The organism is Calothrix sp. NIES-2100 (genome assembly GCF_963875285.1).
GTDB lineage: Bacteria > Cyanobacteriota > Cyanobacteriia > Cyanobacteriales > Nostocaceae > Aulosira.
This window is the reverse complement of sequence record NZ_CAWNLA010000001.1, coordinates 2,294,979-2,525,664: the sequence shown is the minus strand read 5'-3', so window position 1 is coordinate 2,525,664 and position 230,686 is coordinate 2,294,979. Positions and strand designations below refer to the sequence as shown.

215 protein-coding genes and 5 pseudogenes (2 of these 220 only partly in view) are annotated in these 230,686 nt (G+C 41.3%); 97 read left to right on the top strand and 123 right to left on the bottom strand.

The features are described 5' to 3' along the window. The 3 genes from AACU32_RS10940 to AACU32_RS10930 all read left to right on the top strand — a co-directional run. On the top strand, nucleotides 1-437 hold the 3' portion of the coding sequence (locus AACU32_RS10940) for a HetP family heterocyst commitment protein (protein WP_339377762.1). 4 nt of this gene lie to the left of the window's left edge; only the last 437 of its 441 coding nucleotides appear in the window; its start codon lies beyond the left edge, outside the window; the stop codon is at nucleotides 435-437. Nucleotides 438-835: 398 nt separating this feature from the next. Then, nucleotides 836-1,018 (top strand): hypothetical protein, encoded by a 183-nt coding sequence (locus AACU32_RS10935; protein ID WP_339377761.1) that lies wholly within the window; start codon nucleotides 836-838, stop codon nucleotides 1,016-1,018. Between the two features lie 115 nt (nucleotides 1,019-1,133). Continuing rightward, on the top strand, nucleotides 1,134-1,865 hold the full coding sequence (locus tag AACU32_RS10930; RefSeq protein ID WP_096607949.1) for a peptidylprolyl isomerase: 732 nt from the start codon (nucleotides 1,134-1,136) through the stop codon (nucleotides 1,863-1,865). Between the two features lie 642 nt (nucleotides 1,866-2,507). Here the strand turns inward: AACU32_RS10930 and AACU32_RS10925 are convergent. Continuing rightward, a complete protein-coding gene (locus tag AACU32_RS10925; RefSeq protein WP_096599590.1) occupies nucleotides 2,508-3,167 on the bottom strand; it encodes a hypothetical protein in 660 nt (219 codons plus the stop codon). A gap of 174 nt (nucleotides 3,168-3,341) precedes the next feature. After that, nucleotides 3,342-4,406, bottom strand: a complete 1,065-nt coding sequence (locus AACU32_RS10920) for a D-alanine--D-alanine ligase (protein ID WP_096599589.1) — start codon at nucleotides 4,404-4,406, stop codon at nucleotides 3,342-3,344. A 343-nt stretch (nucleotides 4,407-4,749) separates the two neighbouring features. Here AACU32_RS10920 and AACU32_RS10915 point away from each other — a divergent pair, with 343 nt between their 5' ends. Then, nucleotides 4,750-5,595 (top strand): lysophospholipid acyltransferase family protein, encoded by an 846-nt coding sequence (locus AACU32_RS10915; RefSeq protein ID WP_096599587.1) that lies wholly within the window; start codon nucleotides 4,750-4,752, stop codon nucleotides 5,593-5,595. Between the two features lie 721 nt (nucleotides 5,596-6,316). Beyond that, on the top strand, nucleotides 6,317-7,357 hold the full coding sequence (locus tag AACU32_RS10910; RefSeq protein ID WP_096599585.1) for a J domain-containing protein: 1,041 nt from the start codon (nucleotides 6,317-6,319) through the stop codon (nucleotides 7,355-7,357). A gap of 65 nt (nucleotides 7,358-7,422) precedes the next feature. On the opposite strand, the gene AACU32_RS10905 is transcribed toward AACU32_RS10910, so the two are convergent. The 4 genes from AACU32_RS10905 to AACU32_RS10890 form a co-directional block, all read right to left on the bottom strand. Beyond that, entirely contained in the window at nucleotides 7,423-13,011 is a 5,589-nt protein-coding gene (locus AACU32_RS10905) for a trifunctional serine/threonine-protein kinase/ATP-binding protein/sensor histidine kinase (protein WP_096599584.1), read from the bottom strand. A 255-nt stretch (nucleotides 13,012-13,266) separates the two neighbouring features. Next, entirely contained in the window at nucleotides 13,267-14,043 is a 777-nt protein-coding gene (locus AACU32_RS10900; RefSeq protein ID WP_096599583.1) for an ABC transporter ATP-binding protein, read from the bottom strand. A 91-nt stretch (nucleotides 14,044-14,134) separates the two neighbouring features. Next, nucleotides 14,135-15,127, bottom strand: coding sequence for a FecCD family ABC transporter permease (locus AACU32_RS10895; RefSeq protein ID WP_339377760.1), 993 nt, complete (start codon nucleotides 15,125-15,127; stop codon nucleotides 14,135-14,137). 163 nt (nucleotides 15,128-15,290) lie between these two features. Continuing rightward, complete coding sequence (locus AACU32_RS10890) at nucleotides 15,291-15,980, bottom strand: pentapeptide repeat-containing protein (protein WP_096599581.1); 690 nt, start codon at nucleotides 15,978-15,980, stop codon at nucleotides 15,291-15,293. A 981-nt stretch (nucleotides 15,981-16,961) separates the two neighbouring features. Between AACU32_RS10890 and AACU32_RS10885 the strand changes: the two genes are divergently transcribed. Continuing rightward, on the top strand, nucleotides 16,962-17,462 hold the full coding sequence (locus AACU32_RS10885; protein ID WP_096599580.1) for a hypothetical protein: 501 nt from the start codon (nucleotides 16,962-16,964) through the stop codon (nucleotides 17,460-17,462). A 299-nt stretch (nucleotides 17,463-17,761) separates the two neighbouring features. Here the strand turns inward: AACU32_RS10885 and AACU32_RS10880 are convergent, their stop codons facing one another. The 3 genes from AACU32_RS10880 to AACU32_RS10870 all read right to left on the bottom strand — a co-directional run bounded on the left by AACU32_RS10880 (nucleotide 17,762) and on the right by AACU32_RS10870 (nucleotide 19,232). Beyond that, nucleotides 17,762-18,331 (bottom strand): Rieske 2Fe-2S domain-containing protein, encoded by a 570-nt coding sequence (locus AACU32_RS10880; RefSeq protein ID WP_096599579.1) that lies wholly within the window; start codon nucleotides 18,329-18,331, stop codon nucleotides 17,762-17,764. A gap of 258 nt (nucleotides 18,332-18,589) precedes the next feature. After that, nucleotides 18,590-18,748 carry a YqaE/Pmp3 family membrane protein gene (locus tag AACU32_RS10875; protein ID WP_096599578.1) on the bottom strand — a complete coding sequence of 53 codons (159 nt, stop codon included), beginning with the start codon at nucleotides 18,746-18,748 and terminating at the stop codon, nucleotides 18,590-18,592. 136 nt (nucleotides 18,749-18,884) lie between these two features. Beyond that, on the bottom strand, nucleotides 18,885-19,232 hold the full coding sequence (locus AACU32_RS10870) for a translation initiation factor (protein ID WP_096599577.1): 348 nt from the start codon (nucleotides 19,230-19,232) through the stop codon (nucleotides 18,885-18,887). Between the two features lie 236 nt (nucleotides 19,233-19,468). Here AACU32_RS10870 and trpB point away from each other — a divergent pair, with 236 nt between their 5' ends. The 3 genes from trpB (at nucleotide 19,469) to AACU32_RS10855 (ending at nucleotide 23,005) form a co-directional block, all read left to right on the top strand. Then, a complete protein-coding gene (gene trpB, locus AACU32_RS10865) occupies nucleotides 19,469-20,710 on the top strand; it encodes a tryptophan synthase subunit beta (RefSeq protein WP_096599576.1) in 1,242 nt (413 codons plus the stop codon). Between the two features lie 933 nt (nucleotides 20,711-21,643). After that, entirely contained in the window at nucleotides 21,644-22,192 is a 549-nt protein-coding gene (locus tag AACU32_RS10860; RefSeq protein WP_096599575.1) for a CAP domain-containing protein, read from the top strand. A gap of 183 nt (nucleotides 22,193-22,375) precedes the next feature. Next, entirely contained in the window at nucleotides 22,376-23,005 is a 630-nt protein-coding gene (locus AACU32_RS10855) for a ribonuclease H-like domain-containing protein (protein ID WP_096599574.1), read from the top strand. Nucleotides 23,006-23,090: 85 nt separating this feature from the next. Here AACU32_RS10855 and AACU32_RS10850 read toward each other — a convergent pair whose 3' ends face one another. Continuing rightward, nucleotides 23,091-23,546 carry a rhodanese-like domain-containing protein gene (locus AACU32_RS10850; protein ID WP_096599573.1) on the bottom strand — a complete coding sequence of 152 codons (456 nt, stop codon included), beginning with the start codon at nucleotides 23,544-23,546 and terminating at the stop codon, nucleotides 23,091-23,093. 858 nt (nucleotides 23,547-24,404) lie between these two features. Between AACU32_RS10850 and AACU32_RS10845 the strand changes: the two genes are divergently transcribed. The 4 genes and pseudogenes from AACU32_RS10845 to AACU32_RS10830 all read left to right on the top strand — a co-directional run. Further along, nucleotides 24,405-24,590, top strand: a complete 186-nt coding sequence (locus AACU32_RS10845) for a hypothetical protein (protein WP_339377759.1) — start codon at nucleotides 24,405-24,407, stop codon at nucleotides 24,588-24,590. Further along, nucleotides 24,568-25,281 (top strand): response regulator transcription factor, encoded by a 714-nt coding sequence (locus AACU32_RS10840; RefSeq protein ID WP_096599572.1) that lies wholly within the window; start codon nucleotides 24,568-24,570, stop codon nucleotides 25,279-25,281. Before AACU32_RS10845 ends, AACU32_RS10840 begins: the two co-directional genes overlap by 23 nt. A gap of 200 nt (nucleotides 25,282-25,481) precedes the next feature. Beyond that, on the top strand, nucleotides 25,482-26,549 hold the full coding sequence (locus AACU32_RS10835; RefSeq protein WP_096599571.1) for a DMT family transporter: 1,068 nt from the start codon (nucleotides 25,482-25,484) through the stop codon (nucleotides 26,547-26,549). A 162-nt stretch (nucleotides 26,550-26,711) separates the two neighbouring features. Further along, nucleotides 26,712-27,206: pseudogene (locus AACU32_RS10830) on the top strand (Rpn family recombination-promoting nuclease/putative transposase); the annotation flags it as partial. A 13-nt stretch (nucleotides 27,207-27,219) separates the two neighbouring features. Here AACU32_RS10830 and AACU32_RS10825 read toward each other — a convergent pair. From AACU32_RS10825 to AACU32_RS10780, 10 genes are all read right to left on the bottom strand, one after another. Beyond that, entirely contained in the window at nucleotides 27,220-27,486 is a 267-nt protein-coding gene (locus AACU32_RS10825; protein ID WP_096599570.1) for a hypothetical protein, read from the bottom strand. Beyond that, nucleotides 27,483-27,977: a hypothetical protein gene (locus AACU32_RS10820; RefSeq protein ID WP_096599569.1), complete on the bottom strand. Its 495-nt coding sequence runs from the start codon at nucleotides 27,975-27,977 to the stop codon at nucleotides 27,483-27,485. Before AACU32_RS10820 ends, AACU32_RS10825 begins: the two co-directional genes overlap by 4 nt. Then, nucleotides 27,974-28,213 carry a hypothetical protein gene (locus tag AACU32_RS10815; RefSeq protein WP_096599568.1) on the bottom strand — a complete coding sequence of 80 codons (240 nt, stop codon included), beginning with the start codon at nucleotides 28,211-28,213 and terminating at the stop codon, nucleotides 27,974-27,976. Before AACU32_RS10815 ends, AACU32_RS10820 begins: the two co-directional genes overlap by 4 nt. A 2-nt stretch (nucleotides 28,214-28,215) precedes the next feature. Further along, the gene (locus tag AACU32_RS10810) at nucleotides 28,216-28,803 is read right to left on the bottom strand and encodes a hypothetical protein (RefSeq protein WP_096599567.1); all 588 of its coding nucleotides are present in this window, start codon (nucleotides 28,801-28,803) and stop codon (nucleotides 28,216-28,218) included. A gap of 109 nt (nucleotides 28,804-28,912) precedes the next feature. Next, the gene (locus AACU32_RS10805) at nucleotides 28,913-29,737 is read right to left on the bottom strand and encodes a hypothetical protein (protein WP_339377758.1); all 825 of its coding nucleotides are present in this window, start codon (nucleotides 29,735-29,737) and stop codon (nucleotides 28,913-28,915) included. Beyond that, the gene (locus tag AACU32_RS10800; protein WP_096599566.1) at nucleotides 29,737-32,265 is read right to left on the bottom strand and encodes a hypothetical protein; all 2,529 of its coding nucleotides are present in this window, start codon (nucleotides 32,263-32,265) and stop codon (nucleotides 29,737-29,739) included. The genes AACU32_RS10805 and AACU32_RS10800 overlap by 1 nt, the downstream gene beginning before the upstream one ends. Further along, complete coding sequence (locus AACU32_RS10795) at nucleotides 32,258-32,848, bottom strand: hypothetical protein (RefSeq protein WP_096599565.1); 591 nt, start codon at nucleotides 32,846-32,848, stop codon at nucleotides 32,258-32,260. The genes AACU32_RS10800 and AACU32_RS10795 overlap by 8 nt, the downstream gene beginning before the upstream one ends. A gap of 2 nt (nucleotides 32,849-32,850) precedes the next feature. Further along, nucleotides 32,851-33,663: a LamG-like jellyroll fold domain-containing protein gene (locus AACU32_RS10790; RefSeq protein ID WP_096599564.1), complete on the bottom strand. Its 813-nt coding sequence runs from the start codon at nucleotides 33,661-33,663 to the stop codon at nucleotides 32,851-32,853. After that, nucleotides 33,660-34,019 carry a hypothetical protein gene (locus AACU32_RS10785; protein WP_096599563.1) on the bottom strand — a complete coding sequence of 120 codons (360 nt, stop codon included), beginning with the start codon at nucleotides 34,017-34,019 and terminating at the stop codon, nucleotides 33,660-33,662. The genes AACU32_RS10790 and AACU32_RS10785 overlap by 4 nt, the downstream gene beginning before the upstream one ends. Nucleotides 34,020-34,021: 2 nt before the next feature. Continuing rightward, nucleotides 34,022-34,351 carry a hypothetical protein gene (locus AACU32_RS10780; RefSeq protein ID WP_096599562.1) on the bottom strand — a complete coding sequence of 110 codons (330 nt, stop codon included), beginning with the start codon at nucleotides 34,349-34,351 and terminating at the stop codon, nucleotides 34,022-34,024. 221 nt (nucleotides 34,352-34,572) lie between these two features. Here AACU32_RS10780 and AACU32_RS10775 point away from each other — a divergent pair, with 221 nt between their 5' ends. The 3 genes from AACU32_RS10775 (at nucleotide 34,573) to AACU32_RS10765 (ending at nucleotide 36,028) form a co-directional block, all read left to right on the top strand. Further along, nucleotides 34,573-35,154, top strand: coding sequence for a tyrosine-type recombinase/integrase (locus AACU32_RS10775; protein ID WP_096599561.1), 582 nt, complete (start codon nucleotides 34,573-34,575; stop codon nucleotides 35,152-35,154). Continuing rightward, a complete protein-coding gene (locus tag AACU32_RS10770; protein WP_339377757.1) occupies nucleotides 35,151-35,318 on the top strand; it encodes a hypothetical protein in 168 nt (55 codons plus the stop codon). The genes AACU32_RS10775 and AACU32_RS10770 overlap by 4 nt, the downstream gene beginning before the upstream one ends. A 374-nt stretch (nucleotides 35,319-35,692) precedes the next feature. Then, nucleotides 35,693-36,028 (top strand): hypothetical protein, encoded by a 336-nt coding sequence (locus AACU32_RS10765; protein WP_096599560.1) that lies wholly within the window; start codon nucleotides 35,693-35,695, stop codon nucleotides 36,026-36,028. Here AACU32_RS10765 and AACU32_RS10760 read toward each other — a convergent pair. The 6 genes from AACU32_RS10760 to AACU32_RS10735 form a co-directional block, all read right to left on the bottom strand. Further along, a complete protein-coding gene (locus AACU32_RS10760) occupies nucleotides 36,025-36,267 on the bottom strand; it encodes a hypothetical protein (RefSeq protein WP_339377756.1) in 243 nt (80 codons plus the stop codon). The genes AACU32_RS10765 and AACU32_RS10760 overlap by 4 nt on opposite strands. Next, nucleotides 36,255-36,749 carry a hypothetical protein gene (locus AACU32_RS10755; RefSeq protein WP_096599558.1) on the bottom strand — a complete coding sequence of 165 codons (495 nt, stop codon included), beginning with the start codon at nucleotides 36,747-36,749 and terminating at the stop codon, nucleotides 36,255-36,257. The genes AACU32_RS10760 and AACU32_RS10755 overlap by 13 nt, the downstream gene beginning before the upstream one ends. After that, nucleotides 36,746-36,940: a hypothetical protein gene (locus AACU32_RS10750; protein WP_096599557.1), complete on the bottom strand. Its 195-nt coding sequence runs from the start codon at nucleotides 36,938-36,940 to the stop codon at nucleotides 36,746-36,748. The genes AACU32_RS10755 and AACU32_RS10750 overlap by 4 nt, the downstream gene beginning before the upstream one ends. Before the next feature lie 64 nt (nucleotides 36,941-37,004). Then, on the bottom strand, nucleotides 37,005-37,913 hold the full coding sequence (locus tag AACU32_RS10745; protein ID WP_096599556.1) for a hypothetical protein: 909 nt from the start codon (nucleotides 37,911-37,913) through the stop codon (nucleotides 37,005-37,007). Between the two features lie 88 nt (nucleotides 37,914-38,001). Then, on the bottom strand, nucleotides 38,002-38,208 hold the full coding sequence (locus tag AACU32_RS10740) for a hypothetical protein (protein ID WP_096599555.1): 207 nt from the start codon (nucleotides 38,206-38,208) through the stop codon (nucleotides 38,002-38,004). Between the two features lie 102 nt (nucleotides 38,209-38,310). Next, nucleotides 38,311-38,721, bottom strand: a complete 411-nt coding sequence (locus AACU32_RS10735) for a hypothetical protein (protein ID WP_096599554.1) — start codon at nucleotides 38,719-38,721, stop codon at nucleotides 38,311-38,313. A gap of 530 nt (nucleotides 38,722-39,251) precedes the next feature. Here AACU32_RS10735 and AACU32_RS10730 point away from each other — a divergent pair. The 7 genes and pseudogenes from AACU32_RS10730 to AACU32_RS10700 all read left to right on the top strand — a co-directional run. Then, nucleotides 39,252-39,443, top strand: a complete 192-nt coding sequence (locus AACU32_RS10730) for a hypothetical protein (RefSeq protein ID WP_096599553.1) — start codon at nucleotides 39,252-39,254, stop codon at nucleotides 39,441-39,443. A 95-nt stretch (nucleotides 39,444-39,538) separates the two neighbouring features. After that, complete coding sequence (locus AACU32_RS10725) at nucleotides 39,539-39,910, top strand: hypothetical protein (protein ID WP_096599552.1); 372 nt, start codon at nucleotides 39,539-39,541, stop codon at nucleotides 39,908-39,910. A 79-nt stretch (nucleotides 39,911-39,989) separates the two neighbouring features. Then, nucleotides 39,990-40,229, top strand: coding sequence for a hypothetical protein (locus tag AACU32_RS10720; protein ID WP_096599551.1), 240 nt, complete (start codon nucleotides 39,990-39,992; stop codon nucleotides 40,227-40,229). After that, on the top strand, nucleotides 40,226-40,897 hold the full coding sequence (locus AACU32_RS10715; RefSeq protein WP_096599550.1) for a hypothetical protein: 672 nt from the start codon (nucleotides 40,226-40,228) through the stop codon (nucleotides 40,895-40,897). The genes AACU32_RS10720 and AACU32_RS10715 overlap by 4 nt, the downstream gene beginning before the upstream one ends. Beyond that, a complete protein-coding gene (locus AACU32_RS10710) occupies nucleotides 40,894-41,157 on the top strand; it encodes a hypothetical protein (protein WP_096599549.1) in 264 nt (87 codons plus the stop codon). Before AACU32_RS10715 ends, AACU32_RS10710 begins: the two co-directional genes overlap by 4 nt. Before the next feature lie 551 nt (nucleotides 41,158-41,708). Further along, entirely contained in the window at nucleotides 41,709-43,079 is a 1,371-nt protein-coding gene (locus AACU32_RS10705) for an IS110 family transposase (RefSeq protein WP_096599548.1), read from the top strand. 59 nt (nucleotides 43,080-43,138) lie between these two features. Beyond that, nucleotides 43,139-43,495, top strand: a pseudogene (locus AACU32_RS10700) (DUF4351 domain-containing protein); the annotation flags it as partial. Nucleotides 43,496-43,544: 49 nt separating this feature from the next. On the opposite strand, the gene AACU32_RS10695 reads toward AACU32_RS10700, so the two are convergent. The 5 genes from AACU32_RS10695 to AACU32_RS10675 are packed head-to-tail and all read right to left on the bottom strand — an operon-like array spanning nucleotide 43,545 to nucleotide 47,234. Further along, complete coding sequence (locus AACU32_RS10695) at nucleotides 43,545-44,351, bottom strand: phosphate ABC transporter ATP-binding protein (protein WP_096599546.1); 807 nt, start codon at nucleotides 44,349-44,351, stop codon at nucleotides 43,545-43,547. After that, the gene (pstA, locus tag AACU32_RS10690) at nucleotides 44,351-45,229 is read right to left on the bottom strand and encodes a phosphate ABC transporter permease PstA (protein WP_096599545.1); all 879 of its coding nucleotides are present in this window, start codon (nucleotides 45,227-45,229) and stop codon (nucleotides 44,351-44,353) included. Before pstA ends, AACU32_RS10695 begins: the two co-directional genes overlap by 1 nt. Next, nucleotides 45,222-46,079, bottom strand: a complete 858-nt coding sequence (pstC, locus tag AACU32_RS10685; protein WP_339377754.1) for a phosphate ABC transporter permease subunit PstC — start codon at nucleotides 46,077-46,079, stop codon at nucleotides 45,222-45,224. Before pstC ends, pstA begins: the two co-directional genes overlap by 8 nt. Next, nucleotides 46,060-46,914 carry a phosphate ABC transporter substrate-binding protein gene (locus AACU32_RS10680; RefSeq protein ID WP_339377753.1) on the bottom strand — a complete coding sequence of 285 codons (855 nt, stop codon included), beginning with the start codon at nucleotides 46,912-46,914 and terminating at the stop codon, nucleotides 46,060-46,062. Before AACU32_RS10680 ends, pstC begins: the two co-directional genes overlap by 20 nt. 23 nt (nucleotides 46,915-46,937) lie before the next feature. Continuing rightward, the gene (locus AACU32_RS10675; RefSeq protein ID WP_096607947.1) at nucleotides 46,938-47,234 is read right to left on the bottom strand and encodes an ArsR/SmtB family transcription factor; all 297 of its coding nucleotides are present in this window, start codon (nucleotides 47,232-47,234) and stop codon (nucleotides 46,938-46,940) included. A 404-nt stretch (nucleotides 47,235-47,638) separates the two neighbouring features. Here AACU32_RS10675 and AACU32_RS10670 point away from each other — a divergent pair, with 404 nt between their 5' ends. After that, a complete protein-coding gene (locus tag AACU32_RS10670; protein WP_339377752.1) occupies nucleotides 47,639-48,691 on the top strand; it encodes a peptidoglycan-binding protein in 1,053 nt (350 codons plus the stop codon). Nucleotides 48,692-48,919: 228 nt separating this feature from the next. Here the strand turns inward: AACU32_RS10670 and AACU32_RS10665 are convergent, their stop codons facing one another. Beyond that, nucleotides 48,920-49,375, bottom strand: coding sequence for a DUF2141 domain-containing protein (locus tag AACU32_RS10665; protein WP_096599541.1), 456 nt, complete (start codon nucleotides 49,373-49,375; stop codon nucleotides 48,920-48,922). Nucleotides 49,376-49,415: 40 nt separating this feature from the next. On the opposite strand from AACU32_RS10665, the gene AACU32_RS10660 reads away from it, so the two are divergent. Further along, the gene (locus AACU32_RS10660) at nucleotides 49,416-50,309 is read left to right on the top strand and encodes a S66 peptidase family protein (protein ID WP_096599540.1); all 894 of its coding nucleotides are present in this window, start codon (nucleotides 49,416-49,418) and stop codon (nucleotides 50,307-50,309) included. A 55-nt stretch (nucleotides 50,310-50,364) separates the two neighbouring features. On the opposite strand, the gene AACU32_RS10655 is transcribed toward AACU32_RS10660, so the two are convergent. From AACU32_RS10655 to tyrS, 3 genes are all read right to left on the bottom strand, one after another. Further along, complete coding sequence (locus AACU32_RS10655) at nucleotides 50,365-50,967, bottom strand: hypothetical protein (protein WP_339377751.1); 603 nt, start codon at nucleotides 50,965-50,967, stop codon at nucleotides 50,365-50,367. 112 nt (nucleotides 50,968-51,079) lie between these two features. Further along, nucleotides 51,080-51,799 (bottom strand): orotidine-5'-phosphate decarboxylase, encoded by a 720-nt coding sequence (gene pyrF, locus AACU32_RS10650; RefSeq protein ID WP_096599539.1) that lies wholly within the window; start codon nucleotides 51,797-51,799, stop codon nucleotides 51,080-51,082. After that, a complete protein-coding gene (gene tyrS, locus AACU32_RS10645) occupies nucleotides 51,796-52,992 on the bottom strand; it encodes a tyrosine--tRNA ligase (RefSeq protein WP_339378677.1) in 1,197 nt (398 codons plus the stop codon). Before tyrS ends, pyrF begins: the two co-directional genes overlap by 4 nt. 173 nt (nucleotides 52,993-53,165) lie before the next feature. Between tyrS and AACU32_RS10640 the strand changes: the two genes are divergently transcribed. After that, nucleotides 53,166-55,097 carry a transglycosylase domain-containing protein gene (locus tag AACU32_RS10640; protein WP_096599537.1) on the top strand — a complete coding sequence of 644 codons (1,932 nt, stop codon included), beginning with the start codon at nucleotides 53,166-53,168 and terminating at the stop codon, nucleotides 55,095-55,097. A gap of 355 nt (nucleotides 55,098-55,452) precedes the next feature. On the opposite strand, the gene AACU32_RS10635 is transcribed toward AACU32_RS10640, so the two are convergent. Then, nucleotides 55,453-55,776, bottom strand: a complete 324-nt coding sequence (locus AACU32_RS10635; protein WP_096599536.1) for a DUF1825 family protein — start codon at nucleotides 55,774-55,776, stop codon at nucleotides 55,453-55,455. A 137-nt stretch (nucleotides 55,777-55,913) separates the two neighbouring features. Next, nucleotides 55,914-56,297, bottom strand: a complete 384-nt coding sequence (locus tag AACU32_RS10630; protein ID WP_339377749.1) for a tetratricopeptide repeat protein — start codon at nucleotides 56,295-56,297, stop codon at nucleotides 55,914-55,916. Between the two features lie 936 nt (nucleotides 56,298-57,233). On the opposite strand from AACU32_RS10630, the gene AACU32_RS10625 reads away from it, so the two are divergent. Further along, a complete protein-coding gene (locus AACU32_RS10625) occupies nucleotides 57,234-57,608 on the top strand; it encodes an NINE protein (RefSeq protein ID WP_096607945.1) in 375 nt (124 codons plus the stop codon). Nucleotides 57,609-57,623: 15 nt separating this feature from the next. After that, entirely contained in the window at nucleotides 57,624-58,157 is a 534-nt protein-coding gene (locus AACU32_RS10620; RefSeq protein ID WP_096599534.1) for a helix-hairpin-helix domain-containing protein, read from the top strand. 166 nt (nucleotides 58,158-58,323) lie between these two features. On the opposite strand, the pseudogene AACU32_RS10615 reads toward AACU32_RS10620, so the two are convergent. Then, nucleotides 58,324-59,265: pseudogene (locus AACU32_RS10615) on the bottom strand (DUF4255 domain-containing protein). A gap of 599 nt (nucleotides 59,266-59,864) precedes the next feature. Between AACU32_RS10615 and AACU32_RS10610 the strand changes: the two are divergent. Continuing rightward, on the top strand, nucleotides 59,865-61,844 hold the full coding sequence (locus AACU32_RS10610) for a serine/threonine protein kinase (protein WP_096599533.1): 1,980 nt from the start codon (nucleotides 59,865-59,867) through the stop codon (nucleotides 61,842-61,844). Between the two features lie 208 nt (nucleotides 61,845-62,052). Continuing rightward, nucleotides 62,053-62,448 (top strand): DUF4112 domain-containing protein, encoded by a 396-nt coding sequence (locus AACU32_RS10605; protein WP_096599532.1) that lies wholly within the window; start codon nucleotides 62,053-62,055, stop codon nucleotides 62,446-62,448. A 586-nt stretch (nucleotides 62,449-63,034) separates the two neighbouring features. On the opposite strand, the gene AACU32_RS10600 is transcribed toward AACU32_RS10605, so the two are convergent. After that, nucleotides 63,035-64,267 carry a hypothetical protein gene (locus AACU32_RS10600; RefSeq protein ID WP_096599531.1) on the bottom strand — a complete coding sequence of 411 codons (1,233 nt, stop codon included), beginning with the start codon at nucleotides 64,265-64,267 and terminating at the stop codon, nucleotides 63,035-63,037. Nucleotides 64,268-64,373: 106 nt separating this feature from the next. Here AACU32_RS10600 and AACU32_RS10595 point away from each other — a divergent pair, with 106 nt between their 5' ends. Then, nucleotides 64,374-64,763 carry a pentapeptide repeat-containing protein gene (locus AACU32_RS10595; RefSeq protein ID WP_096599530.1) on the top strand — a complete coding sequence of 130 codons (390 nt, stop codon included), beginning with the start codon at nucleotides 64,374-64,376 and terminating at the stop codon, nucleotides 64,761-64,763. Nucleotides 64,764-64,886: 123 nt separating this feature from the next. On the opposite strand, the gene egtD is transcribed toward AACU32_RS10595, so the two are convergent. The 3 genes from egtD to AACU32_RS10580 form a co-directional block, all read right to left on the bottom strand. After that, nucleotides 64,887-65,903 carry an L-histidine N(alpha)-methyltransferase gene (gene egtD, locus AACU32_RS10590; protein WP_096599529.1) on the bottom strand — a complete coding sequence of 339 codons (1,017 nt, stop codon included), beginning with the start codon at nucleotides 65,901-65,903 and terminating at the stop codon, nucleotides 64,887-64,889. A gap of 136 nt (nucleotides 65,904-66,039) precedes the next feature. Beyond that, on the bottom strand, nucleotides 66,040-68,748 hold the full coding sequence (locus AACU32_RS10585; protein WP_096599528.1) for an MGH1-like glycoside hydrolase domain-containing protein: 2,709 nt from the start codon (nucleotides 68,746-68,748) through the stop codon (nucleotides 66,040-66,042). Between the two features lie 704 nt (nucleotides 68,749-69,452). Further along, a complete protein-coding gene (locus AACU32_RS10580; protein WP_339377747.1) occupies nucleotides 69,453-69,668 on the bottom strand; it encodes a hypothetical protein in 216 nt (71 codons plus the stop codon). A 353-nt stretch (nucleotides 69,669-70,021) separates the two neighbouring features. Between AACU32_RS10580 and AACU32_RS10575 the strand changes: the two genes are divergently transcribed. Next, entirely contained in the window at nucleotides 70,022-72,817 is a 2,796-nt protein-coding gene (locus tag AACU32_RS10575) for a CHAT domain-containing protein (RefSeq protein WP_096599527.1), read from the top strand. Between the two features lie 71 nt (nucleotides 72,818-72,888). Here the strand turns inward: AACU32_RS10575 and AACU32_RS10570 are convergent, their stop codons facing one another. The 7 genes and pseudogenes from AACU32_RS10570 to AACU32_RS10540 form a co-directional block, all read right to left on the bottom strand. Then, nucleotides 72,889-73,227 carry a hypothetical protein gene (locus tag AACU32_RS10570; protein WP_339377746.1) on the bottom strand — a complete coding sequence of 113 codons (339 nt, stop codon included), beginning with the start codon at nucleotides 73,225-73,227 and terminating at the stop codon, nucleotides 72,889-72,891. Nucleotides 73,228-73,387: 160 nt separating this feature from the next. Then, entirely contained in the window at nucleotides 73,388-74,143 is a 756-nt protein-coding gene (locus tag AACU32_RS10565) for a HEAT repeat domain-containing protein (protein WP_096599525.1), read from the bottom strand. 97 nt (nucleotides 74,144-74,240) lie between these two features. Beyond that, complete coding sequence (locus tag AACU32_RS10560) at nucleotides 74,241-74,804, bottom strand: GNAT family N-acetyltransferase (RefSeq protein ID WP_096599524.1); 564 nt, start codon at nucleotides 74,802-74,804, stop codon at nucleotides 74,241-74,243. Beyond that, nucleotides 74,797-74,976, bottom strand: a complete 180-nt coding sequence (locus AACU32_RS10555; protein ID WP_096599523.1) for a hypothetical protein — start codon at nucleotides 74,974-74,976, stop codon at nucleotides 74,797-74,799. Before AACU32_RS10555 ends, AACU32_RS10560 begins: the two co-directional genes overlap by 8 nt. Before the next feature lie 88 nt (nucleotides 74,977-75,064). Continuing rightward, nucleotides 75,065-75,472, bottom strand: a complete 408-nt coding sequence (locus AACU32_RS10550) for an ABC transporter permease (RefSeq protein ID WP_096599522.1) — start codon at nucleotides 75,470-75,472, stop codon at nucleotides 75,065-75,067. Beyond that, nucleotides 75,457-76,746: an AmpG family muropeptide MFS transporter gene (locus tag AACU32_RS10545; RefSeq protein WP_339377745.1), complete on the bottom strand. Its 1,290-nt coding sequence runs from the start codon at nucleotides 76,744-76,746 to the stop codon at nucleotides 75,457-75,459. The genes AACU32_RS10550 and AACU32_RS10545 overlap by 16 nt, the downstream gene beginning before the upstream one ends. A gap of 111 nt (nucleotides 76,747-76,857) precedes the next feature. Continuing rightward, nucleotides 76,858-77,052: pseudogene (locus tag AACU32_RS10540) on the bottom strand (MarC family protein); the annotation flags it as partial. A 285-nt stretch (nucleotides 77,053-77,337) separates the two neighbouring features. On the opposite strand from AACU32_RS10540, the gene AACU32_RS10535 reads away from it, so the two are divergent. Continuing rightward, nucleotides 77,338-78,153 carry a carbon-nitrogen hydrolase family protein gene (locus AACU32_RS10535; RefSeq protein ID WP_096599520.1) on the top strand — a complete coding sequence of 272 codons (816 nt, stop codon included), beginning with the start codon at nucleotides 77,338-77,340 and terminating at the stop codon, nucleotides 78,151-78,153. 121 nt (nucleotides 78,154-78,274) lie between these two features. On the opposite strand, the gene AACU32_RS10530 is transcribed toward AACU32_RS10535, so the two are convergent. Together AACU32_RS10530 and AACU32_RS10525 are read right to left on the bottom strand one after the other, a co-directional pair. Further along, the gene (locus tag AACU32_RS10530; protein ID WP_096599519.1) at nucleotides 78,275-79,252 is read right to left on the bottom strand and encodes a M4 family metallopeptidase; all 978 of its coding nucleotides are present in this window, start codon (nucleotides 79,250-79,252) and stop codon (nucleotides 78,275-78,277) included. 37 nt (nucleotides 79,253-79,289) lie between these two features. Beyond that, a complete protein-coding gene (locus AACU32_RS10525; RefSeq protein WP_339377743.1) occupies nucleotides 79,290-79,994 on the bottom strand; it encodes a hypothetical protein in 705 nt (234 codons plus the stop codon). Between the two features lie 427 nt (nucleotides 79,995-80,421). Between AACU32_RS10525 and AACU32_RS10520 the strand changes: the two genes are divergently transcribed. Beyond that, nucleotides 80,422-83,670, top strand: coding sequence for a HypX (modular protein) (locus AACU32_RS10520; RefSeq protein ID WP_096599517.1), 3,249 nt, complete (start codon nucleotides 80,422-80,424; stop codon nucleotides 83,668-83,670). A 258-nt stretch (nucleotides 83,671-83,928) separates the two neighbouring features. Here the strand turns inward: AACU32_RS10520 and dhaL are convergent, their stop codons facing one another. Beyond that, nucleotides 83,929-84,555, bottom strand: a complete 627-nt coding sequence (gene dhaL, locus AACU32_RS10515) for a dihydroxyacetone kinase subunit DhaL (protein ID WP_096599516.1) — start codon at nucleotides 84,553-84,555, stop codon at nucleotides 83,929-83,931. A 128-nt stretch (nucleotides 84,556-84,683) separates the two neighbouring features. On the opposite strand from dhaL, the gene AACU32_RS10510 reads away from it, so the two are divergent. Further along, nucleotides 84,684-86,675: a glycosyl hydrolase family 28-related protein gene (locus tag AACU32_RS10510; protein ID WP_096599515.1), complete on the top strand. Its 1,992-nt coding sequence runs from the start codon at nucleotides 84,684-84,686 to the stop codon at nucleotides 86,673-86,675. Between the two features lie 356 nt (nucleotides 86,676-87,031). Here the strand turns inward: AACU32_RS10510 and AACU32_RS10505 are convergent, their stop codons facing one another. The 3 genes from AACU32_RS10505 to AACU32_RS10495 form a co-directional block, all read right to left on the bottom strand. Then, nucleotides 87,032-88,057, bottom strand: a complete 1,026-nt coding sequence (locus AACU32_RS10505; RefSeq protein ID WP_096599514.1) for a tRNA-dihydrouridine synthase family protein — start codon at nucleotides 88,055-88,057, stop codon at nucleotides 87,032-87,034. A 177-nt stretch (nucleotides 88,058-88,234) separates the two neighbouring features. Beyond that, on the bottom strand, nucleotides 88,235-89,308 hold the full coding sequence (gene dhaK / locus AACU32_RS10500) for a dihydroxyacetone kinase subunit DhaK (RefSeq protein WP_096599513.1): 1,074 nt from the start codon (nucleotides 89,306-89,308) through the stop codon (nucleotides 88,235-88,237). A 524-nt stretch (nucleotides 89,309-89,832) separates the two neighbouring features. Further along, nucleotides 89,833-90,030, bottom strand: a complete 198-nt coding sequence (locus tag AACU32_RS10495) for a hypothetical protein (protein WP_096599512.1) — start codon at nucleotides 90,028-90,030, stop codon at nucleotides 89,833-89,835. Between the two features lie 338 nt (nucleotides 90,031-90,368). On the opposite strand from AACU32_RS10495, the gene AACU32_RS10490 reads away from it, so the two are divergent. After that, entirely contained in the window at nucleotides 90,369-91,541 is a 1,173-nt protein-coding gene (locus tag AACU32_RS10490; RefSeq protein ID WP_096599511.1) for an acyl-CoA dehydrogenase family protein, read from the top strand. A 50-nt stretch (nucleotides 91,542-91,591) separates the two neighbouring features. On the opposite strand, the gene AACU32_RS10485 is transcribed toward AACU32_RS10490, so the two are convergent. From AACU32_RS10485 to AACU32_RS10460, 6 genes are all read right to left on the bottom strand, one after another. Further along, nucleotides 91,592-92,272 (bottom strand): uracil-DNA glycosylase, encoded by a 681-nt coding sequence (locus tag AACU32_RS10485; protein ID WP_096599510.1) that lies wholly within the window; start codon nucleotides 92,270-92,272, stop codon nucleotides 91,592-91,594. 199 nt (nucleotides 92,273-92,471) lie between these two features. Beyond that, on the bottom strand, nucleotides 92,472-93,563 hold the full coding sequence (locus AACU32_RS10480; RefSeq protein ID WP_096599509.1) for a tetratricopeptide repeat protein: 1,092 nt from the start codon (nucleotides 93,561-93,563) through the stop codon (nucleotides 92,472-92,474). A 128-nt stretch (nucleotides 93,564-93,691) separates the two neighbouring features. Beyond that, nucleotides 93,692-94,123 carry an NADAR family protein gene (locus AACU32_RS10475; protein ID WP_096599508.1) on the bottom strand — a complete coding sequence of 144 codons (432 nt, stop codon included), beginning with the start codon at nucleotides 94,121-94,123 and terminating at the stop codon, nucleotides 93,692-93,694. A gap of 426 nt (nucleotides 94,124-94,549) precedes the next feature. After that, nucleotides 94,550-94,900, bottom strand: coding sequence for a DUF6464 family protein (locus AACU32_RS10470; RefSeq protein WP_096599507.1), 351 nt, complete (start codon nucleotides 94,898-94,900; stop codon nucleotides 94,550-94,552). Between the two features lie 536 nt (nucleotides 94,901-95,436). Beyond that, nucleotides 95,437-95,979 carry a hypothetical protein gene (locus AACU32_RS10465; RefSeq protein ID WP_096599506.1) on the bottom strand — a complete coding sequence of 181 codons (543 nt, stop codon included), beginning with the start codon at nucleotides 95,977-95,979 and terminating at the stop codon, nucleotides 95,437-95,439. 231 nt (nucleotides 95,980-96,210) lie between these two features. Then, nucleotides 96,211-97,560, bottom strand: coding sequence for a helix-hairpin-helix domain-containing protein (locus AACU32_RS10460; RefSeq protein WP_096607943.1), 1,350 nt, complete (start codon nucleotides 97,558-97,560; stop codon nucleotides 96,211-96,213). Between the two features lie 269 nt (nucleotides 97,561-97,829). Here AACU32_RS10460 and gatA point away from each other — a divergent pair, with 269 nt between their 5' ends. The 4 genes from gatA to AACU32_RS10440 all read left to right on the top strand — a co-directional run bounded on the left by gatA (nucleotide 97,830) and on the right by AACU32_RS10440 (nucleotide 103,072). After that, entirely contained in the window at nucleotides 97,830-99,290 is a 1,461-nt protein-coding gene (gene gatA, locus AACU32_RS10455; RefSeq protein WP_096599505.1) for an Asp-tRNA(Asn)/Glu-tRNA(Gln) amidotransferase subunit GatA, read from the top strand. Between the two features lie 278 nt (nucleotides 99,291-99,568). Continuing rightward, a complete protein-coding gene (locus AACU32_RS10450) occupies nucleotides 99,569-100,462 on the top strand; it encodes an alpha/beta hydrolase (protein WP_096599504.1) in 894 nt (297 codons plus the stop codon). Nucleotides 100,463-100,624: 162 nt separating this feature from the next. Further along, entirely contained in the window at nucleotides 100,625-101,692 is a 1,068-nt protein-coding gene (locus AACU32_RS10445; protein ID WP_096599503.1) for a helix-turn-helix domain-containing protein, read from the top strand. Between the two features lie 687 nt (nucleotides 101,693-102,379). After that, nucleotides 102,380-103,072, top strand: a complete 693-nt coding sequence (locus tag AACU32_RS10440; protein ID WP_096599502.1) for a PEP-CTERM sorting domain-containing protein — start codon at nucleotides 102,380-102,382, stop codon at nucleotides 103,070-103,072. A gap of 140 nt (nucleotides 103,073-103,212) precedes the next feature. Here AACU32_RS10440 and AACU32_RS10435 read toward each other — a convergent pair whose 3' ends face one another. Further along, nucleotides 103,213-103,470, bottom strand: coding sequence for a hypothetical protein (locus tag AACU32_RS10435; RefSeq protein WP_096599501.1), 258 nt, complete (start codon nucleotides 103,468-103,470; stop codon nucleotides 103,213-103,215). A gap of 306 nt (nucleotides 103,471-103,776) precedes the next feature. Here AACU32_RS10435 and AACU32_RS10430 point away from each other — a divergent pair, with 306 nt between their 5' ends. The 3 genes from AACU32_RS10430 to fdhD all read left to right on the top strand — a co-directional run bounded on the left by AACU32_RS10430 (nucleotide 103,777) and on the right by fdhD (nucleotide 107,818). After that, entirely contained in the window at nucleotides 103,777-105,999 is a 2,223-nt protein-coding gene (locus AACU32_RS10430; protein ID WP_096599500.1) for an FdhF/YdeP family oxidoreductase, read from the top strand. 133 nt (nucleotides 106,000-106,132) lie between these two features. Next, complete coding sequence (locus AACU32_RS10425; RefSeq protein WP_096599499.1) at nucleotides 106,133-106,936, top strand: Uma2 family endonuclease; 804 nt, start codon at nucleotides 106,133-106,135, stop codon at nucleotides 106,934-106,936. A gap of 42 nt (nucleotides 106,937-106,978) precedes the next feature. After that, on the top strand, nucleotides 106,979-107,818 hold the full coding sequence (gene fdhD, locus AACU32_RS10420; protein WP_096599498.1) for a formate dehydrogenase accessory sulfurtransferase FdhD: 840 nt from the start codon (nucleotides 106,979-106,981) through the stop codon (nucleotides 107,816-107,818). Nucleotides 107,819-107,824: 6 nt separating this feature from the next. Here fdhD and AACU32_RS10415 read toward each other — a convergent pair whose 3' ends face one another. From AACU32_RS10415 to rimI, 5 genes are all read right to left on the bottom strand, one after another. Continuing rightward, a complete protein-coding gene (locus tag AACU32_RS10415; protein ID WP_096599497.1) occupies nucleotides 107,825-108,439 on the bottom strand; it encodes a hypothetical protein in 615 nt (204 codons plus the stop codon). Between the two features lie 24 nt (nucleotides 108,440-108,463). Next, on the bottom strand, nucleotides 108,464-108,640 hold the full coding sequence (locus AACU32_RS10410; RefSeq protein ID WP_339377740.1) for a hypothetical protein: 177 nt from the start codon (nucleotides 108,638-108,640) through the stop codon (nucleotides 108,464-108,466). 403 nt (nucleotides 108,641-109,043) lie between these two features. After that, nucleotides 109,044-110,279 (bottom strand): restriction endonuclease, encoded by a 1,236-nt coding sequence (locus AACU32_RS10405; protein WP_096599496.1) that lies wholly within the window; start codon nucleotides 110,277-110,279, stop codon nucleotides 109,044-109,046. A gap of 310 nt (nucleotides 110,280-110,589) precedes the next feature. Continuing rightward, nucleotides 110,590-113,058: an ATP-dependent Clp protease ATP-binding subunit gene (locus AACU32_RS10400; protein WP_096599495.1), complete on the bottom strand. Its 2,469-nt coding sequence runs from the start codon at nucleotides 113,056-113,058 to the stop codon at nucleotides 110,590-110,592. A gap of 498 nt (nucleotides 113,059-113,556) precedes the next feature. Next, the gene (gene rimI / locus AACU32_RS10395) at nucleotides 113,557-114,108 is read right to left on the bottom strand and encodes a ribosomal protein S18-alanine N-acetyltransferase (protein ID WP_096599494.1); all 552 of its coding nucleotides are present in this window, start codon (nucleotides 114,106-114,108) and stop codon (nucleotides 113,557-113,559) included. 92 nt (nucleotides 114,109-114,200) lie between these two features. On the opposite strand from rimI, the gene lysA reads away from it, so the two are divergent. The 3 genes from lysA (at nucleotide 114,201) to uppS (ending at nucleotide 117,561) form a co-directional block, all read left to right on the top strand. Further along, nucleotides 114,201-115,604, top strand: coding sequence for a diaminopimelate decarboxylase (gene lysA, locus AACU32_RS10390; protein WP_096599493.1), 1,404 nt, complete (start codon nucleotides 114,201-114,203; stop codon nucleotides 115,602-115,604). A gap of 287 nt (nucleotides 115,605-115,891) precedes the next feature. After that, nucleotides 115,892-116,815 (top strand): diadenylate cyclase CdaA, encoded by a 924-nt coding sequence (gene cdaA / locus AACU32_RS10385; protein WP_096599492.1) that lies wholly within the window; start codon nucleotides 115,892-115,894, stop codon nucleotides 116,813-116,815. Beyond that, the gene (uppS, locus tag AACU32_RS10380) at nucleotides 116,812-117,561 is read left to right on the top strand and encodes a polyprenyl diphosphate synthase (protein WP_096599491.1); all 750 of its coding nucleotides are present in this window, start codon (nucleotides 116,812-116,814) and stop codon (nucleotides 117,559-117,561) included. The genes cdaA and uppS overlap by 4 nt, the downstream gene beginning before the upstream one ends. A gap of 95 nt (nucleotides 117,562-117,656) precedes the next feature. Here the strand turns inward: uppS and AACU32_RS10375 are convergent, their stop codons facing one another. Both AACU32_RS10375 and AACU32_RS10370 read right to left on the bottom strand, forming a co-directional pair. Beyond that, nucleotides 117,657-117,929, bottom strand: coding sequence for a DUF3143 domain-containing protein (locus AACU32_RS10375; protein WP_096599490.1), 273 nt, complete (start codon nucleotides 117,927-117,929; stop codon nucleotides 117,657-117,659). Between the two features lie 19 nt (nucleotides 117,930-117,948). Beyond that, nucleotides 117,949-118,482, bottom strand: a complete 534-nt coding sequence (locus AACU32_RS10370; RefSeq protein WP_096607941.1) for a DnaJ domain-containing protein — start codon at nucleotides 118,480-118,482, stop codon at nucleotides 117,949-117,951. Nucleotides 118,483-118,556: 74 nt separating this feature from the next. Here AACU32_RS10370 and AACU32_RS10365 point away from each other — a divergent pair, with 74 nt between their 5' ends. Beyond that, entirely contained in the window at nucleotides 118,557-118,955 is a 399-nt protein-coding gene (locus AACU32_RS10365) for a COG3650 family protein (RefSeq protein WP_096599489.1), read from the top strand. Nucleotides 118,956-119,035: 80 nt separating this feature from the next. On the opposite strand, the gene AACU32_RS10360 is transcribed toward AACU32_RS10365, so the two are convergent. From AACU32_RS10360 to ppsA, 3 genes are all read right to left on the bottom strand, one after another. Then, nucleotides 119,036-119,764, bottom strand: a complete 729-nt coding sequence (locus tag AACU32_RS10360; RefSeq protein WP_096599488.1) for a hypothetical protein — start codon at nucleotides 119,762-119,764, stop codon at nucleotides 119,036-119,038. 334 nt (nucleotides 119,765-120,098) lie between these two features. Beyond that, the gene (locus AACU32_RS10355; RefSeq protein ID WP_096599487.1) at nucleotides 120,099-120,617 is read right to left on the bottom strand and encodes a universal stress protein; all 519 of its coding nucleotides are present in this window, start codon (nucleotides 120,615-120,617) and stop codon (nucleotides 120,099-120,101) included. Nucleotides 120,618-120,718: 101 nt separating this feature from the next. Further along, the gene (gene ppsA / locus AACU32_RS10350) at nucleotides 120,719-123,175 is read right to left on the bottom strand and encodes a phosphoenolpyruvate synthase (RefSeq protein ID WP_096599486.1); all 2,457 of its coding nucleotides are present in this window, start codon (nucleotides 123,173-123,175) and stop codon (nucleotides 120,719-120,721) included. A 484-nt stretch (nucleotides 123,176-123,659) separates the two neighbouring features. Here ppsA and AACU32_RS10345 point away from each other — a divergent pair, with 484 nt between their 5' ends. Continuing rightward, the gene (locus AACU32_RS10345) at nucleotides 123,660-123,911 is read left to right on the top strand and encodes a hypothetical protein (protein ID WP_096599485.1); all 252 of its coding nucleotides are present in this window, start codon (nucleotides 123,660-123,662) and stop codon (nucleotides 123,909-123,911) included. A gap of 304 nt (nucleotides 123,912-124,215) precedes the next feature. Here the strand turns inward: AACU32_RS10345 and AACU32_RS10340 are convergent, their stop codons facing one another. Both AACU32_RS10340 and AACU32_RS10335 read right to left on the bottom strand, forming a co-directional pair. Continuing rightward, complete coding sequence (locus tag AACU32_RS10340; RefSeq protein WP_096599484.1) at nucleotides 124,216-125,085, bottom strand: polyphosphate kinase 2 family protein; 870 nt, start codon at nucleotides 125,083-125,085, stop codon at nucleotides 124,216-124,218. Between the two features lie 69 nt (nucleotides 125,086-125,154). Beyond that, entirely contained in the window at nucleotides 125,155-125,637 is a 483-nt protein-coding gene (locus AACU32_RS10335) for a hypothetical protein (RefSeq protein ID WP_096599483.1), read from the bottom strand. Nucleotides 125,638-125,983: 346 nt separating this feature from the next. Here AACU32_RS10335 and AACU32_RS10330 point away from each other — a divergent pair, with 346 nt between their 5' ends. Continuing rightward, the gene (locus tag AACU32_RS10330) at nucleotides 125,984-126,229 is read left to right on the top strand and encodes a hypothetical protein (protein WP_339377739.1); all 246 of its coding nucleotides are present in this window, start codon (nucleotides 125,984-125,986) and stop codon (nucleotides 126,227-126,229) included. A gap of 592 nt (nucleotides 126,230-126,821) precedes the next feature. Here the strand turns inward: AACU32_RS10330 and AACU32_RS10325 are convergent. Next, nucleotides 126,822-126,944: a hypothetical protein gene (locus AACU32_RS10325; RefSeq protein WP_339377738.1), complete on the bottom strand. Its 123-nt coding sequence runs from the start codon at nucleotides 126,942-126,944 to the stop codon at nucleotides 126,822-126,824. Nucleotides 126,945-127,199: 255 nt separating this feature from the next. Between AACU32_RS10325 and ndhL the strand changes: the two genes are divergently transcribed. The 5 genes from ndhL to AACU32_RS10300 all read left to right on the top strand — a co-directional run bounded on the left by ndhL (nucleotide 127,200) and on the right by AACU32_RS10300 (nucleotide 130,420). Further along, nucleotides 127,200-127,412: an NAD(P)H-quinone oxidoreductase subunit L gene (ndhL, locus tag AACU32_RS10320; RefSeq protein WP_096599482.1), complete on the top strand. Its 213-nt coding sequence runs from the start codon at nucleotides 127,200-127,202 to the stop codon at nucleotides 127,410-127,412. A 24-nt stretch (nucleotides 127,413-127,436) separates the two neighbouring features. Further along, nucleotides 127,437-127,748, top strand: a complete 312-nt coding sequence (locus AACU32_RS10315) for a DUF3007 family protein (protein WP_096599481.1) — start codon at nucleotides 127,437-127,439, stop codon at nucleotides 127,746-127,748. Nucleotides 127,749-127,820: 72 nt separating this feature from the next. Next, on the top strand, nucleotides 127,821-128,621 hold the full coding sequence (gene trpA / locus AACU32_RS10310) for a tryptophan synthase subunit alpha (protein ID WP_096599480.1): 801 nt from the start codon (nucleotides 127,821-127,823) through the stop codon (nucleotides 128,619-128,621). Nucleotides 128,622-128,888: 267 nt separating this feature from the next. Continuing rightward, nucleotides 128,889-129,530, top strand: coding sequence for a heterocyst differentiation related protein (locus AACU32_RS10305; RefSeq protein ID WP_096599479.1), 642 nt, complete (start codon nucleotides 128,889-128,891; stop codon nucleotides 129,528-129,530). A 461-nt stretch (nucleotides 129,531-129,991) separates the two neighbouring features. Next, the gene (locus AACU32_RS10300; protein ID WP_096599478.1) at nucleotides 129,992-130,420 is read left to right on the top strand and encodes a hypothetical protein; all 429 of its coding nucleotides are present in this window, start codon (nucleotides 129,992-129,994) and stop codon (nucleotides 130,418-130,420) included. Between the two features lie 224 nt (nucleotides 130,421-130,644). Here AACU32_RS10300 and AACU32_RS10295 read toward each other — a convergent pair whose 3' ends face one another. The 6 genes from AACU32_RS10295 to AACU32_RS10270 all read right to left on the bottom strand — a co-directional run bounded on the left by AACU32_RS10295 (nucleotide 130,645) and on the right by AACU32_RS10270 (nucleotide 135,434). Next, the gene (locus AACU32_RS10295; protein ID WP_096599477.1) at nucleotides 130,645-131,682 is read right to left on the bottom strand and encodes an aldo/keto reductase; all 1,038 of its coding nucleotides are present in this window, start codon (nucleotides 131,680-131,682) and stop codon (nucleotides 130,645-130,647) included. Nucleotides 131,683-132,062: 380 nt separating this feature from the next. Next, nucleotides 132,063-133,505, bottom strand: a complete 1,443-nt coding sequence (gene cls, locus AACU32_RS10290; RefSeq protein ID WP_096599476.1) for a cardiolipin synthase — start codon at nucleotides 133,503-133,505, stop codon at nucleotides 132,063-132,065. Nucleotides 133,506-133,665: 160 nt separating this feature from the next. Next, nucleotides 133,666-134,502, bottom strand: coding sequence for an endonuclease/exonuclease/phosphatase family protein (locus tag AACU32_RS10285; RefSeq protein WP_096599475.1), 837 nt, complete (start codon nucleotides 134,500-134,502; stop codon nucleotides 133,666-133,668). Beyond that, nucleotides 134,495-134,797: a hypothetical protein gene (locus tag AACU32_RS10280; protein ID WP_096599474.1), complete on the bottom strand. Its 303-nt coding sequence runs from the start codon at nucleotides 134,795-134,797 to the stop codon at nucleotides 134,495-134,497. The genes AACU32_RS10285 and AACU32_RS10280 overlap by 8 nt, the downstream gene beginning before the upstream one ends. Next, on the bottom strand, nucleotides 134,794-135,201 hold the full coding sequence (locus AACU32_RS10275; RefSeq protein WP_096599473.1) for a type II toxin-antitoxin system VapC family toxin: 408 nt from the start codon (nucleotides 135,199-135,201) through the stop codon (nucleotides 134,794-134,796). Before AACU32_RS10275 ends, AACU32_RS10280 begins: the two co-directional genes overlap by 4 nt. A 2-nt stretch (nucleotides 135,202-135,203) precedes the next feature. Next, complete coding sequence (locus AACU32_RS10270) at nucleotides 135,204-135,434, bottom strand: type II toxin-antitoxin system Phd/YefM family antitoxin (protein WP_096599472.1); 231 nt, start codon at nucleotides 135,432-135,434, stop codon at nucleotides 135,204-135,206. Between the two features lie 570 nt (nucleotides 135,435-136,004). Here AACU32_RS10270 and AACU32_RS10265 point away from each other — a divergent pair. Continuing rightward, nucleotides 136,005-136,724, top strand: coding sequence for a transposase (locus AACU32_RS10265; protein WP_096599470.1), 720 nt, complete (start codon nucleotides 136,005-136,007; stop codon nucleotides 136,722-136,724). Nucleotides 136,725-136,783: 59 nt separating this feature from the next. Here AACU32_RS10265 and AACU32_RS10260 read toward each other — a convergent pair whose 3' ends face one another. The 4 genes from AACU32_RS10260 to AACU32_RS10245 form a co-directional block, all read right to left on the bottom strand. Beyond that, nucleotides 136,784-137,953: a GUN4 domain-containing protein gene (locus tag AACU32_RS10260; protein WP_339377736.1), complete on the bottom strand. Its 1,170-nt coding sequence runs from the start codon at nucleotides 137,951-137,953 to the stop codon at nucleotides 136,784-136,786. Nucleotides 137,954-139,034: 1,081 nt separating this feature from the next. Further along, nucleotides 139,035-140,126 carry a glycosyltransferase family 4 protein gene (locus AACU32_RS10255; protein ID WP_096599468.1) on the bottom strand — a complete coding sequence of 364 codons (1,092 nt, stop codon included), beginning with the start codon at nucleotides 140,124-140,126 and terminating at the stop codon, nucleotides 139,035-139,037. A gap of 286 nt (nucleotides 140,127-140,412) precedes the next feature. Next, the gene (gene speB / locus AACU32_RS10250) at nucleotides 140,413-141,450 is read right to left on the bottom strand and encodes an agmatinase SpeB (RefSeq protein ID WP_096599467.1); all 1,038 of its coding nucleotides are present in this window, start codon (nucleotides 141,448-141,450) and stop codon (nucleotides 140,413-140,415) included. Between the two features lie 36 nt (nucleotides 141,451-141,486). Beyond that, nucleotides 141,487-141,636 (bottom strand): hypothetical protein, encoded by a 150-nt coding sequence (locus AACU32_RS10245; protein ID WP_339377735.1) that lies wholly within the window; start codon nucleotides 141,634-141,636, stop codon nucleotides 141,487-141,489. Nucleotides 141,637-141,726: 90 nt separating this feature from the next. Between AACU32_RS10245 and AACU32_RS10240 the strand changes: the two genes are divergently transcribed. Together AACU32_RS10240 and AACU32_RS10235 are read left to right on the top strand one after the other, a co-directional pair. Further along, nucleotides 141,727-141,999, top strand: coding sequence for a hypothetical protein (locus AACU32_RS10240; protein WP_096599466.1), 273 nt, complete (start codon nucleotides 141,727-141,729; stop codon nucleotides 141,997-141,999). Continuing rightward, a complete protein-coding gene (locus tag AACU32_RS10235) occupies nucleotides 141,996-142,364 on the top strand; it encodes a clan AA aspartic protease (RefSeq protein WP_096599465.1) in 369 nt (122 codons plus the stop codon). Before AACU32_RS10240 ends, AACU32_RS10235 begins: the two co-directional genes overlap by 4 nt. A 3-nt stretch (nucleotides 142,365-142,367) precedes the next feature. On the opposite strand, the gene AACU32_RS10230 is transcribed toward AACU32_RS10235, so the two are convergent. Genes AACU32_RS10230 through AACU32_RS10220 form a run of 3 tightly spaced genes read right to left on the bottom strand, consistent with a single transcriptional unit; the run spans nucleotide 142,368 to nucleotide 144,942 of the window. Then, nucleotides 142,368-143,402, bottom strand: a complete 1,035-nt coding sequence (locus tag AACU32_RS10230) for a DUF6745 domain-containing protein (protein ID WP_096599464.1) — start codon at nucleotides 143,400-143,402, stop codon at nucleotides 142,368-142,370. Then, nucleotides 143,395-143,841: a hypothetical protein gene (locus AACU32_RS10225; RefSeq protein ID WP_096599463.1), complete on the bottom strand. Its 447-nt coding sequence runs from the start codon at nucleotides 143,839-143,841 to the stop codon at nucleotides 143,395-143,397. The genes AACU32_RS10230 and AACU32_RS10225 overlap by 8 nt, the downstream gene beginning before the upstream one ends. A 30-nt stretch (nucleotides 143,842-143,871) precedes the next feature. After that, nucleotides 143,872-144,942 (bottom strand): WGR domain-containing protein, encoded by a 1,071-nt coding sequence (locus AACU32_RS10220; protein WP_096599462.1) that lies wholly within the window; start codon nucleotides 144,940-144,942, stop codon nucleotides 143,872-143,874. A 166-nt stretch (nucleotides 144,943-145,108) separates the two neighbouring features. Between AACU32_RS10220 and AACU32_RS10215 the strand changes: the two genes are divergently transcribed. Next, entirely contained in the window at nucleotides 145,109-146,320 is a 1,212-nt protein-coding gene (locus AACU32_RS10215; RefSeq protein WP_096599461.1) for a WD40 repeat domain-containing protein, read from the top strand. A 36-nt stretch (nucleotides 146,321-146,356) separates the two neighbouring features. Here AACU32_RS10215 and AACU32_RS10210 read toward each other — a convergent pair whose 3' ends face one another. Together AACU32_RS10210 and AACU32_RS10205 are read right to left on the bottom strand one after the other, a co-directional pair. After that, nucleotides 146,357-148,186 carry an ATP-binding protein gene (locus AACU32_RS10210; RefSeq protein WP_096599460.1) on the bottom strand — a complete coding sequence of 610 codons (1,830 nt, stop codon included), beginning with the start codon at nucleotides 148,184-148,186 and terminating at the stop codon, nucleotides 146,357-146,359. A 323-nt stretch (nucleotides 148,187-148,509) separates the two neighbouring features. Next, a complete protein-coding gene (locus AACU32_RS10205) occupies nucleotides 148,510-150,291 on the bottom strand; it encodes a M61 family metallopeptidase (protein ID WP_096599459.1) in 1,782 nt (593 codons plus the stop codon). 575 nt (nucleotides 150,292-150,866) lie between these two features. On the opposite strand from AACU32_RS10205, the gene AACU32_RS10200 reads away from it, so the two are divergent. The 11 genes from AACU32_RS10200 to AACU32_RS10150 all read left to right on the top strand — a co-directional run bounded on the left by AACU32_RS10200 (nucleotide 150,867) and on the right by AACU32_RS10150 (nucleotide 163,500). After that, complete coding sequence (locus AACU32_RS10200; protein WP_096599458.1) at nucleotides 150,867-151,658, top strand: RNA ligase family protein; 792 nt, start codon at nucleotides 150,867-150,869, stop codon at nucleotides 151,656-151,658. A 255-nt stretch (nucleotides 151,659-151,913) separates the two neighbouring features. Beyond that, nucleotides 151,914-153,044 (top strand): AAA family ATPase, encoded by a 1,131-nt coding sequence (locus AACU32_RS10195; protein WP_096599457.1) that lies wholly within the window; start codon nucleotides 151,914-151,916, stop codon nucleotides 153,042-153,044. Nucleotides 153,045-153,460: 416 nt separating this feature from the next. Further along, nucleotides 153,461-154,186 (top strand): hypothetical protein, encoded by a 726-nt coding sequence (locus tag AACU32_RS10190; protein WP_339377734.1) that lies wholly within the window; start codon nucleotides 153,461-153,463, stop codon nucleotides 154,184-154,186. Between the two features lie 85 nt (nucleotides 154,187-154,271). Further along, nucleotides 154,272-154,943: a response regulator transcription factor gene (locus tag AACU32_RS10185; RefSeq protein WP_096599455.1), complete on the top strand. Its 672-nt coding sequence runs from the start codon at nucleotides 154,272-154,274 to the stop codon at nucleotides 154,941-154,943. Nucleotides 154,944-155,116: 173 nt separating this feature from the next. Then, the gene (locus tag AACU32_RS10180) at nucleotides 155,117-157,012 is read left to right on the top strand and encodes a CHASE2 domain-containing protein (protein ID WP_096599454.1); all 1,896 of its coding nucleotides are present in this window, start codon (nucleotides 155,117-155,119) and stop codon (nucleotides 157,010-157,012) included. Continuing rightward, complete coding sequence (locus AACU32_RS10175; protein ID WP_096599453.1) at nucleotides 156,997-157,254, top strand: hypothetical protein; 258 nt, start codon at nucleotides 156,997-156,999, stop codon at nucleotides 157,252-157,254. The genes AACU32_RS10180 and AACU32_RS10175 overlap by 16 nt, the downstream gene beginning before the upstream one ends. Nucleotides 157,255-157,448: 194 nt before the next feature. Beyond that, complete coding sequence (locus AACU32_RS10170) at nucleotides 157,449-160,688, top strand: hypothetical protein (protein WP_339377733.1); 3,240 nt, start codon at nucleotides 157,449-157,451, stop codon at nucleotides 160,686-160,688. 336 nt (nucleotides 160,689-161,024) lie between these two features. Then, nucleotides 161,025-161,339, top strand: coding sequence for a hypothetical protein (locus AACU32_RS10165; RefSeq protein WP_096599452.1), 315 nt, complete (start codon nucleotides 161,025-161,027; stop codon nucleotides 161,337-161,339). A 31-nt stretch (nucleotides 161,340-161,370) separates the two neighbouring features. Then, nucleotides 161,371-161,802, top strand: a complete 432-nt coding sequence (locus tag AACU32_RS10160) for a DUF2752 domain-containing protein (protein ID WP_339377732.1) — start codon at nucleotides 161,371-161,373, stop codon at nucleotides 161,800-161,802. 33 nt (nucleotides 161,803-161,835) lie between these two features. Then, a complete protein-coding gene (locus tag AACU32_RS10155; RefSeq protein WP_096599450.1) occupies nucleotides 161,836-162,525 on the top strand; it encodes a hypothetical protein in 690 nt (229 codons plus the stop codon). Between the two features lie 192 nt (nucleotides 162,526-162,717). After that, the gene (locus tag AACU32_RS10150; RefSeq protein WP_096599448.1) at nucleotides 162,718-163,500 is read left to right on the top strand and encodes a DUF928 domain-containing protein; all 783 of its coding nucleotides are present in this window, start codon (nucleotides 162,718-162,720) and stop codon (nucleotides 163,498-163,500) included. A gap of 117 nt (nucleotides 163,501-163,617) precedes the next feature. Here the strand turns inward: AACU32_RS10150 and AACU32_RS10145 are convergent, their stop codons facing one another. After that, a complete protein-coding gene (locus AACU32_RS10145) occupies nucleotides 163,618-166,266 on the bottom strand; it encodes a CHAT domain-containing protein (protein ID WP_096599447.1) in 2,649 nt (882 codons plus the stop codon). A 424-nt stretch (nucleotides 166,267-166,690) separates the two neighbouring features. On the opposite strand from AACU32_RS10145, the gene AACU32_RS10140 reads away from it, so the two are divergent. The 5 genes from AACU32_RS10140 (at nucleotide 166,691) to msrA (ending at nucleotide 174,420) form a co-directional block, all read left to right on the top strand. Next, nucleotides 166,691-169,468: a two-partner secretion domain-containing protein gene (locus AACU32_RS10140; protein WP_339377731.1), complete on the top strand. Its 2,778-nt coding sequence runs from the start codon at nucleotides 166,691-166,693 to the stop codon at nucleotides 169,466-169,468. A gap of 76 nt (nucleotides 169,469-169,544) precedes the next feature. Then, nucleotides 169,545-169,904, top strand: a complete 360-nt coding sequence (locus AACU32_RS10135; protein ID WP_096599445.1) for a VOC family protein — start codon at nucleotides 169,545-169,547, stop codon at nucleotides 169,902-169,904. A 57-nt stretch (nucleotides 169,905-169,961) separates the two neighbouring features. Further along, nucleotides 169,962-171,278, top strand: coding sequence for a recombinase family protein (locus tag AACU32_RS10130; RefSeq protein WP_096599444.1), 1,317 nt, complete (start codon nucleotides 169,962-169,964; stop codon nucleotides 171,276-171,278). A 757-nt stretch (nucleotides 171,279-172,035) separates the two neighbouring features. Further along, the gene (locus AACU32_RS10125) at nucleotides 172,036-173,655 is read left to right on the top strand and encodes an ArnT family glycosyltransferase (protein WP_096599443.1); all 1,620 of its coding nucleotides are present in this window, start codon (nucleotides 172,036-172,038) and stop codon (nucleotides 173,653-173,655) included. 96 nt (nucleotides 173,656-173,751) lie between these two features. Next, nucleotides 173,752-174,420 carry a peptide-methionine (S)-S-oxide reductase MsrA gene (gene msrA, locus AACU32_RS10120; protein WP_096599442.1) on the top strand — a complete coding sequence of 223 codons (669 nt, stop codon included), beginning with the start codon at nucleotides 173,752-173,754 and terminating at the stop codon, nucleotides 174,418-174,420. A 195-nt stretch (nucleotides 174,421-174,615) separates the two neighbouring features. Here msrA and AACU32_RS40685 read toward each other — a convergent pair. Further along, a pseudogene (locus AACU32_RS40685) lies at nucleotides 174,616-174,732 on the bottom strand (transposase); the annotation flags it as partial. A gap of 121 nt (nucleotides 174,733-174,853) precedes the next feature. Continuing rightward, complete coding sequence (locus AACU32_RS10110; RefSeq protein WP_339377728.1) at nucleotides 174,854-175,723, bottom strand: NB-ARC domain-containing protein; 870 nt, start codon at nucleotides 175,721-175,723, stop codon at nucleotides 174,854-174,856. Between the two features lie 323 nt (nucleotides 175,724-176,046). Here AACU32_RS10110 and AACU32_RS10105 point away from each other — a divergent pair, with 323 nt between their 5' ends. Further along, nucleotides 176,047-182,529 carry a putative Ig domain-containing protein gene (locus AACU32_RS10105; RefSeq protein WP_339377727.1) on the top strand — a complete coding sequence of 2,161 codons (6,483 nt, stop codon included), beginning with the start codon at nucleotides 176,047-176,049 and terminating at the stop codon, nucleotides 182,527-182,529. 112 nt (nucleotides 182,530-182,641) lie between these two features. On the opposite strand, the gene ftsH is transcribed toward AACU32_RS10105, so the two are convergent. After that, a complete protein-coding gene (ftsH, locus tag AACU32_RS10100; RefSeq protein ID WP_096599441.1) occupies nucleotides 182,642-184,525 on the bottom strand; it encodes an ATP-dependent zinc metalloprotease FtsH in 1,884 nt (627 codons plus the stop codon). 517 nt (nucleotides 184,526-185,042) lie between these two features. Between ftsH and AACU32_RS10095 the strand changes: the two genes are divergently transcribed. Next, nucleotides 185,043-185,588 carry an NADPH-dependent FMN reductase gene (locus AACU32_RS10095; RefSeq protein WP_096599440.1) on the top strand — a complete coding sequence of 182 codons (546 nt, stop codon included), beginning with the start codon at nucleotides 185,043-185,045 and terminating at the stop codon, nucleotides 185,586-185,588. Nucleotides 185,589-185,726: 138 nt separating this feature from the next. Here the strand turns inward: AACU32_RS10095 and AACU32_RS10090 are convergent, their stop codons facing one another. Continuing rightward, nucleotides 185,727-185,891, bottom strand: a complete 165-nt coding sequence (locus AACU32_RS10090) for a hypothetical protein (protein WP_339377725.1) — start codon at nucleotides 185,889-185,891, stop codon at nucleotides 185,727-185,729. A gap of 241 nt (nucleotides 185,892-186,132) precedes the next feature. On the opposite strand from AACU32_RS10090, the gene AACU32_RS10085 reads away from it, so the two are divergent. Next, nucleotides 186,133-187,059, top strand: coding sequence for a cation diffusion facilitator family transporter (locus tag AACU32_RS10085; protein WP_096599439.1), 927 nt, complete (start codon nucleotides 186,133-186,135; stop codon nucleotides 187,057-187,059). A gap of 80 nt (nucleotides 187,060-187,139) precedes the next feature. Here the strand turns inward: AACU32_RS10085 and AACU32_RS10080 are convergent, their stop codons facing one another. Continuing rightward, the gene (locus AACU32_RS10080; RefSeq protein WP_096599438.1) at nucleotides 187,140-187,928 is read right to left on the bottom strand and encodes an SDR family oxidoreductase; all 789 of its coding nucleotides are present in this window, start codon (nucleotides 187,926-187,928) and stop codon (nucleotides 187,140-187,142) included. A 26-nt stretch (nucleotides 187,929-187,954) separates the two neighbouring features. Next, nucleotides 187,955-189,214 carry a proton extrusion protein PcxA gene (locus AACU32_RS10075; RefSeq protein ID WP_096599437.1) on the bottom strand — a complete coding sequence of 420 codons (1,260 nt, stop codon included), beginning with the start codon at nucleotides 189,212-189,214 and terminating at the stop codon, nucleotides 187,955-187,957. Nucleotides 189,215-190,366: 1,152 nt separating this feature from the next. On the opposite strand from AACU32_RS10075, the gene AACU32_RS10070 reads away from it, so the two are divergent. Then, nucleotides 190,367-190,939 (top strand): pentapeptide repeat-containing protein, encoded by a 573-nt coding sequence (locus AACU32_RS10070; RefSeq protein WP_445223170.1) that lies wholly within the window; start codon nucleotides 190,367-190,369, stop codon nucleotides 190,937-190,939. A gap of 479 nt (nucleotides 190,940-191,418) precedes the next feature. Here the strand turns inward: AACU32_RS10070 and AACU32_RS10065 are convergent, their stop codons facing one another. Beyond that, the gene (locus AACU32_RS10065) at nucleotides 191,419-191,910 is read right to left on the bottom strand and encodes a TerB family tellurite resistance protein (RefSeq protein ID WP_096599436.1); all 492 of its coding nucleotides are present in this window, start codon (nucleotides 191,908-191,910) and stop codon (nucleotides 191,419-191,421) included. Between the two features lie 576 nt (nucleotides 191,911-192,486). Here AACU32_RS10065 and AACU32_RS10060 point away from each other — a divergent pair. Next, a complete protein-coding gene (locus AACU32_RS10060; RefSeq protein WP_096599435.1) occupies nucleotides 192,487-192,867 on the top strand; it encodes a calcium-binding protein in 381 nt (126 codons plus the stop codon). Between the two features lie 7 nt (nucleotides 192,868-192,874). On the opposite strand, the gene AACU32_RS10055 is transcribed toward AACU32_RS10060, so the two are convergent. The 3 genes from AACU32_RS10055 to folB form a co-directional block, all read right to left on the bottom strand. Beyond that, nucleotides 192,875-193,435, bottom strand: coding sequence for a sugar O-acetyltransferase (locus tag AACU32_RS10055; protein ID WP_096599434.1), 561 nt, complete (start codon nucleotides 193,433-193,435; stop codon nucleotides 192,875-192,877). Nucleotides 193,436-193,769: 334 nt separating this feature from the next. Continuing rightward, on the bottom strand, nucleotides 193,770-195,062 hold the full coding sequence (locus AACU32_RS10050; protein ID WP_096599433.1) for a GGDEF domain-containing response regulator: 1,293 nt from the start codon (nucleotides 195,060-195,062) through the stop codon (nucleotides 193,770-193,772). Nucleotides 195,063-196,024: 962 nt separating this feature from the next. Beyond that, on the bottom strand, nucleotides 196,025-196,393 hold the full coding sequence (gene folB, locus AACU32_RS10045) for a dihydroneopterin aldolase (protein ID WP_096599432.1): 369 nt from the start codon (nucleotides 196,391-196,393) through the stop codon (nucleotides 196,025-196,027). Nucleotides 196,394-196,498: 105 nt separating this feature from the next. On the opposite strand from folB, the gene menD reads away from it, so the two are divergent. Together menD and AACU32_RS10035 are read left to right on the top strand one after the other, a co-directional pair. After that, the gene (gene menD, locus AACU32_RS10040; protein WP_096599431.1) at nucleotides 196,499-198,313 is read left to right on the top strand and encodes a 2-succinyl-5-enolpyruvyl-6-hydroxy-3-cyclohexene-1-carboxylic-acid synthase; all 1,815 of its coding nucleotides are present in this window, start codon (nucleotides 196,499-196,501) and stop codon (nucleotides 198,311-198,313) included. A 97-nt stretch (nucleotides 198,314-198,410) separates the two neighbouring features. Next, a complete protein-coding gene (locus AACU32_RS10035) occupies nucleotides 198,411-199,055 on the top strand; it encodes a tachylectin-related carbohydrate-binding protein (RefSeq protein WP_096599430.1) in 645 nt (214 codons plus the stop codon). Here AACU32_RS10035 and AACU32_RS10030 read toward each other — a convergent pair. The 3 genes from AACU32_RS10030 to AACU32_RS10020 form a co-directional block, all read right to left on the bottom strand. Then, a complete protein-coding gene (locus AACU32_RS10030) occupies nucleotides 199,052-199,294 on the bottom strand; it encodes a hypothetical protein (protein WP_096599429.1) in 243 nt (80 codons plus the stop codon). The genes AACU32_RS10035 and AACU32_RS10030 overlap by 4 nt on opposite strands. 124 nt (nucleotides 199,295-199,418) lie before the next feature. Continuing rightward, nucleotides 199,419-199,664, bottom strand: a complete 246-nt coding sequence (locus AACU32_RS10025; RefSeq protein WP_096599428.1) for a hypothetical protein — start codon at nucleotides 199,662-199,664, stop codon at nucleotides 199,419-199,421. A gap of 469 nt (nucleotides 199,665-200,133) precedes the next feature. Then, nucleotides 200,134-202,686 (bottom strand): NACHT domain-containing protein, encoded by a 2,553-nt coding sequence (locus AACU32_RS10020; protein ID WP_096599427.1) that lies wholly within the window; start codon nucleotides 202,684-202,686, stop codon nucleotides 200,134-200,136. Nucleotides 202,687-203,260: 574 nt separating this feature from the next. Between AACU32_RS10020 and AACU32_RS10015 the strand changes: the two genes are divergently transcribed. From AACU32_RS10015 to AACU32_RS09990, 6 genes are all read left to right on the top strand, one after another. Next, a complete protein-coding gene (locus AACU32_RS10015) occupies nucleotides 203,261-203,710 on the top strand; it encodes a hypothetical protein (RefSeq protein WP_096599426.1) in 450 nt (149 codons plus the stop codon). Nucleotides 203,711-204,030: 320 nt separating this feature from the next. Beyond that, the gene (locus AACU32_RS10010) at nucleotides 204,031-204,243 is read left to right on the top strand and encodes a hypothetical protein (RefSeq protein WP_339377724.1); all 213 of its coding nucleotides are present in this window, start codon (nucleotides 204,031-204,033) and stop codon (nucleotides 204,241-204,243) included. A gap of 157 nt (nucleotides 204,244-204,400) precedes the next feature. After that, nucleotides 204,401-206,515, top strand: coding sequence for a M3 family metallopeptidase (locus tag AACU32_RS10005; protein WP_096599424.1), 2,115 nt, complete (start codon nucleotides 204,401-204,403; stop codon nucleotides 206,513-206,515). A 209-nt stretch (nucleotides 206,516-206,724) separates the two neighbouring features. After that, a complete protein-coding gene (locus AACU32_RS10000; RefSeq protein ID WP_096599423.1) occupies nucleotides 206,725-206,964 on the top strand; it encodes a hypothetical protein in 240 nt (79 codons plus the stop codon). Further along, nucleotides 206,952-207,149 carry a hypothetical protein gene (locus AACU32_RS09995; RefSeq protein ID WP_339377723.1) on the top strand — a complete coding sequence of 66 codons (198 nt, stop codon included), beginning with the start codon at nucleotides 206,952-206,954 and terminating at the stop codon, nucleotides 207,147-207,149. The genes AACU32_RS10000 and AACU32_RS09995 overlap by 13 nt, the downstream gene beginning before the upstream one ends. 46 nt (nucleotides 207,150-207,195) lie before the next feature. Next, nucleotides 207,196-207,396 (top strand): type II toxin-antitoxin system VapC family toxin, encoded by a 201-nt coding sequence (locus AACU32_RS09990; protein ID WP_339377722.1) that lies wholly within the window; start codon nucleotides 207,196-207,198, stop codon nucleotides 207,394-207,396. Between the two features lie 59 nt (nucleotides 207,397-207,455). On the opposite strand, the gene AACU32_RS09985 is transcribed toward AACU32_RS09990, so the two are convergent. The 4 genes from AACU32_RS09985 to glyA form a co-directional block, all read right to left on the bottom strand. Further along, nucleotides 207,456-208,286, bottom strand: coding sequence for a hypothetical protein (locus AACU32_RS09985; protein ID WP_096599422.1), 831 nt, complete (start codon nucleotides 208,284-208,286; stop codon nucleotides 207,456-207,458). Between the two features lie 219 nt (nucleotides 208,287-208,505). Beyond that, nucleotides 208,506-209,759: a competence/damage-inducible protein A gene (locus AACU32_RS09980; protein ID WP_096599421.1), complete on the bottom strand. Its 1,254-nt coding sequence runs from the start codon at nucleotides 209,757-209,759 to the stop codon at nucleotides 208,506-208,508. A gap of 420 nt (nucleotides 209,760-210,179) precedes the next feature. Next, complete coding sequence (locus AACU32_RS09975; RefSeq protein WP_096599420.1) at nucleotides 210,180-211,220, bottom strand: glycosyltransferase family 4 protein; 1,041 nt, start codon at nucleotides 211,218-211,220, stop codon at nucleotides 210,180-210,182. A 133-nt stretch (nucleotides 211,221-211,353) separates the two neighbouring features. Then, a complete protein-coding gene (glyA, locus tag AACU32_RS09970; RefSeq protein ID WP_096607938.1) occupies nucleotides 211,354-212,637 on the bottom strand; it encodes a serine hydroxymethyltransferase in 1,284 nt (427 codons plus the stop codon). 448 nt (nucleotides 212,638-213,085) lie between these two features. Between glyA and AACU32_RS09965 the strand changes: the two genes are divergently transcribed. Then, nucleotides 213,086-213,283, top strand: a complete 198-nt coding sequence (locus AACU32_RS09965) for a hypothetical protein (protein WP_096599419.1) — start codon at nucleotides 213,086-213,088, stop codon at nucleotides 213,281-213,283. Between the two features lie 81 nt (nucleotides 213,284-213,364). After that, complete coding sequence (locus AACU32_RS09960; RefSeq protein ID WP_096599418.1) at nucleotides 213,365-213,844, top strand: Tic20 family protein; 480 nt, start codon at nucleotides 213,365-213,367, stop codon at nucleotides 213,842-213,844. Nucleotides 213,845-213,847: 3 nt separating this feature from the next. Here AACU32_RS09960 and AACU32_RS09955 read toward each other — a convergent pair whose 3' ends face one another. Next, complete coding sequence (locus tag AACU32_RS09955; protein WP_096599417.1) at nucleotides 213,848-214,621, bottom strand: fumarylacetoacetate hydrolase family protein; 774 nt, start codon at nucleotides 214,619-214,621, stop codon at nucleotides 213,848-213,850. A 428-nt stretch (nucleotides 214,622-215,049) separates the two neighbouring features. Here AACU32_RS09955 and rpsF point away from each other — a divergent pair, with 428 nt between their 5' ends. Next, entirely contained in the window at nucleotides 215,050-215,376 is a 327-nt protein-coding gene (rpsF, locus tag AACU32_RS09950; protein WP_096599416.1) for a 30S ribosomal protein S6, read from the top strand. A 278-nt stretch (nucleotides 215,377-215,654) separates the two neighbouring features. Next, entirely contained in the window at nucleotides 215,655-216,215 is a 561-nt protein-coding gene (locus tag AACU32_RS09945; RefSeq protein WP_096599415.1) for an Npun_F5560 family protein, read from the top strand. Nucleotides 216,216-216,519: 304 nt separating this feature from the next. On the opposite strand, the gene AACU32_RS09940 is transcribed toward AACU32_RS09945, so the two are convergent. Continuing rightward, nucleotides 216,520-216,873 carry an STAS domain-containing protein gene (locus AACU32_RS09940; protein ID WP_096599414.1) on the bottom strand — a complete coding sequence of 118 codons (354 nt, stop codon included), beginning with the start codon at nucleotides 216,871-216,873 and terminating at the stop codon, nucleotides 216,520-216,522. A 460-nt stretch (nucleotides 216,874-217,333) separates the two neighbouring features. Between AACU32_RS09940 and AACU32_RS09935 the strand changes: the two genes are divergently transcribed. Continuing rightward, the gene (locus AACU32_RS09935; RefSeq protein WP_096599413.1) at nucleotides 217,334-217,963 is read left to right on the top strand and encodes a DedA family protein; all 630 of its coding nucleotides are present in this window, start codon (nucleotides 217,334-217,336) and stop codon (nucleotides 217,961-217,963) included. A 145-nt stretch (nucleotides 217,964-218,108) separates the two neighbouring features. Here AACU32_RS09935 and AACU32_RS09930 read toward each other — a convergent pair whose 3' ends face one another. The 3 genes from AACU32_RS09930 to AACU32_RS09920 form a co-directional block, all read right to left on the bottom strand. Continuing rightward, on the bottom strand, nucleotides 218,109-219,311 hold the full coding sequence (locus tag AACU32_RS09930) for an argininosuccinate synthase (RefSeq protein ID WP_096599412.1): 1,203 nt from the start codon (nucleotides 219,309-219,311) through the stop codon (nucleotides 218,109-218,111). Nucleotides 219,312-219,818: 507 nt separating this feature from the next. Continuing rightward, the gene (locus AACU32_RS09925; RefSeq protein ID WP_445223169.1) at nucleotides 219,819-220,433 is read right to left on the bottom strand and encodes a nitroreductase family protein; all 615 of its coding nucleotides are present in this window, start codon (nucleotides 220,431-220,433) and stop codon (nucleotides 219,819-219,821) included. 103 nt (nucleotides 220,434-220,536) lie between these two features. Beyond that, the gene (locus AACU32_RS09920) at nucleotides 220,537-221,394 is read right to left on the bottom strand and encodes an SDR family oxidoreductase (RefSeq protein ID WP_096599411.1); all 858 of its coding nucleotides are present in this window, start codon (nucleotides 221,392-221,394) and stop codon (nucleotides 220,537-220,539) included. A gap of 557 nt (nucleotides 221,395-221,951) precedes the next feature. On the opposite strand from AACU32_RS09920, the gene AACU32_RS09915 reads away from it, so the two are divergent. Next, nucleotides 221,952-222,449, top strand: a complete 498-nt coding sequence (locus AACU32_RS09915) for a DUF6174 domain-containing protein (RefSeq protein WP_096599410.1) — start codon at nucleotides 221,952-221,954, stop codon at nucleotides 222,447-222,449. A gap of 236 nt (nucleotides 222,450-222,685) precedes the next feature. Here the strand turns inward: AACU32_RS09915 and AACU32_RS09910 are convergent, their stop codons facing one another. Both AACU32_RS09910 and AACU32_RS09905 read right to left on the bottom strand, forming a co-directional pair. Continuing rightward, nucleotides 222,686-222,880, bottom strand: coding sequence for a heavy-metal-associated domain-containing protein (locus AACU32_RS09910; protein WP_096607936.1), 195 nt, complete (start codon nucleotides 222,878-222,880; stop codon nucleotides 222,686-222,688). 29 nt (nucleotides 222,881-222,909) lie between these two features. Next, a complete protein-coding gene (locus AACU32_RS09905) occupies nucleotides 222,910-223,539 on the bottom strand; it encodes a DUF305 domain-containing protein (RefSeq protein WP_096599409.1) in 630 nt (209 codons plus the stop codon). A 373-nt stretch (nucleotides 223,540-223,912) separates the two neighbouring features. On the opposite strand from AACU32_RS09905, the gene AACU32_RS09900 reads away from it, so the two are divergent. Together AACU32_RS09900 and AACU32_RS09895 are read left to right on the top strand one after the other, a co-directional pair. Further along, the gene (locus AACU32_RS09900) at nucleotides 223,913-225,376 is read left to right on the top strand and encodes an RtcB family protein (RefSeq protein ID WP_096599408.1); all 1,464 of its coding nucleotides are present in this window, start codon (nucleotides 223,913-223,915) and stop codon (nucleotides 225,374-225,376) included. A 289-nt stretch (nucleotides 225,377-225,665) separates the two neighbouring features. Then, nucleotides 225,666-226,013 carry a hypothetical protein gene (locus AACU32_RS09895; RefSeq protein ID WP_339377721.1) on the top strand — a complete coding sequence of 116 codons (348 nt, stop codon included), beginning with the start codon at nucleotides 225,666-225,668 and terminating at the stop codon, nucleotides 226,011-226,013. A gap of 3 nt (nucleotides 226,014-226,016) precedes the next feature. On the opposite strand, the gene AACU32_RS09890 is transcribed toward AACU32_RS09895, so the two are convergent. Beyond that, complete coding sequence (locus AACU32_RS09890) at nucleotides 226,017-226,148, bottom strand: hypothetical protein (protein WP_339377719.1); 132 nt, start codon at nucleotides 226,146-226,148, stop codon at nucleotides 226,017-226,019. An 86-nt stretch (nucleotides 226,149-226,234) separates the two neighbouring features. Continuing rightward, nucleotides 226,235-226,390, bottom strand: a complete 156-nt coding sequence (locus tag AACU32_RS09885) for a metal ABC transporter solute-binding protein, Zn/Mn family (protein ID WP_445223221.1) — start codon at nucleotides 226,388-226,390, stop codon at nucleotides 226,235-226,237. A 105-nt stretch (nucleotides 226,391-226,495) separates the two neighbouring features. Here AACU32_RS09885 and AACU32_RS09880 point away from each other — a divergent pair, with 105 nt between their 5' ends. Then, a complete protein-coding gene (locus AACU32_RS09880) occupies nucleotides 226,496-227,338 on the top strand; it encodes an Rpn family recombination-promoting nuclease/putative transposase (RefSeq protein ID WP_096599406.1) in 843 nt (280 codons plus the stop codon). Nucleotides 227,339-227,375: 37 nt separating this feature from the next. Here the strand turns inward: AACU32_RS09880 and AACU32_RS09875 are convergent, their stop codons facing one another. Both AACU32_RS09875 and AACU32_RS09870 read right to left on the bottom strand, forming a co-directional pair. Continuing rightward, nucleotides 227,376-227,768, bottom strand: coding sequence for an MAPEG family protein (locus tag AACU32_RS09875; protein WP_096599405.1), 393 nt, complete (start codon nucleotides 227,766-227,768; stop codon nucleotides 227,376-227,378). Nucleotides 227,769-228,039: 271 nt separating this feature from the next. Next, nucleotides 228,040-228,603, bottom strand: a complete 564-nt coding sequence (locus AACU32_RS09870) for a Uma2 family endonuclease (protein ID WP_096599404.1) — start codon at nucleotides 228,601-228,603, stop codon at nucleotides 228,040-228,042. 442 nt (nucleotides 228,604-229,045) lie between these two features. Here AACU32_RS09870 and AACU32_RS09865 point away from each other — a divergent pair, with 442 nt between their 5' ends. After that, nucleotides 229,046-229,312 carry a hypothetical protein gene (locus AACU32_RS09865; protein ID WP_339377718.1) on the top strand — a complete coding sequence of 89 codons (267 nt, stop codon included), beginning with the start codon at nucleotides 229,046-229,048 and terminating at the stop codon, nucleotides 229,310-229,312. Nucleotides 229,313-229,425: 113 nt separating this feature from the next. Here AACU32_RS09865 and AACU32_RS09860 read toward each other — a convergent pair whose 3' ends face one another. The 4 genes from AACU32_RS09860 to AACU32_RS09845 all read right to left on the bottom strand — a co-directional run. Continuing rightward, nucleotides 229,426-229,776 carry a DUF5615 family PIN-like protein gene (locus AACU32_RS09860; protein ID WP_339377717.1) on the bottom strand — a complete coding sequence of 117 codons (351 nt, stop codon included), beginning with the start codon at nucleotides 229,774-229,776 and terminating at the stop codon, nucleotides 229,426-229,428. Continuing rightward, the gene (locus AACU32_RS09855) at nucleotides 229,773-230,102 is read right to left on the bottom strand and encodes a DUF433 domain-containing protein (protein ID WP_096599401.1); all 330 of its coding nucleotides are present in this window, start codon (nucleotides 230,100-230,102) and stop codon (nucleotides 229,773-229,775) included. Before AACU32_RS09855 ends, AACU32_RS09860 begins: the two co-directional genes overlap by 4 nt. Nucleotides 230,103-230,201: 99 nt before the next feature. Further along, entirely contained in the window at nucleotides 230,202-230,477 is a 276-nt protein-coding gene (locus AACU32_RS09850) for a BrnA antitoxin family protein (RefSeq protein WP_096599400.1), read from the bottom strand. After that, nucleotides 230,440-230,686, bottom strand: the 3' portion of a protein-coding gene (locus tag AACU32_RS09845; protein WP_096599399.1) for a BrnT family toxin. It continues 29 nt past the right edge of the window; only the last 247 of its 276 coding nucleotides appear in the window; the start codon falls outside the window, past its right edge; the stop codon is at nucleotides 230,440-230,442. The genes AACU32_RS09850 and AACU32_RS09845 overlap by 38 nt, the downstream gene beginning before the upstream one ends.

Below are 230,686 nucleotides of genomic sequence, written 5' to 3'. Positions count from 1 at the left end.
GCTACCAAATTTCTTCTCCTCAAAAAAACTATCAAAAAGCTATTAGTCCTGAACAATTAAATCAAGTAATTGAGGCTATTACGGAAGGTAGATATTCTTGGGCTTGTGTGCTAATTCTGCGTTTTGTGGGTTACAACCCACTTCACTTTATTCCCCAGCGGACTTACAGCCGTCTCATCAAAGAAAATAGCCAACCTCAAACTACACTCGTATCTACTACTAGTAGAAACCTATCAGCCAGCCTGCAATCTTCCATGAATAGCTCTAACCAACGGGCTTCCACTCAGGTCTTAAATAAAATCAATGACCTAGATTATATGGAAACATCCGACAAAAAACAGACTAGTCTAAATGGCGGCAGTAATTTATTAGTTGGTCCAGAAGCAGTTAGTAACAATAATATATTCCACAAGTTATTTAATCCAGGCAAAAACTAGTACCGCCAGCCAGTAAGTTCTGCAAAAATTTTAAATAGTTGCTCTTGACGCGCCTGCTGTATTGGTAAAGTGGGCGCTTAAATTAACCGCCATCCTGACAGGTAATTAGGAATTACGAATTCCTTGCCACCCCCACAAAATCAGGATTGGCGATTTTATGTCCAGGGCACAGTCCCAAACTTGAGAACAATAAATAGCATAAGTCTATGCTAAAACAATAAAAAAAATTTTTCGCCAAAATGACCACATTTCTGGCCAATAATTTTCTAATCTATAAATATCAATTAATCAGCTTTGAGCAAGCTAAATGCTAGCCCATTTAGTCATATCTTGCACCAGTTACCTTATGGCAATTTTTGTAGGGTGGCTACTGGTTACCTTTTGTTTAAACCTTGAAAATGGTGCCAGATATCAGTTTAGCTCACCTAGTAGAACAAAAAACAGCAGTTCTACTGTTGATTAATAGGGTTAAAACAATATTAAAAATCGCCATCCACGGATCGGAGATTTTGTCAGTGCTGGGAGGAAAGCGTAATGCTAAACCTGTACTAGTCAGTAGTCAGAGGCTTTCGATATATTGATATAGCCCATAAATCAGGAATTAAACGAGACGAAAAACAACTGACCGATGACACCCGCAACATCGTAAATACCAACATTATTCAAGATTTAGAAAAAATGACTACTCAGACAAAAATGATTGACTTCAAAGGCCATATTATTTTTCCAGAAGATATTACTACCCATCTGAAAAAGACGTTGCAGATAAAAGAATTGTGTAATAACATTTTATATCAAAAAATTATTGATAAAGCTGCTGAAGAAAGAGGGCTAAAACTGACTTCAGAAGAAATTCAGGCTGAGGCAGATCGGCTACGCTATGAACATCGTTTAGTAAAAGCAAGTGACACTTTAGCATGGCTAACAGATCAGCTGATTGTTGCGGATGATTGGGAAGCAGGAATTCGCGATACTTTGTTAACTAAAAAATTGTCCGAGATTTTATTTAACAAAGATGTCGAAAAGTATTTTTCCGAGAATCAGCTTGATTACGATCAAGTTCTCCTCTATCAAATAGTTGTCCCACATGTACAGTTAGCTCAAGAAATCTGCTATCAAATAGAAGAAGGGGAACTCAGTTTTTATGAGGCTGCTCACATTTATGACATTGATGAGAAACGCCGCATCAACTGTGGTTATGAAGGCAAATTTTATCGTTGGAATCTCAAGCCAGATATAGCAGCCGTTGTGTTTAGCACTAGACCAGGAGATATATTAGGCCCACTAATTATAGACCAATCAAGTTACATTTTAATGGTAGAAGAATTTATTCCTGCTGAGTTAACACCAGCAAGACATCAAGAAATTTTGGATAAAATGTTTAAAGAATGGCTAGCGGCGGAACTCAATTATCTTTTGAATGCCTAAATAGATAACAGATATCGTTAATAATTTTTCCAAATGCAACTAGTACGGCTGCCTTGGAAGTCACGCATTCAAAAGTCTTATATTCTCGGCTTTTGCGCCATTTGGAATAGTATGTTTATTTACCCGCCCGGTGTACTAGATAATATGGGAAATATCTCAAACCATTGCAACCAGGTTATTATAAATTATGCGTAGCAATATTTTGTGCTGTGAAAAATTCCGAATATCACAGCTTGTACGAAAGAAATTAAATAGCTAGGTAGACCCTGATAACTATACCCTTGAAGTCGTTTATCTTCTTTTAGTTTAATTTTAACAAATTTAAGTGGGTTGCCAAGTTGGCATTTTAATTTTTTAATGGAGCAAATTCCCCAGAATCCACACGTCAGCTGCCCCACCCACTCTTGGGTTGGGGTTTTACGCGCGATCATTAAATAGGGGGATCACCCATCAATTTAACTCTATCTAACTGGAAAATAGGGGCGCTGAGGCTAGGGATGAGGGATTTTCATACCCTGGTTGCGGGCGATCGCGTCGATGGAGACAGATACCTATATGTTAAACATAATAAGGATATGGTAATTCCATATCCTTACTGACAAAATAATTAAGTTGACAGATTGTTGTTTGACAACGATATTATTAGTTGCGTAAGATAGCAGACAAAGAACTCTGTTTACGAAGATCCATCAAATCTGCCAAAGACTCTTTGCTTTTTTCCACACGATAGCTGTGTTCTGGGGGTAGAACAGTCATCAGTGGTTTGGTTCTAGATTGCATTGAGGCTAGGGGCATGAGTGATGGAGATGGGACAAAGACTTGGTGATTTTTGACTGGCTGTGATTCTACTTTGTGCGCTTGGCTTGCTACTGAGCGTGTGGGATAGCGTTTAACTTGTTTGTGGGCTTTTTGACCCTTTGCTGGACGGTTGAGGATGCGCAAAATGATTAAGCAACCACTAGCACAGCTCAGAGCGATCGCTGCAACCATCCATAAGGGTGTAGGATTGTTACTCGCAGAGGGCGTATTGATTACTGCTTCAGCTACAGTTGCTACATCTTGGTTTTTATCTGGTTCTTCTGGCTGTTGGACATTCCCTACAGAACCTAAATTATATAAAGCAAGCACAGCACTGGCAAAAAATATTCCTGATAACCCAATCAACAACAGCCAAGGATGGCGTGCGAATAGATGTATCAAAACATTTGAGCTACTGATTGCTTTCGATTTACTGTTTGTCAGCTCTGGAGTGACCCCAGTAGGTTGGGTTGGCTCATGCTGTACACTCTGACTATTTTCCATAGATTACTTTCAGATTTGTACCCCTCTTGATCCAAGATCATACTGGAGGATTCAAGTCTCAGGTATCCGTAGCCAAATTTGGCAATTAAGTAACTTTTGTGTGCAGTTTTAGCTACCGATGAAGGATAAAGGATGAAGCATGAAATAGATTTGCTGCTACCAATTTCTTTTTTTTCATCTTTGGACAGTGGAATCTCTATCTATAGCTAGTTGAATTAATTTGTCTACTAATTCAGGGAAAGGTCTGCCACTATATGCCCAAAGTTGGGGATACATACTAGTTGCAGTGAAACCAGGTAAGGTATTGATTTCATTGATCAACACTTCACCTGTAGCTTCTACATAGAAAAAGTCTACTCTTGCCAGCCCCGCAGCATCAACAGCGGCAAAAGCTTGTAAGGCCATGTCTTTAATTTGACTAGCGATCGCCTCTGGCAAATTCGCTGGTATCAGTAAATCTGCCCTACTTTCAGTATATTTTGTTTCATAATCATAAAAATCGCTATTATAAGTAATTTCGCCAACAACAGAGGATTGGGGTTGATCGTTGCCTAAAACCGCACATTCTACTTCTCTAGCGACAACTCCCGCTTCCACAATGATCCGGCGATCATAACTAGCAGCATTATCTAAAGCCGCTTCTAATTCAGGGCGCGATCGCACTTTGGCAATTCCTACCGATGAACCTAAATTTGCCGGCTTGACAAAACAAGGGTAGCCCAGAGTAGCCTCAATTTCATCACACAATTTCGGAAATACACAAGGATTTGACCAAACTTGCGCTCTAGTTACCGCCTTGTACTTAACTTGGGGTAGTCCAGCTCCAGCAAAGGCGACTTTCATGCCAATTTTATCCATCCCCGTTGCTGAACCCAACACCCCAGAACCGACAAACGGAACTTGCATCAAGCTGAGTAAACCTTGAATTGTGCCATCTTCACCGTTAGGACCGTGGAGAATCGGAAACCACAGATCCACCTCTTGTGTCTGTGGTGGGAATTGCCAAAGATTAGGAGTAGCAGCTGGATTTTGGATAGCCACACCAGAAGCTAAAACTTGTTGTGCAACTGACCCAGCTTGCCAAAAACCATCTTTTTGAATATAAAAAGGCAGTATTTCGTACTTAATAGCATTTTGCTCCGCACTCAAAGCCTTAGCGATCGCCCGTGCTGAACTAATCGAAACTTCATGTTCCCCAGAACGACCGCCAAACAGCAAACCCACCCGCAGTTTAGTCATCTTCAGTACCTTATAGCTTCGTCTCGCAGATAGTATCACAACCTGGTCAGTTGTCATTAGTCATTTGTCAGTTGTCATTGGTCATTTTTCATCTGTAAAGACGGGGTTTCCCCAACCTTGATGACGATTTATGACAAACAATCATTGATTGAATCGATATATGCTTGAAATTTTAGTTTCAAAGGTGCAACATTCAAGTTCAAAGGCGCAACATTCAAGTTCAAAGGCGCAACATTCAAGCTCAAAGGCTCAACATTCAACCCCCTCATCCCCCATGCCCCATGCCCTAGAATCTCAACAGTAGTGATTGTCTGAGCTTGATGAATTCTGTTAAGATTTCTGGATGTCAGAAACACAACATCACCTCCAGAAAAAACTTGGTTGGTCTTTGGATGAACGAGATCCAAGATTCATTGAATCACTCATGCCACTCATGGGGTGGTTCTATGACCACTATTTTCGAGTGCAAACTAGTGGTTGGGAGCATGTCTCACCCCAAGAGAAAGTTTTATTTGTCGGTTCCCACAATGGGGGACTAGCTTCTCCTGATATGGTGATGATGATGTATGACTGGTTTTGCCGATTTGGTGTAGACAGGCCAATCTACGGTTTGATGCATCCCACCGTTTGGGAGGTAGCTCCGCCAATCGCCCAACTAGTAGCAAAAGTGGGAGCAATCATCGCTCATCCCAAAATGGCTTATACTGCTTTGCGCTCCGGAGCTAGTGTACTGGTATATCCTGGTGGGGCGGAAGATGTCTTTAGACCTTATGCTTTACGTAACAAAATCTATTTTGCCGGACGACAAGGGTTTATCAAGCTAGCGCTGCGAGAGCAAGTCCCGATTGTACCTGTAATTTCCACCGGTGCCCACGATACGTTGATTGTACTGACTGATTGCTATAACATTGTGCAGCAACTGCACAAATTAGGAATGCCTTGGTTATTTGGGATTGATCCGTTAGTATTTCCGATTTATCTAGGCTTACCTTGGGGATTATCTATGGGGCCTTTGCCCAATATCCCATTTCCTGTAACTATTCACACACGGGTCTGTCCACCGATTAAGTTTGAACATTATGGCAGAGAGGCGGCGAGCGATCGCCAGTATGTTAATGAATGTTATGAATTAGTTGTTAGTCAGATGCAGCAAGAGTTAGACCAATTGGTCAAGCTGAGTGGTAAATGAACTCTAGCACTCGTTATCAAGAAATAAGCTATAAGGCCAAAATAAAGCCTCGATTAAACAGCCCAATTTTGAGACTACATTTGCAGCCCAAACAATAGGAAAATTAGTGTATTCCTCAAATTCCTGAAATTTATTGCTCAGTTGTAGCCATTGGATAATGACTCCCAAAAGATAAGAAAATATTGCCACCAATAGCCAAATTGACATATGAATATTCTTTCCTCATGTACTGTAAATAAATAGGGCAATATAAGAAATTTTATGTAACCAGTTCAACTGTTCAACTTTTTGACTTAGGCAGCCTTGGTCAAATTGCTGTCATCAGATTTGGTATTACTACCAATAGCACGCGCCACCTATCACACGTCACCTCCTGTAGAATTATCCAATCGGGTGTATTTATATTTCGTCAGATGGTACTTGATTTTCAAAGGATCTACAATATCTACTCAGCTCATTCTGGAATCGTCAGTAGAGAGCAATCCTAAAATTTTTGTAAAATTCTTTCTGGCGGTGGTAGTCGGCGATCGCATTAAAAATGTCAATCATTTATCAAAATTCTTAGTTCCTACTTCTCTACAGGCCTATTGGGAGCAATCTCACAGAAAAAAGTATTCCGGCATTCCTGTATCATCAAAAGGATATCTGCTGTAAATATTGAGCCGCAGACTTAACAGTTCTGTTGTGAAAATTTTAACCCTTGAACTTGGCTATATTTTTTATGCCCCGAACCACCTCATCGAAACCTCAATCACTCAAATCAACACCACTGGCTCTCTCCGAATTACATATCCGCTTAGCAACTCTAGAAAAAGAACATCAATCGCTACTGAAAAAAATTAAACGTAAGCGGACTGAACTGAAAAACTTTGTTGAAAAAATGCGTTCTTTAGCAACAGAAATATTTCATCGAGCCAGTCCCAGCTTACAAAAAATGGCAGATATTGATCGGGAAATTCATGCTTTATTTGATGAAATTTTTACTAAAAGAAAATTGGGTAAACAAACCGAGAAAAATATCAAAGCAGTTTATCGTAATCTCCAGGTAGCGGGAATCATCAGTCCAAAAATCCCTCGCCCAGCAGAAGATTCAGAGTTAGATGAACTATTTGAAGATTTTCAGCAAGATCATGATTTCTCCCCTGGTGCTAAACACCAAGAACAACATTTAACAACTGAGCCGAACAACAGAAAAGAGGAATCTCGAAAAGTTCGGCAGATATTTCTGAAGTTAGCGGAAATATTTCATCCTGATAAGGTAACAGACAGCGAGACGCAAATGTACCATACAGAAATCATGAAGGAAATTAATAAAGCTTACCAAGAAGGTGATTTAGCAAGGCTGTTGGAAATCGAAAAACAACATGATTTGGGAGAATATATTGATAATAATAGTCAAGATGATTTAACACGAAAATGTCAGATACTAGAACAGCAAAATCAAATTCTCACAAATCAATATGATAATTTGAAACGGGAACTGCATCAGGCGAAAAATACTCCTGAAGGGGCGATGGTATCCGATCACCGTAAAGCGGCGAAACAAGGTATTGACTCTATTGACAAGATGTTAGAAACAATAGAAGCGCAAATGACTATAGTTACTCAAATTCGGGATTTTGTTCAAGATTTTCAACAACAAAAAATCACTATCAAAGAATTTATGGCAGGACCAACAGTTTTAAATTCTTTGAACCAGGATATGATGGAAGAACTTCTAGAAGAAATGTTGTTAGAGTTAGAAAGGACAGGAATTTTCTAAAAAAATATCTTCTACTACACCAAAAGTTAATTACGAATGACCAATGACCAATGACCAATGACAAATTACGAATTAGTAATTCGCCGTATTGGTAGAGTAATGATAAACTCTGCACCTTCACCTGGTATTGACTGACACTCTAACTGTCCTTGGTGCTTGTCTACAATAATTTGGTAACTAATGGATAATCCTAAACCTGTACCTTGTCCAACTTGTTTGGTAGTAAAAAAGGGGTCAAATACATAAGGCTTGTGACTGTCACTAATGCCCATACCATTATCAGCAATGGCAATTTTAATCTGTTCTGAATCGCAGATTTGTGTGCGGATATAAATTTGGAGTTGAGCCAAAATTTTCCCCCTTCTAATCGATTCTTCCAAAGCATCAATTGCATTCATCAGTAAGTTTAAAAACACTTGATTTAGTTGTCCAGCATAACATTTAATAGCTGGGAGTTGACTGTATTCTTTAATCACACAAATTTCTGGACGTTCTGGGTTTGCTAGCAGGCGATTTTGCAAAATCATCAACGCGCTATCAATTCCTTCATGAATATCAACGGCTTTAATTTCAGCTTCATCGAGACGCGAGAAATTTCGCAATGACATGACAATATCTCGAATTCTCTCAGCACCTACTTGCATAGAGTTGAGGATTTTGGGCAAGTCTTTGGTGATGAAATCGAGTTCAATATGGGCAATTTGCGCTTGAAGTTGTGGTGTCGGATGAGGGTAGTGTTGGCGATAGGATTGCAACACAAACATTAAATCATCAATATATTCATTAGCTGGGGTGAGATTACCGTAGATAAAGCTGATGGGATTATTGATTTCATGGGCAATTCCTGCTACTAATTGTCCCAGAGAAGACATTTTTTCATTCTGAATTAGTTGTGCTTGCGCAGTTTGTAAGTTTTTAAATGCTTCTTCTAATTGCGCTGTACGTTCGGCAACTTTTGCTTCCAGAGTGTGCGAATATTCTGCTAATTGGGAGTTGGCTTGCTTGAGTGAAGCTGTTGTTGTTGATAAATCCGTGTAGAGTTGAGCATTTTTTAAAGAGATGGCGGCTTGTGCTGTCAATAGTTGCACAACTTCTAGGCGATCGCGTGTGAAAACTCCTGATGTTAGTTGATTTTCTAAATACAGCAAACCAATCAACTCACCTTGATTGATAATTGGAGTACACAACACGCTTCTCGGTTGATTTTTGATAATGTAGGGATCGTGGATAAATCGAGATTGGGTGACAATGTCATCAATTACTAAAGGTTCTAAGGTGCGCTTAACGTAGTTGATCACTGTCAGTGGGATATCTTGGCTTTCTTCTGGTTGTATGGCTGAAACATTTGTGTGCGAGAAAATTTTTCCTTCATCCAAACCGGCGATGGCGGCGTAGGCTAACTGGTTATTTTTGCACAATAAAAGTACAGATTTTTTCGCCCCAGCATTTTCCAGCATGACTTGCATCAAAATTGACAGGAGTTGATCGAGTTGAATTTCTCCTGCGATCGCTTGTGAAGCTTTTAAAAATGCAGCCAAGTCTAATTGGGCTGAGAAATTGATGTTACTGGTAGAGATAGTCGATTGTTGATCGTATTCTAATTCCTTCGGCGATAAAGCTTTATGTGGCGGCAACAGTTCGGGATAATGTGCTTGTAAATATTTAACTTGTGCTGTGGCTCCCCACTGAGTATAAGCACTCACCGCCCCAGTTAAATAGAGTTGGGCAATGTTGGTTTTATTTTTTCCTAGCCAAAACTTAACGGCTAATTCATTAGCTAGGGCGAGATTTTGCGTAAACCCATTAGCTTTGGCGGAAGCGATCGCGCGATCGTAAAGATCCATCGCCTCGAATTCTTGTTTGCTAATTCGAGCCATCTCAGCTTGAATTAATAAATATTGATGCTCAAAGTTTTCTGGACAATTTTTAGCCCAGATTTGCAACTGGTTTTGATGGGTAATTAGACTTTGCCAATATTGTTCTTGGGTTGACGGTGGAACTTGGGGATAAAGAGCAGCTAAAATCAAAGCATGATAAAAGGGATAACTAGCCGAAGTTGTAAAACCTAAAATTGCTGGGAGATAAGCTTCGGCTTGGATGATGTACTGCAAAGCTAGCTGATACTGTGCTTGCAAATAAGCTAATTGGGCTTGCAAAATATGAGCGATCGCCAGCGCCATTGGTGTCTGACTAACATGACGGCATTCTACAGAATCTTGATAATTACAATAGCCCATTAAACTATCTATCACCTTTTGCACTTCCAGTAACATTTCAGTTAATAGCGTGTTTTGTGTTTGGTGTGCAAAGGGCAGAAATTTACAGATATCCAAGCGAATATTATTGAGGTTAATTCCCTGGAAATATTGATTACATATATTACCAAAAAGATTATAGCCCGCAAATTGTAACTCTCCAGATTCCAGTCCTGCTTGATATCCAGCATTGTTGATCGGTATGGCTAAATGAGTGGGTTTTATCCAATTATGTAACCAACTACCTAACAACAAATCAACTTGACATTTTTGACCTTTGTGGTGAAATTTTTCAGCTAGTTGAGTAGCCACAACTCCAAATTCATACCCTGTTTGGTAATCTCCAAAAACAGAACCTAAAAGAAAACCATAATTAACATAGGCTTTAGCAGATTCAGCAACATTTCCATATTGAATCGACAGATTGACAGCCTTGAGTGTAACCAAGATATATAAATCAATTGCCGAAGTAATATAAGTAGGTGGGTCTAAATCAATCAGTAACTGAATTGCGTAACGATAAATAGGATTGGGATTTTCAGGTAACTCTAAAATTGCCGATATTTTTTGATTTTCTAGACTGGCTTTAATTGCCTTAATTTCAGCATCAATCACAGACTTGATATTTTCTTCAGGTAAATTAATACCTAACAGTGATAAAGCTTGTTTACCAACTTGAATAGCTACTGCATAATCTGCTTGCAGTGTGTGCTGTACAATCAATAATTTATATAATGCTGCTTTTTCTACTGCTGATTGTGCCTGTGTTAATGCTTTTTGAATCAGGATATATGACTGCTCAAAATTGCTGTTGAGATATTCAACTTCTGAACGTTCTTTGTAAATGTCAAAAGTTAATTTATACTGTTGTAGCCAGCTATCTTCAGCCAACAACTGCATAGCGATCGCTAAATATTGTGATGCTGTAGCATAAGCTGTAGAAGCTTTAGCTTTACGTCCCGCCTGTAGATTTAATTGCGCAACTTTTTCTCGTTCCTGGGGTGCAGTTAACAACTGTAATCCCATATTTAGGTGATTAACAATCTCAAAAATCTGCTCCTCTTGTTCTGCAATCGGGATGTTTTGCAGCAGCAATTTGCCAATCTGCAAGTGAGTGATTTGTTTTTGGGCTTCGTCAATTAAAAAATAAGCTGCTTGTTGGACGCGATCGTGAAGGAATTCATATATATAATCTTGAGAAGGAAAATGGTTATCTTCAGCAGGATATGCAGACCAATGTTGAAGGTGAGCTACAAAATGAACTTCAGTTTCAGTTAAATATAAGCTGGAGTCTTCAGCAGCAAGTTCATCCTCTGGCTTTATTTGCTCATTTTTTTGTTGAAAAAGCTTATATGTCTGACTCGTGGGCATAATTAACCCTTCAGCTAAAGCCGACCATAAATCACTTGCAGTTTGTGTGAGAGATTTTTCATAAACAATTGCTAGTGTTGCTAAGTCAAAGGTATTACCAATACAAGCAGCTAACTTTAAAACATCTTGCGTCGCCTTTGGTAACTTCTGCAATTGCAGAATCATAAACTCCACAACATTATCTGTCAGGTTTAAAGTTTGTACTTGATTCAAGTCATATTGCCAACTACCAATCTCCGATGCAAAATTAATATGTCCATCTGTATGAAGTGTTTTCAAAATTTGAATTGTAAAAAAAGGATTTCCCTGGGTTTTTGGGTAAATTATTTGTGTGAGTGGCAATGCTTCCTCTAGTTTACAACTCAAGGTATCTGTAAACAGATGATTTATATCTGTAGCAGTGAGGGGAGCCAAATTAATAGTCGTGATTGCCTTTGGATGTTGAGAAGTCCGAATTTGTTCTAAGGTCAGCATTAAGGGATGGGTATGAGAAACTTCGTTATTTCTGTAGGCTCCAATTAATAACAAATGCCTAATCTGCCTTTCACTCATCAGCATTTGGACTAACTTAAGTGATGCCGTATCTGCCCATTGTAAATCATCCAAAAATATCACTAATGGATGTTCTGGAGTTGTAAATACCTGAATAAATTTGCGAAAAAAACGATTAAATCGTTTCTGGGCTGCATTCCCAACAAGTTCTGTTACTGGTGGTTGTGTCCCAATAATTTTTTTGAGTTCAGGAATTACATCAATAATTACTTGAGCATTATCTCCTAACGCCGCCAGAATTTTCTGCTGCCATTGAGTAATTTGGGCATCACTTTCGGTGAGAATTTGTGCCATTAAATCTTGCAATGCCTGTACAAACGCAGAGAAGGGAATGTTACGTTGAAACTGATCAAACTTACCGGTAATAAAATAACCCCTTTGCCGGACAATGGGCTTTTGAACTTCATTAACCACCGCAGTTTTACCAATACCAGAAAAACCTGTTATGAGAATCAGTTCGCTTCGATTTAATAGTTCAGAGGGTTGATTTATCTGTTCTTTATTACCAGCAACACGGTCAAATACTGTCAGTAAAGTCTCTACTTCTTTTTGACGACCATAGAGTTTTTCTGGAATTAAAAAGCGATCGCTGATGTCTTTTTGCGCAAGTTGGAAGGGTAGAATCGCTCTTTGTTCTTGCCATTCACAAAAACACAGCTCTAAATCAGACTTTAAACCAGCAGCACTCTGATAGCGGTCTTCTGCATTTTTCGCCATCAATTTCAACACTATGTCACCTAATACTTGAGGAATATTTTGACTGTTGACTTGATTTGGTTGTTTAGCAATATGACAGTAAACTAACTCGATTGGATCTGATGATTCAAAGGGTAACTTTCCAGTTAATAACTCGTAAAAAGTCACACCCAGAGAATAAAAATCTGTACGATAATCAATCCCCCGATTCATTCTGCCAGTTTGTTCAGGAGAAATATAAGCAAGAGTCCCTTCTAGAACATGAGGATTTTGCAATTGTTGGGTTTCTCGTGGTAACAGTGAGGCGATAGAAAAGTCAATTAGTTTAACTTGCTTGGTTTGCGGATGAATCAAAATATTAGCAGGTTTAACATCTTTATAAATAATGCGTTTTCGGTGGAGTTCACCAAGTGTCGCCGTAATTGCAATGGCTATCGGGAAAAATTCGTCTAGGGTAAATTTACCGGAATTAGTATATTGATTTAGATAACTAGATAAAGAAGTACCGCCATAATCTTCCATTACCAAAACATAGCCATTTCCATATTCTTCAAGGCTATAGGCTTGGACGATACCGGGAATATCGAGATTTTTCGAGATAGTATACTGGTTGCGAAACTGAATCAATTCGCTAAAAGTTGGAGAGTTATTCCGCATCATTTTCAGAATTACAGGCTGTAAGTCTTGTTCTCTGATTCCCCGGTAGACAACAGTTCTATTTCCTGCGTAGATTTGTTCATCAATTCGGTATCCGGTAATTTTCAATAATGCAGTCGGCATATCTACACAAATTACTGTCAATAATGTTTCCGTTATTAACTAGTATTCCCAGAAGTTTTTATTGTGTAACATAGAATAGTTTGTTAATTTGAATTCGCTGCTTATCTAGTTGATGATTCTATCTATTTATTCAAAGTAATTAGCAATTATCGCTATTAACTTAGCATGAGGAAAATACGAGTACTAAGCAAATTTAACGTGATATAGCAATTCTATTTGATTTGACTTGTAAAAATATACGTGTAAGCAGGGAATCTAGACAGCCGCGATCGCACAAACTTGTAATCCCACAGGTGTACGGATAATTACCGATTCCACCCCAAATACTTGGGCGATGGTATCGGGAGTAAGAACAGCTTCCGGTGTACCAACATCCCACAGATGACCTTGTTTTAATAAAGCAATTCGGGAACTATAACGTGCAGCTAAATTCAATTCATGTAACACAGTGACAATAGTTAAATTCTGTTGCTGATTCAGGTCTTTGAGTAATTCTAAGAGTTGTAATTGATAGTTAATATCTAAATAAGTGGTGGGTTCATCTAACAATAAAACTTGCGGTTCTTGCGCCAATGCTAAAGCTAAAAAAGCGCGTTGTCTCTCACCGCCTGAGAGTTGTTCAACGAGGCGATCGCTTAATTTTTCTAGTTGGGTTTTGGCGATCGCTGCTTCTACTTGTTGCCTATCTTTGGCTGTTAATTCCCATTGCCACCAAGGTTGGTGTGGTGTACGTCCTAAACTGACTAATTGTCGCACCGTTAAACCCACAGGAACAGTTTGTTGTTGAGGTAACAATGCTAATTTTTGGGCAACTAAATTCGGTGGTTGCGAGTGAATTGCTTGACCATCGAGTAGCACTGTTCCCTGTTGTGGCGAGAGAATGCGACTGAGCAATTTGAGTAATGTAGACTTACCAGAACCATTCGCACCAACTAAACTTAACCATTCCCCTGTTTGCAAGGAGAGGTTAATATTTTGGATAATTGGCGTGGTGTTGTAACCGCCTGTCAGGTTTTGTAATTCTAGTGGCATTTTTTGTCAATGGTCAATGGTCATTTGTCATTGGTCATTGGTCAAGAAGGCAACACAGTCAACAGTCAACAGTCAACAGTCAACAGTCTCCTCATCCCCCACTTCCAGCAGAACGGCGATAAAGTAACCAGATAAATAACGGTGAACCAAGCAAGGCGGTGACGGAACCTACTGGTAATTCTATGGCTCCGAGTCGAGAGAGTAAATCGGCAAAGATGAGTAACCATGCACCTGCTAGTGCTGAAAGTGGTAAAACGAAGCGATGATCTGTACCAACAATCAGGCGGACACCGTGGGGAACGACAAGACCGACAAAGCCAATTAAGCCGCTGATGCTGACTGCACCTGCGGCGAGTAAAGTGGCGACACCACCAATTAATAGACGCGATCGCGTTAATGATACCCCCAAACCTAAAGCTAAATCATCTCCCAAAGCCAACACGTTAAGCGATCGCGCCAGCAAACATCCCGCCAGCAATGCCAAGATAATGTAGGGGCCAGCAGTGGTGATTTCTTTCCAACCCCTTCCATTCAAACTACCCACCAGCCAGTTAAGTGCAATTTGAATTTGACCGTCTTCGGCTAATAACAGTAATGTACTTTGCACTGCACCAAATAAAGAACTGATTGCGACTCCGCCTAAAATCAACCTCTCAACTGCAATTCCTGAACCCGCACGACCGAGAAAAATCACTATCACCGAAGTTAAAATTGCTCCTAGCCAAGCCGCCAAGGGAATAGCCGCCGGGAAGATTTGCAACACTACCATAACTATGACAATTAGCCCTGCACCTGCGGAAATACCTAAAATAAACGGATCGGCTAGACTATTGCGTAACATTCCTTGCAGCAGTGCGCCGGACATTCCCAAAGCTGCACCCACAATCAAAGCGGCGACAATGCGCGGGAGTCGCAAATCCCAGAGAATTGTCTGCTTAATCGGATCGCCTTGGTGAATAATTGCTTGCCATAATTCCCTCCCACTCAAAGGTACTGCACCTTGAGACAGGGAAAGCCCTAGCGTCATTACCAGTGCTGTAACTAATAGTAAAACCGCCCAGAGTAGACGGTGTTTGCTAAACATTGTCTGTAAGAATTTAATCATCTCAACAATTAAGCATCAGTCTAGCGTCCATTAGTGTGATAACTTTTGTAATGCAGACATCACCAGGCATTCACGCTTGAGTTTTGGTACAACCAAGCATGAAAATCTTAACCCAATGACAACCGACAACCGACAAATCAAATTATTGGTGAATTGCACCATCAGGCATAATGGCTCCAGCTAAGTTAGCGCCGATCAGTTTCACCAAAAGGCGATCGCCAGAGCGAATCCGCGCACCTGTCAAATCGGCTCCCCGTAAGTCAGCACCACTGAGATCTGCGCCAATTAAATTAGCAGAGCGCAAATTTGCTTCTCGCATATCGGCTAAAAGTAGATTGGCTCTAAATAAATTTGCTTCTGATAAATTTGCACCTCTCAAATTAACTTTGTGCATAAAAGTATCGCTGAGATTCGCACCACTCAAATTCGCAAAACTCAAGTTTCTTCCCGATAAATCTTTGTTACTCAAATTTGCCCGACTAAAGTCTTGACCACTCAAATCATGATTTTTCTGTGTTGATTGATGGTTTGTTGGTGGTGGCTGTTTCGGTTGCGGAGGTGATGGTGGTGAGTAAGGCGTTGAGTAAGGCGGTGTGTAAGGCTGTGAGTAAGTTGCTCCTTGATGCTTAACTTTGAGAGAACGCAATTTATCACGCGCTTCATTAATTGCTTTAATTTTTTCTTGTGCCTTTTGTTGTAAACGGTGATTGTCTTGGGGTATGCGATCGGGATGCCATACAAAAACCAAATCTTTATAAGCCTGGTTCACTTCATCAAGTGTGGCACCAGGCTCTAATTCCAAGATTCTATAATACCGTTCCAACTCGCTCATAAGATGTTTTGGTGGACAATCAAGTTAATTATGAGTAATGCATCCCTCTTTCGGCTTAATTCTTTATTAAATTTCTATTTACTGGTACTATTTAATATCATATATAATTTGATATTTTTTAGTTTCAGCGAAAAGAGTTTTAGCCACTTGACTAGCTCAATATATTATTTGAGCAGCAGTAGCTTTCAGCTAAAAAAAAATCTATATTAACATGCTAACTGATGCAGTACGGCAATTTTATCAGGAGTGCAGTCCAACAGCAGAAAACGTTTACAAGTTATTATACAAGCCAGTAGTGACGAACTAAGTCCATCAATAACCTTTTTGTTGGCACACCACTTTTAGCATCTAGCATAATTCAGCTTTTGCGGAATTATCCAATGTCTACTGCCAAATCATTTGACTTCGCCACTTTAGCCGATAAATCACGCTCAGCGACAATTATAGATAAAACTCACGCAATCCACGCCATAAATAAAGGTTAGGGTTGTCAACTGTCCATAGTCAATAGTCCATTGTCCAGAATTGAGAAATTCTTGACCCAGCTTCAACTAGGAATCCATAACACGCAGCTTTAACCCTACCTAGTAGTCTGCCAACCCAAAATTGTTAGGTGAGGGCTGGGGAAAGGGGAAAGGGAAAAGGGTAAGGGATTTAAAACCTTTCCCCCTTACCCCTTACCCTTTTCCCCGCCAAGTTTCCTTGGCGAACTACTAGGTATATTTCCATTCATCAGATAGGAATCTGATCTTATATCGGTCATGAACAGGTAGGGAGATTGAAACCTAACTACAAAGGAGGCTTTCTCAGTGCAGACTAGACACAGATGAAAAATAAATACAAGTAGCTATGTAGGCAAAAATCGTGGCTTCATGTCCACAATCGCCTTCAAGCTAAGTTTTACTGCTAATAGTAAAATTATTACAAAATGTAAATACGTAGTATGCTACATCTTGGTCTTTAAAAATTAAGTCCAAAGTCATGAGGAAAAACTTCATAGGATTACTACTTGGTGGAGTGGTTGTCAGCCTAGGACTGTCGCCATTATTAGTGCAAGCACAACAGCCGATTTCCGATGCTCAAGTTGGGGCGATGGTAGAGGCGCTGCGATTGGCTGCACCCCAAACAGGCTCTCAAAACGATGGACTTTACAGTCAATGGCAAGTCAAACCAGAAACCCTCAAAGGGTGGTCAAAATATTGTCTGAAAAAAGAGCTAACACCGACACAGTTTGAAAACAGCCCCACGACAGCACGGGAAGTTGTCTCTTGCATCACACGCCGGGAGTTAAACCAGCAATTTCGCGCTAGCAACAATAACGAAACGGCGGCGGTGAATGGCGTAGCTTGTTGGTGGATGACTGGTAATTATACAGGCTGTAACAGCGGCTTCACTGCTACCTATGTCCAAAAAGTTGTCAAACTTTACCAGCAGGAACGTGCAAAACCAACCGAGAGTCCATCAAAAGTTCTAACTAAATAGTTAAAACTATAGGGGCATAGCATTGCTCATTGGTGTCAACTTAAGTCAAAACGCTTATTCCACAGGCATTTTACCCCACCCCTCAATCCCTGCCCCTAATCCCCAGAGGGGGCCCCGAGTTCCCCGCAAGCGGGGAGGGGACGTTTTGCGTCAGCAAAACTGGGGTGGGGTAGCGCGGATATTGGTGGTACGTGATTTTGTATCAAATCACATCTTGGCAAGGGTTTCGCGTTAAGTTGACACGTATGAGCATTGCTGTGCCCTGATTTTCATAAGTTTTGGAAAAAACATTGAGAAAATTAACGCGGATCGATCGCAGGTTTGGTTTCAACCAAACGAACTTGATTCTGCTTGACTACTACTGTGATCAGAGGTAAAGAACGCTTAGCCGGGCCGTGAACAACTCTACCCAAAGAATCGTATTGAGACCCGTGACAAGGACAAATAAAGTGATTTTTCTCGAGATGCCACTCAACTGTACATCCTAAATGAGTACAAATCGGATTGATGGCATACTCGGCAATTTGCGGGCCGTCTTTAATAATGAGATAATCGACGCTATCATTTGGCAATCCCTTAACAGCAATGGGAATTCCCGGGGTGGCGATCGCTAATAGTGTATCAGCCTGAATTATCTTGCCGTCGGTATCTTGCGCTTTAACTCCAGGAAGATAATTTTGACAACGCGAATTTTGCGGGTATAAGGAACAAAGTGTTTCTAAATCTACCTCACGACTCTGGCTAGGTTTGGGAAATAGATATGCGATCGCTACTGTGGTTAAACTACTACCGACGGCATAGATTAAAAAATCCCGTCGCGTTCTTTTTCCCGCTGGAATTTTTTTATTACCAAGGGAAAATTCTTTCATGATTTTTGAAACGAAGATTTCAAATAGGTTTACATATATTCTGTTCAATCGCACAGAGAGAAAACCACTTGTATCATGAAATCGACATAAATATTCATGCTGAAACTTCGTCTGTTTCAGATCCCCGACAACTTTTACGAAGTCGGGGAGCTAACTTATCAATCATATTTATAAATAAATTGTAATAATTCTTATTTTATGTGCGATCGCTAATTAAACAAAATAGCGATCGCAGACCCAATCTCACTTGATGAAGAATTATTTCCTAGCAATTACCCATATGGCGTGAATAATTCCCGGAAGATAGCCGAAAAAGGTCAAGATGATATTAATCCAAAAATCTTTACCAATACCTACTTGCAAAAATACCCCTAAAGGTGGCAGAAAAATGGCAGCCAGAATCCGAATTAAATCCATGTAAACCTCCTGCAAATTTTATACTGAGCAGACTTGTATTTAACCGAGTCGCAACTGCCCAGTTATCTTTTAACATCTCAAAGATAACATTAGCCGATTGGCTCAGTAGCTGTGGTAGTTCCAGACAATATCCTGACTAACCACCACTGATTTTGGCTTTATAACCAAGCTTAGTTAAAATTTCGACAATTTTCTGTTTATGATCGCCTTGAATTTCAATTTCATTTTCTTTAAGTGTGCCACCAGTACCGCATTGAGTTTTTAATTGTTTGACCAAATCAGCTAAGGTTTCCGGTTTGGACTGAAAACCACTAATGACTGTAACAGTTTTACCTTTACGCCCTTTGCGGGTAGCTTGCACTTTGAGATTTTGCTGTTGCGGTGGGAGTTCGACAGTGGGTCGTTCTAAAGCAGGCGAGTTATCGTGACCATTACCAAATTCGCGATAGACAAAGCGTTTGTCAGAAGAATTGTCAGAAGGCATAAATTTTAATCAAAAGTCAAAGTTAGAACTATAAAATTACTTTACCCAGAAAAAGATGGGATTTTAGGATCAATGCTTTGTATAGCCAGCTAAACATACAGCGACATTCAAAATATACAAAAATCCTCAGTGAGAAGCTTTTGAAATGTTGATTTTTGTAGAGCGATCGCACATTGTATCCTAAGCATCTCAGATTTTTCTATAATTGGAGTTCGTACCATCGTAGAGATCAGTCCGTGACTACCACACCCATATCTCCGAGTTACCCATCTACTGCTTCTGTTCCCGATACACAAGGACGCTTTGGACGCTTTGGCGGTAAGTACGTCCCGGAAACATTGATGCCTGCGCTTGCTCAACTAGAAGCAGCTTATCAGCAATATCGCCATGACCCTGATTTTCTCACAGAACTGCAACAACTGCTGCGAGACTATGTAGGACGTGCCACGCCTTTATATTTTGCGGAACGTCTCACTGCTCATTATGCTCGCCCAGATGGAACAGGCGCACAAATTTATTTAAAGCGAGAAGACTTAAACCACACTGGCGCGCACAAAATTAATAATGCCCTAGGTCAAGTGTTGTTGGCAAAGCGCATGGGCAAGCAACGGATTATTGCCGAAACTGGTGCAGGACAACATGGAGTGGCGACAGCAACGGTTTGCGCTCGTTTTGGGCTGGAATGCATCATTTATATGGGCGTTCACGATATGGAACGCCAAGCTTTAAATGTGTTCCGGATGAAATTAATGGGTGCCCAAGTCCGTCCGGTGGCTGCGGGAACAGGAACACTTAAGGATGCAACTTCTGAGGCGATTCGGGATTGGGTGACAAATGTGGAAACTACTCACTACATCCTCGGTTCGGTAGCAGGCCCCCATCCTTACCCCATGATGGTACGTGATTTCCATGCCGTGATTGGACAAGAAACTCGCGCCCAAGCCCAAGAAAAGTGGGGTGGTTTGCCGGATATTCTCATGGCTTGTGTGGGCGGTGGTTCCAATGCAATGGGGCTATTCTATGAGTTTATTAATGAACCTTCTGTAAGGTTAATTGGCGTTGAAGCGGCGGGAGAAGGTGTTGATACTAATAAACACGCTGCTACCTTGACAAAAGGACAAATTGGTGTGTTGCACGGAGCCATGAGCTATCTGCTGCAAGATCAGGATGGGCAAGTAATTGAAGCCCACTCAATTAGTGCCGGGTTAGATTATCCCGGAGTGGGGCCGGAACATAGCTATTTGAAAGATCAGGCGCGCGCTGAATATTACAGTGTGACAGATGCAGAGGCTTTAGCAGCGTTCCAAAAATTATCGCGGCTAGAAGGAATTATCCCAGCATTGGAAACATCCCATGCGATCGCCTACCTAGAAACTCTCTGTCCTCAACTATCTGGTAGTCCGCGAATTGTGATTAACTGCTCCGGACGTGGTGATAAGGATGTGCAAACTGTCGCTAAGTTCTTAAATCCTGCGTAGGGCATGGGGCATTGGGAAAAGATAGGGCAATACGGTTCGGTTAAGGGGGAAAGGGAAAAGGGCCCATTCAAACCTTTCCCCCTTAACCTTTTCCCAAACCAAAAGGGAGATGAAAATTGCTTATCCGAACCGTATTGAGAGATGGGGAAGAAAACTCCCCACACTCCCTGATATCCCTTGCCTTCCCTCATAGACAGGGTTGCAACGTAGCCTTAGAAAGCTGCCGCTTTCTGTGGCTGTTGTCTGTGCTAATATGTTGCATTTTTAAATGTTGAGTAATAACCGAAGACTACTTAATTAAAATTATTAAAAAAACATAAAGAAAACTTCACCCACAGATCGGAGTTTTTGTCAGTAGGGGCGGGTTTATTTGGATCTTTGTTAATGAATTAGGATATCTGTGAACCCGCCCGTACAGTAGTCAGTGGCAAAGATGTTTTCAAACCGCCCATCAAGGGACGGGGTATTAAACTTTTATCAAAACAACACTTCGTGAGCTTCAGTGCATCGCTGACAACTAACAACGGACAAATGACACGCGCAGCGCAATAAAGTTAATCTTTTTTGTATCAAAGTCTCTACAACACTGACTGCCTAGCAAATAATGCGAGCTAACACAACTTGGGATAATATCACAGGCATATACATTTATTTATTTAATTAAAAATGTAGTGACAGTGACATTTGTCTAGGGGAGACTACATTATCTTTTTTAAAGATTCAAATAATTTTCATATAGTAGAGGAAGCTAAAACATCTGAAGCATGATTAGCGCTGTTTAATTGTTTAATTTTGGAGGTGATTTGATATATTTAATTTAAAGTAATTGCAAACTTTTTAAAGTTCATAAATCCTTTATATTATCCTAGTATTTCTGCTAGGAATAATAAGTTAGAGTAGAAGTCTTATCACTCTAGGCATTCAGTAATTTCCATGTTTCGACAAACTGCTTTTGGCATAGCTTTAAGTACGCTTGTCCTTGCTAGTGGATTAACAACTGCTCCTATTGCAGGTCACAGTTCCACAAACAAACCTACTGATAATAAACCTTTATCGATTTCTTTAAATCAAGGTGCAGCATCAACTACTGCTTTTAACACTACCGCTTTAGAAAAATCAGTATTTGATAAAATTAATCGATATCGTGTTTCTCAAGGTTTGGCAAAGTTGAGCCTCAATGCAAGTATCACTCGGCAAGCAAGAATTCATAGTCAAAATATGGCTAGTGGTAAAGTTCCATTTAGCCATCAGGGATTTAAAGAGCGAGTAACAGTTCTCCCCATTATCTACAAAAGTGCCGGAGAAAATGTCGCTTTTAACCAAGGATATAGCGATCCCGCATCACAAGCTATGATTGGTTGGCTGAACAGTCCGGGTCATCTGAAAAACATCCAAGGTAAGTATAATCTCACAGGAATTGGTGTGGCGACCAATTCCCAAGGTGAAGTCTATCTCACGCAAATTTTCTTGCGAACAAACTAAATTGATAGCGATGATTATTTGGATGAAATAGGCGGTAAAGTCGCAAAAACCTGGGGCTTTCAGCAAAAATCTGGATTCTGTCCCTTAAAAATGGCTAGAATTTCTGATTTATTTGCACAATAATAATGTAGTGTCTAATAGAACCTGCTTCTGTGGGACACTGCATTTATTCTTGAGTGATTCATGACATTACAAGATTTTCAGGTAAGCGATCGCGACCTTAGTGACGCTGCACTGTCCCAGTATTTAAAATCAGAGGCGATCGCTGTTGATACAGAAACAATGGGATTGTTACCACAGCGCGATCGGCTTTGTCTCGTCCAACTGTGCAACGGTGAGGGTCAAGTAACAGCAATTCGGATCGCTAAAGGGCAAACCACAGCACCAAACTTAAAAAAACTTTTGGAAGCAGTTAATGTCCTCAAAGTCTTTCACTTTGCACGCTTTGACATTGCTACCTTGCGTTACAACCTAGGAATTACCGTACAGCCTGTTTTTTGTACCAAGATAGCTAGTAAGTTAGCTCGCACCTATACCAATCGTCACGGATTGAAGGATGTCGTGCAAGAGTTGGAAAAAGTAGAGCTGGATAAAAGCGCTCAAAGTTCTGATTGGGGTAATGCTGATAATTTATCTGTGGAACAACTCAGTTATGCCGCTAACGATGTTCGCTATTTACTCAGCGTACAACAAAAACTTATTGCCATGCTAAAAAGAGAAGAACGTTGGCAGATTGCTCAAGAATGTTTTCAAGCTCTGCCAACGATTGTATCCTTAGATTTATTGCAATTTAAGGATATATTTGAACACTAATTATTCTCGCTAAAACAGAGTCATTAGTCATTGTAATAACTAATAACTAATGACTAATGACTAATGACTAATGACTCATATTTAGCTACACTTCTTTTTTCTGAGTGTCTACGTGTTCTTGCATCCGAGATACAACATTATAGTCACCAGCGCTGGGAGGAGTTAGTGCTTCAATACTGCCTTCTGTTGGGCCACCAATTGCTTTCCAAGCTGCTAAACCACCTTTGAGGAGAGATACATGTTCAAACCCCGCAGAACGAAGTGATTGTACAGCTTTAGCACTTTCCTCTTCGGTAGCACCGTAAATATAAATATCACGGCTTTTATCTAAAGATGATGTTGCTCGGTTTACCAATTCGTCACTGGGCATTGGCATTGCGCCCATAATGTGACCTTCATTATAGGTGTTGCGATCGCGCACATCTAATATTGTCAGCGCTGGTTCACCCCATTCTAAACGAGCTTTCAGTACATGAGCATCAGATTGTGGTTCTATGGGTGGCTGTTGAGGAATGATATTATCTACTAAATTGTGAGCCATAACTATCTCTTGCTGATTACATTAACAGCAATTTATCTAAAAATATACTTTCATTTGCTCTTTCTCTGGTATGAAGATTATCAGCTTCTGTCTTCAGATAGACTGATTTGCGATCGTTATTCGCGAATCTTGCGGCTTTAAAAATATTATCAACTCAATTCGGTATCCCCAATAAATACAGAGAATAGCACCACGAGCGAAGCTTAGCGGTCTGGCTTCCAAGCAAAGACACTATAACAAGTAAAAAGTAAAAACACAGAATAAAGTAATATTTCTGTTTACTTTGCTACGCATGTTATAACAATTCACAAATATATTTTTCCCCTGGGACAGCAGAACTACCTTTGTTTGATCAGTTCTTGGATCTGGTTTGATTCCCTCTGCCGTTGGCGGCGAACTGCATCGTTACTTGCTAGGAACGACAGTCAAACGAAAACTCACAAACCTTGATGCACAAAGGGATGAGGATGTTTAAATATCCAAATAGCAGGTGCATACATTGGTTAAGGGAAAGTAAAGTATATTAGTATTTTTAATACATAGGCTTAGTTGATAATTTAGCTTCTCAAGTTTCACCAGATAGACAAATCTGGTGAGAAAACTAATACTTGTTATTCAGAGAAATTTCCAGTGATGACTAATCATCAATTACCAAGCAATACCAGAACTGTGTTGCCTGGAATTATCAAAGGCAAAATTTATTTTGTTGTATAATCGTGATACAAATATAAAACTACCAAATCGTCAGAAAAATCATAGTTGGGAAACAAATATAAGAGCTAAAGCTTCCAGAAACTTCACGACTCAAGTAAGTGTAGCTGAGTTATACAGAGGCTATGTCTGGCGAGCAGTAGCGATTTGAGAATAATCATCGAGTTTTATCTATCAGCAGCCGAGGTAAAGTTGGAAAACTTCTCCCAGAAGAAAAAATGTGAAAGCATAGATAGAAGCTGTCAAGATAGCTTCGTGCAGATTAGCGATCGCATAGCGAATCGCCATATAAATAAAGGGCTAGAAACTTATGGTGATGGTTACTGCTACTAATCCCAAGATTCTTGTTGTCGATGACGACTATGGCGTTCGGAATCTTATATATCGCTTTTTAAGCCGAAAATATCATATAGAGTCGGCGGCAGATGGCAAGACGGCGCTGACTTTATTTGAGCAATTAAACCCAGATTTAGTGATTTTGGATTGGAATTTGCCAGATACGACTGGCTATAACCTCTGTCAAGAAATGCAGCGGCGCACTAATGTGTTAGTCATGATACTGACTAGCCGCACTGACGAAGCCGACAAAATTAAGATCCTGTCCGCTGGTGCTGATGACTTTATGACTAAACCCTTTAGTTTAGCGGAAGTAGAAGTTCGTGTCCAAGCCTTGTTGCGGCGCGTCCGCATCATCAACCCCTCATCACCACAACGCCTCGTTTTCCACAAGCTAGCAATTAACCCAGATGGCCGAGAGGTGACACTTAACGACAAACCTTTATCATTAACTGCTTTAGAATTTAATATTTTACATTTTTTAGCCAGCCATCCTGGTCAAGCCTGGAGTCGCTCCCAGCTGATTCAGAAAATTTGGGGTTGTGAGTATGTTGGCGATGGACGAGTAGTTGATGTGCATATTGGTCAACTACGCAAAAAGATGGAAGTAGATACCAATGTGCCAGAGTATATTAAAACTGTTCGCGGTTACGGTTACAAGTTTGAGCCACCGGAGACTGAGGAATAGGGGCAGGGGGGCAGGGGGGCTGGAGGACAAGGAGGACAAGGAGACACGGGGACGCACAGAAATAACTAATGACTAATGACTATTGACTATTGAGTATCTTTAATTACAGTTAAGTATGATTTCCTTCACAAAAAGACATATTTAGGTAAAATTAGGTAAAGCAATTTTTGCACCTAATAACCTAAGGCATCAGCAAACCCATGCAGCTGAAAATCAGTGCATCTCATCTTCCCATAGCTCCCCTACTACTAATCGCCCCGTTTTTCTTGTGGGGTACAGCAATGGTAGCAATGAAAGGAGTGATACCCCACACTACGCCACTATTTATGGCAGGAGTGCGTTTGCTACCAGCAGGGGTGTTAATTTTGATAGCAGCCGCATTAATGGGTAGACCCCAACCTAAGGGATGGGATGCATGGCTATGGATTGGCTTATTTGCCTTAGTAGATGGAACACTTTTTCAAGGCTTTTTGGCAGAAGGATTAGTGAGAACTAGCGCCGGGTTGGGATCTGTGATGATTGATTCTCAACCCTTGGCTGTAGCTTTGATGTCGTTGTGGCTATTTCAAGAACGGATTGGTTTTTGGGGATGGCTAGGACTAGGATTAGGGGTTTCTGGTATCAGTTTAATTGGATTGCCCGATGAGTGGATTTTTCATGTTCTCGGTTCTGGTGTAGATATTAGCATCGGCAACTGGGAACAGTTATTTGCTAGCGGTGAGTGGTTAATGCTGTTAGCAGCGCTGTCAATGGCTGTAGGAACAGTCTTGATTAGGTTTGTTTGTCGATACGCCGATCCGGTCGTAGCTACAGGATGGCATATGATTATCGGTGGATTGCCATTATGGGGAATGTCATCAGCTTTAGAATCCCAGCAATGGCAGAATCTTGTCCCATCTGATTGGCTGGCGTTGGGTTATGCCACAATATTTGGCAGTGCGATCGCCTACGGTTTATTTTTCTATTTTGCTTCTAGCGGTAATCTCACTAGTCTCAGTTCTCTCACCTTTCTCACACCAGTTTTTGCCCTACTATTTGGCAATATCTTCCTTTCAGAAGTTCTCAGTCCCTTGCAATGGATGGGAGTTTGTCTAACTTTAGTTAGTATCTATCTCATCAATCAGCGCGATAACTTGTCAGCAAACAAAACAGTTAATGTGAGTGACACAACTACACATCAGCAACCTATTTTAGAAGCATCTACTGCCAAGAAAGTAAATCCTATCACCCTAGCTGTGAGAGAATCAGAGCCAGAAATTTTACCTTAACCATAGTGCAAATTGAGAAAAATTCAGTCTGGTTAATTTACGGGATATAGTTTGTTGATAAATTTAATGATGATCTGAGAAGGTATGTTGATTGTATACAGTGAGTTTTTATTATGATCAAATATATCTCTGATCTAAAAAATAAATTAAGTCAAATCCTTCATGCGTCGAGACTCTATTTTTTACAAACTGTTTCAACAATCTCCTACTTTACTATTTGAATTCTTGACAAATCGTCCGATAAATGCAAATGCCTATCGATTCGATTCGGTAGCTGTCAAGGAACCCAAATTTGAAATTGATGGAGTGTTTCTACCACCAGAGAATGAAGGTGCTGGAGTTGTCTATTTCTGCGAAGTCCAATTTCAAAAAGATGAACAGCTTTACGAAAGAGTATTTGCAGAATCTTCACTGTATTTCTACCGTAACCGTGCTAGATTTAGCGATTGGCAGATAGTCATAATTTATCCTTCGCGTAGTATAGAACAAAGTGATATTCATCCTCATCGAACGCTACTCAATGGAAACCAAGTGCATAGGGTGTATTTAGATGAATTAGGAGATATTCGCTCCTTACCTTTATGGGTAGCGCTGATGGTACTGACTACGGTAGAAGAAGAACAAGCACCAGAAGCAGCAAAGTATTTGTTAACCAGAATCCCCACAAGAGTTAATCGCGCTCTTTGAAGTTGCGCATAAACCAGACTTTGATTTCCAGCAGGTCACGGGCGATCGCGTCGAGCTTGTCCTCAATCTCGTCAAACCCGTGAGCGATGCCATCAGAAATGTTCTGCTGGTTGTTCCGCAAGTGGTTGAAGTCCCTCTCTGCTGCCAGCTTGCGCTTCTCTGAGTTCCCGTAGGTGAAGAAAAGCCAGGTGATATTTCCCCCTAGGGCCAGGAGAAAAGCAGCCAATGCTATTGAGGTTTGAATATTCATAAAGATAAAGCATCAACCTTGGCTTCCAGCCTAGGAATGTCTACATTTTTAATTTGGTTAACTAATTCTTCTGTTGAATCAGTGTCAATTCCCGTATATCGCCAAATTGCAATACCAGCATTTTCAAACCAATCAGGTAATTTAATAGAAATACTGTAATCGGTGGATATTTGCGGGAAAATAATCAAATTTATTTTGTCTAAAAACAGAGAATATCGTCTGTTAAAACTAGCATCTGCGGAAGTGAAAGCAGCGATTCCTGTTGTTACATTCTGCTTAAGAAATCCCGCAAATCTCCAAGTTCTTCCTTCTGGAACAACTGTTGCAATCCGAACCGCTACAACAAAAACATCTAATGCAGCTGCAATAGATATCTCAGGTATAGGGACGGCTTTATAACCGCCCCCTTGTTTGGGAAGAAATACCGCCGAAATATTTTCATTGTGTATCAGTTCCCAATTTGCAGAATTGCCTAATTGCAATTGCCTCATAGCCAAAGTCGCTCAGTAATGAATCCTTGAGCTAATTGTTCAACCGGATGCACAAATGCAAATGGATCTAAGCCAAAGTGATCGAGCGTATCAAAGTAAGTCCCTGTGTCTAAGGAGCCAGACAGCCAATCGGTAGAAGCTTGATTAATGGCGATCATCCCGTGAAAATCTCGCAAGTCACCAACCGATACCATTAATAAATCGCGGTAATCCTCAGGTAAGCACAGGATACCCATAATTAGAGTACCTCTGGCGTAAACGAAACGCGGTTACCTTCACTTGCTAAAAAGGTTTTAATTGGCTGTTGATCAGAAATAGCTGCAACAGCCTCAGCGTAAGTTTCAGTCCCGTCTGCTTCTGCACCAAAAGGAGAAGAAACGCTTTTTGTAGCATAGCGCTTGTATGCTGTGTCAGTAATCCGTGATTTGGCTTGCTCTCCTGTTATTTCTGATCCACGGTCTGTCAAAGAAAGTTTAGCCGCTTTATAACCATTTAATCCGTCGAGAAGCACGCTACCAGTAGGAGCAGTAAAACCATTATCACGAGTTCTACTACTGGTTGATACTGCGGTGCGAACTATGCCGATTAAAGTTGTATCTGTCGATTGAGTGCCTGATAGCAGTTTAACTGGGAGAAAAATTCTTCCTACCAAACCAAATGATTCCACGTAACCTTTAACGCGGTTAGGCTTGACTCTTGTCGCATTACTGCGTTGTGCTTTATACAAAGTCTGCTTTGCAGTTCTAGATAAGTCTTCCCATGCACGTAACTTGGTAAGAGCTGCATTGAGTTCTACACCGCGACGAATGTCTGAATATTTTCCCATCTGGTTTTAATTTATTTGATTTAGTAAAATCTTCAAACCCAAGCTAACACTGCATTTTAGGAAGAATTGAACCAGTGAGAAGTTAACTTCTCGAAAAAGGATTGTAGCGTTACGCCGAAGTGACATTTTGGATAACGCTTCTCAGTCGTCCATTGACAGACACTAAATTTACAGGTTTTACCTGTCCGGGGATAATTAACTGTGCATGGGTAAATTTCACATCAGCAGTAGGGCGTTGTCTAAATTTTTTGACTGTTCTGCCATATACGCGATGTGTTCCTGGGTTAACGGGGAACTCTTTGGTATTTTCTATGAATTGAAAATTATTATCACTGTAAGTTTTATCTAAGATTCTTAAAACTGATTGCACTGTAGACTGACCTTCAGTTTTAGAAACGCATAACAGACGTAAATCAAAACCATTATCTAAATCTAAATATGTGCATTTGTATTTACCTTTCTTCCAAACTAATGGAGGTGTAGCAAATTCATTTTTAATTTCAAGTGCGTATTCCTCAGCGTCGGTTCGTGATATCGTATCAGCCGTTTTATTCATGATTCTAAATCCAATTTCACCTCGTACTTGTTCAGTTCCATCGCCGTGTTTTTCAAAGTCGTATGGTTCTTTAAAGTACAGTTTTATTTGTGGTCTAAACTTTGAATCTCTTTGGTATTCCTGTACAGGAATGCCATAAATAGGAGTTTGAATGCTTTGGGCATGACCCACTGTGATTTCAAACAACCACAAACGAAGTTGAGTCATAGATACAGTATCAGCATCATCTATTAAACAAGCTTGTTTTAAAGCCCGCTTAGGAGTTGAAATATCATCGTCTGGCTGATTTTTAAAATATGACTTTACCAACTTATTGTGATAAAGCCGAAGCATATCTTGTAAGTGTTCCCAATGGTTAAAATCTGGAGGTAATGTCATTAGTCGTCAGCCTCCAAATGAATATCAAATAATTCCAATCCTTGAGATGCAATTCTGGCTGTTGCTTTATCTTCAGCCAATTTTTGGGGCTGCTCTACAGTTGGGGCTTTATTTTCTGGTTTGTCATCTTCCTTGAGTGCCTTTAGAAATTCTGTATTAGCTGTTTGTAGTTCAGTTACTGCATTAATCGTATCTAGGGGGACTTGGGTAACTTGCTGAATAGTAGAAGCCCCATTTTGTAATCCTTCTAAAAAGGTAGTAATTCGATTCATCTTGGGCTGTGGATTCATCCATTGATAGGCTGATTCCAACACCTCACCACTAGCTCTTAAAGCATTGCCGATTTTCCCAGTTTGACCAGCAACTAACTCTAATCCATTGAGGACGGTAGAAGTTAAATTTTGGAATGTATTAAGAATGTTAGTTGTTGCCTGGTAAATTCTATTAGCCTTAGCCCAACCCTCGGTTAGCGTGGTGTAATTATTTTCACCAATCGTTCCCTTAATAGCATTTTCAATAGTGCTACCAATAACTGCACCTACGTTAATGGGATTATTATCTTTGTCCTTGGGCAATATTAAACTCAAAACATTGTTAATTGCACCCATCAAGGTTTGCACAATGTCGTTACTGAGCATAGCGGCATTGTGAACCGTTGCCGCGAAGGTCAGAATATTTAAAATTCGGTCGAGGTGTGCCCATTCATAAAATTTACCCAAACTACCAGATATACCACCGACAACCTCAGCCCCTAATTTAGTGTTGATAGTATTAAGAAGTCCAAGTTGTGCTGCATTAGCTCCAGTATTAGCAACATCAAGCCCATTGATTTTATCGTTGAAATTTTGGTTAATACTATTTGTTGCATCATCAATCTTTTTACCACTACAGCCACCATTCATGCTCCTACACATTGCCGTTCCTGTGGCATTTTCGATTTGGGGAAGTGTAGGAATGCTGGGTTTGATTGCATTAGCCGTTAGGGCAGGAATAAATGGTAATTTACTAAGTATCTCATCTGTTTTTTTAAGTCCTTCTTGATTCACCTTGTCCGCTTCTCCCAACTTTCGCTTAATCTCTTCAAACTCTTGCCTTGTAACCTGTTTGGTATTGATTCCTCCAGTCTGTTGAATCTGCTCCTTGATTTGACCGATTTCTCTGTCAGTATTTCCTTGTCTCTGTTTAAGTCTGTCAATTTCAACTGGTGTAGCGTTAATGATTTCAGGACTAGTTACTACACCATCTTTGATTGTGCTAATCTGCTGCTTGAGTTGTCCTATTTGTTGACCTATTTCAGCTTTAAAGCTGCCGATAGGAATAGCGATTGCGTTTTGAATCTCAGGACTAGTTACTACACCATTTTTAATTTGACTAATCCTGTTTAATGCGTTGTCAGCCTTGTTATCAGCATTGTTTGCAGTGTTATCAATATTCCCAATCTGTCCTTGTAGAATAGATAATCCTTGAGCAGTATTGGCGGCTGTTGTTAAGGCAATTCCTCCTAATTGCAAAGCTGCTTGTGCTGCTTGCTTGGCTTGCTGAATTTCTGAATCCTGGCTCTTGTCACTTTGTTCTAAAGTGTTAACCTTGGCTCGTAATTTTAAAATATCAACTTGCGCTACTTGTGCTTTAACATCAGCAACGGTTGCAATATCTTCTGCTTCTCTGGCTTTATTGAAAGCACTCTGCGCAGTGTTTTTTACTCCTGATATTTCACCAAGAGCATTAGAAATTTTATTATCAAGAATTGGCAGCCTAGAATTAATATCGTTGATTTGTCCTGCTTGATAATCAACGTCAATTCTTAGCTGATAACTTTGATTAGTTAAACTGTTAATTTCTCCAGTGTGTTGAATCGTAACCTCATTGACAAGCTCAAGCAAAGGCTCAACATTGTCAAGTCTGTCATTAGCTCTATTCGCTCGATTGATTCCAATATTTGCAATTTCCGCCGCCCTATCTGCAAAGTCTTTAGCTCTATTCGCAAGTCTGACTCCTTCATTTGCGGTTGTTTGAGCATTACGTGCTAATACCTTAGCTTCCTGAATTTCAACACTTTGTCTTAATATTGATTCAGTGTTGGCTTTTACACCTTCATTGGCTTTTTCAGCTTTGGCATCTGCTCTTTCAATTGCATATTTATTGAGTTGAATTAACCGATAAATCTTGCTGTCTGCATTTTCTAATACATCGATTCTATGAGAAAGAGCATCAAAATTGGTATTGCTAGCTAACAAAGCTAATATTCCAGTCACCAGCCCGGCAAGCTGCAATAATAGACTAACTACTGGCGCTAAAGGAGCCAGTTTTTTAAGTAGCTCTTGAAGTGGTCTTAAAAGTGCCTTAATTGCCTCAAATTTACTTGTAACCTCTTTTGCAATTATTAGCCCTAGTATTGGTACTAATACTAACTTTGCTTTATCAACAGATTTATCAATAATAGAATTTTCATCAACAGGTTTTAACTTGGCAACCTCAGCCCTAAGCGCGGCTAACTCTGCCTTTACCTCGTCACAACAATCAGCCATGATTTAACCTTTTTACCAATTCAGTAATTGCCCGAATATTCCCCTTGACTTCATTACAAGGTAAACAACAATATCCGGGATAGTGATCACATTCACATCTACAAGTCCCCGGTGGGCAATCACTGCAAGCTACTCTAAATTTACCTGGTCTGTCGCCAACTGCTGTAAATATATCTGTTGTGCTACCTGATTTTCTAATATGCAATCTTGCTTTGAGTCTCTCAGGTTTTGACGTCGAACAAACAATAGCCGGATTTACACCAAATTGGTTAATGTCAATATTGCCAAATTCAAACATTTCAGCATCACCACACCTCATTGCATAAAGAACATATCTATAAACACCGTTACCGCTTCCAGTGTCCACAATTTGATAATCTCTAACTGTTAAAGCTAGAGGTACACCGTTATTTGTTGAATACCATTCAATACGGTATCCAGTAGGACTATAATTTTCGGTGTCTAAAGAGAAATTTTCAATACTCACATCAATGGGTGATTCATTTGATTGATAAATTTCCTCTTTACCGTTACCAAACTGAAAATACACTTTTGGTTTATCACCAATATTGCAATAGGACATGATTAACTCCATGCAGCAGTAGGCGGGGTGAAATTTGCAGTTCTGTGAGTAGTGAGTGACACACTAAACTCATCAATGTAACCTTGCATTGGCGAGACGTTGTAAGCCCCATAGGTTGCTTGATTATAAGGACTTACGCCTAAAGCTAGAGTAGGATTCTTTATGCTTAAAGCATTGGTGTTACTTCCTTGCAATGCACCGTCAATAAAAAATCTATTTGTCCCATCTACCCGACTTAAACAAAGGTGATGCCATTGTTCAAGGCTCGGAATTGACACCGATTCAATGTAACTATCAGAATCAAAATCACCTACCAAACAATTCCATTTTTTAGCCCAAGTGGTAGCACCACCTGAACGATTATGAACAAAAGTAATACCCTTGTCAGCTACAGCTAATTCAGCAAAGTAACCATATTGATTATTGCTGTTGAAGACAACGTTCAACCATACCCAAAACTCAATGGTAATGTTACTGTCTGCTGGGATAATTAAGTTAGCTGTGGCTTTATCACTTCCTCCGGTAAAGTTGGCGGATTTAGTACCAAATTTTTTTTGTGTGTCTAACAGCGAAGCACTACCATAAGTGCTGATAACATTTCCTTTCTCATCTGTGAAGCTTGAGCCATCAAAATGAGCAAGAAATATAAAATTCCCTAGCGAACTACTACCACCACTACCGCCACTTGATAAACCAGCTAGAAAGTTAGCAACAGTAATTTTATAAGTCTCGTTTGTCTCAGGATTTTGGAGGATTAAATAGTCACCATTGCTAGTCGCTGTCTTTGTGATAACTACATCTTTGATTTGCGTCATGTCTCACCGTCCCAAATCTCAAAAGTACTGAAAACTAACTGGTAGTTTTTATAGTTAATGCCATTGCTTTGTGTATAGTTAATCCTCCAATAAAATAAATTGAATGCATTCACAAAATCACCTTGGTTGTAAGTGATTGGTAAGCCAAAAACATCTGTAATTGTGTTGCCATTTTCATCAGTGATTGAGCCTTCAAAATTCTCCAAAATCTTTAATAAAATACCTACCACCAATTCTTCAGCAGTGTTAATGGCAGTAGGTGTTAATCCTGGTAAATCTGATTTGTAAATTACTAATGAGTTTGAATTTTGCAATGAATTCTTACCAAAGCATTGAGCCAAGCTCAAATTGTTCATAATTAAAAATCGTCTGGATCAATTGTTGATGTGGTGTCCTCAATTTGCAAGTTAACAGTCTTTGAAAACTGTCGATACTGGGTATTATTCCTTGTCACAATTTGCTGATAACTATCCTCAATGGTTACTTGCTGTTCTGGGTTTGAATCTTGGCGTGTAGTAGTTGCGGTGGATTGCCACATTTTCAGCAATGCTACTAACAATTCTTCTCCGGTATTACTACCGCTTGCGGTCAAACCAGTGACGGCTAAATCGGTCTTACTGATGGTCACACTTGTGCTACTTTGGGCTGCATTCGCTCCGAAGAGATCTGTTAAGGATGGTTTAACCATAAAACTGATTTTTAGCTGATGTGAATAAATCAGTTTTATTCGCATCGTAAAAAATAGTAAATCTTCTTCTTTTATGTAAAACAAGAATAATCACTGAGGACGTAGAAGTATTACACGGTCTACGATTGAGCGAGTTATTACTAATAACTAATTTTTTAAATATTCCAGTTTTACCTATGCAACAGGTAAAACCGGAAGTGTGAATACGTCAATTATTGTCAATGAAAAATAACCGTGAGGGACAATCGGCTGTGATCACTGACACGGATTATTCTAAGATCCGCAAGCAGATTAGAAGCCGTAAGTACAAATTACTTTTAGATTTAGCTTGGTACACCGGTGAGCGCTGGGGGGCACTGGTGCAACTGCAAATTAATGATGTTTTTGATGATGAAGATAAACCTAGGGAGTTTATTAATTTCCGTGCCCGAACTCGTAAGCGAAGCCCGGACGGGAAGCGCAAAGCCCGACAAGTGCCTGTACATCCGGTACTCAAAGAGGCTTTGGCTAGTTACAAGCCTGAGAGTGATTCTATTTGGCTGTTTCCTGACCGCTCAGGTGATGGGCCAATTACTTTGCGCTGGGCTGATATGATTTTGCGATCAGCTGTGGATAAGGCGGGTTTGTCGGCTAAGGGCATCAGCACTCACACTACCCGCCGGACTTTTATCACCAAGCTGGCAAAGCGCGGAGTCGGTTTGGCGACTATCAAAAAAATTACAGGACACACAGATTTAAAGGTTTTATCGCGTTACATCGAAATTTCGGACGATGACGCTATGGAGGCGATCGCAACTCTATGAACGCCAAACTACTATTTCTCCAAATTGAGATTTTCTTCAGTCGGCTCCAGGCAGGAATTTACGATCATCCTTATGACTTGGCGAAAGCTTTGCAGAATTTGGCCGACATGGCCTGGGACGAAATCGACGAACTTTATCAGCCATCGCTTAGAATCGACCCGTAGAGTCAGGGTTGTATCTAGCTCATTGTTGTTTGCTTGCCGCGATCGCGTTTGATGATGCACCCCATCTCCCAAGAGAACGCGATCGCATTCCCTTAATGCAATAAACTGGCAATAATAATTTTGCTTTTAAGCACTTTGTCAGAAAATAATCACGAAAAATCAACGCTTTCACCCCTACGGGCGGGCCTCTAAAAATGGCGATCGCCTCAAACTACCTTATTGAGAATGCTTGACACTATGGGAGCAGGGGGACAAGGGGGATAAACATCGATGTCGGTTGGCAAACCTCAACTTGCTAGGTAATGCTCGGAGCTAGCTAGCTAATGTTCGGAGCTATTGATAAAATTGCCGTGTGACACGGCACTTGAGGCGATATGGCAAGGAATAAAACAACTTGGGACAGTGGCAGCAGTTGGCGACATGGGAAAACTAAAACCATTCGCGTACCCATCACGCTAGAAAATCCAGTGATGGCGTATGCTAGAAAGATTGATGAATTTCATAACATTTCTGTGGATATCTCTCAGCGAGCGGGGGATATTTTTTTAGTCTTGGAAGTAATCGAAAAGTACATTGAATACAAACGTACTCGTTACCACTCAAACCAGCACTCTAGGGAATTAGATATTAAAACCCGTGCCTGGGATGAGTTGCGGAAGCTTCAGAAGCTGCTGCAAGAGAACCCAGACTTACTGTTTGGTGAGGACTAGCTACAGTCTTCAATAAACTTACGCATTGCAGCAACCGTGCCTAGCTTACCGACAATGAACAGTTGAGTACCAAGTTCTATGGCCGCGTGAGTTCTAAGTTCGGAATGTTTCATCAAGTCATTAGACAAAGAGATAAGTGCTTGTGAGGGGCTGCCGTAATATTCAAGTACCTGCAGCGCTCTTTGTTTAGCCCATTGCAGATGCTGTTCTCGACTTGTTTCCATTGTTAGTTGCTCCATGATTTGATTAAAATTTGAATTTCGCCGGGTGTTTGACCATCCGCGATCGCACTTTCAACTTCCGATTTTCGATTTTTTGCGATCGCACTTTGGGAATTTCCCCCTGGTATATGAACGTGGTGCAGCTTGCGACCGGACATCCACAAATAGCGGTAGTAATAATGCTCTTTGCCGTGGCGGGTGACTGTATACTTTTCTACCCAATGACACTGTTCTGGAGCAGATTGCCTTGTAACTGATTTTGCTTGCTCCAGAACAGAAAAATCAAGGTTTGAGCTTTGTTCGGTATCTGGTGTAACTTGCTCCAGAACAGTATCAGAAAAATTCTCCTGAGACGATGGACACTCAGGAGAAGTACGGGAATTATCAAACCCGTTACTGGCAATTTGAGTATCAACTTTATCATCCCAAGCCGGATCGTAAATAGCCGGGGGTGGCGGTGGCGCGATCGCACTCAAGTCAAATAAATCTAACTGCCTCATGACTCACCACCGCGACGGCGAAACGGGACTATCTCATAGCGAACGGATTCTGACATTTCCTTCAATGCTTCTGACCAGGCAAGTGCCACTGCTACTGGCATCTGTTGGAAATCAGCTTCGGTGATAAAGCGACGGCGTATCCAGTTTTTAAAAATTTGGACTTGCTGACGGTCGAAGAGTAAATCTGACATAATTTTCCTTTGATAGGTAGATGTAGATGGGCCGCTGTTGCGGCTATTTTTTCTTTCTTGAGTTTTAGGAGTAATCTCTTGGGATGTTCTTTGGTAGGAAATTACTCAAGATGTCAAAAAAGTCTTGGACTTTATCGGGCCAGATATAATACCAACCTTCCCGTAAGCACTTAATCAACCAACCTTGAGGATTAGAGATAATTGGTTTACCATTGCCACGTTTCTCAAATCCACCCTTTTTAATAAAGTGCTTGAGTGCTAATTCAACATTCTCAATGGATGATTCAAATAATTCTTGAGTACCAGTCGTCTGAGGATTGTAATAAATTCCATAATCAGCACAAAGTTTTAGAATGTCGTAGCGCCTTTCTAATTCCTCATACTGCTGTGATGACCATTGCTCTAAGTTGGCTTTGATTTGAGCAATAGAAGGATTGAGTGGTAATTTCTTTACAACAAGTGGGTCATAACCGTATTGCTCGCAAAGTTTGACAACCTCAAGTACCTTACGTAACTCATCACGTTCGCTTTCAGATATCTTATTAATATGAGTGTTGTTGTTGTTCACCCCGTCCCCGACAGATTGCTCGTTTGAGGTGTCTAAATCGCAAGTTGAGTTGCAATTTTGCAAGTGTTTTTGCGAGTTTTTTTTACGTGGTTTTAACCAGTCAAAAGGTCTTAAAATTACTCTGTATGCTGTATTGCTAAATTCTTTAACGATGTGAACTATGCGGTTGTTAACTAGCCAGTGAAATTTCTTTTTCATCCACCACCGAGCAAATTTACTACCTCTATGCTTGTCGGTGAATTTCTCAAAGTCTTCTAGGTCAATCTCGATTTGAGTGCCTATCTTTCCCTGTATTGCTATCCATTCCCACAATGCTTGAGTCAGAGGAATGGTATTATATTCAAGGAAAAATGCCAGTTCTTTTTCTGTCCTAGGTGACAGAGTTTTTGGGGATTTTAATGTCATAATTTAGTCAGGTTTTGTAGTTTGCCTCCTAGCGGTTGTAGCTGCTAGGAAGCACATTTTTAAGCATTTGAAATCAGGTTGTTAGCTGTTAATAAGACTTGAGATAAAAAACACCACTACCGCCGCAATCATCACAGCAGTCTCGGTAAGTGTTTCCTTCCCACTCCTCTACTACTTCGCCACCACCGCCACAGGTAGGGCATTCTATTTCTTCAAATTCCAGTCCAATTTGGTATTCTTCAACCTGTCCGGTGTTGAAGACCTCGGTCTTTTTCTTGGGTTTGTTGTTGGTCATTGGTCATTGGTCATTGGTCATTGGACAACCGCGATCGCACTTTGTAGTGAGGAGTGCGATCGCGCATTAAAAATCCGTCCTCACCTCACGGGCGGGACGGTTTTATTGCTGGTCTGGGATATTTTTCTCAGACATCAATTCGTATATTTGTGCCTCAAGCTCTTGTATGGCTTTTCTGAAGTCGCTTTCACTTTCTTTGCTTTCGTCAAGTCTAGTGATCAGACGCTGCTGGTGCGATTTGACATAAGAAAGGTGCTTTTCCTCAAGTAACTTGACGGCCTCTAGAATTTTCCCAAGATCTGAGCTTCTGGGGTAGCCAGGCTTATGCCCACTTCCCCCGCTGCTAGTCCCCTGATCATCTGAGATGTATCTTTGTACCCCAGAGACTTGGCTTTGTTTAGTAGAGCTTCCCTTTGTTCCAGGGAAAGCCGTACTGACAGCCTTGCCTCTTGTTCCGGGAGTATCTTTGGTCTTCCGGGCTTTTGTGGCGTTGTCATCGCTGCTATTACTCATAACCTTTTCTCTATTTTAATTTTGTCTGCACAAAAAGTTTTGTGTTCACGCTTGACTGATACTTTTGGGTGTACGATTATGTTAAATTAGTTTTGTTTTCACAAAACTAATTTAGCTCCCCCCTCACCCTTGCCCCCGTGCCTGTGAGGGTAAATTCAGGAGCAAGCACCCGCACCACTTGGCATAGTCCCCCGGCGCGGAAACACCCTCAACTCACTAGGTAATGTTCGGAGCTGGCTAGCTAATGTTCGGAGCTAGCGAGCTAATGTTCGCAGTTCATAAAAGTCATAAAGCGCGATCGCACTTCATTCGAGCGCTCTCAAGTTTGCTGTGTCAATTAGGAGGTATAAATTTAGACGCTAAACTCTCTAATCGTTTACTTCACTTACTATGATTCGCCAGCGTCACACCTGGCGCTTTCCTCCTCTAGGAAATTGAGTTTCTGTTGGTTAAACGTTTTATGAAAACACCAGCGTTACAGCTTGGTGGGGCTTGACGCTGGACTTTTTTAGAAATTGGAACCGTAAATTATGAATTACCGCGATGACCTTAGACCGTGGGCTGTTTTCCGCTGCTCATCAGACGTTCAAAATATCTGCGTTGCTCGCTTTCGCTCTCGCTCTGATGCTGAAGCTTACATGAGCATTTTGCGTGGGCTGAGTCCTTTAAGCACTAAATTTCAGGTGGTCTTTGACCAAAAGCCGGCTGAAGTTCAAAGATAACTCATGCCAAAACGCGATCGCACTTTTTTGAGGAGTGCGATCGCGCTTGTGACTCAAAGACTTGAAACGTTTACAGAGTAACTATCACACAAAAAATGCAAATCAAAACAATTTCGTGCGAACGAGTAATTAACCTGGGAAATTATGAATCCCGGCGATTGCAGCTTGGGGCGGAAATTTCCCCTGATGAAGATGTAGAAACAGCAATCACATCTTTGATGGAACTGGTAGAGCGCAAGTCTAGAGAGAGTTTCGAGTTAATGTTTGATGTCCGAGAATTGAAGCGAGAACGCCGACAGCTGACGGAGGAAGTCGCGAAACTCAAAACCGAAAAAGACAAGCTAACCGGGGAAGAAAAGCCTAACTCAGAAGAACCCGACATCAATGACATCCCTTTTGATGCTGGGGAAGCATCCACCACTAACGATGCTTCCCTTACCAGTGAACAGATAGCGGAGTATTTCTAATTTTTTTTGCGATCGCGGTCTTTGAAGGAAGGCGATCGCAAAAATTCAAACCACTACTGAGCGGATTGAAGCTTTAACCATGCATATCATATCAGTTCCTACAGTGTTTACTTGCAAAACCCCTAGTGCCGGGTGGGTCAACTTGGCCCAAGTCCGGCAAGTTATGGAAGATACTACCGAACCAAAAACAGTAATTATTGTGGTTTGGCACAACGGCGATACTCAAGTTTTTTACAGTGAGAACGCCGATGCCATTATCGCCGCCCTACAACAAGCAGAACAGCGATGTAAATGTTACCCAAAAAATGAGGAGTCATGAACCAAGATGAGCTATTAGCAAAATTTAGTAACGATTTCAAACAGCTATCAAATGAGCCAATTATCAAGCTAAGTATTTCACCATTGATGGCTTGGCAGATAATTTCTCAACTGCAATTAGCCTTAAGACATCCTGAAAATACAGGAGTATCTAGCAAATCAGTTAGAAGTTTTATTGACACAATTGTGTCACGAATGCCCATGACTGACTCACTCAAAGAGTTATTTAACATGGGATGGAACCCCGAACACGATCAGAAAGTTGAGCCTGTTCCAAAAAAACAAGTAACCGAAGTTCATAACGCTGTAGCCATCTACGGTGTAAATGATGATGGCACATTAGCAGATACCCCAATTGTCGAATTTTCTCGCCCTCAAGATTGGGGGAATAAACAACGCTGGCATTATGAATTTTTCCGGCTCGAATGGCACACAGAAACAGTACTTTATATCAACAATTGTTACTGCTGGACTGATATAAAAGACCCCGATTGTGGATATGCTGAATTATTTTCTCGCTGCATAACCATGATTTTAATGCCTGGTGAAAAACCACAATTATGTGGGCGTGACTACTTGGATGAGGATGATTTTTGGCATCCATCATGGGGTGAAATGCCCCCTTATTATTTGGGTGATGATGAAGATGAGGAAGATATTTATTTATGAGTGATAAAAATTTAGAAACTCACCAGCCAGATCCAGCATGGGATTATTATTTGGCTTGGCACTCATTGCAATACGTCAAATCCAAAATTGAGCAATGCTTAACCCTGATGTCCAAACAAAATTTTGGGAGCGCATCAGCCGATGAGGAAATGATAGCTTTACTCGAATCAGCAAGGAACAAAACAGGAGAAATTATTACCAGCGAATTAATTTTTACAGATGACGACGATGAACTTGATGAAGATGACGATACCGCCTGATGAGGCTACCTGACGAGGATTAGGAAGATATTTATTTATGAATGATGAAAATTTACCACAACCAGATCCAGCTTAGGATTATTACACAATTTGGCACGAATTAATTCACGCTAAAGCCAAAATTGATTTGGCTTTAAAGCTAATGGAAAATAGCACAGATCTAGAGAATGACTTAGAAGAAATTTTTCGGCATATATCTATCAGATTCTCCAGACTTGCTAAAGAAGTCACTGGAGATTTTGGCAGCAGATAACCGCCTGATGATGGCTACTTTGACACAGTAGCCGAAACTCTGGCATCTGCCAGAGTCGCGGATTGTGTCCAAAGCAATCTGTCAGTTGATAAAAGAAAGTGCGGCGTTTAACCAGAATTGCGCTACAAAATTGCGGCGTTTACTAGTTCATGCGCAGCCTTCTTTATCAATTCCCCGAATTGCGTTTACTCCTGAATCGCGCCCCTCAAGTGTGGGGCGTTAGGGTGATTCGTGCGCTGTTTAGTTCGGGTTAATCAAGGATGCCAGTCCTACACCTTCACCTTGTCGCAACAGAACCATGACAATTGAATTAACTATTCTGGGAATTGATGTTAGTAAATCAAGTGTAACTTGCCATATTTTAACACAATACCCCAAGGGCGGATTGCAGGCTTATTGGCATAAAACCAGGAATAAAGCATCAAGTTTATATCCGGCTTTTTACTCTAATCCTGATGCTAGAAAAAAGCAAAAATCAGCTTTTGATTTTGCTGATTACTTAACAGAAGTTAAACCTGATTATGCGATTCTAGAACCGACAGGAAACCACTACTCAAAACTGTGGGCATCCATTCTTAAAAAGCTAGAAATCAAAATTTTGTGGGTGGGTCATGTAGAGTTGAGGCGTTACCGAGGTGGTAAAAATCTCCCTAATAAAAGCGATGCTGCTGATGCTTTGGCAATGGCCGCTTACGGTCACGACCCAGACCACCAAACAGAAATTGGGGAAATCAACATGAGATATTTCCTCATGCACCGCCCCGAACCGATTGATGAACTCCGGGATTTGTGCCAACAACTAGAACATCTCAACCGGGTGCAGTCGCCAATCGCCAATTACAGCAGGCAACTTTTATCTTGGCAGTTCCCCGAAGTCGCTCACACCAAGAGCATTTCCACTAGGTCAGGTTTATTACCACCGCTTTGGGGATGGCTAGCTAACAGAAAGAGTGAAATTTCACCCGCCGGAAAAACTCGGCTTGATAATCTCTACAAAAAATCCATTGCTCATGAGTATGGAATTGAGATTGACCCAATTCTAGAATTGCATTCTGATTGGATGTGTGACATCTCACTTTATGAGCAGCGCCTAGAAGCAAGAATCAGTGAAATGCTTTTACAGCAAGCTTTTGAGCCTTACATGAACGTGTTTGATCAGTTCGGTTTTGGGCTGAGAGTGCGATCGCGTCTCCTCACCAGGATTTACCCATTCGAGTCATTCTTGGGAGTCAATGGTAAACCAGTAATTGAGTATGAAGTCCGTGAGGTGAAAAAGACTCAACGCGATCGCCTTCGCGGTGAAACCATTATCAGGCGAACTGCTGGTGAAACCAAACGCATCAAACGCCATCGCAGCCGGGACATTTTCAAGATGCGCTTGGGGATGGGTACAGTTTTAGAGCAGTCCGGAGACGGACTAATTGAAAAGGCCAGCGGCTCATCACTTTGTCGGCGTAGCCTCTGGCAATATGTTCTCACCGGGGTAGAAACTGGCAGACTACCCAAGAGTGAACTGACTCAACAGTTACTTGACTACCGTGACTCACTTAAGTCAAACGTCAGTGAACAAGGTGAGAAACTGCTAGCAGGTAAGCACATCCAGGGAAAGCTAATGAGCAAAGTGGTTAACTTGCTGTTTGATGAATTGTGTAAAATTACTTTGACCTGATGATTTAACCCTTCACCTATGAAGGGTTATAAATTGACCCAAACTTTCAATTACCCTGAACTAGTCAAGAAGTAACTGAACCAGCGAGTCGCGTCATAATAGAGATGATTACGACAATTATGGTGTACAAGTTTGAACAATTAAGCAGAAGGGAGGTAGAGTCAATGTTAGACATAACACTTAAGCAAACGAGAGTTTATCGAGAAATCAAGGAAGAAGGGCGAGAAGAAGGACGAGAAGTAATGGCTAATGCGATTTCCCGACAATTGACTAAGCGCCTAGGAGAACTATCTGAGGAAATGCAATCCAAAATTTCTGGTTTATCTTTACCTGTTTTGGCAGATTTGAGTGAAGCACTGTTAGATTTTACTAGCTTGACAGATTTATCATCTTGGCTAGAAGCACGAATTAATTAAACTACCAATTTTTACTTGTTTCTCAGGAAGAATTGTGATTGTTGATATTTTATCCTCTCGCACCTGTGACATAAGCAGCCGTTAGAGGATGTTGGGGAGATTCAAAGATTTGGGCTACTGTCCCCGATTCAATTAGTTGACCAACGCCATCCTGAACCCAAAATAAGGCGACTCTATCGGCAATGCGCTTGGCTTGTGCGAGGTTATGAGTGACAATTAGCAAGGTATAACGCCCCCGCAGGCTGGTAATTAAATCTTCAACTACACCACTAGAAATCGGATCGAGGGCGCTACAAGGTTCATCTAATAGTAAAACCTCTGGTTGCAAACCTAAAGCCCTCGCTATACACAAGCGTTGCTGTTGTCCGCCAGAAAGGGCTAAAGCGGAAGTATGCAATCGGTCTTTGACTTCATCCCACAATCCCACATCAGTGAGGGTTGTCTCGACGATCGCATCAATTTGTTCGCGGTTATTGATACCATGTTCTCGCAGAGGTAATTCCAGATTCTTCCAGATAGATAAAGGAAAAGGATTTGGCTTTTGGAAGATCATGCCAACTTTACGCCGGAGTGCGATCGCATCTATCTTGGGATGGAGTACATCTAAATTCCCGATTTGAATTCTCCCCTTTACCCGACACTGGGGAATCATATCACTCAAGCGATTGAGACAACAAAGAAAGCTGGTTTTTCCACAACCGGAAGGGCCAACTAAAGCCAGAATTTCCCCAGCATTGATGCTGAGATTGACGTTTGCAAAGGCTGTTTTTTGCCCATATTGCAGCGTTAAATTCTCAGTTTGAATCAATGGTTGAAAGGTTTCCGTAGTGGTGGGAGAGAATTCTGGTTTTGTCATCAGTTAATAATTCTCCTGTGCAACCAAGTTTCGGCAATCCATGCAGCTGTACCATTAATCAACAGCAGCAAGAACAGTAAAATCAATGCTGAGGCGTAAGCACTGCTATCTCCACCAGAGACATTCATCGATAAATCAAAAATATGAATTGAAAGCGCCCGTCCCGAATCTAACAGTGATTCTGGCATTCTATCGACATAGCCACTAGTAAATATTAAAGCAGCCGTTTCGGCGATCGCTCTCCCAATCCCCAGCACCAATCCCACCACTAAACCGGGGACAGCGGCGGGTAATAATATTTCCCATAGGGTAGTTGTCCGGGAAAAACCAAGACTTGCAGCGCCTAATCTATACTCCTGGGGAACCGCCCGCAATCCTTCTTCTGTGGAACGAATCAGGATTGGTAATACCATACAAGCTAAAGTCAGCCCTCCCGACAGGATAGAAAATCCCAATCCGAGAATTTTGCAAAAGAAGACATTCCCAAACAACCCAAAGACTATTGAAGGTACACCAGCTAAAACATCTAAACTACGCCGCACCAATCCGCCAAACATACTATCAGTTGGGGTAAATTCTGCCAGAAAAACTGCTGTTCCTACACCAATGGGGATGGAAACTGCCATACACACCGCCATAATTAAGAGGGTGGAAACTAAAATCGGTGCAATTCCCCCTTCTCTACCAGCGTTTACAGGTTCCGTGGTGATAAACTGCCAAGATAAATGGCCGATACCATGCCAGAAAATATCATTGAGTATCCACAAGAATATGGCAGTTACCAGCACAGCATTTAGCCAAACAATCATTGTTGGTAGCCAATCTCTGGGATTTGGGCATTGGATATTAGTTATTTTCCCCTTTCGTCCTTCAGTCATAAATCTTTCCCTGACTCATCACTTCAGCAACAGCAACTAACAGTACAATCAACCCCATCAACACTAAACCGCTAACAAAGAGTGCAGAACGGTGATCGCCGGTAGCGTAAGCCATTTCTAAGGCAATGTTAGCTGTAAGGGTACGAATCGGATCAAATAGCGATCGCGGAATTTGCACGACATTACCGCACACCATCAAAATTGCCATTGTTTCGCCAATCGCACGACCGGTTTCTAAAATCATGCCGGTGAATAATCCCGATTTGGCAGCCGGAAACACTACTTTAGAAATAGTCGCCCATCGGGATAATCCTAAGGCGGCTGCACCCTGGAGGTAAGATACAGGGACTTTCGCTAAACTGGCATCGGCTACCAGGGCGATTGTCGGTAAAATCATGATTGTGAGAATGGCAATGCCAGCTAATAGGCTAGGCCCTGGTGGATGTATCCTGCCAATTAAGGGAACTAGCACCACTAATCCCCAGAAGCCATAGACGACAGAAGGAATTCCCGCTAGCAATTCAATCAGGCGGCGATAGATTTGTGCCACTGCGGTTGGGGCGTAAAATTGACAAAAGACTGCGGAAAGAATGCCGATAGGAGTAGCTATTAACACTGAGCCAAACATTGCTAGCAGTGTTCCCCAAAACATTGGTATTAGGTTATAAAAGCCGGCGGTGGGGTTCCAAGAGGCATCGGTAAAAAAGCGAGTTAATCCAACGTGTTGCAGGACTGGTAAAGATTCTAGAATCAAAAAGAAAATAATTAACAGTGCGATCGCCCCCGCGATCGCCGCAAAAAATCGCAGTATCCAAATTAACCACCAGTCTTTATTTAGAGACGAGGACAAAGTTTTGCTGTTTAACAATGTCACTTACCTGCTGCGATCGTGCGAAATCAATAAATTCTTTGGCTAATCCCTGGGGTTGGGTTTTCGTTACCAGGTTCAACGGGCGAGAAATAGGAAAGCTACTATTCTGCACATTTGCAGTTGTTGCTGCTATACCGTTTACTGGTAGCAGCTTGATCGGTACTTTATTGTTGGCACTGTTTTCTGCCGAACCAATAGAAACATAGCCGATGGCGTTAGGGTTGCCGGCTACAGTCTTGATTCCTTGCTCATTGTCACCAATGACTACTTGTGCTTTGATATCCGTATTCTTCAGCTTGAAGTAGTGGGTAAACAATTCCAGAGTAGAACGACCTTCGGCTTTATTCACAACAGTAATCGTTCCATCTTTACCCCCCACCTGCTTCCAGTTGGTGACTTTGCCAGTATAAATATCTATAACCTGCTTGTCAGTTAAAGATTTTACAGGATTATCTTTGTACAGAATCACCGTCACCCCATCACGGGCAATAGTAAATGCTGTTAAATCTTTTTCCTCTGGCTTTAAGGCGCGGGAAACCATACCCACATCTACCACACCTTGACGAGTATCAGTAATACCACGGGAAGAACCTCCAGATTGGACATCAATTCGTACACCTGGATGGCTAGATTCAAACCGTTTACCCATTTCTGCTGCTAATGGTGCAATGGTACTGGAGCCGGTTAGTACTAGTTTTCCTTGAGGTTTACCTGCACTGTTATTTCCAGTTTGCTGAGATGAAGAACAACCTTGCAACCACAAGCAACTTGCCAAGCCTACAGCCAGAGGAAGCATAATTTGTGAATTTTTCACTTACTACCTCGATTTCAATCTTATTAATTAAACGAGAGGATGCAACAGCCAAGATTCAAAGCTTCAGCTGTAGTTATTTCCACCTCTGGCGCTAGGCGGTAGAGGAATGCTTTACCATTGCGTTCTCGAACCACAAATTTAGCCTCTCGCAAAACTTGCAAATGATGAGAAAGCAGACTTTGTTCTATAACCAGAATCTTGTTTATCTCCCCCACCTGCATGGGACTATGCATCAGAATTTTTAACACAGTCAGACGGGTTTCATCTGCCAGTACTTTCAGCTTGTCTACACAGTCAAACTGCTGATTTGTGTTGACCATTTCACATTTATGGATATTCATTCATATGAATAAAAATTCATATGAAGCGTCATGATTATCACATCATGCGCAGAAATTTAACTTGTTTGTAACTAAAAATTAATATATCTGTGTATTCAGGTAGACCCATCATGAGAAAATTGACTCAAGCAATGCCGGCGGCAACTCAGAAGGCGATGCCAACGGCAACCCCTGTGGGGAACTCAATGTTTTGTCAAAATAAAAGTTAGATTTTAGACTAGTTAAAGTTATCGTGGTATCGAATAATTCAAAAATACCCGTTGTCCAAAACTAGTAATATGAGGCCATGCCACTCCTCAGTCCCTATCTTGACTTGTTTTCTATCCCTGGGTTTGTACCAGACACCTGCGAATCCAGCGATACCTAACTTAACCCCAAAAATCTTGATACTGGCACAAACCAGTACCACTAAAATTGTCCCAGAAACTACTCTCAGCGCCGATAGTACAGGATCGGATGTAGAAACTCTGCAAACCCAATTAAAACAGTTGGGATATTACAACGATGTGGCAGATGGACAGTACAAAGAAACTACAAAAACTGCTGTAGCTAAATTTCAAAAAGCACAGGGTTTGGTAGCAGACGGCATTTTTGGCAACACAACTAGGAAAAGTCTGCAATCAGCAATTGCTGCCAAAACATCATTTACCGCCTCGCCTGTACCTACTTCCAAGCCCAGTGCGCAAAAGCATTCGACTAAGCATAATTTTGTTTGGTGGTCATTCTTAGGCTTGGGGATGCTAGGAACTATTGGTGCAATCCTTTACTTTGTGAGCAGGTTCACTCAGTCCCAAAAATCGCCACAGTCAGAAACTATAGATACTGAAACAAAAACTGAAGCTGACAAAGACTCAACCATACCACTGTTACCAGAGTCAAACGCCAGTCCATCTCAGCATGAGGATGATGCAGCGGCGAGCAATTCCCCAGCAGTTACAGCATCTATGACCCCAAAATTGTTACCTCCCGCCAACACTTCCCGTCTAGCCAAAGTTAATATAGTTGATGAATTGATTAACGACTTATATAGTCCCGACCCCGCAAAACGACACAAAGCTATTTGGGATTTAGGTCAGCAAGGAGATTCACGGGCGATTCAACCGTTGCTAGACCTGATGGTAAATGCAGATTCGCAACAACACAGCCTAATTTTGGCAGCTTTAAGCGAAATCAGTATGCGCACCCTCAAACCCATGAACCGTGCATTAGCAATCTCAATCCAAAATGAAAGCCCCCAAGTGCGACAAAATGCCATCCGCGATTTAACTCGCGTTTATGACATGATGTCCCAAGTAAGCCAGATATTACGCCATGCTGTAGAAGATCCAGATGTAGAAGTGCAGTCAACAGCGAGGTATGCTTTGAATCAGATTCATCGCATCCGTGTTTTATCGGATCAAGAAAGTTCGCCGGAACAGCAGGAGAATGATCAATAAGGGGCAGAGGGGGACAGGCTTCTCTGCGAGACGCTGCACGAACGACTTCGCTCAGCCTTCGGAGGACAAGGAGAGAAGTCTGAGCGCCGGACGCCGGCGCTCAGAATTTCGGAGGGACAAGGAAGACAAGAAATTTTAGATTTTAGATTTTGGATTTTAGATTGAAATATAATCTAAAATCGTAAATCCAAAATCCAAGATTCTTTTCAATGCCCAATGCCCATTAACTCAAAAATATTTCAAATGTACTTGGATGTTGGTATTTGGCCCTGCTAACACAATAGCTGCTTCGCTAAATTTGGGCGCACTGGTACGAACTTCGGGATTTTTGGAAAATCCAAAGCCTTCGATGGGCATACCTAGGCTATTGCGATTGAGTTTTAAGTCTCCATTGCTATCGTGCATTACAGCAACAGCATAGCTACCTGCTGGCAAATTCTCAAAGGTAAGTTTTACAGGAATGTCGGTAATCTTGGTACACTGCCTTTGGACTACGCGATCGCGCTCATTAGGAAAACCTTGACTCTTAGCAAAGATACTGGCGCAGACTTGCCCTTGTTTATTTTTAAATCCATCAATTTCTACGGTAAGGTTGCCTTTAAAATTTGCCTTGGCACTAGAGTACCATGCCAAATTTCCTAAAACTGCTAGCAGTACCAGACTGACTCTCATTCCTTGGCGCATAAAATTTCTACTGAATTCAAAAAATAAATGTAATTAATTTATGCCATCTACAATCTTACCCCCACCTCTCAAACCTGGTGATTTACTGCGAGTCATTGCCCCTAGTGGTGCTTTGCGAGAATTTGACACTTTTTATCAGAGTATCGAAATTTGGCGATCGCGTGGTTATCAAGTAGATGTTCCCCCGACAATCACAGATAAATACGGATATCTAGCCGGATCAGACCAAAATCGTCGCGATCAACTTAAAGCCGCGTGGGAAGATCCCAATTGCCGGGGTATCCTCTGCGCTAGAGGTGGTTTCGGTAGCACCCGCATCCTCGAACATTGGCAACCTGAATCATCCTCAATCCCAAATCCCAAGTGGCTGATAGGTTTTTCTGATATTACAGCTTTGTTGTGGAGCCTTTATAATGTGGGGATTTCTAGCGTTCACGGCCCTGTGTTAACTACACTCGCCAATGAGCCAGATTGGTCATGTGAGCGATTATTTAATTTAGTCGAAGGTCGTACCCTGGAACCGCTTCAAGGTAATGGTTGGGGTGGCGGTGTAGTCACTGGCGTACTATTACCAGGTAATCTCACAGTAGCAACCCATCTTTTAGCTACACCATTTAAACCAGATTTTGCTGGTGTAATTTTAGCCTTTGAGGATGTATCAGAAGCACCCTACAGAATTGATAGAATGCTGACCCAGTGGCGTTTAAGCGGTGCTTTGTCTAAAGTAAGGGGAATTGCTTTAGGTGGATTTACTGGATGTGAACCGCCAGTAAATGTGCCTAGCTTTACAGCCGAAGAAGTTTTGCGCGATCGCCTGAGTGATTTAGGTATTCCTGTTGTAGCTGATTTACCTTTTGGTCACGATAAATGTAATGCAGCCTTACCAGTAGGTCAGGAAGTCACTTTAGATGCAAACCAGGGAATTTTAAAATAATTAGTAGTTCCGTCTGTTAATGCCCAATGCCCCATGCCCCATGCCCAATTACGAATTAATTCCTCATCCTGACACTTCCCGCCTGACAATCCCCCAACCAAATATTAATTGCTTGTGCGATCGCGCTGCTGCTACTATCCCGTGGCGGAGATAGCGGTTCTTGCTTCCCAGATGACCCCGTTTGGGTAAACATCATCACCAAACGCCAACCGCTTTGAGTTTTTGTCAACAACAGCCAGTGGAATTGTTGTAATTCCACCGCTTTTCCCCCTATATACTGCCGTTCTAAAGTAGTAAAGAAAACCTGCTCTACTCCTGATGCTGCACTTTTATCATTATCTGTGTTGTCAATCCCAGGATTTAGGGGCAAGGGTGTAAACTCCGGCCTCCCTGCTAATAGCACATAGCTATAAACTTCACTGCTTCTGCTACGACGGCGGGCCCGTTGCGTCACACGATTGGTGTAACTAGGTAAATCCCGCAACAGATAGGTAGTTAAAGTAGTGATATTTTGCTCAACGCAAGCCGACCCCACTTTATCCTTTGACACAGAGAGGTTCTGGGAAAAGGCTAGGTTATCAATGCTGTTAACTACTAAAAAGCAGCCACAAACCATCAGCCAGAAGTTCAAGGGCAGTCTTAATGAGAAAACGTTCATCACCATGCATGAAAGGGGACAGGAAGCAGGGGGGCTGGGGGGACAAGGAGGACAAGGGAGACAAGGGAGATAAATAATCAATGCCCAATGCCCAATGCCCAATGCCCATTGACTATTGACTATTGACCAACTCCTGTGAAATTCTCTTCCAAGCTAACTCAGGGTCAGCAGCGGTGGTAATGGGACGCCCAATGACTAGGTAATCTGCGCCGGCTTGGATTGCTTGGGCGGGGGTGAGCGATCGCTTTTGATCGCCTTTCTCTGCCCATGTCGGACGCACGCCGGGACAAACTAACAGAAAATCATCCCCACAAGTTTGTCGTAGCTGTGCCACTTCTTGAGGTGAACACACTGCCCCATCCAATCCGGTTTCTTGAGCGAGTAGCGCCATTGACAGAGCGTATTCTGGCAATTCCAAGGGAATCTTTAAATCAAACGCCAACTGTCTGCTGGAAATGCTCGTTAGCAAGGTAATAGCAATTAATTTGGGCGGTTTCACACCCGCAAGTGCTGCCCCTGTTTGTACTGCTGCCGTTGCTGCTTTTAGAGCATCTATACCAGCACTTGCGTGAATTGTCAATAAATCCACCCCATAACCAGCCGCTGCCTGACAAGCACCAGCCACAGTGTTAGGAATATCATGAAACTTTAAATCCAGAAAAATCTGCTTTTGTCGGGATTTGAGCAGTTCGAGAATACTTGGCCCTGTGCTGGTAAACAACTCCAAGCCAACTTTCCAGAAACTGACTTGTGGTAGCCGTTCTACAAGGGCGATCGCACTGGCTTGATCGGGTACATCCAAAGGTACAATAATTCGCTGTTCGGTGTTCATGGTACTAAGCGCACAAACTTGTTTTTCCCGACTTGCAGAACTCTAGCAGCTAATTCATCAGGTGTTTCAAAAGTGGTATCAACATTAGTAATGCGATCGCCATCTAGGTAAACTCCACCCTCTTGAATTTTCCGCTTGCCTTCGCCGCTGCTTTTGCACAAGCCACTAGCATTGAGCAGAAAAGCCAACTTTACGGGAAATTGCGATATCCCAGCCAAAGAAAATTCTGGGATTGCACCTTTTTTCCCACCGCTATCGGCGGCTTCCTTAGCTTGATTTGCTGCTGCTTCGCCATGATACTGCCTGACTATTTCCCATGCTAAAAGTAATTGGCGATCGCGTGGGTTTTCTGGTAGTTTATCCAAAGCTAAATTTGTCAGTAGCTCAAAATACTGTTGTAATAGTTGATCGGGAACACCCTGCAATTTTTGATATTTCTCAGATGGATGTGCCGATAAGGCCACATAATTACCTAGAGACTTAGACATTTTTTGCACACCATCTGTACCAATTAAGATTGGCAACAGTAACCCAAACTGGGGTTTAATCGCAAAATGACGTTGTAAATCTCGCCCCACAGCGATGTTAAATTTCTGATCAGTTCCTCCTAATTCTACATCTGCCTCCACTGCCACCGAATCGTAACCCTGCATCAACGGATAAAGGAACTCATGGAGGAAAATCGGATTCTCTTTTTTATAACGTTCTGCAAATCCCTCCTTAGCTAACATCTGCCCCACCGTCATCGTCGAGAGTAACTCTAAAATTTTCCCTAAATCCAGGCGGGAGAGCCATTCTGAGTTGTAGCGTACCTCTAACCTTCCAGGTGTGTCAAAATCCAATATAGGACGTACTTGCTCAAGATAAGTCTGGGCGTTTTGCGCTACCTCTGTCTCTGTCAGCTGGCGACGCACCTCAGATTTACCAGTCGGATCGCCAATGCGAGCCGTAAAATCACCAATAATTAGAACTGCTGTATGACCAGCATCTTGAAAAGCTCGCAGTTTTCTTACCGGTATGCTATGACCAAGATGAATATCAGCACCAGTTGGATCAATGCCCAATTTGACCCTTAAAGGTCGATTTGTAGTTGCCAAACGCTTTTCTAAACTTTCAATTTCGCTGTCAGCATCAGTAGGTTGTGGGAAAATTTCCACAACCCCACGACGCAACCAATTCATATCTTGCGCCATACTAGGAGATTCGCTATTAATTAAATTTTGACCGAGAGAAGTTAAGTTGGTTGTATTCACTGGCAATTTGTCCGTTGTCTTACCTGCCAAACTACTATAATTGCAAAAAATTAACCGCCTTGCTTCGGCAAATCAATTACAGTTATATTTACAAGTGAGGAAGTGAAATCGCCGTGTCGTCTAGGACTTTTGAAGACAAAGAAGCCCAAAATAAGGCTTCATCAGGTTTTGAGTTTTTGAAAGGAGTAGGTCAGGTAGCTGGCGGAACTCTACTATCAATCACAATGCTGACAAGCTCAATTGTAGCGGGCGGATTGGTGGGCTTGGCTGTTAGTTTCCGTAATTTGCCGGATGTCAGGCAATTACGTAACTTCTTTCCTTCAGAAACTACTTATATTTATGATATAAAAGGAAAACTCTTAACAAGTGTACATGGAGAAGCAAACCGAGAAGTTGTACCTCTAGATAAAATTTCTCCCAATCTCAAAAGAGCAGTATTAGCCAGCGAAGATGGTCATTTTTACAACCATCATGGTATCAATCCAACAGGTGTAGGCCGTGCCATAGTTGTTAACTCAATAGCTGGTGGAGTCAAAGAAGGTGGCTCCACCATCACCATGCAGTTGGTCAAAAACTTGTTTTTGTCTCAAAAGCGTGCTTTTACCCGTAAGATAGCGGAAGCAGTACTGGCAATTCGCTTAGAACAAATTCTCTCTAAAGACCAAATCTTGGAGATGTACCTCAATCAAGTTTATTGGGGTCATAACAACTATGGTGTGCAAACAGCAGCACGTAGTTACTTTAACAAGTCAGCGGAATATTTAACCTTGGGTGAATCGGCGATGATGGCCGGTTTAATTCAAGCGCCAGAAGAATTCAGCCCCTTTGTCAGCATGAAGCTGGCAAAACAAAAACAAAAAGAAGTTTTAGGGCGGATGGTGGACTTGAATTGGATCACCAAACAAGAGTACGACGATGCCCTCAAGCAAGAAATCAAACTGGGTAAAATTCGCTCATTCCAAGGTAGTGCATTACCCTATGTGACGAATACAGTCGCCCAAGAATTGGCGAAGAAGTTCGGGCGTGACGCACTACTCAAAGGTGGTATGCGAGTCCAAACTACTGTGGATGCCGATTTCCAAAAAATGGCTGAGCAAACAGTTGTTAAGTGGCATAACACACTTCTGGAACAGGGGTTATCCAAGAATCAAATGGCCTTGGTGGCAATTGACCCCCGCACACATTTCGTCAAAGCTTTGGTAGGGGGCGTAGATCCCAAAACTAGCGAATTTAACCGCGCCACCCAAGCTCAACGTCAGCCAGGATCTTCTTTTAAGCCCTTTGTTTACTACACTGGCTTTGCTTCTGGCAAGTTTGCACCAGATTCAACAGTCGTAGACGCACCAGTTGGCTATCGAGATGGTGATGGTTGGTACTATCCGAAAAACTATGATGGTGGTTTTTCGGGAGCGATGTCAATTCGTACTGCCCTAGCTCAGTCGCGCAACATCCCTGTAATTAAAGTTGGTAAGGCTGTAGGGATGAATAAAGTCATCGAAACCTGCCGCACCTTGGGGATTATGAGTCCGATGGAGCCAGTGACTTCTTTACCTCTAGGAGCAATTGGTGTTACACCACTGGAAATGGCTAGTGCTTATGCCACCTTTGCTAATTATGGTTGGCAGTCACCAGCTACAGTCATTGCCCGGATTACCGATAGTAGCGGTAACGTGTTATTAGATAACACACCAAAACCCCAATTAGTTCTTGACCCTTGGGCATCGGCAGCAATTATTAATGTTATGCAATCGGTAATTAGTGAGGGGACTGGTAAAAATGCTGCTATCGGTCGCCCCGCCGCAGGCAAGACGGGCACAACATCCTCAGAAAAGGATATTTGGTTTGTGGGTACAGTGCCTCAGTTAACAACTGCCGTTTGGGTAGGTAGGGACGATAACAGACAATTGGCTAGCGGTGCTACTGGTGGCGTGATGGTAGCTCCCATCTGGCGCGACTTTATGCAGAAAGCGCTCAAAGATGTACCAGTGCAGAGTTTTAAATCGCCATCTCAATTTACTCGCCCCAAAGCGAATGAGAAGGAATAGGGGCTAGGGGCTAGGGGGGAGTGTGGGTAGTTTTCTTTCTCATGTCCAATACCCAATGACGCCACTTGCTTCTCACTCGGGGAGACGCTGCGCGAACAAGCCGGGAAACCCTTTCGGCAGTTCCTCCTGGGGGAAACCAAGCCACTTGCTCCACTTGGGGAAACCCCAAGTGGAGCAAGTGGCTCCCCAAGATCGGACTGCCTCACCAACGCAGTGGCTCCCCAATGCCCTTCGCCAAAAGGACTTAGACGGCGGCACAGCAACTCTTGGGGAGGGAGTTTCCCTGAGCTTTCAATGAAAAAGCTTTTGGCTTGCGCTTAACAGCAAAAGCCCTAGTTTCCCTAACCCCTAACCTCTATGCTTGTTTTTCCAGATCGGTTTTCATCCTCTGGAGGGTAAGGTGCATTTGGTCAAACATTTGTTGGGGGGTAACCCCAAATTGACCTAGCTGCGTTTTCATTTGCTCCATAGTCATCTGCGCCATGAAATCTTCTGAAAGCTCGAAGCGCTTCATAAAGATGCGATACCGATCCATCATGGCTTCCATCTGCTCAATAAACAGCTTTTTGCCTTCACGGTCAAATTTACCGTAGTTATTACCAAGCTTGATTAGAGCTTGATAATCATCAAATAGCTGCTTTGCTTCTTGCTGAACTATTTCAGAATCAAAGAATCCCATTTTGTTTAATATTCAACTGAGCGCTAACACTCAGTAAATTATGGTTTTGCTTATATTTTCATTCTAGTCTAGGGCAATCATCAAGGGAACAAGCTACGGTTGGATTACGGTTATTTAGCGAAATTTCACCACTTGACTCAAGATCCTAAGCGGGATGCAAACATGCTTAAGACATTAGCAATGCTTAAAGACATAGGCACTGACTTAGGATTCGTGTTTTGACATTCATTAATGTTCAACTTGGCAACGTATTTCAAAGCTACGGGGTGTTGGGGATTTAATTTTAATGCTTGCCGAATATAAACCGTTGCCATTCCCATAAAATTTTGTTGAAAATAGGCAACACCTAGTAGTGCATGATAGTCACTATTTTTGGGTTCTAGCTTGATAGCCTCTCGTAGTTCTTGCACACAACTTGTCCAGTTGTTTTGCTTGGCATACTGAGTAGCTCGCTGATAGTGACGGTCAGCGTATTTTTGTACACCGTCTTGAATATTATTTTCCTCTAATCTCTGTTCCACTGGTTTGACTCTTAGTTTCAGCATTATGGGGGTCAGTGCTTTTAGTAACAACAGGTAAAGATTTTGCAACAATTGAGTAAACTTAAAACTGAGAAGTTGATTTTTTTGCTAAACCTAACTGGACTCAGAATTGTGGCTCAAGATTGTTGCGGGCTGAGGAATTCTCTCAAATGTGAGTAGTTTACTATACTCTATTACATAGAGATTCTCAATGAATTCTAAACAAATATAAAGAACTTGAGCACTTCCTATGTGTATCGGTTCTTTGAATATAGCCTACTTATTTCAAATTGATAGCCTGTAGCAGAAATCAATACAATAGATTCATATTAAGTCTGCCACTAGGATTTACGGATTGTCAAAAAGTTGTTTATTTTTACCAAGTCTGAGCTTTGGCTGTAGCAGTTTTCGGATACATGAATTTGCCTTGATTGAAACCTTTATATTAAGAGTATGTATAAAAAGTGAGGAAAATCTGAGGATGGTTGCAATTTCTATTGACAAAAACCTGGCTTTGTTACTGACTAGTAAATGTATAAGCTGTCACGCATTTAAGTTGCACGTTTTTTCGTGTTGGCTGTTAACTGTTGACGGTTGACAGTTAATCGTCAGCGGTCAACGAACTTCATGAGCGACTGTGCAATTTAAAAGCCTAATAGCTTATCATGCTCTATTTTTACAGTGCGTAAGTCTTAGTCAGTATAAGTATTTGCTGTAGAACTCAGGCAGCCCCTATAAAAAATTTTACCTCTATGCAAAAAAATTAGCATTGGGTATAAAGATTAGGGGAGCAGGCAAAAAATAAGACTAACGAGACAAAAGGGATGAGGAAATTGCGTACCGTTAAAAGTGTTAGCCTGCTGAGGGAAGGGGGACAAGGAGAAATAATAAATGACAAATGACAAATGACAAATGACAAATGCTAAATTGGGGAATATGTTGACCAAGCGAAAAAGTCGCAGCGTAGCAGCTATTTTAGCTTTTTCTGGCACGCTGACCATTTCAGGATTACATAAGTTTTATTTGGGACAGCCTTTCTGGGGACTGTTGTATGTTTTGCTTTCCTGGACACCGATCCCCAAAGTCGCTAGTGCTATTGAGGGGGTTTGGTACTTGGCTCAGGATGAAGAAGCTTTTGATCGGAATTTTAATTTTGGTAAGTCAGCAATCAAGAACTCACAGCAAGTCAGCAATAATGTAAGCGCACTTGCGGAAGCTTTGCGTGAGTTAGATGCGCTGCGCCAAGATGGATTGATTTCGGAGTACGAATTTGAGCAAAAGCGTCGCCAGCTGCTAGACCAAATTTCTTGAAAGAAAGCACAAATTATGAAAAACTGGCTCCCTTTAAATCTCAGGTTGCAAAAACTCCGTACCAAGCTCCTCAATGACCCATACTACAGATTACAATCTGGGGAAGAACTTCAGCTAGCGGTACAACTGGGTATTCAGATTGATGCCAATCAAGCAACTGTAGATGATTGGTTACGTTTACCTGGTTTATCTATTCACCAAGCGCGATCGCTTGTGGAACTTTCACGTTCTGGTGTTAAATTTTACTGTATTGAAGATATTGCCGCAGCTTTAGCCATTCCTGTACAGCGACTACAGCCAATCAAACCACTGCTGAATTTTATTTACTATGACGAAGAATCTCTCGATTGTCTCGCGCCCTTAGTTAATCCAAATACAGCTACAGTAGAGAATCTGGCAAAAATACCTTTTATCGATTTATCTCTAGCGCAAGCAGTGGTGCAAAATCGTCTATCAGCAGGGCCTTACCGCAATCTTGTTGATTTTCAGCAACGCTTGGCGCTGCCACCAGATGCGATCGCTCAGTTAATGTATTATCTCAGGTTTTGAACTGCTGTTAGTTGTCATTTATCCTCCTTGTCCTCTTTGTCCTCCTTGTCCCCTCATCTCCATTCGCCAATTTCTGCTTCTGTCAACCGCTTCTCTAACTTGCTATATTCTGTCTGCGCCGCCCTGAGTATATGCTTCATCTGCATGGCTTCTCCTGCATCAGCAGCTATAATAAACAGCCATTTGTGCGTTCGATGAAATGGGCGATCGCGGCTGTGATTTGGGGATGGAGTACAAAAGCTGCCACATTTGATTCAATTTGCTGCTTTTGTCCTTGGTGATCCATTGTCAGATGTATGACTTGCAATCCCTGTACACCTGCGGATAAATCCGGCGGTATGGGCAAACTGATTTGCGTTTCTCTTACAACTTTAGGTACTAGTAATTTCTCGTAATTGCCCAAGCGAATTCTGGTAATTTCACCGCGTAACCGCTTACCGCGAATTACTAATGTACTATTGACAACGATTAATTGTGTAGTTTCCCCTGAGGCGATCGCTTGTTCAATAGTTGGTTGGGACAATGACATCAAAGATAAATCCGCCGATGGATGAGCGTCATTGCTCTCAATTAACACCATTGATGCTTGATAGCTAGCTGATGGACGATAGTGAGTTTGTAACGCCGACCATAGCTTAGAAGTATCTTCCATGTTAAAAAATTCTGGAGAGAGTTTAATCTGTCCAATCTGCTCAGCTCAATCAAAGACAGATACACCAGCTAAAGCTTGGGAAAACACATTATTCTGATTTCGTGTAGAGGCGTTTTTTAAAGCATTCGCGATCGCAGGTGTTCTATGGAAAAGTTGCATAGCATAGCCTAGTAACAGCTCTGCTTGAAAATCTTTGGCACCATAAGCTGTCAGTAAATAATGCAAGTCTAAAGCTAGTGGCGGATGAGAGCGGGAGTTTTTATTTATACGTAAATTTTTGCTGCGAAATTCTGGAGATACCCAATCAACATTGCGATTTTGTGTGACTTGATAGAGAAATAAATTCAGTTGCGCACGCTCGTCAATTCCCACTGTAATCAGATCTGGTGGTAGAGCAGTCACAATCACATCCCCAACACTAACAGTAATCGAGTCACTGACTAGACCATTCTCCAACAAGTCTTTCAGTACTGCTGTGACAGCGGCTATCGAGGTGCATTACTCATCTGGATACCTGCTACATACGACTCAAGATTCAACAAAATCCGATCATACTGAGTAATAAAAATACTAATTCCCTGTTTTTAGCCCTTCGCGTAACAATTCGTAATCACGTAGCTATTTGTAGAAGTCGCTTGCGACTCAAAGATGAATTACGAATTAAGTAGGTCGGCGCAATTAAAGACAACTGGCGAGGTCTGTCATTTGTCATTTGTCATTGGTCATTGGTAAGGGTTTCAAGCATGTTTACATTGCGCAACATAGTTTGGTTTATTCCCGCCGACTTACTTAGTAATTATTGTTGAGTAGATTAAATTTAATATGAGGAACAAATTGGCACTACCATCAGTCCTGGCTTTAAGGTTTTATTAAGAATTGAGATAAAATGTCCAGTATAGGTGGAACTGATTAATATGCTAAGCTGAAATTAGAGCCAGAAATAAACAAGAGTAATAAAAAATACTAGTATTTGGCAAACAAAACTTGCTGTGTGAATAATACTTATTTTTGTAACCTATTAAAACTTGTAAAGTAACTAGCATGGGTTCTATCAGATGACATCCCCACTACCATCGTCAAATTCTTGGAATGGGCGCTTTATTGGTGACAACCAACGATACCGTTTAGACAAACGGTTAGCGGGTGGTGGCATGGGAGAAGTATTCCTGGCAATGGATACCCGTGTTGGTCAGCAGGTAGCGTTAAAGTTACTCAAAGATACCCTAGTGGCATCACAAGAGATGCGCAAGCGCTTTGAGCGTGAGATAGCAGTCTGTGCAGCGCTGCAAAGTGACCACATTGTCAAGATTAGTGATTGTGGTGTGACAACAGAAGGTTATCCGTTTTATGTAATGGAGTATCTGCGGGGGCAAACACTGCGACAATTACTGCTGCGGGAAAAGCGGTTATCTGTAAAGCGAACTGTCAGTATTATCGCGCAAGTTTGTAAAGGTCTACAGCTAGCCCATGCGGGAGTAAATTTACAACGGGATGGGGGTAAAAGCACTGAGCATATTAAAGTCATCCATCGCGACCTCAAACCAGACAATATATTTTTAGTGCCCACAGATTTGGGCGAGTGGGTGAAGATTTTGGATTTTGGGGTGGCAAAAATCCGTAATGAATCTTCAGAACAAACGAATATCACGAATACATTTATTGGGACATTTCGCTACGCCGCACCGGAACAGCTGCAAAGCGATAAAAACCTAGACTCCAGGGCAGATATTTACAGCTTGGGACTGATCCTCTATGAAATGCTGGGTGGAGGAGATCCGTTTGGTTTAAGCGTCAAAGCGAATAATATCAGCGAAGCTTCTTGGGTATTAGCTCATGCTTATGAACCACCGAAGCCCCTGCGGGAGCAACCAGGGTGTGAGCATTTGTCAGTGGAAATAGAAGCAGTAGTACTGAAATGTCTGCAAAAAAATCCCCAGAACCGCTTCGCCAGTGTAGCAGAACTGGATCAAGCTTTGCAAGCGGCGGCTAAATATGTAGAGTCTGACGAGGCGATAGCACTTCATCCCACTGTACCCAGACCAGCTAACAATTCCGAAACCATACCCCGACCGCTAATACCTGAACAGAGTAAACTTGCAGAAACTATACCTCCCGCCTATGATGGCGAAACTATACTGCGACCGCTAAAACCAGTTGAGGAAAACCTTGGGCAAGATGAAACAATTATTCGCCCACAACCAAACTATCATCAAGATGTAGACAACCAAACCATACCGCGATCGCGCATAGAAATTGAGCCTAGCCCTGGGGAAAATGAAACCGTTCCTCGCCCCCAACCTAAGGAAGGTCAAAGTTCAGATCAAGAAACCATCAACCGACCCCTGACACCGATGGCGCAAAGCCTTCCAGAGGGGACAATTTTTCAACCCCGTCCAGGGGAAAATCAAAGTTCAGATCGGGAAACCATATCCCGATCTTTGCAACCATTTGCCCAAAACCAAGGACAGGAAGACACCATTCCTCGCCCTCAAGCTTTGCCAAATCAAGATTTAGAGCCAGAAACCGTTTCGCGACCTCTGCAAGCATTTGCCCAAAACCAGCCAGAGGGGACAATTTTTCAACCCCGTCCTACACCACATCCAGATCATCATCAAAATTCAGCTGCGGCTTCAGCTGTAAATCATCCTGAAGTCAGCAAACCAGAGGGGACAATTTTTCAACCACGCCCCGTACCCCAACCAGCAACCGAGGGGACAATCTATCAACCACGCCCCGTACCCCAACCAGCAACCGAGGGGACAATCTATCAACCGCGCCCCGTACCCCAACCAGCAACCGAGGGGACAATCTATCAACCGCGCCCCGTACCCCAACCAGCAACCGAGGGGACAATTTTTCAACCCAGGACACACCAACAAACACCTGAGAAACTTCCTAGTAATTTCTGGCGAATTCTGGGTGTAGTATTAGTGATTGGAGTAGCTTTAGCGGCATTCTTATACATCAATCCTCAGATGCCATCTGGTAAAAACGACAATCAGAAAACTTGGCAGAAATTTAACCACGTATGGTGAGCAGTGTCGTTGATGCTCTTTCTTGAATAAAGAATTTTACCCAACAGACCAGCACCCATGAAAATCTCTCTTTCCTCGCCCCTATTTTCAAGTTAGGATTTTCGATTCTTTCTTGGGATAAATTCGCTGGCTCTGATACTCTTGCTAACGGTACAAGACAAGCAATCCAAAGTGGTGCAACCTAATAATAGTGTAAATATCGTAAATTATGGACGCTGCTAAACGCCTTGCTACTCTCAACCGCATCCGCAAACTCAGCCGCCTCATGGATACATCTATACGCATTCCTGGGATTGGTTTTCGCATAGGAATCGACCCGATAATTGGCTTAGTTCCTGGTGCAGGTGATTTAATTAGTACCGCGTTTTCTGCATATATCATATTTTTAGCCACACGCTTCGGTATACCGCACCAAGATTTAGCCAAAATGATTTTCAATGTGGGTTTGGAAGCGGTTGTTGGTACTGTGCCTTTAGTAGGTGATTTATTTGATGCTTTTTACAAATCAAATATTCGCAATTTAGAAATTTTAGAGCAACATTTAACAGCCGTTGAACCGGAAATCACGGAAGTACCTATGGAAGTTTACGCCACGAAAAGATAAAAAGCTGCCCATAGTTCAGCACATACACTCACCTTAATTGGACACATTGCAAACTGGCTGATGGTAATGTCTGAGGTAATAACGATTACGGTACTCTAAAATACAAGAAGGTTAGAAGAAGTCCTAGCTCCTGCCTCTACTTACAAAAAGCTGAACCTAAAGATATCAAGCAACCTCACATAAATGTGGGGTTATTCTTTTGATCAGGTAAATATATAAATCGAACTCGTACCGATTCAAATAATGTTTGCGACACTTAAATTATTCGGAAGGGCACAACATTGTAGTGCTACTAACCATCTTTTGCATTCTGTTTTCCAATTGGTATTAAGTTAAACTTATACAGCGTATTTCAGGTAAATGAGGTACGCGGGTAGGGGCACGGCAGTGCCGTGCCCTTACAATTATCTGTACTTTTACGTTGCAGGCGATCGTGGCTATTTAATTGTAAATAAAGTTCAAGGAGTGTGATTTTTTAAGGTGGGAAATGCCCACCCTAAGAAATTTTTTTGTTAACTTTGTGGCAGAGGGAAAATAAATTCTTCCCTTCTGCTTTTCTTTGGCCAATTTGAATTATTATTCGGCATCAAGCAGGAACTAATCTACTATTTTTAAGTGGAATGTTCACCGCTGGATCTGGATAAATTTCCGCTTTGAGAGGTCGATAAATCAACTCATACCAAGAATGACCAACTCGCGCATCAAATCCTTGTGGTTGACCACGCATAAATAGGTGCAAGCATTTTGCAGATTTACCAGGTAATAATTGCCAGGAAAAACAACTTTTATTACCTTCATGGGGGTGTGTTACCGATTCAATATGCAAGTTATTTGCTAAACCATAAGCTGCATAAGGTTCTGTTGTTGAACCAACGGCGAACCAATCGGGGACAGGAAAGACTTGTTCAATGTCCTGGGTTTGTCCCAAATTCATGTGCGCAAAATATTGCAAGCCAAAGTCAAGATTGACTATTTCTGCACCTTCTACCCTGTCTTCAGGGGCTTTGGGTTTTCCTTTGACGAATGATTCCTCAATCAAATAATCTGCGCCAGCATATAAGCTAATGACGCGATACAGTTCACATACTAAATGACGGTTATGACCGGTAACCGGATCTGTCCCCATATAATCGAAGGGTTCGGAAGCTATGGTAATTGTGGCACGTACAGGGCCAGTTGATTGAGATACCAGTCGATAAGAATGATTGAACAAAGAGACTTGATAGTGCGGTGATTTAGGATAGGAAAGTCCCGGTAACTGGAGTTTACTCACCTGCATACAACGCTTTTCTGGATCTTGTCCTAGCCATTCCCCCATCGCAGCTGGGAATGGATCGAGCATTTCTTGGCGATCTAGTTGGACGCTGCTAGCTGAACCAGAAAACCAGTTGCGTTGATTATCTTCGGGTGCAGGTATTAAATTAAACCAGACAATCAGGCGGTTATTCACAAATCTAACTCCCCGTTCTCGTCTATCGTCACCGGAGACTACTTCTAAGTATGGTTCACCGCTTCCTGGTTGTATTGCTTTACCTCGGTCTATGCGGATAAAGGTTGAGGCTAAGACATCATCTTCCGTTCCTGGGGGAATGGGCTGGGGTAGATGGAAAACCAGGGTGTCACGTCCGGGGTCTTCTGGGTCAATTCGGTCAATTTGGGCACTTAGCGGTTGATGTGAAAGGTCGCGCAAATCGCTTAAAATGAGTTCCTCTGGTGAAATTTGAAATTGTTGAGCGATCGCTTGCCAGGGTATAGTACAAATACCGCTTCGCCAATAATTTGAGGGATTAAAAACAGTTAACAAATTAAGGGATGGCATGAGTTAGCCCTCCTTCCTTGTTTTTGATGAAACTGGTTTTTGATGAAACTGTGGTGATGGCTATAGCTTTGAAACTAGGAAAAAAATTTGAGGAACTCGTGAGGAAATGACAGAAACAAATGCTCAACAGCCCATTAATACTGTAGCTAATATCCTGGAGAGCTACACATCGGGAAAACGAAACTTTAGCAAAGCGGAACTGGGTGATGCTAATTTACAAGGTGTTGACCTCAAAGGCTCTGACTTGAGCGAGGCTGACTTAAGTCAAGCTGACTTGAGTGGTGCTAATCTTCGAGGCTGTGACTTAAGCTTTGCAGATCTCAGTGGCGCTAATCTCAAAGATGCTGATTTGCGGGGTGCTTTGTTATTTTCCGCGAATCTGCGTTTAGCTAATTTAACAGGCGCAAAGTTAGATAAAGCAGATTGCGATCGCAATACCCATTTTCCCGAAGATTTTGACCCAGAAAAGGCGGGTGTGCAAATTAAGGAAGGGTAGGAAGGGGCATTGGGCATGGGCAGGGGGGGAGATGAGGGAGAGGGGGGAGACAGGGAAGTATTTTCTTCCTCATCCCCAACACTCCCCACACTCCCCACACTCCCCACACTCCCCTCATCCCCCTCAAGGACACTCAGTATTTATACACTGACGTTGGCAAAGTATCAAGCCAAACCATGCTTTGGGATCTGTCCATACCTGTAATGCTTGCAATGAATGGCTTTCTAGCACTGAGATTAACGTAGGTATGTGGAATTTACGGGATATTTCCGTGCGAATTGTTTCTCCCGCTTGGAGAGAGATTTCCAAATCTAAAGCTTCTAGAACGACGGTTTGCTGTGTTAAACTCCGCAGATGCATTTCGATTTGATTGTCTATTTGATTGTAGAATGCCCAGTGGGCAAAATTGTTCAGGAAAAAATTACCTTGGAATTTTTGATTGAGGTGGTTGAGAATATTGAGGTTAAAAGCTGCGGTGATTCCTTGGGAATCGTTGTAAGCTGCTTCGATAATTTCTATCGGCTTTTGCAAATCTACCCCTAAAAGAAAAAATTCTCCTGGTTTTAAAGCTTGTTGAACTTGGGTGAAGAATTTGTTACATTGTTCGTCATTCAAATTACCTAAGGTACTTCCTAAGAAAATCAACAGCCGATTTTCTAATTCTGCTGGGGGAAGTTGGGCTAATGCTTGTTCGTAAGTTCCCGCTACACCACAAAGTTTTAATTTGGGGTATTGACGTAGCAAATCCAAAGCAGTTGTTTTCAGGATACCGCTACTAACATCAATTGGGTAATATTCTAGTTCTTGAACTATCTCGCTGTATGCTTCTAGCAACAGGCGAGTTTTCCGCGAACTACCACTACCTAGTTCTATTAAATTACAAGAGCCTGTCATTTGGGCAATTTCAGCAGCGTATGTTTCTAAAATTGCTTGTTCGGTGCGAGTAGGATAGTATTCTTTTAGGTCGCAAATCTGCTCAAATAGTTCTGAGCCTCGATCATCATAAAAGTAACGACAGGGCAAAGTTTTGGGATTTTGAGTCAGTCCCGCAATGATATCTGTACTTTCATCGACTGATGCGATCGCGGGATTTAAATCAATCCAACGTAGTCGCGAATTCTCTTTTTGTTCAGTCTTCAAAATTTATGTTCTCCTGGGATTTGTCAATAGTCAATAGTCAATAGTCAGTTGTCTTCCGGTCACTGAGAGAAGCCGAAGTGTGTCCTCCTTGTCTCCCTATCCCCCTTCATCACCAGATAATTCGCAACTTCCGTTATTAATATAAGGCGATCGCTTGAGTTTTTTTATCTATCTCCGGTTGCTGATTTTGGGCTGTATATTCCCCACATTGCTGGATGAGTTTAGCTACTAAACCTGTCCATCCCGTTTGATGACTCGCACCAATTCCGGCTGCGTTATCGCCATGAAAATACTCGTAAAAAAGCATCAAATCTCGCCAATGTGCATCGGTTTGAAATTTTTCTGTATTACCATAAACTGGTCGTTTCCCAGAGGAATTTTGCAAGAAAATGCGGATTAATCTTTGAGATAATTCAGATGCAACTGACCACAGTGTCATCATTTTACCAGAACCAGTAGGACATTCTACTAGGAAATCGTCGCCTAAGTAATGATGAAATTTTTGCAGAGATTCAATGAGTAAAAAATTTACGGGAAACCAGATGGGGCCACGCCAGTTGGAATTACCACCAAATAAACCACTACTAGATTCCGCTGGTTCATAATTTACGCAAAATTGGCAACTATCAACATTAAAAATGTAAGGATGTTCAGCATGGAATTTAGAAAGGGCGCGAATACCGTATTGGCTCAAAAACTCGTTGTCATCGAGCATTTTTTGCAGTATACTTCTGAGTTTATCTCGTGACACAATTGCTAATAATCTTCTCGCACCCATCCCTTCAGTTAGCATACAAGCGACATTTTGCCGCAAATCTGGGCGATTTTTGATAAACCATTCCAAGCGTTTTTTGAAGCCAGGAAGCATATTTAATGTTTCTGGTTCAATGGTTTCAATCGCAAATAAAGGAATTAACCCGACCATTGACCGGACTTTTAAGGTAATCTGTTTTTCAGGTAAATTCAGGACATCATAGTAAAATCCATCTTGCTCATTCCACAAACTAGCTTCGATTTCGCCAATTTTATTCATCGCATCGGCTATGTAAAGAAAATGCTCAAAGAATTTGGTGGCGATGTCTTCGTAAACAGGATTGGTTTTGGCTAATTCTAAGGCGATCGCTAACATATTTAGGCAATACATCCCCATCCAACTAGTACCATCAGATTGGTCGATATGTCCGCCTGTGGGTAAGGTAGCACTCCTGTCAAATACTCCTATATTATCTAATCCTAAAAATCCCCCTTGAAAGACATTATTACCTTCAGCGTCTTTGCGATTTACCCACCAGGTAAAATTCAGCATCAATTTCTGAAATACTCTTTCTAAAAACTTTCTATCGCTGCGTCCATATATTTTTTGTTCAATCTTATAAATCCGCCAGGTTGCCCAAGCATGAACTGGTGGGTTAACATCACTAAACTGCCACTCATAAGCAGGAATCTGCCCATTGGGATGCATATACCATTCCCGCGTTAAAACATCTAATTGGTATTTGGCAAAGTCTGGGTCAATCATTGCTAAAGGAATGGTGTGGAATGCTAAATCCCAAGCTGCAAACCAAGGATATTCCCACTTATCAGGCATAGAAAGGATATCTTCATTGTACAGATGGAACCATTCCCGATTTCTGACCTTGCAACGTTCTGGCGGTGGGGGTGGTGTATTGCGATCGCCTTTTAGCCAATCTTCGATGATGTAGTGATAAAATTGCTTACTCCACAGCATTCCTGCAAATGCTTGTCGTTGCACATTTCGCTCATCTGCACTGATGGGAAATGGCGTAATTCGTTGATAAAATGCATCTGCTTCTTGTTGTCTATCCAAGAATATTGTATCAAATTCTAAGTCAAAAGGTGCGGCTAAATTTGGTATATCGCTCAATCTTAATTTAACAGTTTCCGTTGCGCCTGCACCCACTGTGAAAACATAATTAGCAGCAGCTTTCGTGCCAAATTTACCGGAATTTACAGCTTGTTTGTTCCCAGATACAATATAATCATTAATGCCATCTTTTACATAAGCTGATTGATTAGGAGAACCAAATAATAGCTGATGATTCGTTTCATTTTCTGTAAATAGAATCTCCGATGATTGCTGACAATATAACCACCTGCTGCCTAAAGTTGGATGATCGGCTTGAATAATTTGCCAACTATTACCGGAATTTAGCTGTTTGAGAATAGGTTTAACATTATTTCCATTCCAAGACCAAGTATTGCGAAACCAAAGAGTAGGTAATAAGTGAAGAATTTTGGCTTCTGTCCCTCGGTTAACTACTTTAATTTGAATCAGAATATCTTCAGCAGAATTTTTCGCATATTCCACAAAAACATCAAAATAGCGGTTATCGTCAAATATACCTGTATCTAAAAGTTCAAATTCTGGCTGTAGGCGATCGCGCCGTTGATTTTCTTTAACTAACTCAGAGTAAGGAAAAGCCCTGTGGGGATATTTGTACAGCGCCTTCATGTAGGAATGAGTGGGTGTACTGTCCAAATAGAAGTAATAATCCTTAACATCTTCCCCATGATTACCTTCATTTCCTGTCAACCCAAAGATTCTTTCCTTGAGAATCGAGTCTTCACCATTCCAAAGGGCGATCGCAAAACACAGCCGTTGATGATTATCACAAATCCCTGCAATCCCATCCTCACCCCAGCGGTAAGCGCGAGAACGAGCCTGATCGTGGGTGAAATAGTCCCACGCCGCACCATTAGGGCTATAATCTTCTCTGACCGTGCCCCATTGGCGATCGCTCAAATATGGCCCCCATCTGCGCCAATGAACTTGATGATTGTGGGCTGCTGCTAATCTGATTTCTTCCTGGGTTGGAGTTGTCATAATTTGCTGCACCTCATATAAGTCAACATATTGATACGGTTACCCTAAATAGCGCTGAAGTTATGATGAAAATCTCATAGGAAAATTGTTCAATCAAAATTTAGGGTAAACTCAGGAAAAACTCATATTTACAGCATCTTCCTGTAAATAGACCACATTTGTCGTAGGGGCACAGCAGTGCTGTGCCCTGAGAGTGTGGTTCAACTACGTGAAAACTGCTGTAAGTTTGTGATTCTGTGGTGAATGATTGTCTATAGCAATCCTAAATCATTCGTGAAATCTTAGATCCCCGACTTCTTTAAGGATACAGCTGGTGAATCAGAGGTAAAACCCGTCGCTTATCCCGAAATCCCGCCGTCACCCTAGAAGGGTGCGGCTAATCGAACGAAGCCCACCTCCGTGGGCTAAGAAAATTCAGCCCACGGAGGTGGGCTTTGTAGCGTTAGCCCCAGGCTTCCAGCCTGCGGGCGATATATCGGGTAAGCGAGAGAACACTGTATATCAATATTGAGGGGTCAAACCCACCATTCGCCAGCAGTATCCTTTAAGAAAAAGGGGATATGAAGCCAACTTATTTTCAATATTTTATTTTTTGGTAATGCCTAAGAGAACAAAAATCAAACAATGGGTATTGCCGCATACCTCAAATATCTACCGTATCAGCCTTTCTCGGCAATACCTACATAAAATCGCTATGTGACTACTTAACTCACACCTAGACAAGCTGTCAAAGAATAACCAAAAATTCTAGAAACCTGACGACGACATATGGGACATTTGTTGATATCTGGTTGATCTGGAGTCACACCGATTGGCTGCCAATAAATTTTACTAGTTCCACCTGGGGTAATCTCTACCTCCATGCGGTAACGAATCATCTTTTTGCAAACATAGCAGGGCTTTTCAGTGTATTGAAGCATACTGTAATCCTGTTGTAACTGTATTGACAGCTGATGACTGTGGCTTCTAGTTGAAGCACTTATCTATCAGTACTGAACAGAAGTAATATGCAGATTTCTTTATTATTTTTTAATAATTAACAATTAGGTGAATAAATACTCACTTAGTGCGAGAAAATTCTTGATGCTTCACAGGACAAGCGAAGGGGGACAAGGGAGACAGGCTTCGACTTCGCTCAGCCTTCGGAGGACAAGGGGGACAAGGAGGACAAATGCCCACTTGCCCTGAGCGGAGCCGAAGGGATGCCCAAAACTGCATAGGCTTCGCCATCACAGAGATATATGTTACTGAAAGGGACACCTGAGTAACAACCATGAAAATACAGAAAATCGCACTTGTGAGCCTAATCGCCCTACTCACCACCATCGCCCAAACACCCATCAACCTACCCACAGTGGGAATAACCCAGGCGTTAGCCCAAACCCCACAGGCGCGGAAAGCCGAAGCTGATAGACTGTTTGAGCAAGGTAATCAGGAGTTTGATACCAGTCAATTTGAAGCAGCATTGCGATCGTGGCAACAAGCACTGATTATTTACCGTGAAATCAAAGACCGTCAAGGCGAAGGTGCGGCGCTGGGTAATCTCGGTCTTGCTTACTTTGATTTGGGAGACTACCCAAAAGCCATTGAGTACCACCAGCAGCACTTAGCGATCGCCAAAGAAATTAAAGATAAATTAGCGGAGGGACAGGCGCTGGGTAATCTCGGCAATGCTTACGATGCATTGGGAGACTACCCAAAAGCGATTGAGTGCCAGCAGCAGAGATTAGCGATCGCCAAAGAAATTAAAGATAGATTAGGGGAGGGACAGTCTCTGGGTAATCTCGGTAATGCTTACTATGCATTGGGAGACTACCCAAAAGCGATAGAGTACCAGCAGCAGACTTTAGCGATCGCCAAAGAAATTAAAGATAGATTAGTGGAGGGACAGGCGCTGGGTAATCTCGGTCTTGCTTACGATGCATTGGGAGACTACCCAAAAGCGATAGAGTACCAGCAGCAGAGATTAGCGATCGCCAAAGAAATTAAAGATAAATTAGGGGAGGGACAGTCTCTGGGTAATCTCGGTCTTGCCTACTTTAACTTGGGAGACTACCCAAAAGCGATTGAGTACCAGCAGCAGCACTTAGCGATCGCCAAAAAAATTAAAGATAAATTAGGGGAGGGACAGTCTCTGGGTAATCTCGGTCTTGCTTACAAAGCATTGGGAGACTACCCAAAAGCGATTGAGTACCAGCAGCAGCACTTAGCGATCGCCAAAGAAATTAAAGATAGATTAGGGGAGGGACAGGAACTGGGTAGTCTCGGTCTTGCTTACTATGCATTGGGAGACTACCCAAAAGCGATTGAGTACCAGCAGCAGAGTTTAGCGATCGCCAAAGAAATTAAAGATAAATTAGGGGAGGGACAGTCTCTGGGTAATCTCGGTATTGCTTACTATGCATTGGGAGACTACCCAAAAGCGATAGAGTACCAGCAGCAGAGTTTAGCGATCGCCAAAGAAATTAAAGATAAATTAGGGGAGGGACAGTCTCTGGGTAATCTCGGTATTGCTTACTATGCATTGGGAGACTACCCAAAAGCGATAGAGTACCAGCAGCAGAGTTTAGCGATCGCCAAAGAAATTAAAGATAGACTAGGCGAGGGACAGTCTTTAAACAATTTAGGAGCTGCTTTCTACAAACTTGGTAATCTTCCCGCAGCAGAGAAAACCTTGTATGAGGGAATTCAGGTTTTTGAATCTCTGCGAGGTAAAAAGTTAGCTGATACTAACAAAGTTTCACTTTTTGACACCCAAAGCCGCACCTACAGAATTTTACAACTAGTCCTCATCGCCCAAAATAAAACCGATGCTGCTTTAGAAATTGCCGAACATGGTCGCGCTAGGGCGTTTGTTGAGTTGTTAGCATCTCGTGTATCTACTAATAATAAACAGGCGGATAAATCACCGCAAGCACCAACAATTGCTGAAATTAAACAAATTGCTCAACAGCAAAATGCCACCTTCATTCAATATTCTATTATTACTGATGATTTCAAAGTAGGAGGTAAACAACAAACTAAAGAATCAGACCTCTATATCTGGGTTGTCAAGCCAACAGGGGAAGTCACATTCCGCAAAGTTGACCTTAAACACCTGTGGCAAAAAGATAATACTACTTTAGATGAATTGGTTACCAATAGTCGGATAAATATTGGTGTGGGTAGAGGTCGCGGCGGTATTACTGTCAGTCAAAATCCTGAGGCGGCAAACGTTAAAAAGCCATTACAAAAACTGCATGATATCTTAATTAAAGATATCGCCAAGCTATTACCAAAAAATCCTAGCGAGCGAGTTATTTTCATTCCCCAAGGTTCTTTATTTCTTGCACCTTTCCCAGCTTTGCTTGATGAACAAGGTAAATATTTAGTTGAAAAACATACCATTCTCACTGCCCCAGCAATTCAGGTGTTAGACTTTACTCATCAATTAGAGCAAGGGAGACAAACTAATTATCATAACGCTTTGATTGTCGGTAATCCTACTATGCCTGTAGTATCTACAGAACCAGGTAAATCGGGAACACGGTTAGATCCACTACCAGGGGCGGAACAAGAAGCAAAAACTATTGCCGATTTATTAAAAACTAAGGCAATTGTGGGTAAAGATGCAACTAAAGCAAATATTCTGCAACGCTTATCGCAAGTTGATGTGATTCATCTAGCTACTCACGGTTGGGCGGATGATAACCGGGGTTTGGGTAGCTGGATAGCCCTTGCACCATCGGGTAATGATGATGGTTTACTCAAAGCTGAGGAAATATTAGATTTAAAAATTAATGCGCAATTAGTAGTTTTAAGTGCTTGTGAAACCGGGAAAGGGAAACTTTCTGGTGATGGTGTGATTGGGTTGTCGCGTTCTTTAATTACTGCGGGTGTTCCCAGTGTGCTAGTGTCCCTATGGCAAGTACCTGATGCACCGACACAATATTTAATGGTGGAATTTTATAAAAGTTTGCAAACTCAGCCGGATAAGGCGTTGGCGTTGCGTCAGGCGATGTTGAAAACCAAGGAGAAATTTCCGTCTCCCGGCGATTGGGCGGCGTTTACATTGATTGGGGAAAGGTAATGGGTAATGGGGAATGGGGAATGGGGAATGGGGAATGGGGAATGGGGAATGGGTAATTATTTAGGGGAATTTTAATATCGATAGATTTCTTGTGAGGACACAGGTTTTGCTGTGTCCCTACAATTGCTGATTTTGGACACTACAATTGCCATTTCGGACACTACAATTGCCATTTCGGACACTACAGTTGCCATTTTTGATACTACAATTGCCATTTCGGACACTACAATTGCTGATTTTGATACTACAATTGCTATTTCGGAGACGACAATTGCTATTTCGGGCGCTACAATTGCCATTTCGGACACTACAATTGCTGATTTTGATACTACAATTGCCATTTCGGACACTACAATTGCCATTTTGGAGACGACAATTGCAGCTTTTATATAACGGGACAGCGATCGCAAGATATAGCAGTCCTAAATCATTCGCGAAAAGTTAGATCCCCGACTTCTTCAAGAAGTCGGGGATCTGGACAAGGTGAATTTTCACAAATCATATAGGATTACTATATGTATGGTGGAAAATATGAGGATGCGTGTGCGATCGCCTTTCACGCAACGCGATCTAAAACCATCCTTCTTGTTCTAAGGTTTCGATTAACTGCAAACCGCGAGGATCGCCTACACCTAATAGTGAAGCTTTAGCGTCTTCTCTCACACCTAAATCTTTATCTTCGGCAAAGGCTTCAATTAAAGCATCGATCGCTGTGGCATAAACTACGTTAGATGGTAGTTCGCGGCACAATTGCCCAATCGCCCAAGCGCTGTTACTGCGGACGGCGGCTGTTGGATCTTTAACTAAGGCTTCAATCAGTGGTGGTATTGCTCCGAGAACTGCTTCATAACTGACTTCTGCCATTTGTGCTAAGGCGCTAGCAGCCCACAAACGCACAGCGGAAATATCAGTTCTTAAAGCGTCGGCTAGGGGTGCTAACGAACGGCGATCGCGGCAATTTCCTAAAGCCCAAACCACACCTTTACGCACATAGCCGTTCCAATCTCGGTTGAGTTGCGTAATTAAAGGCTCTACTGCATCTTGACTTGGATTGCGCCCTATGGCATAGGCTGCGCTTACCCGCACTAAGGGACAGGTATCTGTTAACAGCCGGATCAGATGGGGAATAGCCCGTTCATCTTCAATGTCGCAAAAAGCACGCGCCGCTAGCATTCGTTGCTGCGGTTGGGAATTGTCTAACAAAGCGAGCATTTCTTCCGGATCGGGTTTTGCCACTTCTGATTCAGCAAGTGGCTCCAGGCGATCCAAGGGGCTTTCTAGTTCGACTTCGATATCAAGTAGGCTTAGGTCTTCTTCGTCATACATAATAGTGCAATCAGGCAGTAGGCAGAAGGCAGAAGGCAGAAGACTTTATGTCTGTTACATTTTAACTGCCTAAGTTTTGCTGCCATGCTGCACTAGTTTATTTTTCTATATTGAGTGATTTTACCATCCACAGGGATTGGGTTTGATAACCAAGTTGATCGTAAAGATTCAAAGCGGCTTGGTTCGATTGAAATACTTGTAACCCAATTTGGCGATCGCCTCTTTGAGTAGCCCAATTTTCTAGATATTTCATCAACGCTGTCCCAATACCCCGCCGCCGATGTTCTGGAACAACATATAACAGAAATATATGCGCATGGCGACTTCCATTAATTTGATCGATGGCATTTCCTACCCAGAGACAAGCAACGGGGGATGAGGGGGAAACAAAGACTCTGGGACGCGGGGACGCGGAGAGTTCTTTCTCCCTGTCCCCGCGTCTTTTGGTCTCCCTGTCTTGTTCCCCTACTTCTCTATCCTCATCTACCCACCACAAGGGCGTGTTACTGGATAAGTATTGCTCGACTGTTTGTGCGAGGTGGGAAAAGTCTCCTGGGGGAAAAATATCCTGGTAACTCCGTTGCATGAATTTGAGTAGTAGCGCCCGATCTAAGGCGGAGCCTAGGCGAATACTGTACCCTGGTAGCAGTGGCTCAGGCACGAATAGCACTCATCTGAACTATTACCCCGACTTCTTCAATCGGTGCTGGGGCGGCCATATCTGAGGGTAAAAAGATGCGGGCGCTGACTGCTACTAAAGCCAGGATAAATACTAGCACTACCAACAAAGGAGCAATGTATTGACGAAAAATAGCCATAATTTGGATGAGCATGAACTAGGTACTTTATCAGCACCTAGCTATAGATTTGTAAAGTTTTCTTGATTTATTTTACCTGTGTTGAGGGGATCGCAAACAAAAGTTAGGAGCGATCGCTGTCCAAATCATCAATTACTTTCTCAACATACCAATCTTCAGACATCCCCGGAAAATTCTCCTTGGCTTGTGCAATTAACCGTTCAGCAGTATCTATGTCACCATCCAACCGAGCAATCAAGCGATTCTTGATATCGTTCTCATATATAAATGTGTCTGGTTGGTTTGATATTCCGCTATTGAATGACTCTGATTGGATCTGTTCTCTGCGCAATTGCCAAAATAAAACGTAATACAGCGTGCCAAAAATCAGAATCAGGCTGAGTGCTCCCAAAAAATTTAGGAGGTTAAAGCCCAAAAATCCTAATACTAATTGCGAGAGGACATAGCCTAGTAGCAGGCCAGTCAGCAAGAGGATAAACGTACCAACAATAATAACTACTTGGTTTCCCATACATCCTCTTCTTCTTCAAGTCCAGGTCTAGGAATTGCTACTGGTTGTGGGTTCCAGGGGGCAAATACTGGTAACAGCAACAGTCCTGGGACAGCAGCAACAATGGTAATCATAAAAAATAACGGCCAACCTGTGCTTTGGGCGATCGCCCCACCCGGAGACGCGAGAATATCGCGGCTGACAGCCATCAAGCTAGAAAGCAAAGCATACTGGGTGGCGGAAAATTGCTGGTTACACATACTCATTAAAAATGCCACAAAGGCAGCAGTTCCCAAACCGCCACAAAACTGTTCGATGTTGATCGCTAGAACCATAGCTTGATGGTTTTGACCGATATAAGCTAGAGATAAGTACGCAAAATTACTCACAGCTTGGAGAACACCAAATACCCAAAGTGACCGATTGATGCCGATTTTACTTAAAATTGCCCCACCGGAGAGCGCCCCAACTATGGTAGCGATTAATCCCATACCTACTTGAATAGCGCCGATATCGGTTTTGCTAAAACCCATTTGCAGCAAAAACGGCGTGGTCATATTACTCAGTAAAGCATCACCCAGTTTGTAGAGAGTAATGAACACAAGCACGAAAATACCTCGCATAACTCCCTGGCGCTGGAAAAATTCGCCAAAAGGTAAAATGACCGCAGCGCTTAAAGAGGCTGGAGGGCTAATTTGGGCTGGTTCTGGTGCAAACAAAGTGGCAAAAATCCCCAATCCCATTATAAGAGCCATCAACAAATAAACTGACGACCAGGGTATTCTATCGGCCAGTATCAATGCTAAAGCACCTGCGATTAACAACGCAAGACGATAACCCAAAATAAAAACGGCTGCGCCTGCGCCCATTTCCAGTTTTTGCAAAACGTCCGTGCGGTAAGCATCAGCAGCAATATCTTGAGTTGCGCTTAAAAAAGCAATGACTATGGCGTTAATGGCTAGCAGCTGTAATGCTTGTTTAGGTTGCTGGAATGCCATAATGGCGATCGCAACTACTAACAACAGCTGCGTCACAACTAACCAACCCCGCCGCCGCCCTAAAAAGGGCAAAGTAAAGCGATCGAGAAACGGCGACCAGAGAAACTTTAACGAATAAGGTAAACTCGCTAGGCTAAACCAGCCAATAGCTGCCAAATCTACCTTTTCTACAGTCATCCAAGCTTTTAAGGTATTACCGATTAAGAGTAACGGCAAACCAGATGAAAAGCCGAGGAATAATAAAGCCGCCATCTTGCGGCTACCAAACACTTGTAGCAGCGATCGCACTGGATTCATCCTTTAAATGTCTCTCCTGACTCTGATGAATTGCAGTTATCTTGCCATACCTACCGGATGATTTTACGTAAAGAAGCAAAATTGAGAGTAGGAGAACTTGGGGAATAGGTACTAAAAGAATAACTCCCGAATTCCCGTACTACCAATTTCCACCGCCAGCGCCGCCAACAGAAAACCAAAAAGCTGAGTCGCAATTACCCCACCTTCAGCACCAATCCATTTGTCGATGTGGGTTCCCAGACGTAAAATTACCCAACTCATAAACATTGCTGCCACAATACCCAAAACTACACCGATATGTGGACTGGTATATTACCGATCGCATCCGCTAAGACAAATACAGCAATAAACGTTTGAACGAGAGCAGAGGTATCCACAGCTAAGAGCATTTATCAACATTTGATAACAACCTAGCGCTCAATGTGTGCAGATGACTATAACCCATAGCAAGATTGATCTTAAGACGATGAGTATAATCAGCTTCTTAAACAAAAGCAACGCTAACCTTGGTCTAACTGATTTCCCCAGTTCATTAAGTAACGGTATATTTGAGAATCTACCTCGCACAATTCATTGTTTTTTGTCTAAGCTATGAAGCCTTATTTAGCAGCTGCTATCCAATTAACTAGTGTGCCCAATTTACAAAAAAATTTGGCACAGGCGGAAGAATTAATTGAACTTGCCGTGCGTCGAGGTGCTGAATTAGTGAGTTTGCCAGAAAACTTTTCTTTTATGGGAGAAGAAAAAGACAAACTTGCTCAAGCAGAAGCGATCGCCCGTGAAAGCGAAATATTTCTGAAAAAAATGGCCCAGCGTTTTCAAGTGACCATCCTGGGCGGTAGCTTTCCCGTGCTTGTCGATAATACAAGTAAGTTTTATAACACCACTGTACTCATTGACCCCAACGGACAAGAAGTTTGTCGGTATTATAAAGTACATTTGTTTGATGTAAATGTCCCGGACGGCAACACCTATCAAGAATCCAGCACAGTCATGGCTGGGAAGCAACTGCCACCTGTGTATTTTTCAGAAAAATTGGGTAATTTGGGACTTTCTATTTGCTATGATGTCCGCTTCCCGGAATTGTACCGACATTTAGCAGATAAAGGAGCCGATGTAATGTTTGTACCAGCGGCTTTTACTGCCTTCACAGGCAAAGACCATTGGCAAATATTACTACAAGCCAGAGCAATTGAAAACACCTGTTACGTAATTGCTCCTGCCCAAACCGGCACTCATTACGCCAGAAGACAAACCCACGGACACGCCATGATTATCGACCCTTGGGGTGTAATTTTAGCTGATGCTGGCGAACAACCAGGAATAGCGATCGCGGAAATCAAACCCTCTCGCCTAGAGCAAGTCCGTCGGCAAATGCCTTCTTTGCAACACCGTATATTCACTTAAATCTTGCGTTAGTATTCTTGTCCAGACGAATTTAGTCGATTGAGGCTGACAAACTAACAGACCCCGACGGGGGTCTGACCACCTTCTGGGTAGTTTACTAATAGAAGGATAAACAAATCCCTTACTCAAAAATTCCGATGTTATCACCAATCCCTACATTGTCAAAAGCTGTAGCAATAGCTCTAAGTTTCTCTAACTTGCTAGAATCTTGGCGAAATAGGGTTCTGGCAACCTGCTGAATAGCACGCCGACTATCACTAAAGACTGATTGTTTGGACAACTGGCTTAAAGCTAGATAAAAAAGTGTAGCTCCAGAAGTAGCATCGAAGAGGTAGTTACCTTCAGCATCCTGAGAACTCAGTAAATAATAAGCCGCTTTGTTATGAATACCACTGTTGTAGTGAACACCACCGTAATCATCAAAGTCAGGTAAAATGCGGTAATTATTCATGTGCTCCGGTTGACCGTAGATAGCAGGGTTGCTTAAACTCCGAATTGCTCGACCATTGTCACCAAAGCCACTTCCTAGCTCCCAGTTCCATGTTTCAATATCACTATTTTGGAAATTAGCCACCAAAATACCAAAAATATCTGCATAGGATTCATCTAGCGCCCCTGACTGCCCATAATAATCCAACCCTACTATCTGATAGGTTAATCCGTGGAAAAACTCATGAGCAACTATGTCTTGAGCAACTGCAAGGGAACGTAGTTTTCCGTTGACCATGCACTGTCCAAAGATCGCCTGTTCGTACGGATCAAGCCAGGCGGCATATTGCCACTCTATTTGATCATAATTTTCAACACAGTTAATACTACAAATATACTGTGCAGTACTGCCATTGGTTGGCTGGTACTGGAGTACATTTTGAATAAAATTTGCCACCTCGGTAACATTATTATGAGCAGTCACACATTGCTCTATGCAATTACCGTTAACTAGTAGTTCTCCAGGAAGATCTCCTTTGTGATGCTGGTAACTACGAAACTCAAAGTTATAGCTGCATACACTGAGTTCGCTGTTTTCTAGGATTGATAGTTGTGAATCAGAGTTTTGCGGGCAATGGGAGGAACAGGGGTCACCAAAGCAATCAATCATTGTCTTCCTCCCATCGATCCATATAATCCTCTTGTTTCTACCTCAACTTTTTCTGAAGCGTTCTCATACGAGGTAGTTCTACAACTATCTCTTTAGTATGAGCATCGATTACATAGTCTACCATTTCTGGTATAGGTTTGAAGTCATTATTGTTTTCTGTCTGTCTGACTTGATTTTCGGGATCTTTGTACCTAATGTCGGTAATATAAACCAGTCGCCAGCACTTGTTGTTTGAGTCGTAGTAATAGTAAAGAGTTGGATTTAAGGTTACATCTGCCAAATTATAACCTTTCTTTTCTTCAATCAAATGTTTGATTTCATCGCGTTCCACTTGAGGAGATGCATTGAGTCCATTAGGATCACCAATAGCTGAGTTGATTGCCAACAGTTCATTCTTTTCATCAACTTCAACAGTCACCTGAGCGCCATAAACAGGTATACTCTTATACTTTTGACGAAACTTAACTATGTGCGTTTTAGTAAAACTAAACCATTGAGTGCTTACACTTTCAAATTCAGAGTTAATCGAGTGTTTTTTTGACTCAACAAAACTTCTTATCGGTTCTGTTTCGCTTTCTAATAAGCTTTTTAAGCTGTCTTCTACTTCTTGGAACTGGTGCTTTATTTGATTCGCTTTAATCCCAGACAGATGAACTCTTCTTAAAGCAGTGGCAAGTGCATCAATACCACGATGCTTGGACACTGGGTTTTCATCTTCGGCATGGTAAGCAAATATCTTCATACCACTCCTGTTCATAATTAAGAAGACAGTTCACTTGTTACAGGTTTTTTGACCTATGCTAAGATAATAAGTTTATATGTTTACAGACCGACTATGCAAGATGTACAAAAAATATATCTTGGCTGTTCAAGATGTACGATACTATAAACACCATTTATTCTAATTGTAGGAAAATATAACCAGGCAAAAGGCAGAGGAGCCTGGGCATTTGGTCGCCACACTTGGAGCAACTAGTGAGCATAGGCCATAAATACTGTAGATACTGGAGATGCTGAGTTTGATGATTGCTGGTACATAACCTAACACTAAGCTGATAGTAGTAAGTTGAACTGGAAAATCTTGTACAAAATGTACAAAAAAAAATGGAGGTTTTGGCGATGCTTGAACTTTAAATATCTTTAAATTATAGAAATACAGAAGCTTAGATATGAGTAAACGAAATCAGCAGTCTATTAGTAACAACAGTTTTTCAAACTCAGATTCCGTTGAAAGTCAAGATTCACAGACAAGACGACGTAGCTCTGAAGACCAAGAACGTGATAAGTCTGTTTATCAATACTTATTGCAATGTTTGACTGATTTAGGGTTGAATCCAACAGAAGAAAACCCGAAACCTAATGAAAGTAGTATAGCCAAGCAATGGGGTCAAACAAATAATCGGATTTTTATTAGGCGTGTTCTGCGTTCTGTTTTTCCTCAGTACTATGAGCAAAATGAAAAACAATCGGAGCAACCTGTTCCCGGACTAACTATCGGAAAGTTAGTAGAAATTCTCTCTGCAATTCAAGAGTACTGGGAAAAGAAAAAAGCGCAGACTCCAGAAAACAAAATTCCTCGTATTTTAACAAGAACTGAAAAATTAAGGGCATTTCGCACATTTTATCAACTAAGTATTGCAGAAAAGGAAAAACTAAACTTTCCCATACATCCGGGAGATAATTTACTACAACAATTATTAGAAATTGTTACTGATACAGTCAAAGGCTTAAAATATGAAGACGTTATCTCCTTTTATAAGGGAGCGATAAATATTTATCACTGTTTAAAGCAGGCTGAATTCAGTAATAGACAAAATGGAGAAAACATTTCACATACAGATATAATTAAACGCCAAGTTAAAAACTTAATTAAAGAACAGTATCAAGGTTTAGACACAACTCACAAAAAAAATAAAACAGACAATTTAGTTAACAAAGTTCAAAGGGAAATTAACCGACTTGAGTTGCAATGTGGAGTTAGGCAAGTTAAATCACTTTTGCTAGAGACTAAAAATGTAGAAGAATTACAGACGAATTCTAATTTTTTATCTCCTGCTTTTATTGAGCATCTAACTCGTTCTATTGTTGAGAACGAAATTTTAACTGATGAATTTCCCATTAATATTAAACATATTGAAATTGAAAAAACAAAGCCCTTACCTCTATATCTAAAAGATGAATATCATAAAAATGGTTTAATCAATCCGGAATTGGTTGGTGGGAAGGAAGATAAAGAAGATATTAATGGGCTACAAAAACAGTTTGCTTATAAAATAAAAGTCCATTTTTACGTAAGATTTCCCGAAAATTATACACCAGCCTTTGAAGGAGAAGAGAAGCAAAGCAGTTACTTTAATAAAAGAGAAAATAAACTAGAATTTTTTGAAGAAATCACAGGAATCGGGAGTCCTGTTTATCATATCATTGCCGCAATTAATAAAGTTCTTTTATGGGATATCCCGGAAATAATCGATTATTTCCCTGTAGCTCGTACTATTTTAAGTAACAATGATTTTTTTGGTAGTCCTAGCTTAGTCCGGTCGTATACTTTAGTTAATCTCTGCAAAAAAGATGATATTGAAAATGCATTGAAAGAGAATAAAACTTACGATACAGTAGTAGGTAATTATGAAACTGCTTACGGTGAATACTGCGGTTTTGATTTGGTGGAAGTGGCTGCAAAGGCTGCACTTCATGCCAGATTAAGAGCAATTAAACAGACTGGAATTAATCCTGTAAGATATCTAACTCAACTTTGCTACCGTGTTGAGGAATTGAATGCATTCCGAAAAGCTGAAAGCTATTTAAATTTCTATCCATTTTCTTTGAAAGCAATGGAGGGTTATCTTAATCAAACGATTTTTCACAATCGATATCGTACTGTAGATCATGATTATAATTTTATCGAAAAAGATGCAGATAGTCCTTGGACTTCAGTAGCTTATGATGCTCACCTAGCAATTGCTGAAGGTTATCTCAAAGAAGGTCTTTATCACATTGCTAAAAAATATTTAGATGTTCTCAAATCTCATATAGAAAAAGCCAGAAAAGGGAAAAACTATTTTTTCAGAGATTTACTACTAGCAAAATACCATTTATGTCAGTTTCGTTATCATTACTTAACCGATTTAAAGGATGATGTCGATTCTGACAATACTCAATCAACCCGTGAACGCTCTAGCTCAATTCGAGCAGCTATACAAAGTTTAAATTATGCTGAGGAATATTTGAAGCAACTTTTAAGAAAATATTATAGTATTAGTGCTTGCGCTCAAAGTAACTTTCATCCTTTTTTCTATTTATTCTCAAGAATAAATGCACACCGGGCTAAACTTTATATATTCACATCTTCTTATACAGACCTTCCCAGTCGCGGATTTAATAGCTTTATAGAGCCAATTCGTTTGCTGGAAAAGGCACGAATTTATGCAGCTAGAGATGGGAGTACAGCATTATATTCTTCGTGGACTGCTTATCAAAGCTGGTGTTATCTCATGGTTGCTTATTTAGGAGATTACGAACCATCACCACATAAGGAATTCAGTAAAAAAGAGTGTATAGATTGGGCAAGAAGATTGATAGAACATGCAATAATTTGTTATTATCAAAGTGGGAAAATATGCTATCAGCAAATTAAAGATAATGGTGGCAAAATCACTAATATTATTAGAGATCATAAGTATTATGAGAATTATGGTAACATCCAAATCCAAGTTGCCCCATTAATTCAAGAACTGAAAGAAGGTAGTGCAGAATCTGAGAAAAGATATGATGAATCAAAAAATGTCATAAATATTGATTTTTCTATATTAAAGAAAATCTGTCCAGAAGAAGACCAATCAATCTACTTATTTGGGACACATTCAAGTATTATAATTTTTGCGATGGGAATGCTGGAATTATGTGATGATAAACACAAAGAAAGCGAACTGAAAATTAGGCTAAATAAAGCCTTTAAAATGTTTACCTATTGTTCAGCGATCGCGGAAGATGGAATTATAGCCAGAAGAGATTCTGAAGACGGAAAAATTTATTGCGAAAGAATATTTCAAAATGGCGATGAGTTAGTCAGGGGTTTATATCCGCACCGTCTGACACAATTTGCTGACTTAGGCAAAATTTGGGCGGCTACATGTAAAGTAATTTTATTCTTGGACGATCAAACTTCTGATTGGCGAGTGATTGATAATTTACTAGAGAGTTTGCCCACTCCTAATTCTATAACTCCTGGTTTGCAAAAGTCTTGCGGGCAAAAGCGTTATAATGGACATCTTGAAAACCATTGCGATCGCCTAGTTAAGTATTTTCATCAACTTAAAAGTAAAAAATGGAACGATACTAATTTAATAGATATTCGTAACAAAATCGTCAAAGATATTTTCAAGATTATCCGTGGTGAGAGTGAGGTAACACCTTAATCATAGTCAAAAATTGATGTTGCTGATTAAGAACAGGACTTACGCAACTGGCAGATATATTCTGGTTAAGATTCAATAGTCAAGGTTTGTTGCACATTTGACTCTTGACTATGGACGGTTTTGGCTGAAAAAATATGACACTTACGTAAGTCCTAAAGAAGACAAATTTGTCTTACACAAAGAGGCAAAGAAACTGATGGAAAAAATTCTAATTTCAGAATTTCATCTTTGGATTCAGCAACGCCAAAGATAAAATAGTCAGATAACTACTTCCAACAAACATTTCAACATCAAATAAGCAGAAGTAGCCCCTGGATCTTGATGTCCGATACTGCGTTCTCCCAAATAGCTAGCCCGTCCTTTCTTGGCTAACATCGGTGTGGTATCTTTCAGCGCCTGTTCGGCGGTAGCTACAGCTTGCTGCAAAGCTGTGACTGTATCTCCACCTTCAGCGACAACTTTTGCAAAAGCTACCACTGCGGGAGATAAGACATCTACCATTGTCTTGTCTCCTAATTGGGCTTTACCACGCACAAGTACCCCATCTAAACCAGATTGAAGTAATTTCACTAAATCTTGCTCAGTCAGTTCGTGCTTATCTGTAACATCTGTACTAGCACGTAAAAACCAAGTTCCATAAAGAGGGCCACTCGCACCGCCAACACTAGAAATTAAAGTCATGCTAACTGCTTTGAAAATGCTACCGATATCTTTGTCGGCGACAGTTGGTAACTGAGTCATCACCTTTTTCAAACCGCGATCCATATTAATACCGTGGTCAGCATCACCGATCGCGGCATCTAATTCGGTTAAATATTCTTTATTTTGCTCTATTTCGGTGGCAAATGACTGTAACCATTGCAAAATCTGCTCTCTACTGACCATTTCTCACCTCTGTTGAGTTTGGTAATATTAGCTAAGGTAATGTAGCCATATATCCGAATTTGTACGGCTACGTATGTTAAGTTCGTGTAAAAGTGGGAAGTAGAAATTAGCCAAGGAAATAGGCGTTTATGATTCTTCCTCGGTCATTAGTCTTAAAACTACTCCCTTTATTATTTTTAATAACTTTCCTAACTACTTGCGTTGACTCGAGCAAAACTGCTGAAAATAATATTGTTGCTTTAGGAGCTGCGATCGCCTCAACCCAAGAAAATATTGTCTATCCAGAGAATGCAAAGATAGTCGATGTGACTGCACCAGAATATGGCGCTAGACCCAACGATAGCCAAGATGATACTGAAGCTATCCAAAAAGCACTCAGTAAGTTTCCCGCCGGAAGCAGAGTAATCTATTTACCCAATGGTGTATATAATATCTCCAATTCCCTTTACTGGCCTAAAGGTAAGCGTGGGCGTTCCGATTACAAGCGAACTGTGCTGCAAGGACAAAGTAAAGAAGGAGTGATTATTCAACTCCAAGATAACTCTCCCAATTTCCAAAATTCTAACCAGCCGCGACCAGTAATTTCTACAGGTTTTGACCCTGACTTAAATCCCAAATCTGAAGATTTCAAAGCGAGTAAGGTAGCGCAGCGCTTTGGTAATTCGGTGAGAAATCTCACTATTAATATCGGAAATAAAAATCCGGGAGCAGAAGGACTAAATTTTGCCGCCAACAATCAAGGCGCAGTTCGCAGTGTGAAAATCATCTCTCCTGACCGACAAGGAACAACAGGATTAGCACTCACTCATGGCGAAATTGGGCCGCTGCTGGTGGAAGATGTTGAGATTGTGGGATTCGATCACGGGATACGGACAAACAATGTTCTTAACAGCGTAACGTTGCAGAACATCACAGTCCGCGAGCAAAACCGAGCAGGTATTTACAATGGCGGACAAGTAATGAGCCTTGAGGGGTTCAGTAGTTTTAATTCCGTACCAGCAATTATCAATGGCAGAAATCCGAATAAAGACAAAGATCCAGGAAGTATGTTAACTCTGGTGAATGCCAAACTGACCGGTAGTGGTAGAGCAAAAAATACTTCAGCAATTGCTTCCGCTGGGTTTATCTACGCCAGAAACGTCGTCACTTCTGGCTACAGCGGCGTGTTCTCCAGTAATGCACGCAAGGCGGCTAAGAGCATAAATAAAGCTGCAATTGATGAATTTACTTCCCGTCCCATTCTTTCTAAGTTTGCTTCACCACAGAATTCTCTACAACTGCCGATTAAGCAATTTCCTAAGCTAGCATGGGATGACCCAAAAACTTGGGTGAGTGTTGAGAAGTTTGGCGCGACTCCCAAAGATAAAAAGGATGATACAGATGCTTTTCAAGCTGCAATCGATTCTGGTGCAACCACAGTCTTGGTGCCAAATGGTAGGTTTACAATTAACGGTTCCCTAAAACTCAGAGGACAGGTGCAAAGATTTGTCAGTACTGGGGGAGGATTTGAAGGTAATGGCGAGATAGTAGCAGACAACGGTAAGCAACCAACCTTGATTGTTGAGAACTTCTCTGTTGGGTATAACTCAAAGCTAAAATGGAAAAATGTTGCTAATCGCACTGTTGTTTACCGTAGTATCACTCACCTGGATCTGGAAAGCGAAGGTAGTGGCGACCTTTTCATTGATGATGCTGTCATGGGAAAACTCAGATTTCTCAACCCGGCGCAACACATTTGGGCACGCCAGCTAAATCTGGAGAGCGGTTCAGAAACTAATCTGGTGAATAATGGTGCTACACTCTGGATTCTGGGTTTGAAGACAGAGAGGGGTAAAACAAAAATCGAAACCACCAATGGGGGGTTTACAGAACTTCTCGGTGGATTCATTTATGCCACTAGTAAACAAAATCCACAAGAACCACTTTTCCGCATCGTCAATGCTAGTGCGAGTTTCGCCGGAGTAGCTGAGGCATTTTTCGATAAAGATACTTATCAAATCTGGGTTGAGGAAACACGCACTAACAGCACCAAAATGCTCAAAAGAGACGAGATTCCGGCAAGAACAACCGCAAACGGACAAGCTATGGTACTTTATACTGGCTTCGACAAGCGACCCTAGTAACTCGTAGGGGCGGGGTGACCCACCTGTGTCAACTTAACGTGAAACCCTTATCAAGACTTAATTTTGAATTAAATCACCTACCATCAAGATCCGCGTTACCCCACCCCAGTTTTGCTGGCGCAAAACCTCCCCTCCCCGCAAGCGGGGAGGGGATTGAGGGGTGGGGTAAAATGCCTGTGGAATAAGCGTTTTGACTTAAGTTGACACCAATGGGGGTGACCCCGCCCCTACAATTTGGGCGCTTTTCATTTGCATTAAATACAAAACCCTAGCCTCTAGCCCCTAGTCCCTTTTCTTTGCAAGGTGTATTGGACTCAACCGAGAACCGCTATAATTTATTTCTTGGAGTTCCCTTAGGGAACGCCTGCGTAGGGTGCGAGGGCTAAAGTTTTCGTAATATCAGTCAGGAGAAAGCGATCGCACAGGTTAAACATTTCTACCTCGGTTTGGGTTTGTCGCATCAGCCGCAGGAAATGACCTTCAGCGTCAACACTAAGGGCAATATAGTTAAGGAACATTTTCATGTAGCCTACGCGTGATCGCATTGGCATAGTTGACGCTGTGGGGGTTTGCCATAAACGATCAATATAGTTGCGTACCTCTACTAAAGGAACGGGCGCGATCGGCTCTCCTCGCAAAACCTGGCGAATTTGATGAAAAATCCAAGGATTCCCGATCGCCCAGCGTCCCACCATTACACCCGCAGCCCCTGTTTGAGACAGCACTTCCATAGCTGTTGTCGCCGAGTTAATATTGCCATTAGCCAGCACTGGACAATCAACTCTTCTCACGGCTTCCGCAATCAAATCATATTTCACTACCCCGTGGTACATATCTTTTACCGTGCGACCATGCAAAGAGAGCAAATCAATGCTGTGGCGATTGATGATATCGAGAATTTTGTCAAAGTTATCTGTATTTTCAAAGCCTACGCGCATTTTGACAGTAAAAGGGCGATCGTTGACTGCTTGTCGCAGTTCTCCCAAAATCCGCTCCACTTTTTCCGGTTCTCGCAGCAATCCACCCCCGACATTTTTGCGATAGATTCGCGGTGCTGGACAGCCCATATTCAAGTCAACGCCAGCGATATTATAGCGGCAGAGTTCCTTTGCTGTTCTGACTAAGTCGGGAATGCTTTCGCCAATCATTTGCGCAAAAACCGGGCGACCGGTGTCGTTTTCGGTGATTGCTGAGAGAATGTGACGATTGAGCCGTGAGGTATCATTGACGCGGAAATACTCAGTAAAGAAGTAGTCAGGACTACCATAGTGGGCAATCACCTTCATAAACCAGAGATTTGTCACATCCTGCATAGGCGCAAGAGCGGTGAGCGGTAGGTATGGATGGAGCGATTGGGGGAGCGATACCTGGGACGACATAGAGGTGAAGGGCGTTGACAAAGCATCACTTTATCAAAAAATCGTTAACGCGATCGCTTTCCACTCAGGGACTTACTCGTAAAAAAATATTCCATTACTATTGTTGACAATTCACACTCAACAGTCAACCGTCAACTCTCAACGACTTTAACGAAATAATTTATTTTTTGGAGTCCCCTAAATTCCCCAGCGTAAGCTTGGTGTTTTAACTGGTGCATCCCATAGCTTGAGCATTTCATCATCTAATTTCAAGAGGGTAATTGAGCATCCTTGCATTTCTAAAGATGTCATATAAGAACCTATGAGATTGCGGACAATTTGCAATCCCTGCTGTGCGCAGATTTGTGCTAGTTGGCGATAGACCAAATATAGTTCAGAAATGGGAGTACCACCCATACCATTGACAAAAGCTAAAACGCGATCGCCTGTTTGCAATGGTGGATCTGTCAATTCTACATCTACCCATTCCCCTTGGTTTTCGTCCCACTCCCGGACTGTGCGGTGATAGCCTGTATCTTCGATAAGCGATCGCGTTAATCTTTCGGTAATCTCATCTCCCGATTGTAAAGGGATGCGTTCTCTACCAGGTTCACCATGAATCCCAATCCCAATTTCTAATTCGCGATCGCCTAATGTAAATGTTGGTGTACCTTTCGCCGGTACTGTACAAGAACTTAAAGCAATTCCCATACTCCGTCCATGCAAATTTACCCGACGGCACAAATCAGCTATTTGCGGCAAATCATAACCCAGTTCCGCCGCCGCACCACAAATTTTTTCTGCTAGTACTGTTGTGCCTACACCCCGCCTGCCCTGAGTATAAAGGCTATCCTTGACTGCGATATCATCATCAATCACAATATTTAGCACTCGGATACCCTCACTGCGAGCTAATTCCGTTGCCATTTCAAAATTCATCACATCGCCGCTATAATTTTTGACGATATAAAGGATACCAGCCCCTCCATTGACTTTCTGAGCAGCTGCTAGCATTTGGTCAGGAGTTGGTGAAGTGAAAACCTCTCCCGGACAAGCTGCATCCAGCATTCCCTGTCCGACAAAACCCGCGTGCATCGGCTCATGTCCACTGCCACCACCAGAAATAATTGCTACTTTTCCTGGTATAGGTGCAACGGCTCGATAAACAAAGGTAGGATCGTAACTCACTTGAATTAAATCAGCATGAGCTGCTGCGTATCCCTGTAAACTTTCGCGGACAAAATCTTCTGGATTGTTAATCAGCTTTTTCATCGACAATTTGGGTAGAAACCCCGTCCTTGTAGGACGGCTTTATATTAAAATATAGATGGTCAATGACCCACCCGAGACGATGGATTCAGACAGCCTAACGAGCGAAGTCCAGTAAAATTGGCGGCGCAGACAAATCGGTAGACCGGGAAAAGAGGATAGGGCAATGGCAAACATCCCTAGAATCAAAACAACAGATAAGAATTCCTTTTGGGTATTCGACACATAAAACCGCTGGACTAGCGGGGTTAGTCTGTGGAGCGAACATAAGACCATAAAACTCCTTGAGGGTGGAGGCAGTTGCTATGAAGCAGAAACTCAAATCGTGAGGTTTGGGAATCACCGTTCCTTTAGGTCGGTGAGGATGTCAAGATCTACTAAATATGTTTGTTGAGAAAATTACATCTGTCGTCAGGGTAAAGCGCATTGCTAAACCCCTACCGCGCTGATTTGGGTGTGAGCTGCCCACCATATTGCAGTATCATTAATTCTTTCATAATCCTGTAGCGACAACTATTTATAAGTTCTTAACTCTCATTACTCTTTCTATCCTCATCTAGTGCTTTTTGAATCGCCTGACGGCAAAACTCTGGAGGGTTATCTTTTGTTGATAATTCCTCCTTCATTCCTTTGCTAATGCGTAAATTCATTCTTTGTGTTAATGGCTCGTCTCTGTCGGTGACAAATTTTTTTAAATTTTCTGGATTACCTTTAGGATTGGGCATTGTTGAGAAAAATAAATATAGCTTGAACTACTGCTGACCGAGTAAATATTTTTATCATATAAGATTAGGACTTACGCAAAAAACCTCTCAAACTCTTATTCCTACCGAAGTTCTGTTCGTCGAAGACGTTGGCGTTCGCGCAGCGTCTCCCCTTGGGAGAAGCCATCGTCGGAAGCCGACGCTCAGACTTCTCTGTGTGTACTCTGTGTCCTGGAGCGGTTTGATTTTCCGTGACCTGTGCGTAAGTCCTGAAGATATCTGATAATTTTTAATAATAACTCGCATATCGCGTATAGATATCTGCTCACCCATCCTTTGCTGACACAAAAGAAGTAAATATGGTCAAAGTTAATACATTTCCAGTAATATCTACCACCGATTTATTTTTGCGTGTCGCCGCCTTAGCTGCTGAGTTTGCGACTCGCGCCGCAGTTCACGATCGCAATGCTTCTTTCCCCTTTGAGAATTTTACCGCCCTCCAGCAAGCACAACTCCTAAATTTGACTATTCCCCAAGAATTTGGCGGTCAAGGTGTAGGATATGCTACTGTCTGTCGGGTGATTGAAACCATAGCGGGTGGGGATGCGGCTACGGCTTTAGTATTGACAATGCATTATTTACAACACGCCAATGCTGGACGTACCCGTCGCTGGCCAGATGACATTTATCAGCGGTTGTGTAAAGAATCGGTAGAAGGTATTGCTTTAATAAATGCTGCCCGTGTGGAACCGGAATTAGGTACACCAGCGCGGGGCGGATTACCTGCAACCACTGCGGAATATACTGCTAATGGTTGGCTATTAAATGGACATAAAATATACACGACAGGCAGCCCAATTTTGCGTTACTTTGTGGTTTGGGCACGCACAACAGAAATAGAACCGCGAGTGGGTAATTTTCTTGTACCGCGAAATTTACCTGGTGTCTGCATTGAAGAAACTTGGGATCACTTGGGAATGCGGGCGACCGGTAGCCACGACTTGATTTTAGAAAATGTCTTAATTCCTGTAGAGAATGCTTTGGATATTCGCCCATTATCAGCTTGGTCGTCTGCCGATCCATTGCAATTAGCTGGTAATAGCCTCTGGTTGAGTGCATTATACCAGGGAGTAGCCAAAGCAGCGCGAGATTGGCTAGTAGGATATTTAAATGAGCGATCGCCTACTAATTTAGGAGCGAGTTTAGCAACACTACCCCGCTTTCAAACAGCGATCGGGGAAATGGAAGCTTTACTATATGCAAGCGATCGCCTAATTTATGGTTTAGCCAACGATATCGATGCCGCCAATTATGACAGCAACGTAGTATTACAGGCACAAACCGTAAAATATATCACCACAAATAACGCCATTCGCGCCGTGGAAATCGGACTGCAACTGATTGGTAATCCTGGCTTATCGCGCCATAACCCCTTAGAAAGACACTATCGTGATGTCCTTTGCAGCCGCATTCATACCCCACAAAACGATGCAATTTGCTTATCTTTAGGAAAACGAGCCTTGGGTCAATAGTCAACAGTCAACAGTCAACAATAATTTGTCCCCCTTCCCTTGTCTCCATATTACTTGATCGCCCGAATTTCATCGTACTTGGCACGCACAGCCTGTATATCCTGCCACATCAGCCATTTCGGGCTTCCTACGTCTCTTGAAGGGTTCCGCAGTAAGTAGGAAGGATGGAAAATTGGCATACACAAACGCCCCTCCCACTCGATCCACTGTCCGCGAATTTTCGTAATAGCGCGTTTATCACTAGTTAAACCTTTAACAGCAGTTGCACCAGTTAACAAAATAATTTTGGGATCTACCAGTCGAATTTGTTCTAATAAGTAGGGTAAGCAAGCTGCCATTTCTTCAGTAGTAGGAACCCGATTCTCTGGTGGGCGGCATTTATTGATATTGGCAATATATACATCCTGCTCAGTACTGAGATTCACAGAGGCTAAGATTTTCTCTAGCAGCTGCCCGGATTTGCCGACAAACGGTAAGCCTGTTTCGTCTTCATTTTGACCTGGCGCTTCCCCAACAACCATAATCTGTGCTTTGAGGTTTCCCCGGCCAACGACAGCATGAGTGCGGTTGTCTCCTAATCCACAACGGTGACACTGATTGCAGTGCTGTGCCAACTCCGTCATGTCAGAATAAGTATTGGCAGGTATGGGAATTTTAGCGTCTGTGGGAATCAGATCTCGTTGGTTAAAGCTGGAGTCGTCAAATAGACTGAGTTGGGTATCGCTGCTCATGAAAATCTCGAAGTCGGAATCAATAGCACCTGTCTAATCTCAGTGTAGTACTTCTGGTATTATCGGTCTTTGAATGTCCCAATTAATTAGCGATCGCCTAAAAATTTCCTGATTCACATCTAATTCAGTTTATCTCTAACTGGGGATTAGCGGTCAAGGAACCAGGGCTAATCCTAGACCAATGACCAATGACTATTGACTATTGACTAATTGTTTGGTATTGCATGGCTTTGGCATAATCGCCTAAGACGTAACAAGCAATTCTGAGACTAGCAAGGGCTTGTTCTTGATTACGAACGTCTTTCATCGCCTGTGCTAAAAACAAACGTTGTTCATGGTATGTAATTGCTTTTTTGTAATCACCCAAAGCTTCACAAGCAACTCCTAAACTTCCGAGAGACTGTTCCTCACTTCGCTTGTCTTGAAGTTCTCTAGCTATTTGCAAACGCTCTTCATGATAAATAATAGCTTTGGTATAATCGCCTAAGGCATAGCAGGCATTACCCAGATTCTTGAGGACAAGAACAGCACTACGCAGATTGTTCAGGGAGCGTGATAAGATTACACATTGTTCATAGTATGCGATCGCTTTTGGGTAATCGTCCAATGCATACCAAGCATTACCTAAATTCTTGAGGACTTGTTCCTCACCCCAATGGTCTTGCAGTTCCTGGACAATTGCTAAACTTTGTTCTTGATAATTAATCGCCTGTTCAAAATTACCTATAGCTTTATAAACCAAACCCAGATTATTCAAAGCTGCGACTTGAGAGCGCTTGTCTTGCTGCTGCTGGGTGATTTTCAAACTCTCGTCTAAAAACTCAATAGCTTTGTCATAGTCGTTGAGGTGACGGTAAGCATTTCCTAAATGAGAAAGCACTTGTATCCGCACTGATAAATCTGATGTTTCCCCCATCAAGCATAAACACTGTTGACAGTAGAAAATAGTTTTTTGGTAGTCCCCTACTGTATAAGCTATTAATGCTAATAAGGAAAGCACTTGTTCCTGTTTAGGAGAATTACCTACTGCTTGAAACAGCACCAGAGATGCTTCTAAAGTCTCGATTGCAGCAGTTAAATCACCAGCTTGTTGCTGTTGGACTCCTTGACGTAGTAGTTTGGATGCTTCTAATAACTGGCCGTTACTTTCTTGGGAAATAGTTATTTCTGCTGATGAAGCTTGGTCAAAATCATGGGTAATGGTGTTACGCTTCCTTAATTTTCCATATTGTTGTGGAACATTTAAGGGATCTGTATTCTTAAAGTTAGGATTCCATCCGCCTGTAGACATCGACCAAGTCCTGTTAAGTTTGGTGATATCATTTAGTATTCCCCAAATTATCAGTAAATCTTCACGCTGACCAGTTTTTCATCACCTATGCGCCACAAGTCCAGCCTCAAACCTTAATTTTTGGTGATTCAGCTGAGTGTTGCTCTGACTTCCATTAAAATGATTCCTAACATATTTTTACCACTCCCATCAGCTCCACAACCCCAGTAAAAATCAATCGGAGAGTTTTCCACAATTTCTTCATCGCCTGTGGAAAGTAAAATTTCCCTAATATCTGCATGGGTTTCAAATTTGCGTAATACTGCTTTTCGCATCACGTCATCTTTAATTTGTTCCCAATCTTGGCGTAGGGGACGGCTGCGTTCGCGTCCCATTCTCGCTGCATCTTTAGGACTTTTGACTAGACGAATTTGTTCAACATGCAAGGTTCCAACGAATTTTTGTGCTTGGAAATAATGTTCGCTGGTAGACCAATATAACCCATCCAACTCAAAACCGTGGGCTGAAAAGTTGGAGAAACAACCATATTGTTCGCGAAGATTATAAAAATAAATTGTCATATATTTTATCGGGGATTGCGGCTACTCGGACAAGGACATATTGCATTTATATTACTCGATATTTTTCGTTTTTATGGGCAAGAGAATTGTAAATTCTGTTCCTTGTCCTATTTCTGAATTTATTTCTATTTTACCTTGGTGTATTTCAATTATCTGGTATTGCAATACTAAATTTAGAAGTTTTTTTGAAAAAAAGTATATTATAGATTAACTTTTAGGTTTTAAAACTATTAGCATAGAGTTATAAAAAGTTAAAAACATTTATTAACAATCAATATTTTAGTGCAAGTAATGTATTAATTACTTGACAAGAACATTTGGTTATTTAATATCAATTCATCCCCAAAATATAAATATTTTTTGAAAAATTTTTCTGAGAGTGGATGGTCTACCCTAGATAGAGAAAGTTCACATAGTTTAATATTATTAAATACGATTTTCACTCCCAGCCAATTCCTTTGGTTCGTAGTGGCGACATCCCTGACATGGCCCGTTGGGATTGACAGCACAGCGGATATAGCCAGATCTAGCATTGAATTTGCAGCTAATGTCGCCTACTAAGTAACCAACCCCTTCTAGATAATAGCGTTCCCCGTAGGTGATGCCTGTGGCATCACCTTGGACTTGACTGAGATTTTGCCTTACCCGCATCCCTGACATGTTCATGGCTGCTTGTCTCATCCTTAAACGTGTCCGCAAATGAGTTTTACGGATGATCCATAGGGAGAACAGGGACGGTAAGAAACCAATGACGATTACGAAAAGAGTCCTTAACACTTTTTCCTTACCTCTTTTATAATTTTGGTGAGTGCAGCTATTAGGGTCGTTTCGCCTTTTTGCCTTAACAGTAAAGTTTTTGGAGACTACAAAGGCTTGTGGTACTAGAGACTTTCATAAAAAAATTATCTAATACCACTTTAACCAGCATAACTTTTACAGTTTATCGGTTGGGCTGTAGTTGCAGTTTCATATCTTTAAGTTTTGTTGAATGGGGCATTGGGCAGAAAACTCCCCACACTCCCCATATCTCTCTTGTCCCCTCATCTCCCTGGTTGGCGATCGCCTTTCTTTGCTTCTGAAAATGTGACGAAGTTGCTATGCTAGCTTTGCTGCTTGTCTTTGTGCGGGGAAGATTTGATTTGTGAACATCATTAAGCTCTCAGATCCCCGACTTCTTTAAGAACAAGGGGATTTTGTGGAAGATATATAACTTTTATTTATTAATTGCAATATATCTTCAAAAAATGAAGATATTTTTATCAGGACTTACGCACGGACTACGATGTTTCTTAATTGCGGATTCCAAATTGGTATTAGTCATTCATAATTTGATAATTCCTGCGCCATTTTTCCAGATTTTCGATAGTTACTGTTTTAGTTATTACATTTACACCATTACCCCGCCAATCCACTTCTGGATCTGTCGTAAAAACTCCGCACTCTAATTGTTCTTGTCTGAGATTCCAATATTCACTAAATCGGCTTTTTAAAGTAATAACTTGCTCAAAAACCTTGTTTCGATGCTTATTTCTTCTTTTTCTTTCTGTGGCTCCTGTAGCTTCTGTATCAATAAATTTAGTTTCGATTAAAAACAGATTACCACGATTAGTTAGGTAGACAAAATCACATTTACCCAAATCAGTATAATCGGCAATTGGCGATTTTTCAAACAACAATAATTCATAACATGAGGGAAATAATGTTTTAATATTCAGAAATAAATAAGCTTGTAATAGCAGCTCTTTGTCATAGGGAAAAACAATCACCCCTTCAAAAAACTTTTTGATATCATCCTGTGTTTGGGGTTGAATTCTTTTACAATATGAGACAAATTTATGTAGATCATTGACGATCATCAAGTCTTAGCTCCTTCCCCTGACAATTGCCTAAACGGCATAGCATCAAAAGATACCATTAAACCAGGGAAAGTATCATCCGCAGAAGTAACCAAAAAACCGACTCCAGAGCATTTTGTATCCGGTTATATACTGTTGACGTAGTAGTAAATGTTATGTCAAGCTCATGCAGCAAATATAAGTAATGATGCAGTAAACTGTGTTTTTCACAGAGTTTGTGTTCTTGAGATTTTAACTTCCTGTCAGCGGTTTGATATCAGCCCGGAATTTAGCATTTTCCAGAGCTATAACAGCGCTCAGAGAATCTTGTACCCAAAATTGCCGACCAAAACGGACAAGTTGACGGGAATTCCCGGCTTGGACTATGCCAATAACGGGAATTTTAGCCTTTTCTTTGTCTCCTGATAGTTCTTTCAACACATTTCTGAGGCGATCGCGTTCTTCTATGTTGTCTGCTTGTCGGGGAGTTAATTCTACCATGATCAGTTTTACAGTATCAACTACTTCGGCATCTTCAACAATAAATTGAGTTTGTTCATCTCGGCGGTCTACTTTTCCCCAGATAATCAATCTCGCATCAACTACCAGCAGGGAACTAATACGTTCGTAAGTTTTGGGAAAGACTACTGCTTCTGATTGAGTAGTTAAATCTTCGATTTGCAAAATTGCCATTGGATCGCCTTTTTTGGTCATCACTTTTTTGACATTATTGAGCATGACAACCGCGCAAATCATTGTATCTTCCCGTTGTTCCCCCAATTGTGAAAGATTAATTGGAGCGAGAACTAGGGATGATTGCTTAATAGCTTTGAGGGGATGGTCTGATACATAAAAACCCAAAAGCTCTTTTTCCATCTGTAATTTTTTGGGTGGAGGGAAATCCTCAACCGCTTGAGCTTTGGGTGCAGTTTCAAAAGCATTATTAGCTTTTTTATCATTAGTAGCAGCAAATCCCCCTAATAAATCAAAGATACTTCCTTGACCGCTGGCTCGGTCTTTAGCGCGGGATTGTGCCCAATCATAAACTAGTGGTAGGTCTTGGATCAGCTGGTGACGGTTAGATTGGATTTTGTCAAAAGCACCACAATAAATCAGCGACTCCAAAGTCCGTTTGTTCACAGCACGTAAATCTATGCGATCGCAAAAATCTGCCAAGGATTTAAAATCTCCGCCTTCGTCTCTAGCTTCTAGAATCGAAGCGATCGCATTTTGTCCCACATTCCTTACTGCCGAAAATCCGAACAAAATTTTGTCTGCTGCTGGCGTAAAATCTACCCCAGAGCGATTAATATCTGGCGGCTCGATTTGAATGTTCATACTCATACAGGTAGCGATATATTTCTGCACCTTGTCGGTGTCGCCACTGTTAGCCGTCAATAAGGCGGCCATGTATTCTAAAGGATAATTAGCTTTTAAATATGCTGTTTGATAAGTTACATAGCCATAAGCAGTTGAATGCGATTTATTAAAACAATTGGCAGCTATCAAACCATTTTTGATGGCAAAGTTATGGTCTAGCTCTACTCCAATGTCATAAACATTTTGTTCGCCTAAAGATTTACGTGTTACTATTTTGACCATATTATTTATTAATTCCTTACGTAAATTTAGCCAATGCTTTAATTTATTAAAATTATCAGGATTTTCAGGCAATGCCCAGACTACAAAATCTATTCCAGAGCGAACACTGCTATACTTTTACACGAAAATAGGGACTAGGGACTAGAGGAAGCAGGGGAGATGAGGGGACAAAGGAGACAAATGACCATTGACCATTGACAAATGACCAATGCCCAATTCCCAATCATAATGTACTAAAATCAAGGACTTGAGTCACAAAGGGAGCAATCATGGCATTCATCCGCGAGTTGCACGAACAATTAATTAAAAAAGAACGTTCTGCTGTTGAAATTACCCAAGAAGCTTTAGACCGGATCCAAGCTTTAGAGCCGAAATTACACAGTTTCTTGTGTGTAACTGCACAACAGGCGTTGGAGCAGGCTCGTGCAGTGGATGCTAAAATCGCGGCTGGTGAGGAAATTGGACTGCTAGCAGGGATTCCTATTGGGATTAAAGACAATCTCTGTACCAAAGGGATTACCACCACTTGCGCTTCCCGGATTTTAGAAAATTTTGTGCCGCCTTATGAATCAACGGTAACGCAAAAACTGGCAGATGCTGGGGCGGTGATGGTGGGAAAAACCAACTTGGATGAGTTTGCAATGGGTAGTTCCACAGAAAACTCTGCTTACCAAGTCACGGCTAATCCTTGGGATTTATCACGGGTTCCCGGTGGTTCCTCTGGAGGTTCAGCGGCGGCGGTGGCGGCTGATGAATGTGTTGTCGCCCTTGGTTCTGATACAGGCGGTTCAATTCGCCAACCGGCTTCGTTCTGCGGTGTAGTCGGGCTGAAACCAACTTACGGACTGGTTTCTCGTTATGGTTTGGTAGCTTACGCTTCATCTTTGGATCAAATAGGGCCATTTGGGCGCACAGTAGAAGATGCGGCAATATTATTAAGTGCGATCGCAGGTTACGATGCCAAAGACTCCACTAGTCTGAAAGTGGAAATTCCTGATTACGCTGCTAGCTTAAAACCCGACCTCAAAGCCAGAAAAAAGCTGAGAATCGGTATTATCAAAGAAACATTTGGTGAAGGCTTGGACTCGGTGGTAGAACAAGCAGTAACCAAAGCTATCGATCAACTACAACATTTGGGCGCAGAAATTCATGTGGTTTCCTGTGCCAACTTCCGCTACGGTTTACCTAGCTATTACATCATCGCCCCATCAGAAGCATCAGCTAACCTAGCTCGTTATGATGGCGTTAAGTATGGCTTACGGGTTCCTGACGCAGATAATCTGCTTTCAATGTACACTCGTACCCGCGCTACTGGTTTTGGTACAGAAGTTAAACGGCGGATTATGATTGGCACTTATGCCCTTTCTGCTGGGTATTATGATGCGTACTATCTCAAAGCGCAAAAAGTCCGGACTTTGATTAAGCAAGACTTTGAAAAAGCTTTTGAACAAGTTGATGTGTTAGTTTGTCCTACTGCTCCCACTACAGCCTTCAAAGCCGGGGAAAAAACTACCGATCCCTTAAGTATGTACTTAACTGACTTGATGACGATTCCTGTAAATCTTGCCGGTTTACCAGGCTTAAGTGTGCCTTGTGGATTTGATGACCAGGGGCTACCTATTGGATTGCAGCTAATTGGCAAAGTACTACGGGAAGACCAACTGTTTCAAGTAGCTTACGCTTATGAGCAATCCACTAGTTGGCACTTGAATCAACCACAGTTAGCTTGAAAATGGGTATGGGGCATTGGGCATTGGGCATTGGGCATTGGGCATTGGGAAGAAAACTCCCCACACTCCCCACACTCCCTCATCCCCCTCATCCCTTCCCTAGCCCCTAGCTAAATTAAATAGTAAATTTTTGTAAATTTTTGTATATAATAGCACTGATAATTCAAGCTCATTAAAATTTTTCTGTTCGGGTTTATCCTAGCTGGACAATTACCAGGCTACCAGTTAGGAAATTTTTTCATGTTTACAGATACTCGTGATTTCACTTAATTAGGTACATGAGAATAGACAAGCTGCAACTACCATTAGATTTGTTATTAAAGGTGCTACTCTATTTCGCAATTATTGCCGCGATCGCCTATTTTGGCCTATGTGTGTTTCTTTTTATTCAGCAGCCTCGGTTTATCTTCTTTCCTTCTAGTACTCTGGAAAAGACACCAGAGCTTTTTAATGTTGCTTATGAAGAAGTTTGGTTACCAGTACCAGTGCGATCGCGTCAGGTAGAACACATCCACGGCTGGTGGATTCCAGCTAAACAACCGAATGCCAAAGTTTTATTGTATCTGCACGGTAATGGGATCAATATTGGTGCAAACATTGCCCATGCTTCTCGGTTTTATCAACAAGGGTTTTCTGTGTTGCTCATTGATTACCGGGGTTATGGGCGCAGTGAAGGTGCTTTTCCTAATGAAAACAGAGTCTATCAGGATGCAGCTACAGCTTGGAATTACTTAGTACAGCAGCTACAGATTCCACCGAGAGATATTTTTATTTATGGACATTCTTTAGGGGGTGCAATAGCCATTGATTTGGCTGTCAAACATCCAGATGCGGCTGGAGTAATTGTGGAAAGTTCTTTCACTTCAATTCGGGAAGTAGTAGCTTATAGGAACTTGTTTGGCATGTTCCCCGTCGATTTAATCCTGACACAGCGATTTGAATCGATTAAAAAATTACCAAAGTTAAAAACGCCAGTTTTATTCATACATGGTACCGCCGATTCAAGTGTGCCGTTTTTCATGAGCCAAAAACTATATGCGATCGCTCCTGAACCCAAACAGCTAATTTTAGTTCCTGGCGCCGGACACAACGACGTTGCAGATTTAGCTGGTGTGCAATATATGCAATGGGTGGATGATTTTGTTCAACAAGTTTACACACCTCATAAATGACTAATATTTGAACTTAGCTGACTATTGACAAATGACCAATGACAAATGACACGCGCAGCGACTAAAAAACTCATCCTAATAATCCGGAACAGGTAGCAAATAAAAGAAGAAATTATACAGGTAGAACTACTATTTGCTCCAGTACTGGAAGATACTTAAATTATGAATAGTAACTCTGTATATTTAGTCACAGTTCCCGGAAAAACTCCTATTGAAATTTCTCAAGATGAATTGCGATCGCTGCTTGGTGAAATTGAAGCGAAATTGCATCGCAGTAAAGTTTATCGCAATGCTTTAGTTACCTTACAGAAGTTGCTAGGTTCATCGGCTGAACAAGCCAACATTTTATTTAAAGCTGTCAGTAGAGAAGCTATTGGTTTAACATTTCAGCAATTTGCAACACATCCTCAACAAGTGACAAATATCAGCCAACAGACAGATGTTACTAGTATTTCTCCTAGTGTTCAAAAAGAAGAGTCTAGTAATTCATCACAACCCCAAGAAACTGTTACTCATACCAGTGAGGACAACTTACCATCACAGGTAGATAAATCTGCAAATTTAGCAAAAAAACCCGAATCTAAATTTACAGCAACGGCTTGGAAACGGTGGCTGAATCAGAATCCCAAACCACCTAAAGTGGAACAACAAAGTAAGCCTTGTGTAAATGAAGAGTATGCAACAAATTTACGCCAAATAGGTGAAAAATTTCAGCAAGCACGAGAATCGAAAGGATGGTCTTTAATCGAACTTAAAGAACATACTCATGTACCAATCCATCATATGAATGCACTAGAAAAGGGGAATATAGATTTATTACCAGAAGATGTGTTTGTTCGTGGCTTTATTCGCGTCATTGGAAATGCTTTAGGGCTAAATGGTACAGCTTTAGCAGCTGCTTTACCTAAACCGGAGACAGTGAAATCGCAAGCAGCTTTACCATCTTGGTGTCAGGCGCAAAAGGCTAGTGGTGGGTTAGGACTGGAAATCCGCCCGATGCATTTATATCTAGGTTATACAGCTTTTGTGGCTGGAGCAGTGGGAGGATTGTCTTTAGTATATCAAGCACAAAATTCTGACAGAACGCTTCAAGTTGATGTGGATAGTCAACCAGCTTCATTCTCACCCCAGTCAACCCAGAAGCAGCAAACCACCACGAAACCAGGACTAAAGTCTGGAACTACCCGTGTGATTGTTGGGCCGGATATTTCCCCACCAGAGGCGCTGTAGTATTAAGCGATCGCACTTTTGCACTGCTGACGCTGTTTGCGATCGCATATTGCTTTAATTGTTGCTAATTTTGCGGTTTTTACTACCCTCAAATTTAGCTTATATTCATCAAAGAGGTTTAAGGCTTAGTGATGGGATAGCAGTATCTCTGTGGAAATAACTAGGAATTGATCAATCAATATCAAGCAAACTTTATCAAAATTAGCGTCTTCACCCTACTCCTTCATTGCTAAATTCCTACCTAAAGAAGGTGTATTGCAGGCGCAATATTTGTTGTGTGCGCTTCTCACTAGTTTAATTTTTAATTAAATTATAAAAATTAAACTTATGGATAAATACTGAGATTTATCATCAATAATTACCTGATACTTAGTAGATTAAATCAAATCTGCTCTAGTTAATATTCAACATCTTTATATTTATTTAATCTGGAATTAAACGCGCTCATCAAGCTAAATTATTCTGTATCAGCAGACCAAAATTATACTTGATATTGATTGAAAGTGCTGAAATACTTGCCAGAACTATAACCAAGAAAATAGATTATTGCAGAATTAACATATCTAAGGTATAAATACTCCACTGAGTAAAGATTAAAATTTTAATAAAGCTAATATCTCTGAAAGCTATTAGGAAAGTTTTGGGAGTATATTTTCAAAAGGGAAAAATTTTTGGGGTTCAATTTATATGAAGATAAATTCATTTGTTCCTGCGCTGTTAGTAACAACTAGTGTTGCTTTTGCCGCGCAAGTAATTCCAGCACAGGCGTTTGAGTTGGGCTTCACGAACAGAACTAATAATGGTTCCATCAATGTAGCTTCCCAGTTTAAAACCTCTATTGATGATATAGGCTCCGGAAAAGTTAAATTTACATTTAACAATACTGGAGCAAAAGATGCGTCAATTACCGAAATTAATTTTGGCAAAACTGACTTCAATAAGTTCTTGAGTTATTCCAGTCTGAGTAACACAACAGGAGTAAATTTCAAAACTGATAAACTTGCAAATCTTGCGAGTCTAGGTTGGACTAAGAACGATACCGCATTAACTTTTGGTGTTAACAACGGTGGCTATCAGAAAGACGGTGTAGATACAGGTGAGTCTCTATCAATCATATTTAATTTGGCAAGCGGCAAAACATTTAGTGATATCGAAAATGGATTTAAAACTGGAACCATAGCAATCGCTACACACGTTCAAAGTATTGGTGGTTCTGGTGGTTATAGTGACAAATTTGAAAGTACTTATCAAGCTACATCTCCATCTAAATCTGTACCAGAACCAGGCACAATCCTTGGTTTGATGGCTTTTGGTATGGGTGGATTGTTGACACGCAAGAATGGCAAAAAAGAACCAGTAACAGCAAAGGTAACAGTTTAATTTCAGGTAAATTGATAATTCTGAGGAATTCTCAAAGACAACAATTCCCGATTTCTTCAAGAAGTCGGGAATTTTGTTATTGACTAATGATTTATATTTTTGAAATATACGTAGAGTTGCTAGGTGAGCTTTAGGCAGTTTTACTCTTTACTCAGCCACGACTCTAAGGCGGTTTGTGCTATTTTCGTTGTCACAATAATGACGAACATACTCAAAATACCAGTTTTGTAGAGATTCTGGTTTACATCCTTCTCAATCTGAGGTTTATAGGTATAAGAAGTATTATAGTCGCAATTATGGGAAAGTACGCATGTTGTAGCGTCAGTAGATTGAGCGATCGCCAAAGTGGCTATAGATGCTAATGAGCCTGCAAGAATAAAAGATGTAAAGCGATTCATAAGTTGTCAGCTTAGAAAATCGATATTACTTACTACACATTCTAATCCCAGAATTTCTGAAACGATCGGTAATTTTATGCAAAGCAGATACTGCAAGCCTTTCAGCCAGAGTTCTCAGTAAAATAACCCAAATCCGCTAACCATCTTTATGAAAAACTCCACACGGATCGGAGTTTTAGGGCATGGTAGACTTCTTCCCCATGCCCAATGCCCCATGCCCAAATAATAAATTTAGCTCAAATGCTACTCAAATTTTCTACAAAGCGATAGCCTAAAAGAAACACACCACATCTATCAGATTTGGCTATGTTGCCCAAACCATCAAGATTTTGGACACCGAAACACTGGGCTAGTTGGAAGCCTTTTGGCATTGGCGAACAGTACCCAAATAACTATTGGGAAGTTTTTCGCGCAATTTGGCTATCTCGCAAGCAATTACCTTACGCCTGGAATATTTTAAATAAAGGTGTCTGTGATGGTTGCGCTTTGGGAACCACCGGCATGAAAGATTGGACGCTTGACGGTATTCATCTGTGCAATGTCAGGCTGCGGCTGTTACAAATGAATACTATGCCAGCTTTTGACACGGCGTTGTTAAAGGATATTTCTCAGTTACAAACTCAAAAAAGTGCCCAATTACGCGATTTGGGAAGGCTTCCCTATCCGATGATCCGTCAGCGAGGAGAAAAAGGCTTTCGCCGTGTCAGTTGGGATCAAGCTTTAGAAGCGATCGCCAGTCGGATTCGGGCAACCACGCCAGACCGCCTCAGCTTTTATATTACCAGTCGCGGCACTGTTAACGAAACTTACTATGCTACCCAGAAAGCTGTGCGGGCAATGGGATGTAATAATATTGACAACGCTGCCCGCATCTGTCACTCTCCCAGTACTGCGGGACTTAAATCTACTCTCGGTGCGGGGGCTACAACTTGTTCTTATAAAGACTGGATTGGTACGGATTTATTAGTCTTCATCGGCTCAAATGTAGCTAACAATCAGCCTGTGACGGTGAAGTACCTCCACTATGCCAAGAAAGCTGGTACAAAAATTGTCGTAATTAACACCTACCGCGAACCAGGAATGGAACGCTACTGGGTACCTTCAATTGTCGAAAGTGCTTTATTTGGTACCAAGTTTGCCGAAGATTTCTTTTTGGTGAGCTTGGGCGGAGATATGGCATTTTTGAATGGGACAATTAAGCAGATGATTGCTAATGATTGGGTAGACCAGTCATTTATTAACAGTTACACTGCTGGCTTTGAAGAACTCAAAAAAGTACTAGCAAGCCAATCTTGGGAAGAATTAGAACGGCTTTCTGGAAGTACTCGCAATCAAATGTACGCCTTTGCGAAAATGGTTGCTAAAGCCAACAAAGCTGTATTTGTCTGGAGTATGGGAATTACCCAGCATGAATGCGGTGAAGATAATGTGCGCAGTATCATTAACTTAGCCCTCACCAAAGGTTTTGTCGGTCGGGAAGGCTGCGGTTTAATGCCAATTCGCGGTCATTCTGGGGTGCAAGGTGGTGCAGAAATGGGATGTTACGCCACTGTTTTTCCTGGTGGTAAACCGATTAACTCAGAAAATGCTGCCGAATTAAGTAAAAAATGGGGTTTTGCAGTTCCCACAACTCCAGGTTTAATTGCGCCGGAGATGATTAATGCAGCCCATCAAGAAAAATTAGATGTATTGTTTTCTGTGGGGGGTAATTTCCTCGAAGTTCTCCCAGAACCAGATTATGTGGAAGCTGCTTTAAAGCAGATACCCTTGCGGGTGCATATGGATATTGTACTGTCTAGTCAAATGTTAGTAGAACCAGCAGATACAGTAGTACTTTTACCTGCAACAACTCGCTATGAAATACCTGGGGGAGTCACAGAAACCAGCACCGAACGGCGAGTAATTTTCAGTCCCGAAATCCCAGGACAACGTATTGGCGAAGCGCGTCCAGAGTGGGAAGTATTTATGGAATTAGCAAGGTGGGTGAAGCCAGATTTAGCAGATAAGTTGTCTTTTGAGAATACAGCCGCAATGCGCCAGGAAATCGCCCAAGTTATTCCTCAATATGCCGGAATTCAACACTTACAACAACAGGGCGATCAGTTCCAGTATGGTGGTTCCCATTTATGCTTTGGCTGGAATTTTTCAACACCCGATGGGAAAGCGCACTTTACACCTTTATCGCCACCACAAAAACAATTACCACCAGGTTGTTTTTTTGTCGCTACCCGCCGGGGTAAGCAGTTTAATAGTATGGTACAAGAACCCAAAGATGCCATTACTGGGGCGGTGAGAGAAGCAGTGTTAATGAATGCCAGCGATGCGGCAAAATTAGGATTACAAGATGGCGATCGCGTAATTGTAAAAAATGATTTAGGCGAGTTACCAGGAAAAGTGTATTTAGCACCGATTCAACCAGGTAACCTACAAGTACATTGGCCTGAAGGAAACATACTGCTAGATAAAAGTAAACGTTCCGTAGAAGGTGTACCCGATTATAATGCGATCGCACGTTTGGAAAAAGGTTAGGGTTGTCAAAAGTCATTAGTCATTAGTCATTAGTCATTTGTCTCCCTTCCCTTGTCCCTTCTAGCATTTGTTCACTGAGCGGAGCCGAAGTGCTGCCTTTCCCGATAAACTTAAATCAGCCAACAAAAAAACCATGTCCGTCGCCAAAGATATACCAACACCAGAAAATGTTATATTTCCAAACAGTGATTTATTGAGTGACGAACCGCCTTTGGAAACATATCTACATTTACAGCAAATGTTGCTGTTATTAAAATGCTTAGAATGGTGGTGGCGAGACTATCTACATATTGATGATTTTTTTGCTGCTGGCAATATTACTATTTATTACAGCCAACGTCAGCGCAGGTCAGAAGATTTTCGCGGCCCCGATTTTTTTATCGTCCGCAACACAGAAAACCGCACTCGTGATAGTTGGATTGTTTGGGAAGAAGACGGTAAATATCCCAATTTAATTATTGAATTACTTTCTCCTAGCACTGCATCAGTTGACAAAGGTTTAAAAAAACAAATTTATCAAGATATCTTTCGCACTCCCGAATACTTTTGGTTTGACCCCAAGAATTTAGAATTTGCTGGATTTATTTTGGTAGGTGGAACATATCAACCTATAGAACCAAATCCCCAAGGTTTATTATGGAGTCAACAGCTAAGTTTATATTTAGGTATCCATGAAAGTAAATTGCGCTATTTTACCGCCGAAGGACAGGTAATTCCCACCCCAGAAGAATTTGCACAACAACAACAGCAACTAGCTGAACAAGAAAAACAACGTGCTGAACAAGAAAAACAACGTGCTGAACAAGAAAAGCAACGTGCTGAACAAGAAAAGCAACGCGCACAACAACAACAGCAACTAGCTGAACAAGAAAAACAACGTGCTGAACGCCTAGCTACAAAACTGCGAGAATTAGGTATTGACCCAGAGACTTTATAAAAATGGCATAAAAGTGAAAGCAAAACACAATAAATCTCACTAATGACAAAGCCTTTGGGAAGCAAAACAAAAGCTACTATTCGCGTGGTAGAAAATGGCAAAATGCGTACCCGCTTTGATCATCTCACCACAGAAGAACCTTTAGAGATTCGCCTAGTTTCGCAGAATCGCACAATAGCTGTTACCATGCGAACACCAGGAGCAGATTTTGAATTAGCTGCTGGTTTTCTCTACGGTGAAGGAGTCATTAATTCTAAAAAAGATATTCAACGCATGAGTTATTGCGTGGATGAATCTGTAGATGGAGAGCAGCGTTATAACATAGTAAATGTAGAACTTCGAGAAGAGTTAATTCCAGATTTACAACCGTTAGAACGTCACTTTTATACTAATAGTGCTTGTGGAGTATGCGGTAAAGCTAGCCTTGAGGCTTTGCATTTGCGGAATTGTCCAGTCATTCCCCAGGGGCCTATAGTTACACCTGAAATTATCTACAGCCTACCAGAAAAACTTAGGGCTGCTCAAGGTATCTTCACTGCTACAGGAGGTTTACACGCTGCGGCTGTATTTAATGCGCAAGGAGAACTTTTAAATTTACACGAAGATATTGGTCGTCATAATGCTTTAGATAAATTGATTGGTTCAGCCTTGCTGAGTGACGAATTACCGTTAAATAATCATATTGTCATGGTTAGTGGACGCTCTAGCTTTGAGATTTTGCAAAAATCCACAGTTGCGGGAGTACCGATTGTTTGTTCTGTTTCGGCTCCCAGCAGTTTAGCTGTTTCTGTAGCTAAAGAATTCGGGATTACTTTAATTGGATTTCTGCGGGGAGAACGTTTCAATATATATACAGGTTGGGAAAGGATCAAGGCTGGTTGAAAATTATTAATTCTTATAATAATGAAGTGAATTGAGAACCTCATCATAACAGACAAACCAAAAATAAAGCGCCACATTCAACCCACTCAACAACTTAGGTATACCCTCTAAAAGGCTAGGAGTTCCATTACCACTCAAGCGTAGTGAATCTACTGTAACAGCAATCAATAATAAGCCTAAGCCAGTTAAGAGTATGATGTATGGTGTTGATTTAAATTGCCTTCTAAAAGTCAATCCGTAGGAAATGCCAATAGTAGTATAAATGAAGATAGTTACTAACTTAGGAATACCAATTTGTGTACCAATAACGTGAATTCGATAAATTTCATTGATTAAAAAGCCTGCTGTTAATAATGCCGAAAAAAGAATAAATTTATTGTTTTTACCCCCAGGGTTGATTTTTTTCAGTAAAGCAAAACTAAAAGCGCAAACTAACGGCGGTACACAACATAATATTTGAAAAGTATGTGTTAATAACCCGGCGCTAGGATATTCTGGAGCCGGAGGGGGTAAAAATAATCCCCCTGCTGATATATCAAATGCTTTAGTAGCAAGTATGAGAATAATGATTGCAAATAAACCTAAACTGTTAAACCAAAGAATACTTTTGTACATTGACATATAGCTGTTTGATTAATTTATCTATTAATAATCAACAAATTCTCCTGTATCTAATTCTTGCCATTCTTTATCTTGTTGGTAGTGAGGTAACATTAACTCAGCTTGTTCTGCTAATATCCGTCGTCGTTCTTCTAATGGCAATTTCATCAATTCACGACGGCTGATGTTTGTTTCTTTCTGCGTCTTTTCTGTTTGAGTCATAGATTTTGATAGTTCTATCAATTCACTATATTTGCTGATACCGATCAAATCCATGATTGGGTATTATATATGGTCGTCAAGGGCGGGGAAACCCCGCCCCTACGGTTGATTGTATCTCAAGGCAAAATTATGTGCGATCGCTAGGATTTTTTTCAAACTCCAAGCAGCTACTTTATAGCAAATATGAATCGCAGAAGTCTAGTTTAAGGTTCTTTGGACATAGGTAAAAGACTAATTTTATACATATTTTTGATTTTTGATTAAAATCCTTATCATCAGACAATACCAGAAATGTCAACTAATACTACATCTTTCAATTTGGAATCCTACCTATTTTACTCAACCCAACTTACCAATAAATATCTTGCACATCCTGCGTTGAACTTGATGACTTAAAGGGATACTATCGTAAACCAAATTCCGCAACTAAAGCAGGATTTGAAGCTAGGACAGTCTCAAGATGGCTCTCTGGCCACAACTCAATCGTCATAGCGGAATCTGATTGATTGTGTTTCTCAACGTAGCTAATAGCATCAGCGGTAAAGCGCCCTGTTGTAGCAATTACTAAAATATCTACTCTTGGTGGTTCCCAAAGTTTTACCTGATCTTTTACTGCACTCAGATCTGGTAAAGAAATACTTTTAGTAAGCCAATGTTTGCACTGAATAATAACGCGCCTACGGATTACGCCACTCAATCTATCTCTATAAACTCGATAAACAGACAGATCCCGACCACGATCGGGGGCGTTAGTGTGCATAAACCATTCCGGATTCTCATGGCTTTGTTCCGAAGTTACTAAATTAAATATCAAACGTTCAAAGTTTTCACCAGAAAGCTTTTCCCAATTTAACTTAGTAATAATAGAACCTGAAGAATTTGATACAACAAGTTCAGCTAAATCATTAATCTCAATTGGAATTGGTTCATTCGTAGCGTATAGTGATGCTTTAATTCCTTTCTTAACACTTGGCCAATCAAACCGGACAATATCTCTCAAATCATTAATTTGTGCATAGGAGATATGACGTAGCATATCACTCCACCTTGGAGGCCTAGGTACACTGCTACCCAGTAATACATCTATTTGCTTTATCTTATTGCCGAGTGTCTGCCAATCACTATCTTCAATTTTTTTCTTTTTTATCTCTTGTAATTTATTAATATATTCTTCATTTTCATAGTCAACTTCATCTTCATAGTCGATAGGATAAATTTTTTGCAGCCTATCTAGTAGTTGATCTATTTCATTAGAAGTTTGTAGCACTAAGTTTTGAATAACCTTACGCCGTTTCTGATTAAAACGGAATCTATACTCCCGTAGTTCTTTACCAGGCTGTTCAATTTTACGCTCTAGTTCAAGTTCAATTTCTAGGACTCCAACTTCATGTGCATCAAGACGCCCTTGGGCAATCTCATCAAGAGTACAAGGTAATGCTATTGGTTTCCAACCATCAATAAATGGTAGAACTGTGAGTATATGCTCATATGAACGACAAGCATCTTCATAAATATTATTTGTCCCAAATACAATACCAACAGGTATATTCTTGTGTAACAAATTCCATAAATTTTCCAGCTTAACTAAATTCGCCTCAACAGCTTCAAATTGACGTAGAGCTTTATCTAATTGACTCATATAAAAATGAAAATAGGTTTCTACATTTAGTAAAGGCCTTATTGGCTCAAAATTATTTAGTGCTTATCTGATCAATCTAACACAGGGGATAGCTTTATCAAATACGCTACCATATCTATGTACGTATTTAAATTGTATATTTTGCACTAAGATTATCAAAATGAGCCAGCACCCGTTCATTAATCGAAGGATTTTGTCCAATACAAAGCTGAAGAAGTTTTGTTGTTAACAAAAAACGGTAGAGCAATGAATACTCTACCGCTTGAATTTTTAAATTTGAGATTTAACCCCAAATCTGAAGTTTTAAATCTTACTCAACGCCTTGAGATAACAATTCCCGGCGCTGTTCCGAACTGACTTGAACGTTACCGTTTTCATCAACGTCAACAAGCGCTGTATCGCCATCTTTGATGCGACCAGAGAGAATCTCTTCAGCCAAGCTATCTTCTAACAAGCGCATAATTGCTCGACGCAATGGCCTTGCGCCGTAGCTGGGGCTGTAGCCTTCTGTGATCAGGCGGTCTTTGAAGCGGTCGGTGACTTCTAAGGTGATACCTTTTTCGGTCAGGCGACCAAATACTTCTTTGAGCATGATATCGGCGATTTCGGTAACTTCGGCCTTGCTCAACTGACGGAAGACGATAATTTCATCTAGACGGTTGAGGAATTCTGGACGGAAGTATTGCTTCAGTTCTTCGTTCACTAAGGAGCGAATGCGGTTGTATTGCGATTCGCTAGCATCATCAGCAAACTCGAAGCCGATACCGCCACCACCTTTTTCAATTACCTTGGAACCGATGTTAGATGTCAAAATCAGCAAGGTGTTCTTAAAGTCAACGGTGCGACCTTTAGCATCGGTTAAGCGACCGTCTTCTAAAATTTGCAGCAGCATGTTGAAGACATCGGGGTGAGCTTTTTCGATTTCGTCGAATAGCACCACGGTGTAAGGTCTACGTCTCACTGCTTCGGTTAGCTGACCGCCTTCGTTATAGCCAACGTAACCTGGAGGTGAACCGATCAGTTTGCTGACGGTGTGACGCTCCATATATTCGGACATATCGAGCCTAATCATTGCTTCTTCGGAACCGAAGAAGTAAGAAGCCAAGGATTTAGCCAATTCGGTTTTACCAACACCAGTGGGGCCTGAGAAGACAAAGCTGGCGATAGGTCGATTGGGATTCTTCAAACCGACACGAGCGCGGCGAATTGCTCGGGAAACGGCCTTGACAGCATCTTCTTGTCCAATGAGACGCTGATGTAAGGTGTCTTCCATGTGCAACAGCTTCTCGGATTCGGATTCGGTGAGTTTGTTCACCGGAACGCCAGTCCAGGAGGCGACGATGTGGGCGATATCCTCTTCTGTAACGACGGGTTCTAGACCTTCGTTACCAGAGCCATTGGTCTTGCTTTGAGCAATGGCGCGGATTTCGGCTTTGATTTCCATTTCGCGATCGCGCAATTCCCCAGCTCGGTCGAAGTCTTGGGAGCGAACTGCATCATCTTTTTCTTTTAAGATTTGTCGCAGTTCTTTGTCTAACTCTTTGGCTGCTGGTGGTAGTTGGGAGTTAATCAACCGAACTCTCGAACCTGCTTCATCGATCAAGTCGATGGCTTTATCTGGGAGGTAGCGATCGCTAATATAACGATCAGATAATTTAGCCGCAGCCACTAAAGCTTCATCGGATATTTTCAGCTTGTGGTGTTGCTCGTAGCGATCGCGCAGACCATACAAAATCTCAATTGTTTCATCAACTGAGGGTTCTCCCACCATTACTGGTTGGAAACGTCTTTCTAGGGCTGCATCTCGCTCGATGTGCTTGCGGTATTCATCCAGGGTTGTCGCGCCAATACATTGCAGTTCACCTCTAGCCAAAGCTGGCTTGAGGATGTTCGCCGCGTCGATTGCGCCTTCCGCCGCACCTGCACCAATTAGGGTGTGGACTTCGTCAATTACGAGAATCACGTTACCCGCAGAGCGGATTTCATCCATGATTTTCTTCAGACGTTCTTCAAATTCACCCCGGTACTTGGTTCCTGCTACCAGCAAGCCGATATCCAGAGTGACTACGCGCTTATCTTCCAGGATGTCGGGGACATCTTTGTTGGCAATGCGGCTCGCTAAACCTTCGGCGATCGCTGTTTTACCAACCCCTGGTTCGCCGATCAGCACTGGGTTATTTTTTGTCCGGCGTCCCAAAATCTGGATAACTCGCTCGATTTCTTTGGCGCGTCCCACCACTGGATCGAGTTTGTTGTCCGTTGCCATTTGGGTCAGGTTCGAGCCAAATTCATCCAAAGTTGGGGTTTTGGTGCGGCTGGAGGAGCCACCGGGTGATACTTCCGCCGTTTCTCCCAACATCCGGATAACTTGGGTTCTTACCTTAGATAGATCTACGCCTAGATTTTCTAGCACCCTAGCTGCTACACCTTCCCCTTCCCGGATCAGGCCCAACAGGAGATGCTCGGTGCCAATGTAGTTATGGCCTAATTGGCGCGCTTCTTCTAAGGATAGTTCTAGAACCCGCTTTGCCCGTGGCGTAAAAGGTATTTCCACCGCGACAAAGCCAGAACCCCGGCCTATGATTTTTTCTACCTCAATTCGGGCATCTTTGAGATTGACACCCATTGATTTCAACACTTTGGCTGCAACTCCCGTCCCTTCACCAATCAGACCCAAGAGGATCTGCTCAGTGCCGACGAAATTGTGGCCTAAGCGGCGGGCCTCTTCTTGGGCCAGCATGATTACCTTAATAGCTTTTTCTGTGAAGCGTTCAAACATGGCATTTTTCCCATCACCTGCGTCGTGCCGGTACGCTGATTTTAGCACAGGCTAAGGTTTAGGATATCTGTATCAAAAAATCAAGACATCCTAGAAGTATCACCCAAGTTGATGGCGTAATTCCTGAATATTTATTACTTTTGTGTGGTTGTTGTACTGAGGAGAACAAGATGACCAGGGTTTTTAGCTATGATTGCCCACAAAAAAACACTGGAAGTCTTTGTTTTATCACCACTTCCAAACATTTATACTTAACATATATTTTTATCTAAGTCAAGAATTATCAAAATTTTATTTATTTTTTTAATAAAAATTTTAAAAACTATAACTAATACTCATAAAAATTCTTTAAAGGAAATATATTTTTTTCATGAAGAGGGTAAAAAGTCAACTGTCAAGGGGCTAGGGGGATGAGGAGATAAGGGAGTTTGAGGAGTTTTCTTCCGCATTTCGTCATATCCCCCGTCTCTTCCCAATGCCCAATGCCCAATGCCCATTTTACGAAAATAGAAATTGCCAAGAGGATTTAGAGAGGCGATGGCTCACCATAGTCTGCCATTGGTGCAAAGTTGTTTGAAATTGGGGGTATTGGAGATCGCCAAGCCAAAGAATTAAAGCGTCTTCGCCATTATCCTGATAGTAACGCCGCCGAAGCCCAGCTGTTTTGAAGCCAAATTTTTGATATAAAGATATAGCCGCTAAGTTGGAAGCCCTAACTTCGAGGGTAGCTCGCTCCAAACCGCGATCGCTAGCTGTCTTCAGGAGGGAATAGAGTAAAGCTTGTCCCAAACCTTGACAGTGATATTGGGGATGTACTGCCAAAATTGTGATGTGGGCTTCTTCTAAAATTGACCAAAAACAACCCATACCTAGCAAATTCAAGCTAGAGACTGGGGAAAATAAACCAAGTAAATCACTGTTAGGACTATCCAACTCTCGTTGGTAGCCCTCTAATGTCCAAAGACCACCAAAACAGGCTTTATCCAGTTCTAGCACTGCACTCAGATCATCTGATGTCAGTGGTTGAAGTTTTAAGTCTAATGAGATCACATTTATTTGAATAAGATTACAAACCCTTTGTAAACTGGGAATCGGGAGACTCACTCACGCCCATAAATTGAACAAGGACAACTCTTATAGTTATGGTATCGACTCACCCTATTGGGGTTCAACATGCTGGTAGTCAGTATTTACCTCCAAGGCGTAACACTTCGCCCAATCAAGAACTCCTTCCCTTGACGGCTAGAGTAAATAGTCATGGCTGCTTGGAAATTGGTGGGTGTGATATCACAACCCTAGTGCAGCAGTTTGGTTCGCCTCTTTATATTTTAGATGAAGAAACCCTACGTTTGGCTTGTCAGCAATACCGGGATGCTTGCAAGCAATACTATCAAGGGGAATCTCAAGTACTTTATGCTTCTAAAGCGTGGAATTGTTTGGCAGTTTGCGCGATCGTTGCCTCGGAAGGTTTAGGAATCGATGTCGTCTCTGGGGGGGAACTGTACACCGCCCTGAGCGCTGGTGTTAACCCAGAAAAAATCTACCTCCACGGTAATAATAAATCTCGCTCAGAGCTAAATTTAGCGATCGCCTCTGGTGTCACCATTGTGGTGGATAACTGGTATGAGTTAAAGACCTTGGTGGAAATAGCACAGGAGTCAGCAGAAAATTCTGACCCTCAGTCGATTCCCATTATGTTGCGATTAACACCAGGTATAGAATGTCATACCCACGAATATATTCGCACAGGGCACTTAGACAGTAAATTTGGCTTCGATCCCAACGATTTAGATGAAGTTTTTACCTTTGTCAGTCAGCAATCGGCTTTGAACTGTGTAGGTTTACACGCTCATATTGGTTCGCAAATTTTTGAGCGCCAACCCCATCAGGATTTAGCTCAGGTGATGGTGCAATGGTTGCAAGATGCGGCCAAGTATGGTTTAAATGTTACTCAATTGAATGTCGGTGGTGGTTTAGGTATTCGGTATGTAGAATCGGATGATCCTCCCAGTATCGACGAATGGGTAAAAGCAATTTGTGAAGTAGTGCAAGCAGCCTGCATCGAAGCAAATCTACCCTTACCTAAGTTATTATGTGAACCAGGGCGATCGCTAATTGCCACAGCTTGCGTCACGGCTTACACTATTGGTTCAACCAAAGTTGTTCCCGAAATTCGTACCTATGTGGCAGTTGATGGCGGAATGTCAGATAATCCCCGCCCAATTACTTACCAGTCACAATACCGAGCTGTAGTAGCCAATAAAATGTCTGCTCCCTTAACAGAAACTGTCACAATAGCTGGTAAGCATTGTGAATCCGGGGATATTTTGATTAAAAATGCCCAACTACCAAAAACTGAACCAGGGGATATTCTCGTAGTAATGGGAACAGGTGCTTACAATTACAGTATGGCATCTAACTATAATCGCTTGTCCCGACCGGCAGCAGTTGTAGTGGCAAACGGCGAAGCAAATTTGATTTTGCAGCGCGAAACGTATCAAGACTTGATTCGACAAGATTGCCTACCAGAAAGACTTAAGAAATAAGGATGAAGGATGAAGGATGAAGTATGAAATTACCCCACCTATAAAGGGATGGGGAATAAATGTACAAAAAGACTGATTTTTTCGGCAAGCGGTTGACTCCGCTAGTTGGGGAAACCCCAAATCAGCATATACCAAGTTTTTACTTCATCATTCATCCTTTAAACTTCACATTTCTTTAGTCAAAAGTCGAGAGTTAATAAATGTTCACTATTGACTATTGACTATTGACTCTTGACTCTTGACAATTAATTCACTGTATTTAGAGGCAAAATAGTAATCCAGATGTCATGAGATATTTGTGGAAGCAATGGCTGACAAACCCGGGATGGTCGCAGTCCTTGCTGCTTTGGACTCTGGATATCGTATTCGTGTTGGCGCTGACATATATGATACTGGTTATTATTAGTGAGCGCCGTACACTCTGGATGGTACGGGGATTTATTATTTTAATGTTAGCCTCAGCACTCAGTAACAGGTTGGGGCTACTACTGTTAAATTTCGTACTAGAAAAGTTAGTGATTGGCTGCGCAGTGGCGATGGCAGTTGCTCTCCAGTCAGAATTTCGGCGATTTTTAGAACAATTAGGCCGTGGCGAATTCCGTCAGTTATTTCAACCATCCAGTCTGGCAGTACCTAAATCCGATAGTGTAATTGATGAAATTGTTGAGGCTGTCAAAGAACTGTCAAAAAATCGGATTGGAGCTTTATTAATTTTGGAAACAAAAGGTCCAATTGACGAGCGAGATTTTTCTGTACCAGGAGTAAGGCTGAATGCTGAGGTGACTAAAGAATTAATCCAAACAATATTTCAACCAAAAACTTTGTTGCACGATGGGGCAACTTTGATACGTGGCTCACGGATTATAGCATCGGGTATAATTTTACCACTTTCGGGACGTACAGCCTCGCGCCAGTTGGGAACACGCCATCGGGCAGCGATGGGAATTACTGAGCGTGTCGAAAATTGCATTTGTGTCGTTGTATCAGAAGAAACTGGTTCTATTTCCTTAGCGGAACGGGGAATTCTAAATAGACCGCTGACGATTAGGAAACTAAAAGAGACTCTAGAGGCTCTATTATCCCCAACAGTAGATCGGGAAGCTGTGGCTCCTGGTTTATTAAGTTTGGGTCGTCAGATTAGTACTAAGGCACTAGCACTAGTTTCACGGTTATTCAGATTACCATCGACCGCTTCTCGAGACAAAAAATGACAGCACAACAAACTGAACTGCAAGAATTGCCCCCTGGCTTAAAACGAGAACTATTGCCCCAGCACGTTGCGGTGATTATGGATGGCAATGGTCGATGGGCTAAACGTCAAGGTCTACCCCGAATTATGGGTCATAAAGCTGGTGTAGATGCGCTCAAGGATTTACTGCGTTGTTGTAAAGATTGGGGAATTCAGGCGTTAACGGCTTATGCTTTTTCCACAGAAAATTGGAAAAGACCCCAGGAAGAAGTTGACTTTTTGATGACTCTATTCCAAAGAGTGTTACGCCAAGAATTGCGGGAAATGGTAGAGGAAAATGTGCAAATTCAGTTTGTGGGCAATTTAAATGCCCTACCGCGATCGCTCCAAGCAGAAATTTCCCGTTCAATGGCAGAAACTAAGGATAATCGCAGCATCCGGTTTACAATCGCCACAAATTATGGTGGACGACAAGAGATTTTACAGGCTTGTAGAGCGATCGCGCAGAAAGTTCAGCAAGGTCTACTCCAACCCGATGAAATTGATGAAGCAGTATTTGAACGCCACCTCTATACAGCAGGTATTTCTGACCCAGATTTATTAATCCGTACTAGCGGAGAAATGCGCCTCTCAAATTTCCTTCTCTGGCAAATGGCTTATGGAGAAATTTATATCACCGATACTCTTTGGCCAGATTTTGACCGTGTTGAATTTCACCGCGCCTTATCTGCCTACCAGCAACGGGAGCGGAGGTTTGGGAGTGTTTAAAAGACACAAGGACATAGCGACGTGGCGACGCGGGGAATAGAACTGAAATATTCTCCACGTCACCCCATCTCCCAGTCTCCATGTCTTTCTCTAGCTTATGGCCCAGAAAAAACCGCCTGTTCAATATCTTCCCGACTGAGGGAATATTTGAATGAGCGTTGAATATCTTGCCTATTTTCTCCCGCTTCGATATAGCGGACTGTAATTTGCTCAACATCGAGGGAGAGGTCAGCTTGCCAATTAGGCCGTTGCACATGCCAACAATGTAATTGAGCGTCATCTTGTTTACAGCCCTGGTCTTTGAGCCACTGTTCAATTTGTGGCAGGGTATGGTTATAAAGGGGTGCATCCGGGGGAATAAAAGCCATAATTAGTAAAAATTCAACCTTAACAATAATAATTTTTAATTAACAAAATGTTACCTGATGGGGATAATTGGTTAATTTGCTGTTGAGTGACGGGATTTGGTAATGAAAGTTGTGTTTGGAAAGCAGCTTCACCGCGCGTTAAACCAATAGCGATCGCGAGTAACAAACACCCCAAAAAAGTCAACACCAACATAAATAAAGCAAAGATTTCACCGGATGAGAGGGGGCGATCGCTAGCATCAAGGTAAGCTGATTTTGACCAGTCATAGGTATTTGCCACTGGATGGTTCAAATCAGCGGGTGCTTGAATCACGCCAAAGCGAGAATAGCCAATTTTCAAATCGTAGCTTAACCTGCGTTCTGGGTTACTCAATGTAGCATAGGCTTCATTGAGTTGCTGAAATTTAGCAGTGGCGACAGTAGCAGGTAAGTCGGTAGTATCAGGATGATAGCGTTTACTCAGTTCTCGATAAGCGCGACGGATGTCGATTACCGATGCCGAGGGATGCAGTCCTAGCAGGGTGTAATGAGTGCGTTTACTGCTTTGTGGCATTGCCCCATGATGATTCACGGCTGATTGAGTCACCTTGCGATCGAGTTTTTCTAATATTGTAAACCCCAATTTCTATGAAAACCTTTACCTCATTTATTGCGATCCTGGGACTTGGTATGACCTTGTTGTTGATGAATAGCAATAATCTTGTTGTTGCAGAAACTGCCGATAACGAGGAATTTATTGCTAGCGGTACAGAACCATTTTGGAGTATTACTGTCAGCAAACGCGCAATTGTCTATTCTTCACCAGACAAGCCAAAACAAACATTTCCTTATGTCACACCCTTAAGTGCCTCAGGTCGTCCTGCAAACTTGGTGCGAGTTTATCGATTAAAGGGCACAGGCAACAATATATTAATTATCAGGCAAGTTAGCGCTTGTAGTGATGGTATGTCAGACAAAAATTATTCTTACTCAGCAACCGCTATCCTTGGTAATGTGGTTTTGGATGGTTGTGCCCAGAAGAAATAGCCAAAAATGACCAGATCCCAGACTTTTTGAAAAAGTCTGGGATCTAAAGGAGCGATATCCCACCTACTCAATCAAATTGCTTACTTCGGAAAAATTAGGGGTTCATTTGGTGCTAGGTTAACTTGATAGCTCTCTGACGTTAAAAACTTAGTATTAATCACTTCTTTGTAAGTATCTAAATCCCTTTGCCAGTTGCCAATAACCTCAACTAAGTTAGCTAAGCGCTGACTTGTATCATCTTGAGCTACTGGATGGCTAAAATTAGCAGAGAACAAAATTGCTGGTAACTGGGATTGATCCGGCAATTGTAATCCAACTTCATTAATATCTAAGAATAGTTGCGTTTCTTTAAGGGTGTAAATAAACCGCAGCCCAGCTTGGACAGGAGATGTACCAAACTCTTGCCAAGAACCTGCTTTCAGCAGTTTGCCAAAAATGAAGTTACGAGATGTATTATTTGTTTGGTCGAAAAGGACATAACCCCGAAAATTAATGCTAATCGCTTGATAGCTGACTTGAGTCAATGTTTCAATATACTTGCGAGCGATCGCCGGAATCGATACCTCTTTAACTTCTTTAGTAGCGATTAATTCCGAGAAAACAACTCTATTGACTTCTGCAATTACACTTACACCGTTTTGGAAGACTACCTGAGCTCCAGCATTCGTTAAGACAGGTGGGCGAGCGAGTTCCCATTCGTTAGGGACGATGCCACTATATTTGAGAAAATCGGCTGTCAAAACTGTGGGATTCTGCTGTTTAACTGCGATCGCTATGACAAATTCTTGAATCTCTAAATTTTGGCTCATATACTCTTCATTATTTGTTACAGTGGTTACCAACGGGCGTTGGTATAATAACTTAATCCTCGCAGGATTTCAATGGATGAAATTCTATCCCTACAGGATATTTTTTCTATTCCAGATTAACAAATTTTTGGAATGTATGTAGCCGTTGGTACTTAAACGCCAGCGCCAATAAGTTCTCAACAGTCAACACTTCGACAAGCTCAGTGACCGCAGTCAACAGTCAACAGTCAACAGTCAACAGTCAACAGTCAACAGTTCAGAATTTCTTGACCAATGACCAATGACCAATGACCAATGACTATTGACTATTGACACCCAGGTAAAATCAGACTGACTATACTACCGCTGCTTCAGGAATTGCGGCAGAATCGTCAACTACCCCTTGCACCGTCAACACGGAACAATGGGCATGATGCAATACATAATTACTGACGCTACCTAAGAAAAACTCTTTGATTCCACTCAACCCCCGACGACCGAGGATAATGAGATCGGCTTGCCAATTACGAGCAACTTCACAAATCATCCGACCGGGATCGCCAAATTCTTGAGTATTTTCAACGTTAACACCTTGAGCGATCGCTTTATTAGTTAACAATGTTAACAGTTCGATTCCCTCGTATTTTAAAGATTCCCACTGTCCCAAATAATAGTTAATATCATCAGTAGTGAAGGGTGGATAAATACCATCTGTGGCTATACCAGGAGGAGTTGGGTAGCGCTCATCAAATGGCGAAAGCACATACACTATCATTAATTCAGCATTAATTGCTTTTGCTAAAGATAGAGCTTGGTCAAAAACTTGCTGACCAATTTCCGAGTTATTCACAGCAACCAAAATTTTTCTAACCATAGTTTTTGTCCTTTGTCAATAGTTATTGGGCATGGGGCATTGGGCATTGGGCATTGGGCAACAGTCAACAGTCAACAGTCAACAGTCAACAGTCTCACATTTCACTGCTTAACTGTTTCTGCAACGGCGATTTCTAGCAGTGTCTTCAGTACAGAATCAGGGTTAAGACTAATGGAATCAATTCCTTGTTCTACGAGAAATCTGGCAAATTCTGGGTAATCGCTGGGTGCTTGTCCGCAAATCCCGATTTTACGTCCGTGTTTTTTGACAGTGCGAATTGCTTTAGCAATCATCCGCTTGACAGCTTGATTGCGTTCGTCAAATAGATGGGCTACTAATTCTGAATCTCGATCTAGTCCGAGAGTTAATTGTGTTAAGTCATTTGAACCAATGGAAAAGCCATCAAATATCTCACAAAACTCATCTGCTAGGAGGACATTACTAGGTAATTCACACATGACATAGACTTGCAAACCGTTTTCTCCCCGCACTAAACCATGTTTTGCCATCTCTGCTAATACACGTTGACCTTCTTCTGGGGTACGACAGAACGGTATCATCAAAATTACATTGGTTAAGCCCTTGTCATCTCGTACTTGCTTCATCGCCTGACACTCTAGGGCAAAACCTTCACGATAGCGATCGTCATAGTAACGAGAAGCACCACGCCAGCCAATCATTGGGTTTTCTTCGTTGGGTTCAAATTGTTTTCCACCCAAAAGATTGGCGTATTCATTACTCTTGAAATCGGAAAGGCGAACGATTACAGGTTTGGGATAGAAAGCTGCTGCTATAGTTCCAATACCCTCAGCTAATTTATCCACAAAGAATTGTGCTTTATTTTCATACTCGCCAGTTAATTCAGCAATTTTGTATCTAGCAAGTTCGTCATTTAACTCATCAAAGTGAATTAATGCTAAAGGATGGACTTTGATTTGGTTAGCAATAATAAATTCCATCCGTGCTAATCCTACCCCATTATTAGGAATAGCAGCAAAGCCAAATGCTTCTTCAGGATTGCCCACATTCATCATAATTTGGGTGTGGGTATGGGGCAATTTTTCTAATGGTAATTCTTGAACTTCGTAAGCTAATAAACCAGGGTAAACTTTACCTGTTTCACCTTCAGCACAACTGACGGTGATTTCTTGCCCAGTTTTTAATACAGTAGTGGCATTACCACAACCAACGATCGCGGGAATTCCTAATTCTCTAGCAATAATGGCGGCGTGACAAGTGCGTCCACCAGAGTTAGTGACGATCGCACTCGCACGTTTCATAATTGGTTCCCAGTCGGGGTCGGTGCGGTTTGTTACCAGTATCTCTCCTGGTTGGAACTGATTAATTTGATGTACATCTAAGATGACTCTGACTTTACCATTGCCGATCATCTCACCAACACTTCGACCTGTAACCAGGGGACTTGGTAAGGGGTTTTCTCCTAATTCCAGGTGATAACTACGCAGCACATTTTCTGTCTTTTGGGACTGTACTGTTTCTGGACGTGCTTGGACAATAAACAGTTCATTAGTGATACCGTCTTTTGCCCATTCAATGTCCATTGGCGTATAAATACCACGAACTTGGGAATAGTGTTCTTCAATAATGCAAGCCCAGTGAGCTAGTTGTAAAATTTCCTCATCATTAAGCGCATATACGTTACGTTCTGAGGGTGCAACGGAAACATTCTTGGTCAATTTTGAGCCGCCAAGGTCATAAACCATCTTAATTTCTTTGCTACCAAGGCGTTTTTTCAAAATTGGATGATATCCCTGCTTTAATGTCGGTTTAAATACTAAATATTCATCTGGGTTAACTGCGCCTTGGACGACATTTTCGCCCAAACCGTAAGCAGCAGTAATTAAGGCCGCATCTTTAAAACCTGTTTCCGTATCAATGGAGAACATGACACCGGAACAAGCCAGGTCAGAACGTACCATTTTTTGCACACCGACCGATAAAGCAATGTTAAAGTGGTCAAAACCTTTGATTTGTCGATAAGAAATAGCGCGATCGGTAAAAATAGAAGCAAAGCATTTGTGACAAGCTTGTAATACACCTTCCAGCCCGTGGACATTTAAATAAGTTTCTTGTTGTCCTGCAAAGCTAGCGTCAGGGAGGTCTTCCGCAGTAGCACTAGAACGGACAGCGACATCGGTATCAGCCTCATATTGCTCACAGAGATTTTGGTAAGCTTGAGCGATCGCTTCTTGCAATTGTAACGGAAACGGAGTTTGGAGCATGAGCAATCTAGCTTGTTTCCCACAACGCCGTAGATTATTCATATCTTCCACATTTAAATCTGCGAAAATCTCTCTGAGTTTAGTTTCTAAACCAGCCGCAGAAATAAAGTATCTATAAGCGTAAGCAGTGGTTGCGAATCCTGTCGGAACTTTCACCCCTTTGCGCCTCAGTTGTTGAATCATTTCTCCCAAAGAAGCGTTTTTACCACCTACTAAAGGAATATCTGCAATCCCAACTTCACCCAAAGGTAACACTAAAGCCTGTTCTCTGGAGACTTGGCGTTCGGCTTCTTGATCGTGCAGCATTTCTAGCATGATTTAAATTCCTTGAATAGAGATACTTCCTACCAATTTGGGATCGGTTGTATTGTTTGAGAATTCTGGAACTGTCTCATGGTCAGGATTTTTCATCCCGAATCCATCAATCCAAAATCTCAAATCCGAAATTGGTATGAGCGGGATGTAGCAAATTTTTCTGCTCCTCAGCCCCACACTTATGTTTATACGAAGATAATTTGAGGATCTTGTGAGGAAATAGTTGATCAAATTCACGCTTCTTAAACAGCCGAGACACAGTAGCACAAGGAAGCCCTACAGTTTTTTTTGAATAAGCTTACGCACTGGTCACACATTTGAGTGAAGTATTACGAAATGTATAAAAGTATGAATAAACAGTAAAAAACATAACTTTCCTCACAAGATCCTCACATTTCAAAATTATCGTGTAGTCATCAAGAGTGTTTTTTTATTCCCACTATCTATATTTTTCAATCTGTTTTATTAAAAGGATTTCCGGAATATGAGTTACTGTCCTTGCTGTTCTAACTTAATGCTGCAACATCTACGCGGTTCTGACGTATACTGGTTTTGCCGCCACTGTTGGCAAGAAATGCCAGTATTAGGGGAAAGAAATACTAGTTCATTCTTAGAAGAGGTAGTGGAGGATTTACCTACAATCCTGTCGCAGCGCAAAAATACTAATGCTGAGTTTGCTAAAAATAAACGCCTCAGAAGAAGCGGGTGGATAGGTATACAAGATATCCCCGCTTAAAGAACTATCTGAAAAGATTTTGTGCGATTTTCAAATAAAATAAGACTAAGGTCAATAGTCAATAGTCAATAGTCGAAAGTCGATAATTTGTTGACCATTAACTATAAGTTAACTCACTTACCATTACGATCCGCGTCACCCCACCCCAGCTTTGCTAACGCAAAACTTCCCCTCCCCTTAGTAAGGGGAGGGGATTAAGGGGTCGGGTAAGTGTTTGAGCGTGAGAAATGTCCGTATTAACTATTAACTATTGACTATTGACTATTGACCATTGACCATTGACCATTGACTATTGACTAATAAATTAATCTTCGCTTTCCAACATTTGCTTGGCCTGTAAAAGTTGTTGCTGATGTTCTTCACTTACAGTCGGGTATTTCAGATTCAATGCTTGTAATTTTGTGCAAATAATATCTGCAACTGTAAGGCGTGTAAACCATTTGCGATCGGCTGGAATAATATACCAAGGTGCCCATTCAGTGCTAGTATGGCGAAAAGTCTCTTCATAAGCACTCATATAATCATCCCAAAAAGCTCGTTCACGCACATCATTGGCGGAAAATTTCCAATGTTTTTCTGGGGATTCAATCCGGGCTAAAAAGCGTTTTTTCTGTTCGGCTTTAGAAACATTCAGAAAAAATTTCAGAATAATAATACCATTATTTACTAAGTATTTTTCAAAATTGTTGATTTCTTCAAAACGCTGTTGCCAGATATGATTTTCTTTAGGAAAATGAGGAAGTTGCTGGTTTTGGAGAATTCCCGGATGTACACGCACTACTAATACTTCTTCATAGTATGAGCGGTTAAATATGCCAATCCGACCACGTTCTGGTAAAGCCTTCATTGAACGCCAAAGGTAGTCATGGTCTAATTCTTCTGCACTTGGTGATTTAAAACTAAATACTTGACAACCTTGAGGATTGACACCAGACATCACATGTTTAATTGTACTGTCTTTACCAGCAGCATCCATTGCCTGAAAAATAATCAGCAATGCATAGGTATTTTGGGCGTAGAGAATATCTTGGTAATAAGCTAATCTTTGAATATCTGCTTGTAGTTTGCCTTCAGCGTCACTTTTTTGCTGATAATCAGCTTTATAGGCTGGGTCGTATTGCTTTTGTAAAGAAATCTTCGCTCCTGGTTTAACAATAAAAGCGTCATGATTCATATAAAATGGCTCCTCAAGGTATATGTACCCAGCCACATTTGGCAGTATTAAATTATTAAAATTAGCCAATTATTTTGGTAATTTTCGCCGTTTGCGGATTGGACGCATGGTTTCTCTACCTAAGATAAACATTCCCGCCACACCCAAGCAAACAAACCACACATATTGATACCAAAATCTCTGCATTTGTTCAACTGAATGAAATTGTAGATTTAAGGTCTTCAAGTGCAGCAACAATATCAGTATCATCAACGCACCAAAACCAACAAAGCTTAAACCTACACGAATCCTTGCAGGACGCAAATCAAAGTCACCGATTTCTTCTAAGTTAATTTCTGCTAGTTCATTTAAAGATTCCTCAGCTACAGATGAGGCTGTTTGTAATTTTTTACTCAACTTGGGTGGTAAAATCGGCACGAGTTTGGCGACAGCAGGACGACGTAGTAAAGCCTCAGTATCTCGCAGCAATTCCAAGGGTTTACGAGTATTAGTAGATGGCAATTCCACACTATCTGTAGCAGTTGTAGCAGTCGCTTTGGCTTCAACATCCATACACAGCAAGCCTCAGAATAACTAGAATATCATTAGCCTAGCGAATCACTGCGGCGTTCTGCAAATAGATACGATCGCTCGCACAAAAGGTGATTGTTTGTCCCGGAAAAGTTCTGCTAACGCCATTTCCTCTACCAGTTGCAAAGGTTGTTCAGGCGATCCTTAGTTGCAATTTCAGGTAACACAAGAATGCAAACTTACAGCATCTTCCTGTAAAGATACCACGCTCTGAGGGCACAGCATTGCTGTGCCCCTACGGTAGATGTGGTTCAAATACGTAAAAAATACTGTAAAAAATAACTTCGTCAATGAGTCTTTGAACTCCATTAATGAGGATATTTTCCTCGTGAACAGACAATACACTGATTTTGCGATCGCCTGCAAGCTGATTGAATCCGAAACGCAAGGATGTTATCAGGCTGTTAACACCTGCTTTGCTGCGACTTCCATCAGTTTCTCGCTACTGTCTCGTCCTTATTTTAGTTTGGCTTCTAGGGTATCGCAGAGGGAAATCAGGCGATCGCACATCATCAAAGTAAAGGTACATCAATTATTTCACCAGTTGCGATCGCCTGTTGCATTCCGGCGCTGAAATCATAGCCAGTGCTACACCGACTTTGTGATACAGTAAATAATCAGCGCTTTTTTGCGCAAATATGATAAATAATTAGTCACTGTCAGGTACAACAACCTGACACAAAAGACTAAAAATTTAATTTGTTTATGGGGGTGGAGGGACTTGAACCCACACGACCTTTTACGATCAACGGATTTTCATTCTCCCGCAGTTTTCACTACTGCCTAATAGTTTTCGCAACTTTCGGCTTTGAGAATTGGACTCTCCCTTTACCCTCGACTTAACGTTAGGGTAGCTCCCGTCGGGTCTCTGCACCTTCCCGCAATTTTAGACTTTTGATTTTTGATTGGGATTCAATCAAAAATTAAAAATCTCTAATTTTTGGGCTTGGCTCAGGATTGCCATGTCTGTGTCCAGATTTAGGTTTCCCTGAGTTTGAGAGCTTCCACTTGAAAGATTTCTCTATCAAGGCTCAGTTTTCTAAGTCCGTAGCGTCTACCATTCCGCCACACCCCCCTAATGTTTAGTTAGGAGTTAGATATATTTAGATAAACCAAATACACCGTCTTTTAGTTTAGCATTAATTGCGTTTTTTGTGCAACTAGATTTAAAAATTTTGTTCACAAACAGCAATTTTACTGCTTTGGTGGCTGTGCCAAATACTTGTTGAACTAGCAACAGTATTTTGCGATCGCTTTGCAGCTTTTGAAGTCTTTTTGGCGATCGCCACCTAAATTAGCATCCCCATTTATTTAATATTGGGTAGCTTTGACCTTCTTCACAAAAGCCTCAACAAAGGTAACACATCAAATAATTAATTGCAAGCGCAAATAGTAAATTGATGCCAATCCCAGAAAAATTTTCTGCCCAATGCCCAATTCCCAATGCCCAATTCCCAATTCCCCTACTTCCCTGAGTCTAGGCATTCAGCCTATGATGGAAGATAGATGTCATCAACCTTGTTGTCTATCTCAGAAGAAAAATTATGATTGTAGCCCTGCTGTATCTAGCTTTGGCTGGAGCTTACTTGTTAGTCATTCCCGTGGCTGTGCTGTTCTACCTCAAGCTGCGCTGGTATGTAGCTAGTTCTGTAGAGCGTACCTTTATGTACTTTCTGGTGTTCTTCTTCTTTCCCGGATTGTTGGTTTTATCGCCATTTGTAAATATTCGACCCCAGCGGCGACAAATTGAAGTTTAACAAGATTGGTAGGTCATAATTCTCATGCGACGCATTGATGCTATAGGAATCGGCTTTGGCGTTTTTGTTGCTGGAGGCATAGGATATCTAGGCTTGCAGCTAGTAGGTTTAGATGGTCAACAAGCTGGGATATGGAGCCAAGTCTTGCTAGTCAGTGGTTTGCTAGGCTGGCTAGCTACCTATGTTTTCCGTGCGGTGGGTAAAAACATGACCTACCATCAACAGCGCGAAGATTATGAACAAGCGTTTTTCCAAAAGCGGCTGGACGAACTGACTCCCGAAGAACTAGCCAAAATTCAAGCGGAAATTGAAGAGGAAAAACAAACTCAGCTTTAGAGTACTCATTGGTCGTTGGTTCGGTGTCCGTTGTTTGGTAGGATATGACAACTGACTCTTGAATCTTGACCAATGACTGCCATTTCCGACTGCTTTGAAACTCTAGGACGCAATAAAGAGTGTGCGCTGATTCCGTTTATTACAGCTGGCGATCCAGATTTAGAAACAACAGCAGCAGCATTGCGAATTCTAGATCGCAGTGGGGCAGACATTATTGAACTAGGGGTTCCCTACTCCGATCCATTGGCAGATGGGCCAGTAATTCAAGCCGCTGCTACTCGCGCCCTAGAACGGGGAACCACGCTGGATAGTGTACTGGAAATGTTGCAAGCAACTACTCCTGATTTAAAAGCGCCCATCGTCCTGTTTACTTATTACAACCCGATTTTGCACCGGGGGATTGACAAGTTTCTTCAACAAATTGCGGCGGCTGGGGTAGCAGGTTTGGTAGTACCGGATTTACCTTTAGAAGAAGCTTCTGTGTTACTCCAACCAGCAAGCGAGATGGGAATTGACTTAACTTTGTTGGTAGCGCCCACCAGTTCAGCCGAAAGAATAGAAGCGATCGCTCGCGCCTCCCAAGGATTTATCTATTTAGTCAGTGTTACTGGTGTCACTGGCATGAGAGCGCAGATAGAAACGCGAGTTGCGGATTTACTAAAAGAAATACGTAGTTTTACAGATAAGCCTATTGGTGTAGGCTTTGGTATTTCCCAAGTAGCACAAGCGCGTCAGGTAAGAGATTGGGGTGCAGATGCCGCAATCGTCGGCAGCGCTTTTGTGAAACGGTTAGCAGAAGGTACACCCGACGAAGGGTTAAATGCGATCGCCGAATTTTGTCAAAGTCTCAAAGCAGATCTCAAGACGAAGTAACACTAGTATTTATACCAGTATTGATGAGATCGGCAAAGTAGTTTAAAAATATATAACAGTGTAGTTTTTTTGGCTAGGATTGGTAGATAATTTAACAGATATAATATGGAATATGAGCAGCAGATATCATGCTGTGCTAAAACTGGCTATTAACATCGCTGATACTTTGGGTATTATGTTGAAGTGAAGTAGACGAAAACATTATGAGTGTGAGAGTGAGTAAGTTAAAAATGATAATTATTACGTCGCAGTTGAGGGGCTTAGGCGATGAGTGAGAGTATGGCATTTATCGGCGGAGTCGCCGTAGCTGGTCTAGCGGCTCTAGTATTGCTCAAAGGGGCAGGTAATAATTCTCTACAACCTAATTTTGCGGTCACCCCACAAATGCCGGCTACAGTAGTAGCGCCCCAGGTGATGCCGCCCCAATATCCCTATGGGCAACCGATGTATCCCAATAATCAGCCCCCCACTGCTCCCAATTCAGATCAGCGGGCTGAACTGGAAACCCTAAAGTCGGAGATGGCGCGTTTAAAAACCGATAACGAGCAGTTGAGAACGCAAAATCAACAACTCCAGTGGCAATTCCAAAGTTACAACCAGCAGCAACAACAACTGCAATTCGCGCAACAAAATAATCAGAAAAACGCTTTACAACCTCAAACACCTTGGTGGTCTTCACCTATAGTTTGGGCGGTAGGGGGTATGACTCTAACCATTGGCGGTGGCGTTGTCGTCGCTGGGGTATTGGCTTTGTTTTCACCAAAACAGCGCTCTGGCCGGACTGTACAAGTAATTCACCCCTACCAAGGGCCGACACCGCCGTTAGTTCCTGTACGTCGTGCTGAGTTCTTACCCCCTCGCATGGAAGCAAGACGAGTGGAAACAGCAGAATATGACGATGTACATTAACAGCAAACTATAGTGGTTACTAGGGTTGGCAACTACCTCTGTATTGACTATTGAATAATACAATTAAGACAACTCGCATTTTTATTTCAGAAATGAAAACAGATGTGAGTATTTTTATATACACATATGTTGACTGTTGACTGTTGACTGTTAACTCTTAAGAGAGATTTTCATACCTCGTTGAGTGATTTATAAAACTGATTTTTTAGCAAACTCTGACTTTTGTTAGAGGGATTAATAATTTTTTCCAGTTAGTCTTAATTTGTAATCAAAAGAGACAATTGGCGGCAAAATAGGTTGTAATATACCATATTTTATTACTTAATCTATAACTCCATTGCTTAGGTTAATTTCCCAGAGAAACTGACTGTAGTTTTTCATGGGATTAGCTAAATTTGGAGTGAGCCAATGATATCTCGAAACTCTGTAAATCATCGAGAATTTACCAAGGGAATATTGGCATGAAAAATTTGATTTCTAATGCGATCGCTCAGATCAGTTCTTTGTTTCAAGGATTTCAAGTAAAGCGTTTTTTATCTGTTGTCCTAGTGGGTTTGATCGTACTAACCACCAATGTTGATTATGGACGCAATAGCACACAGTTCCGTGACGATTCTGGACGCAGTAGTAGAGAATTGCGTGAACAAGTTCGTGAAAGAGTAAACGAAAATGATGCTCAAAGACCCAAAACAACAGGTCAATGGAATAAAGAAGCTCGTGAAACAAAAGGCGCTCCTGGTGAACGATTGCAACGGATTGGCCAACAATCAGCAGAAGCTTTGAAAGAATTTGGCTCGGGCTATGTAGAAGGTGCTAAGGAAACTGCTGGTGGTGTCAAGAATAGTGCTGCCAAAGCAGGTAGAGATATCTCTAACACAGTACAACGCTAAATCTCAAATAGTGTAATTGCAATTAGCAATATCGCAAAATTATTAGTCTGTCAAAATAAAGGTGATGGATTGTAGTGCGGGCCGGAAAGCCCGTGTGAGCGAGACGTTTGTCCTGCGGACACGCTACGCGAACACACTACCAAAAATCTCTCAAAACAAAATTGACAGACTAGTAGTAGGGGCGGGTTGATTAATCAACCCGCCCCTACTTCAGGTAAACATTGTTAACCTAACCACTCAGGATTCTTCGCTGTACTATCAAATTGACTAGAAGTTTTAAATGGTTCATACTGACCTTTTAATGCCACTTCACGAGTACGATTTAATAGTTCCCTGACTTGTTGTTGGCTCATCGGTTGAAAAGTGCGTATTGCCTCAAACGCTTGGTTGAGAATTTCCATACTTTCAATGCCTGTAATTACCGTTGAAGTAGGCAAATTCATAGCGTAGTGGAGACATTCAATGGGTTTGACTGTATTACTCTTAAGAATATTTTGATCGCCCATTGATTTCATACCCAAAACACCAATTTCATCTTTTACAAGTCTGGGTAAAACTTGACGTTCAAAACTCCGGAAGTGGGCATCCATGACATTTAATGGCATCTGTACTGTGTCGAAACGGAAGTTATTTTGCGCTGCAACTTCTAGCATCCTTAAATGCACTAGAGGATCTTTGTGTCCAGTAAAGCCAATGTAGCGAACTTTACCAGCTTTTTGTGCCTCTAATACAGCCTCCATTGCGCCACCAGGAGCAAATACCCGGTCTGGGTCTTCCATACGGATGATTTCATGATGCTGTAGCAAATCAATCCGGTCTGTCTGCAACCGTTGGAGAGAATCGTTAATTTGCTTAGTAGCTGCTTCTTTAGTTCGTCCGTCTATCTTCGTCATCAAAAAAGCCTTTTGTCGGTAACCGTCTTTGAGGGCTTTCCCCATGCGAACTTCGCTACCGCCGTTATGGTAGTCCCAGCTGTTATCCATGAAATTGATACCACGATCAATGGCAGTGCGGACGAGGCGGATACCTTCTTCTTCTTCTTTTGGTCGTCCAATATGGTGACCACCTAAACCGATGACAGATACTTTTTCGCCTGTGCGTCCTAAGGTTCTGTAAATCATTTCGCCGCTTCTTGTCTGAGTGGAAGTTGGTTTATTTTGGGCTGAGACTTCTGAGAACAAAGCTTCTGCACCTGCTAATCCGACTGCAACCAAACCGGAAGTAGAAATTACTTTGAATAAATCCCGTCTGCTGATATCCACAAATTTATCTTTCCCAAACGTTATCACTACTCGCTCTCATAGCGTTACATGATGCAAAACGAGGTACATCTAACTGTTGAGATAAAATACCAGTGAAGTAGAGGTATGTATGGTAAGGGATATCCAAAAAATAAATTATTCCGCTGAAATTTGTTGACCGTTGACTGTTGAATGTTGACTGTGAAAAGTCAACAATCGCTTCGGGAATATTTTTTTACTTGTAATACCAATTCAAATAATGTTTGCGACACATCAATATATTCTAGAGGGCACAGCAGTGCTGTGCCCTGAGAGTGTGGTTCAACTACTTGAAAACTGCTGTAGATTGGTATAAGTCCCTAATTTCAAAATTCAATGGGAAAGCGATGGACTTCTACCTTTTATAACAATGGCATCAACAACCGAGAAATTCTCACAGCTAACTTAAACCATAGCGGTTTTTTTTGATATTCAGAAAAATTAACTGTAACGGAAACCGCTAAATCATCCTCTAACATTTTCTCTACACTTTCTACAAATTTCGGTGCGGCTACAAAACCCATGACTTCAAAGTTGAGGAAAAATGAGCGATTATCTAAATTCACTGTGCCTACTCCTGCTATATCTTCATCAATGAGGATGATTTTTTGATGCATAAATCCCTGTTTATAACGATATAATTTGATGCCGATCGCGTCCATTTCGCTATAGTAGGAAAAAGAACAGAGGTAAACAAATAAATGATCGGGGCGATTTGGTAAGAGAATGCGCACATCTACACCGCGCATTGCAGCTAATTTTAAGGCTGTTAAAGTTGCGTCATCAGGTACAAAGTAAGGAGTAGCAATCCACAGGCGGGTTTGGGCTTCATTGATTGCATTCACAAAGAACAGGTTACAAGCTTTGTGTTTATCTGCGGGGCCTGTAGGTAAAACAAACGCGCTTTGATTGGCTTCTCGGTTAGGTTTTATTTCCCAGTTTACGTCAATAAATTTTCGCGTCGCCCAGTACCAATCTTGCATAAATGAAGCTTGTAAACTTTGGACTGTGGGCCCTTGTAGTTTCATGTGGGTGTCACGCCAAGGACTGAGGCGGGGATTTTTGCCTAAATATTCGTCACCAATATTCAAACCGCCGACAAATCCGATTTCACCATCTACTACTAAAATCTTGCGATGATTGCGAAAGTTGAGTTGAAAGCGATTACCTTTACCTCTGGTGGTGTGGAATGCACTGACTTGAATACCATGTTTGCATAGAGACTGGAGATAGACGCGAGATAGTTTGTTAGAACCGATTTCATCGTAGAGAAAGTAGATTTTTACTCCTTGCTTGGCTTTGTCAATTAATGCTTGTTTGAATTCTTCACCAGCTTGGTCATCATTAACGATGTATGATTGCAGCAAAATATAATTGGTGGCGAAGGCGATCGCACTTAACATTGCTTCATAAGTTTTTTGACCATTAATCAGCAATTCGGCTGCATTACCTGATGTGAAGGGAATTCCGGTAAACGCCTTAGCTAATGGTTGCAACTGTGCTAACTTGTCTGGTAGTGCCACTTGAAATTGGGCAATATCATTGTAGGTTTGACGAGCTAGTTGATAGTGTTGTTCGTAAACTGAGCGCAAAGCTTCAGCATATCCATGAAATTTAGTTCTGCCTAGAACCCAATATAAGGGAATAGCTAACCAAGGAAAAGTGATTAAGGAAATTCCCCAGGCGATCGCACCTTGAGAAGAACGCACTGTCATCACTGCATGGGCTGCATGGGCGACTCCTAAAGCATGAACAAAAACTGTCGCCGCACTATAAATAGTTATGGCACTACTATCTATTAACATTTGTAATTTTATTGCGCTTCGCGTGTCATTTGTCAGTTGTCAGTTATCAGTTGTTTTTGGAAGGAGTCTAATACCCCATCCCACAAGTGGCGTGGTTTTTAGGCGTTTTTGCCACTTACAACTGACGAAAACTCCATTCACAAGGGGGTGGAGTTTTTTATTAAGTATTAATATAAGAAAATTCTGCCAATAATGGCTTGTGATCTGATGAATAAATATGTTCTAGTACCTTAGCACTGGCTTTGTTTTCCTTGAGTCCGCGATAAAATATATAGTCTAGCGGCGGTGATAAGAGGAAGCGTTTAATGTTCTTACTGTGGTGCGGTGCAAAAGCCACTGGCATTAATCCCAATCGCGTAGCTACTTTATAAAGAAGTAAGGCTCTTTTGCGACTCCAGGTGTTGAAATCTCCCGAAAAGATAATTGGCCCTTTATGGGTAGATAGTGCTAGCTCTAATTCATGCAATTGGGTTTTAAATTTATGAATATTGACGAAATTTATTAAGTGACTATTGATAGTTAAGAGACTGTCTTTGTTATTAGATAAGGGATATTCAGCCATGAGCGAGACTTTAGGAGTTTTAATAATTGGTTCATAATGTTTAGTAATGATAGCTCTTTTATGCAGCGGGCTGATTTTAGCTGCTGTTAAAATGCCCGCATAACTTTGATGATGAGCATCAATAAAGTTAGGCGCAAAGTTCCAACTCATATTTACCAATTCCACCAGATTTTCTGCATCTATATCTAGACGGAATTCTTGAAGAAAAATTAAGTCTGGTTGATATTGCTCTAGGATGATTAAAAAATCTCGCACCCAATTCTTGTCATAACTTTTCTTGGCGATGTTCCAGTTTAGGACTTTAATTGAAAAAGCATTCAGTTCTGTTTGCAGTATATGGCTGCGATCGATTGTGGATTCTTGGGTGCGCAGAAATCGATAGGAAGGAACGAATTTTCTGGCAAGGATGTCTACTTTCTCTTTGAGATCAACCATTTTTTACAGCTACCTGGACTTTACATAGCTTAACTCTAAATTTTACTGGGATGGTGTAGAGAAATAATTCGGTTAAACAATATATAATTCGCTGCAACAATAATCTCCAGGGAAGTACGATTGTACCAAGGAAAAGTGCGATCGCTTCCAAAGGAGGTTGTCCCTGTTGAATGACTAAAAACCGGATAGCAAAGATCGCAAATAGATGTGTTGTGACAATCCAGTAACCACCTTCAGTCACACCCTCCACCCAGCCACCAATTTCCTGCGCTAATTCCTCAGCGGAATAACTCACTGTTTGAGCCAGTTTTCTACTTTTAAATTAGAAACGCGGGAAAATTCACGCACATTATTGGTGACGAGAGTTAGACCAAGGCTTAAGCAATGGGCAGCAATTAATAAGTCATTACCGCCAATCGGTTTACCTTGCTGTTCTAAATCTGTGCGGATTAGAGCGTAATATTGCTCTACGGGATGAGTTAGGGGTAGTATTTCAATACTAGCCAAGATAATTTCAAGTCTTTCTATGAGTTTTTGAGAGTTCTTTTTTTTGGCTCCAAATCTTGATTCACAAGCTACGATAATACTTGTACAAACTCTATCTTCTCCGACGTTTTGGATTTTTGAAAATATCACGCCTCTGGGATTTTTAATTAGTTCGGAAATGATGTTTGTATCTAACAAGTATAAATAACTCATGTTTAAAACTCAATATCATCTAATGGTAATAATCCTTCGTCCACATCAGCAAAGTCTTCGTCTAATGGTTCAAGGGTAGAAAGTGTTTGCAGGAGGGATTTTTTTTGAATGGGGGATATGATGGCGAAGGGGACACCATTTTGGATGATAGTGAGAGGTTCACCAGTTTTTTGAGCTTGGTTAATTAGGTTTTGAACGGTTTCGGGAAGTTCTGCAAGGGTAATTTGTTTCATAGTAATTTCTGAGGGATGGGGATTTGTCGCACATCTATTTTACCTTTGCATTGTTTACATCCCCCTTGCCTGTTTATTATTGTATGGGACTTGGCTTTTATGCGTTGATGATAGCGAATCGTATTTTCCACCATTTATCATTCAGAGGATGTTTGAAAAGTCCTGTCTTGGGTAGCAAAACGTTTTAGATCCCCCTAAATCCCCCTTAAAAAGGGGGACTTTAAGAAGTTTTCCCCCCTTTTTAAGGGGGGCTAGGGGGGATCGATTAGTGCCTAAAATCACAGCCAACCACTTTTCAAACAACCTCTCAGACTCTCGCAGATCTCCAACTTTTCCAAACAGTCGGGGATCTATACTTTGTGACAAACTAGCCAAAATTTTCATGCCTCGTTATCCCCGCAATTTACAACCAGGATTCTCCTATCACATCACCACCCGGTGCAATAAGGGACTTCCAACTAAAAAAATATCCCATCGCTGTGGTGAGCAGGGGGAGCAGGGGAAGCAGGGGGAGCAGGGGAGGAAGAATTTCACAATCGTTTTCGCTCTCCAAATTGAATAATTTAATTTCTGGAAGTCCCTAACCGCGAATTTCGACTCACCCGTTTAGAATGTCGAGAAGTGTTTCTCTACGCTATCAAAAAAGCACAGCAAAAGTATGGGTTTAAGCTTTATGCTCTTTGTATCATGAGCAATCATGTACACTACTTGCTAGAACCCGCACAAGGGTCAGATTTGCCCAAAATAATGCACTGGCTTAATTGGTATACCGCTATGTGCTTTAACCGGATGCTGAACCGTACAGGACATTTTTGGGAGAAGCGTTATCACAGCAGCGGTTTTGCCAACACCGACACAAAAAGGGGATTAAATACCCTACGTTACATTCATGCTAACCCAAAAGCCGCAGGAATACAGCAGGGATTTTTCTATGATTTCAGCAATTATGGCGTTCACGACAGGTTAGGGAATGATGGTATCACTCAATGGCATCCAGCTTTTTTACAACTGGGTAGAACGCTGGATGAATGTGCTGCTAAATACCGAGGCTTTTGTAAAAAATATCGCCCCAAACCCAAACCAGAAAAAAAGAACCATTGGGGTAGTCGCTTGCTAGCAGGAATGCAGATAAAGGGTAAACCTAAAAAATCTTTCCCAGGACAGATGACGTTACCTTGGGACAAACAAAAAGTTACAGAAAGCATGGAAGTAGAGGAGGTAGCAAGGATATTCATTGAGGCGAACTGCTATCACCCCCCAGTGCCAGGTATCGGATTTCTACAATGTTGATGATTACGTGGGAATGGCTTGTGTTATAAATCTTAAAAAATTTCTGAAAGGCTTATATGTTAAACTTCACAAGTCTCAAGTCTGGACGCGAGAATCCGAATCCGCTTGCTCTCGAACCCATACAAGAGTACCACTCTGCCATGCTCGCCATCAATCGACCTGTTTTGTATTCCGTTAGGTAGATGCCCTTGGGGGGCATTGAGGGAGAAGGTGAGTTGGGAGTACGAGAGCCATTCTTTGTTTAAGAACATTCCTTTTCGCCAACCGACGCGATCGCCAAACTTTTCGTGGTCCTTTGATACGCTTTCCCAAATGCGCTTTTGCACACTGAAGCCAAAAAGCCCTTTGCTATATTGTATCCAAAGTTGGTCAATAGTGCGTAAGTCTGTGCAAGGGAAGTTTTCGATGGATTTGGAATCTAAATAGCCTTCTTTTTGTCTGCCAGTGGCTTGGAGCATCACAACTAGAGTTTCCTGATCTGCATCTTTCCACTTGCCTGCTGCTAGCAAGTCGCGCAGTTTGGTGTAGTCTACTCCCTTTTCAGAGGGCAGGTCATTAGTCTCCTGTTTTTGTCGTTGCTTCTCGGCTGTTGTGCGAGCATCGGGTGGGGGGGAAGTGGGTACATAGGTGGTATTTATACTTTTCCCCTGCCAATCTTCTTTTTTCAACAGTTGAGGTGTCAAATGCTCTTGAATCCCTGCCATGCGGATGACTTGACAACCATATTTATATGCAAATTCAAAATCTCTTCCAGCCCCCAGAGCATCGTAAAAACCAACGGCAAATTCAATAGCGGCTTTATCCCCAATTTCTTGACTCATGCCGATAACATAATTAATGTGTTGAGCAATGGCTTGAGCTTGAATCTTGGAATAGCAAGCATTAAGTAATACACACTCTACTTTATCTGCGAACAATTTAAATAATCCAGCTAATGCTTCTGCATCGACTAGCTTCTGTTGTCCGGTGTTATCTTCAAATATTAAGCCTGGTTCCCCTGCACCATGTCCGGAAAAATGGACAATCTGGGGTTCAAAATTCAGTATAGAACGGGAAATATCTCTGTGGCGTACTGCTTCTGCCGAGTCTATCTTAAATCTGTCGCGTTGTTTCGCTAGTTGCAACCCTTCCTTAATTTCACGGATTTCCTCATGTAAACGTAGTGGCTGTGTACCTTTGGGATTGGCTGACAACACTAAGATTGTTTTGACTGGAATTTCATCGTTCATGGCAGGGCAGGGTTGTATGACATAATATTTCAGTATGCAAATATTCTTTTGCTACTCTGGCTAGATATTAATGATAAATCGGGTTTGCTTATACACTGTCTTATCTAATGTGAATTTTAGATATTTCAATACTATGAATACAATAAAGCCAGCCTGAATTCCCCAAAACAGCATAATACGGATTTTTTCTGGTACTTTGTTTTGGCTTTCAAAACGGCGTGTTTTCAAACTCGCTCTAGGGTTGGGAAATTACGTAGACGCGCAGGAACCTACCGCATGACAAAAGTAATACTGGCTTATCCCAAGTTCATACCATGTCCGGCAAATTACCCTTAATATGTCCGCCGCGAGTGCAACGAAGTGGAACAAAGCAATCGCAGGGGTTGTGGAATTTTTTGGGATTGCTTCCCTAGGGTCGCAATGACGGTTATTTGAAAGGATATGATATCATTCGCGATCGCATCTCTACGCTAAGATTGTTTAATCACTGGCTAGGCGATGTCTACGATGGTCACGGTAGCTCTGCCGAAGTGCGGGCTATGCCTACGTGCAATTTTGAGCCAACAGACAAGATTTGCGATCGTTGGTTAACAAAACAAGGACTTTTATTCAAAAGGTTAGAACTTTTATTCAAAAGGTTGGAACTTTTATTCAAAAGGTTAGAACTTTTATTCAAAAGGTTGGAACTTTTATTCAAAAGGTTGGAACTTTTATTCAAAAGGTTGGAACTTTTATTCAAAAGGTTGGAACTTTTATTCAAAAGGTTGGAACTTTTATTCAAAAGGTTAGAACTTTTATTGACAAAACGAGGACTTTCATTTATAATGCAAGTGCGTTCGTCCAGGTTAAGCTTAAGCTATATGCTAATGGCTAATTAGGGTAGAACCGATCGAAGTAGCAGATATAGTTAGTATCAAATTAAGAGTTATTTACCGGACATCATATAAGTTGCGATCGCCCCAAGTATATCTTTTCCCACAAAAAAGCTCCCATATACAGGGAGCAGTAGACTATTTACAAATTCAAGCCCTAAAACCTAGATTCTGTCGGACTTTCATAATTACGAATTACGAATTAGCAATTACTTGGTCAAAGATGTCAGAGATTCCAAAGAATTTCTGATTGCTGCATTGAACCAATGACGGAAGTTGCGATCGCCAACGATTTTTTCGTAGACTGCTTCATAGCCGTCAACCATTTGGGTAACGCTAAATTTGTTTTCTACGTGTTCGCGACATTTTTTCCGATCGAGTTTTAAGGCTTTGGGAATCATCGCCGCCATTTCATCGTAACTTTGGCAGACATAACCTGTCTCGCCATTAGCAATTACTTCGGATACAGAACCCATATTCATGGCGATGACTGGTGTACCCGTCGCCATAGATTCCGCCATCACCAACCCAAAGGGTTCGCACCAGGTGATGGGGAACAGCGTAATTGCTGCGTTACCCAAAAGTTCGGCTTTTTGACCGTGGTTAACTTCACCGAGAAACTCGATTTGTTTACCATCGATATGGGGAGCAATTTCTTTTTCAAAAAACTCCTTATCTACCACATCCACTTTACCAGCCATCTTCAAGCGCCAACCGGTCTGCTTGGCAATGGCGATCGCGTGTTGTGGCCCTTTTTCGGGTGAGAAGCGGCCTAAGAATGCCAAATATGGCGGATCTTGAGGCTCCGCAAAAAACGGAAACTTCTCAACACTGATACCGTTGTAGACTGTAGAAACATAATTAATGTTTAACAGCCGTTGGGCATCACTAATGCTGATATATGGTTGTGTGCTATATTGCCTAAATACTTTGTTGTTATCGCGGGTAAAAATACCGTGTAAGGTATGCACTGTTGGTGTTGAGACCACACTAGCCAAAGGCAAAGACCAAACCCCTACGTGGGAGTGAATAATATCGAATTCGCTCGCCCGTTGATAAACATTACCAACGTGCATGATGTCGTACATCATTGGATCTTGGATATCTGTAGCCAAGCGTAATGCACGAGGACTCCCAGCTTCTAAACGAGCTAGAGTTTGGGAATCACCAGAAGCGAACAGCGTGACTTCGTGACCTCTGCGTACCAGTTCATCGGTCAAACGACTCACGACTAACTCTGTTCCACCATAGGTCACAGGCGGAACTTGTTCCCACAGGGGTGCGATTTGTGCGATTTTCATAATGTGTAGGGTTCAGCGGTCAAAAGTCCTTGTCACTTGGACTTATATTTCAGATAAAGGAAAACTGTTTTTCCTTGATATCTGCAATTGACTGTCACCTTGGTTGGCGCAAATTGCGTTATTTAGGTGAACCGAACCGAAAACTCATCTCCAGTGAGTGTGAATTGGTTTTAATGTTTTTAATCTGGCAGACTCAAGAATCGAATCGCATCTATCTAAAGATAGTTTTTTTTATCTGAGTAAAGAGTTATATAGGCGGGTATGTGTATAAACGCGATCGCCTGGTTTATTGCTGAGATAAATCCAGGAAATTCGCCAATTTATAGACAATTCGCGCCCCCACATTGCCATCCCACTCAGCATCACCGACTTCGCAGACATCAAAGCCAATAATTTTTCTGCCACTCTTCACCAATTCTCGGAACAGACAAAACGCTTGTTCTAACTCCAAACCGCCAGGAACAGGAGTACCTGTATTTGGACAGAGTTTGGGATCTAAACCATCGACATCAAAGCTGATGTGGACGAATTCGGGCAAATGGCTGATAATTTCTTGACACAAATCAATCCAAGTTGTTCCTGAGTAGAGTTTTTGTTTTATGGCTGGGTCGTAATAGGCAATAATGCGATCGCCTGATTGGTTAATAATTTGCACTTCATCATGGCAAATATCCCGTAAACCCACCTGCACTAACTTGGAAATTTGCGGTATTTTTATGGCATTGAACATGATCGACGCATGGGAAAACTCAAACCCTTCGTAGGCATCCCGTAAATCTGCGTGGGCATCTATGTGTAAAATGCCATAATCTGGGTACTTTGCTGCTAATGCTTGAAAGTAACCTAAAGGTGAACTGTGATCGCCACCAATGACTGCAACTCGCTTACCATCATTGATTGCTTTTTGAGAATTTTCAAACAGCCATTGATTCACCTGTTGGGAAGCCTGATTAATTTCCGTAAGCACAGGTGTTAAATCAGGCGTATCTGTCAGTGCTTTCCCTTGGACGAGGCGATCGATAATTTTGGCGGCTAAACCTCGATAGTATTCATTTTTTTCTAAAATATCTTGGGGAATTTCCATCATAAAAATTCCTTGTTTCCAGCCATCAGGATGATCGAAATCGAACAAATCTAGTTGGGTAGATGCATCCAAAATCTGCTGCGGGCCATTGGCGGTTCCTGCGCCGTAGGAAACTGTGACTTCCCAAGGTACGCCAAACACAATCAGGTTTGCAGACTCGTAATCGAAGGGTAAACCTAAGAGGTTACCGTTGATTTCACCTACGCCGCTGGGGTTGTAGTCTAGGATTGGGTTAGTCATAACACCTGATGATGTGAAAAAACACTAATAACCATGTTAGGCATCGAGCTTTAATAGCTTAACGCTCTGGAGATGGGTTTTCAATGCTGCAATGAAAATAGAGGTAATATTTTTACCCACATTCTGAAGATGCGATCGCAGACAATAATTTTGGTGTAGGAGATTAAGCAATCGATAATCTGACACAGCGGATTTATAGTTGATGCAATACCGCAGCACATTCATGATTTAAGATAGAGTAGAAATCTAGCAACTTGAACAAAGGAGGTTGCTGATATGGCTCATCCTCAACTCAGCAAAGAAGAAATTGCGCAACAAGGCGGAGAACTCTACGAAAGAAGTATCCGGAATCAAGTAGAGATACCAGAGAATATTGGCAAAATTATCTCTATTGATATTGACAGTGGCGATTATGAAATTGATGATGATTTAGTTGTGTCTTGCCATCGTTTGCAAGCGAAACAACCTAATGCTGTCATCTGGACAGAGCGGATTGGTTATGATGCCGTTTATGCGGTGGGTGGTACGTTGGTGAGAATAGCGCAGTGATACAGGGGACAGTAGTTGGGCGTCAGGCGCGTATAGGTGTAATTATTCTTCCTCCGAGACGACCCCCAGTAGAAATTGAGTGTGTCGTCGATACAGGCTTTGAAGGATTTTTAACTTTGCCATCTGCTGTAATTACTGACCTTGATTTAGTTTATCTGGCTCCCATGAGAGCTAATTTGGCTGACAATTCCCATATAGTAACGAACGTTCATCAAGCCACAATTTTCTGGAATGGGATAGAACGTGAGATTCCGGTTTTAGCGATGGGTCGTCGTCCGCTAATTGGTACTGCTCTTTTGTCAGATTATCATCTGGGCATAGATTTCTGTGAGGGTGGTACAGTTCTGGTAGATGAAATTTTGTAACCATCAGCTTTGAACAGCAAACTCAGTCGGATCAATTCCCCAATTTACCCAGCGAATGGCTTCGCGGGCAGAATTGAGATCTGGTGGGACTCGCAACACATGGATAAAGTTAGTACTGGGACAAGTCATTTTCAGTAAATGTATTGGTTCAACGTCAACTTGAGACTCAATTTGCAGTAAAGTGTAATCTTGCCAGCGATCGCATTCCTTAGCTTGCAAATCTTGACAAATCCTTTCATAGCCAATCCCTTGAATCAATACTCGCCGCAGTTCCGCATTTCGTTGTTCTAGCAACCACTCACCACGCCAGTTTGTTGGGTGGAGTTTACCATACTTTTCTGGCAGATTGATTCCCTGATAGGCATAGACACCGAAGCCATCAGGAAACTCAATTGCAGGGATTCCTTCGCCATGAATTTCCCCTACGCTATTAAAGCGAATTATAGGACGTTGAATTGCGATCGCTACTCCTTCGTAAGGAAACAGCCAACCAACCTGTCGCATATAGTTGCAAAACAGATTGTATTTGTCTTGCTCTAACGGAACTCCCAGCCGATGTGCTGCTGTAAACATTGCAGCCCAGCAAATACCCCATTCTGGTAACAGACAATCTGCTAAAAAATCTCCCAAAACTTCAGTTAATCCATCCAACATAATGCGCCCAAAAGAGCCTTCCCAGAACTCAGATAGGGGGTTTTTGATACTGTGGGTTAATTCATTTTGCAATGTTCCTAAGCTACTAGAGAGCGATGTCTGCGACGGGCTAAGCCTACGCCACAAATCTTCGCGCAACACCTCCCATAACTCAGATAACATACAGTCAGACTGCATACTTTGTTGCTCAACCTTCTCCCTCGCCGCCGCTGGACTCGCAACAAACTGGACTTCGGGTTGCGCCAACCCGGCAAATTTATACAATGCTTGAATTGCAATTGTTGCTTGCTCTAAATCCAGAGGCGTGCTGCTGATATTCCGCCACTGAGATTGAGTTTGAGAGATAATGAGTTCTTTTTCTGACGATGACAAATTTTCAGCCATAATATCTCCTCAATGCAGGCAATAAGAAATTTGCAGTTAGGCAAGTAGAGACGGCGGCAAAAAATGGGCTAGTTATTAATGCTATAACCAACCAGATACCCAGCCATGCCACCCCACCCATTGAACCCGATTCAGCAGGTGGCTGGTTGAGATTACTTAGCCATTCGAGTATTCCAGTGACGAACATGGACGCGATCGCCCCCATGAACAAACCAACCAACCAGGCGATCGGTAGCAACAGCAACATCCACGTTCCGCCAAATCTCATAAATGCCTGATAGCCAATCCATAGAGATGGCCCCAAGAACAGCAGCAGTAATGCAATGATTACACTTAAATGCATAGGTATTTTAATAAGTAAGGTAGAAGACGGTTGAGTGTTGAGTGTTGACTGTTGACCGTTGACGGTTGCGTTCTTGACAAATCCCCAATGCCCCATGCCCCATGCCCCATGCCCAATGCCCAATGACTAAAACGCACTGCAATAGCAGTTAAATTGTTCTTTATGTTCGGCACACTGAAACAGCAGCCAGACATTATCAGTCTCATATTCCAATCCAAGATAGCCTTCGTATTCAATACCGTGACCGAGTTGGTAGAAGAGTTGCATGGGTTGACCGCAGATTCGACAATACTGATGCTCTACAGATTGTCCCCAGTAGCCCCACCCCGAAAGCTTATCTGCTGTTCTATTCCAAGCTAATTGAATATCTACTGGTGTAGGTCTGTCGGGGTCGTCTTCCTCGTAGTATTCACAATCCTGCTCATCAACATGGAATATCAACATTTCTTCGTATTCGCTGTATTCTGTACCGTAGGTTTCCTGTGCTTCCTCATAAAAAGGATAGTCATCAAAGGGTTGCCATCCGACAATTTGCAGCATATAGCGACCATGAAAGTCATCAATGCAACTATGTTGAATTACATAGGGTGCCCATTTACTGAGGTTTGCAGCATCTTCAGCACTAATTTCCACCTCTGATCGTGTTGATGCTGATTCAGGAAGCGCCACAATTTGGGGAAATTGTACATAGCAAGACAAACAGGTAAATAGTTGAAATAGTCCAGTGCCAAATTTGCCTTGCAAGCTTTCAGGTAATTCTTGCAGATTTAGTTGCAAATGAAAGTTTAGCGCACCTCCACAGCTAGAACAATGAGGATGAGTTGCACCAGGACTAAGCCAAGGTTTACCGAGATACTTAGATGCTAAGGGAGCATCAAGAGTAGGTTTAATCAAGGGTTTCCAGCCAGTGCGCCGGAGATGGTTTAACCGCGCCAAACGGCGATCGCTTCGAGAAATTGGTTGCTTAGTGCGATCGCCCTTCTGTGCCCGTTCATAGCCTTTTTTCAGCTTAGAATTAACCAGCTTTGTAACTTCTACCTGTGCTTTTTGGGGAGTATCATAAGCCGTCACAGTCGTTTTACCTGCATCGCCAATTCGCCCATAGCGTACCGTTACCTCTACATCATTGATTGTCACCTCATAGAACTTGTGCGACTTACCATCAGAAAGCTCCAGATATGTCGTTTCCCTAGCCATGTGACTGCTCCTCTTTGAGGAAAAATGCGAGTTGTTTGCCAGCCTGAAAGCATCAGTATTTTTTCTAGCCTAATTTAAGTCTTCAGTAGCTTTGCTTACAGATATTGGTTTCTGTTCTGTTATAACCAAATCAAACTATTTTGAATAGAGACATTCAACTTTTCCTATGCCAGATAGCCAACAGCCGACGGAATTTGATGTTGTTCTAGGGGGTCAGTCGCCTTCCCCGATGAGTGGTGCAGCTGTCTTAGGTGGAATAGAAGGGGTAATACAAAGATTAGCCAGCCCTTTGTCTGCCGAACAATACGCTGCACTTCAACAATTTAACCAGAAGTGTAGAAAATCTGGACTGGACTTGTTAAAACAGGCATTAGTGGACGAAACAGAATATCTTCAGCGATTGGCGTACATGATATTGCGACAACAACCACAACCAGAGGTTCAAGAGTTTCTGCTCCAGAATATGCCATACCATTTGTTTGAGCCTCTGGTCAAGGTTGAAGGTAGTTATAGTGCGCATGGGGGTTTGTACGAGGCTGAGTTTGCCTTCATGCCTAATAGTCAACAGTTGCTAGTCGCTTTGTTTGATAACAGCGTCAAGATTTGGGATTTGAGAAGCGGTGAGTTAGTGCAAACCTTAACAGGATTTGAGGATGGTTTAAGGTTTAGTACGGCGATCGCAGCTAGCCCTGATGGGCAATCTTGCTATGTCGGCTATTCAGATGGCAATATTCGTCAACGAAAATTAACCACGGGAGAGATTATCCGGACTTTAAAAGGGCGATCAACCCATGTAAAGTCACTCGCGATCAGCAAGAATGGTTCAACTCTGGTCGTTGGTAGCAAAAAAAACAGCCCTGAAATCGAGGTTTGGGATCTCCAGTCTGGTCAATCCTATGCTTTCGAGGGTTCTGCCTGGTATAGCCATGTTGATATTAGTGCAGATGGTCGATATGCCATTAGTTATATTCATGTTCAGAAAGTCGTCAAAGTTTGGGATTTACAGCAAAGAAAGCAACTCCACACTCTAACCTGTCCTGGTGTAACTCACGCATTAATTAGCCCCGATGGAAAAAGAATCATTGTTCAAAAATCAAGTCTTTTCACAGAATGGAGTATCGAAACTGGGGAAAAATTGCATTCTCTACCTCTCAACTTATTTTTACCCTACAAACCTCTCACCGCCGAAATCACCAACCAACCACAACAGCGAATTCAGCTGTGGAATCCCCGCAGCAATAGATTAATTAGCGAGTTGTCAGATCGGGACTACTATTTGCCCGGAGTTTTCAGTCCTGATGGAAACTTGGCTGCCTTTAACTCGAAATCACAACAAGAGTTTGTGATTAATGTTGTTGGTATTCGCGCGATCGCATAGCAGGGTGTCTTGTTGGCAATTACACCTTAAACTCATCTATCCAATACTTATTTTTTCGGGTAGTTCGCAACTGGGGTATAAACTGGAACTGGCTAAAACAGATGATGCTTCAGCTGGTTGTAAGCGAATGGGGAGAGAAATAATAAATTCTGTACCCCTACCCACCTCAGATTTACAGGTGAGTTGTCCTTGGTGTTTCTCAACTACAATCTGATAACTAATTGAAAGTCCCATTCCCGTACCAACACCTCTGGGTTTTGTGGTAAAGAAAGTTTCAAAAATTTTTGCTTGATTTTCTAGGGGAATACCGGAACCGTTATCTGCAATCCGCACAACTACCCAGTTGTTGTCTTGACGTTCAGTAGCGATCGCAATTTTGGGTGGTTCTTGAGTGTTTTGCTTTCCTTCCAATGCATCCAGCGCATTGTTAATAATATTCATGAATACCTGATAGAGTGAGCCAGCAAAACCTTCAATATGAGGAATATCGCCATAATTCCGTTCAACCGTAATTCCTTTTTTAATCCGGTTATTGAGGATAAGTAACGTACTATCAATACATTCGTGCAGATTAACCGCATGGGCTTCGGCTTCTTCCAAACGGGAGAAATTTTTCAAACTCAAGACAATTTGGCGGACGCGATCGGCACCAAATTTCATTGATTGCAAAACTTTGGGTAAATCTTCTTCTACAAATTCCACATCAATTTCAGCGGCGAAATCCTCAACTGCTGGCGGTGGATTGGGAATTTCTTGCTGATAAAGTCGCAATAATTCTAATAAATCTTCTACATGGTTAATAGCAGGTTCTAAATTACCGTAAATAAAATTTACTGGATTATTAATTTCGTGAGCAACACCAGCTACCATTCGTCCTAAGCTAGACATTTTCTCACTTTGAAGCAATTGGGATTCCTGCAATTGTTGCTGACGCAAAGCAGCTAAATTTTGTTCTTCTAAGAGACTTTTAACTCGTTGTAAAAGTTGATTAAAAGCATCACCAAGTATGCCTACTTCGTCTGTTGATGTCACCGGCGTTTGCAAATCAAAGTTAGATTCTTTGGTAACCCGCTGCGCCATATTTGTGAGTGTTTGCACAGGGCGAGTAATAGTGCGACTTGTTAACCAGGCTAACAGAGTTGCGATCGCTGCTGATAATATAATACTACCGACTATGATTTGAATGCGTATTTTCTCTGCTGCCTGAAACTCTTTGGTTGCTATTTTTAAGTCTTGATAAGAAGCAGCGATAACTTCTACCAAATCATCAGATAATCCATCAAACTTAAGTGCCAATTCACTGTTAGTAAACTTCAACAATTGTTTTTGTGCTGTGGCAATTTTATCTTCAGTGAGTGGCGATAGATCAAGTTGCTTGAGCAGTATTGCAAGTTGCTGGAGATAAGTTTCTGGAACAACCTGATAAGTTGCTAACATCTGAGGAATATTTTCAGTATGCTGATCGTTGAGATAATCAGCAGTTGTAGTGTAAGTTTGGAGTTCCGACCAAACTTGCTTAATATCCGGCGTATGCTTATGAGTAATATGACTGTATTCTTCCTTGTACAGTTCTGGGTTTCCTATTAATGGAATGAGTTGCTGTTGATGGGTGCGCGTTTGCAGGATACTGGCTTGCAAACGATGAAGCATATTGATTTCCTTAAAAGCGGTTTCTTCTTTTATCAAAGCCTGTTGCTGATAGCGATCGCCCATAACTAAGCCAATTGTGGTTCCAAAAATTCCTACACCAAGAGCGATCGCATATCCAAATTTAATTTTGTTAGCAATACTCAGTCCATTGATAATCTGCAATAACCACTTTGTTACGCCTAACACTAGGAAATAGCCTTTAGTCTGGAAAGCCATAGCAACCTTTAAAAGTAAACTTAATATTAGAGTTCCCTATTGCTGTGACAAAATCGAAGTATTCCAGACTTTTTACACGTTAAGATTACTGTTACTCTCGGCTCAGACAATCTTAATAGTGCTGAGTGTCGCCCCATAACTGTAGGGGTTTAGCATTGCTAAAGCCTCTAATCCCACATTTCTTTCAAACTTCCAAATACACAAATATTCCATTGTTATTGTTGACTGTTGACTGTTGACAGTCAACAGTCAACAGTCAACAACTGTAAGCGGAATAATTTATTTTTTGGAGTTCCCTAATGTGTTATTGCAGTGAACGGAATTCAAGCAATATGTTTGTGAACACCCAACCACCCAGCTAAGTTTTCTTGCTGAACCGCATCAGGATTGTGTAATGGAATCACTTGGTAGCGTGTAGCCCGTGGATCAGCTAAAGTGACATTTACAGAACGGAGTAAGTCTTGGTGGAAAACTGTTACTTGAATAATATCTTTGGGCTGGAAATCTTTGAGGCGATCGCTTAAATTATTTGCTGTTACCTTAATCCCATTAATGGCTAGTAACTCATCACCTGGATCGATTCCCGCTTTTTGCGCAGGTGAACCCACTTCCACAAACTTAATCATCTCCCGCCCATTCTCAGTGCTAACTTTCACACCTAGTAATGGTTCTTCTTCTAAATCACCCACCAATTGTAAGCCAAAAGGTGCTAAGTAATCATTAAAAGGTAACTCTTCTGTACCATGCAGATAACGTTGAAAGAAATCTCCTAAATCTATGTCGGCTACCGATGCAATTACGGCTTCTAATTGTTCGGGAGTAAAGCCAATTTCTGCTTTACCAAATTGCTGCCACATTTGCCGCATCACATCATTTAAAGAACGTTGATTACGATGCTTGGCGCGAATTAATAAATCTAGGAGCAAAGAAACCATCGCCCCTTTCAAATAATAAGAAATTTGCGAATTGCTACTGTTAGCATCTGGGCGATAAAGTTTAATCCAAGCATCAAAACTCGACTCAGAAAGCGGCTGTACTTTCCGTCCTGGTGTGGTGAGAAAGCGGCTGATTTCCTTGCTCAAATGATTTAAATATGACTTGGTATCATAAATTCCTGCCCACAAAGGAATTAGTAAATCATAGTGACTTGTAGTGCCTTCACAGAACCACAAAGATTGTGTATAGTTCTCTTGGTCGTAATCAAAAACCTCTAGAGCTTTGGGGCGAATGCGCTTGACATTCCACAAATGAAAGAACTCATGGGCTACCAATTGCATAAAGCGCTCGTACCTGTCTTGATTACGAAAGCCAAAGCGTTGATAGATTAAAGAACAGCTATTTTTATGTTCCAAACCACCATAAGCTTGATGAAATAAATGTAGGAAAAACACATATCTGTCATAGGGTAAACCATCAAACATCTGTGCTTCTACTGCGATAATTTTTTGGATATCAGGAATGACATTTTGTGGTTGAATGTTTCCCTGTCCCCAGATTGCTAATTCATGGGGTTTGCCCAAAACCTCAAACTGATATAAATTATGACTACCAATTTCAAAAGGACTATCGACAAGAGTATCAAAATCAGCAGCATAAAAAGTATTCACTGCTTGATTATCTGTTGGTAGCGCTGTAGTTACTTCCCATTGTGGGTAGGGAGGTACAATAGTGACGCGAATTGGTTGCTGTTCCCAACCTGGTAGTCTAAAAAACAGTGCCGCACCATTAAAATAACCGTGAGTTATATCCAAATGATTTGTGCGTACTGATAAGTCATTGGCAAACACACGGTAACGTATTGTTAATTGTGAAACATTGCTTTTATCTACTTGCCAATGATTTTTACTTTTTTTCCACCAACGTAAAGGTTGATCGTTAGCAAAAGCAGTAAAATCTTGGATATTTTTAGCGTATTCTCGCACTAAGTAAGAGCCTGGTGTCCAGACAGGAAATTTTAAATCAAGAGTCGCAGCAGGGTAGTCTACAATCTGCAAAGTCACCTCAAACAGATGTGTTTCTGGTTGGGGCATTGCTACCTGATAATGTATTGTTGGCAACCGTTCTTGAATGCGACTATCTAGAGGAGGAGCAGTTACTTCAGTCATCTTGAGTCCTAAGTTCTGAGAATCGATTTAAAAGTAAATCTTCAGTCATTAGCAACAGCTTAACGCACCATTGATGCTGGTGTGCTACCGTGCAAAAATTCGTGAAATTGGCTTAAAATTGACTGGCTTTTGAGTGAGTCTGATACAGTTTCCGGAAATATTGCCCAAGCTGGTGAAGTATCAGTATGATAAAAATACTACTCTTGGAAAACTAAGGTAACGGCATATGTAGTCCCTCATCTCAATCAAATCTAGATTAATGACGAACGGTAGCAATTCTTGGATCAAAGCATCTAGTGGTTTGTGTCATTAATTTTCATGCATTTGTAGTCAGCACTTGATTGCTGCAAAATATACGACTAAAGTCCTGACTACTAAATTATTTACGCAAGAGAAATAATGACATCAAGCATCTAAGAAATTTGCTGATTCGTTGCGATTCGTCACAAATTTATTTGATTGCAGTCATCTGAAGGATGAAGTGTGAATGAGAAGCTGTATATCGGCTTCTACTGAGGATGTGAAGTAAAAACTTTATCTTTCATCCTTATTTCCGTCACCAAGGTAGAAAAGTCATGGAACAAATTTATAAATATCCGCGTACCCATCATATACAGGGTTCGCGATCGCAACCTGGGGATGAAGACCTTGATTGTATCCCCTTTGATGCACTCAAAGAACAGTATGTAGTCATTGAAGAAAAAGTTGATGGTGCAAATGCGGCGATTAGTTTTGCAGCTAATGGTCAACTCCGACTGCAAAGTCGGGGACACTATTTAACAGGGGGATTGCGCGAAAAGCATTTTAACTTGTTCAAACAGTGGGCGCATACTCACGCTGGTGCATTTTGGCAAATATTAGGAAGTCGCTATATTGTTTTTGGTGAATGGCTATACGCCAAGCACACAGTATTCTATGATGCCTTACCCCATTACTTTTTAGAATACGATGTGCTGGATTTACAACAGCAAGTATTTCTTAGCACCAAAAGCCGTCAGCAATTACTCAGCGGATTACCTTTGGTTTCTGTACCCGTGCTGTTTACTGGGAAGCTCAAATCTTACCAGCAAATGATCGCTTTGGTGGGTAAGTCCCATTATCAAACTGCTGCACATTTGCAACATTTGGGCGAAATTTGTCAAGAACAAGGACTTGATGTTGAACGTTCCCTGAAACAAACTGATCAAAGTTCCTTGATGGAAGGTTTATACATCAAAGTTGAACCAGAAGATACGGTAATTGCGCGTTATAAATATGTGCGTTCCAGTTTTTTAACTACCATCCAGCAATCCGATGGGCATTGGCTCAACCGCCCAATTATACCCAATCTTCTGCGTACAGATGTTGATTTGTTTAATGGTCAATAGTCATTTGTCATTTGTCATTGGTCATTTGTCCCCCTTGTCTCCCTTGTGCCCTAGCCCCTAGGGCGTGTTTTCAAACCCCAAACGCCTTCAGGCTAAAGCCTGAGGCTATATTAACAAAGCCCACCTGCGTGGGCTAAAAAGCCTTATTTCTCCTAGTCCGCGCAGGCGGACTTGGTAGAGCTAGCCGCACCCTTGTAGGGTGACGGCGACTTTGAAAACACGCCCTAGTCCCTAACCCCTAGCCCCTAGTCCCTTATGAACTCTACTATGTGGTCTTTCCCCCATTGCCCTAATGAAATCGATTGGTCGATTAATTGGACAGCATTAGAAGCTGAATTTGATTGGCTGCGATCGCTCGCTGATTGTCCCCAAGATCCACGTTATCATGCTGAGGGTAATGTTCTGATTCATACAAAATTAGTGTGTGAGGCATTAGTCGCCTTACCCCAATGGCGGACATTACCAGCTAAAGAACGTTCCTTGCTATTTGCCGCAGCTTTACTGCATGATGTCGCCAAACCTGCGGCCACGGAAATCGCCGCTGATGGTGCTATCTCCTCGAAAGGTCACGTAGTCCAAGGTGCAAAAATGGCACAGCAGATTCTCTGGGATTTGCATGTACCATTACCAGAACGAGAGGCGATCGCATCTTTGGTAAAATACGGTAGTCTACCCCTATGGTTTTGGGACAAACCCAACCCCGAACGGTCAATTATCAAAGCTAGCCAAATTATCCGTTGCGATTTACTAGCTTTACTAGCAGAAGCCGACGTAAAAGGGCGTTACTGCAACGATCAAGCCCAATTACTCGAACGTATCGAATTTTTCCGCGAATTTTGTCAGGAAAATCACTGCTTTCACCAACCGCGAATATTTCCCTCAGCCCACAGTCGGTTTGTTTATTTCCTAAAAGAACATGGCAACCCAGACTATGAAGCATACGATGATACCCGGTTTCAGGTAGTACTCATGTCAGGCTTACCGGGTGCGGGAAAAGACACCTGGATTACAGACAATCTCCCTGATTGGCAAGTAATTTCTCTAGATAAACTGCGGCAGACAATGGGTATTGAGCCTAACGATGACCAAAGTGTAGTAGCAAATGCAGCTAAAGCTCTAGCTAAAGAATATCTGCGCAATGGACAATCATTTGTCTGGAATGCTACCAACATCAGTCAGCAATTGCGCTCAATGCTGGTTCGGCTGTTTGCTAATTATCAAGCAAACATTCGTATCGTGTATTTAGAAACATCTTGGCAAGAACTGTTACGGAGAAACCGCGATCGCACTGCCAAAATCCCAGAATCAGTACTTTATCGGTTAAAGCATCGCTTAGAAGTTCCCAATATCACCGAATCTCATACAGTAGATTGGATAGTGCATTGAAAAGACGTGAGTTAGATGCACAGGATTTTGACCTCACCCCCAACCCCTCTCCTCGTAGGAGAGGGGAGTAAAAAGCCTAATTTTTCTTACTCCTCCCTCTCCTCATAGGAGAGGGAGGCTGGGTGGGTGAGGTCTTTATAATTCACCAGAAAAAGACAAAGAACGACAAGATTTCAACAGTATACTTAAACCTTAAGCCCACCAAAACCCAGGTGGGCTAAGTGTATTTAAAAAATCAGATAGCAATCCTACATAACTCATTTTTAGTCATAATGGTTGCACTTTTATGCCAATAGCTTGGCTATTTCTTACCATCTACCTCAAATGAAAACAAAGTAAACTAAGTAATCTTTGTCCTCTACATGAAACTTAAATACTAATGTGATTGTAGAAAATTACTTCTCTAAAATACACACATGCTAATTGTTTCATCTGTTGTAGTTCTGATTACCTCTATTATAGTTGTGTTGTGTTTGTTACTATATCATCAGCAAACACAACGAGCGTTAATTTGGTGGCATAGCAGGCAATGGATGAGAATGTATCAGGAAGCAGAAATGATTCACAATGACTTGCTACAAGAATCATTCGTTATTCGACGACAGTTAGAAATATCCTCACTAAATCCTTCTCTGTATCAACAGATGCCAGAGCAATGTTACTTAGCAACTATTGAGAAGTTTCATCATTCTCTCAAAGAACTGAGTGAGTACTTGTCTCCAGCACATATTGAAGACAGTCTACCGCTAGCAATTCAGCATGTACTAGTTAAATGGCGAGCGCGCATTCCCGAATTAAATTTGCAAATGGAATTGCCAACTGAATGGCCGCCTGAATCACTTTATACTATTCGCGTTATTTTGATAGCACTCGAAGAATTGCTGCAAATTATTTTCTCAAATATTCCTAATAAATTATCTATATTTGTAAGTGTGAAAACACTAGGTAATTTCCATGAACTCATGGTTTGCTGCACTGATTTAAACATATCCCAGCAGACTTATATTTGGCATTTTACAGAATTAGATTATCTTCGGCACGCCTTTAATTTTTTGACATCGGGGAAATGCTTTTATCAGCATAAATATAATACAGCAATATGGCACTTTCGTTGGCGACATTTGCCAAATAATTTGAATTGAGAAAAGCAATTTACATGAAAATTTATTTTCTCAATTAGCTAGCCCCTCCGTTCAAAACACTAAATTTTTAATAGCAAAAAACTCTATGGATAAATTTGTACCAAAATCAAACATACAGAAAATTTTAGTAGTTGATGACCACGAATCTGTTTTATATGCAACCGTCAATGTATTAAAACAACAGTACCCAGAAGCTGAAATTTTTCAAACACAAACCGTAAAATCAGCACTCAAAGAATTAGAAAATGTCACCTTTGACTTGATTATAGTTGACTTAGCTATGCCAGAAACAATGGGAGGAACTGCCCAACCTGATAACGGTATTCAACTACTTAAAACATTGATGCGTCAATATCCGACTCTCAATATTGTGGTTCAAACTGCCAATTATCGTGCTTTAGTCAGGCTAAAAGCAGCAATTAGCAATCACGAAGGCGGTTTTACAGTTGCAGACAAAAGTGTGCCCATGAGTGAAATGTTAACCAAAGTTGATTGGTCTCTGAAAGGTTTGCATAATACTCCTAGAGAGATACGTTCTGGTTTGGAACTGAAACCCGAATGGCTAGAAGTTTTACAACTTGCTTGTAAAGAAGGTTTACAAGATATAGCTATTGCCAAAAGGATGAATATTGGTGAACGAACAGTACGGCATTATTGGACTAAAATTTATGATGTCTTGGGAGTTTATCCAGATAAGGGTAAAAATCTCCGAATTCAAGCAGAAATTCGCGCAAGAGAAGAAGGTTTAATTGATTAGTTAAAAGTCAATATAGCGGTTTTCGGATCGGTGAGGTACAGTTTTAAATCGTAAAGCCTGTAGGGGCGGGGTTTCCCCGCCTTCGGTTGTATTGCATCCAAGTGAGAACCGCTATATTCAATATTTAGAGTTAATTATAAATGACCAACTAAAACTTATAAGAAACAAAATGTATGATGCGGCGAATTTGGACAAAAATTAATTCAGCCAATAATATTTGGCGTGTAGGATTTACCACCATTGCCTTTGTAACGTCCCTACGCCTAGTGGGTTCATTACAATTTTTGGAGTGGGCTGCATTTGATACATTTCTGCGACTGCGTCCAGAAGAATCAATTGATGAAAGAATTTTAATTGTCGGGATTAATGAAAATGATATTCATACAATCAAAGCCTATCCTATTCCTGACCGAGATATTGCCGCCTTATTGAACAAATTAAAAACTTATCAACCTGCTGTCATTGGACTGGATATTATTAGAGACTTACCGCAAGAACCAGGGCATAAAGAACTTGTTAAAACATTCCAAGAAATTAAAAATTTAATTGCAGTTGAAAAAATTTTACCTGACCGCAGTGGTTCAACTTTCAATCAGCCGCCAAATTTACCGCAAGAACAGATAGGCTTTACTGATGCTGTAATTGACACAGATGGCAAGCAACGCCGCAGTTTATTAGCTGCTGCAAATCGCCAAAATGAATGGAAAATTTCGTGGACATTAAAGTTAGCAGAAATCTATTTAAATACTCAGGGGGTTTCTCTAGAAAATGTAAATGGTGACCCTTATGGTATGAGATTTAATGCAACTAAGCTACCCCGGTTTCAGCCAAACTCAGGTGGATATATACAAACAGATGCAGGTGGTAGTCAAATATTAATTAATTTTCGCAATAAACGTAAACCTTTTCATATGGTTTCGCTTGCAGATATTCAAAGTGGCAAGATTAATCCTGATTGGATTCGCGGCAAAATAGTCTTAATTGGCATGACTAGCCCTAGTGTTAAAGATTATGTTAATTCGTCTGCAATCAATAGTGAAAATGCCGCTCTAATTTATGGTGTGGAAATCCAAGCACATGTGGTTAGTGAATTAGTTAGTGCTGTACTAGATCATCGACCAATGATAAATGTTTGGGCAGATGGATGGGAGTATTTATGGATTATTGGTTGGGGGATGTTAGGTTTAAGCTTAGGGCGTGTGATTATCAATCCCTTAAAGATGCTTCTTTATATTACTATTGCTACTATCTGTTTAATTCTCATCTGTTATGGATTAATAATTATCGGTTGGTGGGTGCCAATTGTCCCGGCTTTTTTCACTTTAGTATTTAATGGTGTGGGTTTAGCAGCTTTTTATCGATATGATGAAGCATTACGTTACCGCATTCAAGACCGACAGCTAATTATTGACCAAATTTTCGATACAATTCATAGTCATCCCTTGCAAACTTTGAATATAATTTTAAGAGAAGTGCAAAGTGATGAAAGTTTATCACCTCAAGAATTTGTATCAAAACTTCAGCAACTAAATCAAGAACTGCGCGATGTTTATGATTTAGTCAAAAGAGAAGCAGTCAGTGAAGTAGATAGTTTTTATTTTCAACAAGCGCAAAGATTAGATTTATCTCAGCCACTTGATGACATTCTTTTTGAAGTTTATAACGAAGTTATCGAGCGAGATTCTACTTATTTTGACAATATCAAACACAAGGTACTCAAGTTTGAGGCGATGGATGAACGCAATTTAACTATTGAACAAAAGCGGAGTCTTTGCAGCTTTTTAGAAGAAGCATTGCGTAATGTCAAAAAATATGCTCATGGTACTACTCGTCTTGAGGTCATTTGTACTCAAGAGCATGGTAAAAATGTAATTCGCGTAGCAGATAACGGTTTGAAGATTGAGACAATGGCTGATTTATCGCCACATTTAGGGTTTGGAACCAAGCTAGCTCAAAATTTAGCAAAACAGTTAGGTGGTGAATTTAAGCGCTATCCTCATGAGCCAAAAGGGATGGTTTGTCAGCTTACTTGGTCTGCTAATAAACTTTGGTTTTGGCGACTATTTTAACAAGTAATTATTCTTTCAGCAATTCAACAAAAGCGCGATCGCAAACTCAAGAGCGCCAATTATGCGGTGGTTCGCATCCTGCCAATGATTTTCGGTATTTTACCATACTCAACGCCATACAGACACGCGATGTAGAAATGTTGCATTGCAATGTCTCTACTAGATTTGGCAACGATGTGCAACCAAATTGGCACAAAGGTGCAATGCAATTGGCAGAAATGGCTAACAAATTCCGATGTTAACTATTTATTCTGTTAATCAAAGGCGATTTTATGGTGATGAAATTTACAGGTTAACTAATGTCTAACAACAAGCCAATGTCTACTCTACTTATTTAAAAGTTATCGCCAACAGCTTGCAACTACCAAATTTTAACTAACATAAATGTCAATTTGTACAGTGCGTAAATTCTAATCCAAATAAAACAAGGAACAATATGCCAGGAAGTACATTAGCGACTGCTCACAATATTGGTGTTCTCACATCTTTTAACTACAATGATGCTGTAGGGAATACAAATCCAGTTGATTACTATAGATTCTCTCTGACTGGCACAAATGATATTACTTTGCTTTTGAGTGGAGTGACTCAAAACTATGTCAATGCATTCATTTATTACGATAGCAACAATAATGGATTGATTGAGAGTGGCGAACAACTTTACTCTACTTATGTTGGGGCAGGTGGTAATGCTCAAATTACTGCCACATTAGGAGCATCGGGGAATTACTATGTGGGAATTGCACCAAATCCTAACGTCAACACTAACTATTCCCTACAATTATCAGCCACATCTGCACCGCCTTCTCTTACTTCCAATCCTGGAAACACACTCAGCAGTGCTTACAATATTGGCAATCTGACTGGGACTCAAACTTTCAAAGAATTTGTGGGAAATGTAGACCCAGTTGATTACTATAAATTCTCTCTAACAGGCACAAGTAATATTAGTTTGCTGTTGAATGGAGTGAGTCAATCTTATGTTGATGCATTCATCTATTACGATAGCAACAATAATGGATTGATTGAGAGTGGAGAACAACTTTACTCTACTTATGTTGGAGCAGGTGGTAATGCTCAAATTACTGCCACATTAGGAGCATCGGGGAATTATTATGTGGGAATTGCTCCAAATCCCAACGTCAACACTAACTATTCCCTACAGTTATCAGCCACATCTGCACCGCCTTCTCTTACTTCCAATCCTGGGAACACACTTAGCACTGCTTACAATATTGGCAATCTGACTGGGACTCAAACTTTCAAAGAATTTGTGGGAAATGTAGACCCAGTTGATTACTATAAATTCTCTCTAACAGGCACAAGTAATATTAGTTTGCTGTTGAATGGAGTCAGTCAATCTTATGTTGATGCATTCATCTATTACGATAGCAACAATGATGGATTGATTGAGAATGGAGAACAACTTTACTCTACTTATGTTGGAGCAGGTGGTAATGCTCAAATTACTGCCACATTAGGAGCATCGGGGAATTATTATGTGGGAATTGCTCCAAATCCCAACGTCAACACTAACTATTCCCTACAGTTATCAGCCACATCTGCACCGCCTTCTCTTACTTCCAATCCTGGGAACACACTTAGCACTGCTTACAATATTGGCAATCTGACTGGGACTCAAACTTTCAAAGAATTTGTGGGAAATGTAGACCCAGTTGATTACTATAAATTCTCTCTAACAGGCACAAGTAATATTAGTTTGCTGTTGAATGGAGTCAGTCAATCTTATGTTGATGCATTCATCTATTACGATAGCAACAATGATGGATTGATTGAGAATGGAGAACAACTTTACTCTACTTATGTTGGAGCAGGTGGTAATGCTCAAATTACTGCCACATTAGGAGCATCGGGGAATTATTATGTGGGAATTGCTCCAAATCCCAACGTCAACACTAACTATTCCCTACAGTTATCAGCCACATCTGCACCGCCTTCTCTTACTTCCAATCCTGGGAACACACTTAGCACTGCTTACAATATTGGCAATCTGACTGGGACTCAAACTTTCAAAGAATTTGTGGGAAATGTAGACCCAGTTGATTACTATAAATTCTCTCTAACAGGCACAAGTAATATTAGTTTGCTGTTGAATGGAGTCAGTCAATCTTATGTTGATGCATTCATCTATTACGATAGCAACAATGATGGATTGATTGAGAATGGAGAACAACTTTACTCTACTTATGTTGGAGCAGGTGGTAATGCTCAAATTACTGCCACATTAGGAGCATCGGGGAATTATTATGTGGGAATTGCTCCAAATCCCAACGTCAACACTAACTATTCCCTACAGTTATCAGCCACATCTGCACCGCCTTCTCTTACTTCCAATCCTGGGAACACACTTAGCACTGCTTACAATATTGGCAATCTGACTGGGACTCAAACTTTCAAAGAATTTGTGGGAAATGTAGACCCAGTTGATTACTATAAATTCTCTCTAACAGGCACAAGTAATATTAGTTTGCTGTTGAATGGAGTCAGTCAATCTTATGTTGATGCATTCATCTATTACGATAGCAACAATGATGGATTGATTGAGAGTGGAGAACAACTTTACTCTACTTATGTTGGTGCTGGTGGCAACGGTCAAATTAGTGCAACTTTGGGAGCATCGGGGAATTATTATGTGGGAATTGCTCCAAATCCCAACGTCAACACTAACTATTCCCTACAATTAGCCAACATTACGAATCCAGACCCAAGCATTACTGTTGCTGTAGGAAGTCCGCCTAGTGTAAGTGAAGACGGCAGCACCAACCTAGTTTACACCTTCACTCGCACCGGCAGCACCACCAATGCCTTAACCGTGAAATATGCGATCGCTGGTACAGCTACCTTCAACACCGACTACACCCAAACAGGTGCAGCCAGCTTTACAGCTACCACCGGAACAATTACTTTTGCAGCCGGAAGTAGTACAAAAACCCTCACTATTGACCCCACAGCAGACACCACTGTTGAAAGTGATGAAACCGTTATTCTTACCCTAGCAACGGGAACTGGTTACACCATCGGTACGACAACAGCTGTAACTGGAACCATTACTAATGACGATGCTGCGTCTGTGAATATCAACCTCAGTAATAGCCAGACACTAAATGCAACTGGTAGCACAGGTAATGACCGCCTCACTGGTAATGCACTGAATAACACTCTGATTGGCGGTGACGGAAATGACCAACTGCAAGGGTTAGGAGGAAATGACACCCTTCAGGGAGGTAATGGTAATGATATTCTCACTGGTGGAACTGGTGATGACTTACTCTGGGGAGGTAATGGTAATGATATGCTCACTGGTGGAAGCGGAAAGGATAGATATCTGTTCCAAGGTAATGGAGTGTTTAGCACAAGCTTAGGTGTTGATTACATCACCGAGTTTGAAGCGGGACAAGACAAGATTGTACTGAGTAAAGCTACCTTTAACGCTATTACTAATACTGTAGGACAAGCTTTTACTAACTTTGCTGTTGTCACTGGTGATAACTTGGTCAACGCTAGCAGTGCGCGGATTGTGTTTAGCCAAGATAGTGGTAGCTTATTTTACAACAGGGATGGTAATGTCTTAGGTACAGGCACAGTGTTTGAGTTTGCCCGTTTAGGGAATCCTGATATTACTTTGAGTAGTAGTGATTTTACTTTAATTGCCTAGCTAAAGATCCCCGACTTTTTGAAAAAGTCGGGGATCTAGTCATGGCGCATCTTGCCAATGATGCTTGATATTTTCCCATATTCAATGCCATACAGACACCCAATCTGCAAACTTTGGATTGCAATGGCAAAGATATACAACCAGATTGGCACAAAGGTGCAATCTAATTGGCAGAAACGGCGAACAAATTCTCTCTTCAATTATTTATTGTATTAATCAAACGCGATCGCAATGAAATTTATACCTATTTCGTTGCAGCACCACAACCACAAGTTTACGAAAACTAATCAGTTTTTGTCCAATTCTTTGTTCACTTAACCATAAGGAGTATGAGATATGGCAAAGGAAGCTTCAGCCGCAACTACTGTAATGTCGGTAATTGCGCTAGTTTTTGGAATTATTGGTATGCTGGCATCTTTCATCCCCTGTTTGGGAGCATTTGCGTTCTGGCTGGCACTGCCATCTTCTCTTTTGGGTGGATTAGCTACTTACTTGGCTTACTCCAAGGGAGAGTCGAAGGTGTTTCCCTTAGTAGCACTGACTATCAGTACTATTGGCCTAGTAATTTCTGGTACTCAAATGATCGCCTTAAATGGTGCTAGTCATAGCATTCAACAGGGTATTCAGCAAGGCCTTGAACAAAGGCGTTAATCAGCAGTACTGGTTGTCATTGGTTGTAATTGTGAAATTCTTTAAGCACTTACCGGACATCTACAAAGAGTATCGATATGTTAACTACAGCTTACTTGTACTTGCGGTGATTTTTTTACTCTATCCGCTTGGGGTTTCGATTCCCGGCGAGGTAGAGGCTTATCTCCCCTTCGAGTTACCTACGGTTCCCAGCTATATTGCCACAAATTATCCCGATCTACCCTGTTCAAGTTGCGGTTTAACAAGAAGTATTGTTTCTCTGTACCATTTTGATTTGCCAGCTGCTGTGGCTTTTAATAAAGCGGGAATTTTCATTGTAGCTTTAGCGATCGCGCAATTTTTTCTCCGGTTTCCGCTATTGTTCTGGAAATCTTCAGGACTTTGTTGGTTTGACTTAATTCAGTTAGTAGCTTGTGGCTTATTTGTTCGGGTGTTTCTAGATATAAGTATGATTCTCGGATAAGGTCAATACATAAGTGAGAGGTTAATCAAATTCATGAAATCATTTTTTTCTTCTCAATCTCCTAAATTCAGTCTATTGATGACTCTTTGCACATTTGGTGTATCAATATTCAGTATTCCTGTGTTAGCATCTCCCGATGAAGTTTGCATAAAAACATCATCGGCTCAAGTTGTCTGTGGAAAACCTGTACAAAGCCCAAATTCAAGTTCCCAGAAACCTGATAGTGATGAGACGATACAAACAGAAGCATATGATAATTACATATTGGATCTAAAATCCTGTAGAAGAAAACAGAGAGGACTTAGTTGTACTCTTTTTCTTAGCAGTAATGAAGACAGAGGTTTTGATATATACACTAACAATAATAAAATTGTAGATAACGAAGGTAATGAATATCGTCCAAATACGATTCAAGTTGGAAAAAATATGGCTGGCAAAGGTGGTGTTATTCAAATGAATTTCGTAAAGAATATAAAATATAAAGCTGTTATCATTTTTGATGATATACCTACTTCAACTCCTTACATAAGTTTATTGGAGATAGTACCCGGCTATTTTACTCATGGTGAACCACCCAAATTTCGGAATATTCCTATTATTAATCCTGATGGTTCATTTGCTCCCGTTCCTGATACGCCAAAACCTCGCGTTTTACAACCATCATCAAATAATAATCCTATTCCTCAACCGCAAGTTTGCTTACCTGTTGTAGGTTGCTTGTAATATCAATACATCTAAGCCAATTGCAAAAATGCTCACAAAGGCGAATTTTGCAATTGAGCCAAAAAATTGGGACTTTCTGAGTCCTAATTTTTTGGGCGTGAATGGTAAAAATGCGCTAAATTCTGTATTCTTATTTATGGGGTAAGCATCTACAGTTACAGTTTGCGATCGCACACCAGTAGCCTAGTAGCCATGAGTAAGTATTTCTGCTTAATTCACCAATTTTTAACTAACAAACTGCTGCTTAGTTGCACTTTTATACTCTATTTAACACTGACAACTACAGCTATAGCTACCTACAAACCACCTGCAAATCCTTCTAGTCCTAGAACTCCTACAGGTTCAAATAGCAGTAGAACTAATGAATGTACGGGAAATGAAAAGACAAGCCTAACAGCACTTGCTCCCGTTGATTATATTGGACAAACGGTTTCTTTACAACCGATATTTGCTTGGTTTGTACCAAATTCTCCCAGTCGGGACATTGAATTTCGTCTTTATGAATATGTTAACGGCAAACCTCAGCAGGTTGTCAAAACAATCATGCAAAGTTCGCCAGGAATTATGACATATTCCTTTGCTAATAAACAAATTAATTTAGCGGTGGGACAAAAGTATGTATGGCAAGTTGCTTTGTTGTGTAATCCTAACCATCCTTCAGAAGATTTAATTGTTAGGGCGAACATTGAAGTTGTAGCAATACCACCTAAGTTAAAAAATCAGCTTTTGCAGACAAAAGAATTGGGGAAACGTTCGGATTTATATGCTGAACAAGGATTTTGGTATGATGCACTAGCTGAAACACTCAATAATTCTGCAAATAAAGCATCAACTTTCAAGTTATTGGCAGAACTCAGTCAGTTAGAAAAACAAGAAGCAAGTCGCAAAGGTACAGATCCAAATCTTAAGCAAGATTTAGAGCAACAAGCTTTACGACTGCAAGAAATTATAGCTGCTGAACAAGAGTTAAAATAATTCTTAATAAATTTGTAGTGGGAGCATCTTGCTCCCTAATGTCAAGCCAGCGCCCACGGAAGCATCACTACAAAAAAATAAATTGACACATTTGGGATACTCTCCATGCTCTTAACTCTACAACCAATTTCCTATTAATATAAAAGGCGACCAATAAGCAGGGTGAGTATATTCTAGCTCTTCTAATTTTTGATTTTCGATCAATTCTTTTTGAGCAAATTGCAAAGCTTCAGCTTTACTGATATTCGGGTCGCTTACCAATTTATTGTAGAAACTAATGGCAATTTTTGCTGTAGATTTATCTTGAATTGCCCACAGGGATGCTAAGGCACTTTTTGCTCCCGCTTGGACTGCAACCCCGGCTAATCCTAGTGCAGCACGTTCATCTCCTACTGCGGTTTCGCAAGCAGTTAAGGTTAATAGTTCTAATAGCTGATTATTGCGGGTAACTTTGCGAATTTGCTTTTCTAATTTCTGAAATGAGAGTTTCTCGTTTTTACCTGTGACAATAAATGTATCTTCTGGAGTTGTACCAAATTCGCCATGTGTGGCAATGTGGATAATTGGGTAGGCTTGTTTATCGAGTTCTTGATTTAGGCGATCGCTGGTAAAATCATCATTAAGTAGTTTCTTTCCGTGAATCTTCTGCAACACTTCATTTATTTCTCTCAAAACACCAGCATTTGCTGGATATTTCTGATCGTCAATAGTAGCATTGGCAGTTAAACCCAATGCAAGTACCCGCAATTTTTGCCGTTCTAAAGGTTTAAGATCAGTCAGGTTTAAAGTGGGAATTGTGGCGATCGCATACTTTTGAACTAAATATTTCTCGCCATCATACAGTGCAGCCATCGGTACACTTCTTAATATGCCATCTTGCACAAATACTAATGTTTTAATATTAAACTGTTGAAGTTCTTTAGTAAAAGGCTCAATTAACCAATTATAGATTTGTTTTGCTATTTTATTGTCATACCCAAGAGGAGCATCACGAAAGGCTTCTAAACTTATGCGAAATGTATTTATATTGTCGATAAAATCTTGACGTTTAATAGAAATCGAATGCAAATAATTTTGACCTTTTGGCAAGGTTAAAACTACCGCAGTCTTATCTTCCAAGATAATAGTGTTTAAAAATGCAGTTGTCTGATTACCAATTTCTGTAATATTTTTTTGCCCAGATGAAACCAGAGCGCAATCGTTACCAAAATAGTTTTGTAATTCCGCTAATCTCAGTGAGTCCATCGTCGTGATAATCGAACCTAAATTATTCGTGCTATCTGGAGATACTAACGATTTATTTGCAGTTTGTTGTGATTCTTCCAGACTCAATCTTAAAGCGATTAATTCGCGGTAAATTGGCTCAATTGTCTCTCTAAAATCAAATTGGATATCTCGATTTGCCGTTAAAATATCACGACGAATAGTGTCTAGGGTATTAGTTGCTAGTTCATAAGCGGAAATTGCTGCATCCGGTTTTCCTAATGCTTGTAAAATGCGTCCTGTTTGCCACTCCCACAAATATAAACTATCTTGTGCTTTTAAGCCTTGTTCGGCTGCTAATCTGGCTTGATTAGTAATTTCCAGAGATTTTGCATATTCTTGACGACATTCATATATATGTCCTAATTCTCCCAAAGCAAAGGATTCAGCCCGAAAATCCTCGATTTTATGGGCTACTGTCACTGCTTGATTGAGTAAATCTGTTGCTTTGGCTGATGTGTCAGGTTTGAGACAACTAACTCTAAAAGATTTTGCGTCACTGGTAATAGGTTCTAATAAATGCACCAAGTCGATAGTTGCATACACACGCCTGCGATTCTCAGGTAAACGTTCTAGCAGGTTAATTGCTTGTTGTAGGCTGGTTGCTGCTTCGGTGGCGGCATGTTTGCGGTAATATATGGGGATGATTTGTAAGTGTGATCGCATTTCACCTGCAACATCATGATCGCTACTGGCTAACTCTAAACTTTGCCGCAGGTAATTCAAAGCCTTTTCATCTTCTTGTTGAGCTTCATCTAGGAATTTTTTCTCATCATCATCACCCGTTTGTTTTGCTGAATCTGCTTGTCGATGGTTCACTAAAGCTTGGCTAATATGCGCATTACCCAAACTATTGAGAACTGAAACGCGCAAAGCAGATATATTAAATTTATTAACAATATCTAGACTTTTTTCGAGATTTCTGATTGCTGAATCATACTTTCCTATTAGTCGGTTAGCATCACCCAAACTTCCCAAAGCAGCAGCTTCACCAAGAGAATCTTTGTAAGTCTGAGCAAACTGTAAAGCGCTGTCACGGCTGCAATCATTGTTGTGATCAGGATTGCATAAAAGAGCGATCGCTGTTGTGGGTTGTCCTAAACTACTATACACCTGAGCCAGTTCAGTGAGCGATCGCCCCACTTGCTGCCAATTTCCTACTTGGCGATAGTAGGCGATAACTTGGTTCCACTGGATAATTGCTTGTTCACTTTGTCCAATTTCTGGATACACCCGCGCCAAGTTTTCGCGAGCGATCGCTTCTGCTGGCGCATCGTGATTTTGTTGGTAAATATTTACAGCTTTCTCCCAGATAGTAATAGCTGCTTTCACATCAGAAGCTTGGTAAAGTTCTAGCCCTTGCTGTACCAGTTGATTTGCATCAGGAGATTGGGCGCTGACTACTCCTGTAAATTCCCGTGGCGTGATTGTTATTGGTACATTACCCAGCCACAAACAAAACGTCAAACTACACAGGAATAAAGATAGTAGCCAACCACGCATGAAAAAAATTTTACTGATATGCTGAAATTTTAGCACAGTATATTTACGGCAAAGATTTTATCAATTTAGTTTTGTATTTTAGCTATAATCAAGTATATTTACTGTTAACAATCAATAAAATAAGAAAAATACCTGACTTCTTAGAGGATGCATCTAGCGAATGATGGGCTTGATCCATCAATAGTGATATATACGGTTCTCTCGCTTACCCGAAATAACGCCCGCAGGCTGGAAGCCTGGGGCTAACACTACAAAGCCCACCTCCGTGGGCTAATGAATTCAGCCCACGGAGGTGGGCTTTGTTAAATTAGCCGCACCCGGAGGTGACGGCGGTGTGTTGGGTACGCGAGGAGTCTTACCCCTAAATCGCTAGCTATATTCTCTAAAAAGTCGGGTATCTGGCAATTTAGCGCAATTATAAATCGTGCAAAAAATTATAAAAATTCTGACACAACTAAGTGTAATAAGTGGGCTGGTTTGGATTGTAGCTGGAAAATCAGCCTTAGCTCAAAGTAGCAATATTGTCCCTGATGACACGCTCAAATCCGAAAGTTCTTTAGTAGAACAAAACTTTCTTGGGTTGCCGATAGAATTAATTCAAGGAGGAGCAATTAGAGGTGTTAATTTATTCCACAGCTTTCGGGAATTTAATGTCAGTGAAGGACGCAGTGCTTATTTTCGTACACCTAACGCTGATATTCAAAATATTGTGGCACGGGTGACAGGAAAAAACCCTTCTCTTATTTTTGGTGCTTTGGGTACTCTTGACGAAAGTAATTATTTTTTTTCCAAGGCCAATTTATTTTTAATCAATCCCAATGGCATTATTTTCGGAAGAAATGCTATCCTTAATACTGCTGGTTCATTCGTTGCTACCACTGCGGATGCAGTAAAGTTTAATAACCAAGGATTATATAGCGCTTCTACTCCCGAAGTTCCGCAACTTTTGACGATTAACCCTTCGGCTTTTTTCTTTAATCAAATACAACCTGCGTCAATTATTAATCAATCAAGAGGAGCAAATCTTTATCCAAATACAAACTCAGGAATTACTTCTGCTTATGGTAAAAGTATTTTACTCTTAGGCGGTAATGTCATTTTGGATGATGGCATAATCATAGCTTCTGGTGGAAAAGTTGAATTAGGAGGATTGGCTCAAAAGGGTAGTGTTGGATTAAATATAGATGGTGATAATTTTGATTTAATATTCCCCACAAATGTTGCTCAAGCAGATATTTCCTTAACTAAGCAAGCACTCATCAATACTTATGGTTATGGTACTGGGGAAATTCAGTTGGTAGGTAATAATATCAAAATCGCTGGACAATCTAACCTTTTTTCAGCCAACATTAGTAATGTAAATGGTAAAGATATAAAAATTCAAGCATCACAGTTAGAACTCTCTGATGAAGCTCATATTGCTACATTGAAATATGCTACTGGGACAGGCGGAAATATTATCATTGATACTCAAAATCTCAAGATGTCCGGTGTTTCTAGCATTGGTACAGATACAGAAATTGCTGGAAAAGGTGGAGATATTACCATTAATACCCAAAATCTTAATATGTCTGGTGTTAATGGACTTACTTTCATTGGTACAAGTACATCTGGTACAGGAAATAGCGGAGATATTTTAATTAATACAGAAAACTTAAACATGAATTTGGCTGGTATTGGTACTGCAACCTATGGCGGACAAGGTAATGCAGGTAATTTATCAATACAAGCTACTAATTCTGTAAACTTGAATAATAGTACATTATCTAGTTCCTCTGTTGGATTAGGTAACTCAACTATTCAAGGTGCTGGAGGAAATATTCTGATTTCTGCTAAAATATTAAATCTAGAAAATGTATCGTCTATTGGAACTATTAGCTTTTTGGGACAAGGAAACCCTGGTGATATAACACTCAAAACTTCCGATTCTATCAACTTGTCAAATAGCGGCATATTTGCTAATTCTTTTAGTGCGGCATCTGGTGGTAATATTAATATCGAAACCGAAAATTTAAATATACGCGATGGCGGTCAATTAACTAATAGTAGCTTTGACCCCACCAGTAATAATATTTTAGATATTTTAGCAAAAACCAATAATTCTTTAGATCCAGTAATTCAGCAGAACATACTTACTGCAATATCACAGATAAATAATGATATTAATTTGCAAAATACAAATAATCTCGGTCAGTCCAACTCTGGAAATATTAATATTCGGGCGACTAATTCATTAGTAATGACTGGTATATCACCCACTGACAAAAACCGTCATAACGTAATATCAACTGAAACTTTAGGTGCAGGAAAAGCCGGAACTCTCTCCATTGAAACAGGAGAATTCATTGCTAGCGATGGTTCAGTACTCTCAACTCAAACTACAAGTTCAGGGGATGGAGGTAATTTAATCATCAAAGCTGACGCAGTTGAATTAACTAATAATGCGCAAATTGTTGCAGCGAGTGAAGGCACAGGAAAAGCAGGTAATATTAATTTGACTACTGCAAGAAACTTGAATGCAAATAATAGTCAAATATTGACATCCTCCTTACAATCTTCTGGAGGAAATATCAATCTTACTGCTGAAAATATCCGCCTTTTTGGTAATAGTGACATTCGCACCAATGTTTTTAGTGGTGCTGGCGGAGGCGGTAATATTACCCTCACCGCTAACTCAATTATTGCCCTGAATGACAGCGATATTCTCTCATTTGCCCGTGATGGCAAAGGCGGCGATATTACATTTTACACCCGCATATTCTTCAGTTCTCCCATATATCGCCCTACTTCCTTCACCACTGATGCTGCAAGTATCAACACACTTGATGGAAATAAACGAGTCGATGTCAATGCTAGCGGTGCAGTTTCTGGAAGCATTACAGGTGTACCCGACATCAGTTTTCTGGAAAACAGTTTAACAGAACTGCCTGAAAATGTGATTGATACTAACGCAATACTGGCTAATACTTGCATTGCCAGACGCAACAATCAACAAGGCGGGACTTTCTTTGTTACAGGTTCAGGTGGCTTACCGGAACGTCCTGGTGATGCACCGCTTTCACCGTATCCTACTGGCACTTTGCAGTCTGTTCCTAGTAATGTTACCCCTCGCAAATGGAAAATTGGCGATCGCATTGTCGAACCGCAAGGGATGTATCGATTACCAAATGGAGAAGTGATTTTGAGTCGGGAATGTTCTTAATTCATGGCGCATCCCTCCATCCCAGGTGGTAGAAATAGGTGAAAATTGAAAGAAACGCGATCGCATCTCATAGACAATGGAAATTACCAACAGTCTGCATACCGCCATTCTCGTTACTGACCTGGAACGCTCTGAACAATTTTATGGCACAGTATTAGGACTAGCGAAAATAGATCGCTCCCTCAAATACCCTGGAGCATGGTATCAAGTTGGTAACTATCAAATTCACTTGATAGTCGCCCCATCTTCTCCCACAGACAACCAAAACGAAAAATGGGGACGCAACCCCCATGTTGCTTTCTCTGTTGTTGACTTAGATATCGCCAAACAAGAGTTACTCAATCACAATTATCCTATCCAAGCCAGCGCCTCAGGTCGTCCGGCTGTGTTCACTAAAGACCCGGATGGGAATATTATCGAATTGAGTCAGCAGTGAGGGGACTGTTGACTGTTGACTGTTGACCAATGACCAATGACCAATGACCAATGCTAAATGAAAATCATTGCCTATAGTTACACCGATCCTTTATTAGAAAACCCTCCTGATGCTGATGATTGGGGATGGGAAGTGGATCGGGTGTATCATGATTTGGGAGGGCGAGAGTCCTTCGGACACGCTGCGCGATCGCAATTACAGCAATTATTCACTGACTGCAAACTTGAGCCGGCAAATTATCTGTTAATCCGGCGCTTGGAAGAGTTGGGTGATACTGTTGGGGAGGTAGGCGATCGCCTGAATGAATTGGAAGCAATGGGTATAGTAGTAATTGCTACTGAACAACCTTACACTTCCGAAAAGGGCAGCCTCCGGGCACAGTTGCTGAAATTGTTACAAGAAATTCAACGTCAACAACGTAGTCGGCGTATCCGCCAAGGACACGCCCGTAGTCGTTTGGCAACTGCACCGCCACCAGGTAAGCCTCCCTATGGCTACCGCCGCAGTAAGGATAAATACATTGTAGACCGCAGTACTTCCCCGGTAGTTAAAGATTTTTTTGAACAATTTATACTCTATGGTTCCTTGCGGGGTGCTGTTCGTTATTTAGCCAAAAAATACGGTAAAAAAATCTCTGTTACTACAGGAAGACGCTGGCTAACTAATCCAGTATATCGGGGCAATACCGCTTACCAAGATGGCGAAATTATTTCTCATACCCACGTTGCGATAATTTCTCCAGAAGAAGCCGCCCAAGTTGACAGGCTTTTGCGCCGTAACAGTCGTTTACCATCTCGCACAGCTAGCGCACCCCGTTCTTTAGCAGGCTTGGTTGTTTGTCGGGAATGTCAATCCCACATGACTGTTACCCGCGTCACCCAACATCGTCAAAACAAAGAGTATCTTTATTTACGTCCGATTAGCTGTCCCCAACGTCCCAAATGTCGCGCTATTGCTTATGAGAAAATTTTGCACAAGATAATTACCAAAGTTTGCGAAGAATTACCCCTAGCAGTGGCGGGAATGAATTTTCCTCAATTAGATGCAATGAAGAATAGTTTAGTCGATGCGATCGCTCGTCAGCAAGAAATACTGACTCAGTTACCTGCTTTAATAGAAACTGGAGTTTTAGATACCCAAACAGCAAACTTAAGAGCATACAAACTCCGCACAGAAATTTCTGCACTCCAAGCTAAGTTAGCTACTCTTCCACCAGTTAATTTACGTTCCGTTGCTGTTGCTGTTTCCATTCCCCAATTTTGGTTAGATTTATCAGAATCCGAGCGCAGATTTTATTTTCGAGAATTTATTCGTCAAATTGAGATTGTTCGTCAAGATACAGATTGGACTTTAGAGATTATTTTCATTTTTTAATAGTAACTAAGCTGTTCCACATTTAATACGGTTCGGTTAAGGGGGAAAGGGAAAAGGGAAAAGGGCCCATTCAAACCTTTCCCCCTTACCCCTTAACCTTTTACCAAATCAAAAGGGAGATGAAAATTGCTTATCCAAACCGTATTGGTTCCACATTTAATTTGCACATTAACTCAATTAGACTGTTGACCGTTGACCGTTCACAGTCAACCGTTATCAGTCAACTTTTCCCCACGAGTATTTATTCACGGTGTTTGTCTGGATGACGCGGTTTCTATTTATTTATCATGGGTTGAATTTCCACTTTGTAATTAAATTAGCTAATTATTAGTTTTTCAAATTACAAGTCAGAGGAATTTAATTGATGAGCTTACGTGTATAGTTCACCTGAGAAACACTGTAACTAGAAATTCTGCAAATCAGGCAGCGGAGAAACTTAGTAATTAAATAAATAGACAGCAAACACCATGAGAGTTTTCACATAAAATTTAGATTAATCAACAAAAGATACTCAGGGAAACCAAGGCTTATAAATCTGTATGATTTATATCTTTCTTTAAAAAATATTCTTGATAATAAGAACCGGAAAAAAAACTTAGGCAATTTTCTCCAGAAAAAATTTTCCGAATAGGAAAAAATGAGTTAATTTGGAATCTAGCAATTGCTAAACACACAGGTTATTACTGGGTGGCAACATGAGAGATTCGCTCTGATCTCTATGTAATCAAACCAGCAAGCAAAATGATTATCATAGAATATGCAAGAAGGAAGCTTTATTTGGGGTCATCTAGGAAAACAACATCGCACAGTTGATAAATTGATTGATGGCGTATGGCTAATTGTCCTGCTATTGGCAGCAGTGTTACTGTTTAGCGTCAATCTGGGAGGAGTACCGCTGCGCGATGGGGATGAAGGGATTGTGGCACAGGTCGCCCGGGAAATTTTGCGTTCCCCAGCAGATTCTCTGGGTTGGCTTTACCCAACAATCGGCGGTGAACCTTATCCATACAAGCCGCCTTTAATGCATTTGCTAGTTGCTTTGGCTTACCACCTCAAAGGCGTTAATGAATGGGCTACGCGCATACCTGGAGCAATTTTAACAGCTTGTTCAGTACCATTACTGTATTGCATTGGGCGAGAAATATTTCGCCAACGATGGGCGGCTATTTATAGCGCTTTGATTTACCTGACAATGCTACCTGTAGTGCGTCATGGGCGATTGGCGATGTTAGATGGCGCGGTGGTAAGTTTTTTGATGGTGATGATGTTGTGTGTATTGCGATCGCGCCGAGATTTGCGTTACTGTCTGGGTATTGGTATCGGCTTGGGCTTAATTTGCCTGACGCAAGGGATATTCGGCATATTGCTAGGTGTGATCGCCATTGTATTTTTGTTGTGGGATACACCACGACTGCTGAGTAGTTACTATCTGTGGATAGCGATCGCCATCGGTATTTTACCAGCACTTGGTTGGTATGGTGCGCAGCTACTGCACTACGGTCACACTTTCCTTCAGATGGCTTTTATCAATCCAGCCATCAACCGATTTGGCATCGGTTCACAAGATAGTTTTCAAGTCTCGTGGTACCATTTCAAAGAAATTGCCATGTATGCATGGCCTTGGCTACTGTTTCTACCGCAAAGCTTACGCTTAACTTGGGAAAATCGCAATCTTAGCTGGGCAAAACTCGTACTGGTATGGAGTGGTGTTTACCTGCTGATCGTTTCTTGTATGGGTACGAAACTTCTCTGGTACTTATTCCCAATTTATCCCGGCCTAGCTTTAGCCTTGGGTGCGCAAATCGCAGAAACAGAAAATTTACCTCTACTCACATCCTATCCCCGGTCTTGGATCGCTGGGTTGGCGATGATGGCTTTAGCAGCTTCTGCGGGAAGTATTTTTTTTAGTTCCGGTGCAGTACCGAAAACAGACTTACAGGTAATTTGTGCAGCAGTTGCCTTAACTATGACTTTAGCAGCGATTTACGCCGAACGAGGCGATGGGCAATTCCTGAAGATTCTGTTTTGGGGAAGTTATATTTCACTGCTGTTGTTGATGAAAACCAACTACTGGGTTTGGGAATTATGGGATGCTTACCCAGTCAAACCAGTCGCCAGCATGATCGCACAAGCTAATCCCACCGTCAAGAAGATTTACACATCCTTTGCCTACAGTCGTCCATCCTTGGATTTTTATAGCGATCGCACAATTATTCCCGCTTCTTTAGGTGAACTGCAATACTATTGGCACTACAACGGACAACCCTATTTTCTCGTGAATGCATCTGCTGAGAATAGTCTTTACCTAGACTCCGTGAAGGTAATCGGCGAAGCTGAAGGTTGGAAACTGATTACCAAAGAGATCAATCGTTTGTAAATTCAGTCAACAGTCAACAGTCAATTGACACAATAAGCGATCGTCAACCAAAATCGTTAAAATATTAAGTAAGGTAAAGAGATTTATGAAAAAGCAATGGCAATATTTGGATTTGGTAAGAAAGCAGTAATGCCCACCCCTGAACAAGCCTTACCAGGAAGAACAGAAAAAATGCGCGTACCTGCGACTCACTATGTCAACGGTAATCCGCTAAAAGCACCTTTTCCTGACGGATTAGAAATAGCTTTATTTGGTTTAGGTTGTTTTTGGGGTGCAGAGCGCAAATTTTGGCAAGTTAAAGGTGTTTATACTACCGCAGTTGGTTATGCTGCTGGATTCACACCAAACCCCACCTATCAAGAGGTATGTAGCGGATTAACTGGTCATAATGAGGTGGTATTGGTGGTATTTGATCCAACAGTGGTGAGTTATTCCCAATTGTTGAAAGTTTTTTGGGAAAGCCATAACCCCACCCAAGGGATGCGTCAAGGTAATGATACGGGAACGCAGTACCGTTCCGGAATTTACGTATATTCGGAAAACCAGCGTCAGCAAGCAGAAGCCTCACGGGAAGCTTATCAGCAAGCCCTCAAAGATGCAGGCTATGGAAAAATTACCACAGAAATATTGCCTGCACCTGAGTTTTACTACGCTGAAGATTACCATCAACAGTACCTTGCCAAAAACCCTGGTGGGTATTGTGGTTTAGGCGGAACAAATGTTTCTTGTCCAGTAGGAATTGCTGAATCACAACTGAGTGGTTAAGCAATGATTGCGTGTTCAGGATTGTCGTCAAGGTTGGGTTGCAATACTACTCGGTTAAACGTTTTGAAATAAAAATTGGTTTTGGGTAAAAGGTGAAAGGGTAAGGGTTAAAGGTTTTTTCTTTCCCTTTTCCCATTCCCCTTTTTCCCCCTAACCGAAAAGTATTGGGTTGGGTTGAACGTAGTGAAACCCAACATCTACAAGGTTTTGAGAGATATATTCTTGGTCACTAAACAGTTTGCCAATTAAGTCCTTAGTCCTATCTGGGACTGGTTTTCGGTCATCAACATTGGCGGGAGTTAGCGAAAATGCGCGATCGCCTTTTTGGATGCTCAGTTGTGCAAATTCATACATAACAAGCTTTTTGGGCTTTCCTATTCGTCAAACTCACGTTGTTTTATTAACACTCCCACTTGCTAGTATCTTCCCATCTTCACTCAAAGAAACGAGCGATATTGCCTTCATGTAAGTCCCGAATTGAGGTGGCAGCAATTTTCAAAGCTAGTGGATTACCACGGTAACACTCAACTAGATGGCGGGTTTCGTCTTCAGTGCCTGATAAACCCTTGAGTGTCAAAATTGTTTGTCCGGCGGCGACTTCTAATCCTGATAAAGCAAGGGTACGAACTGGCAAACAATCACCTTCTAAGGCAGCAATTTCAGCAGGTTTTTCTCGGCTGGTAATCAGGACACAGCTTTGATGTTGTGTTTCTCCCAATCGCCACAAGAGTTCGCCATAGGATTCGTAGCCCTCACGGTAACAGCCTGCCTGGTTACCTTGCTGCAATAATGTGTCGAAATTATCCAGAATCAGCAAGCATCGAGATTTGCGGAGGTACTCGATTAAACAGGTAATTTGCTCATGAGGGTCAGCGGGCAATGTGGTAACTTGCTGATGAGAAAGGATTTTGATGCAATCCGTCAATTTGTCACCGAAAACAGGTGCGTGCCGTAGCGATCGCCAAATGACGTACTCGAATTCGACCTGTAGCTGTTCTGCTAACTTCACCGAAAGTGCGGTTTTACCCATGCCACCCATACCTAGCAGTGTCACCACACGAGCGCGATCGCGCACAATCCATTGGCTCAGGGTTTCTAATTCAGTAGTACGTCCATAGAATTGAGAAACGTCGATTGCTTCCCCCAAATTTATGATGGGTTGTTGTGGCGGTCGGGTTCGCTTCAGTACTCCGTGCAGGTTATTTTTGGTAACTTTTTCTCCTAAAGCTTGCGAGAGCGATCGCCACAGTTCAGATCCTACATCTTTAATATGACCTGGATCGTAAGTGAGTTCTTTGGCCATTTCTAGGTAGGTTTTCCCTTCCCAGGTGTGGCGAAATACAAGCTCTTACGCTCTTGTTAAGCGTCCTCGTTTCAATAATTGCTCAACTAGTGCGATCGCTTCTTCAATCGTCATTTAATCATGTAGAACTAAATTAACTATGATATTCGCACCATAAGCTTTATTTAGCCAAAAAGTTTACGTAAATCTACTAAAAAGATCCGACTTTTTCCGACCTTTTCCAACTGTCAAACTTTATACCATGCAGTAGAATATTCGGATAGTAGGTTTCAGCCAAAGAATCTGCGTCAACTCTCGTCTGATCTATAAAACCTGGCCAAAATATGAACAATGCACGCATCGCCGGAAAAAATTTAATTGTCAAGTCTTCTTTAATCCTTGATCCAACACAGTTAACCCACGTAGAACAAGCTCTGTTTTTAGCACAAGACTACTTACAGAATTTTGCCAGTGAGCAAGATTTTGGTCAAAAGATGGCGATCGCTTTTGGGGAGGGGGTTAATGTTGATTCTTTGGCGACGGCTTGGATAACCGGAGATTTTAGTGATTTTCCTGAGATAGAGGTTCGCCATGCAGCAGATATAAATGGAGCGAATGGAGCTTTTGCAGCAGCGACGAATAGGATTTATCTATCACAGGAATTTATCACAAATCATCAGGGAGATGTAGGAGCGATCGCTCGTGTATTACTAGAAGAATTTGGTCATTGGGTTGATACCCAAATTAATACTGCTGATGCACCTGGTGATGAAGGGGCGATTTTCGCGGCTTTTGTACGTGGAGATATGCTAAATGAAAGTCAGTTACAGAAGCTAGAAACTGAAGATGATACAGGAATCATTAATATAGATGGGATTAGTCTTAAGGCAGAGTTTTCATACCCTGATTTAGATTCAGGTGGTAATAATACAAGTACAGCTTATGATTTAGGTACTTTAGGAAGTGCAAAGAAAACTACTGAAATTAATGATTATCTAGGTTCTGACTTTGTTGATTATAGAGATGAAGCTGATTTCTTTAAATTTACTCTTGATACAGCTAGTAAAGTTAATATTGTATTTGTATCAGGAAGTTTTGTTGATGGACCCCCCGAATATATTCCTACTGCTTCTGTAAGCTCCTTAGGTACGAGTGATCTTAAGTTTGAGTATACCGGAGGTGGTGGTACAGGGTTTAGTAATGAAACAATTGATTTTTTTGGGGTAATGGAACCTGGTACTTACTATTTCTGGATTGGTTTACCGCACCCCGTATACAGTTTATATAATTACAATGCAAAATTACAAGTAGATCCTATTACCAATCTAGATCTTTCAATCTCTAGCGATCAAGGTGTAATTGGTATAAGTCCAGAACTCACTTATACAGTTAATCTCACTAATAATAGTAGTCAGAGTGCCACAGATGCGACGACTGAGATTATTCTGCCCAAAGGAATGGAGTTTGTAAAGGCTGATCTCCAACCCACTAGCAATATTACCGATGAAATTACTGGAGAAACCAAGCTTAATTTTACTATTCCTAATAGTATCGCCCCTGGGAAAACTTTTACTAACCGAATTACAACTACAGTTACAGGATTTAGTCAGCCATTAGATAAAGTGTTAGATTTCCGATGGAATCTTGATGTTAAAGGTAGTGCTACCGCAAATATTTTGGATTCTGGAAATAGCGTGGCTCGTAATACTTCTTTTACATCAAATCAAGTTGATAGCAGGCTAAGTTTAGCTACAGCCAATATTTCGGGAACTAACGTTGAAAGCGATACTGCTTCTATATCAACTCAAGTTAATAGCAGTCTTGGTTTAGCTGCTGATTCAGCAAGAAGATTTTCATTAACCAGTAAGCAAAATATTGAAAACTTAGCACAAAATGTTCAAAAAGCAGCTTTTCAAAATTATGTTGAGACACCTCTGAAAACATGGCAGGAAAATTTAAGACAGCGAACTGAAGATTTGTTTGGTTTCGGTGTTAACAAAGTATTCTCTGCTATTCAATCTGATACTAACAAGATAGTATATTTTCTCAATCAAAGTCCACCACAGGTTCGACAAAAAGTTGTGGATGAAGGCCTTGCAATTGGAAAAGAGAAAATTAGAAGTTTAGGAGAGGCTGCTGTCAAAGCTTACCTTCCTGGAGCTTATCAGGCTTTTAAGTCTTATGGATTATCCGTTGATAATGATTTCTTAAAATATCAACAACCAATTGCCAATGGAAGTATCAGTTTAGATGTTTATCTAGGCAAGTTGGAAGATATTACCATTTCTGGGCTTCAGAGTGTGTTAAAACACAACCCTGCCCCTGCTCAATCACGGATTGAGTCAACTATTAATAACTTTACAGCCAAAGCTTCATATTCTAAAGCTTTGCCTGGTTATCAGGTTAATGTTGGTATTGACTATACAAATACTACTCAAACTCTATCCTATGATCTTGGAGGATCATTCTCATTAGGTAAGGGTTTCCAGTTAGGCGGCAGTGTTAAAGGTCAAATCGGAGTTGGACAATCACTTCCTTCAGGTTGGCTAAACCTCACCTGGGATGGTCAGCAGCGACAAAATAATAGTCCTCAGAATCAGCGTAACTTAAGCCCACTAGGATTTACTGAGGAGCCTAGCGATAATTTACAACTTCTTTCAACTTTGGAGGCTTTCGCTTTAACAGATTCAGCGGTGAAAGCATCTGTTAACCAGTCAGACTCTTTATTAGCAATTACACAAGGAAATGGCGATAGCACAACTCCCCTTCCAAACAGTGATGGACTTTTTCTAGCTTTTACATCTGCGGCTTATGATTTAGTTGCGGGTGATACTAACGGAGTTTCAGATGTCTTCATCCGTAATTCACAAACCAATACACTGGAGAGAATTAGCCTTAGTGATGATGAAACTCAAGCCAACGGCAAGAGTGAGGTTTTTGCCATTAGTGATGATGGTCGTTATGTTGTCTTCGCTTCCGATGCATCTAATTTAGTAGACAACGATACAAATGACGTTCGAGACATCTTCATTCGCGACACACAAACAGCTTCAACCAGAAGAATTAGTATCGCCAATGATGGAAATCAAGCCGATGGGGTTAGCAATCTAGCTGCGATTAGCGGTGATGGGCGCTATGTAGTGTTCTCCTCTATTGCTTCCAACTTGGTACAAGGAGACACCAATGGCGCAGTTGACGTTTTCTTACGCGATCTCCAAGCTGAAACAACCGAGTTGATCAGTGTTGCTAATGAGGGCATCCAAAGCAATAGTGATAGCTTGAGTCCAGATGCGGCAATTAGTGCAGATGGACGCTATGTAGTATTTTATTCCTACGCTTCTAATCTAGTTGCTAATGATACCAATGAGGTTGGAGATATTTTCTTGCGCGATCGCCAAACAGGCACTACCAAACGCATCAGTATTGGTATCAATGGAACTGAGGCAAATGAAATTAGTTTATCACCTTCAATAAGTGCCGATGGTCACTATGTCGTCTTCTCTTCCCTCGCCTCCAATCTGGTTTCAGGAGATACTAATGAGACGGGTGACATCTTCGTTTATGATTTGCAAGCCGAAACTCTTGAGCGAGTCAGCCTTACCAGTGATGAAACAGAATTAGACAGTAATAGTAGCCGACCTTCTATAAGTGCGAATGGGCGTTATGTCGTCTTCCAATCCCTTGCTTCCTATCTTGGAGTAGACAACCCTGATTCCTACAACAATATTTATTTGCGCGATCGCCTCACTGGTGAGACAAAACTAGTCAGCCCATCACTTAATAGTGAAACACGTGCAGACAGTATCAATCCCTCCATCAGCGGGGATGGAAGCTACATTGGTTTTCAATCTACCGCAAATAATCTAGTTGCTGGAGCCACCAACGCTTCTTCAAATATTTATGTCTATAAACCAGTTATTTCAGAAAATAGTGAGCCAGTCACGGAAGCGAATAAGACACTCACAGTCTTAGAAGATGCTGCACCGATTGCTTTAGCGATCGCAATCCCAACCGATGCAGATAACGATCCCTTAACTATCACTGTCACCACCGTCCCAGAAACAACCAAAGGCGAAATTCGCTTACCTAACAATACAGTCGTCACCGCAAACACCAGCTTAACCACCGAACAACTAACCAGCTTAGTTTTTGCCCCAGTTACTAACGCCAATGGCAGTGCAGGAACTTTCAGCTATACTGTCAGCGATGGCAATGGTGGAACCGCGACTCAAACGCTCACCCTAGAAATTACTGCTGTTAACGATGCACCGACTTTAAATAGTGCGATCGCCAACCAAACAGCCACAGAAGACACAGCCTTCAGCTTGACTTTTGATGCCAATACCTTCAGCGATATTGATGCAGGTGATAGCCTTACTTACTCAGCAACTTTAAAAGATGGCAGTAATTTACCTAGTTGGTTGAAATTTAATTCTGCTACTCGCACCTTTAGCGGTACACCAACTAACGCCGATATCAATATTATTGATATTAAAGTGGCGGCAACCGATACTTCGGGCGCAACAGTCAGTGATGATTTTTCTTTGTCTGTAGACAACGTTAACGACGCACCGATTTTAAATAGTGCGATCGCAGATCAATCCACCCCAACAGATACAGCCTTCAGTTTTACTTTTGATGCCAACACCTTCAGTGATATCGATGCAGGTGACAGCCTTACTTACTCAGCAACACTCAAAGATGGCAGTAATTTACCTAGTTGGCTAAAATTTAATTCTGCTACTCGCACCTTTAGCGGTACACCAACTAACGCCGATATCAGTATTATTGATATTAAAGTGGCGGCAACTGATACTTCGGGCGCAACAGTCAGCGATGATTTTTCTTTGTCTGTAGACAACGTTAACGACGCACCGATTTTAAATAGTGCGATCGCTGATGCCACAGCTACAGAATACACCACTTTCACCTTCACAATTCCTGCTAACACCTTCAGTGATGTTGATGTAGATGCAGGCGATATCCTTACCTATTCAGCAACTTTAGATAACGACAACGCTTTACCAAGTTGGCTTACCTTTGATGCAGAAACCCGCACATTTAGCGGTACTCCTGCTAATGCCGATGTCGGCACACTCAACATCAAAGTTAGCGCTATTGATAATTTTGGGGCAAGTGTCAGTGATATCTTCTCTTTGGCAGTCATTAATACTAATCATGCACCAATATTAGAGAATGCGATCGCCAACCAAACAGCCACAGAAGACACAGCCTTCAGTTTTACTTTTGATGCCAACACCTTCAGTGATATCGATGCAGGTGACAGCCTTACTTACTCAGCAACACTCAAAGATGGCAGTAATTTACCTAGTTGGCTGAAATTTAATTCTGCTACTCGCACCTTTAGCGGTACACCAACTAACGCCGATATCAGTATTATTGATATTAAAGTGGCGGCAACTGATACTTCGGGCGCAACAGTCAGCGATGATTTTTCTTTGACTGTAGACAACGTTAATGATGCACCCACCTTAGAAAATGCGATCGCAGATCAATCCACTTCAGCAGATACAGCCTTCAGCTTTACTTTTGATGCCAACACCTTCAGCGATATCGATGCAGGTGATAGTCTTACTTACTCAGCAACACTCAAAGATGGCAGTAATTTACCTAGTTGGCTGAAATTTAATCCTGCTACTCGCACCTTTAGCGGTACAGCAACTAATGCCAATGTTGGAAGTTTCACAATTGAGGTACAAGCGACAGATAATGATGGTGTAAGTGCAACTGACACATTTGTACTAGCTGTCGAACAAAGCAACAGCTCACCTACCTTGAAGCTTTCAAAAATTGCTGATGATATCTTTAACATCTTTAATAGCAGTGGCAAATCAAAACTTCAAGTTACTCTCACCGGACGAAGCTCTAATCTTGTCAATGAACTAGGAGCGTTTACCGTTGATGATGCTCAAGGTAACATCAATGGTATTGCACCAGGTGCAGCAGGTTACGCCCAAGCAGCTTTAGACCGAGCTAAAGTAATTTTCTCTGCTATTGCTAATCTCCCCAATGGCTTTAATACTAACAATCTGACACATCTGCTGGAATTTAATTCCGGTGAAAACTTGAGATTCTATTTAATAAGAAACAGCACGACTGATGCTGTACGCGCTGGAGTTACCCCACTGACAGACATACTATTTTCTGACCCCTTAAAACAAAAGATTACAGACTTGGGTTCTGATCAGTTTTCCCTCGCTTGGAAGGATAAGGATGGTAATAGCACTACTGACTTTAAGGATCTGGTGGTGAAAATTCAGTCCACCAATGATGCATTACCTCTAGGTACAAATCTGCAAGGAAAGCCACAAGGAGAAGTTATTGATTTGCGGGATGTCACAAATCAGGTAAAAGCTGATTTTGTGGTCAACAGAGAAGCAGCTTTCGATAATTTCATCGGTTTCTATCAAGTAGCTGATGAGAATGGTGGTATTGACACCAACTCAGATGGTAAAGCAGATATTTTCGCTGGACAAGCTGGTTATATTGAAGCTGCAATTCGTAACCGTGTTGCAGGTATTGACTTGACAGTTAATAACCAAGGTACTGCAACTTACACAGGAACTTTCCAACCTGGTTCCATCTTTGCACCATTTATTATTGCTAATGGTAGACCTGATGCGTTACTTGATAGCAATCCTAATAACGATCCAGCAGTTTACTTCCCCTTCTTGGGAGCTAACACTGACAAAAAGGATCACATTCGCTTGTTAGGAAATAACTCTTTTGGCTTTGAGGATTTAGCAAATGGCGGTGACAATGATTTCAACGATGCGATCGTGCGGGTTAATTTAAGTATTGCCTAAGTTCTGTTAGCGCTAAAAACCTTAACCTGCGTAGGTGGGCATTGCCCATCCAACAATTCTCTTATTGAGTAGCTAGTAGTTAGCAATTAAGTACCAACCACTAGCTTGACTACTAATGAGATACAGCTATTTTTTCATCAGCTACCTGTGTATGTTCAGCAACAATTTGGCGGAATAGTTCGCCTTCAATTGTCTCTTGGTCGGATAACAAATCTACCAGGCGTTCTAAAGCTACGCGGTTTTGTTCTAATATTGATTTTGCGGTTTGGTAGGAAGTATTGATAATTTCCCGGACTTGGGCATCAATCTTGGCAGCAATTTCTTCAGAATACTCTGATTTATTCATCCAATCCCGGCCTAAGAAGACTTCTCCACTCTGATTTTCTAAAGATAATGGGCCTAAGGTGGACATCCCAAATCGAGTGACCATTTGTCGTGCTAAATTTGTTACCTTCTGCAAGTCGTCTCCTGCACCAGTAGTGACTTCTGGCTTCCCAAAAACAACTTCCTCAGCAGCGCGACCACCTAAAATTGAGGTAATTCTCGCTTTGAGTTGGGAACGGGAAATTAACCCCTGTTCTTCGTTGGGTGTAAACCAAGTTAATCCCAGTGCTTGTCCGCGCGGAATCAGTGTGACTTTCTGCACGCGATCATGGTCTTTGAGTAAGGTTCCGACTAAGGCGTGTCCAACTTCGTGGTAAGCAATTAACCGTTTAGCCTTACTATCTACTAGGGCAGTTCTTTCCATCCCCGCCACTACCCGGTCTACAGCATCATCAATTTCTAAGATGGTAATTGCTTCTTTTCTGCGTCTGGCGGTGAGAATTGCCGCTTCGTTGAGTAAGTTAGCTAAATCTGCACCTGTAAATCCTGGTGTGCGGCGAGCGATCGCATCTAAGGATACACTAGGATCAATTTTCTTATTCCGGGCATGAACTTTCAAAATGTCCAAGCGTCCTTTGAGATCCGGTGCATCAACAATCACCTGGCGGTCAAAGCGTCCGGGTCGCAGTAACGCTGCATCAAGGACATCAGGGCGGTTTGTGGCAGCAATAATAATGATGCCTGTGTTACCTTCAAAACCATCCATCTCCGTGAGCAATTGATTTAGGGTTTGCTCTCTTTCGTCGTTACCGCCACCGATACCCGCACCCCGTTGTCTACCAACAGCGTCAATTTCATCGATAAATATCAGACAGGGAGCATTTTCTTTGGCTTTTTTGAATAAGTCGCGGACACGGGATGCACCCACACCCACAAACATTTCTACGAATTCTGAGCCGGAAATGCTAAAGAAGGGAACGCCTGCTTCCCCCGCGATCGCTTTTGCTAGTAAAGTCTTACCTGTACCCGGAGGGCCAATTAACAGCACGCCTTTGGGAATCTTTGCGCCTACAGCCGTAAATCTTTCTGGTTGTTTCAAGAATGTGACGACTTCTTGCAATTCTTCTTTTGCTTCTTCCACCCCGGCGACATCGTCAAATTTTACGCCGGTTTTCGCCTCCATTTGAAAGCGAGCTCGTGATTTGCCAAAATTCATCGCTTGGCTAGAAGCATTGGTGGAGCGTCTCAGGAACAATAGCATTAAAGCTACTAGTGGTAAAATCCACATCAGGTTAATCAATAACCCGACAGCCGCTCTACTGTTAGCCGAGGAAACTTCAGCAAAATCCACATTTTTTTCTTTGAGTTTATTAATCAACTCTGTGTTTTGCTCTAAAAGTTTCACCTGGATTGGTGTATCTTTTTGACCTACCAAATATACCTTAGCGACATTTTCGGCTTCATCCAGCTCAACTTTTGCAACTTCCCCTCTGTCTGTTTTCTTGATCAACTCCCCATAAGTTAAGGGATTGCGCTCTGCTTTTTGCGCCAAGGCTGGATTCCCAGCTACAATCCCTGGCAATAATATTAAGCTGGCTGCTAATGCACCAGCCCAAGGAACACGCTTTGCCGATGGCTGTCTGTTCAATGCTTTTTTACCTAAAACTGTCATAATAATTACCTTTCTCCTGGTGGCAAAAGCTGAGCGCTGATTTTATGCCTATTCTTCTAGCCAAAATTGAAATAACGGGAAATAAATGTTTTCTCATCTAGTTTAACTTCCAGACAAAACCATTTCCCAGTGTTTCGCCATCATGTTTTCGGAATACACTCCCTTGAATCAGGGGAATGAAAATAAAACCTGACTTTGAGCCTCCCAGATTGGTCGGTGGCTATATGCCTCATTAGACTATATACATAGTATCTATTTTGACAAAAATCTAACTAAACTGGTTTTTTACACTTTGCGTCTCTAGGGACAATGGTCAAGGTTAATGACTCTGGACTTTGGACTATTGACATTTATGGGTGGGGTAATTTCATACTTCATACTTCATACTTCAGCCTTCAGTTGACATATTTTGCAACAAAATTGCTAAAATAAACATAATCGTAATGATTCCGCTTTTTAAGAATTTGCGTAATAGTAGCTATTAGTAAATTTTGTTATTGACTTTGTAGGTGAATTTATGGTGAAAATTGTTGGTATTGGTGGTAGCTTAAGACCCAACTCCTATACCCAGATTGCTTTACAACTAGCAGCACAAAGGGTAGAAGCATTGGGTGGAGAAGTAGAAATTCTTGATTTGCGGCAGTTGCAGCTACCATTTTGTAACGGTGGTAAAGAATATCCAGATTTCCCAGACGTTCAGCGCCTGAAGGATATTGTGACTAATGCAGATGGTATAATTTTAGCCACACCTGAGTATCATGGCGGTGTTAGTGGTGTCCTGAAAAATGCACTAGATTTATTGAGCTTTGATGAATTGTCTGGTAAGGTGACTGGACTGATTAGCGTCTTGGGGGGACAGTCAAATAGTAACGCACTCAATGACCTCCGGTTAATTGTTCGTTGGGTACATGGTTGGGTAATTCCTGAACAAATTGCTATTGGACAAGCCTGGGCTGCTTTCAGTCCTGAAGGTAAACTCACAGATGAAAAACTCTCCCAACGCTTTGACGAATTTGCGCAGAGTTTAGTTGATAATACTCGCAAACTGCGAGGAGTAAGTTAAATTTTTACTCATAGTCAATAGTCAATAGTCCAGAGTCCAGAGTCCAGAGTCAATAGTCCAGAGGGATTAACCTTGATAAATGACCATTGACCATTGACCATTGACAAATGACCATTGACTATTGACTATTAACGCTAATTACCACAAAATCATCGGTAAACCAGCAATTACAGAAGCAATACCAGTCCAAATAGAAAAGCGCCCAATATCTGCTTCGTCTAATGCCATCCCCATTTGCGCGATCGCTGCTAACAATGCTGCCAACATAACGATAAACAAACTGGCATATCCCAAGTTACTCATGATTCATCCTCATCATTTCATCATATTTCTTGGTGTCAGAGCATTTGCGGTGCCAATAATCAATACTCTTATCTAAGAAAATAATGGCGATGATTGTCTTTAACTTCTGCTATACGGATGGCAAATTTTCTTTTTCTTCCTATTTCAAAAAGAAGATTAATGTTAAGTTAAATTAGTGGCGCTTAGCACAAATATTCTGCAAACTAATATTAAGAAGTAGGCTGTTATTTAGGTATCAAAGATGGCACATAATCATCATCATCATCACAGTGATCATCATGAACATGGTACTAGTAACTACAGCCGCGCTTTCATGATTGGTACTATCCTCAATGTGGGATTTGTAATTATTGAAGTAGTTTATGGATATTTAGCGCACTCTCTGGCTTTGCTTGCTGATGCAGGGCATAATATGAGTGATGTTTTAGGATTATTACTGGCTTGGGGAGCCAGCTTTTTAGGTAGCCGACCGCCAAGCCAACGCTATACTTATGGACTGCGGCGTTCTTCAATTTTAGCGGCTTTGATCAATGCGATCGCGCTTTTATTAGTTATGGGCGGAATTACATGGGAAGCAGTCCAACGCTTTAGTAACCCTGCATCTGTAGGCGGAAGTACAGTCATTGCTGTGGCGATGGTAGGAATTGTCATTAACACCATCACTGCTTTAATGTTTATGTCAGGTCGCAAACATGACATAAACATTCGCGGCGCATTTTTACACATGGCTGCTGATGCGGGAGTTTCTTTGGGAGTTGTATTAGCTGGTATTGCGATTATTTTCACCGGCTGGCTGTGGTTTGACCCAGTTGTTAGCTTGATAATTGTTGCAGTTGTAGTAGTTGGAACTTGGCAATTATTAAAAGATGCCGTGAATTTAGCATTAGATGCTGTACCAGAAAATATTGAACCTCTAGCAGTGCAAACTTATTTATCCGAACTTCCTGGTGTTACCCAAATTCACGATTTACACATTTGGGCTATGAGTACAACTGAAACAGCCTTGACTGCACATTTAGTAATTCCTGATGGTCATCCCGGTGATGATTTTCTCATCCAGACTTGCAAAGAACTACACGACCATTTCGGTATCGAACATTCGACTTTACAAATAGAAGTTGGCGATTCTAATCAAACTTGTGCTTTGGCTTCTCACCATAGAGTCTAACCGCTAGGTGTTAGTTGGATATAAAACCTCAGATAAAATCTGATTTTTGTAATTACGAATTACGAATTACGAATTACGAATTATGTTGGCTTAACTCTGCTAGCTATCCAATAAAATAATCTGGGTAAATATCTTTTAAAATAGACTAGTAAAATATCCGTACCACCAATATATACTTCTCGCTTCTTTTGAGAAATAGCTCTTAAGATTTTTTGAGCGCAAATATCAGCACTCATACCTTTTTCTTGTCCTGCATCCATTTTTCCATATAAACTGCCATCATAATTTAAAGCATTATAGGAAATATTGGTTTTAATTCTTCCAGGGCAGAGAATGGTAATAAAAATATTATGCTCAGGCTTTAATTCCAATTGTAATGTTTCAAAAAAACCATGTAAGGCGTGTTTTGATGCTGCATAAGCCGAACGTAATGGAAAGCCCATTGCACCAACAATACTGGAAATAACCGCAATTTGCCCACCACCATTGGCAATCATATATGGCAGAATTCTTTTAGTAAGATTGATAGTACCAAAATAATTGATCTCCATAATTTTTCTGTCAACTAACTCTTGGGTATCAACCACTAAAGAACGTTGACTGATACCTGCATTATTGACCAAAATATCAATTTTGTTGTAATGCTTTATCGCAGCATTTACTGCTGTTTCTAATGATGTAGAGTCTGTAATATCAAGAGTAAGAATCAAACATTCGCTGCTGATATTTTGTTTAACTCTCTGCAATTCATCTTCTCTTCTTGCGGAAATAATTAACTTTGCACCTTGATTTGCAAATTGGTAAGCTAATGCTTCACCTATACCAGAGGATGCTCCAGTAATCCAAACAACTTTATCACGAAAAAGCATTGATCTACACCATTTATTATTATCAATTACTCATCCATCTCTTTCAACGTAGCTAATGCTGAAGGAGATAAACGGCTGAGATAGCGGAATATCCAATATTTGAATATAGTATTTAAAATCACAGGAAATGTGGCAATAAAGAGAAATATTGCACTTCTATTCGCTGGTAGCCCCAAATGTTCTGCTAAACCTTCTAGTAGTACTTCCCATCCATGTGGTGAGTGAAATCCGACAAATATATCTGTAGATAAAATAATTAAAAAAGCTTTAGCACTATCACTCAGACCATAAACAATATTATCTAAAAAAGACTTGACAATTACAATTTCTTTTTTACTCATGGCAACTACAATGCCAAAAGCAACTAGCGAAAGTAAATCAGCAAATATATTACTGATGGCACTATTACTTTCATGACTAAATTCCTCTGCTATCTCAATAGCTTTATCACGAATTTGTTCTTGAATTTCCTCAACAGAAAGTACTGGGGCTTCATGTAATAGACTTTGCAGTTTCAGCCTATTTTCAAAAGTCTTCAATTCGCTCAAAGCCTTCTCTTCCATCTCTGTATTCAGAAAAATTTGAGCGGTTGTTTCTTCTCTAGCTCTTTCTACTATAGGATGAATCAATAATTGCTTAGAAATATTTTGAGTTAAAAGTGGCACGAGAATTAAAATCAAGAAAAATCTCAGTGCAATTCTTGTCCGTCTTTGGGTAAGCTGATAATTTCTGATAAATTCTGCTTCTGCTTGCGGAGACAAATCCGATTGGATTCTATTAATTGTCCTACCTAAAGAACGTGGTAAAAATCCAGTTTTCTGAGTTACGGGAGGAACGTGAGGAATTTTAATATCAGATGGATTAACTTTGTGATTATTTTGATTATTAATTGGTAGCGGTGATAAATTTTCCCTTGGGTTACGGTTAATAATTTGTTCTGGTCTTGGTTGATACTTAGATATTACATCATCAATAAACTGTAGCTGTTCTAAAATCTCACTCTGAGAAATATTTAACATCGAGCGACTTAGCCGAAATTCTGTTAGCCTAATTTGAATTATAATTAAATTCTTATTCAGGTAACTTTGCCAATAAGACATGACATTTTCAGTATAATTTCCTGAAGCAGCGGAAATTCTTTGATTACCAAAATGCTCAATTTCAATGTTTCTAATTACCTGAGCCGCTTTGTAAGCTTCTAAAAGCGATCTTTCGGGTGTATCTACAAACCATTGGGTCAATTTGCTAATTTGGTATTTAAGTTTTTGGAAAAATGAATATTTCATAGCATTTCTGGGAATTTATATATTTAATATATAAGGCTATAAGGCTATAATTTTATTTTTGAACTCCACATAGGTATTACTTACACTAACCCGAAGCTTTCAGAATAGGTAGGTTTTGCAAAAATCAAACCGGATTGCTATCTGGAATACATAGAACTTCAGCTAATACTATTATTTATAGTATACATGGTTTAATATTTACGTTTTCTTAAATTTGTATTTCACTAGTATGGCTATCATGTGTAAATTTTGTGTCAACTTTATGACGGTAACATTGTTAAGCGCTAATGATATAGCAATCATAAATGATTATTTAATAAATTTACTGGTGATTGCTAACTGCCTAGAGCAGTAAAATCACTACTCAAATAGGAATGTTATAGCAATCCTAAATCATTCTCTGCAACCATCTCCCTTTTTGATTTAAGAAGTCAGGTATCTGAAGCCTACTGATTTTGACAAAGCAAATAAAACTCTTATAGCAATCCGTGTAGCAGTTGTCAAACTTTGCATAAAGGTTTGTTGACTATCAACAGTCAACAGTCAACAAACCTTTATGAAATATTTCATAAATCATTTAGGATTACTATATGTGATATTATTTTTATAATTTGAGCAGCGCTACTACAAAAATTTAAATAAATAGCCATGCAAGAAATATATAAATTGTCAAGGATATATAATATTTTTTATTAAAACTTCTATTCTTTACAGAAGATTGCATTACATAACAACAGCAATCATATTAGTTATTATATTTTAAATATTTATTGGCTGAGGGTTGTAGAATGCTATGATTCATTTAACTCATAATCACCAAAAATGAGGAGTAATGGTTAATTTAGATTAATCTATCTTTGCTAAAGCGTCTGTTGTGTGAGAATCTCTGAAACTTAGTAGAGCGTCAATCAAATCAATCAATGTTACGCTTGCTCTTGGCCGATAATCTTCACTTGTAATACCTGAGCGATTTAGCTGAATTTATCACCTAAATCAGCCTTAATTTCTTGCTGCTCAAAGATTTTGCAATTAGTTTCAGCATTAATAATCTAGTTAATTTAGCTGCGTGTTGTAGCTTTGCTCTGTTGTTGAAACTGAAATGTTAGGTACAGAAAAAGTAAGTATTAACACTAAGTTACTGAGAACTAAACAATGATGGATGTAAAAGAACTTCTAGCTAGATATGCAGCAGGAGAAAGAAGCTTTAACGGCATAGAATTGCCAGAAGCAGACCTGCGGGGAGCGAACTTGGGAGGTGTAGATTTTGGTAGAGTTAACCTCCAAGGTGCTAACCTCAGTGGTGCATCCTTAAGTGGGGCTAATTTAAGTCAAGCAAATCTCAGAGGTGCAAAACTATCGAGAGCGAATTTATCGGAAGTAATTTTGAGTGGAGCTGACTTACGCCAAGCGGCGCTAACAACTGCTAATCTCAATGAATCAGACCTCAGTGGTGCATGTTTAAATGATGCAGACTTGTGTGATGCTAATTTGCATATGGCCTCAATGAGTGCAGCAAATTTGCAGGGTGCTAATTTGAGTGGAGCCAAAATGGGTGGAGTGAGGATGTGGAAAGCGGATTTGCAGTGGGCGGATTTAAGTGGGGCTGACTTAAGCGAAGCCAACTTGAGTGAGGCGAACTTGACAGGAGCGAATCTCAATGCCACAGATATGAGTGAAACATTCATGACGGGTACAATTATGCCTGATGGCTTTATCCATCAATAATTCCCGATTGTAAAAACCATGCGATTACTATGACCCAAAATACCGTCAAACAATTTTGGATTTTAGATTTTAGATTTTAGATTGACTCCAGTAATCAAGTCAGGGGAACCTATCAATAAATTTTAGATTTTGGATGCGTGGATTTATTACCCGAATAAATTCGGTGGCATCAATTTTAGAGTTTGGATTTTAGATTTTAGATTTATTCCCAATCCAAAATCCAAAATTTAAAATCTACAATTCGGTGAATCTTCACTTCCATTATTTAAAATTTAAAATCTAAAATTCGGTCAATTTTAGCGATCGCACTATCCACTACCAATAATACAAAGAAATGCAATCCACACCAGCCAAACCTAGAAGTTGATACCCAATCTCTTCGCTGTGACAGTTCTGGGTGCGGAATGTGGGTTATAACCCCTCTCCAAACCTCTAAGAGAAACGGAGAGAGGCGTTGAAAGCCTGATTGCAGCTAACAGTTAAGCTAAAATGTCAGTCTGTATTAGCGCCTTGCGTAATGCAGTTACTGCTTCTTCTGTATCTACCAACCTGTTGAGAGCAAGCGCAATATCGTCTTCAACTTTCAAAAGTTTAGCTGCTTTTTTAACAGCATTTTGCTCTTCAATTGAGTAATCATTATCGGCGCGAGCCATTTGAATTGCATGATACAGCAATGTTCTTGATTTTGACCAAGTATCAACATCAACTGTAATTTTACTCAGTAAGTTTTCTAAATCAGCATTTTTGTAGTCAAATTTTTTGTATTTCTCAACGACTTCTTCTGGAGCGCCAACCAAGCGTTGATGACTGATTAACCAGTTAAATTCGGCTTCTGAAACCACTCCATCAGCCCCTGCAATAGCGAGCAATGCATATCCGTAGTTTAGGTATGCTTCCAATGGAGCTTCGGAAATACCTAAGTTCTTTTTCATATATTCTGAAGCTGGTACTGCTTCGGTGATATTGCTCATAAATTACCTCTTTGTTTTTGTTGATAGTTTAGTGTTGTGCAGAAGCGCTCTTTATTTACTGCCAGATCTTGAGATGCAACTGCATACTTAACATGAGAAAAATTTCCGCAGTCCAAAACTTTTTAGTTTCAGACTATTGAGCATTAATTTGAACTTATGCTGTTTGATTTTTCTAAATGTATGACTTTGTTGAAGTCATTTTTATCTTCTCAATATTAAAGATAAAATGCAACGACAGTTAAGACACTTAAAATATTTATAAGTAGACAGTTAAGACATTTAAGCAAAATAATTGGGATTATTGCAATTTCTGGGTAAGCTCATTTAATTTTGTATAAACTGAGCTTGACAAATTGAACAAGATAAGCATAAACATAAGATACTCTTCACCAAACTTTGCAATCAGATTTAAACAAGGGAGATTCCTGATTTTATGGAATAAAGTAGCAAAATTTGATATATTTCTATGACTCGCTGATTTGGCGATTGGGACAGACAACATTTAAAAATTGACAGGCGATCGCCAAAAAGGTAGTATACATAGTTCAAAAATAATCCTACGCAAGTCTGGATCTTATGCCTAGTGTTGAACTGGATGCAATTCGCGAGCATCGCATTAAAACGGAAATCATTGCCGATGCTGAAGACAAAGAAGACAGGGCGATGGCTTGGTACTACTACCTAGAAGAGGCTGTCAACTTTCCCTTTATCGCCAAGTGGACAAAAAAGGGGCGCAAATCATCATCACCCCAAGAAAAACAAGTTGAAGTTTTGGGAATGGCTCCTGATGATGAGTGTGAAAAAGATATGTTTGTAGAGGTAGCCTATATTAATGGCAAAGAAGATGATGTGTATTCGGCACGGCTATCGGAAATAGAAGCAATTGATGCTGATGAAGAAAGCCAAGAAGCCCTTGCAGATTGGCAATATTGGCTGGCTAGAGGATACAAATTTTAAGCAAATTTTAGGATAAATGCCGGATAATACGGCAGGGATTGCCAGCAGCAACAACATTGTTCGGTATATCTTTGACAACTACACTACCAGCACCAATAGTGGTATTGTCACCAATTGTTACACCTGGACAAATAATTGCACTGCCGCCAATCCAAACATTATTACCAATTTTAACTGGAGCGGCTAATTCTTTGCCAGTCAGCCTAATCTCTGGTTCGGTAGGATGGTAGGCGGTGTATATCTGCACATGAGGAGCGCATAAGACATTATCACCAATATGAACTGTATTGCAGTCTAAAATGACACAACCATAGTTCATATATAATCTATCGCCTGCATAAATGTTACTGCCATAATCACAGTGAAATGGCGGTACAATCGATACTTTTTTTCCTACTCTCCCGAATAATTCTTGTATAATTAGCCGCCTTTCCTCCGGCTGTTCTTCGGTTGTAGCGTTATACATTCGCAAAAGACGACAGGCTCGTTTGTTATCGCTTACTAGTTCTGCATCTTCTGCAAAATATAACTCGCCGGAGAGCATTTTTTGCTTTTCGGTTTTTTCCATCACAGAATTTTTCGATTCAATTCAATAGGATTGATAGCAGAGAATAAATTCAAAATCTTTTTAGATTTTGCTGCTGATTACATGATACATAAGCTAGCTATGACAATCTAGCCCAGTAAATGGTAGATACGTCAGTTAATCTAAATACTTCTCTATTGATAACTGAATAGAGAGCTAAATTGCAAATGGTGGAGTCACTATTGATGATGGAATTTGCCGCAGAGGTTCAAATGTCATCATCACCATTAAGGCTGAGTAGACATTTTAGCGGATTCAAATATATATTTGTTGCTTCTGTGATTAATGGAAAAAACCAATAGCTCACAACTGAAGACTAAAAATTGAATCCAAATACGCCATAACGAGCTTTTCCTTGGCGCTTAGCACGGTACATAGCAATATCAGCATCCCGGATCAGGTTTTGTGGCTCTTCATAACCATGACTACTCAAAGCAATCCCGATGCTAGCAGTCGGAATTATCTGATTTCCATTGAGCTGAAGTGGTTCGCTTAAAGACTCTTGAATGCGTTTAGCTACATTAGTAGCGTCTGTAACGTCTTTGATATCCTCTATGAGTACAGCAAACTCATCACCACCAAATCGAGCTACAGTATCGCCACTGCGTAAACATGACTCTAAACGTCGAGCGATCGCTACTAAAAAATCATCGCCTGTTGTGTGTCCAAAGCGATCGTTAATCTCTTTAAAGCCATCCAAATCTAAAAACAAAACTGCAAAATTATAATCATTTCGCCGTCTGCTACGTTCTATTGTTTGTCTGAGACGATCGATAAACAAAACTCGATTGGGTAGGGCTGTTAAATGATCGTGACAAGCATTGCGTAGCAGTTGCGCTTCTGTTTGTTTGCGTTTAGTAATATCTTGAAACACTAAAACCGCACCACTGATATTACCATCCACATCGCGGATAGGTGCCACAGAATCGCCAATTGGGATGATTTTGCCGTCTTTAGCCAGCAGGTTACAGTTATCCGGTAAACTCAAAACTTCACCTGCTTCTATTGCTTGTGCGGCTAAATTATCAATTACTTCATCCATATCTTTGTCAATTAAGTTTACAACTTCTCCTAAATCCTTGCCATAGGCTTCATCTTGCTTCCAACCTGTGAGGCTTTCTGCTACTGGATTCATCATTTGGATAGTCCCATTAGCATAGGTTACTACTACGGCACAGCCCATGCTGTTAATAATTGCTGTGAGTCTCTGGTTTTCTTCTTCGTATTTTTTGTTCATTTGGTGCTTGTAAAGAGCCATTTCGACGGCAAAATGTAAGTCTTTTTCGGCACATGGTTTGAGAATATAGCTAAAAGGCTCACTTAGTCGCTGTTTATTTGGTTTCATATCTGCTGAATACTCCGTTAAATATAGAACGGGTATGTGGAAATGGTTTTGGATAATATCCACAACTTCAATACCATTAATTTCCCCTGCTAAGCAGATATCAATTAATACTAAATGTGGATTTACCTCCGCTACTTTTCTGATGGCTTCTTCACCAGAAGCAGTAATTTCTAGAACAGAATATCCTAACTTCTGCAAACTATTTCTTATATCAAAAGCTAGGATCTTTTCGTCCTCAACAACTAGGATTTTGTGGGCGAACATGTTAGACTAATCTGTTGGCTAAGGTGCAGATTTTGTTTTCAGTCTCGACTCACTCTGAAAATCAATAATCCTATAATAATCAATCTATAATAGAGCTGTGTAGTGCCTAGAGTAAAATAATAACTAAGTTTTCAATTTACATAAATTTTCTTTTGCGGATACAGTCAATATCCAGTTAATAACGCAAGATAATATTTTTAAATGTAAATTCCCATACAATTATCAAAAACACAAGACTTAATTTGGCAATTTGGCAATCTTTAATCATAAAAAGCACAAATGTATGCGGGATTTACGTAAGAGAGTCCAGAATTGAAATGTTGATATAGTAACCAAAAAACCGCCATTTTAGAAATAACATCAAATTTTTCTTGGCTGTTTCAAGTCTGGTGATTTTTTTTGCTACACCTTTTACCAGGCTTCCTGTGTCATAAGTCAGTTGTAGAGGTAAAGCCCATTGCTCAATCCCTAATTGTCAACTGTTTTTAAACTGATTGAATACTTTTTTGTGGACTGTATAAATCTATATTTACTACTGTAAGGGCGGGTTTACAGATATCAAAGCTGATCAACGATGATCTCAATAAACCCGCCCCTACAGACAAAAACCTCATCTCTTTCTGGGTGAGGTTTTTTGATGATTAGTTTAACAATGTTAATGTAGCTAATTTGGCAACTTCACAGAGTTTTTTCTAAATTTAGTATATTTTTATACTAAATTTAGATGCCATTATGTAAAGATAAAAAGATGAATGTTTGATACTAAAAGCAATAAAAAAATTATATTCAAATGTATCAAATATTTTGGGAAAAAATCCGGATTAGGAAATGTTAAGCGGGAAAAAGAATAGTTAAAAAATAACTCTTTTTTATTCCAAAGTACAAAGTCAATAGTCCAGAGTAATTAACCTTGACCAATGACCAATGAGCAATGACCATTGACTATTGACTATTAATGTGATTTAGGTATTGGGCTTAGTTCTTGTCAATTCAATACTAATTTTGCCGCCAAAGTCGGGAATGGGTGCGGCTGGTTTAGTGAGAATAACTTGGACTTGTGTAACGCGATCGCTCTGTTGGAGAATAGAATCGGCAATTGTGCCGGCTAGCTTTTCCACTAAAGCAAACTTGGATGTCTTGATCAGGTTTTGCACCAAGCTAATCACACGGCGATAATCTATAGTATCTGCGATCGCATCTGAAGCAGCCGCAGTACTCAGATCCAGCCATAACTTGACATCTACCTCAAACCATTGTCCTAAAACCTGTTCTTCAGCTAAAAACCCTGTGTAGCCATAGCCACGAATTGCCGTTAAATGAATGCAGTCCATAATAGTCAGAGTGCGAATGAAAGCATTCTGGATTTTAGCTGGATTTGTCCCGTTGCAGTATAGGCTTGAGTAGTTGACGATGTACTTATCGCTCTGTTTGCTGGAATGTCGATCGCTTATAGCAATGTTAATCAACTTTGGGCTGATATCTTAACTCAGACCCTCAAGCGCCTAGGGTTGGCTTGTGCTGTTATTTGTCCAGGTTCACGTTCTACACCGCTAGCAGTGGCCTTTGCTGCACAAAGACCTGATATTGAAGTCATATCGATTCTTGATGAACGTTCCGCCGCTTTTTTTGCTTTGGGACAAGCCAAGGCCAGTGGAAAACCTGTAGTACTGGTTTGTACTTCGGGAACAGCAGGGGCTAACTTTTATCCGGCGGTGATTGAAGCTAGGGAAAGTCGCGTACCTCTTTTGGTATTAACTGCTGATAGACCACCAGAATTGCGGGATTGTCACTCTGGGCAAACTATCGATCAAGTTAAATTGTATAGTGGATATCCCAACTGGCAGACAGAATTAGCTTTACCCTCACCAGATATGGGAATGCTGGGCTATCTGCGACAAACAATAATTCATGCTTGGGAACGGACACAAACCCCCACACCAGGGCCAGTACATCTCAATATTCCCTTACGTGACCCCTTAGCACCGATTCCGGATGGAATTGACTTGAGTGATTTACAATCTCAGTTGAAATTTGAAGAATTTTTTGCTGGACTAACAAATACTTTCCCATTCCCCATTGCCCCGTACCCATTCCCCATTCCCGATGAATGGCAACAATGCGATCGCGGAATTATTATCGCTGGTGTTGCCCAACCACAGCAACCCCAAGATTATTGTCGAGCGATCGCCCAACTTTCCCAAACTCTAAAATGGCCTGTTCTGGCTGAGGGACTCTCCCCCCTGAGAAATTATGCCCACCTCAACCCTTATTTAATTTCTACCTACGACCTGATTCTGCGAAATCCCCAATTAGCCAAACAGCTAGCACCAAAAATGGTAATTCAAGTCGGAGAAATGCCTACCAGTAAAGAACTGCGAACTTGGGTAAATAATACACAACCACGACGCTGGGTAATCGATAAGAGCGACCAAAATCTTGATCCATTGCATGGGAGAACAACTCACCTGCGAATTTCGATTGCAGAATTGGGGGACATATCAAGTCAAAAGTCAAAAGTCAAAAGTCAAAAGTGGGATGAGGGGGACAAGGTAGAAAATACTCCCGCATCACTCCCAGAATATTTGCAATTGTGGTGTCATGCAGAAGCTAAAGTCAGGGTGGCTGTTGATCAAACTTTGGGGACAATGGCAGAGTTATTTGAAGGTAAAGCTGCTTGGTTACTTTCCCAGATTTTACCACCAGGAACGCCCTTATTTATTGCCAACAGTATGCCTGTGCGGGATGTGGAATTTTTTTGGCAACCAAATAATTTAGAAGTGCGATCGCATTTTAACCGGGGTGCTAATGGTATTGATGGCACATTATCCACCGCTTTGGGAATCGCCCATCGCCAGCAAAGTAGTGTGATGTTAACCGGAGATTTGGCTTTGTTGCATGACACCAATGGTTTTTTAATCCGCAACAAGTTTGTCGGACATTTGACAATTTTGTTAATTAATAACAATGGTGGGGGGATTTTTGAGATGTTACCCATTGCCAAATTTGACCCACCCTTTGAAGAGTTTTTTGGCACTCCCCAGGATATTGATTTTGCCCAGTTATGCGCTACTTATAATGTAGAGCATGAATTGATGTCTACTTGGGAGCAGTTGCAACAAAAATTAAACCCACTCCCAACTCAAGGAATTCGGGTTTTGGAAGTGAGAACAAATCGCCAAAACGATGCTAGATGGCGAAGGGAAAATTTACAGCAGTTGGCGACGAATATTAACCTCCGTAAAGTAATGTAATTAAAATTTGATATCTGCTCCTGAATTATTTGATAATTGCAAAAACTTCATCTTTGGCCAGGACAGATTTTTCAAACCCTAAGGATGATGAAAGGCAATGAGAATTTTAAATACATTAGCCATCTCGGCGATTTTAAGTTTGTGGTCATTTTCTGCATTAGCAACCCCAATCTATGCAATAAAATCGAATGGGGATATGCTTTTTTATAAGCATACTGGTACTGATGACGGCTCAAAAACTTGGCCGATTTCGGGAGTAAAAATAGGTAACGGTTGGGACTTTAAACAGATCTTTGCAGGTGATAATGGTGCAGTCTACGCCATCAAATCGAATGGAGATATGCTTTTCTATAAGCATACAGGTACTGATGACGGCTCAAGAACTTGGCCGATTTCGGGAGTAAAAATAGGTAACGGTTGGGACTTTAAACAGATCTTTGCAGGTGATAATGGTGCAGTCTACGCCATCAAATCGAATGGGGATATGCTTTTTTATAAGCATACGGGGATTGATGATGGCTCACCTACTTGGTCGGTTCAAGGAGTACAAATAGGTACAGGTTGGAATTTTAAACAAGTATTTGCAGGTGATAATGGTGCTATCTACGCCATCAAATCGAATGGAGATATGCTTTTTTATAAGCATACGGGGATTGATGATGGCTCACCTACTTGGTCTATTCAAGGAGTACAAATAGGTAACGGTTGGGACTTTAAACAAGTATTCGCTGGTGACGATTAACAGTAAGCACTACCCAGCGTATCCAGGTGTAACTCTTGCTGTGACTTAGTTGGTGCAATCGGAGACTGTTCAACAGCAGATGCGATACTTTCTGGTGCGTCCGCTACGCGAACGGTAAGCTTCGCTAACGCATTAAACTTGAGAGAAATATTGTCCACTGGTGGATTATCAGTACAACAGCCATCTTTCCACTGTCCACCCAGTTTAAGCTGACATACTTTTTTAACTTGCTGTCCCATAAAAAGTAGCAATTTTTTTAACTGCTGTAATGTACCTGATTATCATAGTATTAAATGGTAAATTCCGGCAAGCAGCGGAAAAGAACATACATAATTCTGGCTGGTGGGCGGTTGGAGATCAGGGTTAGGAGGGAGAAAAAGCATTAACTTCTCCTGTGGTCACCACCAAGAACTCTGTGGTCACCACCAAGAACTCTGTGGTCACCACCAAGAACTCTGTGGTCACCACCAAGAACTCTGTGGTCACCACCAAGAACTCTGTGGTCACCACCAGCAACTCTGTAGTCACCACCAGCAACTCTGTGGTGAAAATGCGATCGCGTTTTATATAGCGGTTTTCGGAGCGGTGAAGTACAGTTTTAAATCGCAAAGCTTGTAGGGGTGGGGTTTCCCCGCCCTTGGTTGTATAGCATCCAAGTGAGAACCGCTATATCATGTTTATTTACTTATTACAGCTATTTTCAGGTAAATAGACCACATGTGCGTAGGGGCACAGCACTGCTCATTGGTGTCAACTTAAGCTAAAAGCTATATAGGGCGCGCGTTGTACAAATCCCCACGCCCTCATCCCCTAACCCCTTCTCCCTAAGGGAGAAGGGGAATTTAATCTCTGGCTCCCCTCTCCCTGAGGGAGAGGGGTTGGGGGTGAGGGCAAAACCTTGTCACACAGAGGGTTTCACGTTAAGTTGACACGTATGAGCACTGCTGTGCCCTGAGAGTGTGGTTAAACTACGTGAAGACTGCTGTAAAACCCAAGAAGCCAACACCATGCCCTGAGTAGTAAGATGTAATCTGGGCAATACCTTGCACACTTCGACTTCGCTCAGTCTGCCTTCTACCTAGCTAACAGTTAACAATGCTGAAGGAATCCGTTGACTGGGCAGTAACAGATGGTCAATAATTTGGTTGCGTAACTCTTTCGTTGAGTAACTATCACTTTGAATACATTTAAGTAGCACAATATTAGCGTAGAAATAATCTTTCAAAGTCTTAACTTCATCTTGGGTAAATTTAACGTCATTCCAGCCAATATCTAAATATAATCTCATTGCCGAGCGCAATCTATTTGCCCAATCTAGGACATCTGATTCTGGTGCTTGCTCATCAGGTAAGCTTTCTTTTAAGAAAACTAGAAACTCTGCTAAATCCTCATTAATATAATTTTGATGATCGGCAGCATCATTGCTCTGATTATATCCATCCTCGCTGCTATGATGAATTTGCACAAAAGAATAATTTGGTTGCAGTTGTTGCGATGCTTGAGGAAGATTTTTATCTTCTGAGTTAGTGATACAAATTAAGCCACTATTTTTATCAACCAAACTTACTTCAGTTCGTAGTTCAGGCATTGTCATAAGTTGGTCGCTAGCAGGAAGTTCTTGTTTCAGCAGGGGACTTAAGTTTTGAGATTCAAATCCCTTTTCCTGAGTTTTATGAGCAATCAATTGTGCATGAAAGTTAACTAAATCAAAAGCAAAATCAGATAGTATTGAACGCAGATGAATGCTGTTTCTTTCTTTATTTATTGCTCTTAAAGTAACAGCCAGTTCTTGTGCTAAGCTATAATCAACTTTTGTCTGTAAATTGCTATATAATTCAAATACCTGATCGACAAACAAATAAAATGCTCGCCAGGAACTAGATTTTACACCATGTAAAGTAGTTACATTATCTAACCACATCAACATATCTTGTAGAGGTTTATTTCCTGCCACAAGCATATTAATTTGCCAAAACATCATTTTGAAAAAATCATCAGTATTTGCCAATCTTCCAGCAATCATCAGAAATACTTCTCGCCACTGACGCTTGGTTAAATGCTGTTGGATAACTTCGTTTAAAGCTTCTGTATTTCGTGTTTCCACTACATGATGTGCAACGAAATATTCTTGAAATGTCAGATGAGAAAATGAGTAAAAATCTTGGGATTGCTTAACGAGTAATCCGTGATTAGCTTCAATTGCTCTTAAAATTTCTTGACTCTCATCAGTCAGGGTTTCTGGAGAAATTTCGCGAATATTTTCGAGATAATCCGCAATTACTCTTTCTAACTCTCTTTGCAGCCAAAAATACTTTTGTGGTTCTTGATTGAAAGCTGTATAAGCTATCTGACTCAACAAATTGATTTTGCGTTGATATGGTAAGTTAAATTTATTAACTGCATTCCGATCTATCCGTCTACTAGCATCCCATTTGCGTAAAAGAATATTTACAGCATCCTCAGTTAGTAAGTAGCGATTTCTCGGAAAATCATAGTTATCTTGAAATACCAAACACAACATAGTCAGTAGCAACGGATTTGTGGTTAGCTCTTTAATAGAACTGTTTTTTTCTAATTCTGCTAAAAATTTAGCTGCTAAATCTGGTTCTTGGCACAATTCAAACCATTGTTTGACAAAAAGCAAAACTTGAGCTTCCTTAAAATCCGCGATTTCTACTTCCGTAAAATGTTCAAATGTATAATCTGAAGCACCAGAACGACAAGTTAATACAAAGATATTTTTGGGATATTGTTCTACTAAAGTATTAATGTTACGATAAATGCGATTGCTTTCTAGTTCTGCAACTTCATCTAATCCATCTAACAAAATTAAGCAGCGACCTAAACCTAGTAACTGCTGGACAATTTCTGTTGGCTGAGAAACAAATTGAATGAATTCTCTGGCGATAAAATCAATCAGGTTGGGTTTGTCTTCTGCGTCTGCAAATGCTTTTAATGAAATTAAAACGGGAGTAGGTTGATTTGCTAAATTTGCAGCAGACATTGCTAAATGTTTCAAAAATGTAGTCTTACCTGCTCCTGGACTACCCCAAACAAGCAGCTGGCGATATTTTTTCACTGCATCAAAAGCTGCCATATTTTGACCATTTACCCGATAATTCAGACGACTAAATCTGAAATCGCTAGATAAGTTCAAACGCAATTCTTCAATTGTTTTTTGGTGCTTGGCTTGAACACTTTCGAGAACATTTACATTGGCATAAATACTATCTAGTTGCACAGGCTGAGTCATTGTCAGCACTTTCATTGTGCTACACTTTGCCCTGATATATTCTTGATAATCTGCAACCCAATCTGTCTCGCTATCGAGATCTGGTTGTTCGCCTTGCTCTAAAGCAGCTTGTTGTCTTAACGCTTGTTGATAACTTTCGCATCCTAATAATACACCGCACAAGAAGTTCAGATTTTTTTCTTGCATCTTGATTGGTTCATTACTATTAAAAAAATTCCGAATAGTTTTATCTGATATTACATCTTTAAAGCTGTTGGTTTTATCTTGATAAACATTATTCAGTTCAGTAATCAGTAGCTTTGGCGAACCACCAAATTTTTCTATATAAGCTTGCTTTAATTCTTCCCAGATTTTTTGAGCGATGATGATTGCTGTCATTTCTATCCCCTCTACTATGCTTGGTAATTTTTGAGTATTCTAGAAACTAGAGCTAATTGCTTGGGTAAATGTTAAAACTATCATCGCTAAAAGTTTGATCATTGATTATTAAACTTCTTTTTGTCTATTTTGTCGGTTTCTCTAGATATTGTCTGCTGTCTTTTAGCGTACAAATATTTATATTACTATTTAGCTCTCATCTCTAGACTGACTTTTATTTTTACTTTACAAAGAGGTACAAAGCGTTGTGAATATGCTTAGCGCCCGTTATTAGCATCCACAAAGTTTTATTGTGATTAATACATAAAATTAATCAAGAATAATGTATATCTAATTACTTTCAAAATGATTTCCGGCAAAAATTCTAGTTTTATTAACGCTTTTGTTTCTGGCTGCTGGACAGACATCGCTACTTGCTCAAATTCCTCTAGTTGAAGGCGGGTGGTTTCAGCTTTTTACGTCTAAAGATACTGGACAGGAAATAAAAAACACTTGAAGATGGCAAGAGGAAGGCATATAGCCGCAATTTACCGCAAATTTCTAAATTAATGCCGCTTGTTATCAAATGAATACTATGAACACTAGCAAAATCAGCCCTCAGGTAGAAACCGATCATATTAATAAGCGCTTCAATGAATTTAATTGTTCAATGTGCGAGCAATTGAAATTTAGGGTGAATGAAATCAACTTTGCTCTGAAACTTTTAAGTCGAGGACGGCTGGATAACAAGATGAAACGTATCGCCTTGGCACATATCGAGGAGAATGCTCACATGCAAAGTTTACTTTTAGATCAATTGCTAAACGGGTATCGTTCTTCAGAAGCTTCTAGTCAGTCGCTTTTAGGTTTATTGGTGGAAATTAGATTTGTTACTAATACCCTGAGTTCGTGGAGCAAATCCTTACATGGTAATCAGCTTGATCAAAGTACCCTAATTGCAGCGATTGAAGTGATGGGAAACCATGCGAGAAATCAAAGTGAACTGATTGACAGGCTGCGAAACTGGATTTTGGCTCACAACTAGATCTATTTTACAGTAGGCGATCGCCAATCCCACCCTAAGCATCTATCAAATTAACAATCAGGGTCATGCTGAAAATATGGACGAAATGTCTAGTATGCACAACAGTAGTACAACGATTAACGGCTTTTGCGATTCTGGATAATTTCCGAATCGCCAATGAAAAAGCCCGAACCCAAGTTAATAATTACAGATTCGAGCCAACTAACTAATTTTTTCTCTACTCATATTTTATCACTAACGCATCTACTTTGACTGTTTGGCTGTTGGCATAACTTGGGCGTAGGGATTCACTCACCTACTCAATCAAAAGGATGAACTCTGTGAATCGCCCACAACGCAACGCTTGGATTTTTCTATATACTGTTTTATTGACTAGTTTTTTGGCTATGCTGCTAGGATTTGATGGGAAAGTCTCTTTACGAGTGACACCTTTTAACTTTAGCGTAGTCATTGATGGTTATCCTCGCTGTGTGCTTGACTTACCATCGCCCGAAGTAGATAGTCAATCTCAGGCTCAACTGCCACAAGAATAACATCTTGATGAATGTAGCGATCGCTCACCAAAATTATACAGCTAGTGATATCTGCTGCTAGCTCCGAAATGGCGCGGCGATCGCTACATTTCGCTACATTAGAGATATATAAATAGAAATCATTATTGCCGATAGCGATCGCATCTCACACACCATTATGAATGCAAATGCCATTATTTCTCACAATCCCCTACTTAAAGGTGCTGGCTTACCACCCTTTACAGAAATTCAACCAGAGCAAGTAGTACCAGCCTTCCAGCAGCTGCTAGCAGAACTGGATGCCGAGCTTACCAAGTTAGAAACTAGTGTACAGCCTACCTGGAGTGGTTTAGTAGAACCCTTAGACAAACTTACAGAACGCTTGTCTTGGAGTTGGGGGATAGTCAACCATTTAATGGGTGTAAAAAATAGTCCCGAACTGCGTGAAGCTCATGAAGCAGTACAACCAGAAGTAGTACAGTTCTTCACCAAACTCGGACAAAGCCAACCTCTCTACAATGCTTTTAAAGCTCTCCGTAGCAGTGAGGTATGGAACAGCTTAGAATCAGCACAGCAAAGGATTGTCGAAGCGGCAATTCGGGATGCGGAACTTTCTGGTGTGGGTTTACAAGGAGAAGCAAAAGAACGTTTCAACGCCATTCAACTGGAATTGGCAGAACTTTCCACCAAATTCTCCAACCATGTCTTAGATGCTACCAAAGCTTTTAGCTTAACCCTCACCAGCACAGCAGAAATCGACGGCTTACCCCAAAGCTTACTCAGTCTAGCAGCCCAAGCCGCCCGTGCAGCTGGTGAAGAAAATGCCACACCAGAGAATGGCCCTTGGCGGATTACGTTAGATTTCCCCAGTTACGGGCCTTTTATGCAGCACAGTACCAGACGCGATTTGCGCGAAAAGCTGTACAAAGCATTTATTAGTCGTGCTGCTGACGGTGATTTAGATAATAATCCCCTCATTGAGCGGATTTTAGAATTGCGACAAGAATTTGCAGGTTTACTCGGCTTTAAAAATTTTGCGGAATTAAGCCTAGCGAGTAAAATGGCTCCCAATGTCGAAGCAGTCGAAGCCCTACTCGAAGAACTGCGTCGCGTCAGTTATGATGCAGCAGTGAAAGATTTAGCCGCACTCAAAGACTTTGCTTTATCTAAAGGAGCAAAAGAAGCTCTTGATTTAAAACACTGGGATATTGGTTTTTGGGCGGAACGCCAGCGAGAAGAAAAATTTGCCTTCACAGCCGAAGAATTACGTCCTTACTTTCCCCTCCCCCAAGTACTAGACGGCTTATTTGGATTAGTGAAACGGCTATTTGGCGTTAGCGTCACTCCCGCCGATGGTCAAGCCCCAGTATGGCATGAAGATGTCCGTTATTTCCAAATTGCCGATGAAACCGGTGCGCCCATCGCCTACTTCTACTTAGACCCTTACAGTCGCCCAGCAGAAAAACGCGGTGGTGCTTGGATGGATGTCTGCATCAATCGTGGTAGAATAATCGAAAATGGTGTAACTAGCGTCCGCTTACCTGTAGCATATTTAATTTGTAATCAAACTCCCCCCATCGATGGTCAGCCCAGCTTAATGACCTTCAATGAAGTAGAAACCTTATTCCACGAATTTGGACATGGTTTGCAGCACATGCTCACCAAAGTGGATTATACCGGAGCAGCAGGTATAAATAACGTCGAATGGGATGCCGTCGAACTACCCAGCCAATTCATGGAAAACTGGTGTTATGAGCAACCTACCTTGTTTGGCATGGCTAAACATTACCAAACAGGTGAACCGCTACCAGAACATTATTATCAAAAGCTGATAGCAGCACGCAATTATATGAGCGGTAGTGGGATGTTGCGGCAACTCCACTTTAGCAGTGTAGATTTAGAACTACACTCACGCTATCGCCCTGGTGGTAATGAAACCCCAGCCGATGTCCGCCAACGCATTGCCAAAACTACCACCGTTTTACCACCACTCCCAGAAGATTCGTTTTTGTGTGCTTTTGGGCACATTTTTGGTGGGGGTTATGCCGCAGGTTACTACAGTTACAAATGGGCTGAAGTCCTGAGTGCAGATGCATTTGCCGCTTTTGAAGAAGCTGGACTAGAAGACGAAGAAGCAATCAAAGTTACAGGTAGACGCTACCGGGATACAGTCCTAGCCCTTGGTGGTAGTAAACACCCGATGGAAGTGTTTAAAACCTTCCGGGGACGTGAACCTAGTACCACTCCCTTGCTGAGACACAATGGCTTAGCAGCTACAGCTTCAGCTAACTAGCACTTCTTCTGTGATACAAGGGTGCGTTATGGACATGAGTTCTAACGCACCCTTGCAGATTTAATAAATAATGACGATGGGAGCAATAAATAAGCGATGTCTACGACAAGCCGCTCCGGGTCTAAGCATCGCCGCTCTCTATAGACTATAGGACAATAGAGAAAACAACAATCTCCCCTAAATCATTCAGAAATATTGAGGTAAAACCCATGCAATCAGCTTTACGGATCACAACCAAAGTTTTACCAGGAAACAAAATAGAAATTCAAGTTCCAGAGGCTGAGATTGGCGATCGCGTTGATGTATTTGTGATTTTGCCAGAAAAAGTAGCACCCAAAAAGCGTTCAGCAGTAGATATTCTCAACGAATTACCAGGGAGACAGCTTTTCAAAACTACCGAAGAAGTAGACAAGTATCTCAAAGAGGAACGGGAATCATGGGAACGCTAAATATTCCCGCTTCTAACTTGGTATATGTAGATACGTCAACTGTTATTTATAGCGTTGAGAAGTTTCCTGAGTATGTTCCACTGCTTGCACCTCTATGGTTAAAACTACAAGCAGCAGAAATTGGAATTGTTAGCAGTGAATTAGTTTTGATGGAAACTTTGGTTCTACACTCTGCGAAATTCTAACTCAATTTTAATTAACGCTTATGAGCAGCTTTTAATTTCATCGGCAATGCAACTAATACCGATTAGTCAATCAATACTGCGACAAGCTGCTAATCTTTGGGCTACAACTAACCTCAAAACACCAGACGCTATTCATGCTGCAACGGCTTTATCTGTTAGCTGCAATCAATTTATTACTAACGATCAAGGTTTTCGTAATGTTCCCGCTTTACTTGTCGTTATTCTCAGCGAAATACTAGCATCTTGAAACTAGAAATAGTGGTACTAATTAAACAAAAGAAGGCGACAAAAGGTTTTCTTTACAACTCAATTAGAAACGCTATAGATGTAAGCTGTCTTTGTCATAGAGTTAGGATCTACCCAAGACGTTAGTTCTTTTTGCAGTCCTTGGAATAAATCATAAGACCGTTGAGCCATTTTTCCACTGTAGTCTTCATTTTTATCACCATATTTAAAGCTGAACTCGACTACTGCTGGTTTGTGTTGTTCGCCACTGTCGTTATACCAAATAATCAAAGCACACTCAGAATATAGCTCAGGGTCTTTTCTAATCTGGAATCTCGCTCCTTTGACTAGTAATTCACGTACAGGAACTCCTACTACTTTAATTTTTTCCTTTTCTAAGTAATGAATCAGCTTACTTGGTAAGCCTGGATATAATCGTGCAGCATCTTGCATTCTACTCAAATTCTCATTAGGAGAAATTTCTTGCGTAGTCGAGAAGCTGTATAACACTGTAAAGGGAGATTTAATGTCTTCCTCAAATTTCGTTTTTCCTTTATCTGGCGAGCCAGTTCTCATGTTGCGCGCTTGAGAAATGTAACGATCCTGATGACGAAATTTCAGAGTTACTTCCTTGTTATCATTGTCATTGTCAACTTTGTATCTCTCACGCAATATGTAATCGTTTTCATGTAAGAGACGTTGATCAGTGTCATAGAATTTAATGATTCGCGTGTCTGCAATCTTTGACAAACTACCATCTGTCTTGATAACAAGATTATTATTATTGATAACCTGCGTAAATGCTTGCCAAAAATCGCTGGCAGCTTTCAATAGTTGTTGCTCATCACCAGCAAACGAGTCTTTTTTGAGCAGAATTTTATATTCTCTAGATATAACTTTTTCTCGGTTCATTATTTCTCCAGTAATTAAAGCATATTGTCGGCTTGATTTGAGTTTTCAAAAAGCTGATAAATATTCTTTGCAAACTAGTGTAGTAAAGTTTACTTATATACTTATAGATTATTAGATTAAATTAAGAATTGACTAAGAGCAGAAGGAAATGATAAATCAGGACGACTAGCTGTCACCCATCAAGGGTGACGGCTAATGTTAAATAGTGAGTAAATCGCGTTAATCCCTTGTCAATAACTTCCGCCGCAGCGCATCCAATGCACCGCAGGCGCTGACATAGCGAATATAAGAACGAGTCCGCGTTGAGCCAAACCGATACTCAACACTGGTGACTTCATCTTTAGGCCCAGCTAAACCGACATAAACCAAACCCACAGGCTTTGTATCTGTCCCGCCAGTTGGGCCTGCAATTCCAGTTACACTTAATCCCCAAGTCGTAGAAAGGCGGTTTTTGACTCCAAGTGCCATTTGTTCGGCAACAGTAGCACTTACAGCGCCAAATTTAGCCAAATCCTCTGGGTTAACTCCCAGCAAACCTACTTTCACAGAGTTGTCATAAGAAATTACCCCACCCCAAAAGTATTCCGAACTACCAGAAATATCAGTCAGCATTTGCCCCAATCCGCCACCAGTACAAGATTCAGCTACTGATATCGTTTCTCCCGATGCCTGTAATAACTTCCCAACGACTACGGCTAAGGTATCATTATCAACACCGTAATAATCTAAGCCAGCAATTTCTTTGATTTCTTGTTCAATCGGCGCAATTAAATCTGCTGCTGCTGCTTCCGACAAAGCTTTAGCAGAAACTCTCAGTCTAACTTCTCCATTACCTGCGTAAGGTGCCACCGTGGGATTAGTCAAGTCAAAATAAGAGGCGACTTTTTCAGCCAAAGCAGATTCACCAATTCCCCAAAACCTCAAACTGCGGCTGTAAATGATTTCTTGACCCCAGCCTTGGCTTTTGAGATAGGGTACTGCTGTTTCTTCCCACATCCGATACATTTCCGATGGCACACCGGGAAAGGTTAAAATTGTGACTTCTGGACGGGGTTGCCAAATAATCCCCGGCGCTGTACCTGTGGGGTTAGGTAAAATATCTGCACCTTCGGGAATCAAAGCTTGTTTGCGGTTATTAGCGCTCATCACCCGGCCGCGTTGGGCAAATTTCTCAGTCATATCTTCGATAATTTCGGCACGTTCTACCAAAGGCGCACCAAAAAAATCAGCAATGGTTTCGCAGGTGAGGTCATCTGGGGTGGGGCCAAGACCACCTGTAAAAATCAAAATTTGCGCCCTTGAGCTAGCAATTTCGATAACTTGCTTTAGTCGCTCGATATTATCTCCGACTACGGTTTGATAGTGGTGGGGAATACCTAGTTGGGCTAATTGTTTCGCTAAATATTGGGCATTGCTGTTAAGAATATCTCCTAACAGCATTTCTGTACCAACACAAATAATTTCTGCACTCATCAGATTTAGATTTAGATTTAGATTTTAAATTTATAACTTTAACGTCAGTTCGACATATTCTCAAGAACCTCACTTCCATTACTCTCCCCGCAACGGGGAGAGACTTAAGGAATATCAAAAAATAAATTATCCCAAATTGTAGGGGCGGGAAAACCCATTGGTGTCAACTTAAGTTAAAAGGCTTATCCCACAGGCATTTTACCCCACCCCTCAATCCCCTCCCCGTAAACGGGGAGGGGAGGTTTTGCGTCAGCAAAGCCGGGGTGGGGTGACGCGGATCATGATGTTAAGTGAGAGAATTCGCTCATCACGTCTTGGTAAGGGTTTCACGTTAAGTTGACACGTATGGGAAAACCCCACCCCTACGAGGTTGTGGGCTTGTTAAATCAATATTGGGATTTTTATTGAAAATATTCGATTTTACCGAGAAAGTTTCCAAACTCGCCAGATAGCAAAGCTAATAACTGAAGTAGCCGCACAGGCGTAGGTAATACCGCTGGGGATACCAGCAATAGCCAATGCTAAACTGCCAACCCATACGGTTAAAGAATAAATAAACAAAACTGTCCAGCGATGGGATAAACCAGCCTTGAGTAACCGATGATGCAGATGGCTTTTATCTGCCGTAAACGGAGATTTGCCACTTCGCAGTCTGGTTAAAATCACGGCTGACATATCGACAATTGGCACTGCGAGAATTAAGTAAGGCAATAATACAGCTGTGAAAGCCGGGATTTTTACCAAACCAATTACACCCACAGAGGCGAGGGTAAATCCCATAAAATAAGCCCCGCCATCTCCCATAAAGATTTGCGCGGGGTTGAAATTGTAGCGGAGAAATCCTAGTGCTGCACCAGCAAGGGCGGCGGCTATGAGGGCGGCGGCTGATTGATTCATAAATAGCGCGACAACTAGCATCACCAAAGCTGCAATTCCTGATACCCCAGCGGCTAATCCATCTAAACCATCAATCCAGTTAATGGCATTGACCATTCCTACTAGCCAAATGACTGTAATCGGTAAACTCAGCCAGTCTAGATTAACAATGCCTACTGTGGGAACCGTAACAAAATCTATACTTACGCCTGCTTTCCATGCGCCAGCTGCGATAATTATTTGCATCAGTAGACGCGACAAGGGTGACAAGTTAAGCAAGTCATCGGCTAAACCAATGAGAAAAAAGCCAAGACCACCCAAGGTGACACCCCAAATTTGCCATTCTTTTTCTGGTGGGAGACTGCCAAATCCACCTAACCACCAGACAATTAGTAAAGAGGTGACTGTACCTGCGAAAATCGAAACTCCTCCCAGGCGTACCATCGGGCGTTGATGAACTTTGCGCCCACCAGGTTGATCTACACGTCCACTTTTTATACCAATGTTCCTAACATCTGGTGTAGTCCAAAGAACGACTACAGCAGCCACTAGGAAGGAAATCAGATGATAAATCTGAGGAGGCATCTGTATTTTCTAAAGGTAATTTGATGAGGGGCTAGGGGCAAGGGGCAGGGGGGATGAGGGAGACAAGGAGGACAAGGAGGACAAGGGGGACAAATGCCCAATGCCCAATGCCCCATGCCCCATGCCCCTAGCCCTATGCTAAGGCTGGTACGGGAATTTCTAGATGAGAGTATAGGGGGAAGCGATCGCATAATGCTGCTACTCTTCGCCGACAATCAGCCGCAACTTCTTCGGAATTTGGTGAGAGCAGGCGATCGGCAATAATATTACCAATCTCGGTAAATTCTGCCTCTGTTAATCCTCTGGTTGTCATGGCTGGTGAACCTAATCTCAAACCACTGGTAACAAAGGGTGACTGGGGATCAAAGGGAACTGTATTTTTGTTAGCGGTGATATTGACACCACTCACCAACTGATCCGCTTGTTTTCCAGTCATGCCAATAGACCGTAAATCTACTAACATCAAATGATTATCTGTACCATTGGATACTAGTTTTATTCCCCGTTTTTGTAATTGCTCTGCCAAAGCACGAGCATTATCAATAACTTGAGCAGAATATGTTTTAAAATCTGGCTTTAAAGCTTCACCAAAAGCTACAGCTTTCGCCGCAATTACATGTTCTAAAGGCCCGCCCTGAGTTCCAGGAAAAACTGATTTATCGAGCTTTTTACCAAGTTCTGCGTCCCCAGTTAAAATTAAACCACCGCGAGGGCCACGGAGAGTTTTATGGGTAGTAGTAGTCACTACATGACAGTAAGGAATGGGGTTAGGATGAAGACCAGTAGCTACTAATCCAGCAATATGGGCAATATCTGCTAGCAAGTAAGCACCAACTTCATCGGCGATACTGCGGAACTTTTCAAAATCAATGATCCGGGGATAAGCCGAATAACCGCAAATTAGGAGCTTAGGACGCTCTTTGAGCGCTAGTTCACGAATTTGCTCATAGTCTAGCTGTTCTGTTTGTTGGCTAACGCCATAATGACTCACTTGGAACCACTTACCCGACACATTCACCGGGGAACCGTGGGTTAAATGTCCCCCATGAGACAAATCCATCCCCATAATTTTGTCCCCTGGTTCTAGGAGTGTCAAGAACACGGCAAAATTAGCCTGGGCACCAGAATGGGGTTGGACATTAGCATGAGCAGCACCAAATAGCTGTTTGGCACGGTCGATGGCTATTTGCTCAACTTTATCGACAAATTCACAACCGCCATAGTAGCGTTTACCGGGGAGTCCTTCGGCATATTTATTTGTCAATACAGAACCTTGAGCCGCTAATACAGCAGCGGAGGTAAAGTTTTCACTCGCAATCAACTCTAAATGGTCACGTTGACGCTTAAGTTCTTGATTAAGTAGATCAGCGATCGCTGGATCGCTAGCGTTCAAAAAATCCGAATTAGTCTTACTCACTTCAGCTATCCTTAGGGAAATTTGCACAAAGGTTGGGTTTGGCTGGGTGTAACATCGCAGCAATAGTCCACAGTCAAGATTACAGAGTTCACTGTCTATAGTTCAATGGCTATTGACGATTGATGTTAATTTCTGCTGACTTATTTATTATTAGTCGTCAGTGCAAAACTTGACAAAAGACCAGAATCAAAGCTGTTTGAATTGGGAATTTTGTGTAGTGGCACTAGACCTAGACTCAAGAAACTTATGTATTACTTTTTACTAAAAAATCTCCTTTCTACTATACACAACATACAATAAATTTAGAGTCTACTAAGCAACTTTGTTTGATTGGCGAAAGCCGTAAGCGATCGCTCGCATTTTTGCTCAAAAGACATCAAAGATTACCAATCCTTTCCTCAGTGAAATGTGGATCACAGTTACAGTGAGGATTTACAGGAGGTATAAGATGCTAGTCATTTTAATGGAAGATCAAATCCTTGCCCCTGGGAAGGTTTGTCAGTCTTGTTTACTAGCCGATCGCAGCGGACAACCACGTTGGAGTCACGGTCAACTGCGTTGCGGTCAACAAGTAAGCACGATCAACACACAGCAACCAGAGCAATATGAGTGTATGATGGGTTTCCGCATTGCCAATATAGAATAATTAGATTTGCTAGCAAGACCAGTGAACTGCGTTATCCTAGGCTCAAGTAACTGTTGAAATTTAGCCACAGGAGAACGCACAATGGCTTGGCGCGGGTCTACAACGGTGTCCGACCGGATTCTTGCTTGCTTACCTTATTTACTGCCCTTAATTGATGGGCTAATGTTCGGTTATGTGTCTTTATTAAGACAATTTCCCGCACTACAAGTCCTGCTTTTACCGCTTGCCCCTATTGTTGCCATTTACAATAGCTTAGGACAGATAGGGCAACTGATAGTTTTCTTTGCCTTATTCATGTTGGTGGTGAGAAATGAAAAAATTATTCATTTCATTCGTTTTAACACTATGCAGGCCATCCTTTTAGATATTGTTGTGTTTCTGGGCAGCATAATTTTGCGGGTTGTCGCACTCCCTCGTGTAGATTTTGCAGTTGAAACAGTAGCCAGCACAATCTTTCTCGGTCTAGTTGCAGCAATAGGATATTCTGTAGCTCAGTCGCTAATGGGACGTTACGCAGAAATTCCCGCAATTTCTGATGCTGTTTACATGCAAGTGCGTTAGCAATTAACGAGCTACCACAGTGTTTTCTAGGCGACCAATGCCTTCAATTTCTACACGGACGCGATCGCCTAGGTGCAAAGAGCCTACACCCTCCGGTGTACCTGTAAGCACCACATCCCCTGGCAGCAAGGTCATCACCTGACTGATATAGGATACTAAAAAATCCGGCGGAAATACCATCTGATCGATACAGCTCGATTGCACAGGATTGACATCTTCATTCAAAAAAGTCTGTAATCTCGCTCCGGGATTTAATTCTCTGACGATCCACGGGCCCAAAGGACAGAACGTGTCAAAACCTTTGGCTCGTGACCACTGACCATCCTTTTTTTGTAAATCCCGCGCTGTGACATCATTAGCGATAGTATAACCCCAAATTTTAGTTTGGGCTTCTTCTGGGGTACAGTCACTGGTGCGATCGCCAATGATCAGCGCTAATTCCCCTTCATAGTCTACCCGTTGCGACAAGTGCGGATATTTAATTTCCGTCTCCGAGGCAATAATAGATGTCGGTGGTTTGAGAAATATTAGTGGTTCACTTGGTACGGGAGTCCCCATTTCTGCTGCATGGTCTGCATAATTCTTACCCACCGCGACAATTTTTGAGGGAGCACAAGGAGCCAGAATCTGATAATTCTCTGGTTCCAAGATTAAATCTGTAGGTTGTCCTTGTAACCAGGGCGGAGCATCTAGCACCTGGACGTTGAGGGATAATTGTAATAACCCATAGTAAATCTGTCCCTCCGGATTTTGAACTCGCACATAGCGCTGCGCCATAACCTTGATTAATATCCTTTTGGATGCAATTAAAAGCTGTTAGCTTTTTGAGAACACAATAGAGCCAACATTCAAAGGTAGAGCCTTTAGCCTGAAACTGATAGCTATTGACAAAAAAGAATGAAGATGTAACGGATGTAGGAACAAAAAATTGCAGCCCCAAAGCCTAGTCAGGAGACTGCTTCACCACAGGGGTGTCCCCTTGTGGCTGAAAAAGATGAGGCAGTAAGGTAATTTCATCCTTCATCCTTCATCCTTCATCCTTCATCCTTCATACTTCAGTGTTGATTTGGCTCAAGATTCAAATGAAAAACTGGTAAGATTATAGTTCCTTGTTGCTTCAGATGTTGATTAGTACTGAGAGTAATCTCAGTTAATACGTATAAATTAACATCAGCAGCCAATTTGTCCATGAGGAGACTAAAACCATGTCGATAGTTTACGAAACAATGTACATCCTGCGTCCCGATCTGGGAGACGAACAGGTAGAGCAAGCAATTAATAAATATCAAAACTTGCTCAAAGAACACGGTGCTGAAGATCTGCAAATTCAAAATCGTGGGAAACGTCGTCTAGCTTATGAAATTAAAAAGCACCGCGATGGCATTTACATTCAATTTAACTATACTGGCCCGGGAACTGCGATCGCTCCTGTAGAAAGAGCTATGCGTTTGAGTGAAGAAGTCATTCGCTACCTGACAATCAAACAGGAAGTCCATGCAGAAAAAGCTGCTAAAGTGGCTGCTGCCGCTTAAGCAAGTCTAACTGAATAAGTGCTGAGGAATAAAACCTCAGCACTTAGCCCCGAGGAAGATAAAACTCCAAGTAAATGACTTGACTAGGAAAAGCAAATAAGGTTAGTAGAGCTATACCTAGGTTCACAATTATCAAATATAAATTCTCTATAAAAAATTTACCTTTTTTCTGCCTAAATTAAATAGTAATGCTAAATTAACAACTACTTGCCAACAGCAGTATGACCGAAATTATACTTAAAAGTGGACAAGATTCTGAATGGGAGCTGTAAGCCACTGTGAGCCAATCTGATACAAACGACATCCAAGCTCTCTCTACCGAAGTATCGCAGTTGCGCCAAGAGTTGCAACTTCGCGATCAATTAGTGCAACAACTATCTCAAGAGCTTTTCCGGCTAGTTAAGGGCAATACTACTTTTATGCCCCCAAAAGCGGAGCCGGAACAAGATTTACAGCAGTTACAGGCTTTGCAAGAACAATTGCAAGCTGTTGAACAACAGGTGACTTTCTACCAAGAGCAAATTACAGCCCGTGATGGGGAAATTTACCAATTACGTCAATCAGTCCAAGAATTAACCGATCGCAGTCGGATGTTAGAGCAAGTCGTACAAGAGTTACCGCAAATTTATCGGCGCAAGTTTGAGGAGCGGATGGCCCCTGTGCGCGAAAAAGTGGCAATGCTACAACGAGAAAATCGCCAACTGCAAGCAGAACTGCAAAGCGTCAGTTACCGTTTGGCAGTAAAAAGCCGTAATGCCAATCATGGTGGCATCGATCTGCCGACTTTTCCACGTCCAGCATCTGAGCAAACTAATATTTCTGCTGTACCTAATACTTAATAATAATTTACGTTCAAGGGAAATTCCGTCTTCGACCTCTGTAATTTCCTGGATATTCATAAAACCATGAGTTCGGAACACCAAACCCTGGTTTTATCTGTTTCGGTATGCTCCTACCTCCCTACCCCTATGCGCTCATACCACCCGCAGGACAACTGCTATTAAGCTGATGTAAATTTCGCATAACCTTAATAAGCACAAGTCTGTTAATGTTAATGATGGTGAGGATATGTTAATAGGGAAATTATTAAAAATGACTAAAATAGTTAGAACTCACCATCTACTATTTGGTATAATTAAGGGTTCACCCCGCTATTAATAGCTGGCGCTCGTTGGTGACAGTCATAACATCTTCATAGGTATGAAAGATTTCAAAGACTGAATCCAACTGAGTCAATTCCAAAATTAACCGTACAGGCGCTTTGACGTTACACAGAACTAAGCGACAACCACTTTGGTGTGCTGCTTTCAATCCTTTGACTAGGGAAACCAAGCCAGAACTGTCCATAAAATCCACTTCTATTAGGTCTATCACCCAAAGTTGATCGGACTGTGGTACTACCTGAGACATTTCGTTACTTAAGGCAATTCCGCCTTCCAAGTCTATACTGCCTTGGGGTTTGAACAAAACCACTGGAGCTTTTTGTTTGGGAGTCATGAATTTCACGGAGTTAATTGCAACACTATAGTACAAAAGACAAAATTGGCACTAATACCGAGTTTTCGTTGGATATGCAACTTCTGTATTTACCTCAATAAATAAGGCATTATCAAGTGCAGACCAGACAAAATTTTTCAGTATTCATGCCGTATAATTTGTCTTAACTTTCACAATATTAGGCATAAGCTACTAAGAATTACAGTAGCCTGTGTATCTTTTACAAGATTTTTACATTAATTAGGATTATGATAAATTTTTTATAAAAAGATTATACTTACTCTCAGTAACTATACGGCTATGGTATTAGCTTAGAAAGTAGCTACAGTCAATACCCTAGAGTTAATATTTAGTCTAGAATAGAAGCTAAGAACTCCCAAAAATGGCTTGATTGACACCCCAGCCAAAAAGGAGCAAAGATTATAGTACAAGTAAAAATTTGTAAAGGCGGCGGTGCGGAATGTCTCTTGAGTTGATTTCCCTAGAAAACATCCAGGAATTCGCCCACCATTATGGTTATTGGGCAATTTTTTTGGGAATTTTGCTAGAAAATTTGGGCATTCCCCTTCCTGGTGAAACCGTAACCCTTGTTGGTGGGTTTCTTGCAGGCAGTAATGAACTTAATTACTGGCTGGTGCTAGGGGACGCCGTTGCGGGTGCTGCAATTGGTGGTACCTGTGGTTATTGGATTGGTAGACTCGGTGGTTGGAGTTTCTTGCTACAACTTGGTAAGTTATTCCGAATCTCTGAAGAAAAACTACTAAATATTAAAGCGCAATTTAGTGAAAATGCTGTTAAAGCTGTATTTTTTGGCCGCTTTTTTGCGTTATTGCGAATATTTGCTGCGCCACTAGCTGGTATAGCTGATATGTCCTTCGGTAAATTCTTTGTGTATAACTTAGCAGGGGCAAGTGCTTGGGCAAGCGTGATGGTAACATTAGCTTTCTTCGCAGGAAGAGTTGTTTCTTTAGAACAATTGGTTTCCTGGGTGAGCCATTTTGCGATCGCCGCCTTACTGATTTTGGTGGCTTTAATCGTCGTACCCATCTGGTTAGAGTCTCGCCAAGTCAAGCGGGCGGCGGGAGAATAGGCGCTTTGAGGTAGATGAGGTAAATAAGGGGAGCCACTGCGTTGCTTTGGTTTCCAAAGTTGTAGCAAGTGGGGTGGATGAGGTAGAATTCTAGATTTTTAGCTTGCTTCCTCATCTCCCTAATCTCCCCCTACTTCCTCATCTTCTAGCTTCTAGTGTTCTGTGCCCAAATGCGTGTTGGTAAACCCCAAACATAAATAAAGCCTTCAGCCGCTTTGTGATCGAATTGATCCTCAGCGCCGTAGGTTGCTAAATCTGGGGTGTAAAGGGAATTATCACTCCAACGTCCCACAAGGGTAGCATTACCTTTGAACAGCTTTAGTCGTACAGTTCCAGAGACTCGCTCTTGTGTCTTTTGAATAAACCCATCTAAGGCTGCTTTCAAAGGACTGTACCATAGACCGTTGTAAACCAATTGGGTATAAGTCTCTTCAATAGAGCGCTTGTAGTGACTTACATCTGCCGTCAAAGTTAAGCTTTCTAAATCCCGGTGTGCCTGAATTAACACTATCATCGCGGGTGATTCATAGATTTCCCGCGATTTGATCCCTACCAAGCGGTTTTCGATCATATCAATCCGCCCGATCCCATGATTTCCGGCTAGCTGATTGAGTTGTTCAATCAAATCTACTGGGGTTTTGGCTACACCGTTGATGGTTGTAGGAATGCCTTGTTGAAAACCAATTTCGATGTACTCTGGTTCATTAGGAGTATCAGCGATCGCCTTAGTCATCTGATAAATTTCTTCTGGTGGTTCATTAGCTGGATCTTCCAGTAAACCAGCTTCGATACTACGGCCAAGCAAATTCTTATCAATGCTGTAAGGAGAGGATTTTTTCACTGGTGCGGGGATACCATAGCGTTCACCATAGGCGATGGTTTCCTCACGACTCATTCCCCATTCTCTGGCTGGTGCGAGGATTTTCAGATTGGGATTCAGCGCCGCACAGGAGACATCAAAGCGCACCTGATCGTTACCCTTACCAGTACAACCGTGAGCGATCGCATCAGCACCATACTTTTCGGCTGTTTCTACTAATATCTTGGCAATTAGTGGTCGAGCCAGTGCAGTTCCCAGGGGATAACGATTTTCATAGAGCGCGTTAGCTTGAATCGCTGCAAAGGCGTAATCTTTAACAAAGCTGTCTTTCACATCCGCCACCAGAGATTCACTCGCACCCGATTTTAGAGCTTTTTCTCGGACTGGTTCTAATTCGTCTCCTTGACCTAAATCTGCTGCTAGCGTAATCACTTCTTCCACACCCCACTCCTCCTTGAGGTAGGGGATACAAACGGAGGTATCTACTCCCCCAGAATATGCCAGCACAACCTTTTTAGCGCGACCCATTAGTTTCTCCACTTAGGAAAACAAACAATGAGTCATTATTATATCTAAAGTAATACACATATATTTTATTCCCCAATCAAACAAGTGAGAACTTAACTATAAATCCCTATCTAACCAGATATTTAACCTACATACTGCACCGCAACTAGTACATTAGAAATCATCCGAGATTTTTGACATATAGCAATCCGATTTTATTTATTAAGGGACTTACAAAAAATAAATTACCCATTATTCCATAGTGCGAGCATCTTGCTCGCTTTTTAACATTAGTGAGCGAGACGCTAGCACTACAAATTTATTGGGTATTTAAAAAATTGGATGTCCCTAAAATAGTCGTAGAGTTAGGTGGTTATAGAAAACATATTTTTTCTCAATGATTTGTAATGTTATAGAATCAGCACATTTTTTGATGATAAAAACAAGATATAGCAGTTCTATTAATTCCTAAAAATCAGTGTTATTCAGATCCCCGACCTCTTAAAGAAGTCGGGGATCTTGCAGGTATTAATCTTGGCTTTTGACTAGAGGTGAAACTTGGTTCCAACTGCCAGAGAAAACAAACGTTTCTAGAGATTTGCGCTGGCGTGGGGCTAACTCTCGTTGTCGCCAGTTTTCTGGCAGAGTTTGTGGATCTCCTAGGTAACCCAAAGCGATCGCCGCAACTGGTTCATAACCCTCAGAGATGTTGTAAACTTCTTTTGCTTTGGCTACATCAAATCCCGCCATTTGGTGGATAAATAGCCCTAATGCAGTGGCTTGTATGGCGAGGTTGTTAACAGCTGCTCCGACATCATGAAAAGCGTGTCTGTTTTGGGCACCATTGCGATCAAAATAAAGCTTTGCCACAGACAGCATCAGGACTGGAGCATTCTTTGCCCACTGTTGATTCGCTTCTACTAGGCAACCTAATAAACGCTCAAATTCAGCCGGATTGTCTTTGGTTGCAATGATAAAGTTCCAGGGTTGCTCATTAAAAGAAGAAGCAGCCCATGCTGCTGCTTCTAAAACAGTACATAATTTTTCGGCTTCAACTGGTTGCTCAGAGAAAGCTACAGGACTCCAACGCCGCAGCAGCAACTCATCAACTGGATATTGGTTATTGGTGGTTTTGGTGATCATTTGGCAGATATTTGTTTGCAGCAGTAATAATGATAACCTTTACCCTATATATAGTCAGCTTGCGACAATGCCCAACGCCCAATGCCCAATGCCCAACAAAATCTTAGGCGTTCACAACCTCGCCGCCATTCGGATGCAGAATTTGCCCCGACATATAGGAGGAATCATCTGATGCTAAAAATACATAGCTAGGTGCAACTTCTTCCGGCTGTCCGGCTCGCTGCATTGGCACTTGAGTACCAAAGCTCTTAACTTTTTCTTCAGGGAAGGTAGAGGGAATAAGTGGCGTCCAAATCGGGCCAGGCGCTACACCATTCACACGAATTCCTTTTTCTATTAGCGATTGTGATAGAGAACGGGTAAATGCAACGATCGCTCCTTTTGTCGCTGAGTAATCTAGCAGTTGGGGGCTACCTTTGTAAGCGGTAACTGATGTAGTATTGATAATGGCGCTACCTTCTTTGAGATAAGGTAAGGCGGCTTTGGTAAGAAAGAACATACTAAAAATATTGGTGCGGAAGGTACGCTCTAATTGATCGGCTGTGATCTTCTCAATACTTTCTTGTGGATGCTGCTCAGCGGCGTTATTCACCAAAATATCCAGGTGTCCCAATTCTTTCACAACCTGTTCTACAGCTTGCTGATCAAATTGCTCGTCGCCAATATCGCCCTGAATTGTTAAACAGCGTCTACCTTCTGCTTCTACCAACCGTTTTGTTTCTTCCGCATCCTGTTGCTCATCTTTATACATAATTGCCACATCTGCCCCTTCTCTGGCGTAAAAAATGGCAACAGACCGACCAATACCACTATCACCACCAGTAATTAACGCTACTTTGCCTTGCAATTTACCACTACCTCGGTATTTTGAGTCATCAAACTGAGGTTTTGGTGTCATTTCGGCTTCATTACCAGGAGGATTTTGCTGTTGCGGAGGTTGTAATTCTTTTGCTTGAGCCATAAACTTGTTTCCTACCTGTAATCTATTTGCTAATGTTGGCGTTGATTTTCAGGCGATCGCTCTTAAGAGGATCTTGGAAAAACCTCAATATTTTCCCAATACCCTTTTTGGCGATTCCATCTTCACAACACTGTGACTTAACTTTAGAAAAGCAGGTTAATTACTTTCTCTTTCATTGGTAAGGAAACTATATGTAGATCAGGTAGATTTCAGCACTGCAATAAATGTGGTAAACATTACTAATTTTTGCTCGTGCTGCTTCAGCAGTAGCTGATTTTCGCTATTTTCGCTATTGTTGATTACTGGCTTAACGTAAAATCTAACTTATAATAGTTGACAATATTTAGTAAATATGCAATAAAAAGATTACCAAGTTTTCAAAATATCGGCAAGAATTTCGGGCGAAGCATTGACAATACTTGATTACAGCTTTTAAGACGGATAGTTAATGATAAAATCTGATGTTAAAATTAATTAATTTTACTCAAAAGATAAACTAAATTTAAACTTGTCAGAGAAAAAATATATATCAGGTTTTTGAAATTAAACGGATTAATATGCGTTTACCTATAATTATTAGTGCAGGACTTTTAATATTTTCAGGTTTAAACCTACCAGTAATGTCTCAACCTCCCATAGAGATAGCACAAGCGCCGATACGTACTAACTTGAATCAGCGGAGATTAGAATTTAATCGCCGTTTGTGGGAGAAGCAAAATATTGTTAACTATCGCTATACATTTAGTAATGGTTGCTTTTGCATCCCTGACGCTAGGGGCCCAGTAGTGATTGAAGTCCGTAACGGTAAAACAAAATCCATCACTTCTGTAGAGACAGGTCAACCAGTTAATAATCCGGAATATTTTCAAAATTACAATACAGTTCCTAAGCTGTTTAATGTGATTCAAGATGCGATCGCGCGTCAAGCTTTCAGCCTAGATGTAAACTATTCTGCAAGATACGGTTACCCGACTCAAATTAATATCGATTACAACGCTCAGATAGCTGATGAAGAACTATATCTGACAATTGAGAATTTTCAAGTACTTCGCTAAGTCATAGGGAACTCCAAAAAATAAATTATTCCGTTAACGTCGTTGACTGTTGACGGTTCACAGTAGGGGCGGGTTCTGTGAGATATTCACGCTACTAACAGATATTTCGCTTAAACCCGCCCCTACAACAATAGCAATGGAATATTTTTTTACTTGGAAGTCCCATAAAGGTTAGAGTTGTTGACGGTTGACTGTTCACAGTGAACCGTCAACTGTCAACAATCAACAATCACAAATTAAGCAACTGGGTAACCAGCAGCAGCCAACGCTTCTTTGATAGTGGTTTCTGAGGCTTGAGTATCAACGCTTACAAGCTTAGTTTTCGGATCTGCCTGAATATTAGCATTGGCATCGATAGACTTAAGTGTATTGGTAATAGTGTTTGCACAAGCCGAACAAGCCATGTTAGGAACAGTGAGTTTCAGTGTCATAAGTTTAAGATGATTGAAGGGAAAATAGATCAAGACCAGGCTTGATACCATTGCTGCATTTGCTGAATTTCAGCAGTTTGCGATTTGATGATAGCTTGAGCAAGATTAATAATTTGTGAGTGAGAAGCTCTATTTAAAGCCATTCTCGACATCATCACAGCCATTTGGTGATGGGGAATCATTTGTCGGATAAATTCTTTGTCGAAGTCAGCAGCATTTTTCAAAGACTCCAGATTCATCCCTGAGTGCATCGAATCCTGACCCATACCGTGATGCATCCCCATACCAGTCGTGGAGGTGCTAGGAACTTCAGTCCCATACCACTGCTGATACCAGGCTTTCATCTGCTCAATTTCTTTAGTCTGGTCTATTTTAATTGCTGCTGCCAATTTTTGAATTTCTGGATGTTTAGCTTTTTGCAAAGCTAAATCCGCCATTTCAACTGCACCTTGATGGTGGGGAATCATCATTTCGATGAAATGCTGATCCATCGCCTGTTTCCCAACCATCTGCTGTGACATGGTATTACTCATACAGCCAGGAGGAGATGTCAATGGAGTTTTTTGTTCAGCATTGACCCTGTATATTATTGATCCACCTGTAATAGCACTACCTGCAACTAAACCTAAAAGCCCATAAACTAAGGATTTGCTAATCATATTTTTGCTCCTTTCTTTTCCAAAGGGGCGATCGCTCTCTGCTCAGGCGTATCTGTCAAGAATCCTTGACTGCGATTCACCTTACATTTATCCTAAATTCTCCCTTCGACTGGAGAGTCCAGTTGTTTTACAAGTTTTTTGCCAAAGTTTACATTTGTTCACAGCTTTGGTTGAGCTAAAATTATGAAATACAAAGTACTACAAAATACTTGTCAAACTCATAAATTTTGTGGTATCAAAAGAATTAACCTGTTGTTTTCCCCAACACTCTGGGAAAACGGCTCAACACAATTGAGACGTGGCTGCTGAACCCAAGTCTCCTAACCTCTTCATTCAATCTTGAGAGTCTCATTCCAGACTCGACAAAATTTTCATGCAGCCAAAAAATCTTCAACGTCTCTTGCGTGCTTTAGCTCGGCAGGGTTTGGATGTGAGTTACAACAACCATACCTATTCTGTTCGTTTAAGTAATATTTATGATGGTACTGTAGCCGAAGTTCTCCTCCCTGAAAACTTCCCCGTAGAAGCTAAAGCTTTAAAGCAGTTAGCAAACCTCGCCAGCATTCGTCACCCAGCCGGTGGATGTGTCTGCCGAGCCTGTGCTACACCTGATTTTCACCCTGGTGATGCAGGTATTGCCATTGGTTCTGTAGTGGAAACTGTTGATCAAGTTATCCCTGCGGCTGTCGGTTCTGATATTAACTGTGGAATGCGTTTGCATGTAGCCGATTTGACAATCGAGCAATTCCTCGCCAAGCGTGACATGTTTGTCGAAAGGATGAAAGGCGATTACTTTTTCGGAACCCGTGATGTAACAATGACTGCCAATGCCATGCGGGCATTGTTTCAGTATGGGGTTCCTGGTTGGTTAGATGTGATGCTGGATCAGCCTAGGGGGAGTGTAGTTAAGTCTGATATCCAACAACTAGCACAGGAAAGCGATGGCTCCGCCAACGCCAAGGGCGAACGCATCTTTTTAGGTGGTTCAATGGATGGTAACTGGAAACTTGCACCTGAAGAATTAGTACCTGATGATGGACTAGTACGCGATGGCGGACTAGGAACTATTGGTTCTGGGAATCACTTTGTAGAAGTGCAACGGGTGGATAAAGTGGAAAATCGCGCCTTGGCTCACGCTTGGGGAGTGCGTGAGGGACAGTTAGCTTTCATGGTTCACTCTGGTTCCCGCAATGTGGGTAAGTACATTGCGGGAATGTGGCGAGATAGAGCCAAAGCAGCTTGGCCAAAAGGTTTGAAATACCCAGAATCACAGATTTTTCCCCTTTCTGTGCATTCCCATCCTGAATTAGTCGCCAGTTACTTAGAAGCTGAAGCCACAGCGGCTAACTATGGTTTTGTTAATCGCTTGTTGTTAGCCGAACTGCTACGTCTGCGTTTGCGGGAAGTTTACGGCGATGTGGAAGCACCTCTAGTTTACGACTTACCGCACAACATCACCTTACCCGAAGGTCGAGGATGGGTAACGCGCAAAGGTGCTTGTCCAGCCTATGCAGAACAACCTGTAATTATCCCAGGTTCAATGGGTGCTTATTCTTACTTGATGGTGGGTAAGGGTAATCGGAGATTTTGCAATTCTGCATCACATGGGGCGGGAAGAGTAAAATCTCGTTTTGATCTAAATCGCCAAGGTGCATCTCAAAGTGAAGCCGAACTCGGATTAACTGGAGTTGACTGCATCACCCTACGGGAAGAACGCCGAATTGAGGAAGCACCAGCCGCTTATAAACCAATTCAATCTGTAATTGATGTGCAGGTAGAAGCCCAAATGGTGGGTGTAGTAGCGCGGTTGAGTCCTGTGTTGACGTTTAAGGCTTAAAAAAGCGATCGCTTCTTTTTTGATGTAGCACTTTTCAACTTGAAAACAAAAAGCCCCCGGTTATTACCAGGGGCGTTCATCTTTATTCCCACTAATGAGGATCGCATCTATCTGGTTATGATTCAAACCCATATATGTATTTTTTGCATAATTTAAATGCACTAATTACAATTAGTTGGCAAATTGGTTGAGTGGAATACAGATTTTGCCAGGATAAGTCCTACATATTTTTCTCTGATTGTTGATTCCAGTAACATAGAGTAACAGATGCAGCCGATAGCAACTTGATGTGGTAGAGTTTATCCTCAAGTCAAAGTATGGTTCTCTACTTGTTTACATGAGCGCGATTCGATATGTAACTTTTTTACTGCTAGTGATACTTTTTTTCTCGGTAGCGTATCCGGCTAATGCTGCTGTATGCCAAAACTATCATGGACATCGTGTTTGCATTCTCAGTATCGAACGCAGCGCTAAAAATTATTGGGAATACAAAGCCGCTGTGAGTGTAGATGATGTCAAAGAGCCGACGAAAGTTTATAACTGTCGCTCTCAAGTTAAAATTCTCAAAGATGGGACTTTTGTACCATTTGCCGACAAAGACCCAGGTGAACTGATATGCCGTTTCTTCAAGCGGTAATGTTCATCGCTTCTGGGCGGTAAACACACCCCAGATGACGAAGACTATCAAACTTAAATATGCCCAGACAGTTAGCCACTCTTGCCAGTCACTAAATAAGCTAAGTTGTGGGTTATCAAAGAGAAATACATTCATGATGAGCGATCGCACTGGCCTGTAACTAGCAATTCATCATAAAACTTCATGGGATGCGTTTCGCTAAGGGAATTCCAAAAAATAAATTATTCCGTTAAAGTCGTTGACTGTTGACTGTTGACTGCTGTAATTAACTTGGCATCATTTGTTACTTCCGCAAAAATTGTCGGTACACCTGTTTTTTGAATATCTTTTACCAATGCACTCACTCTGGCGGCTGTGGGCGCGGCTTCGGTGCTAATCCCCCCTAATGCTTCTTCAAACTTTAACAGAAAAATAGCAATCCATTTGCTTTATAAATCACGTAAGATTGCCATATATCTCCAAAAAATCAGTAAAACTCTGGAATGCGGCGAGACTCGATATTTTACAAACTATTCCAACAATCCCCGAATTTACTGTTTGAACTCTTGACAAATCCGCCAGCAAATGCCGATGATTACAAATTTGATTCTGTAGCTGTCAAAGAACCGAAGTTTGAAATAGACGGGGTATTTCTACCACCAGAAAATCAAAGTCCGGGAGTGGTGTATTTTTGTGAAGTACAATTTCAAAAGGACGAAAGGCTGTATGAAAGAGTATTTGCGGAATCATCATTATATTTCTACCGCAACCGTGACAGGTTTAGTGATTGGCAAATAGTCATCATTTATCCGTCACGTAGTATTGAACAAAGTGACATTTATCCCCATCGCAACCAACTCAATGGCGACCAAGTAAATCGGATATATTTGGATGAATTGGGGGATATTCGCGCTTTACCGTTGTGGGTGGCGTTGATGGTGTTAACTACCCTAGATGATGAACTTGCACCTCAAGAGGCGAGATATTTAGTTGAGCGTTCCTCTATTGAACAGCCAGAACCTGCAAGTCGCGCCATAATTGAGTTATTGGTCACGATAATGGTGTACAAATTTGAACAATTGAGTCGTAAAGAGGTTGAATCAATGCTAGGAATTACGCTCCAAGAAACGAGAGTTTACCGGGAAATTAAGGAAGAAGGACGAGAAGAAGCAGAAAAAAGAGAAAAATCGCTCATTTTCCGTCAATTAACTCGGCGGGTAGGAGAATTACCGCAAGATGTGCGATCGCGTGTTGAATCTCTTCCCCTAGAACAATTAGAAAATCTAGGGGAAGCACTGCTAGATTTTACGAGTTTGGCTGATTTGCAAGCTTGGTTAGAAGCTTGATGTTAACAAAACTAGCGATCGCTTCTGAGCAGATAAATTAAGGCTGCACTAAAGATAGGATGATACCAACTAGCGAACCTACAAGTAGAACCATACCGCTAAGAGAACTTATACCAAAGCCAACCATCCGTTTTTCCGCCGCTTGATAGTATCCCCAAGCGTAAACAATTCGCCCTACCAGCCAAACTGCACCAATACCAGCAGCCCATAACGGGTTAATGTAAAAAGAGAATAACCATAAACCAGGTAAGAACAAAACCACTTGCTCTAGGGTATTTTGTTGGACGCGCAACACTCGTTCAAAGTCGGGATCTCCTGTCATTTGTGGAGGTGGTACTTTATATTTTCCTCTAGCTCGACCAACATTAATTGTGATGACTAAGTAGAGTACCAGTGTCAAAGCAGTTATCAGACTAGTCCAAGGTGACATATCAATTAAAATCCGCGTGTACCAAGAAAGTATAGTTCTTTGGTTTTATAATTGAGCGATGACAAATGGTATCTGCTCTTAACCTCTCACGAATGATAATACCCATAAAAATTCTACATATATTTTTAGGGTACGCCAGCAATTGTATGATTTTCCGATGCACCTTAGGAATTCTGTCACCTTAAATTACGAATTAATAATTATTCGCTCAATTTTGGCGATCGCTCAACCTTGTCGCTTCTGTTTCAACTTCTCAAAGATAGACTCAATCTCACTCCAATAACCAAGCAAACAAATCTTTGACTGTAAGCTGTAACTCACTCGCAAACGATGGTGTAGGTAGGATTGCATCAGGCTGATCAAACACCTCAGTTTCTTGCTTAGGACGATAAACAAACACAGTTTGCTCATCTGGATCAATTAACCAACCGATTTGAGTTCCATGCTTGAGACAATGGAGAATATTTTTGGTTACCTTTGTTTGACTTTGATCGGGGGACAAGATTTCAATTGTCCAATCTGGAGCGATCGCAAATATATTAGCAACTTCCCCATTCTCATCGCGGGGAATCCTACTCCAGACGACAACTGCGATATCAGGTACAATTGAACGCCCCCCAAATGTACAGCGCAACTCTGGAAATGCACGAGCCAGACGCTTTGGCTTGACTACAAAATTGATCGCAGGTACAAGTTCTCCTTGTACCACACTATGTTTGCCTTGTGGCATCGGTTTTTGGATAATTAGACCATCAATATACTCACTGGCGGGTTTGGTTTCTGGTAATTGTAGAAACTCCTCCAGCGTCAGAGTTCTGGATGCTGTTTGTAGCATTTAGGGATTGCCTTTAGAACTGCCAGACTAACTCAATTCTTTATTTTACCTATTCCTGGTTGTGTTGCTAGAGAAAGAGCGATCGCTCAACCTTATCGCTTCTGTTCCAACTACCTAACCCAAGAACATCTCACACTATTAACCCCAAAAAAAGTTGTATTAATGCTGACTCTATTGATCAGCGATCACTTGACAATTAGAGCAAGCTTATAGTAAACCTAGTAACCAGCACTGAACAAAATCTAGAGTCTTAATCAAGCCTCTGATTCAGCGCTCTTGTTAATTACAGCGGGCATAACCCACTGTGTTATCGAGAAAAAATAATGATAAAACAAGTAAAATTCCGCATTCCAGCGGATGAGTATCGTACTTTGCCGATTCCATCAAGCGGAACCATCGATAAAGCAAAATTAGCGACGCTGGTGGGATAATTAATGGGCATTTGCACCTTGGGTGGCTCTACCCAATGGTAGCAGCCTTCAGAGCAAATATTTCTCGTGCGGCTTGGCAGCAAGGTAAACTAGAGTGGCTAGTCGAACCTGAAGAACTACTAAAAGCTACGCTCGACGAGATGGCTGGAATCGTACTTAAGGAAAATGAAGACAACAAGGGAAAACCTGCTGAAGTGGGTCGTAAAGAAGCAGCCTATCGTGGTTGCTATAGCGTAATAGTTATGGACTTGGCTCAGCGGGGTATCCTGACCTCATAAGTTTATGGGCTAGATTGATAGATTGATCTGAAAGTTTTGATTTTATCGTGTCCGACCCTCTCAGGGGTGCGGACTTTTTTTATGATATCGCTCAAATTCACTATAATTCGGTCTTATAGCGGTAGCTTGGCAATCCGATCAACCCACTCTTCGGCACTGGATGCTGCCCAAATCATCACTAGTTCTTCAATAACAATTTCGATTGATAGCTTTCGGGAAACGATGATTACTCCTGCACTGTGATTATTGGAGATGAACTGAGCAAATTCTGATGGCATCGTTTTACGATCATGGGTAACGAGAACACGTCCCTGCTGTGCTGCGATCGCCAATACTTCGGTATCTTTCAAACCTCCTAACTCAGCAGCAAAGGCGGTTTGAAACTCAATACTGGGTTCTCGTCGCAGAACTCCTGTGACGATTACCTGATTTAAATCAGCATCGGCTTGGTAACGAACATTCACGATCCTGCCTGTTCCTTTGCTGTTTTGGCTACCAAGAGCTTGTTGTATAAAGCAGGGTCAGTAGTTTGTATTGGTTGAGGCATAGCATCAAATGCTGCTTCCTCATCTGCTAGATAAGTGTCAATCTCAGCGCGATTAGCTAAGTAAAATGCGATCGCTCCATAAACTTGTTCAAGTGTTAGTAACGGAAAAGACTGCACAATGCTTTCAGGTGATAATCCTTTTTGAAAAGCATAGACTATTGAGTCTAGAGATATCCGAGTTCCTGCAACTAAATAAGCATTGTTCCGATACTCTACGTAAGATTTAGCTGTGACAACTGACATAAATTCTTCTTTTGACCATAAATATAAACTTAAAATACACTTCAAATAAGAACTGCCTCCTACATTATTAACATCTTGTTGAGACGAAGAAAAGTTTCACTACCTATGGGCTTCCATGTATGCTCGCAGTAAGGTGTTAATTTGAGTCTGATAACCACGCCCGTGGGATTTGAACCAGTCTAAAACATCACTGTCAATGCGTAAGGTGACTTGAGCTTTAGTTTTAGCGTTAGGTAAGCCTCGTCTAACTGTTGCTTTGGCAAACAGTTCTGGGGTGATCTCAGGGCAATCAGATAGATCTATGTCTTCATCACTCATGGCATCTAAGTGTTGCCAATCAGTCTGCGATTTGTTCAAAGTAGGTTCGTTGTTCATATTTAGTTGCCTTTCTGGCGGAAATAATGCGGGTGCAATTCTCTCGTTCTGTATGGACAATGGCAATAAGTCGCCCTTGCAACAAGCCAAAAGAGACGAATCGCTGCTCTCCGTAGTTAAAGCGATCGTCCTCAAGCGTTACGATGTCTCCATCAAAAACTGCTGGAACATCGATAAAGTCAATCCCATGCTTGCGAATGTTAGCAAGA

Coding starts and splice junctions, on each gene's coding strand:
- AACU32_RS10765 (WP_096599560.1), top strand. CDS start 35,693: ATGGCAAGGAATAAAACAACTTGGGACAGTGGCAGCAGTTGGCGACAT.
- AACU32_RS10400 (WP_096599495.1), bottom strand. CDS start 113,058: ATGTTTGAACGCTTCACAGAAAAAGCTATTAAGGTAATCATGCTGGCC.
- cdaA (WP_096599492.1), top strand. CDS start 115,892: ATGAGATATTTGTGGAAGCAATGGCTGACAAACCCGGGATGGTCGCAG.
- AACU32_RS10625 (WP_096607945.1), top strand. CDS start 57,234: ATGTTGACCAAGCGAAAAAGTCGCAGCGTAGCAGCTATTTTAGCTTTT.
- AACU32_RS10920 (WP_096599589.1), bottom strand. CDS start 4,406: ATGACTAAACTGCGGGTGGGTTTGCTGTTTGGCGGTCGTTCTGGGGAA.
- AACU32_RS10730 (WP_096599553.1), top strand. CDS start 39,252: ATGAATTACCGCGATGACCTTAGACCGTGGGCTGTTTTCCGCTGCTCA.
- AACU32_RS10825 (WP_096599570.1), bottom strand. CDS start 27,486: ATGAATATTCAAACCTCAATAGCATTGGCTGCTTTTCTCCTGGCCCTA.
- ftsH (WP_096599441.1), bottom strand. CDS start 184,525: ATGACAGTTTTAGGTAAAAAAGCATTGAACAGACAGCCATCGGCAAAG.
- AACU32_RS10620 (WP_096599534.1), top strand. CDS start 57,624: ATGAAAAACTGGCTCCCTTTAAATCTCAGGTTGCAAAAACTCCGTACC.
- AACU32_RS09990 (WP_339377722.1), top strand. CDS start 207,196: ATGCAACTAATACCGATTAGTCAATCAATACTGCGACAAGCTGCTAAT.
- speB (WP_096599467.1), bottom strand. CDS start 141,450: ATGACTAACCCAATCCTAGACTACAACCCCAGCGGCGTAGGTGAAATC.
- AACU32_RS10810 (WP_096599567.1), bottom strand. CDS start 28,803: ATGGGAAAATATTCAGACATTCGTCGCGGTGTAGAACTCAATGCAGCT.
- AACU32_RS10480 (WP_096599509.1), bottom strand. CDS start 93,563: ATGTCTACAGGCGGATGGAATCCTAACTTTAAGAATACAGATCCCTTA.
- AACU32_RS10165 (WP_096599452.1), top strand. CDS start 161,025: ATGGCAAAGGAAGCTTCAGCCGCAACTACTGTAATGTCGGTAATTGCG.
- AACU32_RS10345 (WP_096599485.1), top strand. CDS start 123,660: ATGAGTTACTGTCCTTGCTGTTCTAACTTAATGCTGCAACATCTACGC.
- AACU32_RS10105 (WP_339377727.1), top strand. CDS start 176,047: ATGAACAATGCACGCATCGCCGGAAAAAATTTAATTGTCAAGTCTTCT.
- AACU32_RS10720 (WP_096599551.1), top strand. CDS start 39,990: ATGCATATCATATCAGTTCCTACAGTGTTTACTTGCAAAACCCCTAGT.
- dhaK (WP_096599513.1), bottom strand. CDS start 89,308: ATGAAAAAGCTGATTAACAATCCAGAAGATTTTGTCCGCGAAAGTTTA.
- AACU32_RS10260 (WP_339377736.1), bottom strand. CDS start 137,953: ATGAACGATGAAATTCCAGTCAAAACAATCTTAGTGTTGTCAGCCAAT.
- AACU32_RS10840 (WP_096599572.1), top strand. CDS start 24,568: ATGGTGATGGTTACTGCTACTAATCCCAAGATTCTTGTTGTCGATGAC.
- AACU32_RS10085 (WP_096599439.1), top strand. CDS start 186,133: ATGGCACATAATCATCATCATCATCACAGTGATCATCATGAACATGGT.
- AACU32_RS09975 (WP_096599420.1), bottom strand. CDS start 211,220: ATGCCTCCTCAGATTTATCATCTGATTTCCTTCCTAGTGGCTGCTGTA.
- AACU32_RS10340 (WP_096599484.1), bottom strand. CDS start 125,085: ATGAATCATGACGCTTTTATTGTTAAACCAGGAGCGAAGATTTCTTTA.
- AACU32_RS09915 (WP_096599410.1), top strand. CDS start 221,952: ATGCGTTTACCTATAATTATTAGTGCAGGACTTTTAATATTTTCAGGT.
- AACU32_RS10365 (WP_096599489.1), top strand. CDS start 118,557: ATGAAAACCTTTACCTCATTTATTGCGATCCTGGGACTTGGTATGACC.
- AACU32_RS10575 (WP_096599527.1), top strand. CDS start 70,022: ATGAAAATACAGAAAATCGCACTTGTGAGCCTAATCGCCCTACTCACC.
- AACU32_RS10475 (WP_096599508.1), bottom strand. CDS start 94,123: ATGACAATTTATTTTTATAATCTTCGCGAACAATATGGTTGTTTCTCC.
- AACU32_RS09940 (WP_096599414.1), bottom strand. CDS start 216,873: ATGACTCCCAAACAAAAAGCTCCAGTGGTTTTGTTCAAACCCCAAGGC.
- dhaL (WP_096599516.1), bottom strand. CDS start 84,555: ATGGTCAGTAGAGAGCAGATTTTGCAATGGTTACAGTCATTTGCCACC.
- AACU32_RS10195 (WP_096599457.1), top strand. CDS start 151,914: ATGAACTCTACTATGTGGTCTTTCCCCCATTGCCCTAATGAAATCGAT.
- AACU32_RS10180 (WP_096599454.1), top strand. CDS start 155,117: ATGATGCGGCGAATTTGGACAAAAATTAATTCAGCCAATAATATTTGG.
- AACU32_RS10835 (WP_096599571.1), top strand. CDS start 25,482: ATGCAGCTGAAAATCAGTGCATCTCATCTTCCCATAGCTCCCCTACTA.
- cls (WP_096599476.1), bottom strand. CDS start 133,505: ATGTTAATAGATAGTAGTGCCATAACTATTTATAGTGCGGCGACAGTT.
- AACU32_RS10510 (WP_096599515.1), top strand. CDS start 84,684: ATGATTCTTCCTCGGTCATTAGTCTTAAAACTACTCCCTTTATTATTT.
- AACU32_RS10925 (WP_096599590.1), bottom strand. CDS start 3,167: ATGGAAAATAGTCAGAGTGTACAGCATGAGCCAACCCAACCTACTGGG.
- lysA (WP_096599493.1), top strand. CDS start 114,201: ATGGTATCGACTCACCCTATTGGGGTTCAACATGCTGGTAGTCAGTAT.
- AACU32_RS10610 (WP_096599533.1), top strand. CDS start 59,865: ATGACATCCCCACTACCATCGTCAAATTCTTGGAATGGGCGCTTTATT.
- AACU32_RS10565 (WP_096599525.1), bottom strand. CDS start 74,143: ATGTATGACGAAGAAGACCTAAGCCTACTTGATATCGAAGTCGAACTA.
- AACU32_RS10740 (WP_096599555.1), bottom strand. CDS start 38,208: ATGACCAACAACAAACCCAAGAAAAAGACCGAGGTCTTCAACACCGGA.
- AACU32_RS10695 (WP_096599546.1), bottom strand. CDS start 44,351: ATGACAAAACCAGAATTCTCTCCCACCACTACGGAAACCTTTCAACCA.
- AACU32_RS10665 (WP_096599541.1), bottom strand. CDS start 49,375: ATGCGCCAAGGAATGAGAGTCAGTCTGGTACTGCTAGCAGTTTTAGGA.
- AACU32_RS10935 (WP_339377761.1), top strand. CDS start 836: ATGGTGCCAGATATCAGTTTAGCTCACCTAGTAGAACAAAAAACAGCA.
- AACU32_RS10005 (WP_096599424.1), top strand. CDS start 204,401: ATGAATGCAAATGCCATTATTTCTCACAATCCCCTACTTAAAGGTGCT.
- AACU32_RS10495 (WP_096599512.1), bottom strand. CDS start 90,030: ATGCCCAATCCTAAAGGTAATCCAGAAAATTTAAAAAAATTTGTCACC.
- AACU32_RS10225 (WP_096599463.1), bottom strand. CDS start 143,841: ATGGGGCATTGGGGATTTGTCAAGAACGCAACCGTCAACGGTCAACAG.
- AACU32_RS09880 (WP_096599406.1), top strand. CDS start 226,496: ATGCGGCGAGACTCGATATTTTACAAACTATTCCAACAATCCCCGAAT.
- AACU32_RS09935 (WP_096599413.1), top strand. CDS start 217,334: ATGTCTCTTGAGTTGATTTCCCTAGAAAACATCCAGGAATTCGCCCAC.
- AACU32_RS10635 (WP_096599536.1), bottom strand. CDS start 55,776: ATGGGATTCTTTGATTCTGAAATAGTTCAGCAAGAAGCAAAGCAGCTA.
- AACU32_RS10130 (WP_096599444.1), top strand. CDS start 169,962: ATGAAAATCATTGCCTATAGTTACACCGATCCTTTATTAGAAAACCCT.
- folB (WP_096599432.1), bottom strand. CDS start 196,393: ATGGACTGCATTCATTTAACGGCAATTCGTGGCTATGGCTACACAGGG.
- AACU32_RS10525 (WP_339377743.1), bottom strand. CDS start 79,994: ATGAAGATATTTGCTTACCATGCCGAAGATGAAAACCCAGTGTCCAAG.
- AACU32_RS10220 (WP_096599462.1), bottom strand. CDS start 144,942: ATGGCTAGGGAAACGACATATCTGGAGCTTTCTGATGGTAAGTCGCAC.
- AACU32_RS10095 (WP_096599440.1), top strand. CDS start 185,043: ATGGTGAAAATTGTTGGTATTGGTGGTAGCTTAAGACCCAACTCCTAT.
- AACU32_RS10930 (WP_096607949.1), top strand. CDS start 1,134: ATGATTGACTTCAAAGGCCATATTATTTTTCCAGAAGATATTACTACC.
- AACU32_RS10050 (WP_096599433.1), bottom strand. CDS start 195,062: ATGTTCGCCCACAAAATCCTAGTTGTTGAGGACGAAAAGATCCTAGCT.
- AACU32_RS10055 (WP_096599434.1), bottom strand. CDS start 193,435: ATGGAAAAAACCGAAAAGCAAAAAATGCTCTCCGGCGAGTTATATTTT.
- pstA (WP_096599545.1), bottom strand. CDS start 45,229: ATGACTGAAGGACGAAAGGGGAAAATAACTAATATCCAATGCCCAAAT.
- AACU32_RS10370 (WP_096607941.1), bottom strand. CDS start 118,482: ATGCCACAAAGCAGTAAACGCACTCATTACACCCTGCTAGGACTGCAT.
- AACU32_RS10785 (WP_096599563.1), bottom strand. CDS start 34,019: ATGAACAATTTGAGCTTGGCTCAATGCTTTGGTAAGAATTCATTGCAA.
- uppS (WP_096599491.1), top strand. CDS start 116,812: ATGACAGCACAACAAACTGAACTGCAAGAATTGCCCCCTGGCTTAAAA.
- AACU32_RS10185 (WP_096599455.1), top strand. CDS start 154,272: ATGGATAAATTTGTACCAAAATCAAACATACAGAAAATTTTAGTAGTT.
- AACU32_RS10405 (WP_096599496.1), bottom strand. CDS start 110,279: ATGAGTCAATTAGATAAAGCTCTACGTCAATTTGAAGCTGTTGAGGCG.
- AACU32_RS09985 (WP_096599422.1), bottom strand. CDS start 208,286: ATGAACCGAGAAAAAGTTATATCTAGAGAATATAAAATTCTGCTCAAA.
- AACU32_RS09850 (WP_096599400.1), bottom strand. CDS start 230,477: ATGAACAACGAACCTACTTTGAACAAATCGCAGACTGATTGGCAACAC.
- AACU32_RS10895 (WP_339377760.1), bottom strand. CDS start 15,127: ATGTTTAGCAAACACCGTCTACTCTGGGCGGTTTTACTATTAGTTACA.
- AACU32_RS10775 (WP_096599561.1), top strand. CDS start 34,573: ATGAAAAATAACCGTGAGGGACAATCGGCTGTGATCACTGACACGGAT.
- trpA (WP_096599480.1), top strand. CDS start 127,821: ATGACTGCCATTTCCGACTGCTTTGAAACTCTAGGACGCAATAAAGAG.
- AACU32_RS10880 (WP_096599579.1), bottom strand. CDS start 18,331: ATGAAAGAATTTTCCCTTGGTAATAAAAAAATTCCAGCGGGAAAAAGA.
- AACU32_RS10745 (WP_096599556.1), bottom strand. CDS start 37,913: ATGACATTAAAATCCCCAAAAACTCTGTCACCTAGGACAGAAAAAGAA.
- AACU32_RS10170 (WP_339377733.1), top strand. CDS start 157,449: ATGCCAGGAAGTACATTAGCGACTGCTCACAATATTGGTGTTCTCACA.
- AACU32_RS10760 (WP_339377756.1), bottom strand. CDS start 36,267: ATGGAGCAACTAACAATGGAAACAAGTCGAGAACAGCATCTGCAATGG.
- pyrF (WP_096599539.1), bottom strand. CDS start 51,799: ATGAACACCGAACAGCGAATTATTGTACCTTTGGATGTACCCGATCAA.
- AACU32_RS09900 (WP_096599408.1), top strand. CDS start 223,913: ATGCAGCCAAAAAATCTTCAACGTCTCTTGCGTGCTTTAGCTCGGCAG.
- AACU32_RS10805 (WP_339377758.1), bottom strand. CDS start 29,737: ATGACATTACCTCCAGATTTTAACCATTGGGAACACTTACAAGATATG.
- AACU32_RS10065 (WP_096599436.1), bottom strand. CDS start 191,910: ATGAGCAATATCACCGAAGCAGTACCAGCTTCAGAATATATGAAAAAG.
- AACU32_RS10770 (WP_339377757.1), top strand. CDS start 35,151: ATGAACGCCAAACTACTATTTCTCCAAATTGAGATTTTCTTCAGTCGG.
- AACU32_RS10815 (WP_096599568.1), bottom strand. CDS start 28,213: ATGGGTATCCTGTGCTTACCTGAGGATTACCGCGATTTATTAATGGTA.
- AACU32_RS10240 (WP_096599466.1), top strand. CDS start 141,727: ATGGCTCATCCTCAACTCAGCAAAGAAGAAATTGCGCAACAAGGCGGA.
- AACU32_RS10145 (WP_096599447.1), bottom strand. CDS start 166,266: ATGCGTGGTTGGCTACTATCTTTATTCCTGTGTAGTTTGACGTTTTGT.
- AACU32_RS10675 (WP_096607947.1), bottom strand. CDS start 47,234: ATGGTCAACACAAATCAGCAGTTTGACTGTGTAGACAAGCTGAAAGTA.
- AACU32_RS10780 (WP_096599562.1), bottom strand. CDS start 34,351: ATGGTTAAACCATCCTTAACAGATCTCTTCGGAGCGAATGCAGCCCAA.
- gatA (WP_096599505.1), top strand. CDS start 97,830: ATGGCATTCATCCGCGAGTTGCACGAACAATTAATTAAAAAAGAACGT.
- AACU32_RS10410 (WP_339377740.1), bottom strand. CDS start 108,640: ATGACTCAAACAGAAAAGACGCAGAAAGAAACAAACATCAGCCGTCGT.
- AACU32_RS10535 (WP_096599520.1), top strand. CDS start 77,338: ATGAAGCCTTATTTAGCAGCTGCTATCCAATTAACTAGTGTGCCCAAT.
- fdhD (WP_096599498.1), top strand. CDS start 106,979: ATGACAAAGCCTTTGGGAAGCAAAACAAAAGCTACTATTCGCGTGGTA.
- AACU32_RS10530 (WP_096599519.1), bottom strand. CDS start 79,252: ATGATTGATTGCTTTGGTGACCCCTGTTCCTCCCATTGCCCGCAAAAC.
- AACU32_RS10705 (WP_096599548.1), top strand. CDS start 41,709: ATGACAATTGAATTAACTATTCTGGGAATTGATGTTAGTAAATCAAGT.
- AACU32_RS10230 (WP_096599464.1), bottom strand. CDS start 143,402: ATGGCTGAAAATTTGTCATCGTCAGAAAAAGAACTCATTATCTCTCAA.
- AACU32_RS10875 (WP_096599578.1), bottom strand. CDS start 18,748: ATGGATTTAATTCGGATTCTGGCTGCCATTTTTCTGCCACCTTTAGGG.
- AACU32_RS10660 (WP_096599540.1), top strand. CDS start 49,416: ATGCCATCTACAATCTTACCCCCACCTCTCAAACCTGGTGATTTACTG.
- AACU32_RS09995 (WP_339377723.1), top strand. CDS start 206,952: ATGGGAACGCTAAATATTCCCGCTTCTAACTTGGTATATGTAGATACG.
- AACU32_RS09870 (WP_096599404.1), bottom strand. CDS start 228,603: ATGCTACAAACAGCATCCAGAACTCTGACGCTGGAGGAGTTTCTACAA.
- AACU32_RS09905 (WP_096599409.1), bottom strand. CDS start 223,539: ATGATTAGCAAATCCTTAGTTTATGGGCTTTTAGGTTTAGTTGCAGGT.
- AACU32_RS10125 (WP_096599443.1), top strand. CDS start 172,036: ATGCAAGAAGGAAGCTTTATTTGGGGTCATCTAGGAAAACAACATCGC.
- AACU32_RS10600 (WP_096599531.1), bottom strand. CDS start 64,267: ATGCCATCCCTTAATTTGTTAACTGTTTTTAATCCCTCAAATTATTGG.
- msrA (WP_096599442.1), top strand. CDS start 173,752: ATGGCAATATTTGGATTTGGTAAGAAAGCAGTAATGCCCACCCCTGAA.
- AACU32_RS10150 (WP_096599448.1), top strand. CDS start 162,718: ATGAGTAAGTATTTCTGCTTAATTCACCAATTTTTAACTAACAAACTG.
- AACU32_RS10200 (WP_096599458.1), top strand. CDS start 150,867: ATGGAACAAATTTATAAATATCCGCGTACCCATCATATACAGGGTTCG.
- AACU32_RS10505 (WP_096599514.1), bottom strand. CDS start 88,057: ATGTCGTCCCAGGTATCGCTCCCCCAATCGCTCCATCCATACCTACCG.
- AACU32_RS09965 (WP_096599419.1), top strand. CDS start 213,086: ATGCTAGTCATTTTAATGGAAGATCAAATCCTTGCCCCTGGGAAGGTT.
- AACU32_RS10860 (WP_096599575.1), top strand. CDS start 21,644: ATGTTTCGACAAACTGCTTTTGGCATAGCTTTAAGTACGCTTGTCCTT.
- AACU32_RS10080 (WP_096599438.1), bottom strand. CDS start 187,928: ATGCTTTTTCGTGATAAAGTTGTTTGGATTACTGGAGCATCCTCTGGT.
- AACU32_RS09960 (WP_096599418.1), top strand. CDS start 213,365: ATGGCTTGGCGCGGGTCTACAACGGTGTCCGACCGGATTCTTGCTTGC.
- AACU32_RS10270 (WP_096599472.1), bottom strand. CDS start 135,434: ATGAAACAAATTACCCTTGCAGAACTTCCCGAAACCGTTCAAAACCTA.
- AACU32_RS09925 (WP_445223169.1), bottom strand. CDS start 220,433: ATGATCACCAAAACCACCAATAACCAATATCCAGTTGATGAGTTGCTG.
- AACU32_RS09955 (WP_096599417.1), bottom strand. CDS start 214,621: ATGGCGCAGCGCTATGTGCGAGTTCAAAATCCGGAGGGACAGATTTAC.
- AACU32_RS10445 (WP_096599503.1), top strand. CDS start 100,625: ATGAATAGTAACTCTGTATATTTAGTCACAGTTCCCGGAAAAACTCCT.
- AACU32_RS09930 (WP_096599412.1), bottom strand. CDS start 219,311: ATGGGTCGCGCTAAAAAGGTTGTGCTGGCATATTCTGGGGGAGTAGAT.
- AACU32_RS10205 (WP_096599459.1), bottom strand. CDS start 150,291: ATGACTGAAGTAACTGCTCCTCCTCTAGATAGTCGCATTCAAGAACGG.
- AACU32_RS10090 (WP_339377725.1), bottom strand. CDS start 185,891: ATGAGTAACTTGGGATATGCCAGTTTGTTTATCGTTATGTTGGCAGCA.
- AACU32_RS10905 (WP_096599584.1), bottom strand. CDS start 13,011: ATGCCGACTGCATTATTGAAAATTACCGGATACCGAATTGATGAACAA.
- AACU32_RS10355 (WP_096599487.1), bottom strand. CDS start 120,617: ATGGTTAGAAAAATTTTGGTTGCTGTGAATAACTCGGAAATTGGTCAG.
- AACU32_RS10605 (WP_096599532.1), top strand. CDS start 62,053: ATGGACGCTGCTAAACGCCTTGCTACTCTCAACCGCATCCGCAAACTC.
- rpsF (WP_096599416.1), top strand. CDS start 215,050: ATGTCGATAGTTTACGAAACAATGTACATCCTGCGTCCCGATCTGGGA.
- AACU32_RS10135 (WP_096599445.1), top strand. CDS start 169,545: ATGGAAATTACCAACAGTCTGCATACCGCCATTCTCGTTACTGACCTG.
- AACU32_RS10425 (WP_096599499.1), top strand. CDS start 106,133: ATGTCCGTCGCCAAAGATATACCAACACCAGAAAATGTTATATTTCCA.
- AACU32_RS10870 (WP_096599577.1), bottom strand. CDS start 19,232: ATGCCTTCTGACAATTCTTCTGACAAACGCTTTGTCTATCGCGAATTT.
- AACU32_RS10285 (WP_096599475.1), bottom strand. CDS start 134,502: ATGGTTGATCTCAAAGAGAAAGTAGACATCCTTGCCAGAAAATTCGTT.
- AACU32_RS10070 (WP_445223170.1), top strand. CDS start 190,367: ATGATGGATGTAAAAGAACTTCTAGCTAGATATGCAGCAGGAGAAAGA.
- AACU32_RS10820 (WP_096599569.1), bottom strand. CDS start 27,977: ATGAGGCAATTGCAATTAGGCAATTCTGCAAATTGGGAACTGATACAC.
- AACU32_RS09920 (WP_096599411.1), bottom strand. CDS start 221,394: ATGGCTCAAGCAAAAGAATTACAACCTCCGCAACAGCAAAATCCTCCT.
- menD (WP_096599431.1), top strand. CDS start 196,499: ATGTCGATCGCTTATAGCAATGTTAATCAACTTTGGGCTGATATCTTA.
- AACU32_RS09980 (WP_096599421.1), bottom strand. CDS start 209,759: ATGAGTGCAGAAATTATTTGTGTTGGTACAGAAATGCTGTTAGGAGAT.
- AACU32_RS10790 (WP_096599564.1), bottom strand. CDS start 33,663: ATGACGCAAATCAAAGATGTAGTTATCACAAAGACAGCGACTAGCAAT.
- ppsA (WP_096599486.1), bottom strand. CDS start 123,175: ATGCTAGAAATGCTGCACGATCAAGAAGCCGAACGCCAAGTCTCCAGA.
- AACU32_RS10375 (WP_096599490.1), bottom strand. CDS start 117,929: ATGGCTTTTATTCCCCCGGATGCACCCCTTTATAACCATACCCTGCCA.
- AACU32_RS09875 (WP_096599405.1), bottom strand. CDS start 227,768: ATGTCACCTTGGACTAGTCTGATAACTGCTTTGACACTGGTACTCTAC.
- AACU32_RS10335 (WP_096599483.1), bottom strand. CDS start 125,637: ATGGATGTTGAAGCCAAAGCGACTGCTACAACTGCTACAGATAGTGTG.
- AACU32_RS10460 (WP_096607943.1), bottom strand. CDS start 97,560: ATGGTCAAAATAGTAACACGTAAATCTTTAGGCGAACAAAATGTTTAT.
- AACU32_RS10750 (WP_096599557.1), bottom strand. CDS start 36,940: ATGTCAGATTTACTCTTCGACCGTCAGCAAGTCCAAATTTTTAAAAAC.
- AACU32_RS10550 (WP_096599522.1), bottom strand. CDS start 75,472: ATGGGAAACCAAGTAGTTATTATTGTTGGTACGTTTATCCTCTTGCTG.
- ndhL (WP_096599482.1), top strand. CDS start 127,200: ATGATTGTAGCCCTGCTGTATCTAGCTTTGGCTGGAGCTTACTTGTTA.
- tyrS (WP_339378677.1), bottom strand. CDS start 52,992: ATGGCGCAAGATATGAATTGGTTGCGTCGTGGGGTTGTGGAAATTTTC.
- AACU32_RS10440 (WP_096599502.1), top strand. CDS start 102,380: ATGAAGATAAATTCATTTGTTCCTGCGCTGTTAGTAACAACTAGTGTT.
- AACU32_RS10215 (WP_096599461.1), top strand. CDS start 145,109: ATGCCAGATAGCCAACAGCCGACGGAATTTGATGTTGTTCTAGGGGGT.
- AACU32_RS10430 (WP_096599500.1), top strand. CDS start 103,777: ATGTTGCCCAAACCATCAAGATTTTGGACACCGAAACACTGGGCTAGT.
- AACU32_RS10020 (WP_096599427.1), bottom strand. CDS start 202,686: ATGACAGCAATCATCATCGCTCAAAAAATCTGGGAAGAATTAAAGCAA.
- AACU32_RS10715 (WP_096599550.1), top strand. CDS start 40,226: ATGAACCAAGATGAGCTATTAGCAAAATTTAGTAACGATTTCAAACAG.
- AACU32_RS10580 (WP_339377747.1), bottom strand. CDS start 69,668: ATGCTTCAATACACTGAAAAGCCCTGCTATGTTTGCAAAAAGATGATT.
- AACU32_RS10155 (WP_096599450.1), top strand. CDS start 161,836: ATGAAATCATTTTTTTCTTCTCAATCTCCTAAATTCAGTCTATTGATG.
- AACU32_RS10885 (WP_096599580.1), top strand. CDS start 16,962: ATGAGGAAAAACTTCATAGGATTACTACTTGGTGGAGTGGTTGTCAGC.
- AACU32_RS10000 (WP_096599423.1), top strand. CDS start 206,725: ATGCAATCAGCTTTACGGATCACAACCAAAGTTTTACCAGGAAACAAA.
- AACU32_RS10520 (WP_096599517.1), top strand. CDS start 80,422: ATGAGTAAACGAAATCAGCAGTCTATTAGTAACAACAGTTTTTCAAAC.
- AACU32_RS10795 (WP_096599565.1), bottom strand. CDS start 32,848: ATGTCCTATTGCAATATTGGTGATAAACCAAAAGTGTATTTTCAGTTT.
- AACU32_RS10110 (WP_339377728.1), bottom strand. CDS start 175,723: ATGGCCAAAGAACTCACTTACGATCCAGGTCATATTAAAGATGTAGGA.
- AACU32_RS10555 (WP_096599523.1), bottom strand. CDS start 74,976: ATGCTCATCCAAATTATGGCTATTTTTCGTCAATACATTGCTCCTTTG.
- AACU32_RS10075 (WP_096599437.1), bottom strand. CDS start 189,214: ATGAAATATTCATTTTTCCAAAAACTTAAATACCAAATTAGCAAATTG.
- AACU32_RS10900 (WP_096599583.1), bottom strand. CDS start 14,043: ATGCCACTAGAATTACAAAACCTGACAGGCGGTTACAACACCACGCCA.
- AACU32_RS10210 (WP_096599460.1), bottom strand. CDS start 148,186: ATGGCTTTCCAGACTAAAGGCTATTTCCTAGTGTTAGGCGTAACAAAG.
- AACU32_RS10015 (WP_096599426.1), top strand. CDS start 203,261: ATGAACACTAGCAAAATCAGCCCTCAGGTAGAAACCGATCATATTAAT.
- AACU32_RS10910 (WP_096599585.1), top strand. CDS start 6,317: ATGCCCCGAACCACCTCATCGAAACCTCAATCACTCAAATCAACACCA.
- AACU32_RS10655 (WP_339377751.1), bottom strand. CDS start 50,967: ATGAACGTTTTCTCATTAAGACTGCCCTTGAACTTCTGGCTGATGGTT.
- AACU32_RS10710 (WP_096599549.1), top strand. CDS start 40,894: ATGAGTGATAAAAATTTAGAAACTCACCAGCCAGATCCAGCATGGGAT.
- AACU32_RS10735 (WP_096599554.1), bottom strand. CDS start 38,721: ATGAGTAATAGCAGCGATGACAACGCCACAAAAGCCCGGAAGACCAAA.
- AACU32_RS09910 (WP_096607936.1), bottom strand. CDS start 222,880: ATGACACTGAAACTCACTGTTCCTAACATGGCTTGTTCGGCTTGTGCA.
- AACU32_RS10855 (WP_096599574.1), top strand. CDS start 22,376: ATGACATTACAAGATTTTCAGGTAAGCGATCGCGACCTTAGTGACGCT.
- AACU32_RS10595 (WP_096599530.1), top strand. CDS start 64,374: ATGACAGAAACAAATGCTCAACAGCCCATTAATACTGTAGCTAATATC.
- AACU32_RS10300 (WP_096599478.1), top strand. CDS start 129,992: ATGAAAAATTTGATTTCTAATGCGATCGCTCAGATCAGTTCTTTGTTT.
- AACU32_RS10435 (WP_096599501.1), bottom strand. CDS start 103,470: ATGAATCGCTTTACATCTTTTATTCTTGCAGGCTCATTAGCATCTATA.
- AACU32_RS10800 (WP_096599566.1), bottom strand. CDS start 32,265: ATGGCTGATTGTTGTGACGAGGTAAAGGCAGAGTTAGCCGCGCTTAGG.
- AACU32_RS10030 (WP_096599429.1), bottom strand. CDS start 199,294: ATGGGACAGCAAGTTAAAAAAGTATGTCAGCTTAAACTGGGTGGACAG.
- AACU32_RS10360 (WP_096599488.1), bottom strand. CDS start 119,764: ATGAGCCAAAATTTAGAGATTCAAGAATTTGTCATAGCGATCGCAGTT.
- AACU32_RS10915 (WP_096599587.1), top strand. CDS start 4,750: ATGTCAGAAACACAACATCACCTCCAGAAAAAACTTGGTTGGTCTTTG.
- AACU32_RS10890 (WP_096599581.1), bottom strand. CDS start 15,980: ATGAGCGAGTTGGAACGGTATTATAGAATCTTGGAATTAGAGCCTGGT.
- AACU32_RS10035 (WP_096599430.1), top strand. CDS start 198,411: ATGAGAATTTTAAATACATTAGCCATCTCGGCGATTTTAAGTTTGTGG.
- AACU32_RS10585 (WP_096599528.1), bottom strand. CDS start 68,748: ATGACAACTCCAACCCAGGAAGAAATCAGATTAGCAGCAGCCCACAAT.
- AACU32_RS10415 (WP_096599497.1), bottom strand. CDS start 108,439: ATGTCAATGTACAAAAGTATTCTTTGGTTTAACAGTTTAGGTTTATTT.
- AACU32_RS10060 (WP_096599435.1), top strand. CDS start 192,487: ATGCCTAGTGTTGAACTGGATGCAATTCGCGAGCATCGCATTAAAACG.
- AACU32_RS10450 (WP_096599504.1), top strand. CDS start 99,569: ATGAGAATAGACAAGCTGCAACTACCATTAGATTTGTTATTAAAGGTG.
- AACU32_RS10545 (WP_339377745.1), bottom strand. CDS start 76,746: ATGAATCCAGTGCGATCGCTGCTACAAGTGTTTGGTAGCCGCAAGATG.
- AACU32_RS10850 (WP_096599573.1), bottom strand. CDS start 23,546: ATGGCTCACAATTTAGTAGATAATATCATTCCTCAACAGCCACCCATA.
- AACU32_RS09890 (WP_339377719.1), bottom strand. CDS start 226,148: ATGAATGTATTTCTCTTTGATAACCCACAACTTAGCTTATTTAGTGAC.
- AACU32_RS10465 (WP_096599506.1), bottom strand. CDS start 95,979: ATGATCGTCAATGATCTACATAAATTTGTCTCATATTGTAAAAGAATT.
- AACU32_RS10255 (WP_096599468.1), bottom strand. CDS start 140,126: ATGAAAATCGCACAAATCGCACCCCTGTGGGAACAAGTTCCGCCTGTG.
- AACU32_RS10755 (WP_096599558.1), bottom strand. CDS start 36,749: ATGAGGCAGTTAGATTTATTTGACTTGAGTGCGATCGCGCCACCGCCA.
- AACU32_RS10315 (WP_096599481.1), top strand. CDS start 127,437: ATGCGACGCATTGATGCTATAGGAATCGGCTTTGGCGTTTTTGTTGCT.
- AACU32_RS10305 (WP_096599479.1), top strand. CDS start 128,889: ATGAGTGAGAGTATGGCATTTATCGGCGGAGTCGCCGTAGCTGGTCTA.
- AACU32_RS10490 (WP_096599511.1), top strand. CDS start 90,369: ATGGTCAAAGTTAATACATTTCCAGTAATATCTACCACCGATTTATTT.
- AACU32_RS10485 (WP_096599510.1), bottom strand. CDS start 92,272: ATGAGCAGCGATACCCAACTCAGTCTATTTGACGACTCCAGCTTTAAC.
- AACU32_RS10725 (WP_096599552.1), top strand. CDS start 39,539: ATGCAAATCAAAACAATTTCGTGCGAACGAGTAATTAACCTGGGAAAT.
- AACU32_RS10275 (WP_096599473.1), bottom strand. CDS start 135,201: ATGAGTTATTTATACTTGTTAGATACAAACATCATTTCCGAACTAATT.
- AACU32_RS09855 (WP_096599401.1), bottom strand. CDS start 230,102: ATGTCAGTTGTCACAGCTAAATCTTACGTAGAGTATCGGAACAATGCT.
- AACU32_RS10190 (WP_339377734.1), top strand. CDS start 153,461: ATGCTAATTGTTTCATCTGTTGTAGTTCTGATTACCTCTATTATAGTT.